Origin of the sequence: Xanthomonas campestris pv. phormiicola, from assembly GCA_025666215.1 — a bacterium.
GTDB classification, from domain to species: domain Bacteria; phylum Pseudomonadota; class Gammaproteobacteria; order Xanthomonadales; family Xanthomonadaceae; genus Xanthomonas_A; species Xanthomonas_A campestris_A.
The window spans coordinates 4,310,507-4,541,192 of record CP102593.1; the positions used below are offsets into that span (position 1 = coordinate 4,310,507).

The 230,686-nt window shown below is 69.1% G+C and carries 178 protein-coding genes, 1 tRNA gene, 1 other RNA gene and 5 pseudogenes (2 of these 185 cut by a window edge); 58 read left to right on the plus strand and 127 right to left on the minus strand.

Annotated features, from left to right (window positions below):
* The 4 genes from NRY95_18180 to NRY95_18195 form a co-directional block, all read right to left on the minus strand.
* On the minus strand, nt 1-994 hold the 5' end (the start) of the coding sequence (locus NRY95_18180) for a glycosyl transferase family protein (protein UYC15611.1). Its footprint begins 1,151 nt before the window's first position; 994 of the gene's 2,145 nt are visible here — the first part of the coding sequence; it begins with the start codon at nt 992-994; the stop codon falls past the left edge of the window.
* Between the two features lie 6 nt (nt 995-1,000).
* Nucleotides 1,001-3,223: a hypothetical protein gene (locus NRY95_18185; GenBank protein ID UYC15612.1), complete on the minus strand. Its 2,223-nt coding sequence runs from the start codon at nt 3,221-3,223 to the stop codon at nt 1,001-1,003.
* Nucleotides 3,220-4,404, minus strand: a complete 1,185-nt coding sequence (wecB, locus tag NRY95_18190) for a UDP-N-acetylglucosamine 2-epimerase (non-hydrolyzing) (protein ID UYC15613.1) — start codon at nt 4,402-4,404, stop codon at nt 3,220-3,222. The genes NRY95_18185 and wecB overlap by 4 nt, the downstream gene beginning before the upstream one ends.
* 885 nt (nt 4,405-5,289) lie before the next feature.
* Nucleotides 5,290-6,654 (minus strand): glutamate--cysteine ligase, encoded by a 1,365-nt coding sequence (locus NRY95_18195; GenBank protein ID UYC15614.1) that lies wholly within the window; start codon nt 6,652-6,654, stop codon nt 5,290-5,292.
* Between the two features lie 219 nt (nt 6,655-6,873).
* Here NRY95_18195 and NRY95_18200 point away from each other — a divergent pair, with 219 nt between their 5' ends.
* The 5 genes from NRY95_18200 (at nt 6,874) to NRY95_18220 (ending at nt 10,474) form a co-directional block, all read left to right on the plus strand.
* Entirely contained in the window at nt 6,874-7,569 is a 696-nt protein-coding gene (locus tag NRY95_18200; GenBank protein ID UYC15615.1) for a VIT family protein, read from the plus strand.
* Between the two features lie 145 nt (nt 7,570-7,714).
* Nucleotides 7,715-8,137: a VOC family protein gene (locus NRY95_18205; protein UYC15616.1), complete on the plus strand. Its 423-nt coding sequence runs from the start codon at nt 7,715-7,717 to the stop codon at nt 8,135-8,137.
* A gap of 61 nt (nt 8,138-8,198) precedes the next feature.
* A non-coding RNA gene (locus NRY95_18210) (sX9 sRNA) lies at nt 8,199-8,274 on the plus strand.
* A 269-nt stretch (nt 8,275-8,543) separates the two neighbouring features.
* Nucleotides 8,544-9,374: a helix-turn-helix transcriptional regulator gene (locus NRY95_18215; GenBank protein UYC15617.1), complete on the plus strand. Its 831-nt coding sequence runs from the start codon at nt 8,544-8,546 to the stop codon at nt 9,372-9,374.
* 107 nt (nt 9,375-9,481) lie between these two features.
* Nucleotides 9,482-10,474 carry an MBL fold metallo-hydrolase gene (locus tag NRY95_18220; protein ID UYC15618.1) on the plus strand — a complete coding sequence of 331 codons (993 nt, stop codon included), beginning with the start codon at nt 9,482-9,484 and terminating at the stop codon, nt 10,472-10,474.
* Between the two features lie 404 nt (nt 10,475-10,878).
* Here the strand turns inward: NRY95_18220 and yihA are convergent, their stop codons facing one another.
* A complete protein-coding gene (yihA, locus tag NRY95_18225; protein UYC15619.1) occupies nt 10,879-11,502 on the minus strand; it encodes a ribosome biogenesis GTP-binding protein YihA/YsxC in 624 nt (207 codons plus the stop codon).
* A 129-nt stretch (nt 11,503-11,631) separates the two neighbouring features.
* Between yihA and NRY95_18230 the strand changes: the two genes are divergently transcribed.
* From NRY95_18230 to NRY95_18245, 4 genes are all read left to right on the plus strand, one after another.
* Complete coding sequence (locus tag NRY95_18230; protein ID UYC15620.1) at nt 11,632-12,453, plus strand: c-type cytochrome; 822 nt, start codon at nt 11,632-11,634, stop codon at nt 12,451-12,453.
* Nucleotides 12,454-12,538: 85 nt separating this feature from the next.
* The gene (locus NRY95_18235) at nt 12,539-13,180 is read left to right on the plus strand and encodes a thiol:disulfide interchange protein DsbA/DsbL (protein ID UYC15621.1); all 642 of its coding nucleotides are present in this window, start codon (nt 12,539-12,541) and stop codon (nt 13,178-13,180) included.
* Nucleotides 13,181-13,299: 119 nt separating this feature from the next.
* Entirely contained in the window at nt 13,300-14,136 is an 837-nt protein-coding gene (locus NRY95_18240; protein UYC15622.1) for a thiol:disulfide interchange protein DsbA/DsbL, read from the plus strand.
* Between the two features lie 28 nt (nt 14,137-14,164).
* Nucleotides 14,165-14,932 carry an endonuclease/exonuclease/phosphatase family protein gene (locus tag NRY95_18245; protein ID UYC15623.1) on the plus strand — a complete coding sequence of 256 codons (768 nt, stop codon included), beginning with the start codon at nt 14,165-14,167 and terminating at the stop codon, nt 14,930-14,932.
* A 198-nt stretch (nt 14,933-15,130) separates the two neighbouring features.
* Here the strand turns inward: NRY95_18245 and NRY95_18250 are convergent, their stop codons facing one another.
* Nucleotides 15,131-18,016, minus strand: coding sequence for a TonB-dependent receptor (locus tag NRY95_18250; protein UYC15624.1), 2,886 nt, complete (start codon nt 18,014-18,016; stop codon nt 15,131-15,133).
* Nucleotides 18,017-18,653: 637 nt separating this feature from the next.
* On the opposite strand from NRY95_18250, the gene NRY95_18255 reads away from it, so the two are divergent.
* Both NRY95_18255 and NRY95_18260 read left to right on the plus strand, forming a co-directional pair.
* On the plus strand, nt 18,654-20,624 hold the full coding sequence (locus NRY95_18255) for a transglycosylase SLT domain-containing protein (GenBank protein UYC15625.1): 1,971 nt from the start codon (nt 18,654-18,656) through the stop codon (nt 20,622-20,624).
* A 131-nt stretch (nt 20,625-20,755) separates the two neighbouring features.
* Nucleotides 20,756-21,991, plus strand: coding sequence for a multifunctional CCA addition/repair protein (locus NRY95_18260; GenBank protein UYC15626.1), 1,236 nt, complete (start codon nt 20,756-20,758; stop codon nt 21,989-21,991).
* A gap of 244 nt (nt 21,992-22,235) precedes the next feature.
* Here NRY95_18260 and nagA read toward each other — a convergent pair whose 3' ends face one another.
* The 11 genes from nagA to NRY95_18315 all read right to left on the minus strand — a co-directional run bounded on the left by nagA (nt 22,236) and on the right by NRY95_18315 (nt 39,855).
* Entirely contained in the window at nt 22,236-23,381 is a 1,146-nt protein-coding gene (gene nagA, locus NRY95_18265; protein ID UYC15627.1) for an N-acetylglucosamine-6-phosphate deacetylase, read from the minus strand.
* Entirely contained in the window at nt 23,381-24,409 is a 1,029-nt protein-coding gene (locus NRY95_18270; GenBank protein UYC18627.1) for an SIS domain-containing protein, read from the minus strand. Before NRY95_18270 ends, nagA begins: the two co-directional genes overlap by 1 nt.
* Nucleotides 24,410-24,417: 8 nt before the next feature.
* On the minus strand, nt 24,418-25,485 hold the full coding sequence (locus tag NRY95_18275; GenBank protein ID UYC15628.1) for a LacI family DNA-binding transcriptional regulator: 1,068 nt from the start codon (nt 25,483-25,485) through the stop codon (nt 24,418-24,420).
* Between the two features lie 42 nt (nt 25,486-25,527).
* A complete protein-coding gene (locus NRY95_18280; GenBank protein UYC15629.1) occupies nt 25,528-26,808 on the minus strand; it encodes a sugar MFS transporter in 1,281 nt (426 codons plus the stop codon).
* Nucleotides 26,809-26,845: 37 nt separating this feature from the next.
* On the minus strand, nt 26,846-27,568 hold the full coding sequence (locus NRY95_18285) for a GntR family transcriptional regulator (protein ID UYC18628.1): 723 nt from the start codon (nt 27,566-27,568) through the stop codon (nt 26,846-26,848).
* A 105-nt stretch (nt 27,569-27,673) separates the two neighbouring features.
* Entirely contained in the window at nt 27,674-28,828 is a 1,155-nt protein-coding gene (locus NRY95_18290; protein UYC15630.1) for a heparan-alpha-glucosaminide N-acetyltransferase domain-containing protein, read from the minus strand.
* On the minus strand, nt 28,825-31,101 hold the full coding sequence (locus tag NRY95_18295; protein UYC18629.1) for an alpha-N-acetylglucosaminidase: 2,277 nt from the start codon (nt 31,099-31,101) through the stop codon (nt 28,825-28,827). Before NRY95_18295 ends, NRY95_18290 begins: the two co-directional genes overlap by 4 nt.
* 106 nt (nt 31,102-31,207) lie before the next feature.
* Nucleotides 31,208-34,084 (minus strand): DUF4982 domain-containing protein, encoded by a 2,877-nt coding sequence (locus NRY95_18300; protein UYC15631.1) that lies wholly within the window; start codon nt 34,082-34,084, stop codon nt 31,208-31,210.
* A 109-nt stretch (nt 34,085-34,193) separates the two neighbouring features.
* Nucleotides 34,194-36,893: a TonB-dependent receptor gene (locus tag NRY95_18305; protein ID UYC15632.1), complete on the minus strand. Its 2,700-nt coding sequence runs from the start codon at nt 36,891-36,893 to the stop codon at nt 34,194-34,196.
* A gap of 1,370 nt (nt 36,894-38,263) precedes the next feature.
* Nucleotides 38,264-38,671: a VanZ family protein gene (locus NRY95_18310; protein UYC15633.1), complete on the minus strand. Its 408-nt coding sequence runs from the start codon at nt 38,669-38,671 to the stop codon at nt 38,264-38,266.
* Nucleotides 38,671-39,855 (minus strand): SAM-dependent methyltransferase, encoded by a 1,185-nt coding sequence (locus tag NRY95_18315; protein ID UYC15634.1) that lies wholly within the window; start codon nt 39,853-39,855, stop codon nt 38,671-38,673. Before NRY95_18315 ends, NRY95_18310 begins: the two co-directional genes overlap by 1 nt.
* A gap of 54 nt (nt 39,856-39,909) precedes the next feature.
* Between NRY95_18315 and NRY95_18320 the strand changes: the two genes are divergently transcribed.
* The gene (locus NRY95_18320) at nt 39,910-40,644 is read left to right on the plus strand and encodes a pteridine reductase (GenBank protein UYC15635.1); all 735 of its coding nucleotides are present in this window, start codon (nt 39,910-39,912) and stop codon (nt 40,642-40,644) included.
* A gap of 153 nt (nt 40,645-40,797) precedes the next feature.
* Here the strand turns inward: NRY95_18320 and folK are convergent, their stop codons facing one another.
* Nucleotides 40,798-41,319 carry a 2-amino-4-hydroxy-6-hydroxymethyldihydropteridine diphosphokinase gene (gene folK, locus NRY95_18325; protein ID UYC15636.1) on the minus strand — a complete coding sequence of 174 codons (522 nt, stop codon included), beginning with the start codon at nt 41,317-41,319 and terminating at the stop codon, nt 40,798-40,800.
* A 95-nt stretch (nt 41,320-41,414) separates the two neighbouring features.
* Between folK and NRY95_18330 the strand changes: the two genes are divergently transcribed.
* The gene (locus NRY95_18330) at nt 41,415-42,254 is read left to right on the plus strand and encodes a 20S proteasome subunit A/B (protein UYC15637.1); all 840 of its coding nucleotides are present in this window, start codon (nt 41,415-41,417) and stop codon (nt 42,252-42,254) included.
* A gap of 155 nt (nt 42,255-42,409) precedes the next feature.
* Here NRY95_18330 and NRY95_18335 read toward each other — a convergent pair whose 3' ends face one another.
* The 5 genes from NRY95_18335 to NRY95_18355 form a co-directional block, all read right to left on the minus strand.
* Nucleotides 42,410-43,924, minus strand: coding sequence for a response regulator (locus NRY95_18335; GenBank protein UYC15638.1), 1,515 nt, complete (start codon nt 43,922-43,924; stop codon nt 42,410-42,412).
* 6 nt (nt 43,925-43,930) lie between these two features.
* Nucleotides 43,931-44,371 (minus strand): response regulator, encoded by a 441-nt coding sequence (locus NRY95_18340; GenBank protein UYC15639.1) that lies wholly within the window; start codon nt 44,369-44,371, stop codon nt 43,931-43,933.
* The gene (locus NRY95_18345) at nt 44,368-46,179 is read right to left on the minus strand and encodes an ATP-binding protein (GenBank protein UYC15640.1); all 1,812 of its coding nucleotides are present in this window, start codon (nt 46,177-46,179) and stop codon (nt 44,368-44,370) included. The genes NRY95_18340 and NRY95_18345 overlap by 4 nt, the downstream gene beginning before the upstream one ends.
* Before the next feature lie 190 nt (nt 46,180-46,369).
* Nucleotides 46,370-46,732 (minus strand): hypothetical protein, encoded by a 363-nt coding sequence (locus tag NRY95_18350; protein ID UYC15641.1) that lies wholly within the window; start codon nt 46,730-46,732, stop codon nt 46,370-46,372.
* A gap of 200 nt (nt 46,733-46,932) precedes the next feature.
* The gene (locus tag NRY95_18355) at nt 46,933-47,322 is read right to left on the minus strand and encodes a BON domain-containing protein (protein ID UYC15642.1); all 390 of its coding nucleotides are present in this window, start codon (nt 47,320-47,322) and stop codon (nt 46,933-46,935) included.
* A gap of 153 nt (nt 47,323-47,475) precedes the next feature.
* Here NRY95_18355 and NRY95_18360 point away from each other — a divergent pair, with 153 nt between their 5' ends.
* Nucleotides 47,476-48,519, plus strand: coding sequence for an oxidoreductase (locus tag NRY95_18360; protein ID UYC15643.1), 1,044 nt, complete (start codon nt 47,476-47,478; stop codon nt 48,517-48,519).
* 14 nt (nt 48,520-48,533) lie between these two features.
* Here NRY95_18360 and gnd read toward each other — a convergent pair whose 3' ends face one another.
* Together gnd and NRY95_18370 are read right to left on the minus strand one after the other, a co-directional pair.
* On the minus strand, nt 48,534-49,475 hold the full coding sequence (gnd, locus tag NRY95_18365; protein UYC15644.1) for a decarboxylating 6-phosphogluconate dehydrogenase: 942 nt from the start codon (nt 49,473-49,475) through the stop codon (nt 48,534-48,536).
* Between the two features lie 69 nt (nt 49,476-49,544).
* A complete protein-coding gene (locus tag NRY95_18370; protein UYC15645.1) occupies nt 49,545-50,843 on the minus strand; it encodes a hypothetical protein in 1,299 nt (432 codons plus the stop codon).
* Between the two features lie 164 nt (nt 50,844-51,007).
* On the opposite strand from NRY95_18370, the gene NRY95_18375 reads away from it, so the two are divergent.
* Nucleotides 51,008-51,898: a TIGR01777 family oxidoreductase gene (locus NRY95_18375; GenBank protein UYC15646.1), complete on the plus strand. Its 891-nt coding sequence runs from the start codon at nt 51,008-51,010 to the stop codon at nt 51,896-51,898.
* Between the two features lie 356 nt (nt 51,899-52,254).
* Here the strand turns inward: NRY95_18375 and NRY95_18380 are convergent, their stop codons facing one another.
* The 6 genes from NRY95_18380 to NRY95_18405 all read right to left on the minus strand — a co-directional run bounded on the left by NRY95_18380 (nt 52,255) and on the right by NRY95_18405 (nt 58,260).
* On the minus strand, nt 52,255-52,623 hold the full coding sequence (locus tag NRY95_18380; protein ID UYC15647.1) for a glycine zipper 2TM domain-containing protein: 369 nt from the start codon (nt 52,621-52,623) through the stop codon (nt 52,255-52,257).
* Between the two features lie 144 nt (nt 52,624-52,767).
* Nucleotides 52,768-53,457, minus strand: coding sequence for a DUF2242 domain-containing protein (locus NRY95_18385; GenBank protein ID UYC15648.1), 690 nt, complete (start codon nt 53,455-53,457; stop codon nt 52,768-52,770).
* 78 nt (nt 53,458-53,535) lie between these two features.
* A complete protein-coding gene (locus tag NRY95_18390) occupies nt 53,536-54,609 on the minus strand; it encodes a DNA methyltransferase (GenBank protein UYC15649.1) in 1,074 nt (357 codons plus the stop codon).
* Nucleotides 54,593-55,708: a hypothetical protein gene (locus tag NRY95_18395; GenBank protein ID UYC15650.1), complete on the minus strand. Its 1,116-nt coding sequence runs from the start codon at nt 55,706-55,708 to the stop codon at nt 54,593-54,595. The genes NRY95_18390 and NRY95_18395 overlap by 17 nt, the downstream gene beginning before the upstream one ends.
* An 8-nt stretch (nt 55,709-55,716) precedes the next feature.
* The gene (locus NRY95_18400; protein ID UYC15651.1) at nt 55,717-57,141 is read right to left on the minus strand and encodes a nicotinate phosphoribosyltransferase; all 1,425 of its coding nucleotides are present in this window, start codon (nt 57,139-57,141) and stop codon (nt 55,717-55,719) included.
* Between the two features lie 63 nt (nt 57,142-57,204).
* Complete coding sequence (locus NRY95_18405) at nt 57,205-58,260, minus strand: bifunctional nicotinamide-nucleotide adenylyltransferase/Nudix hydroxylase (protein ID UYC15652.1); 1,056 nt, start codon at nt 58,258-58,260, stop codon at nt 57,205-57,207.
* A gap of 228 nt (nt 58,261-58,488) precedes the next feature.
* On the opposite strand from NRY95_18405, the gene NRY95_18410 reads away from it, so the two are divergent.
* Complete coding sequence (locus NRY95_18410) at nt 58,489-59,487, plus strand: arabinogalactan endo-1,4-beta-galactosidase (GenBank protein UYC15653.1); 999 nt, start codon at nt 58,489-58,491, stop codon at nt 59,485-59,487.
* 164 nt (nt 59,488-59,651) lie between these two features.
* Nucleotides 59,652-60,530, plus strand: coding sequence for an endonuclease/exonuclease/phosphatase family protein (locus NRY95_18415; protein ID UYC15654.1), 879 nt, complete (start codon nt 59,652-59,654; stop codon nt 60,528-60,530).
* A gap of 22 nt (nt 60,531-60,552) precedes the next feature.
* Here the strand turns inward: NRY95_18415 and NRY95_18420 are convergent.
* Nucleotides 60,553-61,436: pseudogene (locus NRY95_18420) on the minus strand (LysR substrate-binding domain-containing protein).
* 85 nt (nt 61,437-61,521) lie between these two features.
* On the opposite strand from NRY95_18420, the gene NRY95_18425 reads away from it, so the two are divergent.
* Nucleotides 61,522-62,265 carry a sulfite exporter TauE/SafE family protein gene (locus NRY95_18425; protein UYC15655.1) on the plus strand — a complete coding sequence of 248 codons (744 nt, stop codon included), beginning with the start codon at nt 61,522-61,524 and terminating at the stop codon, nt 62,263-62,265.
* 242 nt (nt 62,266-62,507) lie between these two features.
* On the opposite strand, the gene NRY95_18430 is transcribed toward NRY95_18425, so the two are convergent.
* The 4 genes from NRY95_18430 to NRY95_18445 form a co-directional block, all read right to left on the minus strand.
* Entirely contained in the window at nt 62,508-64,685 is a 2,178-nt protein-coding gene (locus tag NRY95_18430; protein ID UYC15656.1) for a carboxy terminal-processing peptidase, read from the minus strand.
* Nucleotides 64,686-64,926: 241 nt separating this feature from the next.
* Nucleotides 64,927-65,943 carry a lipoyl synthase gene (lipA, locus tag NRY95_18435; protein UYC15657.1) on the minus strand — a complete coding sequence of 339 codons (1,017 nt, stop codon included), beginning with the start codon at nt 65,941-65,943 and terminating at the stop codon, nt 64,927-64,929.
* Nucleotides 65,944-65,965: 22 nt separating this feature from the next.
* The gene (gene lipB / locus NRY95_18440; GenBank protein UYC18630.1) at nt 65,966-66,568 is read right to left on the minus strand and encodes a lipoyl(octanoyl) transferase LipB; all 603 of its coding nucleotides are present in this window, start codon (nt 66,566-66,568) and stop codon (nt 65,966-65,968) included.
* 98 nt (nt 66,569-66,666) lie between these two features.
* Entirely contained in the window at nt 66,667-66,945 is a 279-nt protein-coding gene (locus tag NRY95_18445; protein UYC15658.1) for a DUF493 family protein, read from the minus strand.
* Between the two features lie 282 nt (nt 66,946-67,227).
* Between NRY95_18445 and NRY95_18450 the strand changes: the two genes are divergently transcribed.
* Nucleotides 67,228-68,286: a lipid A deacylase LpxR family protein gene (locus tag NRY95_18450; protein ID UYC15659.1), complete on the plus strand. Its 1,059-nt coding sequence runs from the start codon at nt 67,228-67,230 to the stop codon at nt 68,284-68,286.
* 180 nt (nt 68,287-68,466) lie between these two features.
* On the opposite strand, the gene NRY95_18455 is transcribed toward NRY95_18450, so the two are convergent.
* The 14 genes from NRY95_18455 to NRY95_18520 form a co-directional block, all read right to left on the minus strand.
* Entirely contained in the window at nt 68,467-69,678 is a 1,212-nt protein-coding gene (locus NRY95_18455) for a D-alanyl-D-alanine carboxypeptidase (GenBank protein ID UYC15660.1), read from the minus strand.
* Between the two features lie 193 nt (nt 69,679-69,871).
* Nucleotides 69,872-71,332 carry a septal ring lytic transglycosylase RlpA family protein gene (locus NRY95_18460; GenBank protein UYC15661.1) on the minus strand — a complete coding sequence of 487 codons (1,461 nt, stop codon included), beginning with the start codon at nt 71,330-71,332 and terminating at the stop codon, nt 69,872-69,874.
* Complete coding sequence (gene mltB, locus NRY95_18465; protein ID UYC15662.1) at nt 71,329-72,465, minus strand: lytic murein transglycosylase B; 1,137 nt, start codon at nt 72,463-72,465, stop codon at nt 71,329-71,331. Before mltB ends, NRY95_18460 begins: the two co-directional genes overlap by 4 nt.
* A gap of 223 nt (nt 72,466-72,688) precedes the next feature.
* A complete protein-coding gene (locus NRY95_18470; GenBank protein UYC15663.1) occupies nt 72,689-74,080 on the minus strand; it encodes an NAD-dependent succinate-semialdehyde dehydrogenase in 1,392 nt (463 codons plus the stop codon).
* 69 nt (nt 74,081-74,149) lie between these two features.
* Complete coding sequence (locus NRY95_18475) at nt 74,150-75,556, minus strand: NAD(P)(+) transhydrogenase (Re/Si-specific) subunit beta (GenBank protein ID UYC15664.1); 1,407 nt, start codon at nt 75,554-75,556, stop codon at nt 74,150-74,152.
* Nucleotides 75,557-75,560: 4 nt separating this feature from the next.
* Nucleotides 75,561-75,884, minus strand: a complete 324-nt coding sequence (locus NRY95_18480) for an NAD(P) transhydrogenase subunit alpha (GenBank protein ID UYC15665.1) — start codon at nt 75,882-75,884, stop codon at nt 75,561-75,563.
* Nucleotides 75,885-75,887: 3 nt separating this feature from the next.
* Nucleotides 75,888-77,030 carry an NAD(P) transhydrogenase subunit alpha gene (locus NRY95_18485; protein ID UYC15666.1) on the minus strand — a complete coding sequence of 381 codons (1,143 nt, stop codon included), beginning with the start codon at nt 77,028-77,030 and terminating at the stop codon, nt 75,888-75,890.
* 170 nt (nt 77,031-77,200) lie between these two features.
* Complete coding sequence (locus NRY95_18490) at nt 77,201-78,532, minus strand: glycosyl hydrolase family 28 protein (GenBank protein ID UYC18631.1); 1,332 nt, start codon at nt 78,530-78,532, stop codon at nt 77,201-77,203.
* Between the two features lie 83 nt (nt 78,533-78,615).
* Nucleotides 78,616-79,950: a virulence factor family protein gene (locus NRY95_18495; protein ID UYC15667.1), complete on the minus strand. Its 1,335-nt coding sequence runs from the start codon at nt 79,948-79,950 to the stop codon at nt 78,616-78,618.
* Between the two features lie 340 nt (nt 79,951-80,290).
* Nucleotides 80,291-81,409 (minus strand): rod shape-determining protein RodA, encoded by a 1,119-nt coding sequence (gene rodA, locus NRY95_18500; protein ID UYC15668.1) that lies wholly within the window; start codon nt 81,407-81,409, stop codon nt 80,291-80,293.
* Complete coding sequence (gene mrdA / locus NRY95_18505) at nt 81,406-83,463, minus strand: penicillin-binding protein 2 (protein ID UYC15669.1); 2,058 nt, start codon at nt 83,461-83,463, stop codon at nt 81,406-81,408. Before mrdA ends, rodA begins: the two co-directional genes overlap by 4 nt.
* A gap of 1 nt (nt 83,464) precedes the next feature.
* Nucleotides 83,465-83,950 carry a rod shape-determining protein MreD gene (mreD, locus tag NRY95_18510; protein ID UYC15670.1) on the minus strand — a complete coding sequence of 162 codons (486 nt, stop codon included), beginning with the start codon at nt 83,948-83,950 and terminating at the stop codon, nt 83,465-83,467.
* Nucleotides 83,947-85,026 carry a rod shape-determining protein MreC gene (gene mreC / locus NRY95_18515; GenBank protein ID UYC15671.1) on the minus strand — a complete coding sequence of 360 codons (1,080 nt, stop codon included), beginning with the start codon at nt 85,024-85,026 and terminating at the stop codon, nt 83,947-83,949. The genes mreD and mreC overlap by 4 nt, the downstream gene beginning before the upstream one ends.
* Before the next feature lie 169 nt (nt 85,027-85,195).
* Nucleotides 85,196-86,242 (minus strand): rod shape-determining protein, encoded by a 1,047-nt coding sequence (locus tag NRY95_18520; GenBank protein ID UYC15672.1) that lies wholly within the window; start codon nt 86,240-86,242, stop codon nt 85,196-85,198.
* Between the two features lie 261 nt (nt 86,243-86,503).
* Here NRY95_18520 and NRY95_18525 point away from each other — a divergent pair, with 261 nt between their 5' ends.
* Together NRY95_18525 and NRY95_18530 are read left to right on the plus strand one after the other, a co-directional pair.
* A complete protein-coding gene (locus NRY95_18525) occupies nt 86,504-87,436 on the plus strand; it encodes a carbohydrate kinase family protein (GenBank protein UYC15673.1) in 933 nt (310 codons plus the stop codon).
* A gap of 255 nt (nt 87,437-87,691) precedes the next feature.
* The gene (locus tag NRY95_18530) at nt 87,692-89,677 is read left to right on the plus strand and encodes a sigma-54-dependent Fis family transcriptional regulator (GenBank protein ID UYC15674.1); all 1,986 of its coding nucleotides are present in this window, start codon (nt 87,692-87,694) and stop codon (nt 89,675-89,677) included.
* Nucleotides 89,678-90,465: 788 nt separating this feature from the next.
* On the opposite strand, the gene NRY95_18535 is transcribed toward NRY95_18530, so the two are convergent.
* The 11 genes from NRY95_18535 to ubiE all read right to left on the minus strand — a co-directional run bounded on the left by NRY95_18535 (nt 90,466) and on the right by ubiE (nt 105,300).
* On the minus strand, nt 90,466-92,862 hold the full coding sequence (locus tag NRY95_18535; GenBank protein ID UYC15675.1) for a TonB-dependent receptor: 2,397 nt from the start codon (nt 92,860-92,862) through the stop codon (nt 90,466-90,468).
* A gap of 16 nt (nt 92,863-92,878) precedes the next feature.
* Nucleotides 92,879-93,988, minus strand: coding sequence for an S-(hydroxymethyl)glutathione dehydrogenase/class III alcohol dehydrogenase (locus NRY95_18540; GenBank protein UYC15676.1), 1,110 nt, complete (start codon nt 93,986-93,988; stop codon nt 92,879-92,881).
* A 46-nt stretch (nt 93,989-94,034) separates the two neighbouring features.
* The gene (locus NRY95_18545) at nt 94,035-95,066 is read right to left on the minus strand and encodes a beta-propeller fold lactonase family protein (GenBank protein ID UYC15677.1); all 1,032 of its coding nucleotides are present in this window, start codon (nt 95,064-95,066) and stop codon (nt 94,035-94,037) included.
* Nucleotides 95,063-95,650, minus strand: a complete 588-nt coding sequence (locus NRY95_18550; GenBank protein ID UYC15678.1) for a cytochrome c — start codon at nt 95,648-95,650, stop codon at nt 95,063-95,065. Before NRY95_18550 ends, NRY95_18545 begins: the two co-directional genes overlap by 4 nt.
* 77 nt (nt 95,651-95,727) lie before the next feature.
* On the minus strand, nt 95,728-97,458 hold the full coding sequence (locus NRY95_18555; protein ID UYC18632.1) for a quinoprotein dehydrogenase-associated putative ABC transporter substrate-binding protein: 1,731 nt from the start codon (nt 97,456-97,458) through the stop codon (nt 95,728-95,730).
* A gap of 20 nt (nt 97,459-97,478) precedes the next feature.
* Complete coding sequence (locus NRY95_18560; protein UYC15679.1) at nt 97,479-99,491, minus strand: methanol/ethanol family PQQ-dependent dehydrogenase; 2,013 nt, start codon at nt 99,489-99,491, stop codon at nt 97,479-97,481.
* A 455-nt stretch (nt 99,492-99,946) separates the two neighbouring features.
* Nucleotides 99,947-100,573: an HAD family hydrolase gene (locus NRY95_18565; GenBank protein UYC15680.1), complete on the minus strand. Its 627-nt coding sequence runs from the start codon at nt 100,571-100,573 to the stop codon at nt 99,947-99,949.
* Complete coding sequence (locus tag NRY95_18570) at nt 100,564-101,283, minus strand: hypothetical protein (GenBank protein ID UYC15681.1); 720 nt, start codon at nt 101,281-101,283, stop codon at nt 100,564-100,566. Before NRY95_18570 ends, NRY95_18565 begins: the two co-directional genes overlap by 10 nt.
* Nucleotides 101,280-102,269, minus strand: a complete 990-nt coding sequence (locus NRY95_18575; protein UYC15682.1) for an alpha/beta hydrolase — start codon at nt 102,267-102,269, stop codon at nt 101,280-101,282. The genes NRY95_18570 and NRY95_18575 overlap by 4 nt, the downstream gene beginning before the upstream one ends.
* A gap of 196 nt (nt 102,270-102,465) precedes the next feature.
* Nucleotides 102,466-104,403: a M1 family metallopeptidase gene (locus NRY95_18580; GenBank protein ID UYC15683.1), complete on the minus strand. Its 1,938-nt coding sequence runs from the start codon at nt 104,401-104,403 to the stop codon at nt 102,466-102,468.
* 135 nt (nt 104,404-104,538) lie between these two features.
* Nucleotides 104,539-105,300, minus strand: coding sequence for a bifunctional demethylmenaquinone methyltransferase/2-methoxy-6-polyprenyl-1,4-benzoquinol methylase UbiE (ubiE, locus tag NRY95_18585; protein UYC15684.1), 762 nt, complete (start codon nt 105,298-105,300; stop codon nt 104,539-104,541).
* A 270-nt stretch (nt 105,301-105,570) separates the two neighbouring features.
* On the opposite strand from ubiE, the gene NRY95_18590 reads away from it, so the two are divergent.
* The 3 genes from NRY95_18590 (at nt 105,571) to NRY95_18600 (ending at nt 108,219) form a co-directional block, all read left to right on the plus strand.
* Nucleotides 105,571-106,026, plus strand: a complete 456-nt coding sequence (locus tag NRY95_18590; GenBank protein ID UYC15685.1) for a nucleoside deaminase — start codon at nt 105,571-105,573, stop codon at nt 106,024-106,026.
* A gap of 290 nt (nt 106,027-106,316) precedes the next feature.
* Nucleotides 106,317-106,766, plus strand: coding sequence for an ATP synthase F1 subunit epsilon (locus NRY95_18595; GenBank protein UYC15686.1), 450 nt, complete (start codon nt 106,317-106,319; stop codon nt 106,764-106,766).
* Between the two features lie 88 nt (nt 106,767-106,854).
* Nucleotides 106,855-108,219 (plus strand): DUF2252 family protein, encoded by a 1,365-nt coding sequence (locus tag NRY95_18600; GenBank protein UYC15687.1) that lies wholly within the window; start codon nt 106,855-106,857, stop codon nt 108,217-108,219.
* 349 nt (nt 108,220-108,568) lie between these two features.
* On the opposite strand, the gene hslU is transcribed toward NRY95_18600, so the two are convergent.
* From hslU to NRY95_18640, 8 genes are all read right to left on the minus strand, one after another.
* Nucleotides 108,569-109,936, minus strand: a complete 1,368-nt coding sequence (gene hslU / locus NRY95_18605; protein ID UYC15688.1) for an ATP-dependent protease ATPase subunit HslU — start codon at nt 109,934-109,936, stop codon at nt 108,569-108,571.
* 101 nt (nt 109,937-110,037) lie between these two features.
* Nucleotides 110,038-110,589, minus strand: coding sequence for an ATP-dependent protease subunit HslV (gene hslV, locus NRY95_18610; protein ID UYC15689.1), 552 nt, complete (start codon nt 110,587-110,589; stop codon nt 110,038-110,040).
* Nucleotides 110,590-110,652: 63 nt separating this feature from the next.
* On the minus strand, nt 110,653-110,862 hold the full coding sequence (locus NRY95_18615; protein UYC15690.1) for a DUF3079 domain-containing protein: 210 nt from the start codon (nt 110,860-110,862) through the stop codon (nt 110,653-110,655).
* A gap of 116 nt (nt 110,863-110,978) precedes the next feature.
* A complete protein-coding gene (gene xerC / locus NRY95_18620) occupies nt 110,979-111,809 on the minus strand; it encodes a tyrosine recombinase XerC (GenBank protein UYC15691.1) in 831 nt (276 codons plus the stop codon).
* 140 nt (nt 111,810-111,949) lie between these two features.
* On the minus strand, nt 111,950-112,621 hold the full coding sequence (locus NRY95_18625) for a DUF484 family protein (protein UYC15692.1): 672 nt from the start codon (nt 112,619-112,621) through the stop codon (nt 111,950-111,952).
* The gene (dapF, locus tag NRY95_18630; protein ID UYC15693.1) at nt 112,618-113,472 is read right to left on the minus strand and encodes a diaminopimelate epimerase; all 855 of its coding nucleotides are present in this window, start codon (nt 113,470-113,472) and stop codon (nt 112,618-112,620) included. Before dapF ends, NRY95_18625 begins: the two co-directional genes overlap by 4 nt.
* Nucleotides 113,465-113,716, minus strand: a complete 252-nt coding sequence (locus NRY95_18635) for a lipoprotein (GenBank protein UYC15694.1) — start codon at nt 113,714-113,716, stop codon at nt 113,465-113,467. The genes dapF and NRY95_18635 overlap by 8 nt, the downstream gene beginning before the upstream one ends.
* Before the next feature lie 100 nt (nt 113,717-113,816).
* On the minus strand, nt 113,817-114,200 hold the full coding sequence (locus tag NRY95_18640; protein UYC15695.1) for a YbaN family protein: 384 nt from the start codon (nt 114,198-114,200) through the stop codon (nt 113,817-113,819).
* Nucleotides 114,201-114,474: 274 nt separating this feature from the next.
* Between NRY95_18640 and NRY95_18645 the strand changes: the two are divergent.
* Nucleotides 114,475-114,660, plus strand: a pseudogene (locus NRY95_18645) (IS110 family transposase).
* Nucleotides 114,661-114,744: 84 nt separating this feature from the next.
* Here the strand turns inward: NRY95_18645 and NRY95_18650 are convergent.
* Nucleotides 114,745-116,832 (minus strand): S9 family peptidase, encoded by a 2,088-nt coding sequence (locus tag NRY95_18650; protein ID UYC18633.1) that lies wholly within the window; start codon nt 116,830-116,832, stop codon nt 114,745-114,747.
* Nucleotides 116,833-117,039: 207 nt separating this feature from the next.
* On the opposite strand from NRY95_18650, the gene NRY95_18655 reads away from it, so the two are divergent.
* The gene (locus NRY95_18655) at nt 117,040-118,251 is read left to right on the plus strand and encodes a pyridoxal phosphate-dependent aminotransferase (GenBank protein UYC15696.1); all 1,212 of its coding nucleotides are present in this window, start codon (nt 117,040-117,042) and stop codon (nt 118,249-118,251) included.
* Nucleotides 118,252-118,272: 21 nt separating this feature from the next.
* Here the strand turns inward: NRY95_18655 and NRY95_18660 are convergent.
* The 4 genes from NRY95_18660 to NRY95_18675 form a co-directional block, all read right to left on the minus strand.
* Nucleotides 118,273-119,027, minus strand: a protein-coding gene (locus NRY95_18660; GenBank protein ID UYC15697.1) for an IS5 family transposase whose coding sequence is annotated in 2 segments (ribosomal slippage) — nt 118,273-118,700 and nt 118,700-119,027 — 756 coding nt in all. Because the reading frame shifts where the segments join, the coding sequence is not laid out codon by codon here.
* 68 nt (nt 119,028-119,095) lie between these two features.
* Nucleotides 119,096-119,575 (minus strand): hypothetical protein, encoded by a 480-nt coding sequence (locus tag NRY95_18665; GenBank protein ID UYC15698.1) that lies wholly within the window; start codon nt 119,573-119,575, stop codon nt 119,096-119,098.
* Between the two features lie 67 nt (nt 119,576-119,642).
* Nucleotides 119,643-121,754: a prolyl oligopeptidase family serine peptidase gene (locus tag NRY95_18670; protein UYC15699.1), complete on the minus strand. Its 2,112-nt coding sequence runs from the start codon at nt 121,752-121,754 to the stop codon at nt 119,643-119,645.
* A gap of 66 nt (nt 121,755-121,820) precedes the next feature.
* A complete protein-coding gene (locus NRY95_18675; GenBank protein ID UYC15700.1) occupies nt 121,821-122,126 on the minus strand; it encodes a hypothetical protein in 306 nt (101 codons plus the stop codon).
* Between the two features lie 174 nt (nt 122,127-122,300).
* Between NRY95_18675 and NRY95_18680 the strand changes: the two genes are divergently transcribed.
* A complete protein-coding gene (locus NRY95_18680) occupies nt 122,301-122,843 on the plus strand; it encodes a lipocalin family protein (GenBank protein ID UYC18634.1) in 543 nt (180 codons plus the stop codon).
* Nucleotides 122,844-122,955: 112 nt separating this feature from the next.
* Entirely contained in the window at nt 122,956-123,372 is a 417-nt protein-coding gene (locus NRY95_18685) for a helix-turn-helix transcriptional regulator (GenBank protein ID UYC15701.1), read from the plus strand.
* A gap of 162 nt (nt 123,373-123,534) precedes the next feature.
* On the opposite strand, the gene NRY95_18690 is transcribed toward NRY95_18685, so the two are convergent.
* Nucleotides 123,535-124,506 (minus strand): YafY family transcriptional regulator, encoded by a 972-nt coding sequence (locus tag NRY95_18690; GenBank protein UYC15702.1) that lies wholly within the window; start codon nt 124,504-124,506, stop codon nt 123,535-123,537.
* A gap of 194 nt (nt 124,507-124,700) precedes the next feature.
* On the opposite strand from NRY95_18690, the gene NRY95_18695 reads away from it, so the two are divergent.
* Complete coding sequence (locus NRY95_18695) at nt 124,701-125,489, plus strand: DUF481 domain-containing protein (GenBank protein UYC15703.1); 789 nt, start codon at nt 124,701-124,703, stop codon at nt 125,487-125,489.
* Between the two features lie 214 nt (nt 125,490-125,703).
* On the opposite strand, the gene hemC is transcribed toward NRY95_18695, so the two are convergent.
* The 5 genes from hemC to NRY95_18720 all read right to left on the minus strand — a co-directional run bounded on the left by hemC (nt 125,704) and on the right by NRY95_18720 (nt 132,235).
* The gene (gene hemC / locus NRY95_18700) at nt 125,704-126,627 is read right to left on the minus strand and encodes a hydroxymethylbilane synthase (GenBank protein UYC15704.1); all 924 of its coding nucleotides are present in this window, start codon (nt 126,625-126,627) and stop codon (nt 125,704-125,706) included.
* A gap of 159 nt (nt 126,628-126,786) precedes the next feature.
* Nucleotides 126,787-127,515 (minus strand): LytTR family DNA-binding domain-containing protein, encoded by a 729-nt coding sequence (locus NRY95_18705; protein UYC18635.1) that lies wholly within the window; start codon nt 127,513-127,515, stop codon nt 126,787-126,789.
* A 129-nt stretch (nt 127,516-127,644) separates the two neighbouring features.
* Nucleotides 127,645-128,310: an alpha/beta hydrolase gene (locus NRY95_18710; protein ID UYC15705.1), complete on the minus strand. Its 666-nt coding sequence runs from the start codon at nt 128,308-128,310 to the stop codon at nt 127,645-127,647.
* A 55-nt stretch (nt 128,311-128,365) separates the two neighbouring features.
* Nucleotides 128,366-130,297: a glucans biosynthesis glucosyltransferase MdoH gene (gene mdoH, locus NRY95_18715; GenBank protein UYC15706.1), complete on the minus strand. Its 1,932-nt coding sequence runs from the start codon at nt 130,295-130,297 to the stop codon at nt 128,366-128,368.
* A 642-nt stretch (nt 130,298-130,939) separates the two neighbouring features.
* Nucleotides 130,940-132,235, minus strand: coding sequence for a PAS domain-containing protein (locus NRY95_18720; protein ID UYC15707.1), 1,296 nt, complete (start codon nt 132,233-132,235; stop codon nt 130,940-130,942).
* A 112-nt stretch (nt 132,236-132,347) separates the two neighbouring features.
* Between NRY95_18720 and NRY95_18725 the strand changes: the two genes are divergently transcribed.
* Nucleotides 132,348-132,722 (plus strand): response regulator, encoded by a 375-nt coding sequence (locus tag NRY95_18725; GenBank protein ID UYC15708.1) that lies wholly within the window; start codon nt 132,348-132,350, stop codon nt 132,720-132,722.
* 51 nt (nt 132,723-132,773) lie between these two features.
* On the opposite strand, the gene NRY95_18730 is transcribed toward NRY95_18725, so the two are convergent.
* The gene (locus NRY95_18730) at nt 132,774-133,121 is read right to left on the minus strand and encodes a hypothetical protein (protein ID UYC15709.1); all 348 of its coding nucleotides are present in this window, start codon (nt 133,119-133,121) and stop codon (nt 132,774-132,776) included.
* A gap of 248 nt (nt 133,122-133,369) precedes the next feature.
* On the opposite strand from NRY95_18730, the gene glgA reads away from it, so the two are divergent.
* The 7 genes from glgA to glgX all read left to right on the plus strand — a co-directional run bounded on the left by glgA (nt 133,370) and on the right by glgX (nt 146,130).
* Nucleotides 133,370-134,941 carry a glycogen synthase GlgA gene (gene glgA / locus NRY95_18735; protein UYC15710.1) on the plus strand — a complete coding sequence of 524 codons (1,572 nt, stop codon included), beginning with the start codon at nt 133,370-133,372 and terminating at the stop codon, nt 134,939-134,941.
* Complete coding sequence (locus NRY95_18740) at nt 134,938-137,187, plus strand: 1,4-alpha-glucan branching enzyme (GenBank protein ID UYC15711.1); 2,250 nt, start codon at nt 134,938-134,940, stop codon at nt 137,185-137,187. The genes glgA and NRY95_18740 overlap by 4 nt, the downstream gene beginning before the upstream one ends.
* A gap of 61 nt (nt 137,188-137,248) precedes the next feature.
* On the plus strand, nt 137,249-138,985 hold the full coding sequence (gene treZ / locus NRY95_18745; protein UYC18636.1) for a malto-oligosyltrehalose trehalohydrolase: 1,737 nt from the start codon (nt 137,249-137,251) through the stop codon (nt 138,983-138,985).
* Nucleotides 138,986-139,139: 154 nt separating this feature from the next.
* On the plus strand, nt 139,140-141,095 hold the full coding sequence (gene malQ, locus NRY95_18750; protein ID UYC15712.1) for a 4-alpha-glucanotransferase: 1,956 nt from the start codon (nt 139,140-139,142) through the stop codon (nt 141,093-141,095).
* Nucleotides 141,092-143,713: a malto-oligosyltrehalose synthase gene (gene treY / locus NRY95_18755; GenBank protein UYC15713.1), complete on the plus strand. Its 2,622-nt coding sequence runs from the start codon at nt 141,092-141,094 to the stop codon at nt 143,711-143,713. The genes malQ and treY overlap by 4 nt, the downstream gene beginning before the upstream one ends.
* Nucleotides 143,714-143,757: 44 nt before the next feature.
* Nucleotides 143,758-143,946, plus strand: coding sequence for a DUF2934 domain-containing protein (locus NRY95_18760; GenBank protein UYC15714.1), 189 nt, complete (start codon nt 143,758-143,760; stop codon nt 143,944-143,946).
* 9 nt (nt 143,947-143,955) lie between these two features.
* The gene (glgX, locus tag NRY95_18765; protein UYC15715.1) at nt 143,956-146,130 is read left to right on the plus strand and encodes a glycogen debranching protein GlgX; all 2,175 of its coding nucleotides are present in this window, start codon (nt 143,956-143,958) and stop codon (nt 146,128-146,130) included.
* A 410-nt stretch (nt 146,131-146,540) separates the two neighbouring features.
* Here glgX and NRY95_18770 read toward each other — a convergent pair.
* A pseudogene (locus NRY95_18770) lies at nt 146,541-146,642 on the minus strand (response regulator).
* Between the two features lie 93 nt (nt 146,643-146,735).
* On the opposite strand from NRY95_18770, the gene NRY95_18775 reads away from it, so the two are divergent.
* Nucleotides 146,736-147,722 carry an SAM-dependent methyltransferase gene (locus NRY95_18775; GenBank protein ID UYC15716.1) on the plus strand — a complete coding sequence of 329 codons (987 nt, stop codon included), beginning with the start codon at nt 146,736-146,738 and terminating at the stop codon, nt 147,720-147,722.
* 33 nt (nt 147,723-147,755) lie between these two features.
* Here NRY95_18775 and NRY95_18780 read toward each other — a convergent pair whose 3' ends face one another.
* From NRY95_18780 to poxB, 6 genes are all read right to left on the minus strand, one after another.
* Nucleotides 147,756-149,024, minus strand: coding sequence for an MFS transporter (locus tag NRY95_18780; GenBank protein ID UYC15717.1), 1,269 nt, complete (start codon nt 149,022-149,024; stop codon nt 147,756-147,758).
* 170 nt (nt 149,025-149,194) lie between these two features.
* On the minus strand, nt 149,195-149,851 hold the full coding sequence (locus NRY95_18785; GenBank protein UYC15718.1) for a hypothetical protein: 657 nt from the start codon (nt 149,849-149,851) through the stop codon (nt 149,195-149,197).
* A 99-nt stretch (nt 149,852-149,950) separates the two neighbouring features.
* Nucleotides 149,951-150,757, minus strand: a complete 807-nt coding sequence (locus NRY95_18790; GenBank protein ID UYC15719.1) for a hypothetical protein — start codon at nt 150,755-150,757, stop codon at nt 149,951-149,953.
* A 498-nt stretch (nt 150,758-151,255) separates the two neighbouring features.
* Complete coding sequence (locus NRY95_18795; protein UYC15720.1) at nt 151,256-152,596, minus strand: sigma-54 dependent transcriptional regulator; 1,341 nt, start codon at nt 152,594-152,596, stop codon at nt 151,256-151,258.
* Nucleotides 152,581-154,020 carry a HAMP domain-containing histidine kinase gene (locus NRY95_18800; GenBank protein UYC15721.1) on the minus strand — a complete coding sequence of 480 codons (1,440 nt, stop codon included), beginning with the start codon at nt 154,018-154,020 and terminating at the stop codon, nt 152,581-152,583. Before NRY95_18800 ends, NRY95_18795 begins: the two co-directional genes overlap by 16 nt.
* A gap of 81 nt (nt 154,021-154,101) precedes the next feature.
* Nucleotides 154,102-155,811, minus strand: coding sequence for a ubiquinone-dependent pyruvate dehydrogenase (gene poxB / locus NRY95_18805; GenBank protein ID UYC18637.1), 1,710 nt, complete (start codon nt 155,809-155,811; stop codon nt 154,102-154,104).
* 399 nt (nt 155,812-156,210) lie between these two features.
* Between poxB and NRY95_18810 the strand changes: the two genes are divergently transcribed.
* Nucleotides 156,211-157,074, plus strand: coding sequence for an SDR family NAD(P)-dependent oxidoreductase (locus tag NRY95_18810; protein UYC15722.1), 864 nt, complete (start codon nt 156,211-156,213; stop codon nt 157,072-157,074).
* A 261-nt stretch (nt 157,075-157,335) separates the two neighbouring features.
* Here NRY95_18810 and NRY95_18815 read toward each other — a convergent pair whose 3' ends face one another.
* Both NRY95_18815 and NRY95_18820 read right to left on the minus strand, forming a co-directional pair.
* A complete protein-coding gene (locus tag NRY95_18815; GenBank protein UYC15723.1) occupies nt 157,336-158,466 on the minus strand; it encodes an acyl-CoA desaturase in 1,131 nt (376 codons plus the stop codon).
* An 11-nt stretch (nt 158,467-158,477) separates the two neighbouring features.
* Entirely contained in the window at nt 158,478-159,554 is a 1,077-nt protein-coding gene (locus tag NRY95_18820) for a ferredoxin reductase (protein ID UYC15724.1), read from the minus strand.
* A 93-nt stretch (nt 159,555-159,647) separates the two neighbouring features.
* Between NRY95_18820 and fabR the strand changes: the two genes are divergently transcribed.
* The 8 genes from fabR to NRY95_18860 all read left to right on the plus strand — a co-directional run bounded on the left by fabR (nt 159,648) and on the right by NRY95_18860 (nt 167,281).
* Nucleotides 159,648-160,298, plus strand: coding sequence for an HTH-type transcriptional repressor FabR (fabR, locus tag NRY95_18825; GenBank protein UYC15725.1), 651 nt, complete (start codon nt 159,648-159,650; stop codon nt 160,296-160,298).
* Between the two features lie 265 nt (nt 160,299-160,563).
* Nucleotides 160,564-161,001: a hypothetical protein gene (locus NRY95_18830; GenBank protein ID UYC15726.1), complete on the plus strand. Its 438-nt coding sequence runs from the start codon at nt 160,564-160,566 to the stop codon at nt 160,999-161,001.
* Nucleotides 160,998-162,467, plus strand: a complete 1,470-nt coding sequence (locus tag NRY95_18835; GenBank protein UYC15727.1) for an AAA family ATPase — start codon at nt 160,998-161,000, stop codon at nt 162,465-162,467. Before NRY95_18830 ends, NRY95_18835 begins: the two co-directional genes overlap by 4 nt.
* A 6-nt stretch (nt 162,468-162,473) precedes the next feature.
* A complete protein-coding gene (locus NRY95_18840; protein UYC15728.1) occupies nt 162,474-164,075 on the plus strand; it encodes a diguanylate cyclase in 1,602 nt (533 codons plus the stop codon).
* Between the two features lie 111 nt (nt 164,076-164,186).
* Entirely contained in the window at nt 164,187-165,053 is an 867-nt protein-coding gene (locus NRY95_18845; GenBank protein UYC15729.1) for an SDR family oxidoreductase, read from the plus strand.
* 456 nt (nt 165,054-165,509) lie between these two features.
* On the plus strand, nt 165,510-166,022 hold the full coding sequence (locus tag NRY95_18850; GenBank protein UYC15730.1) for a ferritin-like domain-containing protein: 513 nt from the start codon (nt 165,510-165,512) through the stop codon (nt 166,020-166,022).
* A 70-nt stretch (nt 166,023-166,092) separates the two neighbouring features.
* A complete protein-coding gene (locus tag NRY95_18855; protein ID UYC15731.1) occupies nt 166,093-166,599 on the plus strand; it encodes a ferritin-like domain-containing protein in 507 nt (168 codons plus the stop codon).
* A 112-nt stretch (nt 166,600-166,711) separates the two neighbouring features.
* A complete protein-coding gene (locus tag NRY95_18860; GenBank protein UYC15732.1) occupies nt 166,712-167,281 on the plus strand; it encodes an SOS response-associated peptidase in 570 nt (189 codons plus the stop codon).
* Between the two features lie 275 nt (nt 167,282-167,556).
* Here the strand turns inward: NRY95_18860 and NRY95_18865 are convergent, their stop codons facing one another.
* The 3 genes from NRY95_18865 to NRY95_18875 all read right to left on the minus strand — a co-directional run bounded on the left by NRY95_18865 (nt 167,557) and on the right by NRY95_18875 (nt 171,903).
* Nucleotides 167,557-169,818 (minus strand): methyl-accepting chemotaxis protein, encoded by a 2,262-nt coding sequence (locus NRY95_18865; protein ID UYC18638.1) that lies wholly within the window; start codon nt 169,816-169,818, stop codon nt 167,557-167,559.
* A 248-nt stretch (nt 169,819-170,066) separates the two neighbouring features.
* Complete coding sequence (locus tag NRY95_18870; protein ID UYC15733.1) at nt 170,067-170,885, minus strand: lipo-like protein; 819 nt, start codon at nt 170,883-170,885, stop codon at nt 170,067-170,069.
* 505 nt (nt 170,886-171,390) lie between these two features.
* Nucleotides 171,391-171,903 carry a hypothetical protein gene (locus NRY95_18875; GenBank protein UYC15734.1) on the minus strand — a complete coding sequence of 171 codons (513 nt, stop codon included), beginning with the start codon at nt 171,901-171,903 and terminating at the stop codon, nt 171,391-171,393.
* A gap of 270 nt (nt 171,904-172,173) precedes the next feature.
* Here NRY95_18875 and NRY95_18880 point away from each other — a divergent pair, with 270 nt between their 5' ends.
* Both NRY95_18880 and NRY95_18885 read left to right on the plus strand, forming a co-directional pair.
* On the plus strand, nt 172,174-172,878 hold the full coding sequence (locus NRY95_18880) for a TetR/AcrR family transcriptional regulator (GenBank protein UYC15735.1): 705 nt from the start codon (nt 172,174-172,176) through the stop codon (nt 172,876-172,878).
* Nucleotides 172,875-176,048: a cytochrome P450 gene (locus tag NRY95_18885; GenBank protein UYC15736.1), complete on the plus strand. Its 3,174-nt coding sequence runs from the start codon at nt 172,875-172,877 to the stop codon at nt 176,046-176,048. Before NRY95_18880 ends, NRY95_18885 begins: the two co-directional genes overlap by 4 nt.
* A 140-nt stretch (nt 176,049-176,188) precedes the next feature.
* Here the strand turns inward: NRY95_18885 and NRY95_18890 are convergent, their stop codons facing one another.
* A complete protein-coding gene (locus NRY95_18890) occupies nt 176,189-176,344 on the minus strand; it encodes a hypothetical protein (GenBank protein ID UYC15737.1) in 156 nt (51 codons plus the stop codon).
* A 108-nt stretch (nt 176,345-176,452) separates the two neighbouring features.
* Between NRY95_18890 and NRY95_18895 the strand changes: the two genes are divergently transcribed.
* From NRY95_18895 to NRY95_18910, 4 genes are all read left to right on the plus strand, one after another.
* A complete protein-coding gene (locus NRY95_18895; GenBank protein ID UYC15738.1) occupies nt 176,453-176,932 on the plus strand; it encodes a VOC family protein in 480 nt (159 codons plus the stop codon).
* A 27-nt stretch (nt 176,933-176,959) separates the two neighbouring features.
* Nucleotides 176,960-178,039, plus strand: a complete 1,080-nt coding sequence (locus NRY95_18900; GenBank protein UYC15739.1) for an MBL fold metallo-hydrolase — start codon at nt 176,960-176,962, stop codon at nt 178,037-178,039.
* A gap of 239 nt (nt 178,040-178,278) precedes the next feature.
* The gene (locus NRY95_18905; protein UYC18639.1) at nt 178,279-179,424 is read left to right on the plus strand and encodes an AraC family transcriptional regulator; all 1,146 of its coding nucleotides are present in this window, start codon (nt 178,279-178,281) and stop codon (nt 179,422-179,424) included.
* Nucleotides 179,425-179,503: 79 nt separating this feature from the next.
* Nucleotides 179,504-181,072 carry a S41 family peptidase gene (locus NRY95_18910; protein ID UYC15740.1) on the plus strand — a complete coding sequence of 523 codons (1,569 nt, stop codon included), beginning with the start codon at nt 179,504-179,506 and terminating at the stop codon, nt 181,070-181,072.
* 140 nt (nt 181,073-181,212) lie between these two features.
* Here the strand turns inward: NRY95_18910 and NRY95_18915 are convergent.
* The 8 genes and pseudogenes from NRY95_18915 to NRY95_18950 form a co-directional block, all read right to left on the minus strand.
* Nucleotides 181,213-181,356 (minus strand): annotated as a pseudogene (locus NRY95_18915) (type I methionyl aminopeptidase).
* 77 nt (nt 181,357-181,433) lie between these two features.
* Nucleotides 181,434-182,738 (minus strand): sorbosone dehydrogenase family protein, encoded by a 1,305-nt coding sequence (locus NRY95_18920; protein UYC15741.1) that lies wholly within the window; start codon nt 182,736-182,738, stop codon nt 181,434-181,436.
* The gene (locus NRY95_18925) at nt 182,731-183,174 is read right to left on the minus strand and encodes a hypothetical protein (GenBank protein UYC15742.1); all 444 of its coding nucleotides are present in this window, start codon (nt 183,172-183,174) and stop codon (nt 182,731-182,733) included. The genes NRY95_18920 and NRY95_18925 overlap by 8 nt, the downstream gene beginning before the upstream one ends.
* A gap of 185 nt (nt 183,175-183,359) precedes the next feature.
* On the minus strand, nt 183,360-184,439 hold the full coding sequence (locus tag NRY95_18930) for a substrate-binding domain-containing protein (GenBank protein ID UYC15743.1): 1,080 nt from the start codon (nt 184,437-184,439) through the stop codon (nt 183,360-183,362).
* 180 nt (nt 184,440-184,619) lie between these two features.
* On the minus strand, nt 184,620-187,064 hold the full coding sequence (locus NRY95_18935) for a GH92 family glycosyl hydrolase (GenBank protein UYC15744.1): 2,445 nt from the start codon (nt 187,062-187,064) through the stop codon (nt 184,620-184,622).
* 134 nt (nt 187,065-187,198) lie between these two features.
* Entirely contained in the window at nt 187,199-190,309 is a 3,111-nt protein-coding gene (locus tag NRY95_18940; protein ID UYC15745.1) for a TonB-dependent receptor, read from the minus strand.
* Between the two features lie 287 nt (nt 190,310-190,596).
* Nucleotides 190,597-193,989, minus strand: a complete 3,393-nt coding sequence (locus NRY95_18945; GenBank protein ID UYC15746.1) for a GH92 family glycosyl hydrolase — start codon at nt 193,987-193,989, stop codon at nt 190,597-190,599.
* Between the two features lie 536 nt (nt 193,990-194,525).
* Nucleotides 194,526-194,642 (minus strand): annotated as a pseudogene (locus NRY95_18950) (ParD-like family protein).
* Nucleotides 194,643-194,897: 255 nt separating this feature from the next.
* Between NRY95_18950 and NRY95_18955 the strand changes: the two are divergent.
* Nucleotides 194,898-196,370 (plus strand): sensor domain-containing diguanylate cyclase, encoded by a 1,473-nt coding sequence (locus NRY95_18955; GenBank protein ID UYC18640.1) that lies wholly within the window; start codon nt 194,898-194,900, stop codon nt 196,368-196,370.
* A 52-nt stretch (nt 196,371-196,422) separates the two neighbouring features.
* Here the strand turns inward: NRY95_18955 and NRY95_18960 are convergent, their stop codons facing one another.
* The 3 genes from NRY95_18960 to NRY95_18970 all read right to left on the minus strand — a co-directional run bounded on the left by NRY95_18960 (nt 196,423) and on the right by NRY95_18970 (nt 199,470).
* Nucleotides 196,423-196,854 carry a gas vesicle protein gene (locus NRY95_18960; GenBank protein UYC15747.1) on the minus strand — a complete coding sequence of 144 codons (432 nt, stop codon included), beginning with the start codon at nt 196,852-196,854 and terminating at the stop codon, nt 196,423-196,425.
* Between the two features lie 843 nt (nt 196,855-197,697).
* Complete coding sequence (locus tag NRY95_18965) at nt 197,698-198,597, minus strand: transposase (GenBank protein UYC15748.1); 900 nt, start codon at nt 198,595-198,597, stop codon at nt 197,698-197,700.
* A gap of 15 nt (nt 198,598-198,612) precedes the next feature.
* Nucleotides 198,613-199,470: a HEAT repeat domain-containing protein gene (locus NRY95_18970; GenBank protein UYC15749.1), complete on the minus strand. Its 858-nt coding sequence runs from the start codon at nt 199,468-199,470 to the stop codon at nt 198,613-198,615.
* A 196-nt stretch (nt 199,471-199,666) separates the two neighbouring features.
* Here NRY95_18970 and NRY95_18975 point away from each other — a divergent pair, with 196 nt between their 5' ends.
* The gene (locus NRY95_18975; protein ID UYC15750.1) at nt 199,667-199,834 is read left to right on the plus strand and encodes a hypothetical protein; all 168 of its coding nucleotides are present in this window, start codon (nt 199,667-199,669) and stop codon (nt 199,832-199,834) included.
* A gap of 49 nt (nt 199,835-199,883) precedes the next feature.
* On the opposite strand, the gene NRY95_18980 is transcribed toward NRY95_18975, so the two are convergent.
* The 17 genes from NRY95_18980 to NRY95_19060 form a co-directional block, all read right to left on the minus strand.
* Nucleotides 199,884-200,909: an efflux RND transporter periplasmic adaptor subunit gene (locus NRY95_18980; GenBank protein UYC15751.1), complete on the minus strand. Its 1,026-nt coding sequence runs from the start codon at nt 200,907-200,909 to the stop codon at nt 199,884-199,886.
* Between the two features lie 8 nt (nt 200,910-200,917).
* Complete coding sequence (locus tag NRY95_18985) at nt 200,918-202,333, minus strand: metallopeptidase TldD-related protein (GenBank protein ID UYC15752.1); 1,416 nt, start codon at nt 202,331-202,333, stop codon at nt 200,918-200,920.
* Nucleotides 202,330-203,292: a hypothetical protein gene (locus tag NRY95_18990; GenBank protein ID UYC15753.1), complete on the minus strand. Its 963-nt coding sequence runs from the start codon at nt 203,290-203,292 to the stop codon at nt 202,330-202,332. Before NRY95_18990 ends, NRY95_18985 begins: the two co-directional genes overlap by 4 nt.
* Before the next feature lie 23 nt (nt 203,293-203,315).
* Nucleotides 203,316-204,602: an ABC transporter permease gene (locus NRY95_18995; GenBank protein ID UYC15754.1), complete on the minus strand. Its 1,287-nt coding sequence runs from the start codon at nt 204,600-204,602 to the stop codon at nt 203,316-203,318.
* A 10-nt stretch (nt 204,603-204,612) separates the two neighbouring features.
* Nucleotides 204,613-205,773 carry an FtsX-like permease family protein gene (locus tag NRY95_19000; GenBank protein UYC15755.1) on the minus strand — a complete coding sequence of 387 codons (1,161 nt, stop codon included), beginning with the start codon at nt 205,771-205,773 and terminating at the stop codon, nt 204,613-204,615.
* Nucleotides 205,774-205,776: 3 nt separating this feature from the next.
* The gene (locus NRY95_19005; GenBank protein ID UYC15756.1) at nt 205,777-206,469 is read right to left on the minus strand and encodes an ABC transporter ATP-binding protein; all 693 of its coding nucleotides are present in this window, start codon (nt 206,467-206,469) and stop codon (nt 205,777-205,779) included.
* The gene (locus NRY95_19010; protein UYC15757.1) at nt 206,466-206,870 is read right to left on the minus strand and encodes a PadR family transcriptional regulator; all 405 of its coding nucleotides are present in this window, start codon (nt 206,868-206,870) and stop codon (nt 206,466-206,468) included. Before NRY95_19010 ends, NRY95_19005 begins: the two co-directional genes overlap by 4 nt.
* A 17-nt stretch (nt 206,871-206,887) precedes the next feature.
* The gene (locus tag NRY95_19015; GenBank protein UYC15758.1) at nt 206,888-207,664 is read right to left on the minus strand and encodes an ABC transporter permease; all 777 of its coding nucleotides are present in this window, start codon (nt 207,662-207,664) and stop codon (nt 206,888-206,890) included.
* A gap of 2 nt (nt 207,665-207,666) precedes the next feature.
* Entirely contained in the window at nt 207,667-208,494 is an 828-nt protein-coding gene (locus NRY95_19020) for an ABC transporter ATP-binding protein (protein UYC15759.1), read from the minus strand.
* Nucleotides 208,495-208,709: 215 nt separating this feature from the next.
* Nucleotides 208,710-210,188: a hypothetical protein gene (locus tag NRY95_19025; protein ID UYC15760.1), complete on the minus strand. Its 1,479-nt coding sequence runs from the start codon at nt 210,186-210,188 to the stop codon at nt 208,710-208,712.
* The gene (locus NRY95_19030; GenBank protein ID UYC15761.1) at nt 210,185-211,057 is read right to left on the minus strand and encodes an ABC transporter ATP-binding protein; all 873 of its coding nucleotides are present in this window, start codon (nt 211,055-211,057) and stop codon (nt 210,185-210,187) included. Before NRY95_19030 ends, NRY95_19025 begins: the two co-directional genes overlap by 4 nt.
* Nucleotides 211,058-211,114: 57 nt before the next feature.
* Nucleotides 211,115-211,504: a GntR family transcriptional regulator gene (locus NRY95_19035; GenBank protein ID UYC15762.1), complete on the minus strand. Its 390-nt coding sequence runs from the start codon at nt 211,502-211,504 to the stop codon at nt 211,115-211,117.
* Between the two features lie 432 nt (nt 211,505-211,936).
* Nucleotides 211,937-212,647: a DUF4172 domain-containing protein gene (locus tag NRY95_19040; GenBank protein UYC15763.1), complete on the minus strand. Its 711-nt coding sequence runs from the start codon at nt 212,645-212,647 to the stop codon at nt 211,937-211,939.
* Between the two features lie 249 nt (nt 212,648-212,896).
* Nucleotides 212,897-213,463 carry a type I toxin-antitoxin system SymE family toxin gene (locus NRY95_19045; GenBank protein UYC15764.1) on the minus strand — a complete coding sequence of 189 codons (567 nt, stop codon included), beginning with the start codon at nt 213,461-213,463 and terminating at the stop codon, nt 212,897-212,899.
* Nucleotides 213,464-213,552: 89 nt separating this feature from the next.
* A complete protein-coding gene (locus NRY95_19050; protein UYC15765.1) occupies nt 213,553-214,776 on the minus strand; it encodes an ImmA/IrrE family metallo-endopeptidase in 1,224 nt (407 codons plus the stop codon).
* Nucleotides 214,773-215,444: a hypothetical protein gene (locus NRY95_19055; GenBank protein UYC15766.1), complete on the minus strand. Its 672-nt coding sequence runs from the start codon at nt 215,442-215,444 to the stop codon at nt 214,773-214,775. Before NRY95_19055 ends, NRY95_19050 begins: the two co-directional genes overlap by 4 nt.
* 213 nt (nt 215,445-215,657) lie before the next feature.
* A complete protein-coding gene (locus NRY95_19060; GenBank protein UYC15767.1) occupies nt 215,658-215,897 on the minus strand; it encodes a hypothetical protein in 240 nt (79 codons plus the stop codon).
* A gap of 296 nt (nt 215,898-216,193) precedes the next feature.
* Here NRY95_19060 and NRY95_19065 point away from each other — a divergent pair, with 296 nt between their 5' ends.
* Nucleotides 216,194-216,850, plus strand: a complete 657-nt coding sequence (locus tag NRY95_19065) for a DUF4433 domain-containing protein (GenBank protein ID UYC15768.1) — start codon at nt 216,194-216,196, stop codon at nt 216,848-216,850.
* Nucleotides 216,847-217,926, plus strand: coding sequence for a macro domain-containing protein (locus NRY95_19070; protein ID UYC15769.1), 1,080 nt, complete (start codon nt 216,847-216,849; stop codon nt 217,924-217,926). The genes NRY95_19065 and NRY95_19070 overlap by 4 nt, the downstream gene beginning before the upstream one ends.
* Before the next feature lie 387 nt (nt 217,927-218,313).
* On the opposite strand, the gene NRY95_19075 is transcribed toward NRY95_19070, so the two are convergent.
* The 5 genes from NRY95_19075 to NRY95_19095 form a co-directional block, all read right to left on the minus strand.
* A tRNA-Ile gene (locus NRY95_19075) sits at nt 218,314-218,389 on the minus strand.
* A 359-nt stretch (nt 218,390-218,748) separates the two neighbouring features.
* Nucleotides 218,749-220,935, minus strand: coding sequence for a 1,4-alpha-glucan branching protein GlgB (gene glgB, locus NRY95_19080; GenBank protein ID UYC15770.1), 2,187 nt, complete (start codon nt 220,933-220,935; stop codon nt 218,749-218,751).
* Entirely contained in the window at nt 220,932-224,291 is a 3,360-nt protein-coding gene (gene treS, locus NRY95_19085) for a maltose alpha-D-glucosyltransferase (protein UYC15771.1), read from the minus strand. Before treS ends, glgB begins: the two co-directional genes overlap by 4 nt.
* A complete protein-coding gene (locus NRY95_19090; GenBank protein UYC15772.1) occupies nt 224,288-227,425 on the minus strand; it encodes a DUF3416 domain-containing protein in 3,138 nt (1,045 codons plus the stop codon). Before NRY95_19090 ends, treS begins: the two co-directional genes overlap by 4 nt.
* A gap of 497 nt (nt 227,426-227,922) precedes the next feature.
* A complete protein-coding gene (locus tag NRY95_19095; GenBank protein ID UYC15773.1) occupies nt 227,923-230,286 on the minus strand; it encodes a GH92 family glycosyl hydrolase in 2,364 nt (787 codons plus the stop codon).
* A gap of 133 nt (nt 230,287-230,419) precedes the next feature.
* On the opposite strand from NRY95_19095, the gene NRY95_19100 reads away from it, so the two are divergent.
* On the plus strand, nt 230,420-230,686 hold the start of the coding sequence (locus NRY95_19100) for a LacI family DNA-binding transcriptional regulator (protein ID UYC15774.1). 783 nt of this gene lie beyond the right edge of the window; 267 of the gene's 1,050 nt are visible here — the first part of the coding sequence; it begins with the start codon at nt 230,420-230,422; its stop codon lies beyond the right edge, outside the window.

Sequence of the window (230,686 nt, forward strand, 5' to 3'; positions counted from 1 at the left end):
GCCGGTACGAGGCGCGGAAGTTGTCGGGAAAGTATTCGCGTACGCACAGCGCCATGTCCAGGGTGCGCTCGCGCACCGGGCCCCAGCCGAACCACGATGGGCGGCGCACGCGGAACTGCACCGGGAAGCGCGCGAAGATCGAGTGCATGCCCATCGCCGCCAGCCGCGCGCCGACATCGTAGTCCTCGGTCAGGCTGTCGGTGTTGAACGGCTGGTTGTCGCTGACCTCGCTCAGCGCCAGCAGCGCCTTGCGCGAGAAGCAGGTACCCACGCCGGCCGAGGGCACCATGCCGGACACGCTTTCGCGCACCACCAGGTCCTTGGCGTGCCATTCGGCGAATTCGTCCATGTAGACGCCGGCCACCAGCTCGTACCACTCGCGGTCCAGCGAGGTCACCGGCAACTGGATCATGTCCTTGCGCGGCAGCAGGTAGTTGAAGAAGCGCAGCTCCAGCGGGTGCAGCACGTCTTCGCTGTCGTGCAGGACCACGCCGGCGAACTCGATGTCGTTCTGCTTCTCGTACTCGAAGATCGCCAGGACCAGCCAGTTCAGGCAGTCGGCCTTGCTGGTCGGGCCGTCGTGCGGCACCTCGATGCGGCGCATGCGCTTGTAGCGGCGGCGCATGCGTTCCACTTCGGCGATGGTCTGCGCGTCGTTGGGATAGGTGCCGACGAAGACCATGTAGTCGTGGTAGTCGAGCACGTCGATCATGTTCTCGACCATCTGCCCGATCACGTCGAACTCGGCCCAGGCCGGCACCATGATCGCCAGCGTCTGTTCCGGGCGCTGCAGCAGGTCCTGCTGGGTCAGCGGCCGGTATTCGCTGCGCTGCTTGAGGATCACGCTGCGCCAGATTTCGCGCGTCCAGTACCAGGCGTCGATGAACAGGTCGTCGAGGCTGGAGATCAGGATCACCACCGCGACCACCACGGCCGCCGCCTCCAGGAAGGCGTAGTAGTTGGCCAGGTAGATGTTCCAGTACAGACCGTCCACAGGCGATCAGTGCCCGTTGGTCTGCGCGGACTTGCGGCGGCGACGCACCTGCACCACGCGCGCGGCCAGCAGCATGAACACGATCACCCCCACCAGCACCACCAGCCACACCATGTGCTGCTGCCACAGCGGCTGCGGGTTGCTCTGCTCGGCCATGCGCGCGCCGGTCGGGTCCTGCCCGTCGAAGTCCTGCACCACGCCGTTGGCATCCAGCAGCGCCAGGTTGCCGCGGATCAGCCGGAACGGTTCGGCGATCTGCGGCCCCTGCGTCCCCAGCTCACGGTAGATCACCCCGGTGTTGGCGCCGCTGCCGACCACTTCGACCAGCGCGGCGCGGTCGAGCCCGGCCAGGTCCAGCAGCACCTGCTTGCCCGGGCCGGACACCACCAGCTTGCCGTCGCGCACCGCCCCGCTCTGCGCCAGCCCCTGCGGCGCCAGCACGAAGCTGAGGTAGGGACCGGTCGGCGCGATCGCGGTGTTGGCAGCGCCGACCTTCAGCACCGCCTGCATCGGCGAGGCGCCGGTCGCGCCGGCGAGATGGATCACCTTGGCCAGCGAGACCGGCGCGTCCTGCAGCCAGGCGCTGGGCACGAATACCTCGTGCGCGCCTGCCAGCTGCGAGGCCGCGCCGACGAAATCGGCGGCGAGGCTGCGCTCGGCCAGGCGGATGTGGCTGCTGGGCAGCACCGACACCGGATAGCCGGTGGCCGGATCGTGGCAGTACGGGCGCGCCGGCTGGCGCAGGAAACTGATCCGCACCTGGTTGCGCGCGGCCAGCGCGAAGCTCGGCACCTTGGCGACCAGCCGCTGCGGCTTGCCGTCGGCGTCGAGCACCTTGGCGCCCAGCAGGTAGTCGTTGAAGAAGATCGAGGCGACCGCGCCCTGCCCGGCCGGGTTCGGCGCCGCGCTGACGTCGACCACCACTTCGCTGGGCAGGCGTCCTTCGCTGGACAGCGCGCCCAGGTCGAAGTTCGCGGTGCGGTCGCCGCGCGAGACGATGTCCTGGGTCCCGGCCATGTCGCCGAGGCGGCCGAGCAGCACCACGTCCTTGTCGGCCGGCGGCAGCAGCGCCGTGCTCACCTGCAGCGCACGGCCCTGTGCATAGGCGCGCCATTGCTGGGTCAGCAGGCCGGCGACCTTGGCGCCGGCGCCGCTGGCGACCAGCAGGGTCGGATGTCCGCCGACCAGCGCCACCTGCACCGACGCGGTGCCGGCCGCCTGTTCGAACCCGGCCATGTCGGCCTTGCGCCATGCGGCGAACGCGCCGGCCGCGTCCGGCGCGGCGCCGGCGACCTCGCTGCCCAGCGCATCCAGCGCGGCGCGCACGCCTGCGCGCAACGGATCGCTCAGCACCGCCACGTCGACCGCGAGCGGACCGCCATCGCCGAGCGACAGCAGCGCGCCGACTTCGGCCAGGCTGCCGACGCGGTGGCTGGCGCTGCCGTCGGACAAGGCCGCGTAGGCGGGAATGCCGGCCAGGCTGGCCGGGATCGCCAGCCCGCGCAGATCCACGTTGCTGCCCACCGCCGGCAGCGCGACCACCTCGACGCGCTTGCCGCCGTTCTCCAGCGCCGTGCCCACGCGCCACGCGGTGTCGTAACTTTGCACGCTGGTGGCGCGCCCTTCCACCAGCAGCCGCACCGTGGCCGGCAATGCGCCCCAGGCCTTGGCCACGGTGTCGATCGCGCGGCCGTCGAAGCGGTAGCTGAAGCGCGACTCCGGCGACAGCCGCAGCACGTTGGCCGGCGCGCTCTGGTCGGCGCACTGGTACTCGGAGACCACCGACCACCAGCCCACGCCGAAGCGCACGAAGCCGTTGCGGCGGGCGAAGCCGTCGATGCCGATCAGCTGGCTGGCATCGCCCTGGGCATCGGTGATCGAACGCGCCGACACCGGGTCGCCGTCGATCGACAGCAGGCTGGAGGTGCGCCCGGTATGCCCGCGCACGTAGCGCGCATCGACCTGCAACTGCGCATCGCGGGTCGGCACGCCGGCCGGCACCGGCAGGTAGATGTCGCGCTGGCTTTCCTGGCCGCTGAGCACCAGCGACTGCTTGAAGCCCAGCTCGCGCAGGGTCATCGAGCGGGTGACCGTGCTGGCGCCGGCCCACTCGCCGAACTGGCCGGCGACCGAATCGGCGGCAGCGGCAGGGGTCAGCGCGGTCGACAGGACCAAGGCCAGCGGCAGACCCTGGGGGAAACGGGCGGTGGAACGGCGGGGCTGGGTCATGGCGTGGATTCTGAAAAAAGAGGGAGGTGGGACACCGCCGCGGCGCGGCCGGGCACGAAACTGTCGAAGGACCGGCCGCGCAGCGCGGCCACGATCCGCGCCGAGGCGCGGCCATCGCCGTAGGGGCTGGCGTGGGGCAGGAACCGCGCAGGCCGCGGCGGCAGCTCGCAGGCCGCCGCGACCGCGGCCACGATCCGCGCCGGATCGGTGCCGACCAGGGTCACCACCCCGGCCTGGACCGCCTCGGGGCGTTCGGTGACGTCGCGCATCACCAGCACCGGCTTGCCCAGCGCCGGCGCTTCTTCCTGCACGCCGCCCGAATCGGTCAGCACCACGTGCGCGTGCTGCATCAGCCGCACGAAGGCGAGGTAGTCCTGCGGCGCGATCAGGTGCACGTTGTCCAGGCCGCCCAACTGCGCGCGGACCGGGCCCTGCACGTTCGGATTCAAATGCACCGGGTAGACGATCTGCAGGTCCTTGCGCTGCGCCAGTTCGGCCAGCGCGCGGCAGATGTTGGCGAAGCCGTCGCCGAAGCTTTCGCGACGATGCCCGGTGACCAGCAGCAGCTTGCGCTGCGGATCCAGGAACGGGAACTGCGCATCCACCGTGGTGCGCAGCACGGCATCGCGCTCGAGCCGCTCGACGGTCAGTTGCAGCGCATCGATCACGGTGTTGCCGGTGACGCTGATGCGGCCGGACAGGTGCTCGCGCTGCAGGTTGTCGCGCGCGCTGGCGGTGGGCGCGAACAGATGGTCGGCGACCACGTCGATCACCCGCCGGTTCATTTCTTCCGGCCACGGCTGCTGCAGATTGCCGGTGCGCAGGCCCGCTTCGACATGGCCAACCGGAATGCGCCGATGGAAGGCGGCCAGCGCGGCGGTCATCGCGGTACTGGTATCGCCGTGCACCAGCACGCGGTCCGGCCGCACCTGCGCATACAGCGCGTCGAGTCTGGCGAACAACCGCGAACACAGGCCGTTGAGGGTCTGGTCGGCCACCATCACATCGAGGTCGTGATCCGGCTGGATCGCGAACAAGGCCATCACCTGATCCAGCATCGCCCGATGCTGTCCGGTGATGCAGACCAGGGAGTCGATCCCCGGCGCGACGCGCAGCGCGCGGACCAGCGGCCCCATCTTGATCGCCTCGGGGCGCGTACCAAAAACGCAAAGAACCTTCACTACCCACTCCAGGGTCACCGATTAATCGTGACCATCGTCACACAATATGTGTGATATGGTGTATACAAATCGTGTAGGCCACAGGGGCGATGCCCGGCCTCATGCCGCGCATCGCCAAGCACCACGAGGCTTTTCGCCTTGGTGCCGAGTGCTGAACGCTCGCACTTTCAGGACAGATCGGTCGGCGGCGACCCGGTTGTCGCACGGGCACCTGCGCCACCAATCGCCGCCTTCAGCCACCGCCGGGCGGTGGCGGCGGGCCCGCCCTGGGCGCCTGGACCACCGCCAGCAGCGGCGGCTGACGACGCGTCGGTACCGATGGCGCGAGCTTGCCGGATCCTCAACCGTAGAAGCGCACAGGCCTCGAGTGCCGATCTGTGCCGGCGAGCAATCAGCGCTCCAGACTACGGCGCACGCGGCACGGCATGGCTAGCGCGCACGCTCCTTGAGGTCGCCCCACATCAATCGCGCACCGCAAAATGCTTTTCGGCAAGCTGTTTGGCCAAGCGAAACCCCTTCTCGGTCAAGCAAACCGACTCCGCCGATTCTTGGGATGGGTGATGCAGCCCTTTTCAAGGGGTCCATCCATCACGGAAAAGTCAATCCTTTTCCAGACCCTTGCGCTTTCAAACCCGAACACCCCCAGCAACGCCAGGACCAGCGCCGGCGCATGGGTTATACCCGTGACGATGCAGGCGTGAAACTGCGCATCTCCGCAGCGGTGCGGGAGGCCAGCAGTGGCACGCGGTCCGTTGGACGAATTCGCGATCCAGGAATGGCTGTGGCGTTGCGCTGCGGCGTCGCAATGTAGCCACTCCCAGACCAAGGCTTCGCTCCGCAGCACAGCCAGCCGCATCGCACGCGACCGGCACACGCCAATCAGTATCAGTAGGCAAACTCGCGGAACACCCGATCGATATCGCCCTGCCACGCACCGTGGTACAGCGCCAGCTTGCGTTCGGCCGCGGTCTGGCCGGCGTGCAGGATCTCCACCAGCGGTTCCAGGAAGCGCGATTCGTCCTGGCCGTCGCCGTTCAGGCGCGCGCGGCGGCGCAGGCCGTCCAGGGCGATCTTCACCGACTCGGCGGCCAGGTCCTGCACGGTGCCGTTGCGGAACGTCAGCTTCAGCGCCTGCCTGGGCACGCCGTCGCGCAGCGCGTGGCGTTCGACCAGGCTGAAGTCCTTGACCAGGTCCCAGGCCGCATCCAGTGCGGCATCGTCGTACAGCAGGCCGACCCAGTACGCCGACAGCGCGCACAGCCGGCCCCAGGGACCGGCGTCGGCGCCGCGCATTTCCAGGTATTTCTTCAGCCGCACTTCCGGGAACGCGGTGGTCATGTGGTCGGACCAGTCGCGCAGCGTCGGCAGCGCGCCCGGCAGGGCCGGCAGCTTGCCCTGCATGAAATCGCGGAAGCTCTGCCCGCTGGCGTCGACGTAGGTGCCGTCGCGGTAGGAGAAGTACATCGGCACGTCGAGCAGGTAATCGACGTAGCGCTCGTAGCCGAAACCGTCCTCGAACACGAAGTCGAGCATGCCGGTGCGGTCGGCGTCGGTATCGGTCCAGATGTGCGAGCGGTAGCTGAGGTAGCCGTTGGGCTTGCCCTCGGTGAACGGCGAATCGGCGAACAGCGCGGTGGCGATCGGTTGCAGCGCCAGCGACACGCGGAACTTCTTGATCATGTCCGCTTCGCTGGCGTAATCCAGATTCACCTGCACCGTGCAGGTGCGGGTCATCATGTCCAGGCCGAGCGAGCCGACCCTGGGCATGTAGTTCTTCATGATCTGGTAGCGGCCCTTGGGCATCCACGGCATCTCGTCGCGGCGCCACTTCGGCTGGAAGCCCATGCCGAGGAAACCCAGGCGCAGTTCGTCGGCGACCTGCTTGACCTCGTTGAGGTGGCTGCCCACCTCCACGCAGGTGTCGTGGATGGTTTCCAGCGGCGCGCCCGACAGTTCCAGCTGCCCGGCCGGTTCCAGCGTCACCGAGGCGCCGTCGCGCAGCAGCGCGATGGTGTGCCCGCCTTCTTGCACGGGCTCCCAGCCGAAGCGGGTCAGGCCGGTGAGCAGGGCCTCGATGCCGCGCTCACCGTCAAAGGTCGGCGGGCGCAGGTCGTCCAGGCGGAAGCCGAACTTCTCGTGTTCGGTGCCGATGCGCCACTGCGCTTCGGGCTTTTCTCCGGAGGCCAACACCTCGACCAGCTCGTTGCGGTCGGTGATCGGCGTTTCGGCAACGTGGCTGGGGCTCGACAAGGGCAGGCTCGCACGGAAGATGAGGCGATGTGGGGATGGCCCGCCAGCATCGCAAGGGCCGCACTATAGCGTGACCGGCGCGAAGCCCACATCGCTACCGGCGGTGCTGCAGCATTCCACGATCCGCGCCGTTGGCGCCGGCGAGAGTGAGACGCAGCACCGCCGGCCGCAGCGCGCTCGGCTAGGCTGCTGGCCTGTTCCCCGCCCTGCAGGCAGCCGATGCGCCCCGCCCACTCCGAACTGCATCGCGCCGATCGCGCCGGCTGGCTGCGCGCCGCGGTGCTCGGCGCCAACGACGGCATCCTGTCGGTGGCCGGACTGGTGGTCGGCGTGGCCAGCAGCGGCGCGCCCGCGCCGGCGGTCCTGGCGACCGGCATCGCCGGCCTGGTCGCCGGCGCGATGTCGATGGCCGCCGGCGAATACGTGTCGGTGCAGTCGCAGGTGGACACCGAGCGCGCCGATCTGGCGATCGAGCGCCGCGAGTTGCGCGAGGACCCGCACAGCGAGCTGGAAGAACTGGCCGGCATCTACCGCCAGCGCGGGCTGGACGCGGCGCTGGCGCGCCAGGTCGCCGAGCAGTTGACCGCGCACGATGCGCTGGGCGCGCATGCGCGCGACGAGCTCGGCATCACCGAGACCCTGCGCGCGCGGCCGTTGCAGGCGGCGGCCGCGTCGGCGGCAGCATTCTGCACCGGCGCGGCGCTGCCGGTCGTGGCCGCGTGGCTGGCGCCGGACGGCCGGCAACTGTGGGTGACCGGCGCGGCGACCCTGGTCGGCCTGTCGCTGACCGGCGCGCTGGCCGCGCGCGCCGGCGGCGCTTCGGGCGTGCGCGGTGCGGTGCGTGTGGTGTTCTGGGGCGCGGCGGCGATGCTCGCCAGCGGCGCGATCGGGCACGTGTTCGGCGTGCATGTGTGAGCGGACGCGCACCGTACTGGGTAGCATCACCGGCATGGCCGACACGTGTTTCCCCGAAGTGCGAGGCGACCGCACGCCCATCGCTCAAAGCGGAACCTGAACTGGAGTACTGAAAATTAACACTGGTACCTTCGTCGTCGACCACATGGGATTTTCCGTTTCATCGCTGGATGAGGCGATCGCGTTCTGGACTGAGGCCATGGGCTTCGAACTTGTCCGCACAGGCGAAATGGGCGGCGATTTCCTGCGCGAGGTGACGGGCGTCGACGATCCTCGTTGCCGCATGGCGCTGGTGGTATCGCCTGCCGGCTTTCCCATCGAACTGCTGGAATACTCGACAGCCCGCACGTTGGGCAAGACACCCGCAAGCGCTGGCGCGATCGGCGCGGCCCATCTTGCCGTCACCGTGACGGATATCGACGTGGCTGTCGCCAGGATCCAGGCGCAGGGATGGCACTTGAAAGGATCTCCGCGACCGATCGAGGCCGGGCCACGCGCGGGAACCGTCGTTGCCTACGTCAGCGGACCCGACGGGATCACCATCGAGGTCATGCAGCCTCCCAGGTAAGAGCGGCTGACAAAACGACTGCGCAGCCGCCAGGCGGGCGCGTGCAGCGCTCGAAATCCTCATGTACCACTTGTGCACTGCAGTTTCTGTGCGCCGTCCGCGCCCGCCTGGCGACCGCTCGCGACGTTTCGTTAGCCACGCTAAAGTCTCATCCGGCATGGTGTGGGGCCCTCCGGTTCTTTCGATCGCCGCTGGCTAAAGTGTGTGATGCACGTTGAAGCGATATGCGTCGGCTGTCCGCGGCGCGAACGGCCAAACCCGCGGGGAAGCGGCCTGTGGCGCGCCGAGACCGGCAGTTTGCGGGGCCGGCACCAGCGCAGTCGTGGTGGTCCTGCCGGCTGCGATGTAGCGGCCCGGCGCTTCACTCTGAGCGCGCGCGCAGTGCACTGCGGTAGCATCGGCGGCCATGGCCGTCACCACTTCTTCCAACGCCTTGCTGCTCGCGCGCCTGGCCAGCTTGGCCGACTGCACGCAGGCCGAGGGCTATGCCTGCATCACCGCGCGTCGCGAACACGGGGCGCGCTCGGTGGATATCCCGCAGCCGCACCTGGCGATCCTGGTGCAGGGACGCAAGCAGGTGCGCACCGCGACACAAACCCTGGACTTCGTGCCGGGCGACCTGTTCCTGGTGACGCAGCGCTGCCGCATTGATGTGGTCAACATCCCGGATCCGCACAGCGGCCTGCACCTGAGCGTGCTGGTGCCGCTGTGCGAAGAAGCGCTGAGCGCGGCGCGCGTGCTGTGGAACGAACCGCTGCCCGCTGCCGGCGCGGAACTGGCGCGGCTGCGCGCCGAGGAGTTCGGCATCACCCTGCTGCAATGGCGGCAGGCGCTGCAGGACGGCCGTTACACCGAGGCGCGGTTGGCGCTGGCGGCCCTGGTGGTGGCACTGTGCCGGCGCGGCCACGGCGGCCTGTTGATGCCGCCGGCGCCGAGCGTGGCCGCGCAGGTGCGCGACCTGATCGTCGCGCAGCCGCAACGCGCCTGGCGCTCGCGCGACATCGAAGACAGCCTGGGCCTCAGCGGCGCGACCTTGCGCCGACACCTGGCCAGCGAAGGCACCTCCTTGCGCGAACTGCTCGCCGATGCGCGCCTGGCGCATGCGATGCAGCTGCTCTACACCACGCGCTGGCCGCTGAAGACGGTCGCCGCGCACGCCGGCTATCGTTCGGTGCGCAGCTTCAGCCAACGCTTCCAGCAACGCTACGGCCTGGACCCGTCCAGCATCGGCAACTGAGCCGCGTCGGCGCTGAGCGCCGCGCGCAGCGGAATGAGCGAATCGCGCAGCGGCGCAGGCGCAGCATGCCGGTACCGCGGCGCCTGCCGCTCTGCCAGGAAGTCCCCATGTCCGTGTTCCCGTTGCGCGCGCTGTGCGCGCTGGCCCTGAGTGCCAGCGCGGCGCTGACGCTGCCGCCCCCCGCCCATGCCGCCGCGCCGGCCAGCAGCCAGACGCAGGTGCCAGGCGTCTATCGCCAGGCAATCGGCCGGTTGCGCGTCACCGCCCTGTTCGACGGCACCGTGGCGCTGCCGCGCGCGCAACTGGCGAACATCGCCCCGGAGGCGATCGCGCGCCTGCTCGACCATCGCTACGTGCCGGAAACCGCCAAGGGCCTGCAGACCGCGGTCAACGCCTACCTGATCCAGGACGGCACGCACCTGACCCTGGTCGATACCGGCACCGCCACCTGCTTCGGCCCCGGCCTGGGCCAGGTGCTGGCGAACCTGCGCGCGGCCGGCTACGCGCCGGCGCAGGTGGACGACGTGCTGCTGACCCACGCGCACCCGGACCACATGTGCGGCCTGCTCGATGCGCAGGGACAGGCGGCCTATCCCAACGCCACGGTGTGGCTGAGCGCGGCCGATGCCGCGTACTGGCTGGATCCGGCCAGCGAAGCAAGCGCACCGCAGATGCTGAAGTTCGCGTTCCCGCTGGCGCGCGCGGCGGCCGCACCGTACCAGGCCAAGGACCGGCTGCGCCGCTTTCGTCCCGGCGATGCGTTGCCCGGCGCCGCGGTGGCGCTGGATACGCACGGGCATACGCCCGGCCATGTGTCCTACCGGTTCGACGGCGGCGATGGCCAGCAGGTGTTGGTGTGGGGCGACCTGGTGCACTACCACGCGGTGCAGTTCGCGCAGCCGCGGGCCTCCTACGAAGCCGACAGCGACCGCACGGCGGCGATCGCCGCGCGCAGGCGCACCATGGCCCAGGCCGCCGACGGCGGCTGGTGGGTGGCCGGCGCGCATCTGCCGTTCCCGGGCCTGGGCCATGTGCGCCGCGACGGCGACGCGTTCGCCTGGGTCCCGGCCGAGTTCGCGCCGTTGCCGGCCACGCCTTGAGTGCGACCTTCTCCCGGTGGGAGAAGGGAACAGCTGCTAGCCCCTCTCCCACCGGGAGAGGGGTTGGGGTGAGGGTCCGGCGCGAAGCGACTCGCGGCGTTTGGGGGCACGAGGCTGCGCACGTACCCTCATCCGCCCCTGCGGGGCACCTTCTCCCGGTGGGAGAAGGGAACAACTGCTAGCCCCTCTCCCGCCGGGAGAGGGGTTGGGGTGAGGGTCAGGCGCGAAGCGTCTCGCGGTGCTTGGATGCATGAGGCTGCGCCCGTACCGGCATCCACCCCTGCGGGCGCCCGGCATCGCGCATGCGATGCAGCCAACGCAGACAGGACCGCCGCGTCCGCCGCTCGCGATCGATCGCAGGCAGCGCCTGCGCAGAAGACGCCGGAGGTCCGGCGCCGCCGCGCTCACGCAGTGGCGGTCGGCTCCGTGTCCAGCCCCAGCCAGCCGCCGACGATGGCACGCGCCTCGTCCACGCCCTGGCGGGTCTCGCCGGAAAACAGCTGCACGCTGACCGTGTCGCCGAACGAGCTGGACAACTCCTTGCGCACCTGCTGCAGCGCCTGCGCCTGCTGGCCGCGGCCGAGTTTGTCGGCCTTGGTCAGCAGCGCATGCGCCGGCAGTCCGCGCTGCACCGCGTAACCGAGCATCTGCCGGTCGTAGTCCTTCAGCGGGTGGCGGATGTCCATCACCACCACCAGGCCGCGCAGGGCCTCGCGGGTGCGGAAATACTTGTCGATGAACGACTGCCAGTGCGCCTGCAGCTCCAGCGGCACCTTGGCGTAGCCATAGCCGGGCAGGTCCACCAGATAGCGCTCGGGCTGGATCTGGAAGAACACCAGCTGCTGGGTGCGGCCGGGGGTCTTGGACACGCGGGCCAGCGCGTTCTGCCGGGTGAGCGCGTTCAGCGCGCTGGATTTGCCGGCGTTGGAGCGGCCGGCGAAGGCCACCTCCCAGCCCCCGTCCTCCGGCAGCTGCCGGGGATTGTGGGCGGAAAGCAGGTAGTGGGCACGTTCGATGAGCAGCGACATGGCGCTAGGATCGCACGTCCGCCGCTCCGGGCGGGGTTCGTTGACCGGCAGGGCGCGGCGCGGGGATAATCGCGCGAGTGCGGTCGCCGGCCTGGCAGCCGCGGGTCGGGTCATACGGAGCTCCAGCTAATGCGCCACGCTCGCGTTCTTGCCTTTGCCGGTCTAGCAATTTCCATCGCCGCCGCGGTCGCGTTCGCGCAGACCTCGGTGGTTCCCGTTCCGGACAACGCGCCGGTGCGCACCGCGCCGCTGGAAGGCGACGTCGGCAAAGTCGCCTGGGGCGATGCCAAGGCCGGCCAGGCCAAGGCCGCCGCCTGCGCCGCCTGCCATGGCGCCGACGGCAACCCGGCGATCGCGATGTATCCGCGCATCGCCGGCCAGAGCGAACGCTACAGCGCGCGGCAGATGGCCTTGATCGCGCACGGCGAGCGCACCGCCGGCGCGGTGGCGGCGATGGTGCCGTTCGTGCAGCCGCTGAGCGCACAGGACATGCGCGACATCGGCGCCTACTTCGCCACGCAGAAGGCCGGTGCCGGCATCGCCGACGACGCGGTGGTCAGCGAAGGCCCGTACGCCGGCATGAAGTTCTACGAGGTCGGGCAGCAGCTGTACCGCGGCGGCGATGCGTCGCGCGGGATTCCGGCGTGCATGGCGTGCCACGGCCCCACCGGCGCCGGCAATCCCGGCCCCGCGTATCCGCACCTGGGCGGCCAGCATGCCGACTACGTGGCGCGGCGCCTGCAGGAGTACCAGGCCGGCACCAGCCAGGAACGCGACCCGACCCTGTTCAAGATCATGGCGCAGGTGGCCAAGCCCTTGACCGAGCAGGAGATGAAGGCGCTGGGCAGCTACCTGCAGGGCCTGCACGATCGCGCCGACGACGCGGCCGCGGCGCAGGCCGCGCCGGCATCGGCCTCGCCCCAACAGGCCGCGCCTGCGCAACAATCCTGAGCGTGCGCCGCCGTCGCGGCGCCGGACCGCTTCCCCCTCGCGCCGGTCGTCACGACCGGCGTTCGTTTTTTGCCATGGAGATCGCATGAACCGTCTGCCCCGCCTGCTGCTATGCCTGCTCACCCTGTTGCCGCTGAGCGCCTGCGCGCAGCCCAGGACCGCCGCCGTGGTCGAAGGCGAGGACTACGCGCTGATCCCCAACCCGCAGCCCTTCGCGCCGCTGGCCGGCAAGATCGAGGTGGTGGAAGTGTTCGGCTACACCTGCCCGCACTGCGCGCACTTCGAGCCGATCCTGGAAGAGTGGACGCGCAAGCAGGGCAAGGATGTGCGGGTGACCCTGGTGCCGGCCGCGTTCGGCGGTTTCTGGGACAGCTTCGCCAGCGCCTTCTATGCCGCGCAGAAGCTCGGCGTGCAGACCCGCAGCCACCACGACCTGTTCGAGGCGATCCACGACAAGCACAGCGTGCCGGTACAGAACGTGGCGCCGGAGGAACTGGCCGCGTTCTACGCCGCGTACGGGGTGAAGCCGCAGGACTTCGTCGCCACCTACAGCAGCCCGCAGGTGGCCGCGCAGGTCAAGGCCGCACGCGACTTCGCCGCGCGCAGCGATATCCCCGGCACCCCGGCGCTGGTGGTCAACGGCAAGTACCTGGTCAAGGGCAAGAACTTCCAGGACATGCTGCGCATCACCGATGCGCTGGTCGCCCGCGAGCGCGCGGCCAAGTAAGCGCAGCCGAAACCGCAGCACGGCGCTTCATCTGCGCCATGGCATCATGATGGGGTTGCCTGCCGCGCTGTTCGGCGCGGCAGGCGTTTTCGCCCCCCATCCTGCTGGAGATGCCGCCGATGAAGACCCGCTTCGCCCTGACCCTGATGGCCCTGCTGCCGATCCTGGTGGCATGCAAGGCCCAGGACGGCACTGCCGACACCGTCGCCCCGGCCGCCACCGACGCGCCCGCCGCGGCGCCGGCGGCGCCCGCGACCAGCGCGAGCGAGACCGCGGCGCCCGCCGCAGCCGACAGCGCCCCCACCGCCGATGCCGGCGCCACGCCGCCTGCCGCCGATGCGCCGGCCGCAGCGGTCGCGGCGCGTGCGCCGAGCGGGGCCGAACCGGTCGCCGGCACCGACTACGTCGACATCCCGGGCGGCCAGCCGTTCCAGCCGACCAATGGCAAGATCGAGGTGGCCGAGGTGTTCGGCTACGTGTGCCCGGCCTGCGCGCGCTTCCAGCCGCTGATCGGCCCGTGGAAGGCCGGCCTGCCGTCGGATGTGCACTTCGTCTACGTGCCGGCGATGTTCGGCGGCCCCTGGGACGACTATGCCCGCGCGTTCTACGCCGCCGAGGCGCTGGGCGTGCAGGAAAAGACCCACGAGGCGCTGTACAAGGCGATCCACGTCGACGAGACCCTGAAGGGCGAGCGCGGCCGCGATTCGGTGCAGGACATCGCCGGCTTCTACGCCAAGTACGGCGTGGATCCCAAGCAGTTCGCCGACACCATGGGCAGCTTCGCGGTCAGCAGCAAGACCAACCGCGCCAAGCAGTTCGCCACGCGCAGCGACATCAAGGGCACGCCATCGCTGATCGTCAACGGCAAGTACCTGGTCAAGGGCAAGGACTACAACGACATCCTGCGCATCGCCGATCACCTGATCGCGCGCGAGCGCGCGGCGCTGGCCAAGTAAGCTCCCGCTCCCACCAGGCCGCCCTGCCGTGACCGCCCCCGCCACCCGCACGCTGCGCGTGCTCACCGCCAATATCCAGGCCGGCTCCAGCACGCGCCGCTACAGCGACTACGTGACCCGCAGCTGGTCGCACGCGCTGCCGGCGGGAAGCAAGCGCAGCAGCCTGGACGCGATCGCGCAACTGGCTCGCGAGCACGACATCGTCGGCCTGCAGGAAAGCGATCCGGGCAGCCTGCGCTCGGGCTTCACCAACCAGACCCACTACCTGGCCGAGCGCGCCGGCTTCAACTACTGGAGCCACCAGCCGAACCGGCGCATGGGCGGCGTGGCCTCCAGCGCCAACGGCCTGCTCAGCCGGCTGGAACCGGTCGAGGTCCAGGACCACCCCCTGCCCGGCCGGCTCGGCGGGCGCGGCGTGCTGCTGGCCAAGTTCGGCGACGGCGCCGAAGGGCTGGCGATCGCGGTGGCGCACCTGTCGCTGGGCGCCAACTCGCGCGCAGCGCAGCTGGCGTTCATCGCCGAACTGCTGTCCGACCATCCCAACGTGGTGCTGATGGGCGACTTCAACTGCGTCGCCGACCGGCCCGAGATGCAGGCTTTGTACAAGCGCACCCGGCTGCAACCGCCGGGCTGCGTGGTGCCGACCTTCCCCAGCTGGCGCCCGCAGCGCGCGATCGACCACATCCTGGTCAGCGACGGCCTGCGCTGCAACGAACAACGCGCGCTCCCCGCCGCGTTCTCCGACCACCTGGCGGTGGCGACCGAGATCGAAGTACCGCAGGCGATGCTGCGCTAGGGGCTGCATCGGCTCGGCTGCTGCGTTCCTGCGCGGTTGCGTTTCCTGTGCTGTTTCCCTGTACCGCTGCGCTCCTACAGAAATGCGGCGGCTCGCAAGGCATGGTGGAAGCGACTTCGATCGCGACGGGATTTATCGGTGACGCCCGTCGCGACTGAAGTCGCTCCCACATTCGGCCTCAGGCGAAGCGCAAGCGCCCTAGAACTTCAGATCCGCACGCACGTACAGATAACGGCCACCCGGGATGTCGTAGGTCGACGCGTCGTAGCCGTTGAGCGAGCACGACAGGCAGATCGGCGGATCCTTGTCGAACACGTTGTTGACGCCGCCGCTGACGGTCAGGCCCTTGAGCCAGTCGAAGCGGTAGCCCAGCTGCACGTCGTGGTAGGTGATCGCGTCCAGCGTGTTGGTGCCGGCGGCCTGGTTGCTGCACACCGGGAACGCCACCGCGTCGCCGCACTGCTCGGTCAGTTCGGAAATGTGCCGCACCGTCCACGAGGCGTTCCAGCGGTTCAACGACCAGTCCAGGGTCAAATTGCTGGTCCACTCCGGGATCGCGCTGTCCACCACTTCCACGCCCGGTTCCTGCGGCTGCACCTGGCCGGCGGCGCCGGTGGCGACATAGCGGGTGACGAAGGTGTTCTGCCAGCCGATCTTGAAGCGCCCGGCCGCGGTTTCCGGCGAGGTCCAGAACAGGTCCACGTCCCAGCCGTCGGTCTTGATCGAACCGAGGTTGGTCAGGCGGTTGTTGAAGCCGTTGATGCCGCCGGTGGAGGCGCGGGTGATGCCGTCGCAGTAGGTCGCGTCCAGCGTGTCCACGCACAGGTCGAGCTGGGTCTGCGCGTTGATCGCCTGGATCGCGCCGTCGATGTCGTGGCGGTAGAAGGTCACCTCGACATCGAAGCGGTCCGACCACGGCACGTTGCTGGCGAACCACGGGCTCCATACGAAGCCGGCGCTGAAGCTGCGCGCCTTCTCCGGCTCCAGCGCGCGGTTGCCGCCGGTGGTCACCGAGATCTGCGAGTTGGCCTGCTGGTAGCCGGCCGGCACGCCGAGCGCGGCGCAGTTGGCGGCGCTGCCGCGCGGCGCGGTGCCGCCCAGGCCGATCGAGCACGGATCGGACAGGGTCAGGTCGGCGCGCGCGGCCGAGCCGTACAGTTCGCCGATGGTCGGGGCGCGGAAACCTTCGGCGTAGCTGGTACGCAGCACGAAGTCCGGCGACACCTGCCAGCGCAGGCCGTACTTCGGGGTGAACTCGCCGCCGAAGGTGGAGTAGTCGGAATAGCGCCCGGCCAGGCTCAGGTCCAGTTTGTCGCCCAGCGGCGAGTCGGCGAAGATCGGCACGCTCAGTTCGAGGTAGGCCTCCTTGACGTTGTAGCTGCCTTCGGTCGGCAACGACGGCACGCCGTTGTAGTGGCCGATCACGGTCAACGGATCCGGGTGGTACCAGCCCTCGTACTTGCGAAATTCCACGCCGGTGGCGAAGGACACCGCGCCGGCCGGCAGGGTGAACAGGTCGCTGCTGAGGTTGGCGGTGAACTGGGTCAGCTCGTTCTGGCTGCGGTCGTGCACCACCGGCTGGATCCAGCGCAGCATCTCCGGGGTGATGCTGCCGGCGCCGCCGAAGATGTCCAGCGGCACGCAGCCGGCCACCGCCGCGCAGGCGGCCGGGTCGCCCAGCGCCAGGTTGATGTTGTAGAGGTTGTAGCTGCCGTAGTTGGTCTGCTCGGCCTTGTTCTTGCTGTAGGCGCCATTGACGTCCCAGAACCAGGTGCGGTCGGCGCTCTCGAAACTGCCGATGAAGCCGGTGCCGACGTACTGGGTGTCCACGCGCTGCTCGAACACGCGCGCGCCGCCTTCCACCGGCCGCCGCCCGATCATGATCAGGTTGCTGGACGAATCCAGGTCGAAGCCGAACGGGTTGTACGGATTGGCCGCGGAAATGACGATGTTGTCGGCCAGCGGATTGCCGGTGCCGGCATCGGGGCCGAGGAAGATCGGCTCCGGCGCGGCCTGGTTGGTCGACTCGCGGCGGTTGCCGAGCAGCTTCAGGTACCACTGCACGTCGTCGTTGAAGAAGTAGCGGAACTGGCCGAACACGCCCTTGCGCTCGGACGGGGTCAGCAACAGGTTGGAGGCGGCGAAGTTGTAGCGGTCGGCGGTGCCGAAGCAGTGATAGTCGTCGCTGCGCGTGCAGCCGGCGCTGCCGTCGTAGCTCGGCGTGCCGGCGCCGCTGTTCGGGGTCAGGTCCTGCTCGGCGCCGGTGACCGGATCGACGAAGATGAAGCGGCCGTCCGGCGTGGCCGAGCTGCCGAAGCTGAGCCCGGTGCCGGGCACCGGATACAGCGACTGCTTGCGGTCGCGCGCGTAGATCGGATCCTGCTTGGTGTAGCTGGCGCCCAGGAACAGGCTGGTGCGCTCGGTGCTGTGGCCCCAGGCCAGGTCCACGCCCTTGCTGGCGCCGTCGCCCTTGTCGTACTGGCCGTAGTTCAGCGTGACCTGGCCGCCGTCGAACTTGCGCCGGGTGATGATGTTGACCACGCCGGCGATCGCGTCGGAGCCGTACAGCGAGGAGGCGCCGTCCTCCAGCACCTCGATGCGCTCGACGATGGCCAGCGGGATGGTGTTGAGGTCGGTGGCCGCGCCCACGCCGGACGCCGAGGACTCGTTGACCCAGCGCATGCCGTCGACCAGCACCAGCACGCGTTTGGCGCCGAGATGGCGCAGGTCCACCTGCGCCGAACCGGCACCGACGCCGCTGCCGTCGGGCGGGAAGCCGAAGTTGCCGGAGGAGTTGAACTTGGTGTTCAACGCCGAGCCGGAGGCGGTCAGTTCCTGCAGCACGTCGCCGATCGAGGTCAGGCCGGTGCGTTCGATGTCGGCGCGGCTCAGCGTCTGCACCGGCACTTGCCCCTCCAGCTCGGCCTTGCGGATGCGCGTGCCGGTGACCTGGACGCTGTCCAGGGTGGTGGCGGACTCGGGGGCCGCGGGTGCGGCCTGCTGGGCGATGGCCAGCGCGGGCGAGCCGGCCAGCAAGGACAAGGAAACCGCGAAAACCAAAGGATGGCGGTGCAGGCAATTCATCCGTCTCTCTCTCCAGAAAGGATGTGGGTCGGCCGCTGCGACCCCCTGCACCGCGACGGCGTGGCCTACCTTGTAAACAAAACGTAAACCCTAAGCAAGCAATCGGACCGCGATTCGGACAGTCCGGGACCGACTGGACGATTTCGTAGACATGGCGCAGTCCACCCGGACTCAATTCGGGTCACCGCAAGACAGTGCACGCCAGGCAAGCGAATACCGGGACATGGCGAAGACAACCGCATGCCGATCGCGCCGGCCGGCTCGGCGAGCTACGGGAAACCAAGTGCGCGCTGTTCTTGCCGGCGCGGGCGCGGCCGGCGACATGCTGCACCCATCGCACCGCTACGCCCGGTTGCGACACCGCATCGCGGCCTCCGACCGCGCGGGGCGGACACGGCTCGATGCAGCGCCAAGCGTGCGGCACGCAAAGCGCATGGCGGCAGCCCAATGCACCATGTCACGCCAAGCGCAGCTGGCACCGGATCCAACCAGCGCCCATGCCGCGCCAGACAGCGCTGCGCCGGCTGCGGCGGACCACGACGCATCCCCTCTCCACGCCCTTGCCAGCTGCGCTCGCGTCGCTACGCCGCAAAGCCCTTGCCGCGTCGATTCATCGGCGTTCGGTATAGTCCCGCGCATGAAATTGCGCACGTCCCTCCTGCTGCTCGTCGCCGCGCTGTGCGGCAACGCTCCTGCCCTCGCCCAGACCCTGGACGCCCAGCGTCCTGCGCTGCGCGCGGCGATCGACGCCGCCGAGCGCGGCCAGTTCGATCCCGCGCAGGCGGCCGCGTTCAAGCAGCACCCGCTGTACGGCTGGCTCGAGTACGCCAACCTGCGCCGCACCATCGACCGCGTCTCCGACGCGCAGGCGCAGGATTTCCTCAAGCGCTACGCCGGGCAGCCGGTGGCCGAGAGCTTCCGCACGCTGTGGCTGCCGGCGCTGGCGCGGCGCCAGGACTGGCCGGCGCTGCTGGCCAACTGGAAGCCCACCGACAACACCGGCCTGCGCTGCGCCCAGCTCAACGCGCGCCAGGCCACCGGCCGTGCCGACGCGCAATGGATCGACGAGGCGCAGGCGCTGTGGCGCAGCAGCGGCAAGTCGCTGCCCGATGCCTGCGATGCGGTGTTCGCGGTACTGCAGGCGCGCGGCGGCATGACCGATACGCTGCGCTGGGCGCGGGTGGAAGCGGCGGCCGATGCGCAGCAGCCGGCGGTGATGCGCAGCGCGGCGCGCGGCCTGCCCGCCGCCGAGCTGGCCCTGGCCAACGACTACGCGGCGTTCCTGGACGCGGTGCACACACGCGCGCTGACCTGGCCGAAGACCGAACGCAGCCGCAAGGTGGCGGTGGACGGCCTGGAAAAACTGGCCAAGGCCGATCCGGACGCGGCCGAGCGGCAGCTGCCGCAATTCGCCCAGGCGCTGCAGCTGAGCGAGGCGCAGCGCGGCGAGGTGCTGTACCAGATCGCGTTGTGGACGGTGGCCTCGTACGGACCGGATTCGGCGCGCCGGCTCAACGCGGTGCCCGACAGCGCCTACGACGAACGCCTGCACGAATGGCGCACGCGCGAGGCGATGGCGCGCGGCGACTGGTCGGCGGCGCTGGCCGCGATCCGCAAGATGGCGCCGGCGCAGCGCAACGATTCGCGCTGGCAGTATTTCGAAGCGCGGCTGGCGGAAAAGACCGGCAATGCCGGCGAGGCGCAGCGGCTGTACCGCGAGGCCGCCAAGTCCGCCACCTTCCACGGTTTCATGGCCGCCGACCGGCTCAAGCAGCCGTACGCACTGTGCCCGTGGGAACCCAACGACAGCGCGCAGGCGCAGGCCGCCGTGGCCCGCGATCCGGCACTGGTGCGCGCGCTGGAGCTGTTCAAGATCGACCGCGCGTCCTGGGCGGTGGCCGAATGGAACGACGCGCTGACCCGCTTCGACGACACCCAGCGGCGCATCGCGGTGGAAGTGGCGCGCGACAACGGCTGGTTCGACCGCGCGGTGTTCGCGCTGGGCAAGCTGCCCGACGAGCAGCGCCTGTATGCGCTGCGCTTCCCGCTGCACCACGACGCCACCATTCGCCGCGAAGCGGGCAAGAACGCGATCGACCCGGCCTGGGTCGCCGCCGAGATCCGCGCCGAGAGCATCTTCAACCCGAACGCGCGTTCGCCGGCCAATGCGATGGGCCTGATGCAGGTGTTGCCGGCCACCGGCGCCAGCGTGGCCAGGACCCTCGGCCTGGCCGGCTACGGCGGCGCCGCCAGCCTGTACGATCCGGACACCAACATCGCCATCGGCACCGCCTACCTGCGCCAACTGTTGAACACCTACGGCCTGCCGTACCTGACCATCGCCGCCTACAACGCCGGCCCCGGCCCGGCGGCGCGCTGGCAGACCCAGCGCCCCGGCCACGACGCCGACTTCTGGATCGAGACGATCAGCTACAAGGAAACCCGCGAATACGTCGCGCGCATCCTCGCCTTCAGCGTGATCTACGACTGGCGCCTCAACGGCGACGCGCTGCCGGTCAGCGAGCGCATGCTCGGCAAGCTGGATGCGCCGCGCAAGAAGTTCGTGTGTGTGGCCGCGGCTGGGGCCGCGGCCGGGAATCGGGAATAGGGAATGGGGAATCGCAACGGCGCACCGCGCGAGATCTCGCCGAAACTGACGTCCGCACACCACGGCGGCATCGGACCGAGCGAACCTGCTTTTCCCATTCCCGATTCCCGACTCCCCATTCCCGGCCCCCAATGAACATCTACCTAGTCGGCGGCGCCGTCCGCGACAGCCTGCTCGGGCAGCCGCCCGGCGACCGCGACTGGGTCGTGGTCGGCGCCACCCCGCAGCGGATGCTGGACCTGGGCTACAAACAGGTCGGCCGCGATTTCCCGGTGTTCCTGCATCCGCACAGCAGCGAGGAATACGCACTCGCGCGCACCGAGCGCAAATCCGGGCGCGGCTACCACGGCTTCGTGGTCGACGCCGACCCGTCGGTGACGCTGGAAGAAGACCTGCAGCGCCGCGACTTCACCATCAACGCGATCGCCCGCGACGAGGACAGCGGCGCGCTGGTGGATCCCTACGGCGGCGTGCGCGACATCGAACGGCGCGTGCTGTGCCACATCGGCCCGGCCTTCGGCGAGGATCCGTTGCGCGTGCTGCGCGCGGCGCGTTTCATGGCGCGACTGGCCCCGCTCGGTTTCAGCGTCGCGCCAGAGACCCTGGCGCTGATGCGCGAGATGGCGGCCAGCGGCGAACTGGACACGCTGGTGCCCGAGCGCGTGTGGCAGGAGCTGCGCCGCAGCCTGGCCTCGGCGCAACCGTCGGCGTTCCTGCGCACCCTGCACGACGCCGATGCGCTGCGCAGCGTGCTGCCGGAACTGGACGCGCTGTACGGCGTGCCGCAGCGCGCCGACTACCATCCCGAGATCGATACCGGCCGCCACCAGGAACTGGTCAGCGACATGGCCGCGCGGCTGGCGCCGGGCGATGCGCTGATCGGCTTCGCCGCGCTGACCCACGACCTGGGCAAGGCGCTGACGCCGCCCGCGGAATGGCCGAAGCATGTGATGCACGAACAGCGCGGCGTGGCCCCGCTGCGCGCGCTGTGCGAGCGGCTGAAGCTGCCGCAGGAGCACCGCCAGCTGGCCGAGATCGCCTGCCGCGAACACTTGAACGTGCATCGCCTGGCCGAGCTGCGCGACCGCACCGTGCACGAACTGCTGCAACGCTGCGACGGCTTCCGCAAGCCCGAACGCATCGCGCAGCTGGCGCTGGTATGCGAGGCCGACAAGCGCGGCCGCCTCGGCAGCGAGGACGCCGACTACCCGCAGGGCCGCGACCTGCAGCGCCTGCACGCCGCGGCGCTGGCGGTCAACGCGCGCGACCTGGCCGCGCAGGGCCTGAGCGGCCCGCAGATCGGCGAGGCGCTGGCGAAGGCGCGGATCAAGGCGATCGCCGCGGTGCGCGGCACGCCCGCGAACTGACGCGGCCGGGCATCGCGGCGCACGTCTCTAACAACGTCGCTAGCACGTTTTCTTTCGTCCGATTACGGACGACGAACGTGCAGTAGCGGCTCTGGGTTCGACACATGACGCATCCGGGTCGAAATGCACCGCCGCAATGCGCGTGCAGGCCACGATGCGATCGCAGCCTTTCGCTAACGAATGCAGCCCGACGTCGCTGCAGGCGGATGCAAACAGCGTGGATCAGGAACGCCGGATTGCCCGGCTACTCCATCGCCCCGGCGATCCAGGTCCGCCGCACCTGCAGCGCGTCGTCGAGCAGCACCAGGTCGGCCTGGTAGCCGGGCGCGATACGTCCGTAACGGTCGTCAATGCCCAGGCATTGCGCCGGGTACAGCGAGGCCATGCGCGCGGCTTCGTCCAGGCTCACGCCCAGCCACTGCACGCTGTTGCGGACCGCGCTGGCCATGTCCAGCGCCGAACCGGCCAGGGCGCCGGCGGCGTTGCGTACCACGCCGTCCACCTCGGTGATGGTTTCGCCATACAGGTCGAAGCTGGGACTGTCGGCGCCGACCATCGGCATCGCGTCGGTGACCAGGAACAGCGTGCCGCGCGGCTTGGCCGCCAGCGCCACGCGCAGGCTGGCCGGATGCACGTGCACGCCGTCGACGATCAGCCCGCACCAGGCGTGGCGGTCTTCCAGCGCGGCGCCGACCGCGCCGGGATCGCGTCCCTGCAGCGGCGACATCGCGTTGTACAGATGGGTGAAGCCGCACACGCCCGCGTCCAGTCCGGCGCGGATCTCGTCGTAGCTGCCGGCGGTGTGGCCGGCGAACACGCGCGCGCCGGCGCTGGCCAGGGTGCGGATGCTGTCGACCGGCAGCCGTTCCGGCGCCAGCGTGATCAGGGTGACGCCGTTGTCCAGCGAGGTGGCCAGCGCCAGTTCGGCGGCATCGGGCACGCGGAACTTGTCCACGTTGTGGGTGCCCTTGCGCGCCGGCGCCAGGTACGGCCCTTCCAGATGGATGCCGAGCACGCCCGGCACGCCGGCGGCGATGGCCTGGCGGGTCGCGGCGATCGCCGCGCGCATCACCTCCAGGTCGTCGCTGATCAGCGTCGGCAGGTAGCCGGTGGTGCCGTAGCGGCGATGCGCCTGGCCGATGCGGCGCAGCGCCTCGACGTCGGTGCTGTTGTTGAACAGCACGCCGCCGCCGCCGTTGACCTGCACGTCGATGAACCCCGGCAACAGCGTGCCGCCGCCCAGGTCCAGCTGCGCCGGCGCCGCGGCCAGGCGCGCGTCGCCGTCGTCGAGCACGGCGGCGATGCGCCCGCCCTCCAGCAGCACGCCCACGCCATCGAGGAATCCGTCCGCACCGAGCACGCGCGCATTGCGCAGCGCCGTCGTCGTCATTACACCGTCTCCGTCACTTTGTTCAGATGCGGCGGCAGGTCCGGGTTGTAGCCGCGGCGCAGCGCCAGCGCGTTGATCGCGCGGTAGAAACTCTGGATGGTCAGCAGCGGCGCGCACACCGGATGCGGCGCGGCGACCAGCGGCAGATCGCCGTCGGCGCTGGCCAGCCACACCTGCGCGCCGCGGCCGCGGAATTCCTCGGCCAGGCTGCGGGTGCCGGCACCGGTTTCGTCCGGCTGGGCGAAGGCCAGCACCGGGAAGCCGGGGCCGACCAGCGCCATCGGCCCGTGCTTCACTTCCGCCGAGCTGTAGGCTTCGGCATGCAGGCCGCAGGTTTCCTTGAACTTCAGCGCCGCTTCCTGCGCCGCGGCCAGGCCCAGGCCGCGGCCGAGCACGAACAGGTTGTGCGCCTCGACCAGGCCGTCGGTGAGCGGACGCCAGTCGGCCTGCCAGGCGGCGCGCAGCGCCTGCGGCAACGCATCCAGCGCGGCGAGCAACGCCGCATCGTTCTTCCAGTGCGCGCCGAGCTGCAGGATCGCCGCCAGCGAGGCCAGGTAGCTCTTGGTCGCGGCCACGCTCTTCTCCGGGCCGGCGCCGAGCGCGATCACCGTGTCGGCCAGCTGCGCCAGCGGCGAATCCTCGACGTTGACCAGCGCCACCACACGCGCGCCGGCAGCCTTGGCGGCTTCGGCGTTGCGCAGCAGGTCCGGGCTCTTGCCGGACTGCGAGATCACCACGTACAGCGCGCCGCGCAACTGCAGCGGCGATGCGTATACCGACCCCACCGACGGCGAGGCCGAGGCGGTGACCACGCCGAGCTGGGTCTCGAACAGGTACTTGGCGTAGGTCGCGGCATGGTCGGAACTGCCGCGCGCGCAGGTGACCACGAACGGCGGCGGATCGGCGCGCAGCGCGGCGGCCAGCGCGCTCACCACGGCATGGTTGCACGCGAACTGCGCGGCGACGACATCGGCGGTTTCCGCGGCTTCGCGGAACATCAGGGTTTCGGTTTCGGTGGGCAATGCCATGGGCAGGGTCATGTGGGATCGGGGGAAGGAGAGCGGCGGGAGTGCGGCTGCATCGGCGCGGTGGAGCCGCGCACCACCAGCTGCGGCACGAAGCCCTGGTTGTGCATCGGCGCCGGATGCTCTTCGTAGGCGTCGCTGCGCAGCTGGCTGATCAGCAGGCGCGCGGCGTGGCGCGCGATGTCCTCGGTGGCCTGCTTGGCGGTGGTCAGCGCCGGCCACGACTGGCGCGAGAACGGGCTGTCCTCGAAGCCGGCGATGGACAGGTCGTAGGGCACGTTCATGCCGGCCGACTTGGCCGCGGCGAGCACGCCGGCGGCGATCTCGTCGTTGGAGCCGAAGATCGCGGTCGGCGGCTCGCGCAGCGCCAGCAGCCGCCGCGCGCCGCGGAAGCCGTCGTCGAAGGTGTAGTCGCCGGGCACCACCAGGTGCTTGTCCAGGGTGATGCCGTAGTCCTTCAGCGCCGCCTCGTAGCCGGCATAGCGCTCGCCGCTGGAGCGGTGCGAGGTGCCGCCCCACAGGAAGCCGATACGCTGGTGGCCGAGCTGGATCAGGTGCTCGGTGACCTCGTAGGCGGCATCGCGGTCGTCGACGTAGACGCAGGGGCCGTCCTTCGGATCTTCGGTGGCGGCGATGATGCGCACGGTCTTGATCCCGCGCGCGGTCAGCGCCGCGACCAGTTCGGCGCGCTCGGACATCGGTGCGGTCAGCACCAGCCCGGCCAGGCGCGAGCGCTGGGTCCATTCGGCCAGTTCCTCGGCCAGCATCGGCGAGGTCGAGTCGCAGGGATGGATCTGCAGGCCGAAGCCAGTTTCGCGGCATGCCGCCAGCACACCGTTCTGCACGCCGATGATGTGGTACGGGTTGGGGTTGTCGTACACCAGCCCGATCACGAACGGGGTGCCGCTGCGCAGGTTGCGCGCCGACGGATCCGGTTCGTAGTCCAGCTCGGCGATGGCGTGCAGCACGCGCGCGCGCGTGGCCTGCATCACCGACGGTTCGTTGTTGATGACCCGCGACACGGTCTTCAGCGATACCCGCGCCCGTTCGGCGACATCTTTGATGGTGGGTCTACGCATACTGCGGTCCTGCACGTCGGGAAGGACGCCCATGATGCGCGATCACGCGCGGGCGGAGGCTTGGCCGGCGCGGTGGCCGACCAGGGAATAGAACAGGATGTACAGGTAGCACGGCACCATCAGCAGCAGGAACACCAGCTGGAAATCGAAATGCTGCTTCAGCACCGCGAACAGCTGCGGGATGCAGGCGCCGCCGACGATGCCCATCACCAGCAGTGCCGAACCGATCTCGGTGTGCCGGCCCAGGCCCTTGATCGCCAGCGGGAAGATCGCCGGCCACATCATCGCGTTGGCGAAGCCGAGCGCGGCGACGAAGCCCACCGACACATAGCCATGGGTGCAATACGCGCCCACGCAGCACAGCACGCCCAGGCTGGCGGACAGGCTCAGGTAGCGCGCCTGCGAGATCACTTTGGGAATCAGCAGCAGGCCGGCGACATAACCGGCCAGCATCGCGCCCAGGGTGAACGAGGTGAACAGCTTGGTCTGGTCCAGCGGCAGGTGGAAGCCGTTGCCGTAGGTGCCGATCGCATCGCCCGCCATCACTTCCACGCCCACGTACACGAACAGGCACAGCACGCCCAGCCACAGGTGCGGGAACTGGAAGATGCTGGTCTTCTGCGCGGGACTGCCGGCACCGACCGGGGCGGCGTTGACTTCCGAGGCCTTCAACTCCGGCAGCGGCGAGAACAGCACGCCGATCGCCACCAGCACCAGCACGCCGGCCATCACCAGATACGGCAGGTGGATCTTGGCGGCGAACGCGGTGAGCAGCGCTTCCTTGGCCACCGGGTCGGCGGCCTGCACCTGCGTGGCCAGGTCGCCGACGCCATGCAGCACCAGCGTGCCGATCAGGAACGGTGCCAGGATGCCGGCGATCTTGTTGCAGATGCCCATCACCGCGATGCGCCGCGCCGCGCTCTCGATCGGGCCGAGGATGCTGATGTACGGGTTGATCGCGGTCTGCAGCAGCGCCAGGCTGCTCCCGATCACGAACAGGCCGGCCAGCGCGCCGGGATAGAAGCGCTGCGTGGCGAACTGGCCGAACAGCGCGGCCCCCGCGGCCATCACCAGCAGGCTCAACGCCAGGCCCTTCTTCATGCCGGTGCGCTTGAGGATCCACGACGACGGCAGCGCCAGGAAGAAGTACGACAGGTAGAACACCGCCAGCACCAGGAACGCGTTGACCTCGTCGAGGTCGAACGCCAGCCGCACGAAGGTGATCAGCGGGCCGTTGATCCAGGTGAAGAAGCCGATGATGAAGAACAGCAGGCCGACGATGGCGATCGAGGCGAAGGGACTGGCAGGCCGTGCGGTGGTCATGGGCGGGCGGGCTCCGGGGGGCGCGTGGGTCGGGCGATCAGCGTCGCAGCTCGGCGACGAAGTCGTAGTAGTCGTTGTGGCAATAGGTATCGGTCAGCTCGATCGCGCTGCCGTCGCGGGTGTAGCCGACCCGCACCACGTGCAGGATCGCCTCGCCTTCCTTCATGCCCAGGTGCCCGGCCAGCCGCGCCGGCAGGTTGATCGCACGGAAGTACTGCAGCGCGCGCACCACCGGCGTGCCCTGCGCGTCCAGGTAGGCGTACAGCGAATCGCCGATCGCGAGCGGATCGGGCACGGTGCGCTGCGGCAGCACCGCCTTCTCATAGGCCATGACCCGGCCGTCGGCGCTGCGCAGGCGGGTCAGCGACGCCACCACGGTGTCCGGCGACAGGCCCAGGCGCAGGATTTCCTCGCCGTGCGCCGGGCGCACGCGCCGTTCCAGCCAGCGCGTGCCCGGCTCCAGGCCCTTCATGCGCAGGGTCTCGCTGAAACTGGCCAGGCCGCTGAGCTGGTGCTGGATATGCGAGGTGATGAAGGTGCCGGCGCCCTGCCGGCGCGAGACCAGGCCCTGTTCGACCAGCGCGTCCACCGCCTGGCGCAGGGTCACCCGCGACACCTGCAACTGCTCGCACAGCTGGCGTTCGGCCGGCAAGGCCTCGCCCGGCTTCCACTGGCCGCCCTTGATCGCCTCGACCAGCTTGCTCGCCAGCTGCAGATACAGCGGCGTCGGCGCGCTCGGGTCCACGGCCAGGCCTGCCAGTCTGGGGTCGGCCTCCGGCTTGGGCTTGGTCATCGTGCTCCCTCCAGACCGTATGGATTCATTATGTCCAATATAGTACCAATCCGCAGCCCGTGCACGCGCAGGTCAGAGCCGCAGGTACAGCCGCCGGCGGTCCATCCACCAGCCAACCGCCCAGCACAGCAAGGTGTAGGCCAGGGCGCAGGCCAGGCTGCCCCAGGGTCCCGGCAGCAGCCGCTGGAACACCGCGATGCCCAGCCATTGGTATAGGTCGAACCCGCTGTCGCCGGCCGGGACCAGCCGCAGGGCGACCACGAACAGTTCGGAGAACAGGTAGATCGCCAGCGGATTGCGCCCGAGCACGGTGAAGAAGCCGCTGCCGGCCCGCCACTGGCGTACTCCGATCGCCCACAGCAGCGCGCCCAGCAGCAGCAGGTCCAGGCCCACCGTCAGCAGCACGAACGAACCGGTCCACAGCTTCTTGGCCAGCGGGAACCACGGCTGCCAGGCCAGCGCCAGCAAGGTCAGCGCGATGCCGGCCAGCAGCAGCCAGCGCACCGTGCGCGCCTGCTTGCCGACGCGGCGCACGTACAGGCCGGTCAGGTAGCCGGCGATGACATTGACCGTGGCCGGCAGCGTGCCGAGCAGGCCTTCCGGATCGAAGCCGCCGTCCTTGCGGTACAGCTGCGCCGGATCCAGCAGCCACAGGTCCAGGCGCGTGCCGGCGTTGCCGAGCTTGCTCAGTTCCGCGCCCGGCTGGCCCCACAGGAACAGCGCCGCCCAGTAGCCGAGCAGCAGCGCGACGCAGACGGCCAGCAGGCCGCGCGGCGGCAGCCAGCGGCACAACAGCGCGGCCAGCGCGTAGCACAGCGCGATGCGCTGCAGCACGCCCGGCACCCGGGTCTGGTCGATCGCGGTGAAGCTCCAGGCGCCGTCGGCGCCCTGGTGCACGAACGGAAACCAGTACATCAGGAAGCCGAGCAGGAAGATCAGCGCGCTGCGCTTGCCGACCCGGCGCAGGAACGCGCCGAGCGGCTGGCTGCGGTCCAGCGCGAAGCTCATCGCGTTGCCGACCGCGAACAGGAACGAGGGGAACACCAGGTCGGCGGCGGTGAAACCGAACCACGGCGTATGCCGTAGTTGCACGAACGCATCGGCGCCGGCGCCCGGCGTGTTGACCAGGATCATCAGGAAGATGGTCAGGCCGCGGAACACGTCCAGCGACAGGAAGCGTTCGCGCGACGGCAGCGCGGCGGGGATGGTCGCGGAGGCGGCGCTCATCGGGCATCCACCTGCTGCAGCAGCGTGCGCACCGCGGCGACCGGATCGGCCGGCGCTTGCCGTGCGTAGGGTGTCTCGCGCTTCACCCAGTCGCGCTCCCAGGCGCGCAGCCGCTGCTGCAGCGCCGCCTCGTCCACGCTGCCGCCGGCGACCGCCGCGGCGCGCAGCGCCTGCATCGCCAGCGCCCAGCGCGGCAGGTAGTAGTCGGCGTACATGCCCTGCCAGGCCTTGGACGCGTAGTCGCCGAGATTGCCCTCGCCGCCCCACACGCTGACCTGCGCCTTGGCGTCGCGCCGGTAGGAGGCCGCGTCCTGCGGCGTCTTCGCGTAGCCGGCGGCATCGTCGAGCCAGCTCGACAGGGTTTCCTGCTGGCCGCCGACCAGGCGGTCGAGCTGCTGCACCGCCGTCTGCACGCGGGCGAAGGCGGCATCGCCGGCGGCGACGTCGCCGCGCCTGTACGCGGCCAGCGCCTGCTGCAGCTGCGCATCCACGCGGCCGGTGGCGTAGTGGCGGGCGAAGTCGACCAGGTCGTAGCGGTACAGCGGCGCGTCGGCGTATTCCGGCGCCAGCGCCAGCAGCTGGTCCAGCGCGCGGCGCAGGCGCGGCGGATCGCCGGGCGCGCCTTCGAACTCGCCGATGTCCAGCGTCGGCCGCTTGAACAGCAGGTAGGCGCCGGCGCGGCTGCGCCACCAGCGCGGCGTCCAGTAGCGGGTCGACAGCACCGAGGCCTGCAGGTCGTCCCAGGCCGCGCGCAGCGCCGGCGAGGTATGCCCGTAGCGGGCGCGGGTGTAGTCGCCGAGCCAGTCCTGCAGCGAACGCTCCTGTCCGCCCCAGGCCAGCGCATACATGTACTCGTAGACCACCGAGTTGTTGTGCAGGCCTTCGGGGAACGCGCCGAAGCCGACCAGCTGCTGCTTGTCCTTGTCGGCGAGCAGCGCGCGCAGGTCGTCGCGGTAGAACGCCAGGTCGCCGTACACCGGATTGCTGCCGCCGTAGTTGTGCACGTAGCCGTAGATCCACTGCTTGCCGTCGAACGCGTCGGACAGCTTCCAGGTGCCCGGGTAGCGGTCGTTGCCGATGTCCAGCACCAGCAGCTTGTCGTTGGGCACCTCGCGCAGGAAGGCCGCGATCGCCTGCGGCGTCCAGAAATGGCGGTCGGCGCCGAACAGCCAGCCCTGCATCACCCACACCGCGTCGGGGTTGGCGCGATGGATCGATGCGTACAGCGCACGGCCGTAGTCGGCCAGGCGCTTGTCGCGCTGCGCCGGCGGCACCTCGGGCGGTGCGGGGGCGGTCTTGTCGGTCTTGGCGGTGTTGGCGGTGTTGGCGGTGCTGTCGCCGTAGCTGGCCAGGCGCGCGTCGCTGCCGTCGGCGGCGATCGGCGGCAGCATCTCGTTGAACGCATCGGCCAGGTAATAGGTGCCCTTGCCGTAGGTGCGGTCGTAGAGCTGGATGAAGCGCTGCGCGATCTTCGCGAACAGCGGATCGGCCGGATCCAGCCAATAGGTCTCGTGAAAGCCTTCCCAGGCACGCATGCGGTAGATGCGCGCCTGCGGATGCGCCTGCGCGAACGCCTTCGGCACGTAGCCGGCGAAGGCCGGCAGCACCGGCTTCATGCCCAGCGCGCGCATGCGCTGCAGGATGCGCAGCTGCAGGGCGTGCTTGTCCTCGATCCACTGCTGCGGCAACGGCGCGTCATAGCCTTCGATATTGCCCATGCGCTGCCACGGCGCGAACGCCGGGCCGGAGAAATACTGCGCCAGGTCCGCGTCGCTCACCCCGAACTCGCGCCACAACGCCTGCCACACGTAGTCCTGGCCTTCCATCGCCAGCGGCATGTCGATCCCGTGCAGCGCCATCCAGTCGATCTCGCGTTCCCAGCGCGCCCAGTCCCACCACGGCGTGGTGTAGCCGTAGGTACAGACGTTGAGGTAGGCGCGGTAGGCGAACGGCGTGACCACGCGTTGCCCGCGGAAATCGGCATAGGCCGCAGGCAGCGCGACCCGGCTGCCCTCCCAGCTCACCGAAGCGGCGCCGATCGATTGCAGGTAGCTGTACGCGCCATGCGCCAACGCCACTTCCGAGGAACCGGACACGCGCAGCGTGCCGGCGTCGGCGGCGACCTGGTACCAGTCGTTGCCGTTGCCGCGCGGCTGCCGTTGCAGGGTCAGCGCGGCCGCGCGCGGGCCGAGCGTGCGCAGCAGCACGCCGCGTGCGGCGTCGCCTTGCGCGTCCTGTACGGGTGCCGCAACCGCGGCCGGCACCAGCAGCATGCAGGCCAGCAGCAATGCGGCTTGCCCGGGGACCGGCAACGCGCGCACGAAGCGCATCCAGGCACCTACGTGTGGAAAGGCATGGCGGAAAACTCGGTTCATTCGGTCAATACTCCACTATCGCGACATCGTCGAAGCCGAAAGGCATTCCGGCCGTCACCTGCATCACCACCGCCAGCACCCGTTCGCCGTCCGCAGGCGGCAAGCGCAGCTGCGCATGCCGCCCCGCTGCGACTCGGGCGACCAGTTGCCGGTCCAGATACACCTGCGCCGCGCCGGTCGCGCGGCCGAGCCGCAGCCGGCCGCCGCGCTGCTGGATCCCGGCCCAGGGCGTGAACGCGGTGCGGTACAGCACATAGCCATCGCGCTCGGCGCGCGTCTCCAGGTTGCCGGGCTGGCAGAAGCTCCAGCTGTTGTTGTCGTTGGGCGCGCGCGGCAACGCCGGATCCGGCGGCGCGGCGAACGGCAGCGTGCGCCGCCAGCCGGGCACCACCATCGCCGCGGCGGCCGGCGGCAGCGACGGCGGCAAGGCCACCGCATCCAGATCGATCGTCGCCTGCGCGGCACGCAGTCCCGGCGCGCGCGCTGCGATGCGCAAGCGGCGCTGGCCGCTGCCGGCCTCGACGATGGCCTGCGCCAGGCCGTTGAACAGCTGCACCTGCGGCACGTTGTCGGCGGCATGCCGATTCGGATCACCGTTGCCGACGCCGAGCAGGCGCCCGCCGTCGACCTGCAGCGCGATCTGCGCATCGGCGAACGGCACGTGGCGGCCCTGCGCATCCACCGCTTCCAGGGTGATCGGCTGCGCGTCGCGACCGTCGCCGCGCATCCGCGCCCGGTCCGGGGTCAGCCGCAGCGCCACCGGCGCGCCGACCGTCTGCACCCGCTGCCGCGCCACTTCGCGGCCATCGCGATAGGCCACCGCTTCCAGCACGCCCGGCGCGTACGCCACCTGCCAGGCATTCATCTCGATCCGGTCCACCGCCTGCCGTCCCTGCGACTGCCCGTTGAGCCACAGCTCCACCTGCTGCGCATTGCAGAACGCCATCACCTTGATCAGCGTGCCCTCGCGGCCCGGCCAGTTCCAGTGCGGCAACAGCTGCAGCACCGGCGCAGCGTCGATCCACTGCGCCTGGCGCAGCCAGTAGGCGCCTTTCGGGAAACCGCACAGATCCATGATGCCGAAGAACGAGGACACCGACGGCCATTCGAACGGGGTCGGCTCGCCGCGGTAATCGAAGCCGGTCCAGACGAAACCGCCAGCCAGGTAGGGGCGCTCGTCGATCAGTTGCCAGGACCTGCGATGGGTGTTGCCCCATGGCGCGGCGACCGAGTCGTCCTCGGCGACGACGTGCGCGCCCATGTCGGTGAACCAGGCGCCGCGGGTCTGGAACGCGCTGGTGTCCTCGCTGGACAGCAGCGGCTTGTGCGGCATCGCCGCGCGCACCCGGTCGTAGTTGAACTGGCGGTAGTTGAAGCCGACCACGTCCACCGCGTCGGCCGCGTTGCGCTGGGTCAGCATGCCGTCGTTCATCGCCGCGGTCACCGGGCGGCTGTCGTCCAGTTCGCGCACCAGCGCCACCGCGCGGCGCACCATCTCGTAGCCAGCGGCGGTGCCCTGCATCGGCTCCTCGTTGAACACCGACCACAGGAACACGCAGGCGCGGTTGCGGTCGCGGCGCACCAGCCAGCGCAGCTGCGCGGCGTAGTCGGGCGCGGGATTGAATACGCGGTTCTCGGCCATCACCAGCATGCCCAGGCGGTCGCAGACGTCGAGCAGTTCGCTGGCCACCGCATGGTGCAGGCGGATCGCATTGCAGCCCAGCGCCTTGAGCCGGCGGATGCGAAACTCCAGCAGGCTGTCGGGCACCGCCACGCCGACCCCGGCATGGTCCTGGTGCAGGCAGGCGCCCTTGATCTTCAGCGGCCGCTCGTTGAGGAAGAAGCCCTGCTGCGCATCGAAGCGCAGCGTGCGAAAGCCGATCGCGCATTCGCGGCGGTCGCGCTCGCGGCCAGCGCTGCGCAGCACCGCCGCGACCCGGTACAGATGCGGCGCGGCCACGTCCCAGCGCTGCGGCCGCTGCACCTGCAGCTCGACCTGCGCCACCGCCTGTGCCAGCGCGCCGACCTGCAACGCGCTGCTGCCCTGCGCCAGCAGCGTGCCGTGCGCGTCGTACAGCGCCACCTCCAGCAGCGCCGCGTCGGCCTGCTCGCCGGCATTGGCGACGGTGACCGCAACCGGCAGCGTCCAACGTTCGCCGTCGCCGATCCGCGGCACCGCATGCACGCCATCGCCGACGATATGCAGCGCATCGCGCACCGCCAGCCAGGTGTGCCGGTAGATGCCGGCACCCTCGTACCACCAGCCGTTCATCGCCTCGGCATCCACCCGCACCGCGATGCTGTTGAGGTCCTGGCCGTAGCGCGCGATCGCGCTCAGGTCGATGGCGAACCCGTCGTAGCCGCTCCAGCTGCGCGCCATCGGCAGGCCGTTGACCCACACCGTGGCGCGGCTGGAAATGCCGTCGAAACGCAGCTCCAGCGCCTTGCCGCGCTGCGCCTCGTCCAGCCGCAGGCTGCGCCGGTACCAGGCGATGCCGCGGCGGCGATAGCCCTGCGCCACGTTGGCGCTGGCCTCGATCGGCTGCTCGATGGCGAAATCGTGCGGCAGCCGCAGCTGCCGCCATGCGCTGTCGTCGAAATCGCCCGCGGCCGCGCCCCAGGCCTTGCCGGCCTTGGCGTTGTCGTAGCTGGCGTCCTGCCCGCTGATCGGCGGGAACGCAATGTCGCCGGCGTGGAAACGCCAGCCTTCGTCCAGGCAGAACAGCCCGGGATCGACCGGCAGCGTCAGCGCCGGCACGGCCTGCGCGCCGGCGCTGCCGGCGATGCCGGCATCGGCCGCGCTGCCCGCCCAGCTCAAACGCGGCGCCGCCAGCAGCAGACCGGCACCCGCGCCACCCGCCAGAAATTCTCGTCGTTGCATGCGGTGCCTAAGCCCTGTTGAGGCGATTGCGATAGGTCACGTTGCCGCGCCCGGCGCCACTGCGGCGCCGGGCCTGCCACGGGTTACCCCGCAAGCGCCTGCACCGGCCTCACAGGATGTCCCACTGCATCGACACGTAGAAGCTGCGGCCGGTGACGCCGGTCATCTGCCAGCGGCTGCTGATGTCCTTGTACGCCTCTTCCTTCTTGTTGGTCAGGTTGAGCCCGCCGAGCTGGAAGCTGAGCGTGTCGGTGGCCTGGTAGCCGAGCACCGCATCGAACTGGGTGCGCGCCTTCATGGTGTGGCCTTCGCGGGCGAAGAAGCTGTCGCTGCTGTCCTGCTCGTACTCGCTGCGGTGGTTCAGCGACAGGCGCGCGGAGAACATCGCGTTCTCCCAGTAGCCGGTGGCGTTCCAGGTCTTCTCCGACAGGTTGCGGATCTTGAAGTCGGTGTCGCGCTGCGGGATCACCCGGGTGAAGTTGGCGGTCAGGCCGAAGCCCTGGATCGGCAGCCACGCATCGAACGATTGCGTCCAGCCCAGCTCGTAGCCCTTGATCTTGACCTTGCTCGGGTCGTTGCGGGTGGCGGTGATCTCGTAGATGTTGCCGCTGCCGTCCACGCAATCGCCGGAACTGTTGGTCGACAGCGCAGCGCCGTTGAACGTGGTCGGGCAGACGATGCTGTTGTAGGTGCCGTTCTTGACGTTCTTCCAGAAGCCGGCCAGGGTCAGGCCGCCGCCCTGGCCGTAGTACCACTCCAGGCTGAGGTCGGACTGGTCGGCGGTCAGCGCCTTCAGGTCGGTCTGGCCCAGCGACACGTCGTAGGTGGTGGTGCCGCCGGTGTTGCTGCCCGAGGAGATGGTGGTGGCGATGGCGGTGTTGCTGTCCAGGATCGGGCGCACCAGCACCTTGCCGGCGGCGAAGCGCAGCAGCAGGTCCTCGCGCATGTCCAGCACCAGGTTCAGGCTCGGCAACCAGTTGTGGTAGTCGTACGGCGCGCGTTCGGTGCCGACCACCTCGTTGGCGTCCTCGCTGTACTGCGAGGCGGTGGTCAGGTAGGTGTCGGTGGTGCGCTTGGTGTTCTCGTAACGCACGCCGACGTTGCCGCGCAGGCGCATGCTGCCCAGTTCGGTGTCGATCTTGGCCAACGCGTAGGCGGAGAAGATGTCGTTGCGGATGTGGTAGCTGGCCTGCGGCGCGAACAGCACCGGCACGCTGATGCCGGAGGCGGCCAGCGCTTCGGCGTAGGCGTACACGTCCGGCGCCACCCAGCTGCTCTGCGAGGCCAGGTTGCCGTCGAGGAAGTTGCTGACGCTGGAACTGGCCGCCGACAGCTCGGGGAACATCGCGTAACCGGACACCGCGCCGGAGTTGATCAGGTACAGGAAATCGCGGCGCCAGACGTTGCGGTCGAAGGTCTCGCGGCGGAACTTGGTGCCGAACTTCACCGAGTCCAGGAAGCCGGCGCCGACGTAGCGTTCGGCATCGAACTGCAGCGACCATTCCTTGTTGCTGAGCTTGGTGATCGCCCCGTTGGGGTATTCGTCGCGCACCAGGTTGGCCTGGTCCCAGGCGCTGGCGTCGTTGGCGTCGGCATCGGTGGTCAGCGAGATCGCGCCGGGATTGGACGAGTCGAACAGCGTCGCCGACGGCATGCGGCCGAGGATCACCGCGCGCTCGTCCTCGTCGGTCTTGCCTTCGGTGTAGTTGGCCACGCCGCTGAAGGTCCACTTGTCGCCCTTCCACTTGGCGTCCCAGGTCAGCAGCTGCGAAGTGAGGTCGTGGCGCTCGAGCTGGCGGTTGTTCTCCAGCCAGTAGTTGGACGCCGACACCTTGGTCGCGGTCAGGCCTTCGGTCTCCAGCACGGTCAGGTAGTTGCGGTCGAAGGAATAGACCAACTGGTTCATGTCGTTGTCGGTCTTGTCCTGCGAATACAGCGCGGTCAGGTTCATCTCCAGCCGGTCGTTCGGCTTCCACTGCAGGCCGGCGGTGAGCATCTTGCGGTCGGTCTCGCGCTCGATCGAGCGGTAGCGCGGGCGGCGCGGGATGTACAGGGTGCCGGCGTCGGTGTCCTGGGTGTACCAGCGGTCGATCCACAGGTAGTCGGCGCGGTCCTTGAGCTTCTGGTAGCCGGCGTTGACGAACACGCCCAGTTCGCCGCCGTCGGCCAGATGGAACTGGTCGATGTAGGTGAGCACGGCCTTCGGCGTCGGCGCGCCGCCGGCGAATTCGGAGTACTGCTCCTTCGCCGACAGGATCAGCTTGCGCTGCTTGTAGTCCAGCGGCTTGGTGGTCTCGATGTTGACCGTGCCCGACAACCCGCCGGCATCCATGTCCGCCGACGGCGACTTGATCACCTCGATCGCCGCGGCCACTTCCGGCTGGATGATGTCGTAGCGGAAACCATCGGTGAAGTCGGCGCTCTTGATGGTCTGGCCGTTGATCGTGGTGGCCGAATACTGCGGGCCCAGGCCGCGGATGCTGATGGTCGAACCGCGGCCGTTGATGGTGGAGATCTGCACGCCGGGAATGCGCTGGATCGCCTCGGCGATGTTCTCGGCCGGGAACTTGCCGATGTCCTCGGAAGAGATGCCGTCGGTCATGCGCGCGTCTTCGCGCTTGTTGTCCAGCGCAGTGATCAGGCTCTTCTGGTAGGAGCTGGTGACGGTCACCGTATCGAGCTGGGAGATGGAATCGGAAGCGGGCGCTTGCTGCGCCTGCGCGCCGGCACTGAGCAGGCCGAACGCGATGGCGGTGGCGAGGACGGACAGGGAACAACAGTGCGGACGTGAGCGGGCGGCATGTGGCATTGGGCTATCCTGGTTGATGGCTGATCGGCACGACGACGTCTGACACCCAGCGGCAGCGATCGGCAGGCAGCACCCTCCATTGCGCCCGACGCGACGCGCAGGGCGGTGCCGTCCGTGCGGGCACGGAGTCGATGGAGCGTTCTGTCTGTTTTCCTGCGCCCCGTGTTGCGGGAGGCGCGTTCCCGTCCCTACCCCGGAGCGGGCGATTGCATGCTGCTGGACTGATCGATCCCGAATTGGCAAAGACCAATTCCAGGCACCTCGATTCTTATGGTCTTAGAAAGATTGTGTCAACGCCGCAACACCCGGAACCGACGAATGGCGCCTGGACATGAGCCCAGAATCTTAAAAAACCTTTTTTTATCAATGTATTGGCAACAAAAAATATTTTTTGCGCGGCGCGCCTTACGCATCGTTGTCACGATACCTATGTCGCACCAATTCTACGAATGAGACCAATTTTGTGCAATGCGACATAACTGCGCCACGTTCTCATTTGCACGCCGCCTCCACTTTTCCGACGATCCGCATAACCCATTGATGCAGCTGCATTTCGGCGAAACCTGGCGGCGATGGCGAGGTGCCGCCATGGCTTACGCATGGCGAAACCAGCACCAGACGAATTTTCCGACAAAGGCTTGACATCGTTGTCATGGGCTCGTAAGAATCAGCCCACACGGGGATGGGGCCGCGCATACGCGGCGCAAAAGCGGGCGTGGGAGGCAGGTGATCGCAATGATCCGGACGCGCGAGTCGCGTGCCGTACTCGGCACGCCGTGGCACTCCCCGACGCGGTTGCGCGCCATGTTCGCCATCGGGGTCGGCGTACCGGCGGCGCAGCGGGCGGCATCGCCCAGGCCAGTGCCACACCGCTGCTGCCGCAGCCGCATCGTTTCCAGATCCACGGCGTGACGCAGTGCGTCCCGCCCGCGGCGGAACGCTGCACCAGGCATTGCAGCGCACCCGCAGAACCCGGCGGCCTTCGCGCCGGAAAGCGCGATGGCGGCGCCTTGCCCCTGGCCTCAGCCGCGACGAACGAAGCCGGAAGCTTCGGCGGCTACGGAAGCGGTCCGGAGCCAAAGCCCCTCCTCCAGTGCACCAGCAGGCTCGCCGCAAGTCATTGTGGGAGCGACTTCAGTCGCGACGCGCGAAGCGGCAGACCTGCCGAGTCTGGATGCAGTCGGGACTGAAGTCCCTCCCACAGTGCACCCAGCCAGGGTGCCGCAAGCGTTTTGTGAGCGGCTTCAGCCGCGACGAACGAAGCCGGAGGCTTCGGCGGTTGCGGAACCGGTCGAGGGCCAAAGCCCCGCCTCCAGTGCACCCGGCAAACCTCGCAGGCAGCCGAATTCCCACTTGCTTCGTGGGCAGCCTCAGCGGCGGTCGCGCCGCTTCGCCCCGGTCTCCCATCGCCACAGCAGATCGCGCAGCGGGGTCAGCGCGGTGGCTATGCCCGCCGCCACGCCCAGCGCATCGGCCAGCGCGTCGAACGGATCGGCCGAGCGCGTGGTGGTCCACGCGCCCTGCGCGAACTCGATGCCGATGCCGAGCAACAGCAGGCCCAGCGCCGCCCAACGCCAGGCGCGCGGCCCGGCGTAGACCTGCACCGCGCCTGCCGCGAGCAGCAGGTAGGCGGTGAAATGCTCGGCCTTGTCGGTGTCCGGCAGATCGGACAGCTGCGGCGGGTGCGGCATCATGCACACATAGATCAGCACCAGCACGCCCAGCCACCACAGCCCCAGCCACAGCCAGGGCCGGCGGAATGCGCGCACCGCCGCCATCACAGCCGCCAGGTCAGGTCGCCGACCAGGAACGCCGGCGCCAGCGACACATCGCGTTCGAAGCCCATCACCTGGAAGCGCTCGCCCATTTCGCTGGGCAGGGTCAGGCGCTTCACCTGCTCGCGCAGGCGCACGCGACCGCGTTCGTCGCTGCGCGCCTCGGCCTCGGCCAGCAGCGCATCCAGGCCGTTGCCGAGCAGGAAACTGGCCTGGGTGCAGTAGCCGCCCAGTTCGAAACCGGCGCCGGTGCCGGCCTCGGCCAGCGCGGTGAAGTCCACCGACGCGGTCAGGTCCTGCAGGCCCGGCCACAGATAGGGATCGGCATGCGTGCGGTGCCGGTAGAACGCGCGCAGGGTGCCGTCGTCGCGCTGCGGCAGGTAGAACTCGCCGCGCGGATAGCCGTAGTCGACGAACAGCAGCGCGCCGCTGCGCAGGCCGCCGGCCACCGCCTGGATCCAGTACGGCAGCTGCGGCAGCAGCTCGGAGCGGTAGCCGTCGGCGAACGGCGTTTGCAGATAGCGTTCGACATGCCGCACCGCCGCCGCCAGCAGCGGATCGGCCGGCTGCTCGCCGCGGCGGAAGCGGCCTTCGCCGTCCAGGGTCACGGTTTCCTCGAACACCTCGCCGTCGCGCAAGGTGAAGCGCGGCGTCGGCAGCGCATCGATCACCTCGTTGGCGAACAGCACGCCGTTCCAGTCGTCGGCGAACGGCCGGTCCAGCCACTCCACCAGGTCGAACACCGGCGGGATCAGCGCGCGCTGCAGGCGCGCGCGCTGGCGTTCGCGCAGGTCGGCGCTGGGCTCGAGGATGGCGTAGCGCTCGGGCAACGCGTCCAGCGCCAGCAGGCGCTTGAGCATCACCTCGGCGAACGCGCCGCTGCCGCCGCCCACTTCCAGCATCCGCGCCTGCGGCCCGAGCTGCTGCAGCACCGGGGCCAGCGCGTTGGAGACGGTGGCGGCGAACAACGGCCCCAGCTCCGGCGCGGTGACGAAGTCGCCGTCCTCGCCGAACTTGCTGCTGCCGGCGCTGTAGTAGCCTAGGCCCGGCGCGTACAGCGCCAGCTCCATGAAGCGCGAGAACGGAATCGCGCCGCCGCCGGCGGCGATCTCGGCGCGCAGATGCGCGGCCAGTCGATCGCTGTGGGCGAGCGCGTCGGCGTCGGGGGTGGGAAAGTCGATAGGCATGCGGCGCTGGATTGCGTGGACAATGCACAGCATAGCCGAGCGTGGAATGCACACATGACCGAGACCAAAGTCGCCCTGATCACCGGCAGCGCACGGCGCATCGGCGCCGGCATCGCGCGGCGCCTGCACGCGGCCGGCTATCGCCTTGCGCTGCACGCGCACACCTCGCAGGCCGAGCTGCAGGCGCTGGCGCAGGAACTGGAGGGCGTGCGCGCCGGCAGCACCCTGACCCTGCACGCCGACCTACGCGACGCCGCCCAGTTGCCGGCGCTGGTGGACCAATGCGTGCAGCGCTTCGGCCGGCTCGATGCGCTGGTCAACAACGCCTCCAACTTCTATCCCACGCCGCTGACCGAGGCCACGCCGGCGCAATGGGACGACCTGTTCGCGGTCAACGCGCGCGCGCCGCTGTTCCTGGCCCAGGCCGCGGCCGCGCCGCTGCGCGAACGCCATGGCGCGATCGTCAACATCACCGACCTGCATGCCGAGCAGCCGCTGCGCGCGCACCCGCTGTACAGCGCGGCCAAGGCCGCGCTGGCGATGCTGACCCGCTCGCTGGCGCTGGAGCTGGCGCCGCAGGTGCGGGTCAACGCGATCGCCCCCGGCGCGATCCTGTGGCCGGAGGCCGGCAAGGACAGCGCCGCGCAGCAGGCGCTGCTGGCGCGCACGCCACTGGCGCGGATCGGCCGGGTCGAGGAGATCGCCGAGGCGGTGCGCTGGCTGCTCGACGACGCCGGTTTCGTCACCGGGCAGACGCTGCGGGTGGATGGGGGGCGGGGGCTTTCTTGAGAGCCGGGACTGGGGACTCGGGACTGGGGACTCGGTGGTCATGAAAGCTGGCAGTGCCTCGCCCAGCGGACGCTCGGGACAGGAAGCCACTCCCAACACCTCCCCATCCCACAAATGCCGCCTTCATCGAGTCCCGAGTCCCGAGTCCCGGCTTCATCGAGTCCCGAGTCCCCAGTCCCGAGTCCCGGCTTCATCCAGCTCCACCACCTCGAACGCCTCGCCGAACTGCGCATGCGCCTGCCACAGCGCGCCCAGGCGGCGGCCGCTGAGCGGGTCGACGAAGTCGGCGGCGATGTCGGCCAGCGGTTTGAGCACGAAGGCGTGACGCAGTTCCGGGCGCGGGATGCGCAGGCGGCCGGGGCCTTCGACGATGCGATCGCCGTAGAACACCACGTCGATGTCCAGGGTCCGGTCGCTGAAACGCGGGCCGCTGCGGTCGCGCCCATGCGCGTCTTCCAGCGCATGCAGCCAGGCATCCAGCGGTCCCAGCTCCCACTCGGTCTGCAACGCCACGGCATTGTTCAGGAACGGTGGGCCGTCGAATCCGACCGCGGGAGTGCGGTAGGTCGGGGACACCGCGATCGGGCCGAAACGCTGACGCAGCGCACCTATCGCGGCAGGCAGATGCTGGTGCGGGCGCAGATTGCTGCCCAGGCTGAGGAGCACGGTGGTCATGCGATATTCGCGCATGCCGCGGCCGCGACCGTCAACGGGTAGCCAAGCCCGTCCCCCCCGCATAGAATCGAAACGCACTGAACTCCGGCAGCGACATGACTTATTGCGTAGGCATCGAAGTGGACGAAGGCCTGGTCTTCGCCGCAGACACGCGCACCAACGCCTCGCTGGACGACGTCCGCGTGCATCGCAAGCTGCATGTGTTCGAGTATCCGGGGCAGGCGGTGTTCGTGCTGATGTCGGCCGGCAACCTGGCCACCACCCAGCTGGCGATCTCCAAGCTGCAACGCGATGCGGACGATCCGGACGCGCCGCGCAGCCTGCGCTCGTTCAAGCACCTGTTCGAGGTCGCCGAGTATGTCGGCGAGGTGCTGGTGTCCAGCCAGGTCAAGCTGTCCGACCAGTCCCAGCACAGCGGCGTCAGCGTGCAGTCGACCCTGATCCTGGGTGGGCAGATCGCCGGCGAGCGGCCCGGGCTGTACATGATCTACCCGCTGGGCAACGCCATCGCCACCTCGCCGGAAACGCCGTACCTGCAGATCGGCGAGTCCAAGTACGGCAAGCCGATCCTGGACCGCATCATCCGCCCGGAGATGCAGCTGGAGGACGCCGCGCGCACCGCGCTGGTGTCGCTGGACTCCACCATCCGCTCCAACCTGTCGGTCGGCATGCCGATCGACCTGGCGGTGATCCGCCGCAACGACCTGCGCGTGACCCAGCGCCTGCGCCTGGAAGCGGACACGCCGCTGTATTCGGAAATCCACGACACCTGGTCGCGCAAGCTGGAGAACGCGGTGCGCACCCTGCCGCGCTTCCCCTGGGAGCCGGCGCTGACCACCGAAAGCGACACCGACACCCGCGGCGCCCTGCCGCCACTGCCGCCGCGCCGCGTCCCGGCCAGGCGCGACCCGGAAGACCAGTCGTCCCAGCAGTGAAGCTGGGAATGGGGAATAGGGAGTGGGGAATCGTAACGGCAACGGCAACAGCGCCTGACCGATGACCTCAGCGACAGCGGTGCCTTTGGCGTACGCGTTGGGGTGCAGGGATTCGCTTTTCCGATTCCCCATTCCCCATTCTCGATTCCCAGCCTTTAGCCACTCTCCAACGCATGCGCCACCGCGCGGAACACGCGCTGCATCTCCAGCGGCTTGCGCAGCACGTGCACGGCGATGTCGCGCGGGAAGTGATCGCGCTGCAGGGACGTGCCGGCATCTTCCAGCACGATCGCCGGGCCGCGGTAGTCCAGGTCCTGCAGCGCCAGCAGCAGGCTCACCGCCGACAGCAGGATGATGTCGCTGTCCACGATCACCAGGTCCGGCATGCCGTGTTCGCGCACCTCGCGCAGCGCCGCGGCGCCGTCGGAGGCCAGCTGCGGCTGGTAGCCCTGGCTGGACAGGGCGTTGCCGAGCAGCGACAGGCGCGTGGCCTCGCCGTCGACCAGCAACACGCGCTGGCCCCTGCCCATCGGCATCGCCGGCTCCGGCTCGGCCGAGGGCGCGTGGCCGCGCAGCGGGATCAGCAGTTCGAAGCAGGTGCCCACGCCCGGCGTGCTGTCCACGCCGATGCTGCCGCCGTAGCTTTCGACGATGCGCTTGCACGAAATCAGGCCCAGGCCGGTGCCGTCGGGCTTGGTGGTGAAGAACGGACTGAACAGGTGCGCCTGGGTCTCCGCGTCCATGCCCACGCCGCTGTCGCGGACCAGGATGCGTACCTGCTCGCTGCCGTCGGCGCCGATCGCCGGCGCGGCCGCAATGACCAGGGTGCCGCCCTCGGGCATTGCCTGGATCGCGTTCAGGCCGAGGTTGAGCAGGCACTGCTGCAGTTCGGTGTAGTTGGCCTCGATCGACAGTTCGGCGTCGGCCACCTCCACCTGCAGGCCGACCCGTTCGGGCAGGCTGCTCTTGAGCAGCATCTGCACCGCCTGGAACAGGCCGGCGATGGACACCCGCTCGCTGGGCGTGCGCGAGCCGCGCACGAACGACAGCATCGATTCGGCCATCTCGTGGCCGCGCCGGCCGCATTCGGCGATGACCTCGGCCAGGTGCCGCAGCTGCGGGTCGTCGCTGCGTCCGATCATCAGCTCCGGCACGATCAATAACGGCTGCAGGATGTTGCGCAGGTCGTGGCTGAGGCCGGCGGCGAGCATCGCCAGGCTCTCCAGCCGCTGCGCGCGCATCAGCTCGCCCTCGACCCGCTGCCGCTCGCGCTCGGTGCGCGCCTCGCGGATCGCACGCGCCACCGCCGACGGCAGCCGGGTCGGGTTGTGCTTGATGATGTAGTCGTTGGCGCCGTCGCGCAGCGCCTCCACCGCGGTCTCCTCGCCGATCGTGCCGGAGACGAAGATGAAAGGCACCTCGTTGCCATGCTCGCGCACCACGCGCAGCGCCTGGTGCCCGGAGAAGCCCGGCATGCTCAGGTCCGACAGCACGATGTCCGGCGCGAACTCGCGCAGCGCCTCGCGCAGCGCGGACTCGCCTTCCACGCGGTGCAAGGTCGCTTCCAGGCCAGCGTCCAGCAACTGGTCGGACAGCAGCTCGGCGTCCTCCGCGGAATCCTCGACCATGAGGATGCGGATCGGCCCGAGCTTGGTGCCGGTCATGGGCATGCGCGCTTACTCTTTGTCCGGCGCCTGGTTGATCAACGCCCAGAACGTGCCCAGCGTCTTCACCGCAGTGAAGAACTGGTCCACGTCCACCGGCTTGACCACGTAGGCATTGACGCCCAGGTCCCAGCTGCGGGCCAGGTCGCTTTCCTCGCGCGAGGACGACAGGATCACCACCGGCAGGCGCTTGAGCGATTCGTCGCTGCGCACCAGCTTCAGCACTTCCAGCCCGTCCATGCGCGGCATCTTGATGTCCAGCAGCAACACCGCCGGCAGGCCTTCCTCGCGATCGGCGTAGGCGCCGCGGCGCAGCAGGTAGTCCATCGCCTCCACGCCGTCTTCGACATGGACGATGGGGTTGGCCAGGCGCGCGTCGCGCAGCGCATCGACCGCCATTTCGGCATCGGCGGGGCTGTCTTCGGCAAGCAGGATGGTGCGGATGGCGGTCATGCGGTCAACTCGTTGGTAGGCGCTTCGAGCGCGGGTGGTAACACGAAATGGAAGGTCGCGCCCTGGTCCGGTGCCGCATCGGCCCAGATATGGCCGCCGTGGCGGGTCAGCACGCGACGCACGCTGGCCAGGCCGATGCCGGTGCCGGTGTATTCGCTGGCCTTGTGCAGGCGCTGGAACACGCCGAACAGCTTGGCCGCATAGGCCATGTCGAAGCCGGCGCCGTTGTCGCGCACGCTGAAGTGGTGGCTGCCGTCGGCTTGCAGCTGATAGCCGACCTCGATCACCGCGACCTCGCGCTTGGCGCTGTACTTGACCGCATTGCCGAGCAGGTTCAGCCACAGCTGGCGCATCATGTTCTCGTCGGCGACCAGGATCGGCAGCGGGCTGACGTTCCACTCGATGCGGTGGCCGCTGCCGGCGTGATCGGACTGGGAGTTGGCGTCCAGCACCGAGCGCGTCTCCGCCACCAGCGACTGCATGTCCACCGCCTGCAGGCGCAGCGCGCTGCGGCCCAGCCGCGAGTAGACCAGCAGGTCGTCGATCAGCGAGGCCATGCGCCGTGCCGAGGTGCCGATCACTTCCAGATAATGGCGGCTCTTCTCGTCGGCGTCGTCGCCGAGGTGGCGGGCCAGCTTGTCGGCGAAGCCGGCGACATGGCGCAGCGGCGCGCGCAGGTCGTGCGAGACCGAATAGCTGAAGGCCTCCAGTTCACGATTGACTTCGGAGACCTGCTCCACCTTGCCCTCGAGCTGCCGGTTCAGCACCTGGATGCGCTGCTGCGACGCCTTCTGCAGGCTGATGTCGCTGACCGTCATCAGCACCACCTCGTCCTCGCTGTCCGGCAGCGGCATGCGCCGCGCATTCAGCAGCATGGTGCGGCCGACGCTGTCGGCACCGGTCTGCTCGTGCTCGAAATCCCACAGCTCGCGCCCGCGCAGCAGCACGTCGGCCAGCCGCTGGCGAATGATCGGGTCCTGCCAGGCGCCGTCGCCGACATCGGCCAGCATCTTCGGCGCCTGCTCCGGGTCCAGCCCGTACAGCTCGCCGAAGGCGGCGTTGTGCATCAGCATGCGTTGATTGCCGTCCAGCAGCACGATCGGCTCGCGCACCGTCTGCAACACCGCGGCAGCGCGGGCATTGGCACGCAGCATGTGGCGTTCCGCGTCCAGGCGCCGGCCGATCTGCCGTTGCAGCAGCCAGATCACCAGGCCCAGCAGCAGCAGCTGCACCCCCAGCGACACCCAGCTGATCGCCGACGCCAGCATCCGCCGCTGGCCGGCATCGACAGTGCGCTCGGCCAGCAGCGCGTTCTCGCGCCGCTGCAGTTCGGCGACCAGGCCGCGGATCGGGTTGTCCGCGGTCATTTCCTGGATCAACCCGCGGATCCGCTGCGGGTCGCGGTTCTGCGCGATGCGCGCGGCAAGCAGGCTGCGACGCTCCAGGGTGCTCTGCAGGCGGCCGATGCGCACCTGCTGGTCGGGGTTGTCGCGGGTCAGCTCGACCAGGCGCGCGATGGTCGGCGCGATCGCGCCGCGCGACTCGTCGAAGCGCGCGCGCAGGATCGGCGAGTCGACGTCGTGCGACATCGCCAGCGCCGCCGACTCCATGTCGCGCATGTTCGCTTCCAACTTGCTCAACTCGGCGGTGACTTCCTGGCTGTGGCTGACCCAATCGGCCGCACGCAAGGTGCTGTCGCTCATCTGCCGCAACAGCAACGACGGCAGGATCACGATCAGGACCACCGCCAGTACCAGCAGCGGCAGGCGCCAGCGGTCCCAGGCGTCATGTTTGGCGGTGATCTGCATACCTGTTCTTGGAAGATGGAGACGGCAACGGGGCAGCATTGTCGCCGATCCCCCCGCAGGCACACGATGAATTATTCAGGTTTTGCGCAACTCCCCGCGCCACCTGAATGCGACTTTATCGCAACGGTTGGGTACAAAGAAATGGGCGGCTGTGCGCCGCCCATCGATGCCGCTGCGACTGCGCTCAGGATCAGCGTGCCGACACCCGGATCGCGCGGGCGGCGGCATCGTGCGTCGCGCCGATCAGCGTCCACGACGACATCCCCGCCCGTACCAGCAGGAAATCGGCATGACTGCGCAGGCGCGCGCGCTCGCCGACGGTCAGATCCCTGTCCAGGTCCTGCATCAGGTTGGCGAAAGCGCCCCAGAACCCGGCATCGTCGTGGAAGGTGACCAGCAGCATGCCCAGCCTGGATTCGAGCTGGCGCATCGCCAGCAGCAGGCAGGACGGTCGCGGCGGCGTGCCTGCCGGGAACGTCGCATCCAGCGCCTCGATCGACGCCGGTTGCGCGGCCGCGTGGCTGGGCGCAGCGGAAGAGTGAGCATCCAACATGGCAATTCGCCTGGTAGCTGACGTGGCTTGATGATGACTGAACGTGCGTCAATGCAATGCGAAACGTTGCCACGGCCTGGGCGATGCGTGCCCAAATGCGTGAGTGTCGCGCAAAAAAAAGCACTCCGAAGAGTGCGTCGTACATGGGGTGGCGGGGCGCGCCTCGTCTCGCGCCCCGCCGCCTTCATGGATCGCGATGATCAGTGCTTGGCCGCACCGCTCACTTTCAGGTTCTTCGAGTCCACCTTCTTGACCCCGTCGATCATCTTGGCGACCGACACCGCCTTGTCGCGCTGCGCCTTGCTCTCGACCGCACCGGTCAGCTTGACCGTGCCATTGACGGTCTCGACCTTGATGTCGGTGCCGGAGACGTCCTTGGTCGCGAGCAGATCGGCCTTGACCTTGGTGGTGATCCAGGTGTCGGTGACCGGCTCCTTGGACTCGTGCTTCATGCCATCGCTGTGGGCCATGGCGTCATGGTCCTTGCTGGCGCCGGTCGGCGGATCGACGGCGAGCGCCTGGCCGGCGGCCAGGGTCAGACCGAAGGCGAGTGCGGTGCCGAGCAGCGTGGGCGACGTGAACTTTTTCATGATGTCCTCCTCCCTTGAAGGTGTGTGGCGCAGTGTCTGCGCGGCGGCGTACAAGCGACGTGACCGGGAAATCGCGGCAGCGTGAAAGGCGTGCACGCCAGGTGAGGGCCTTTGCCGGGATACTGTCCGCCCCTGTACTGCCGCTCGCACGCCATGGATCAGACCTTCAATCTCGCCTTGCTCGGCTACGGCTTCGTCGGCCGCGTGTTCCATGCGCCGCTGATCGCGCACACCCCCGGCCTGCGCCTGCACACCATCGTGTCCAGCCGCCACGATGAAGCGGCCGCGGCCTATCCGCGGGCGCGCATCGTCGCCGACGCGCAGCAGGCCTTCGCCGATCCGCAGATCGATGCGGTGGTGGTGGCGACGCCGAACCAGACCCATGCGCCGCTGGCGCTGGCGGCACTGGCGCAGGGCAAGCACGTGCTGGTGGACAAGCCGTTCACCCTGGACGTGGCCGAGGCGCAGCAGGTCATCGCGCAGGCGCAACGCGCCGGGCGCATCGTCAGCGTGTTCCAGAACCGGCGCTGGGACGGCGACTTCCTCACCCTGCGCGCGCTGCTGCAGGCGGGCACGCTAGGCGAGGTCGCCGAATTCCATTCGCACTTCGATCGCCATCGCCCGCAGGTCGGCAACCGCTGGCGCGAGCATGCGCTGCCCGGCTCCGGAGTGTGGTTCGACCTGGGGCCGCACCTGCTCGACCAGACCCTGCAATTGTTCGGCCTGCCCGAGGCGATCCAGGTCGATCTGGCGCAGCAGCGCCATGGCGCGCAGGCCACCGATTACTTCCATGCCGTGCTGCGCTACCCGCGGCTGCGTGCGGTGCTGCATGCCGGCTCGCTGGTCGCGGCGAACGGGCTGCGCTTCGCCGTGCATGGCGAACGCGGCAGCTACCTCAAGCATGGCCTGGACACGCAGGAAGCGCAGTTGCGCGCCGGCCTCACCCCGGCCGCGCCGCAGTGGGGCGAGGATCCGCTCGCCGGCCAGCTGACCCTGGTCGCCGACGACGGCAGCGCCGCCACGCACGCGCTGCACACGCAGCGCGGCGACTATCGGCACTGCTATGCCGGCTTCCGCGAGGCGATGGCCGCACGCGCCCCCGCGCCGGTGGACCCGGCGCAGGCGCTGGCGGTGATGCGCTTGCTCGAACTCGGCCAGCGCAGCGCCGCCGAGGGCCGCACGCTGGCGCTGGACTGAAACGCCGCGACTGCTTATCCGGCGGCGGTGCCGGACCCAGGCGCGGCCGGCGTTTCGTGCTTGATCGCGTGCCCGCCGAACTGGTTGCGCATCGCCGACAACAATTTGTCGGTGAACGAATCGTCGTCGCGCGAGCGCAGCCGTTCCAGCAGCGACAGGGTGATCACCGGCGCGGCGACGTTGAGGTCGATCGCCTCGGCCACCGTCCAACGGCCCTCGCCGGAGTCTTCCACGTAAGGCGCGATCCCGGCCAACGTGGGGTTGTCGCCCAGCGCATCCGAACACAGGTCCAGCAGCCACGAACGCACCACGCTGCCCTGGCGCCAGACCTCGGCGACCTGGTGCAGGTCCAGCGCGAATTCCTGCTTGCGCGCCATCAGCGCGAAGCCTTCGGCATAGGCCTGCATCATGCCGTACTCGATGCCGTTGTGGACCATCTTGGCGAAGTGGCCGGCACCGCTGGGACCGACCCGGCCCCAGCCGGCATCGACCGCCGGCGCCAGGGTGGCGAACAGCGGATCGAGCCGGCTCACCGCCGCTTCGTCGCCGCCGATCATCAGGCTGTAGCCCTCCTTCAGCCCCCACACGCCGCCGCTGGTGCCGCAATCGACGTAGGCGATGCCGTGCGCGGCCAGCTCGGTGGCACGGCGCATCGAATCCTTGTAGTACGAATTGCCGCCGTCCACGACCACGTCGCCCTCGGCCAGCAGCGGCAACAGCGCGGCCAGGGTGTCGTCGACGATCTTGCCGGACGGCACCATCAGCCACACCGCGCGCGGTGCCGGCAGCGCCGCGACCAGCGCCGCCATCGTGTCCGCGGTCTCCACGCCGCGCTGCTGCGCCGCGCTGCGCGCCGCCTCGCCCAGGTCGAAACCGACCACGCGATGGCCGCCACGCACCAGCCGCTCGGCCATGTTCGCGCCCATGCGGCCCAAGCCTACAAGTCCCAGTTCCATGCGTCTGTCCTAGCTCGAAGTGAGGGACGCTAGGGTCGCACGAAGCGCCGCGCCGCGGCTGACGCGCAGCTAAGGCGATGGCCTCTGTGCGGCCCGCGCACAGGCCTGCAACTGGTCGTCGCGCCAGCGCCGGTACAAGGTGGTATGCAGGTTGTGCAGGGTCAGCTCGATCGCGAACGGCGTGCGTGGATTGCGGTCCAGCAGGCGCGCCACGTGGTAGCCGATCGGCTTGCTGCCCATGGGATGCACGTACACCTCGAAGCCGCGGTAGAACGGGTCGTCGAGCAGCGCATCGAGTTGCGCCAGGACACTGCGTTGCGCCGGCGACAACGTCGCGCGCAGGGTGGGATCGTGCTCGAACAGCAGCTTCTCGAAGCGCTCGCGGCCGCGCCCGCGCAAGGCCTGCGCCAGTTCCCAGATGCGCCGGTTGCTGGCGTCGTAGTAGGCGAAGCCGCCATGCCGGCGCAACGCCGCCGCCGCCTCGGCGCTGACCGCGACGACCACGAAGTTCTCCGCCTGGTTGTTGATGTCGTCCAGGTAGCGGCGTTCGAACACGTGGGCGATGAAGCCGGGTGCGCCGAGGAAGGCGGCGCCGCCCAGTTGCGAGGTCTTGGCGGCCTTGCCGTCGGCGAAGAACTCGCCGGCATGCGCGCCGAGCAGGATGCTGTCGGTGTCGTGCAGGGTGAGGAAGGTGCCGATCGACAGCTCCCCGGCACTGAACGCGCGATCGAAGCCGGCATCGCCGTACAGCTCGCGCTGCGTGGCCAACTGCGCGATCTGCCGGCCGACGCCGCATTCCGAGCGCACATGGCCGCTGTAGAACGCCTCGACCGCGCGCGCATTGCCCTGCGCCGGACGATAGCCGCGGCCGAAGCTGCGGAAGCGCTGCCAGCCCTGCCGGCGCGCGCCGCCCGGACCGAAGCCGATCCAGCCCAGTTGCAGCGCGCTGAAGCGGTAGCCGGGATTGCCCTGCAGATGCGCTACCGCGCGCTGGGTGGCCGCGCCGAGCAGCAGGAAATAGCCGCACTGCGTGGCCGGCGTGTCCAGCAAGTCGCGCAGGGCGTGGCGCCGTTGCGCCTCGCTCCACTGCGCCGGCAACGCCGCCTGCAGGTCGCCGTGCGCCTGCGCATCGGCCAGCGAGGTGCGCGCGCACGGCGTGCCCGGCAGCAGCCGCGGCTGCGCGGCAGGCGTGCTGTCGATGCGCCAGCCGAGCTGCCGCAGCAGGGCGGCAAGGCAGTCGGCGCTGGCCTGGTCGGCCGCTTGCGGCGGCGCGGCGAGCGCGCTGCCGGCGGCCAATGCCAGGGTCAGCAGCAAACGGGCGGCAAAACGGCGGCGGCGCGGGGGTTGCATCGCAGTCGGGGCGGTCATGGCGCGAGCATGGCAGATGCGCAAGAGCGGAGAGGCAGGACGTTGCGGATGCGCAGCGTGCCGCGCACGTCGTGCATGCGCCGCGAAGCCGCATGCAGGCGTTCACTCGGCGGCAATGGCGGCCCACCCTACACTGCCGCTCCCCCGTTCGCGGAACTCTCCTCATGCATGTGCTCGTCACCGGCGGCACCGGATTCATCGGCCGCGCACTGTGCCCTGCCCTGCTCCAGGCCGGCCATCGGGTCAGCGTGCTCAGCCGCGATCCGGCGCGTGCGACGCGGACGCTGCGCGGCGTGCAGGCGCTCGACGACCTGCAGGGCGCGGCGCCGACGGACGCGGTGATCAATCTCGCCGGCGAACCGCTCAGCGATGGCCGCTGGAACGAGACCCGCAAGCGCCGCTTCCGCACCTCGCGCATCGGCACCACCCGCGCGCTGCTCGACTGGATCGCGCAACTGGACGCGGCGCAGCGTCCCGCGTGCCTGCTCTCCGGCTCGGCGATCGGCTACTACGGCGACCGCGGCAACGACCTGCTCGACGAACGCAGCGCGGCCGGCGCGGATTTTGCCGCGCACCTGTGCCGCGACTGGGAAACCGAGGCGCTGCGTGCGCAGGCGCTGGGCGTGCGCACCAGCCTGGTCCGTACCGGGGTGGTGCTCGGCCGCGACGGCGGCGCGCTGGCGCGGATGCTGCCGCCGTTCCGGCTCGGCCTGGGCGGGCGCATGGGCGACGGCCGGCAATGGATGAGCTGGATCCATCGCGACGATCACGTCGGCCTGCTGCTGTGGCTGCTGCAGCACGGCGGCGACGGCGCCTACAACGCCACCGCCCCGACCCCGGTGACCAATGCCGATTTCGCCCAGCAGCTCGGCCAGGCGCTGCACCGGCCGGCGCTGCTGCCGGCACCGGCCGCGGCGCTGCGCCTGGCCTTCGGCGAGATGACCGACCTGCTGCTGGGCAGCCAGCGGGTACTGCCGACCCGCGCGCAGCAGGAGGGCTACGTGTTCCGCTATCCGGAGCTGGGCGCCGCGCTGGGTGCCGTGATCGACGGCTAACGCATCATTCGCCGACGATCTGCAACCTGTGGGAGCGACTTCAGGGCACCTCCAATACCCCCCAAAGAACTCGGCTCGCTCGCAAGTCATCGATGCGCATAGCGTGCAATTTTGGGAGTGAGCTTATTTGGAGGTGCCCTGAAGTCGCTCCCACAAAAACGCGCTGTCGCCTGAGAAAGCGGCATCGCGCAGTGGCGCTCGGCACGCCACACGCCGCCAGCGCTGCATCGCTCCCAACGATCCGCACACGCAACCGCATCCCTCGACAACGCAAAACGCCCCGGCGGATGCTGTCCGCCGGGGCGTTTGGGGTTGCTTTTGCCGAGCGCGCGGCGATGGCCGAGCGCGGCGTGGCCTCAGTAGCGCGTGCAGACGGTCTCGACGCGACGGTTGCCATTGGACTGCTGGCGCTGGCCCTGGATATAGCGCCCGGTGGCGCCGCCGGCGACCGCGCCGCCGACCGTGGCCAGCTTCTTGCCGTCGCCCTTGCCCACCTGGTTGCCGAGCAGGCCGCCGATCGCCGCACCGGCCAGGGTGCCGCCGATGCGGTTGGGGTCGGTATTGTTCTTCTGCACCGTGACCTTCTTGCAGTGCACGCGGGTGCCGTCGTTGAAGCGGCGCCCGGCGTCTTCCGGTCCGTAGTGGCGCTGCGCCTGCGCCAGCGGCGCGGCAGCAGTGGCGACGGCGAGCACGGCGAGACACAACGCGGATTTGAGATTGTTCATGCTGGTTGCTCCTGGGTGGCGGAGCCGATGCCTGCTGCAGGCATCGCACTCTCGACAGGGGCCACCTTTGCACCGCGATTGCGAATGAACCGTGAAGCGAAATGCCCTCTATTCAGCTTCCACAGCCGCGGATGAACGCGTGCCTCAGCGCGGCGTGCTGCCGTCGTCCACCGCAGGCGTGGGCGTGGCGTCCGCCACCGGCGTCGGCACTGCCGCCGGTGCAGCAGGTTCAGACGCAGGCGCAGGCGCCGCCGCGGCAGGCTCGTGCCTGGCCGCTGCCGCCGGCGGCGGCTCGGTCGCGGCCGGCTTGGCCTTGGGCAGGTATTGCGCCATGAGTTCGAAGAAACGCTTGTAGAAATCGCCGTCCTGCACCGTGCTGCTGGCTACGCGCACCAGCGAGTCGTCGCTGCTGCCGACCGGCAGCGACACCGAGCCGAGCACGCCGACGCCGACGCTGGCCGAGGTCGCGCTCTTCTTCAGCGCATAGCGGTCCTGCAGCGCGCTGACGAACACCCAGGACTCGTCCTGGCCGTGCGCCACGCACGACACGCGCAGCTCCAGTTGCTCGTGCGACTCCTGGTTGGGCTGGAAGTTCTTGGTGCCTTCGACCGCATCGGCGGTGGCCTTGGCCACCACGTAGCCCTGGCTCAGCAACGCGCGCCGCGCCGATTCGCAGGCCTGGCCCGGCTGCACCGGATAGCTGCGCGAATAGGTGTTGTCGGAGTTGAAGGTCTCCTTCACCAGATTGTCCTGCTTGCGGGCGAAGCAGCCGCTCAGGCCGATCGCGACCAGCACGAGCGCAGGAAAGGCGAGGACGTTGGACGAAGCGGACATGGCCGTGGACCGAAAGGAAGGAACCGGCCAAGGATAGCCGCAAGCGTGTCGAGGCGGCCTTGATGCCGCCACCCGCGCTCATCCCGCGGTTAGCGAGCCCGGCGCCGGCTGCAGCGACAGGTCCAGCCGCAGCAGGCCGCCGCCGCGGTCGCGGCGTTCGGCGCGCAGGTAGTGGTGGGCGTCGAGCAGCGCCAGCGTCGGCGGCGCCGCCAGCGGCTCGCCCCACAGGCTGAGCGCGAAGCCGCGCGTGCGCAGCCAGTCCAGCAGCCGCTGCAGTTGCAGCAGGTCGCGCGGCAGCAGCAGGTCCACGTCGCCGGGCGGGCGCGGCGCCGCGCGCGGGTCGGCGAGCCACAGCGGATAGCTGCCGTGGACCGCGTAACCGAACCCGTCCGCATGCAGCGCAGCCAGCAGGTGCGCGCTGCCGGCCAGGTCGATCGGCTCGCGCCGTTTCTGGAAGATCAGCGCGTACTCGTGGCTGCGGTCGCTGTGCGTGTCGCCGGGCGACAGCGACTGCGCGGTCTGGCGGGGATAGCACAGCACGCGCTCGGCGCAGGGCACGAACAGGCTGCCCAGTATCCGCGCCAGGTCCCAGGCCTGCGGCACGCACACGCCGCCGATCTCGACGTTCTCCACCATCGCGATGCAGAAGCCGTCGTCGCGCAGGCTGCGGCGCAGCGCATGGAACACCGCGCGCAGTCCGCGCAGGTAAGCCGCGTAGTCGGGGCTGGCATACAGCTGGCCCGGTGCCGTGGCGCCCGGCCAGTCGCAACCGAAGTACGGCACGTTGGTCAGGCACAGGTCGATCGGCTGCTCCAGCGCGAGCTGCGGCAGCGCGCCGACCCGCACCTCCGCGCGCAGCCCGAGCCGCTGCAGACGCTCGCGGGCCAGCGCCGCGCGCGCCGCGTCGATCTCCAGTCCCAGCCCGCGCCGGCCCTCCAGGCCGGCGGCGAGCAAGGTGCTGCCGAAGCCGCAGAACGGATCCAGCACGCAGGCGTCCGGCGCGCTGAACTGGCGCACGAACGGACGCATCTGGCTGACCCAGCCGCAGTCGCGCGCACCCAGCGGATCGCGCCGGCGCAGGTCCTCGGGCAAGCGGTGCTCGGGCGGGTCCGGCGGCGGCGTCCACCAGCTGCGGCTATCCATGCTCTCCACGCCCGGCCTGCCACAGCAGATCGCGGTCCGGTTGCCAGCCCGCGCACAGGCGGCCGTCGGCGAAGAACACCAGCTTGTAGATGTCGCCGCTGTCGTGGCGCGCCTGCATCGCGGCGTAGTCGGAGGTCTCGAACACCACTTCCAGGCCGTCGGCGGTGGCCATGCGCAGGTTCCAGAAGTAATAGCCCTCGGTGATCTGCAGCGGCCGCAGCGTGCGCCACCACGGCGTGGCCATGCACGCAGCCACGACCTGCTCCACGCCGACCCGCGCCTGCGCCAGATAGCGCTGGGTGCCGCCGGCGCGGTAGCCGTCGCCCAGCCGCGAGAACTCGCGGAAGATCACCGTGGTCGCGCCGCACTGGCGTGCCCAGCACAGATAGCCGGCGACGCCGTCGGCATCGGCGATGCCGCCGTGCTGCAGGATGCACACCAGGCGCAGCGGCAGCGCGGCGGCGATGCGCTGCGCGGTGGCGACGAACACCTGCGCATCGGCGATCGCCTCGCCGTCGCGGAAGCGCATGATCGCGTCGTTGCCGGCCTGCTGCGGATGGTGCCGCGACAGTTCCACCCACGACAGCCGGAAGCGTTGCAGCGCGTCCAGCAACGCATCGCCGCGGGCGCGGGCGAAGCCGGCGCCGTTGCTGTACAGCACGCGCTGCTCGACCAGCAATCCCTCGCGTTCGGCCTCGCCCAAGGTCTGCAGCAGCTGCAGGAACCAGGCTTCGTCGTCGGTCATTTCCAACCCCGACAGCGACTGCGACAGCGGCAGCCCGGACAGCTGCGCCAGGCCCTGGCGCAGCATCGCGAAGTAGTCCGGCGGCGGCCGCAGGCTGGCCGCGGCGGTGCCGCCGGCCTGCGGGCGCAGCGTCTCCGAACAGAACCGGCAACGCGCCGAACACGGCCGCACCGACGCGTACGGGGTGAAGGTGACCGGCTGCGCGACGCGGTAGTCGCGGCCGCCGATGCGCTGCACCCGCCAGCGCGCGGCATCGGCGGCGGCCGGCACCCGCCATTCCAGGTGCGGCATGCCGGCGCGCAATGCGGCGAACAGCGGCGAGGCGCCGCTCAGCGGCGGCGCGAACTCCATGCTGGCGTCCATGCCGGCACCTACAGGCGCGCGGCGTTCGCGCGCTCGCGCACCTGCGCCAGGCTCCAGTCGTGCAGCAGGCGGCCGTTCTCCCACACCGTGACCATCGCGTCGTCGTAGCCGGCAGGCCGCGCCAGTTCGTCCAGCGACGCGGCCGTGGCCGGCACCGGCTCGGTGCGGTAGCCGCCGTATTCGCGATGGCGCAGCAGGCTCATGCGGCCGCGCTTGCTGAGCTTGCCCTTGTCGGTGACCGGATCCTTGTAGACGTCGATCCAGGCGCCGTCCACGCACGCGGCCGAGCACTTGAGCGCGAACTTCTGCGTATCGCGATCCAGCCGCTGCAGCAGCGCCCCGCCCATGCCGAAGGCGACGTTGTCGGTGGCGTAGCCGGCGCTGGTGACGCGTTCCAGGATCGCGCGGATGCTGGTCGGGTTGACCCCGTCGCCCTGGATCACCCGCACGTGGTTGAGCACCTTGTAGCCCTTGCCGTTGACGCTGTGGCCGAAGGCCTCGTCGAGCAGTTCCAGGCACTGGTGCACCACCGCCACCGGGTCGCCGGAATCGGGGCGGATCACCACGGTGGCGCCGGAGGCGATCACCTCCTCGCGCAGCGTGCTGCCCCAGTGTTCGCGGATCGCGTGGAAGATGTCGTAGCTGTCGGAGACCACGGCGAGGATGCCGCCGGGCTTGCCGAACTGCCTGAGCATGTTGCGGTACGCGTCCACTTCGCGCGCGCGGCCCCAGCTGGTGATGGTGCTGTGCTCGGCGGCCGGGATCGAGTAGCCGGCCATCGGCTCGTGGTAGTGCGCGCGCGCCAGCAACAGCCCGGACACGGTGTCGGTGCCGAGGAAGTTGACCAGGTGCGCGGCGCCGCCGATCGCCGCCGATTCCAGGCTGGACACGCCGCGCGCGCCGAAGTCGTGCAGCTTGAACGGCAACTGGCCTTCCGGATCGTCGCTGGTGCGCTCCAGGAACTGGCGGATGGTCTGCTTGGCATGCCAGCTGACCGTGGCCACGGTGACCGGATACCAGATGCGCAGCAGCAGCGTTTCCAGGTACGACGGCACCCAGTAGGCCTGCGCGTCGGTGGACTCGATGGTCATCAGCGCATTGTGGGTCGGCACCACGCTGCCCTCGGGCACGGCGCGGATGCGGATCGGCAGCTGCCCGCCGAGGCGGTCGACGATATCGCGCCAGCCGGCCTCGTTGAACGGCTCGCCGTGCGCGGCGAACAGGTCGCGCGCCTCGTCGACGTCGGCATGGGTGACGGCGCGGCCCAGCGCCTCCTTCAGGATCGACTGCAGGCCGAAGAACACGGTGCGGTCGTAGACGCCGCCGCGCGATTCCACGTAGAAGAACGTGGCATCGGTGCCGGCCGGATATTGCAGCCAGTGGCTGGCCTTGTAGCTATCGGTGTTGAGCAGCAGGTTGTTGAGGCATTGCATGACGGAAGCTCCTTCGCGTCGGGGAAAGCCAGCGGTCTGTCCGCCGGCCGGGGCAGGCCGCGGTCAACCGCGGCCCAGGAAGAATTCGAGCAGGTGCAGGTGGTCTTCGAACAGTTTCGGGCCCATGCCCAGCACTTCGCTGACCGGGATCCAGCGCGCCTTGTCGGCATCGTCGCCGCCGCGCACCTCGGGCAGTTCGCCGAAGGCGAATTCGAAGTGGAAGGCATGGGTGATGGTGCGCCCGCGCAGGCTGCGCTCGGGATGGTCGAACACGTGGCGGTTCTTCAGCGAGCCCTTCAGCACCGGCACCGGGATCTTCAGCCGGGTTTCCTCGCGCAGTTCGCGCAGGCACGCATCGAAGATGCTCTCGTGCTGGCCGACGAAGCCGCCCGGCAGCGCCCACAGGCCCTTGCCCGGCGCCGCGCGGCGCCGCACCAGCAGCACGTGGCCCGAATGCACCACCACCGCATCGGCGGTGACGAAGGTCGGCGGATACGGCGCCTCCTTCCAGGCCGCGCGGTACTGCTCGATGAACTGGTACTCGGCGAGCAGTTCCGCATACGACGGCGAGTTCTTGCGGAACGCCTCGAGCATGTCGAACACCGGCGCCGGCACGTTGCCGCGCAGCATCAGCAGCGCGCCGTGGAAGTCGATGCTGCCGGCCTCGAACAGGTAGCGGCGCAGTTCGGTCGCCGACAGGGTCTCGGTGTGCTGCACGTCGACCAGCGGCCACTGCGGGAATTCGCGCAGGTAGTAGCTGCTGGCGTCCTTGTCCATGCCGACCAGGCCGATGCGCGCCTCGCTGCCGCCGCCATCGGCGCGCACTGCGTCGGCCACCGCCGACTGCACCGCGGCGATCCATTGGCTCTCGTTGTACAGGTGATCGCGCAGCGGGCGCAGGATCAGGCGCTCGCCGGCGCCGTCGAGCGCGGCCTGGATCATCACGCTGCGTTCGGCCACCGTCCACGGATTGCGGATGGTGCGCGGGGTCTCGGCCGAGCCGACCAGGAAGATGAGTTTCTGCGCACGCGCCAGGGCGTGGCGGGCAACGGCGGCGTGGCCGTTGTGGAAGGGCTCGAAGCGCCCGATGAATACAAGATAGTCGAAATCCATGAGCATCCCTCACGGTGATTGGGGTCGCCGCGGGTCTGTCCCTTGGCGTGGCGCAAATGCTACGCCGATGCGCGAGGGCGTCAAGTGGCGCACGCGCCGGCGCCGCTGTCGCCAGGCGTAGACACCTGCTGCGCCGCGGCGCGCGTTGCGCGCGCGATCGCGCTAGCCTCGCGCTCGCCCCGGCCAGCGCTGCAGGCAGCATTTTCCAGCACTCCACATCATTGCGAGGAACCTATGAACGGATCGAACAAGCGCATATGCGCATGGCTTCCGCTGTTGCTGCTGATTTGTCTGTGCGCACCGGCGGCGGCGCAGAGTTTCGCCAAGGGCGCGGACGTGAGCTGGATCGACCAGCAGGAGAACAGCGGCCGCGTGTTCCGCAATGCCGCGGGCGCGAACGCCGACTTCTTCGCGCTGCTGAAGGGCACCGGGGTCAACGCGATCCGCTTGCGGGTGTGGGTCAATCCCAAGGACGGCTGGTGCGACGGCGCCGACGTGCTGAACATGGCCAAGCGCGCCAAGGCGCAGGGCATGAGCATCATGATCGACTTCCACTACAGCGACAGCTGGGCCGATCCCGGACAGCAGACCAAGCCCGCGGCGTGGAGCGGCGATGCGTTCTCCAAACTGGTCACCGACGTCTATGCGCATACCAGCGGCATCCTGTCGTACCTGAAGTCCAACGGCATCACCGTCAGCTGGGTGCAGGTCGGCAACGAGATCAACAGCGGCATGCTGTGGCCGGACGGCAAGACCCCCAACTTCGGCAATCTCGCGCAGCTGGTCAACAGCGGCTACGACGCGAGCAAGTCGGTCTATCCCGGCGCCAAGGTGGTCGTGCATCTGGCCAACGGCTACGACAACGCCACCTTCCGCTGGTTCTTCGACGGCCTGAAGTCCGCCGGCGGCAAATGGGACGTGGTCGGCATGTCGCACTACCCGTCGAGCAGCGGCTGGCAAAGCGCCAATACCCAGATCGCCAGCAACATGCGCGACATGGTGTCGCGCTACGGCTCGGACGTGATCGTCAGCGAAGTGGGCATGGATTGGCAGCAGGACGCGGCGACCCGCTCGATGCTGGCCGACCTGGTCGCCAAGACCCGCGCGGTCGGTGCGCACGGGCTGGGCGTGTTCTATTGGGAACCCGATGCCTATCCGGGTTGGCAGGGCTACACCAAGGGCGCGGTGAACAACGACGGGCAGCTGACCCAGGCGCTTGCGGGCTTCCAGTAACGCGCGCGGCGCCCGTCGCGCCGCTGCGCGGCGGGCGGGCCGCGCCACCTGCGGCGTGCGCCCATGCAGGCGTTCCGGGTTTGCCGGCGCGACGCCGCCGGCGACTGGCTGGCGGTCATGTCCGCGTGCCACCATTGGCGATCCTTGCCGCCAGACCCGTCGCCATGTCCGGATTTCCGTTGTTCCCGCGTTCGCTTGCGTTGCTGCTGTTGCTGGCGCTCGGCGCGGCGCTCGCCCCGGCGCAGGCGCGCGCGCCCTCGCCCGATGCGCACGCCGCGCTCAAGGTGATGAGCTTCAACGTGCGCGTGCCGGTCGATACGGACGGCGACAAGCGCTGGGAGATCCGCCGCAGCGCGATGGCGGCGCTGATCCGCGCGCAGCATCCGGACGTGTTCGGCACCCAGGAACTGGTCAAGCTGCAGGCCGATTACCTGGCCGCGCAACTGCCCGACTACCGCTGGTTCGGGCGCAGCCGCGACGGCAGCGAAGACGGCGAGCGCATGGGCGTGTTCTACGACAGCCGCCGCCTGAAGCTGGTGGAGTCCGGCGACTTCTGGCTGTCGGATACGCCGAGCGTGGTCGGCAGCATCAGCTGGGGCCACCCGCTGCCGCGGATGGTGAACTGGGGGCTGTTCGAACGCATCGCCGACGGTCGCCGTTTCTACCTGTTCGACACCCACCTGCCGTACCGCGACGAAGACGAGGCCGCGCGCGCCAAGGGCGCCGCGCTGCTCCTCTCGCGCCTGCAGGCGTTGCCGGCCGACGTGCCGGTGGTGGTCACCGGCGACTTCAACACGGCGCCGGATTCGCCCACCTACCGCACGCTGGTTCCTGCACTGGCCGACGCGCGCCAGCAGGCGCCGCACGCGCTGGGACCGGAGGCGACCTTCCACGATTTCACCGGCCATCCCGATCGGCGCATCGACTGGATCCTGTCGCGCGGATTGCGCGCCACCCAGTTCGCCACGCTCGACGCGCGGCCGCAGGGCCATTGGCCGTCGGACCACTTCCCGGTCGTGGCCGAGTTCGCCTGGCCGCACTGAGGTCCATCGCGCGCGCGGCACCTCAGCCCGCGCCGGTGGCCGCGGCGCCATCGGCGTGCGCGCACAGCCAGTGCAACACCTGAGCCAACGCCGGCGCCGGGACGGGCCGCCACACGATCGACAACTGCCGCACCGCCCACGCTTCGTGCAACGGCACCGCGACCAGCTGTTCGCGCACGCTGACCCGGGCCAGCGCGGCCTGCGGCAGGATCGCCACGCCGGCGCCGCGCGCCAGCATCCGGCACAGCGGTTCGATGCCGTGCACGTGGGCGCGGATGCGCAGCTGGCTGCCGGCGCGCGTGGCCTGGGTGCGCAGGTGCCGTTGCAGCGCGCTGTCGTCGGCCAGGCCGAGGAATTCCGCCTGCCATAGCTGCGCCAGGCACAGCTGCGGCGCGCGTGCCAGCGGATGCGTGGCCGCCGCCACCAGCACCAGCCGGTCCTGGCGGAACGCCTGCGCGTGCAGGCCGGCCAGGTCGGCATGGTCGGCGATCACCGCCAGGTCGGCACGCTCCTCGCGCACCGCATCGGCCGCCGCGGTACTGCCCTGCTCGCGCAAGGCCAGGTCGATGCGCGGATGCGCGACCAGGAACTCGGCCAGCAGTTCGGGCAGCCACTCGTCCAGCGCCGCGGTATTGGCCAGCAGCCGCACCGTGGCCTGGTTGGCGCCGGCGTTCTCGCCCAGTTCGGCGCGCATCGCCTCGGCCTGGCGCAGCAACTGCCGCGCGTGCCGCAACAGCGCGGCGCCGGCCGCGGTCAGACGCACGCCGCGGCGGCCTGCAGTTCCAGCGCGCGGATGCGTGCGCTGGCCGCGGCCAGCGACAACGCGGCGCGGTCGGCGCCGGCGGTGATGCTGCCGGCCTCGGCCACTGCCACGAATAGCCGCAAGTCGATGAAATCCAGGTGCATCGCCGCTCCAGCCTTCGTCGTTGCCGAAGTCTGCCTGAAGCGATCGCGCATTGTCCGGCGCCGCGGCACGGCCGATGCTGCGGGCATGCACTCGCTCATCCCGCATCTGCTGCCGATCGCCGCGGTGTTCTGCCTGGCCGGCTTGGTCAAGGGCGTGGCCGGTACCGGGTTGCCGACGGTGGCGATGGGCCTGCTGGGACTGTGGCTGGCGCCGCCAGAGGCCGCCGCGCTGCTGGTGCTGCCGTCGCTGCTGACCAATCTGCAGCAGGCCTGGGGCGAGGGGGCGGCGGCGCTGCTGCGGCGGCTGTGGCCGCTGCTGGCGACGATCGCGCTCGGTACCTGGCTCAGCGCCGGCATCCTGGTCGGCGCCGATCCGGCGCTGGCGCGCGGCGGACTCGGGGCCTTGCTGGCGCTGTACGCGCTGCTCGGCCTGAGCCGCTGGCAGGGCCGGCTGCCGCCGCGGCACGAGCCCTGGGCGGGCCCGGCGGCCGGATTGGCGACCGGCCTGCTGACCGGCGCCACCGGCGTGTTCGTGCTGCCCGCCCTGCCCTATCTGGTCGCGCTGGACCTGCCGCGGGAGACGCTGATGCGCGCCCTGGGCTACTGCTTCTTCACCGCCACGCTGGCACTGGCCATTGCGCTGGCCTGGCACGGCGCGTTTGCGAGCGGTGCGCTGGGGCCATCGCTGCTGGCGCTGCTGCCGACCGCGCTGGGCATGGGGCTGGGCGCGCGCCTGCGCCAGCGCATTTCCGCCCAGGCATTCCGCCGGGTGTTCTTCCTGACCTTGCTGGCGCTGGGTGTGCATCCGCTGTGGCAGGCGCTGGGCTAGCGGCGCGCCATCCCTCCTCGAGAGCCGCTCGCGGAGCGCTGGCCCCCATAAAGCGCCCCGGATCCGGATGCCGCTGTTTTGTGGGAGCGAGTTCAGTCGCGACAGGCTCTACCGGCAAAGCACGTCGCGACTGAAGTCGCTCCCACAGATAGTCGCCTGCAGCGTGGGCAGAGCGGACAGAAAAAAACGCGCCACCGCTGGGCGATGGCGCGTTGCTGTTCGCGCGGCGGTGGCGCGTGGGCTCAGTCCGCCCAGCGCCCCGGACCGGTGGACTGCGGCAGCACCTGTACCGACAGCGGATGGTCCTTTTCCAGCAGGTTCAGCGCGTCGGCCAGGATCGAGGCCGACTCGCGCAGCAGCGGATCCGGGCGCTTGTCGACCAGCTTCTCGCGCGCGGCGTCCTTGACGATGTCGCGCTCGTTGCCGGTCAGGCCGTCGTCGCTGCTGTCGTCGGCGAGCGGGTCCAGCGGCAGGCCGAGCTGCTTGCGCGTCTCCTGGCGCTGCTTGCGCTGCACGTCCTGCTTCTCGCGCTCGGCGCGGCGCTCGGCCTCGTTGAGCACCACGTACTTCTTCGCCGCCTCGGTGCGGAACTGCTGCACGTCCTCTTCCCACCACTGGAATTCCTTGTCGCTGGCGATGCGGCCGGCATGCAGCGTCTCCAGCTTCGGCAGCAGCGGCGCGAAGTTGCCGTACTGGGTGTGCGGCACCGCGGCGATGCGGGTCCACGGCAAGGCGTTGGGGTAGGTGCTCTCGCCGAACTCGGTGGCATCGACGCTGGCCGGGAACGCGATGTCCGGGACCACGCCCTTGTGCTGGGTGCTGCTGCCGCTGACCCGGAAGAACTGGGCAATGGTCAGCTTGACCTGGCCGAAGCGGTCGGTCTCGTTGGCCGGCCAGCGGTCCAGGTCGACGATGTTCTGCACCGTGCCCTTGCCGAAGCTGGTCTCGCCGATGATCAGGCCGCGGCCGTAGTCCTGGATGGCGCCGGCGAAGATCTCCGAGGCCGAGGCCGAGCCGCGGTTGATCAGCACCGCCAGCGGGCCGTCCCAGGCCACCGCCGGGTTGTCGTCGCTGTTGACGGTGACGCGGCCGCCGGATTCGCGCACCTGCACCACCGGGCCCTGCTCGATGAACAGGCCGGTCAGTTCGATCGCCTCGTCCAGCGAGCCGCCGCCGTTGTTGCGCAGGTCCAGCACCACGCCGTCGACCTTGTCGGTCTTGAAACCGGCCAGCAGCTTGGCCACGTCGCGGGTCGCCGAGGCATAGTCGCTGGCGTTGCGGCGGCGGCCTTCGAAGTCCTGGTAGAACGCCGGCAGCTTGATCACGCCGACGCGCCGCGCCGGTTCGCCGTCCTTCGCCGGCAAGGTGATGGTCTCGCCCTTGGCGGCCTGTTCGGCCAGGCGCACCTTCTGCCGGGTCAGCAGCAGCTGGCGGTGCTTGCCGTCCACGCCGGCCTCGGCCGGGATGTACTCCAGGCGCACCTGGGTGTCCTTGTCGCCGCGGATCTTGGCCACCACGTCGTCGATGCGCCAGCCGATCACGTCCTCGACCTGGCCGGACTTGCCCTGGCCGACGCCGACGATGCGGTCGCCCGGCTTCAGCGTGCCGTCCACCGCGGCCGGACCGCCCGGGATGACCTCGCGGATCACCACCATGTCGTCCTGCTTCTGCAACTGCGCGCCGATGCCTTCCAGCGACAGCGACATCTGCTGGTTGAAGTTCTCGGCGGTGCGCGGGGTGAAGTAGTCGGTGTGCGGATCGACGGTGTTGGTGTAGGCGTTCATGAAGAACTGGAACACGTCCTCGCTCTTCAGTTCCTTCACCGAATCGGCGAGGTTGGCGTAGCGCTTGTCCAGGGTCTTGCGGATGTCCTCGGGCTTCTTGCCGGCGAGCTTGAGCCGCAGCCAGTCGTTCATCACCGACTTGCGCCACAGCTCGTCCAGCTCCTGGTTGTCCTTGGGCCACGGCACGTCCTTGCGGTCGTACTCGAACTTCTCGCTGCCGTTGAAATCGAAGTCCTGCTTGAGCAGCTTGCGCGCGTAGCCGATGCGCTCGTCCACGCGCTGCCGGTACACGGCGAACACCTGGAACGCCGGCTCCAGCTGGCCGGAGGCGATATTGCTGCCGAGGTTGGCCTGGAACGCGGCGAACTTGTCGACGTCGGCCTGGGTGAAGAACTGCTTGCTGCCGTCCAGCGTCTCCAGGTACTTCTTGAAGACTTCCTTCGAGGTCGCCTCGTCGAGCGCGCGCGGCCGGTAGGCATAGCGGCTGTCGGACAGCAGCCCGTACACCAGCTTGGCGGTGGTGGACTGGTCGGCGGTCGAGGCCGCCGGCAGCGCGGGCGCGTCGGTGCGGGCGAACAGCGCCAGCGGCGTGGTCAGCGCGAACGCCAGCAGGAAGACGGAAGCTTTGAATTTCATCTACGTACTCTCGGCACCAGGCCGTCAGGGGGGCTGCAGATCGCGTGAGACAACACGACAGTGCCGCAAGTTGCAGGCCGTGTCACCTGTTCCTGAACCAGACTAGCCGGGGCTAGGTAGCGAAATGTGAATGGCGCCGGTGCAGGCGCTGCGCGCGGGCGTCGCGGCCGGCAAGGCGGGCGTCCTGGACGATCGCCAGGACGCTGCGGGGCGGTGCCGGAAGCGGTGCCGCAGGGTGCGCTCAGGCGGCGACGCCGGCGCCGGCGGCCTGGCGATCGGCGTGGTAGGAGGAGCGCACCATCGGCCCGGAGGCGACGTGGCTGAAACCCAGCGCATTGCCGTACTCCTCCAGCGCCTTGTATTCCTCCGGCGTCCAGTAGCGCATCACCGGGTGGTGGTGCGCGGTCGGCTGCAGGTACTGGCCGATGGTGACCATGTCCACCGCGTGCGCGCGCAGGTCGCGCAGCGTGGCCTGCACCTGCTCCATGGTCTCGCCCAGGCCGAGCATGATCCCGGACTTGGTGGCGATGGACGGGTGCTGCGCCTTGAACTTCTGCAGCAGGGTCAGCGACCACTGGTAGTCGGCGCCGGGACGCACGTTCGGGTACAGGTCCGGCACGGTCTCGATGTTGTGGTTGAACACGTCCGGCGGATGGGTCGCCAGGATCTCCAGCGCGCGGTCCATGCGGCCCTTGCCGCGGAAGTCCGGGGTCAGGATCTCGATGCGGGTGGCCGGCGCGGCGGCGCGGATCGCGCCGATGCAGTCGGCGAAGTGCTGGGCGCCGCCGTCGCGCAGGTCGTCGCGGTCGACGCTGGTCACCACCACGTAGCGCAGGCCCATGTCGGCCACGGTCTGCGCCAGGCTGGCCGGCTCGCCGGCGTCCGGCGGCTTGGGCCGGCCGTGGGCGACGTCGCAGAACGAGCAGCGGCGGGTGCAGACCTCGCCCAGGATCATGAAAGTGGCGGTGCCGTGGCTGAAGCATTCGTGGATGTTCGGGCAGCTGGCTTCCTCGCAGACCGTGACCAGGCGGTTCTCGCGCAGCTTGGCCTTGAGCGTCTGCACCGCGTTGCCGGACGGGATCCGCACCCGGATCCACGACGGCTTGCGCAGCACCGGCGCGTCGGCGAACTGCACCGGCGAGCGGTTGATCTTGTCCCCGCCCAGTTGCTTGACGCCGGCCTGCAGCGGCGCGGACGCGGGCGCGCTGTCGCCGGAAAGGACCTGCAGGGGGATGGTGCGTGCGCTGGGCTGGGTCATGGCGTCGTCGGCGGGCAGGCGGTCAGGCCGCGTGCGTGAGCGTGAGGTCGGGCAAGGCGTCGAGCGGCTGCAGGGTCAGCCCGAACTGGCGCGCCAGTTGGGCCAGCAGCACCGGTTTGACGGCCTGCATGCCGGAGGGACCGCCCAAGTCTAGCACCGAGGTCACCTGCAGGCCCTGGTAGCCGCAGGGGTTGATGCGGTGGAACGGCTCCAGGTCCATCGCCACGTTGAACGACAGGCCATGGAAGGTGCAGCCGCGGCGCACGCGGATGCCGAGCGCGGCGACCTTGGCCGCGCCGACGTAGACCCCGGGCGCGCCGTCGCGGCGCTGGCCGAGGATGTTCCATTCGTCCAGCGTGTCGATGATGGCCTGCTCGATCCGGCACACGTAGTCGCGCACGCCGATCTTGAGCCGGCGCAGGTCCAGCAACGGATACACCACCAGCTGGCCGGGGCCGTGGTAGGTGACCTGGCCGCCGCGGTCCACGTGCAGCACCGGGATCTCGCCGGGCGCCAGCACGTGCTCGTGCTTGCCGGCCTGGCCGAGGGTGAACACCGGTTCGTGCTCGACCACCCACAGTTCGTCGGCGCTGGTGTCCTCGCGCGCATCGGTGAAGCGCTGCATCGCCCGCCACACCGGCGCGTAGGGCTGGCGGCCGAGATCGCGGACCCGGCACGGCGGCAACGCCTGCGCCGATTCCGGCGGCGGTACCGCGGCGCCGGCTACAGCGTCCACTTCACTTCCGGATGCTCGCGCAGCGCCAGGTGCGCGGCGTCGTACTGGGCGCGGTCGGCGGCGCGGAAGGCGATCCGCACCGACACGTACTTGCCGTTGGACGAATGCTTCCAGCTGATGCGCTCTTCCAGCACGTCCACGCCTGCCTGGGCGAGCAGCCGCGGCAGTTCGGTCTCCAGCCCGGTGTTGGCGGTGCCCATCGCGCTGAGCTCGAAGACGCCGGGGAACTGGAAGCCGTGATCGGGGTTGTCCGAGGTGATATCCATGGCTGCATTATCGCGCCGGCGCCGGGCAAACCCAAGGCCGCGGCGCGCCGGCAGGCCGCGTGCGGGGGCGGCGGCCGCCGCGGCGCGCCGCGTCAGCAGGTGCCCACGGTTGGCAAGCGATGCCAATAGGACGAAGCGATACGGCCACACGGCTTTCGCGCGAACGCCGCCGCGGCCTATGCTCGCCCCGGCATTTTATGAATGCAGGCTTCACGGGACGCGCGCATCCGTCCCGCTAGCGTCGGTGCACCCATTCCTCCTTCCCTACCAGGGACGTCGCCCATGCCGTCATCGCGCCTGCCTCTCGCCTTCGCCGTCCTGCTCGCCATCGCCGCGTTGCCTGCCGCGGCCGCCGATCGTTGCGCCGGCAGCGCCCTGCAGGACACGCCGCCGACGGTGAACTTCCGGGTCGACAACGACCTGTTCGGCGGCGCCGGCCAGGACCAGGGCTATACCAACGGCTTCGGCGTGACCCTGGTGTCGCCGAACCTGGTCGACTTCACCGACGACCCCTGCCTGCCGCGGCTGGCGCGGGCGGTCAACCGCTACCTGGAACGCCTGCACCCGGGCGAGTTCGAACAGCAGAACATGGTCTTCAGTTTCGGCCAGGCCATCTTCACCCCGACCGACAAGACCCGCCGCGACCTGATCCAGGACGACCGTCCCTATGCCGCCGCGCTGATGGTGAATTTCGGCTATAACGCGCGCAATCAGGACCGCCTGCGCACCACCCAACTGGCGGTGGGCATGATCGGACCGTCGGCGCAGGGCAAGCAGGTGCAGAATGGGATCCACAAACTGCTCGGCGACGCCAAGTTCCTTGGCTGGGACAACCAGTTGCACGACGAACCGGTGTTCGTGCTGGTCCATGAACGCATGCGCCGCTGGCCGGGCGATGCGGCGGTCAACGCCGACGGCTGGGGCTGGGACGCGATCAGCCACTGGGGCGGCGCGCTCGGCACTCTGGATACCCACGCCAATGCCGGCGGCGAAGTGCGCTTCGGCTGGAAGCTGCCGGACGATTTCGGCAGCTCGCCGCTGCGCCCGGCCGGCGAGAATACCGCCCCGCCCCGCTACGGCCTGGGCCGCGGCTGGTCGGCCCACCTGTTCCTGACCAGCGACGCGCGCTGGGTGCTGCGCGACATCACCCTGGACGGCAACACCTTCCGCGACAGCCACAGCGTGAAGAAACGCCCCTTCGTCGGCGAAGCCGGCTTCGGCCTGGCGGTGATGCGCGGCAAGTGGAAGTTCGCGCTGGCGCGCTACTGGAGCACCCGCGAATTCGACCTGCAGAAGCAGACGCCGGTGTTCGGCAGCTTCACGATCAGTCGGCGTCTGTGACGCCGGGAATGGGGAGTCGGGAATGGGGAATGGGAAAAGCGGGTTTGCCGCCCCTCAACCGACAAGCTTGGCCGTGAGATCGCGGCAGTAACGAGCGAATGCAGCAACGCCGCTCTACCCATTCCCGATTCCCCATTCTCCATTCCCAAAAAAGCCGGCGTAAGCCGGCTTTTTTTCAACTCATTCGGCTTCCCACCACATCCAGAAGCTGTCCCACAGGCGCTTGAAGAAGCCGGCCTCGTCGACCGCCTTCAGTGCCACCAGCGGCGCCTGCGCGATCACCTTGCCGTCCAGCGAGACCTTCACCGTGCCGATCGCCTGGCCCTGCTTGATCGGCGCTTCCAGGGTCTTGGGCACATCGATCGACGGCTTCAGTTCGTTGTAGCGGCCGCGCGGCACGCCGACCAGCAGCGGCTGCGCCACGCCCAGCAGCACGTCCTTCTCGGTGCCCTTCCACACGCGCTGCTGCGCGACCTGCTTGCCCGGCTCGTACAGGCGGTGGGTTTCGTAGAAACGGAAGCCCCAGTTCAACAGCGCCAGGCTGTCCTCGGCACGCTGCTTCTCGGAGCTGTCGCCCATCACCACCGCGATCAGGCGCTGATCGCCGCGCTGCGCGGAGCTGAGCAGGCAGTAGCCGGCCTCGGAGGTGTGGCCGGTCTTGATGCCGTCCACGCTGGGATCGCGCCACAGCAGCAGATTGCGGTTCTGCTGGGTGATGTCGCCGACCTTGAATTCCCTGATCTTGTTGTAGGCGTAGGTTTCCGGATAGTCACGCACCATCGCCCGGCCCAGCAGCGCCAGATCGTAGGCGGTGGTGTAGTGGCCTTCGGCGGACAGGCCGTGGGCGTTGACGAAGTGCGAGCCGGTCATGCCGAGCTTGGCCGCGTAGTTGTTCATCAACGAGGCGAAGGCTTCCTCGCTGCCGGCGGCGTGTTCGGCCAGCGCGATCGCCGCGTCGTTGCCGGACTGGATCGCCATGCCCTTTTCCATGTCCTCCAGGCGCGCGGTCTGGTTGACCGGGAAGCCGCTGTAGCTGCCGTCGGTACCGGCGCCGCCTTCGCGCCAGGCGCGTTCGCTGAGCATGACCTGGTCGTCGCGCTTGATCTTGCCCAGCTTCAGTTCGGCGGCGATCACGTAGGAGGTCATCACCTTGGTGATGCTGGCCGGGGCCACCCGCACATGTTCGTTCTCGCCGGCCAGCACCTGGCCGGTGGCGTAGTCCATCAGCACCCAGGACTTGGACACGGCCGGCTTGGGCGCCGGCGGGATCGCCACGGCGGCGGGCGCGGTGGCGGCGGCAGCAGGCGATGCCGGCACCGGGCCGGGGGTCTGCGCGGAAACCAGGCCGACGGCGAAGGTGGCCACGGCGGCGACGGCGAAGCGGAATTTCATCTAAAACGACTCCTGGCAGGCCCGAGGGCCGATGGTAAACGAGGCATTGTAGGGCTACCCGGCGCCCGCTCAGGCGCCGCAGCGGCGTAGGCGGGAGTCGGCGTTAAGCCATCGGTGCTGGAGCGGCACGCGCACCTGGCGACGGCTGGCGCGCGGCAGCGCCAGCGATACGCGTGCGTGTTCGCTGCGCGCTTCAGTCCTTGACGATCTGCGGACGCCCGAAGCCGAGGCCGGCGATGCGGCTGGCCAGCTCGGTGGCGCGGCCATGGTCCTCGGCCGCGACCCGCAGCCGCCACAGCGTGCGCCCGCCGGACACGATATCGCTGACGCTGGCGCCGACGATGCCGGCCGAGGCCAGCTGCGACAGCGCGCGGTTGGCATTCTCGCGGCTGGCGAAGCTGGCCACCTGCAGCAGGATGCCGAGCGGGCCGCGCGCCGCCGCGCTGTCGGCGGCCGCACGGGTCGCCGACACGAGCGGTGCGGCAGGCGCCGGTGCCGACGTCGCGACGGCCGCCGCGGTGGGTGCCGGCACGGCGGCAGCGGTGGCGCGCCGCGTCGGTGCCGGGGCGGCGGCCACGGCCGCATCGACCTTGGCCGGCTTGCCGGTGGCCACGCGCACGCCGCGCGATTTCATCCAGTCGTCGAAATGGTCGGCATTGGCCGCGGTGTCGGCATCGGCCTGCACGCGGTAGCGCCAGCGCTCGCCTTCCGGCAAGGCGGCCGCCGCCGCGGTCGCACTGGCGGCACTGGGCGCAGCGGTGCTGGACGCGGCAGCGCTGCGCGCCGGCACGCTGGCTGCGGCGACGACGCTGGCCGGCTTGGCCGGCAAGGCCTTGACCAGGTTGTCCATGTCGGTGGCGCGACGCGCCGCCGCGGTCTGCGCGGCACTGCCCGCTGCGGCCGCGCTGGCCAGCGCGGTGCCGGTCGCGACCTGCTTGCCGGTCCGCCGCGACGCGAGCAGGTTGCCGTTGTCGGCCGGGGTCAGCCCGCGCACTTCGACGCGGCCGGTGCCCTTGCCGGTGATGCCGAGCTTGACCGCCGCCGCGTAGCTCAGGTCGATGACCCGATCGTCGTGGAACGGGCCGCGGTCGTTGACCCGCACCACCACCGATTCGCCGTTGTCCAGGTTGGTGACCAGGGCGAAGCTGGGCAGCGGCAGGGTCTTGTGCGCGGCGGTGAACGCGTACATGTCGTAGACCTCGCGGTTGGAGGTCAGCCGGCCATGGAACTTGCTGCCGTAGTACGAGGCGGTGCCGCGTTCGACGTAGCTGTGCGGGTCGTCGATGATCTTGTATTCGCGGCCGAGCACCATGTACGGCGAGCGGTTGCCGACCGCCGAGCGCGGCTCGTTGGTAACCAGCGGCTCGGGGATGCAGGCCACGTTGGGCACGTAGTCCGGCGTGCTGTCGCTGACCCCCGGCGCGTACAGGCCGCCGGCGGTGTAGTTGCCGCGCGTGGACGGGTCTTCCTTGGCCGGCGCGTACGGCGAGGTGGACGGGCAGCCGGTGGCGACATGCGCCGGGCCGCGGCCTTCCACCCTGACCCCGGGCGCGGCGGCGCCGCCGCCGGCGGTCTTCTTCGGGGCGCTGCTGCAGGCGGCCAGCGCCAGCAGGGCGACGACGGGGACGATCCGGAGCAGCGCGTTCGGGTTCATGCCGGGGGTAACTCCTTGCCGGCGATGGCCTGGGACAGCTGGTACACGGCCATCGCGTACATCTTGGAAATGTTGTAACGGGTGATCGCGTAGTAGTTCTGGAAGCCCAGCCAGTACTGCTTGCCGGCGCTGCCGTCGAGCGTGATCGGGGTGGCGGTGGCGCCGGCCGGGACCGCTGCGGCCGGCTGGTAGCCGCGCGCGGCCAGCTCGGCCAGCGTGTAGCTCGGGGTCCAGTCGGTCGGATTGAATTCCTCGGCGCCGGGACGCAGCGTGGCCGGCACCGCCACCGCGCCGTCGCGCACCCAGCCGCCCTTCTTGACGAAGTAGTTGGCGATCGAGGAGAACATGTCGTCGTAGTCGGTGAACAGGTTGCGCTTGCCGTCGCCATCGCCGTCCACCGCGAACTGGCGGTAGCTGGACGGCATGAACTGGCCCAGGCCCATCGCGCCGGCGTAGCTGCCGATCAGGCTGGCGATGTCCAGGTTCTCTTCGCGGCCGAGCGCGAACAGCTGGCCGAGTTCGTCGCGGAAGAACAGCTCGCGGCGCACTTCGCGCTCGAGCTTGGCCGGGTCGCCGCTGCGCGGATAGCGGAACGCCAGCGTGTACAGCGCGTCGAGCACGCGGTAGCTGCCGGCGTTCTTGCCGTAGCTGGTCTCCACGCCGATGATCGCCACGATGATCTCCGGCGGCACGCCGGTGCGCGCCTGCACCCGCATCAGTTCTTCGCGATGCGTGGCCAGGAACGCACGGCCGCCGTCGATGCGCGCCTGGCTGATGAACATCGGCCGGTAGTCGTTCCACGGCTTGACCCGCTCGGCGGGGCGCGACATCGCCGCCACGATCGCGTCCTTGAACTGCGCCTGCGCCAGCGTCGCCTCGATCTGCGCCGGGTCCAGGCCGTACTTGGCGGCGGTGTCGCGGACGAAGTTGGCGCGCGCGATCTCGAACGGCACCGGGGTCAGGTCGAGCGGCGGCGCGGGCACCGCCTCGGGCGCCGTGCCGGCCGGCAGCGCCGGGCGCGGCGCGGTCTGCGGCAGCGCATTGGCCTGCGGCGGCGGCGGCGGTGGCTTGGGCTGGGTCGCGCATGCGACCAGGCCAAGCGTGATCAGGCAAATCAGCGAGCGTCGAATCATGCCGGCAGGTTAACAGAGTCCAGATGAATTTCCACCAATAACGCCATGAAACAAAAGAACTTTGCGTCGAGTCAAGTACGCCTGGCGTATTCATGCAGCGAGCGCGTGGCGACACCTGCGCGGGGACGCCACCAGCGTCGGCGCCAGCCCGCGTGCGCCGCAAACGCAAAGGCCGCCGGTGGTTGCCCACCGACGGCCCGCGATGCTGCCACAGCGGCGACGCTTAGAACGGCGCGTCGATATCCACCACGTCGATCAGCTTGTGGTTGACGAACTCCTTGATGCCCAGCCCGATCAGCTCGCGGCCATAGCCGGAGCGGCGCACGCCGCCGAACGGCAGGTCGGCCTTGACCATGGTCGGATGGTTGACGAACACCATGCCGGTGGAGATGCGCCTGGCCACGTCGACGCCGCGCGCGGTGTCGGCGGTGAACACCGAGCCGCCCAGGCCGAACGGCGAGTCGTTGGCGATGCGCACCGCCGCGTCCTCATCGGCGGCCTCGAACAGCATCGACACCGGGCCGAAGAACTCCTGGTAGTAGGCCGGGTTGTCCCTGGTCACGTTGGTCAGGATGGTCGGTTGCACGAACGCGCCGTGCGTCGGCACCCTGGGGCCGACCTCGGTGGCGGTGGCGCCATGGTCGACCGCCGCGGCGATCTGCAGCTTGATTTCGTCGGCCGCGCCCTGCGAGGACAAGGGCGCCAGCGTGGTCGCCGCGTCCATCGGATCGCCGGCCTTGAGTGCGGCCACGCCGTCGGTGTAGCGGCGCAGGAATTCGTCGTACACCTCCCGCACGATGATCATGCGCTTGGACGACACGCAGACCTGGCCGCCGTTCCAGTGACGGCCGAACACCGCCCATTTCACCGTCTTGTCCAGCTCGGCATCGGCCAGCACCACGAAGGCGTCGGCGCCGCCCAGTTCCATGGTCGATTTCTTCAGCGCCCTTGCCGCCTGCGCGGCGACGATGGCGCCGGCGCCCTCCGAGCCGGTCAGCGCCACGCCGTGCACGCGCGGATCGTGGAGGATGGTCTCCACCTGCGAACGCGTGGCGTAGAGGTTGGCGAACGCGCCGGCCGGCAGGCCCGCCGCGGCCATCAGCGCTTCGAACTTCGCCGCGCACTGCGGCACGTTGGAGGCGTGCTTGAGCAACACCGTGTTGCCGGCCGACAGTTGCGGGGCGATGATCCGCGCGATCTGGTAGTACGGGAAATTCCACGGCTCGATCGCCAGCAGCACGCCCAGCGGCTCGTGCACCAGCATCGCCTCGCCCTCGGCCGGATCGGCCACCGGCAGCGACTCCGGCGCCAGCAGGCGCTCGGCGTTGACCGCGTAGTACTCGAAGATGTCGGCCGACAAGGTCACCTCGGCTTCGGCCTCGCCGATCAGCTTGCCCATTTCCAGGGTCAGCAGTTGCGCGTAGCCGCGCACGTCGGCACGCAGCAGTTGCGCCGCCGCGTGCATGACCTTGGCGCGCTCGGCGAAGGACGCCTGCTTCCACTGCTGGAAGGCGGCATCGGCGGCGCCGATCGCGGCGAGCACCTGCGCATCGGTGGCCTCGGGGAAACTGGCGAGCAGTTCGCCGGTGTAGGGATTGCGGGTCGCATAAGCCATGGTGATGTCCTCGTGGGATGTGTCGGGAAGCGCAGGCGCGTCGCGCCGGATCGGATGGGTTCGGTTCGGTCAGCCGGCCAGTTCCTTCACCGCCTGCACCATGCGGTTGAGCACCGCGGCGGCGTCGCCGTAGACCATGTCGCAGTTGTCGCCGTAGAACAGCAGGTTCTCCACGCCGGCGTAGCCCTTGCCCTGGCCGCGCTTGATCACGTAGACCTGGTGCGCCTGGTCGGCGTTGAGGATCGGCATGCCGTAGATCGGCGAGGCCTTGTCGGTGCGCGCGGCCGGGTTGACCACGTCGTTGGCGCCGATCACCAGCGCCACGTCGGTGCTGGCGAAGCTGTCGTTGATGTCTTCCATGTCGAAGATCAGGTCGTAGGGCACGCCGGCCTCGGCGAGCAGCACGTTCATGTGCCCGGGCATGCGCCCGGCGACCGGATGGATCGCGAACTTCACGTCCACGTCGGCGGCCTGCAGCAGCTTGACCAGTTCGTACAGCCGCGCCTGCGCCTGCGCCACCGCCAGACCGTAGCCGGGCACGATGATCACGCTGGAGGCATAGCGCATCGCCACCGCCGCATCGCCGGCCTCGACGGCGGTCATGCGGCCCTGCACATCGCCCTGCGCCACCGCCGCGCCGTCGCCGAAATTGCTGAACAACACGTTGGCCAGCGAGCGGTTCATCGACCTGGCCATCAGCATGGTCAGCAGCGTGCCGGCCGAGCCGACCACCATGCCGGCGATCATCAGCGCCGGGTTCTGCAGCGCGAAGCCTTCCAGGCCCACCGCCAGGCCGGTGAAGGCGTTGTACAGCGAGATCACCACCGGCATGTCGGCGCCGCCGATCGGCAACGTCATCAGGATGCCGAAACCGAGCGCGGCGGCGAAGAACGCCAGTGCCGCCCAGCCGCCGCCGATCTGCGCGACCACCAGGCCGCCGAGTACCAGCGCGCAGAGGAACACGCTGGCGTTGAACACGCTCTGTCCTTTGAACCGCCACGCCGTATTGATGCGCCCATCGAGCTTGGCCCAGGCGATCACCGAGCCGGACAGCGAGATCGCCCCGATCAACGCGCCGAGCACGGTCACCGCCAGGTGCAGGCCGCCGTGCTGCGGCTGCCGCGAGGCCAGCGCGACCGCGGCCACCGCGGCCGCGGCGCCGCCGCCCATGCCGTTGTACAGGGCCACCATCTGCGGCATCGCGGTCACCGCCACGCTGCGTCCGCTGCGCCAGGCCCAGGCGCCGCCGAGCGCCAGCGCCAGCAGCGCCAGGGCGAGATTGGTCAGCGCATGCGGCTGCGCGCCGGGCTGCAGGTCGGCCAGATAGCCGAACGCGGCGGCGACCGCGACCAGCATGCCGATGCCGGCCAGCACGATGCCGCGCAGCGCGGTCACCGGCGAGGACATGTGCTTGAGGCCGAGAACGAACAACAAAGCGGCGGCGAACCCGCTGACTTCCACCAGTAGCTGCAGCATGGCGCTATTCCTTGGGGGCGGCGGAGGCGGATTTGGCGCTGGGCTTGAACATCGCCAGCATGCGGTCGGTGACCACGTAGCCGCCGGCGGCGTTGCCGGCGCCGAGCAGCACGCCGACGAAGCCGATCGCCTGGCCGGCGACGGTGTCGGCGTTGAACAGCGCGTGCATCGCGCCGACCACGACGATGCCGTGGATGAAGTTGGAACCGGACATCAACGGCGTGTGCAGGATCGACGGCACCTTGCCGATCACTTCGTAGCCGGTGAACGCCGCGAGCATGAACACGTACAACGCGATCATCCAGCTCATCGACAGATCGGGATTCATCGCTCAGGACTCCTTGGTGGCGGGCGCAGGCGGCGCCGCGCGTGGCGTGGGATGGCAGACCTGGCCATCGCGGGTGAGCAGGGTGCCGGCCACGACTTCGTCGTCGAAGTCCGGCGCCAGCGCGCCGTCGTGGACCAGCAGCTCGAGCAGGTTCAGCAGGTTCTTCGCGTACAGCTCGCTGGCGTGCTGGGCCAATGCCGAGGGCACGTTGAACGGCGCGACGATGGTCACCGGCCCCACCTCGACGGTCTGCCCGGGCACGCCGCCCTCGCAGTTGCCGCCGCTGTCGGCGGCCAGGTCCACGATCACCGCGCCGGGCTTCATGCCGGCGATCTGCGCGCGGTCGATCAGGATCGGCGCGGTGCGGCCGGGCACGTTGGCGGTGGTGACGATCAGGTCGGCCTGCTGGATGTGCTGGGTCAGCACCGCGGCGGCCTTGGCGCGTTCGTCGGCGGTGAGTTCGCGCGCATAGCCGCCCTCGCCGCGCGCGTCGATGCCGGTGTCGACGAACTTGGCGCCGACCGATTGCGCCTGCTCGCGCGTCTCCGGACGCACGTCGTAGCCTTCGGTGATCGCGCCGAGCCGGTGCGCGGTGGCCAGCGCCTGCAGGCCGGCCACGCCCAGGCCCATCACCAGCACGCGTGCGGCGCGCAGCGAGCCGACCGCGGTGGTCATCATCGGCAGGATCCGCGGCAGGTGCACCGCGCCCAGCAGCGGCGCGTAGTAGCCGGCCAGCGCGGCCTGGCTGGACAGCACGTCCAGCGCCTGCGCGCGGCTGATCCGCGGCACGGTCTCCATCGCGAACGCGGTGATGCGGCGTTCGCACAGCACGTCCAGCAAGCCCGGCGCCTTGGCCGGATACAGCATCGCCACCAGCATGCTGCCCGGCCGCATCGCCGCCAGCGTGCGCAGCGAGGGCGCCTGCACCGCCAGCACCAGGTCGGCGCCGGCGACGACCTCCTGCACGTCGTCGAGCACGGTGGCGCCGGCATAGGCCGCGTCGGCCAGGCGCGAGGCCATGCCGGCACCGGACTGCAGGCGCAGCTGCGCGCCCAGTTTCGCCAGCTTCGGCAACACCGCGGGCACCATCGCCACGCGGCGCTCGCCGGCCTGCTCTTCCTTCACTACCGCTACGGTGAACGCCATGGATCGGTGCCTGTGGGGAACTGCAGGCACGGTGCGCTCGCGGCCAGGCGCGAACATTGATTGCGATCAATTGCGGCCGCCGCATTGGCCTGCGGTACAGGCGCTGGACGACGCCGGCGGCGACCAGGCCGGCCATGGCCGGGGCGGCGCCGGCGTCGCGGCAACGGACCCTACAGCGCGGGAAACACCGGCTTGGCGCTGCACGCCGGCACCGCGCCGGACACCGAGGTCGCATAGGTGCTGGCCGTGCTGTCGGCGGTCAGTTGCAGGTTGGAGCGGTCCACGCCGATGCGTGCGTTGCTGGCCTTCAATGCGGTGACGTCCGCGGACACGTTGGCCAGCACCAGGTCCAGCGGCGCCGACGCGTTGTAGCCCTGCACCGCATTGCCCTTGCCCTTCGGCGAGCCCTGCGCCTTCAGGCCGTTGACCACGATCTTGGTGAAGGTCGGCACGGTGCCGCTGCTGCCGCCGCTGTACAGCGGGTTGATCACCAATGCATTGGCCACACCGAACAGGCAGGTGTTGCGGTAGGTCACGTCGTTGACCGCGCCACCCTTGGCCAGGCCGGTCTTGATCCGCAGGCCGTTGTTGTCGGTGCTGGGCGTGCCGTTGGCATCGCTGCCGACCACGCTGTTGCCCTCGACCAGGACATTGTCCACGCCGTACATCACCTCGCTGCCGATGGAGAGGCCGTGGGTGCCGTAGAAGCGCGAATTGCGCACGCTGATGTTGGCCGACCTGGAGGCGATGGTCTTGATCGCCACGCCGTCGTCGCCGCCCATCACGTCGTTGTCGTTCAATGTGGCGTTGCTGACGCTGTCCAGGTCCAGGCCGTCGGTGTTCGGGCTGCTGGCCGGCGCCTGGACCCGCACGCCCCAGATGGTGAGACCGTCGGCGATGTGCGCGAACAGGTGGAAGTACGGCGCATTGATCAGATTGACGTGGTAGAAGCTCACGTCGCTGGAATTCTGCACCTTGATCAGGTCGGGGCTGTTCTGGGTCAGGTTGCTCGCCTTGGCCTTCTCGCCGAACTGCCACCAGCTGTCGCTGCCGCCGAGCATCGGCAGGTCGCCGCGGCCGTCGATGGTGCCCTGGCGGCCGGCGCTGTCGCGCAGGCCCATCACTCCCAGCGACTTGCCCTTGAGGTTGATCAGCGCACGGCAGCCGCCGCTGGAGCCGGCGGCCTTGCCGCAGGCGTTGGCGCCGGCGACCTGGTAGTCCGACGGCTTGCGCGAGCCGAACAGGGTGACGCCGGCGTCGATCACCAGGGTCACGTTGCTGCCGATGGTCAGCGGCCCGCTGAGGAAGGCGTTGCCGGCGCCGGCACGCAACAGCACCGCCGTGCGGCCGCCGGCGGCCGCGCAGCTGTCCAACGCGGCCTGGATGCGCGCGGTATCCGGCGGGCTCTGTTCCTGTGCGGCGCTGAAGGTGCGATCGCCCGTCTGCAGCACGGCGACGAGCGACTGCCCGCAGACGCTGGGGACGGTCGGCTCGGCGACCATGCGCGTATCGCCGGTGGCGGCGGATGCGTCGAGCGTCGCCAGCGCCAGCAGGCAGCCGAGGACCGGGAAAGTTGTACGGGAGGTCATTGCAAAGCTCCAGGTGGGGTACGCAGCGGCACGGGCTGCACCGCGGCTGCGCGAGAGTGCCTGAAATCGATTGCAGCAACAGGACGACCGGCGTCTTCCGCGAGTCGCCGCCAGCGATCGTCCACGATCGTCGCCAAGCCGGCCGGATGCTGGTCGAAATGGTGGCCGCCGTGCAGCGCGACGATCTGCGCGCCGCTGTCGCGCAGCTGCGGGCACACCGTGTCCTTCTCCTTGTCACCGTACACGCACAGCAGCTGCGACGGCGCGATGCGCGCGAGTTCCGGCAGCACCGGCCTGGCGTCGTCGGCGTCGCCCAGGTCGAACCAGTTGCGCACGCGGATCTGGAAATCGGCCTTGTGGTCCACGCCGAACAAGGCCAGCAGGCCGACCTGCGCGCGCTGCGCCGGCGGCAGGCGGTTGTACATGAACGGCATGGCGGTGGCGCCGAAGGAATAACCCACCAGCAGCACGCGTTGCGGGTGCCAGCGCTGCTGGTAGTGGTCGATGACCCGCGCCAGGTCGGCGCTGGCCTGCGCCGGCGGCTTGGTGCGCCAGAAGTAGCGCAGGCTGTCCCAGCCGACCACCGCGATGCCGCGCTGCTGCAAGGCCTCGGCCATCCCCTTGTCGATATCGCGCCAGCCGCCGTCGCCGGACAGCACGATCGCCAGCGGCGCGCCGGGCACGCGCACCGGCAGTTCGGTCAACGGCAAATCGTCGAGCGCACCGCCGCTGCCCGGCGTGTGCAGGTGCGCGGCCACGCGCGCGGCCAGCGCCGTCTGCGGCGCCGCGCCCGGCGGTGCCGCGGCCAGATCGACGAAGCCCTGCGCGCTGTTGGCTTGGGCGGTGCCGGCGCAGACCTCGGTCGGCGCCGGGGCGATGCCGATGGCGCCGCCCAGGGTCGCCGCCGGCGCGGCGCCGACGATGCGTTCGGCCAAGGTCGCGCTGGCGCCGGTCCCGGCCAGCATCGGCAGGAAGTAGCGGTCTGCGTGCAGGTCGCGCTGCAGGTGCCGGCTCACCTGCTCGGCATCGTGCCAGGCATGGCCGCAGCCGCTGCCGGCGCGCTGCAGGCGCGCCAGATAACGGTCGCCATCGACTGTCGCCACCAGCGCACCGGTCGCGGCGATGCGCGCTGCCGCGGCCCGGCGCTGCGCGCGGTTGCCGCTGGCGAACAGGATCACCATGCCCTGCGGCGGCCCCGCCGGCTGGGTCAGCGCGACCCGGCCGTAGCCGTGGCTGTGCATGGCGCCGACCGGAAAGTAGTAGCGGATCAACGCATAGCCGCCCAGGCCGAGCGCAACGCTCAGCAACAGCAGGAATTTCAGGAATTTCATCGACACACATCCATGTCGGCACAGCCGAGCGGACAGGAACCACGGGGAAGACGAGAGAGGAACTGGTGCAGGCGGACGGACGCAAGGACACGATACGGGCCTGGCCCGGATCGACGCTGCGCTGCGTTGGCTCCCCTCGGTGGACGCGGGTCGGCTGGGCGGCATCGAGGCCGCGCGTGGCTCACCCGGAACGGATCCTGCGCTCGCAGCGGACCGGAAAATCCGGCGCCGCGACGTGGCATCGACGCGAATTGTGCTTAGCGCCGACACATGCCGCAATCGTCTGCCACATCACCGCATACTTGCGGTTAAGCCAGCGCGCGCCGGCGGCGAGCGCGGCTCAGTAGCCGTGCACCGGGCGGTGCGCCTTGACCGCCATCACCAGGCCCAGCCCGGCCAGCAGCGACACCGCCGAGGTGCCGCCATAGCTCATCAGCGGCATCGGCACGCCGACCACCGGCAGCAGCCCGGAGATCATGCCGCCGTTGACCAGCACGTAGACGAAGAACGCCAGGCCGGTGGCGCCGGCGAGCAGGCGCGAGAACGTGTCGCGCGCCTGCGCGGCGATCCACAGGCAGCGCGCGATCACCACCAGGTACAGGGTCAGCACCATGGCCACGCCGATCCAGCCGAACTCCTCGCTGAGCACCGAGAACGCGAAGTCGGTGGTCTGTTCGGGAATGAAGTTCAAATGCGACTGCGAGCCCAGCCCCCAGCCCTTGCCGTGCAGGCCGCCGGAGCCGATCGCGATCTTGGACTGGATGATGTTCCAGCCCGCGCCCAGCGCATCGTTCTCCGGATTGAGGAACATCATGATCCGGTCCTTCTGGTACGGCCGCAGCAGCCATAGCCAGGCCACCGGCGCGGCCGCGGCGACGCCGCCCACCGCGATGCCCACCCACCACCACGGCAGCCCGGCCAGCAGCAGCACGAAACCGCCGCTGGCGGCGATCAGCACGCCGGTGCCGAAGTCCGGCTGCAGCATGATCAGCGCGGTGGGAATGCCGATGATCACCGCGCTGACCAGCACCGTGGGCACGCGCGGCGGCAGCGGCACGCGGTGCAGGTACCAGGCCACCATCATCGGCATGCTGATCTTCAGCAGCTCGGCCGGCTGCAGGTAGAACACCTTCAGGTCCAGCCATTGCCGGCCGTACTTGCCGGTACCCAGCGCGAACACCGCCAGCAGCGGCAGCATCGACAGCGCATAGATCAGCGGCGTCCACGCGCGCAGGCGCAGCGCCGAGACCCGCGACAGGCCCCACATCGCCGCCGCGCCGATCGCGAAACGGATGGCCTGGGCCAGCATCAGGTGGTTGCCGCCGGCCTGGCCGCCGGCGCTCTTGAGCACGGCCAGGCCGATCACCATCAGCGCGCCCAGGGCCAGGCACATCGGCCAGTCCAGGGTGCGGGCGAAACGGCCGCCGAGATCGGCCAGCCAGCGCAGGAAATCCTTCATCGTTCGTCCGGGATCTCGTCGGGGATCGGTGGCGGCGCCGCCGGCAGCGGCACCGCGGCGGCCTCCACTTCGACCGGGCCGATCAGCACCGGGCGCTCGCCGGCGGCCAGCGCCACCGCGTCGGCCGCGCCGCGCGAGCCCGGATCCTCGGCGTAGTACAGCTGGCTGCCGAACGCGGTGGCGCCGCGCAGGCTGTCCAGCGGCTCGATGCCGGCGGGCAGGCGCCCGAGCAGCCAGGCGTCGAAGATCTTGCGCGCGATCGGCGCGGCGGTGCTGGCGCCGTAGCCGCCGCCTTCCACCGCCACCGCCAGCGCGATGGTCGGCTGCTCGGCCGGGGCGAAGCCCTCGAACAGCGAGCGATGGCGCAGGTGCATCGGCAGGCTGCGCGGATCCACCGCAGCCAGGCCCTTGCGGCTGACCACCTGCGCGGTACCGGTCTTGCCGGCCATCTGGTACGGCGCGCTGACCGCGATCGCATGCCCGCTGCCGCCGGGACGCATGGTGTCCATCATGCCCTCGCGCACCGCCTGCAGGTTGCCGGGATTGTCGCTGATCGGCTTGCCCGGGCCGAGCGCCACCGGCGCCCACGGCTGGTCGAACGCGCCGCGCTGGGCCATCACCAGGTGCGGGGTGCGCAGTTGGCCATCGGCGATGCCGGCCACCGCGCGCACCAGCTGCAGCGGGGTCACCTTCCAGTCGCCCTGGCCGATGGCGATGTTGACCGTATCGCCGGGATACCATGCCTCCTTGCGGCTTTTGGCCTTGTAGGCCGGCGACGGCACGATGCCGCCGATCTCGCCCATCAGGTCGATGCCGGTCGGCGCGCCGAAGCCGTAGCGGTTCATGTACTGGTCGACCTTGCCGATGCCCATGTCGACGGCCAGCTTGTAGTAATACGTGTTGACCGACTGCGCGATCGACTTGCGCAGGTCGGTCCAGCCATGCCCGCCGCGATGCGAGTCGCCCCAGCCGCGGCTGACCCCGGGCAGGTAGAACATGCCGGTGGACAGGATCTTGTCCTCCGGCCGGCGCGTGCCGCTGTCCAGCCCGGCCAGGCCCATGAACGGCTTGATGGTCGAGCCGGGCGCCACCCCGCCCAGCACCAGGCGGTTGAACTGCGGCCGCGACGGATCGCTGTTGAGCGCCTGGAAGTCGGCGTGCGAGATGCCGTTGACGAACAGGTTGGGATCGTAGGACGGCAGGCTGACCATCGCCAGGATCTCGCCGGTGCGCGGATCGATCGCGATGGCCGCGCCCTGGTAGTCGCCGAACGCGGCGACCATCGCGCGCTGCAGGTCGGCGTCGATGGACAGGCGCAGGTCGGCGCCGGACTGCGCCGGGACCCGGCCGACGGTGCGGATCGCGCGGCCCTGCACGTTGGTCTCGACCTGCTCGTAGCCGACCTTGCCGCGCAGTTCCTCTTCGTAATAGCGCTCCAGCCCGGACTTGCCGATGTGGGTCAGCGCGGCATTGCCCTCGCCGAGCATCTCCAGGTCCTTCTCGTCGATGCGGCCGACGTAGCCGATGATGTGCGCGAACAGGTCGCCGTAGGGGTAGTGGCGGGTCAGGTACGGCTCCAGCTCCACGCCCGGGAAGCGCCAGCGGTCCACCGCGAAGCGCGCGCGCTCCTCCTCGCTGACCCGCAGCTTCAGGGTCACCGGTCGGAAACTGCGGCTGGCCTTGCGCGCGGCCTGGAAGCGTTCGATGTCCTCGGCCGACAGCGCGATGACCTTGCCCAGCTCGGCCAGCAGCGCGTCCATGTCGGCGACCTTGTCCGGGGTCACGTCGAGCCGGAACGCGGGCACGTTCTCGGCCAGCAGGCGGCCGTTGCGGTCGTAGATCATGCCGCGCCCCGGCACCACCGGCCGCGGCTTGATCCGGTTGGCGTCCGAGCGCGTGGCGTAGATGTCGTGGTCCAGCACCTGCAGCTTGAAGTACCAGGCGCCCAGGCCGAGCAGCGCCACCAGCACGCCGAAGAAGCCCAGCGCCGTGCGGCGCCGGAACTGCTCGGCCTCGGCGTGCGGATTCTTCTGCGTGCGGCGGGTGAAGGCCACGCTACTTGCTCCGCCGGCCCAGCCGCAGCGCGTCCAGCAGCACGAACAGCGGCGGCCACAGCGCCATGCCCAGCAGCGGCGCCCACCAGTAGTTCCACGGCAGCGTCGGCTCGCCCACCGCCAGGTGCACCGCCGCGGCGACGATGCGGTCGTTGACCAGCAGGCCGCCGATCGCCAGCGCCTGCTGCGACATCGGGAAGAAGCGGATCCGCGCGCGGAAGCGCTGCAGGATGAAGCTCAGGATCACCAGCCGTAGCGCCTGCTCGCCGAGCACCCCGCCGTACAGCAGGTCGGCGACCACGCCGATGGCGAAGGCGAACCCCAGCCCGACCTTGTCCGGGGTCTCGATCACCCAGTACGCCACCACCAGCGCCAGCCAGTACGGCCGCAGCGGCTGCAGCAACAGCGGCAACGGCAACAGGCCCAGCAGCAGCGCCAGGATCACGCTGACCGGGAGCACCCAGCCTTTGCTGCGGGGGCGGCTCATTGCGGCTCCTTCGGAGCCGCCGGGACTCGGGACTCGGGACTCGGGACTCGATCAGAAGCCGGGACATGGCCGGATACCGGGCCGGCGGCCGGCGCAGACGCGCCAGCAGGCACAGAACCGCGCCCTCGCGCCACCACATGCGCCGCATCGCCGTTGTCGTTGCCGTGTCCCGAGTCCCCAGTCCCCAGTCCCGACTGCTGTCCGAGTCCCGAGTCCCGAGTCCCGAGTCCCGGCTTCACCCCGAGTCCCGGCTTCAGCAGCAACACATCCCGCCCCCGGTCCAGCTTCGCCGCCGGCTTCAGCACGCCGACCAGGAAGGCGTGGGTGTCGTCCGGGCGCAGCGTGGCCACCGTGCCGACCGGGAAGCCGGCCGGGAAGCGCCCGCCCAGGCCGGAGGTGACGATCTCGTCGCCGACCTCGACGCCGGCGCTGAGCGGCACATCGCGCAGTTCCAGGGTGTCGCCACGGCCGTAGACGATCAGGCGCACGCCGTTGCGCGCCACGGTCACCGGCACCGCGTGGTCCGGGTCGGTCAGCAACAGCACGGTGGAGTGCAGCGGGGTCACCTCGATCACCTGGCCCATCAGCCCGCCGGCGTCGATCACCGCCTGGCCGACGTGCACGCCGTCGCGGCCGCCGGCGTCGAGCACCAGCCGCTGCCGGGTCGGGTCCAGGTCGATGTCCAGGATCGGCGCCAGCTGCACGTCCAGGCCGCGGCGCTCGGCCACGCCCAGCAGCTCGCGCAGCTGCGCGTTGTCCAGCGCCGCGGTCTGCAGCCGGGTCAGCCGCGCCTTGGCGATCAGCAGCTCGTTGCGCAGCGCGCGGTTTTCCCTGACCAGCTGCGCATGGCTGGCGGCATTCTCCTGCACCTGCGAGCCGAGCCGGCCCGGCAGCCCGGCCAGCGCCCACAGCGGCTGCACCAGCAGGTTGGTCTGGCTGCGCAGCTGGGCCAGCCAGCCGGCCTGCGCGTCGAGCACGATCAGCACCACCGCCAGGGCCAGGTACGCCAGCAGGCGCGGCGTGCTGGCGGCTTCGCCCGGGCGGGCAGTGACGGGAGGACCGGCGTAGGGAGGCACAGTTAAAGCCGGGATTGGGGAATCGGGAATGGGGAATCGGAAAGCAACAGCGCATCCCCGGCTTGATCAGGCCGGGGCGCAGGCAAGGTAGCGGCGGCGGCGCCGGCAGTGTCGGTGCGGAGGGGCCGTTCGATTCCCCATTCCCCACTCCCCATTCCCGGCTTCACGATCACTCCGGCGCGAAGAACTCGTTGCCGTGCATGTCCACCAGCTCCAGCGCCCGGCCGCCGCCGCGGGCCACGCAGGTCAGCGGGTCGTCGGCGACCTGCACGTGCAGGCCGGTCTCCTCGGAGATCAGCCGGTCCAGGTCGCGCAGCAGCGCGCCGCCGCCGGTCAGCACGATGCCGCGCTCGGCCACGTCGGCGCACAGCTCCGGCGGGGTCTGCTCCAGCGCCAGCTTGACCGCCGAGACGATGCCCGACAGCGGCTCGTGCAGCGCCTCGAGCACCTCGTTGGAGTTGATCTTGATCATCTTCGGCACGCCCTCGGCCAGGTTGCGGCCGGAGATTTCCATCTCCTGCACCTCTTCCTGCGGATAGGCGCAGCCGATCTGCAGCTTGATGCGCTCGGCGGTGGCCTCGCCGATCAGCATGCCGTGGTTGCGGCGCACGTAGTTGGTGATCGACTCGTCGAAGCGGTCGCCGCCGATGCGCACCGACTGCGAGTAGACGATGCCGTTCAGCGAGATCACCGCCACCTCGGTGGTGCCGCCGCCGATGTCGATGACCATCGAACCGCGCGCCTCGGTGACCGGCATGCCGGCGCCGATCGCCGCGGCCATCGGCTCCTCGATCAGGTACACGTCGCGCGCGCCGGCCTCCTCGGCCGATTCCTTGATCGCGCGGCGCTCGACCTGGGTCGAGCCGGCCGGCACGCACACCAGCACGCGCGGGCTGGGGCGCAGGAAGCGCGACTTGTGTACCTTCTTGATGAAGTGCTTCAGCATCGCCTCGGTGTAGGTGAAGTCGGCGATGACGCCGTCCTTCATCGGGCGGATGGTGGTGATGTGGCCCGGGGTGCGGCCGAGCATCTGCTTGGCCTCGGCGCCGACCGCGGCCACCGACCGGGTGCCGCCGATCGCCCGGTCCTGGCGCACCGCGACCACCGACGGTTCGTTCAGCACGATGCCCTGGCCACGCACGTAGATGAGGGTGTTGGCCGTGCCCAGATCGATGGACAGGTCGTTGGAGAACATGCCGCGGAGTTTCTTGAACATCGGGGAATTGAGTCCTGGGGAGTCGCGTGCCGTCGCCGAATGGCGAAAAAATGGGCAGAAAACGAAGTCTGCTAGCGTAACAACCCACCTGGGTGCGGGCAAGGAAAATTCTCGCTAAAACCGCGCCTTGCGCGCGCTCGCAGGGCCGCCGTGCATCGTGCGTCTGGCCCTGCCCGGCCGCAGCCGTTACCCTTTGCGCCGCGGCGACCCCGCGCGCTGCCCGCCTGAATGCGGGCTCATCCCTCCGCCAAGGCCTGCCCGATGTCCGCACTGATCTGTGGTTCCCTCGCTTTCGACACCATCATGGTGTTCCCGGACCAGTTCAAGAACCACATCCTGCCGGACAAGGTGCACATCCTGAACGTGTCGTTCCTGGTGCCGCGGATGCGCCGCGAGTTCGGCGGCTGCGCCGGCAACATCGCCTACAACCTGCACCTGCTGGGCGGCGAGCCGATCCCGATGGGTACCGTGGGCCAGGACTTTGGCCCGTACCGCGAGCATTTCGAGACGCTGGGCATCGACCTGTCGCGGGTCAAGGTGATCGAGGAGCTGTTCACCCCGCAGGCGTTCATCACCACCGACCACGACAACAACCAGATCACCGCGTTCCACCCCGGCGCGATGATGCGCAGCTACGAGAACCACGTGCGCGACGTGCCGGGCGTGACCCTGGGCCTGGTCGGCCCGGACGGGCGCGAAGGCATGATCCAGAACGCCGAGGAGTTCGCCGCCAGCGGCATCCCCTTCATCTTCGATCCCGGCCAGGCGATGCCGCTGTTCAACGGCCCGGAGCTGCGCACCTTCATCGAACAGGCCGACTACGTGGTGGTCAACGACTACGAGTCCAACCTGCTGCAGGAGCGCACCGGCTGGAACGAACAGGACATCGTCTCGCGGGTGCAGGCCTACATCACCACCCAGGGGCCGAAGGGCGCGCTGGTGTACACCCCCGACAAGACCTACGACATCCCGCCGGCGCACGAGCGTCGCGTGGTCGACCCGACCGGCTGCGGCGACGCGTTCCGCGCCGGCCTGATCTTCGGCATCCAGCGCGGCTGCGACTGGCTGACCATCGGGCGCATGGGCAACCTGATGGGCGCACTGAAGGTGGAACACCCGGGCACGCAGAACCAGCGCTTCGACTTCGACGAGTTCAACGACCAGTTCAAGCAGCAGTTCGGGTATGCGCTGTAGCCGGGAGTGGGGAATCGGGAATGGGGAATCGTAAAAGCGGGAACCCGGGTTCCTGAGACCACAAAGAACCGCGCTTTCGCGCAGTTTTTCGTTTTGGCTACAAGGCGGAACGGGATGCGCACCAGCCAAGCCGCTCTTGCCATTCCCCATTCCCCATTCCCGACTCCCCACTTTTGCTGCACTGCGGTTTGAGCCAAGGCCCGGTTTGTGCGTCACTGCCACTCTGGTCCCGGGTGGGGACCGAGGATGCGCCACGTGTCGGAACTGACTGTCGCCAACCTCCTGCAGGCCACGGCTGGGCCGTCGTCCGCTGCCGAGGCGGAATCCGCGTGGCTGGCGCGGATGCGCCGTTTCCGCCAGATCGAACCGCTGCCGCCGGCGCTGGCGCGCTCGTGGCAGCGCTGCCTGGACGAGTACGGGCTGAGCCCGGACGCCCCGCCTTCGCCGATGGTCCACGACGGCAGCGGGCTGCGCGAGCGCCAGCAGCGGCTCGAAGAGGTGCTGCGCATCGCCAAGGTGGAGATGGAGAACCTCTACGAGCAGATCGCCGGCGGCGGCTACGCGGTGGTGTTCGCCGACGCCGAGGCGACCTTGCTGCACAGCGTGCAGGACCCGGCGCTGCTGCGCGAATTCCGCGAGACCGGGCTGTTCTGCGGCGCCAGCTGGGCCGAACGCTACCAGGGCACCAACGGCATCGGCACCTGCGCGGTGGAACGCAGCGCGCTCGGCGTGCACCGCGGCGAGCATTACCTGGTCCGGCACCTGCCGCTGTCGTGCAGCGGCGCGCCGATCCTGGACCCGCACGGACAGCTGCTGGCGGTACTGGACGCTTCCACGCCCGACGCGCGCGACACCAAGCTGGTGCAGCGCCACACCAGCGCGCTGGTGCGCATGTCGGCGGCGCAGATCGCGCGTTCGTATTTCCTGGAGCAGTACCGGCACGCGTGGATCCTGCGCTTCCACAGCCGCCCGGAGTTCGCCGGCCTGCTGCACGAGGCGCTGATGGCGATCGGCGACGACGGCCGCGTGCTCGCGGTCAACGAAGCGGCGCTGGAACAGCTCGGCAAGGCCGACCGCAGCCTGCTGGTCGGGCGCGACATCTCGCAGGTGATGCAGCTGGACTTCGACACCGTGGAGCAGCGCGCGCGCAACGACGCCAGCACGCTGTGGTCGATCCGCTGCGCCTGCCACGGGCGCCGCTTCTTCGCCCTGGCACAGCCGCCGCGCCGCGACGCTGCCGCCGGCCGGGCGCGCGCCGCCAGTGCCGACAGCGGCGAGGCCGCCTATTCCCGCGAGCACGTCGGTTCCGATCCGCGCATGCGCCACAACCTGGACAACGCGCTGAAACTGGCCGCGCATCGGGTGTCGATCCTGCTGTGCGGCGCCACCGGCACCGGCAAGGAGGAGTTCGCCAAGGCGGTGCACCGCGGCTCGCCGTGGGCGGCGCGACCGTTCGTGGCGGTGAACTGCGCGGCGATCCCCGAAGCCTTGATCGAGAGCGAGCTGTTCGGCTATGCGCGCGGCGCGTTCACCGATGCCGCGCGCGAAGGCCGCCACGGCAAGCTGCTGCAGGCCAGCGGCGGCACCCTGTTCCTGGACGAGATCGGCGACATGCCGCTGCCGCTGCAGACGCGTTTGCTGCGCGTGCTGGAAGAACAGAGCGTGACCCCGCTGGGCAGCGACCGGGCGATGCCGCTGGAACTGCACGTGATCAGCGCCAGCCACCGCGACCTGATGCAGATGGTGGCCGCCGGGGAGTTCCGCGAGGACCTGTACTACCGCCTCAACGGCGTGGTGCTGCACCTGCCGCCGCTGCGCGAGCGCAGCGACAAGGCCGAACTGATCCGTACCCTGCTGCGCGAGGAGAGCGGCGAGCACCATGTGCGCATCAGCGAGGACGCGCTGCACAAGTTGCTCAGCTACGCCTGGCCGGGCAACCTGCGGCAATTGCGCAACGTGCTGCGCACCGCCGCGGTGCTGTGCGCCGACGGCATGATCCGCATCTCCAACCTGCCGCAGGAAATCGTCGACGCCGACAGCGGCCCGTGCCTGGTCAACGGCGACGCGGTCGCCGCCGACGACGTGCCCGGCCGCGTCGCCCTGGACAGTGCCGAGCGCAGCGTGCTGCAGCAGCAGCTCGAGCGCCACCGCTGGAACGTCAGCCGCACCGCCGACGCGCTCGGCATCAGCCGCAACACCCTGTACCGCAAGCTGCGCAAGCATGGGTTGGCGACGGCCTGAGTGCGCGCGCGAAGCCGCTCGGTCATGCCTCCCTCGTGCGCCATCTCCCTGAGGGAGCGCCTTCAGCGGCGACATCGAAGCCGGATACCCAGCGGCTTCGGTGTCGCGACTGAAGTCGCTCCCACAAAGAAGCCGTCTCCTGGTGCCGCGATGTGCATCTGCGGCGTTGTTGCGGGAGGGACTTCAGTTGCAATGCAACAAGGGCGTCGGCGGCTATCTACATGGCTTTCGTGGGAGGGACTTCAGTCCCGACTGCCACCGAAGCCTGACAATTTCCGGCTTCGATGTCGCGACTGAAGTCGCTCCCACAACAGCCTTGGCACGACATGCCACTACCGAGCAGCGCGCCCACTCTCGCGTTCGATGCAACGACGGCGTCGGCGGCTATCTACACGGCTTTCGTGGGAGGGACTTCAGTCCCGACTGCCACCGAAGCCTGACAATTTCCGGCTTCGGTGTCGCGACTGAAGCCGCTCCCACAACAGCCTTGGCACGACACGCCACTACCGAGCAGCGGGCCCGCTCGCGCGTTCGATGCAACGACGGCGTCGGCGGCTATCTACATGGCTTTTGTGGGAGGGACTTCAGTCCCGACTGCCACCGAAGCCTGACAATTTCCGGCTTCGATGTCGCGGCTGAAGCCGCTCCCACAACAGCCTTGGCACGACACGCCACTACCGAGCAGTGGCCTGACAACTTCCGGCTTCGATGTCGCGGCTGAAGCCGCTCCCACAAAAGCATTTGCCCGAAGGAAGCAGGCGGAGCGGTGCACAGAATCACCGGCCAGCCTAGAACCGCCAGCGCAAGCCGACCTGGTATTGCCGCGGTGCACCGGGGGCGACGAAGCGCGAGGGGCCGTCCTCGACCGCGGCGTCCTGCGGGCGCGCCAGCGCGCCGTCGGGGAACAGGTCCTCGGCGACCGCCGCATAGGTCTCGTAGCGGCGATCGAACAGGTTGTTGATGCGCAGGTACAACGACAGGCCGTCGGCGATCTGCCAGGTGCCGTGCACGTCGACCAACGCGTAGCCGCCGGTGGACAGGTCGTGGCGCACCGCGTCTTCGCCGTCCTCGGGATCCTCGACCAGGCCGTCCTCGTTGCCGCTGGCCACGCGCCGCGAGATCGCGCGCAGGTCCGCGCCCAGCGCCAGCTGCGCCAGCGCCTGCCACTCCACGCCCAGCTTCAGCGTGTTGCGCGGCAGGCCGGCGATGCGCATGCCCGGATGCAGCTCGATGGTGCGCTCGCCGGACAGCAGTTCGCCGTCGCTGCGGTAGGTCGCATCCAGGTAGCTGTAGGCGGCGAACCAGCGCAGCGCACCGCTGCTGGCGCGCCAGCTCAGGTCCGCGCCCTGGTAGCGGGTGCGGTCGACGTTGTCGAAATAGCCCAGCTGGGTGTTCGGCGCGCGCAGGAACAGGATGTCGTCGCGGTTGTCGGCGCGGTACAGCGAGGCGTTGAAGGCCTGCTCCGGCGACGGGTTCCAGCGCACGCCGACTTCGTAGGTGCGCGACACGATCTGCTCCAGGCGCGGGTCGGCCTGCAGCCCGGTCGGCAGCCGGCACGGCTGTTCCGGATCGGCGCAGCCCAGTTCGATCGCGGTCGGCGCGCGGCTGTTCTGCGAGGCCGAGGCGAAGGCGGTGACGCCGCCGCCCAGGCGCTGGGTGATGCCCAGCGACGGATTGGCCTTGGCGAACACGAAGCGCTCGCGCGGCAGCGCGCCGTCCTCGGCGGTGGACAGCACGTTGCTGACCTCGACCCGGTTCCAGCGCAGCGCGCCGGTCACGTGGGTGGCCTCGCCCACCTCCCAGGTGTCGGCGGCGAACACGCCCAGCGTGCTGCTGCGGCCGCTGACCCCGGAAAAGAAGGCGCGCTCCTCGTCGGGATCGGCGACGACGGCGCGGTCGTCCTCCACGAAAGCCTCCTGTGCGTATTGCCGGTAGCGCACCCGGTTGCGGTCGTAGGTGGCGCCGAGGCTGAGCGCGTGCGCGCCGGCCTGGCGGCTGAAATTCAATGCCACGCCCTCGGCGCTCTGGCGCATCTGGGTGGTGTTGAGCACGCCGCTGTGCAAGGCGTCGGCATCGGCACGCGAGACCGTGCAGTCGTCGTCCAGCGGGGTGCCGTCGGCGGCGTAGCCGTCGGCGCAGTCCTCGACGAATTCCTCGTAGTCCTCGTTGATGTCGCCGTTGACCGTGTCGCGGCGGCCTTCGCGGTAATAGGCCAGCAGGTGCAGGGACGTGTCCGTGTCGAAGCGGTGGTCCAGCTGCGCGGTCAGCAGGGTGTTGCGGTTGCGGGTCAGGTCCGGCGAGGTGTAGACCGCGTCGCGGTCGGCCTCGTACAGCCCGGACTCGATGCCGTCGTCGGTGTAGCGGCTGCCGGGCAGCAGGCCGTTGCCGATCAGGCGGCTGCGCCCATGCAGCAGCGACACGTCCCAGTCGATGTTCTCGCCCTGCCGCCCGCCCTTCGCGAACACGGTGCCGAGGCGGCCTTCGGAGGCGTCGCGCCAGCCGTCCTCGTCGAACCCGGTGACCGCGACGAAGGCATGCAGGCCGTCGCGGCCGGCATAGCCGTAGGAGGCGTCCAGGCGCTTGCGCGCGCCGCTGCCGAACGACAGATCCGCGCGCAGGCCCGGCGCGCTCAGGCCCGATTGGGTGGTGAACGCCAGCGCGCCGCCCAGCGTGTTGGGGCCGAACAGCGGGTTGGAGCCGGGCATCAGCACGACGCTGCGGATCGCCGCCTCCGGCATCATGTCCCAGCTGACGATGTCGGCGAACGGTTCGTTCATGCGCACCCCGTCCAGGTACACCGACACGCCCTGCGAGGCGCCCGGCAGCGCCGAGGCGCGGAAGCCGCGGAAGGTGAGATCGGTCTGGAACGGACTGCCCTGCACCTCGTTGGTGTCCACGCCGTTCATCTGCCGCAGCAGGAAATCGGTGAGGTTGCCGGCCTGGCTGCGCGCGATGTCGTCGGCGGTGGCGATCTGCACCGTGTACGGCAGGTGGTCGGCATCGATCAAGGTGCCGGGGATCGGCGTGGCGGTGACCTCGACCCGGTCCAGCGCGGTGATCTGCGCGTCGTCGGCATTGACCGTGGTCTGTGCCCCGGCCGGCGCCGTGGCCAATGCGACGACGATGGCGGCGGCCAGCACGTGCGCGCTCGCCTGCGAAATACCGCGACCTTGTCTGCTAGCCATGCATGCTCCTTTGATATCAGTACAGGACGACCGATTTGATGCCCCTGCCCGCGCGGATCGCATCGAAGGCGCGGTTGATGTCCTGCAGCGGCAGCGTCTCGCTGATGAGTTCGTCGATGCGGATCTCGCCGGCCAGGTAGCGCTCGGCGTAGGCCGGCAGTTCGCTGCGGCCCTTGACCCCGCCGAACGCGCTGCCGCGCCAGGCGCGGCCGGTGACCAGTTGCAGCGGCCGCGTGCTGATCTCCTGCGCGCTCGGCGCCACGCCCAGGATGATGCTCTCGCCCCAGCCCTTGTGGCAGCACTCCAGCGCCGCACGCATCGCCCGCACGTCGCCGACGCACTCGAAGCTGTGGTCGGCGCCGCCGTCGGTGAGATCGACGATCACCTGCTGCACCGGCGCGCCGAAATCCTTCGGGTCCAGGCAGTCGGTGGCGCCCAGCGCGCGCGCCAGTTCGAACTTGTCGCGGTTGATGTCGACCACGATGATGCGCCCGGCGCGCGCCATCACCGCGCCCTGCACCACCGACAGGCCGATGCCGCCGAGCCCGAACACCGCCACGCTGTCGCCGGGCCGCACCCGCGCGGTGTTGAGCACCGCGCCGATGCCGGTGGTGACCGTGCAGCCGAGCAGGCAGACCTTGTCCAGCGGCGCGGACGGATGGATCTTGGCCACCGCGATCTCCGGCAGCACGGTGTACTCGGCGAAGGTGCTGGTGCCCATGTAGTGCAGGATCGGCCGCCCGCGCAGGGAGAAGCGGCTGCTGCCGTCGGGCATCAGCCCGCGGTCCTGGCTGGCGCGGATCGCCTGGCACAGGTTGGTGCGCCCGGAGCGGCAGAACTTGCACACGCCGCATTCGGGCATGTACAGCGGGATCACGTGGTCGCCGGGGCGCACGCTGCTCACGCCGATGCCGACCTCCTCGACCACGCCGGCGCCTTCCTGGCCCAGGATCACCGGGAATGCGGCATCCGGATCGGCGCCGGACAGGGTGCTGGCGTCGCTGTGGCAGACGCCGCTGGCGACCAGGCGCACCAGCACCTCGCCGGCCTTGGGCGGTTGCAGGTCCACTTCCTCGATGGCCAGCGGCTGGTTCGCCGCCCAGGCGACCGCGGCTCGCGTCTTCATTCCCGTCTCCCCGCATCCTGTCGCTGTGCCGCATGCGCTCCTCGCCTCACTGCGCGATGACCACACCCCAGGGCATGTCGCCCACTGCGATCTGCTTGATCTCCTTCATGGTGGTCGTGTCGATGACGCTGACGCTGTTGGAGCGGCCGTTGGCCACGTACAGTTTCTTGCCGTCGGGGCTGAGCGCCGGATTCCACGGGCGCTGCCCGACCGGGATCTCGGCCAGGGTGGTGCGCGCCGCCGGGTCGATCACGCTGACCGTGCCGGCACCGCCGTTGGAAGCGTAGACGCGGCTGCCGTCGCGCGAAATGGTGATGCCGGCGGTGCGCTGCCCGGCCGGGATGCTGGCCACGCGCCGGCGTGCGACCAGATCGATCACGTCGACCACGCTGGCCGATTCCTGCGCCACGTACACGGTATTGCCGTCCGGGGCGAAGGCCATGCCGCGCGGATGGCCGCTGGTGGCGATGACGCCGGTGGATTTGCCCGCCTTCAGGTCGATCACGTCCAGATCGTCGGAACCTTCGTTGCTGGTCAGCAACAGCGTGCCGTCGGGGCTGTACACGCAGTGCTCCGGCGCCTGGCCCCGGGTGGCGATGCGCGCGCCGATCGCGAAGCTGGCCGGATCGATCAGCATCACCTGGTTCTGCCCTTCCACGCACACCGCGAACTGGCGGCCGTCCGGCGACGCGGCGATGCCTTCGGCGTTCTCGCCGATGTCCACGCTGCGCAGCACCTTGTCCTGCACCGTATCCAGTTCCAGCAGCCGGTGCCCTTGCGCATCGATCACGTACAGATGGCCGGACGGGCCGGGCAGCAATTGCTGCAGGCGCTTGCCGAGCTGGCCCTGCGCGGACAGCGTGCGCAACACCGAATCGGTACCGGTATCGATCACCGAGATGGTGCCGGCGCGCTGGTTGGGCACGTACGCCAGCGCTGCCGCCGGCGTGGCGGACGGCGTCGCGGCGGCGTTCGCATCCGCGCTCCCGGCAGGCGCCGGCGCACGCTGGCAGGCCGCGACGGCCAGCAGCAGCGCGATCGCAGCGGTGCGCAACGTGCGTCGCGCGCCTGCGGTCATGGAGCCGCGCCTGCGGTCTTGTTGATCGAATGGATGAAGGCCAGCAGCTTCTCGGTGTCGCCGTCCTTGAGCACCGGCGCGAACGGCGGCATCTGCCCGACCACCTTCTCGTGGCCGATGCGGACCTTGCCGTGCGCGGCCATGCCGGCGGTGCCTTCGCTGATCAGCGTGCGCAAGGTGTCGTCGTCGTGGCCGTAGACCCAGATGTCGTTGGTCAGCGGCGGGCACATGCCGCCGCCACCGGTGCCGCCGTGGCAGGCGCTGCAACCGGCGGACAGGAAGATCTTCTTGCCTTCGGCGGCGAGCTCCGGGGTCACCTTCACCGGCGGGCCTTTCGGAATCGGGGTGACCGCGGCCGGCGGCGGGGTCGGCGCGGCGGCGACCGGGGCAGCGACCGGGGCGGCCGGAGCGGTGCTGGGCGCAGCGGCGGGCGCGGGTGCCGCCGACGGAGCGGCAGGCGGGGCGGCGGCGGGGGCGGAAGGCGGTGCCTCCTTGCCGCAAGCGGACAGGGCCAGGGTCAACGCGAACAGGGACAGGTGCAGCAGCTTCGGCACGACGGAGCGGCGGACGACGGCATTGCGCATGGGAAAAGAACCTTTGCGGGACGGACTGAGGGGACGTGAACGCCGCGGCGGCGGCGCGAGCAGGTAAGGCGTGGCGGTCATTGCGTGCGTCGGTGTTCGGCCTCCGTCAGCAGTTGCGCCAGCGACGCATCGCCGCGCTGTTGCGCCAGCGCCGCCGGCGTCTTGCCGTCGGCGTCGCGGGTGGCCGCGTTGGCGCCGGCGGCGAGCAGGCGGCGGCTGGCGGCCTCGCGGCCGGCCGCGGCGGCCAGCATCAGCGGGGTGACGCCGGCGCGGTTGGGCCGGTCGGCCTCGGCACCGCGCGCCAGCAAGGCATCCAGCATCTGCGGATCGTTGCGCGCCACCGCGAACATCACCGGGGTGAAGCCGGCCGGGTTGCTGCGGCGCACGTCGGCACCGGCGCCGAGCAGCGCCTGCACCAGTTCGAGATCGGCATAGGAGATCGCCAGGTCCAGCGCGGTCCAGCCGTCCTTGGACACCGCATCGACCTTGGCCCGGCGCGCCAGCAGCAGCTTGCTGCTCTGCGCGTCGTTGCCCCAGGCCGCCTTCATCAACGGCGTCCAGCCGTTGCCGTCGCGGCTTTCCACATTGGCGCCGGCGGCCAGCAACTCGCCGACCAGGGTCGGCGCCTGGTTGCGGATCGCCTGGTGCAGCGGCGGCTCGCCCAGCAGGTTGGGCCGGTCGGCGCTGGCGCCGTGACGCAGCAGCCAGGCCACGCGCACGCCATCGCCGGCATCGAGCGCATGCGCCAGCTCCTGGTTGGGATCGGCACCGCCGGCGATGCGCAGCTGCACTTGCGCCAGCATCTCCGACGAGGCCTGCGCGCTCGGCGTGGCGGTGTCGTCGGCGGGCGTGTCGTAACTGCCGTGCGAGCGCAGATCGCCGTTGACGATGCAGTCGGCGCAGGCCACCAGCGGCACGTGGTATTCGCGCAGGATCGCGCCGATCTTGCCGGCGCTGCGCTGCATCGCCGCGTTCAGCGCATCGCGCAGCTCGGCGTTCTTGCGCGACACCGCCCACGCCATCGAATACTCCAGCACTTCGTCATCGATGACGTTCAGCGGCACCACGCCCAGGCCGCCGCGCGCGGCGTAGTAGCCGGCGACCGGGCCCCAGGATTCGGCGGCGTCGAGCTGCCCGGCGGCGACGCGCTCGGCCAGTTTGCCCGGGTGATCCTGCGGCGAGGTCGCCGAGTCGTAGAACAGGTATTGCACATCGCCGGACACGCCGTGGTCGAACAGCGCCTGCCGCGCCGGCGAACTCTGGAACACGCCGATCTTCAGTTTCTTCAGTGCCGGATCGTCCAGCGAGGCCGGCTGCAAGGCCAGGCCCTTGCGGGTCACCAGCACGTAGGTGGAGCGGTACAGCGGTTGCGTGGGCAGGCCCATCTCGAAATCGCTGTTCATGTCCATCAGCACGTCGCAACGCCCGGCGTTGATCGTGCTGCGCGCCAACCCACGTTGGTAGTAGGTGCGCCATTCGTATTCCAGGCGCCGGCCCATCGCCTCGGCGAGGACCTGCGCGATCTTGTTCTGGAAGCCTGCGCCGGCGCGATTGGACAACGGCATGTTGCCCGGGTCGGCACAGACCCGCAGCACCGCCGCATCGGCGGCAGGCGCGGGGGCGGGCGCGGTGCCCGCCGCTGGTTTGGCGGCCGCGGTGGAGGCTGCCTCAGGAACGCGAGCCGTCGCGGACGACGGCTCGCGCGTGCAACCTGCGGCGACGAGTCCGAGGCTGCAAAGCAGCAACACGGCGCGCGCGCCCTGGTGCAGGCGCCGCGGGACGAGCGCCTGGCGGCGCTCGCTCGCCACGTGGACGCGTCGCCGCCGGCTCATCGTGCGGTCTTCGCCGCTGCGGCCGGTGCGCCACCGGCCGCAGCGGTGGCGGTTGCGCTGGCGGTGACGGTCTTGCCGGCGCCGTCGATGCGGAAGGTATGCACCATGCCGCCCAACGGGATCTTGTCGAAGCCGTTGCTGAAGGCCAGACCCGCCGCACCCAGCGCGCCGTACGGATCGCCCGGATCCAGGCCGCCGGCGACCGGCAGGCCGATCCAGCCGCCGATGCCGGAGAACACCGCCACGTACTGGTGGCCGTTGGCCTTGTAGGCGATCGGGTTGCCGATGATGCCCGAGGGCAGCTTGGTCTCCCACAGCTTCTTGCCGGTGTCCTTGTCCACCGCGCGGAACCAGCCGTCGAGCGTGCCGTAGAACACCAGCCCGCCGTCGGTGACCAGGGTGCCGCTCCACACCGGGAACTTCTCCTTGATCTCCCACTTGGACTTGCCTTCGACCACGTCGAACGCCTTGACGATGCCCAGCGCGCCGGGCTCGTTCGGCTTCATCATCACGTTGGCGAACACGTACGGCAGGCCCATCATGGTGTTGCCGCGTTCCTGCGGCTCCAGTTCCATGTGCCAGTTGTTGGTGCCGCAGAAGAACACCGCCGAATTGGCCGGATCCACCGAGCACGGCTGCTGGTCCTTGCCGCCCATCGCCGACGGGAACGCCTCGACCTTCTTGCCGCGCTCCAGCGGCGAATGCGCGGCGACCTTGATCGGGCGGCCGGTCTTCATGTCGATGCTCTCGGCCCAGTTGGCCGGCACGAACTTGTTTGCGCGCAGCAGGGTGCCGTCGCGGCGGTCGAGCACATAGGCGAAGCCGTTGCGGTCGAACTGCACCACGGAGGGCACCTGCTTGCCGTCGATGGTCAGGTCGACCAGGATCGGCTCGTTGATGCCGTCGTAGTCCCACTGGTCGAACGGCGTCTTCTGGTAGCCCCACACCGCTTCGCCGGTCTCGATCTTGCGCGCGAACAGGGTCATCGACCACTTGTTGTCGTATTCGCCGGTATCGCATTCCTTCTGCGTGGTCTTGCCGCAGCGGTACGACGGGCTCCACAGGCCGGGGTTGCCGGTGCCGTAGTAGAGCAGTTTCAGTTTCGGGTCGTAGCTGTACCAGCCCCACGCCGCACCGCCGCCGCGCTTCCAGCCTTCCTCGGGGAAGGTCTTCACGCCCAGGTCGCCGAGCTGGCCGTGCTGCGGATTGGCCTTGTTGAAATCCGCACCCAGGCAGATGTCCTTGTCGGTGCCGGTGGCCTCGCACGACCAGGCCTGCTTGCCGTCGGCCAGCGCATACGCGGCGACGCGGCCGCGCACGCCGAACTCGTTGCCGCTGATGCCGGCGACGACCTTGCCGTCGGCGATGATCGGCGCCATGGTGATGGTCTCGCCCTTTTCCGGATAGGCGAGCTTCTGCTTCCACACTTCCTTGCCGGTCTTGGCATCGAGCGCGATCACGTCGCCGCTGAGGCTGCCGAACACCAGCTTGCCGTCGGCGTAGGACGCGCCGCGGTTGACCGTGTCGCAGCACGCCACCGCCACCGAGCGCTCGTCCTGCTGCGGGGTGTATTTCCACAGCACCTTGCCGCCGTCGTCCTGCGCCGCCAGGTCGATCGCGAACACGTTGTTCGGATACGCGCTGACCATGTACATGATGCTGCCGATCACCAGCGGCTGGCCTTCGTGGCCGCGGGTGGCGTCGGTCTTCATTTCCCACGACATCTTCAGGTTCTTGACGTTGTCGCGATTGATCTCGGCCAGCGGGCTGTGCCGGTTCAGGCCGAAGTCGCGGCCGATGCCGCCCCAGTTGTCGGGATTGCTGGCGGTGGTGGCGAATTCGCTGTCGGTGTCGGCCACCGCCGCCGGTGCGGCAGGAGCCGGTTGCTGCGCGGCAACGGGTGCGGCCGGCGCGGCGGCGTCTTCGTGCTTCTTGCAACCTGCCAGCACCAGCGCGGTTGCCAGCGCGAGCAGCGTCCAGGCACGGGTACGACATGGATGACTGTGCATCGTTCTACTCCCCTCGTTGAAGAGCCGTGGCGCTCGCCGTCAAAAGGTCGGCGCGGCGGGATGTGGAAACATCGGGGAAAGAGTGAGCAACCCACGTGCCAGCGTGCTGCTGCAGTGCGCCATCCAGGCGCCGCAGGCATCGGCTGTCGCGCCGCTATCGGCGCGGTCGTCTGGCGCGGCGACGCTGTATCGACAACGTGACACTTTGTGCCACGCGCCTGTATCGCGATTGGCGCAGCGGGAGACGGAGCGGGAGCCGATCGCTTGCCGCCGGCGGCACTTGCGAGGAAAGACGCGCAGGCGCGGCGTCAATCCGCCGTCGCGCCGCCGGTGGGCGCCAGGGCTTGTTGGATGGGTCGCAGCCTGCGCCTTCCGCTCCTGTAGGAGAGTCGTCAGCCCCCGACGCTTTCTGGGTCAGGCGTCGGGACTGAAGTCCCTCCCACAGAGAAGACGCCTTACGCGGCGACGTCCTGCCACCACGCCAGCAGTGCGGCGCAGTCGGCGAAGTGCAGGTCGGCCAGCGCCGGCCACGGGTTGTGCGTGTGCAGCAGTACCGTCGTCGCGCCGGCGTGGCGCCCGCACTGCAGGTCGTATGCGTGGTCGCCGAGCATCGCCAGCGCGTGCGGCGCCACGCCCCACTGTGCGGCCAGGTGCTGCAGGCCGCCGGGATGCGGCTTGGGTGGGGCCTCGTCGCGGCCGAGGATGCTGGCATCGTCGAACAGGTGCTCGACCCCGATCTCGCGCAGGGTCAGCCGCGCCAGTTCCTGCGCATTGCGGGTCAGCACCGCCAGCCGGCAACCGGCCGCGTGCAGCGTGCGCAGCAGCGCCTGCGCGCCGGGTGCGGCGACCGCCCCCAACGCGAGTGCACGTTCGTGCTCGAGCAGCCAGGCGTGCTTGGCTGCAGCCTGCTGCGGCGGCAGCGCGGCCAGGTGCTGCAGGATGTCGGCCTGCTGCGGGATCTGCAGTTCGCGGCGGATCAGCGCGAAATCGTGCACGGCGCGGGTCAGCGTGCCGTCCATGTCGAACACCCAGTGCCGCACCTGGCGCAGGCGCGCGCCGGGTGCCGTGGCGCTCAGTCCCATCCCGGCATCTGCGATCCATCCAGGCCGCCGGTCTCGAACACCGCGGTGCGGGTGCCGCCGGCCTTCACCGGGAATTCGATCTGCAGCACCGTGGTCTTGCGCGCCAGCTTCCACAGCGCCTTGTCGTCGCTGATGAACATCGCGATCGCCTCGTCGGTGTTCGGGCGCCATGCCGCGGCCGCGCGCGGCGCGGCAGCGTCGGCCTTGAGCTGCACCTTGCAGCCGCCGGCGCAACGGAAATCGCCGGCCTGCAACACCAGGTAGGCGCTGCGCTTCCATTCCGGATGGTCGCGGAACACCAGCTGCACCGGCTTGGGACCGCTGCCGTCCACATCGACCTTGTCGCGGCTGTACAGCATCGCCGAGCGCTGCGTGCCCTTGCCGGCCGGCACCTGCGAATACTCCCAGGCGGCCTGCATGCGCCGCAGTTCGCGCGCCGCCTCGCCCTTGGCCTTGACCTCGGCGTAGCCGGGCTCGATGCGCGCGGCCGCGTCCGAACCGGGATACTGCTCCAGCAGCGCCGCGCCATGGATCCGCGCCAGATCCCAGTTGCCGGACTTCGCCGCGGCGTCGTATTGCTTGGCCAGGTCGTCGGCGGCCTGCGCCTTGGCCTGCGCTTCGGCCGCGGCCTGCGCCTTGCGCTCGGCCTCGTGGTCGCCGCAACCGGCCAGGGCGACGGCGCACAGCGCGCCGAGCAGCATGCGTTTCATCGGGGGACTCCTCGTTGGATCAACGTAGCGATCGCCTGCGCGACCTCGGCCGGCTTCTCGACGATGGACATGTGGCCGCTGCCGTCGAGCAGCACCTGCAGCGCCTGCGGCACGCGCTGCGCGTACAGCGCCAGCGCGCTGGCATCGATCACCGCATCCTGCACGCAGTTCAGCAGCAGCACCGGCTGGCGGATGCGCGCGGCCTCGTCGAACGGCAGGAAGGCGTCCTCGCTGCGTCCGATCCGCGCCAGCACCTGCTGTTCGAAACCAGCCTCGCTGCGCCGCCAGGCGACGATCGAGGACACCGCCCAGGACGGAATGCGCGGCTTGCTCGGCGCCAGCAGGAACACCGTGTCGATATAGCGGCGCAGCGAGTCGGCGTCGTACACCGCGAACGGATTGTCGCCGTCCAGCACCGCCTGGCCGAAGGCGTTGTCGGCGAAGCGCACGCCGGCGGCGTTGAGCAGGCCGACGCGGTCGAACAGTTGCGGATGGCGCGCGGCGGCGAGCGCGGCGATGCCGCCGCCCATCGAATGCCCGATCAGCACGCATTCGCTGCCCGCACGGCGCACGCACTGCGCGGCGAACGCGGCCACGCGCTCGGCCTGCGCGGCGAAGCCGTAGTCCTGCCCGTCGATGCGCTGGCTCTCGGCCCAGCCGGGCAGATCGGGAATGACCAGGTGATAGCGATCGCCGAGCGCGCGCGCCAGCGGCAACCAGTTTTCCTTGCTGCCGGTGAAGCCGTGCACCAGCAGCAGCGCAGGGGCGGCGGGATCGGCCGCGGCGCGGTGCAGGTAGATCCAGCGATGCCCGGCGACCTGCGCCTGGCAGCGCCGCAGGCCGCTGCCCCGGCGCAGGCGCCAGCTTTCCAGGCGCACCAGCAGGAACGGCCTGCTGCGCAGCAGCAGCACGACGCCCAGCAGCAGCGCCAGCCCCACGGCCAGCGCGGTGAACGCCACCAGCAGCAACAACGTCAGCAGCAACATGAAAAAGCCGGGAACCGGAAACGTGCCATGCGCCTACCTTCGCATGCGGCCCGGTTTGCGCCAAGTCCTGCACGGGAGGGACTGCGGGACGTTCCACTCGCCAATGTGGGAGCGACGTCAGGCGCGACGGGCGCTACCGGGAAAGCCGTCGCGACTGGAGTCGCTCCCACAGGGGCTGCCTCTATGGCGCGCCGCCTCAGTGCGCGGCGGCGCCCTTGTCGGCCTTGGCCAGCATGTCTGCCACCGACACCGTGGTGATCGGGTGGTAGCCGGGCTTGGCCTGGGCGAAGACCTGCTTGGCGAAGGCCAGGCCGTCCGGGGTCTTCACCAGTTCGGCGTAGATCGGCAGGATCAGCTTGCGCCGGCCGACGCGGGCGATGAACTCGCCGGCGGCCGGGCGCGCCTCGGCGTAGCCGCTGCGGATCGCCAGCGGATACCAGCGCATGGCGATCTCGCCGTTGGCGGTGCCGGTGAAGTGGTAGGCCGCGTCCAGCTGCTTGAGCTGCTCGGGTTTGAGCGTGGCGCCCAGGCCGCTGAGGAAGCGCGTCCATTCCTGCGTGCTCCACGCATCGGTGACCTGCTTGCTCGGCAGGGTGCCGCTGCCGGCCCAGGCGATGCGCGCGGTATCGACCATCGCGAAGTTGCGCGAACGCGCCTTCTGCGCGAACGCCGGGATGCCCGGCTCGTCCAGCCACGCGTGCAGTTCGGCCTGACTGACCGCATCGGGCTTCTTGGCCAGCAGGTTCTTCTTCAGATAGTCGACGAACTGGTCGGTGTTGGCGCTCTGGAACGCGTGGTCGTCGAACCAGCCGCGCAGGAACGCATCGAAGGTGGCGCGGCCGAAGCGCTGCTCCAGGAACTGCAGGAACCAGGCGCCCTTGACGTAGGCGACCTGGCTCAGCGCGTCGTCCGGATCGCGCTCGGTCAGCGCCGGCAGCGCCAGCGCCTGGTCGGCCGGGCTCATGTCCTTGACCTCGGCGAGCAGGTCGGTCTGGTCGATCTCGCGCTCCATCTCCGCCGCTTCGGCGCCGTACAGCGCTTCGGTGATGCGCGCCTGCACGTAGGTGGTGAAGCCTTCGTTGAGCCAGATGTCCTTCCAGCTGGCGTTGGTCACCAGGTTGCCGGACCAGCTATGCGCCAGCTCGTGCGCGATCAGCGACACCAGCGACTTGTCGCCGACGATCACGGTCGGGGTGGCGAAGGTCAGGCGCGGATTCTCCATGCCGCCGAACGGGAACGACGGCGGCAGCACCAGCATGTCGTAGCGGCCCCAGCGGTACGGACCGTACAGCGTCTCGGCGGCGACGATCATCTTCTCGGTGTCCTCGAACTCCTTGGCCGCCTTGTCGGCCATGGCCGGCTCGGCCCACACGCCGGAGCGCTCGGAGATCGGCTTGAACACCAGGTCGCCGGCGGCGATGGCCAGCAGGTAGGACGGAATCGGCTGCGGCATCTTGAACGTGTAGTCGCCGTCGCGCGCCGCCTTCGGGTCGTTGTCGGCGCTCATCAGCACCATCACGTCCGGACGCGAGACGACGTGCGCGCTGTAGGTGAAGCGCACGCTCGGCGTGTCCTGCAGCGGCACCCAGCTGCGCGCGTGGATCGCCTGCGACTGGCTGAACATGAAGGGCAGTGTCTTGCCCTCGGTCATCGACGGCTCCAGCCACTGCAGGCCCGAGGCGGTCGACGCGGTGTGGTAGGCGATGGTGACCTTCTGCGGCTGGTTCGGCGCCTCGATGGTCAGCTTGCTGCCGTAGATCTTGTCGGCCGGCGCCAGCGCGTACTGCAGCCGCGCCAGGTTGCCCTTGCCGTCGTCGCCCTGCACGTTCTCGATGGTCAGCTCGCGCGTGTCCAGCAGCAGCTGCCTGGCGCCCTTGTCCTTCCAGTCCAGCGTGTAGGTGGCGGTGCCGCCGATCTGCTTGCTGTCGAAATCCAGCTTCAGGTCCAGCGCCAGGTCCTTGATCACGACCTTGCCCGGCTCGGCGTAGGAGCTTTCGTCGTGGCTGCGGTCGGCGGGTTTCACGGCGGCGGGAGCGGGCTTGGCGGCGGGAGCGGCGGCTTCGGTCGGAGCTTCGCGGGAACACCCGGTCGCGATGACCGCGGCCAGGGACAGCAGCAGGAACGGGGAACGCATGGCGGACAGCACCGGTTCGGGGAAACCGGAAGTTTACCTTGAAGGCTGGGATTGGGGATTCGGGATTGGGGATTCGCAAAGAGCGCATTGCCCCGCTTTACGAATCCCCAATCCCGAATCCCGAATCCCGGCTTCTCAGATCTTGTAGCCCGAATGGATCGCGACGATGCCGCCGGTCAGGTTCTTGTAGTGGCTGCGGGCGAAGCCGGCCTCGGCCATCATGCCCTTCAGCGCGTCCTGCGGCGGGTGCTTGCGGATGCTCTCGGCCAGGTACTGGTAGCTGTCGGCGTCCTTGGCGAACAGCTTGCCCAGGCGCGGCAGGATCTTGAACGAATGGAAGTCGTAGATCGGCTTGAACCAGTCGGCGGTGACCTCGGAGAACTCCAGCACCCGCGCCTGCCCGCCGACCTTCAGCACCCGGTACATCTCGCGCAGCGCCGCGTCCTTGTCGGTGACGTTGCGCAGGCCGAAGGCGATGGTGACCAGGTCGAAGCTCTGATCCGGGAACGGCAGCGCCTCGGCGTTGCACTGCACGTAGTCCAGGCCCGCGACCAGGCCGCGGTTGGTCAGCCGGTCGCGGCCCACCGACAGCATGCCGGCGTTGATGTCGCCCAGCACCACCGCGCCCTCGTCGCCGACCCGCTCCTTCAGCAGCGCGGCGATGTCGCCGGTGCCGCCGGCCAGGTCGAGCACGCGGTCGCCCGGCTTGACCTGCGCGGTGGCCACGAAATAGCGCTTCCAGGCCCGGTGGATGCCCAGGCTCATCAGGTCGTTCATCAGGTCGTAGTTGCCGGCGACCGAGGTGAACACCTCGCCGACCAGCTTCTGCTTGTCCTTGGCGGCGACGTCGCGGAAGCCGAAATGGGTGGTGCCGGAGGTGTAGGGAGATTCGCTCATGGCGGGGATTATCGCACTGCTGGCGCCGTCATGGTCTGCGGCCGGCGTCGCCGCCTCCGCTGGGGGTGGGGTCAGAGCGTTCACAATCCCATTTGCGCGGCAAGTAAAGCAGCACGCCGACGCCGGCGCAATGCGCATCGGCGCCACGCGCGGGCCGGCGCCGGGCGCGAAGACCCTGCGCGCGGTTGCCGCGCCCCGTCCGCGGCAGGTGGTGACAGCCCGCGCAGCCGTGCGCACTATGGCGCTCTCCCGCTACGGAAGCCGCACTCGATGATCGCCACGCCCGACTACCGCGCCCTGCTCGACACCGCCATCGCCGAGGCCCGCCAGGGCCTGGCCGAAGGCGGCATCCCGATCGGCGCGGCGCTGTACCACAACGACGGCCGCCTGCTCGGCTGCGGCCACAACCGCCGCGTGCAGGAAGGCGACCCCTCCGTGCACGGCGAGACCGATGCGTTCCGCAAGGCCGGCCGCCAGCGCCGCTACCAGGACACCCTCATGGTCACCACGCTGGCGCCGTGCTGGTACTGCAGCGGCCTGGTGCGGCAGTTCAACATCGGCACCGTGGTGGTCGGCGAATCGGTGACCTTCCAGGGCGGCATCGACTGGCTGCGCGACAGCGGGGTCACGGTGATCGACCTGCACAGCCAGGAATGCATCGACCTGCTCGGCGGCTACATCGCGGCCAATCCGGAGGTGTGGAACGAGGATATCGGCGAGGACTGAGCCGCCGTGGGCCGGTTCAACATCGCCACTGCCCTGCGCAGCCACGGCCCGCCGAGCCTGCCGCCAACGCGGCCGCGCGCGACCTGCTGCACCGGCTCCGAACGCTCACGGCGCCGCTTGCAGGCGCGCTGCCGCACAGCGCACGACGTTGATGTCGATCAAGGCGCGGACGCCGCGGCAGCGCGATGCTGCGTCCAGGTCGCGCGGCCGCGCACGGACACGCACAGCGGCCAGGATCGCGCGCGCACTGCGGACACGGCGCACGCCTGCCCTTCGGAGCCAATGACCGCATGCAATTGGAGATCGTCGGCCTGACCGGACCGACATGGCCGGGCCGCGTCCGCGAAGTGACCCTGCCCGGTGCCGCCGGCGAATTCGGCGTCCTGCGCGGGCATACCACGCTGCTGGCGACCCTGCGCGAGGGCGTCCATGTGCACCCGCACGACGCCCAGGCGCTGGAGATCCATGTGTCCGGCGGCTGCGTCGAGGCCCAGCCGGAGCAGGCCATGGTGCTGGCCGACCGCGATCGCGGCCTGGACGCGGCACGCGCCGCCGCCGCGCGCGACCAGGCGCGCTCGCCGATGTTCATGGCCTTCGCCGAGCAGACCTCGATCCTGCTCCACGCCGAATTGATGCGCCGCTACAGCGCGCGACATCGCCAGATTCAGGCCCGGCAGTTACAGCACGCGCATTACGGCAATGCCGGCAGCATCACGCCGCCGGGCGTGGGCGCGGCGTAGCGCCGGGCGCATGATGCGCGCCGGCTTCACGCAATTGCAATGCACGCGTGCTCGACTGCGCTTCTCGTTCCCGCACGGATGCCGCCCGATGGCACGTCGCTCCTCGCTGCTTCTGCTCGCCGGCCTGCTCGCGTCCATCGCCGCGACCGCCGATGCCACTGCCGTCACACGCGACGCCTGGGTGGTGCAGCAGATCCACGACTACAACCATCCCTATGCCGCGCAGCAGGCCGAGCTGGACACCAAGATGGCGACGATGGCCGGCAGCGCCTACGCGTTCTATCGCGGCACCGACCATTTGTTCTACCAGGACATGAAGACCCTGCCGGCCTCGCTGTGGACCAGCCCGCAGACCGGCTACACCTGGCTCGGCGGCGACACCCACATCGGCAACTTCGATGCCGCGCGCGACAGCGGCGGCAAGGCGGTGTTCAAGGTCGCCGACTTCGACGAAGGCCATCTCGGCCAGTACGTGTGGGACCTGCGCCGGCTGGCGGCGAGCATGGTCCTGGCCGGGCGCGACAACGGCCTGTCCGACAGCGACATCGGCAGCGCGATCGAGACCATGGTCGGCGCCTACCTGGACAAGATCGGCGACTTCAAGGGCAGCGACGCCGAGAAGAGTTTCCAGCTGGCCAAGAGCAACACCAGCGGCGTGGTGGCCAAGGCCATCGACAGCGCCGACGGCAAGAGCCGCAGCAGCCTGCTGGCGAAATACACGGCGGTCAGCGGCGGCAAGCGCACGTTCCAGAATCTGGACAACCTGGTCGCGGTGGACAGCGCCACCTACGCGGCGGTCGCCAGCGCGATGAACGGCTATGTGGCGTCGATCGCGGCATCCAAGCGCTATGCGACCAGCTACTACACGATCAAGGACGTGCGCCAGAAGCTCGGCTCGGGCACCGGCAGCCTGGGCCGGCAGCGCCTGTACGTGCTGGTCGAAGGCGCGAGCAGCGCGACCGGCGACGACGTGATCCTGGAATGGAAGCAGGAAGCGGCCAGCGTGGTCGCCGTCGCCGCGCCGTCGCAGATGCCGGCCTCCAGTTACGACAACCACGAAGGCGAGCGCGTGGCGCGCACCGCCAAGGCGCAGACCCTGGATGCCGACGTGCTGATCGGCTACGCCAGCGTCGCCGGCGTGCCGTTCTACGTGCACGAGAAATCGCCGTTCCAGGAAGACCTGGACCCGACCGCGCTGAGCAGCGCCGGCAAGCTGGCCACCGCCGCCACTTACCTGGGCCAGGCGCTGGCCTCGGCGCACGCGCTGTCCGACCAGGACTACGACCCGGCGGTGGTGAGCTACAGCATCGACAAGCAGATCGATGCCGCGGCCAGCAGCAAGAGCGGGCTGAAGTCGGAACTGCGCCAGTTCGCGTTCGACTACGCCGCGCAGGTACAGCTGGACTGGCAGGGTTTCGTGGCCGCGTACCAGGCGGGGACGCCGCTGTACTGAGCGCAGGGGTCACCGCCACGGACCCTGTAGGAGCGGCTTCAGCCGCGACCGGGCATCACCGGTAACGCCCCCGGTCGCGGCTGAAGCCGCTCCTACAGGGTTCCGGAGAACGACGCCCTGGCAGGCATTCGTGGCCGCATACCAGCCAGCAGCGCCGTCGCGCTGCGAGGCGTGCGTTCTTGCATCTGCGGTTTGCAGATGAATTCTGTGGGAGCGACTTCAGTCGCGACGCAGCTTTCCCGGGAAAGCCCGTCGCGACTGAAGTCGCTCCCACAACTGTACCGACCGCAAGCAAGCAGTTGCGCGCACTGCGGCGCAGGCTCGCCTGCGCCCAGCCGGCACGCCGGAGTTACAGGATGTAGCGGCTCAGATCCGGATCCTGCACCAGCTCGCCCAGGTGCGTGTTGACGTAGGCGGCATCGACGACGACGCTCTGGCCGTCGCGATCCGGCGCCTCGAAGCTCAACGTATCGAGCAGGCGCTCGAGCACCGTGTGCAGGCGCCGCGCGCCGATGTTCTCCTGGCGCTCGTTGACCAGGAACGCGATCTCGGCGAGGCGGTCGATCGCATCCTCGGTGAAGCTCAGGGTCACGCCTTCGGTCAGCAGCAGCGCTTCGTACTGCTTGCTCAGCGCCGCCTTCGGCTCGGTGAGGATGCGGATGAAATCGTCCTTGGACAGCGCCGACAGTTCCACGCGGATCGGGAAGCGGCCCTGCAGCTCCGGGATCAGGTCGCTGGGCTTGGCCAGGTGGAACGCGCCCGACGCGATGAACAGGATATGGTCGGTCTTGACCGTGCCGTACTTGGTGCTGACGTTGGAGCCTTCGACCAGCGGCAGCAGGTCGCGCTGCACGCCTTCGCGCGACACGTCGCCGCCGGAGGACCCGGCCTCGCCGCGCTTGGCGACCTTGTCGATCTCGTCGATGAACACGATGCCGTGCTGCTCGCAGGCCTCGATCGCCGCGGCGCGCACGTCTTCCTCGTTGACCAGCTTGCCCGCCTCTTCCTCGATCAGCAGCGGCCGCGCCGCCTTGATCGTCAGCTTGCGCGACTGCGATTTGCTGCCGCCCAGGTTGGAGAACATCTGCCGCAGCTGCTGGCCCATTTCCTCCATGCCCGGCGGGGTCATGATGTCCATGCTGACGTTGACCGCCACGTCCAGCTCGATCTCGCGCTCGTCCAGTTCGCCGGCGCGCAGCATGCGCCGGAACTTGCTGCGGGTGTCGTTGTCCTGCGCCGAGGGCTCGTTGCGCGCGGCTTCCGGATCGAAGCCGATGCCGGCGCTGCGCCGCGGCAGCAGCGCGTCGAGGATGCGGTCTTCGGCGCGCTCCTCGGCCTGGGTGCGCACGCGGGTCTTGGCCTGTTCGCGGTACAGCTTGACCGCGGTGTCGGCCAGGTCGCGCACGATTTGCTCCACGTCCTTGCCGACGTAGCCGACCTCGGTGAAGCGGGTGGCCTCGACCTTGACGAACGGCGCATTGGCCAGCGTCGCCAGGCGCCGCGCGATCTCGGTCTTGCCAACGCCGGTGGGGCCGATCATCAGGATGTTCTTGGGCATCACTTCGTTGCGCAGCGCATCGGGCAGCTGCATGCGCCGCCAGCGGTTGCGCAGCGCGATCGCCACCGCGCGCTTGGCGTCGTGCTGGCCGACGATGTGGCGGTCCAGCTCCTGCACGATCTCGCGCGGGGTCATGGTTGAGGTGTCGGGATTGGGCATTGGGGGATTGGAGATTCGTAAGAGCGGAGTAGGAACGATCGAGGCGTGTCCGGGCACAGGGAGAGGAGCGCTTTTGCGAATCCCCAATCCCGACTCCCGAATCACAGCTCCTCGACCACCACGTTGCGATTGGTATAGATGCAGATGTCGCCGGCGATGTTCAGCGCCTCGACCGCGATGGTCCTGGCGTCCAGTTCGGTGTGGCCGAGCAGCGCGCGCGCCGCCGACAGCGCGTAGGAGCCGCCGGAGCCGATGGCGATGATGCCGTCCTCCGGCTCGATCACATCGCCGGTGCCGCTGATGATCAGCGAGGTTTCCCTGTCGGCCACCGCCAGCAGCGCCTCGAGCTTGCCCAGGCGGCGTTCGGTACGCCAGTCCTTGGCCAGTTCCACCGCCGCGCGGGTCAGCTGGCCGTGCTTTTCGAGCTTGGCCTCGAACAGTTCGAACAGGGTGAACGCATCGGCGGCGGCGCCGGCGAAGCCGGCCAGCACCTGGCCGTCGCGGCCGAGCCGGCGCACCTTGCGCGCATTGCCCTTCATCACGGTGTGGCCCAGCGTCACCTGGCCATCGCCGGCCACGGCGACGTGGCCGTTGCGGCGCACCGACAGGATCGTGGTGGCGTGGAAAACGTTGGGATTCTGACTGGGGTCCATGCGGCCTCCTGAGCGGTTCTTCAGGTGTGGGGGCAGGCGACGGCCCGTTCAAGCATCCGCTTGTCAGCCGTTGGCAATCTTGGCGTGGCTCGGACGCTGGGGCTCCGCTTCGGTGCCCCAGCACAGATACCGGTCCCCGCCCTGCATCTCGATCGGGTGCATGACCCGCCCCGAGCCGTTGCCGCAGGCCAGATCGTCCGCCGCGCAGTCGCGGTCGCAACCCCGGCAGATCCGCTCGGGATGCTTGGGCTGCAACGGAAAGGGTTTGGCCATCGTCCTGCCTGTTCGGCGCACTCCGGTGGGCAGTGTCCGCAGCGGCGGCGAGGCGCGCCTTGATCGAAGACAAACGCAGGCGAGCATCGGGCGCTCGTGGCGCGCCCGTTCAGGCGTCAGGACTTGCGCTTGGCGCGCGGATGCGCGGCGTCGTAGACCTTGGCCAGATGCTGGAAATCCAGGTGGGTGTAGATCTGCGTGGTGGCGATGTCGGCATGGCCGAGCAGCTCCTGCACGCCGCGCAGGTCGCCGGAGGATTCGAGGATGTGGCTGGCGAAGCTGTGCCGCAGCATGTGCGGGTGCACGTGCTTGAACAGGCCCTGGCGCCCGGCCAACTGCTTGATCCGGATCTGCACCGCACGCGCGCCGATCGGCGCGCCGCCACGGCCCGGGAACACCGGCGCCTCGGCCGCCGCCTTGGTTTCCGCCTGCCATTCCAGCAGCGCCTTGCGCGCGTGCGAGCCGACCGGCACCAGCCGCTGCTTGTTGCCCTTGCCGAGCACGCGGACCAGGCCGCTGGCGAAATCCAGGTCGCGCCAGCGCAGCGCGCACAGCTCGCTCAGGCGCAGCCCGGAGGAATAGAACAGCTCCAGCAGCGCGCGGTCGCGCAGGCCCAGCGGCACGTCGGTCGGCACTTCGACCAGGCGTACCGCCTCGTCCGCGTCCAGCACCTGCGGCAGCTTGCGCGGCGCCTTCGGCGCACGCAGCGCGGCGGCCGGACTGGCCGCGATCTGGCCGTGCTTGAGCAACCAGGCATAGAAACTGCGGCACGCCGACAGGCGCCGCTGCAGGCTCTTCGGCGACAGCCCGCGGCGGTGCTCGGCGGCGATGAAATGGCGCAGCTGCTCGGCGCCGAGCGCGACCAGTTCGCCGCCGGCATTGTCCGCCGCCCACGCCGCCAGCGCGGCGAGATCGCGGCGGTAGGCGTCCAGCGTATGCGCGGACATGCGCCGTTCGACCTGCAGATAGGCGAGGAAGCGGGACTCGGGACCCGGGACTCGGGACTCGGCTGCGTCGGCCGAAGTCTCGGCGCGCGCGTCGGCCCGCTTTTTCCGGGTCCCGAGTCCCGAGTCCCGCGTCCCGACCTTCATGCGAAGCGCTGCAGCGCCACCGTCAGCGACTCGCCCATCATGCGCAGGAACAAGGTGCCCATGCCGGGATAGAAGCGGTTCGGATCGCGGCTGCCGACCGCCAGCAGGCCCACGCCCGGCAGCGGCAACAGCGCGGTGGACTGCACGTCCTCGACGCGCTCGGCGTACAGCAGCGCCTGCTTCTCCGGCTGCAGGCGGCCGCAGATCGGCTCGCCGTCGCGCAGGCAGTCGCGGAACGGCGCCAGCCGCGGATCGTCCTGCGCCAGGATCTGCAGCCACGGCGCCGGCTCCAGCCCGGGCAGCGGCTGCAGCAGCACGATGCTGACCAGGTCGCCCTGGAAATCCTCCTGCAGCGAGGCGGCCATCGCGCGCACGCTGTCGGCGGCGCTGGTCTGCCGCATCAGCGCCAGGGTCAGCTGGTGAGTGCGCACCGCCAGACGCTCGTTGACTTGCGCATTGGCGGCCAACTCGGACAGGCGCCGCGACAGCTCGCGGTTCTTGTCGCGCAGCACTTCCAGCTGGTAGCTGGCCAGCGACGCGGTCGGGCCGTCGTCGCGCGGCACCACCAGGGTCAGCGCCAGGTCGGGGAACTGTTTCAGGAACGCGGGGTGGCGGCGCAGCCATGCGGCGATTTCGTGCGCGCCGATCTTGTCCTGGGTCTCGCTCATCGGATCCACTCCCCATCGAAAACGAATGCGGCCGGCCCGGACATCACCACCGGCGCCGCGTCGTGCGGCCAGCGGATGCGCAGCTCGCCGCCGGGCAGCACCACGCGCACGTCGCGGTCCACGCGGCCGCGCTGGATCAGCACCGCCGCGGCCGCGCAGGCGCCGCTGCCGCAGGCCAGGGTCTCGCCGACGCCGCGCTCGTACACGCGCAGGCGCACATGGCCGCGGTCGATCACCTGGGCGAAGCCGACATTGACCGAATCGGGAAACGACGCATGCTGCTGCAGCAACGGCCCCAGCCGTTCGAGCGGCGCCGCATCGACCAGGCCCACTTCCAGCACCGCGTGCGGATTGCCCATCGACACCGCACCGAAGCGCACGCTGCCGCCCTGCAGCGGCAGCACGTATTCCTCGCGCGCGCGCGGGAAGCCGATCAACGGCACCTCTTGCGGGGCGAAACGCGGCACCCCCATCGCCACTGCGAACTGGCCATCGGCACCGCGTTCGATGCGATGCGAGGCGAGCGGACTGTCGATGACGAACGGATCGCTGCCGGCGGCGCCGTCGCGCACCAGCCAGGCGGCGACGCAGCGCGCGCCGTTGCCGCACTGCCCGGCCAGGCTGCCATCGGTATTCCAGATGCGGTAGCTGGCCACCGCGTCCGCCGAGCGCGGCGCTTCGATGGTCAGCAGCTGGTCGCAGCCGATGCCGAAGTGGCGGTCGGCCAGGCGCACCGCCAGCGCGGCGTCCGGCGGCGGGGTGCCGTCGCGCAGGTCGAGCACGACGAAATCGTTGCCCGCGCCCTGCATCTTGGAAAAGCGCAGGCGCGCCGCGACGCTGGCCTCACTCATTCCCATCGGTGGGCGTGGTGCTGGTGGCGTCGGCCGGCTTCTGCTGGCCATCGACCGGCTGCGCCTGGCCGGCCGGATCGGTGCTGGCCGGCGGCGTCGCGTCGGGCGCGGCGGCCGGTGCGGCTTCCACCGGAACCGGCTTCTGCGGCATCACCAGCGGGCCCTTGTTGCCGCACCCGGACAGCGCCAGCAGGGCGGCGCCGAACAGGGCGATACGGATCGGATGACGGAACGATGTGCTCATGCGCCGAGTATAGCCAGAAGGGCATGAACCGGCTGTGCCGCCTGCCACGCTGCGGCCAGGCGCAGCCACGCCTGGGTCCATGCAGACGCGCGCTCCCGCTTCAATCGCGCGGCGGCGGCTCCGGGCGCAGCCACAGCCACAGCGCCACGCAGCTCATGCAGCCGATCGCCACGACCTGCACCCATGGCTTGTGCACGAACAGCAGCAACACCAGCGCACACACCGCCATGGTCAGCGTGGCCATCCACTTGCCGCGGCGGCTGACCGCGCCGTGCGCTTCCCAGTCGCGGATGCTGGCGCCGAAGCGCGGATCCTCCAGCAACCGCCGGCGCAGGCGCTCGGAGCCGCGCGAGGCGGCATAGGCCGAGATCAGCACGAACACCGTGGTCGGCAAGCCCGGCACGAAGATGCCGACGATGCCCGTGGCCAGGCTGACGTAGGCCAGCAGCCACCAGGCCCAGCGGAAACGGGAAGGAGGTTCCATCGGCGCATGATAAAGCCGCGGCCGGATGGCGATGCGGGAATAGGCCCTTGATGCCCGCCGCTTGCGCGGGCGAGTTCAGTCGCGAGGAGCGGAGCGCCGTGCTTGCCGGGCGTCATGCAGTCGGGGCTGAAGTCCCTCCCACAATGCACCCGGCCGGCACTCGGCGCGCCCTGCCCTTGTGGGAGCGACTTCAGTCGCGACGCGGAATCCGACAGTCATCGGCTTCGGAACCCGTCGCGGCTGAAGCCGCTCCCCACGCCTGCGCGCCGGGCTCTACATGCCCGCGCTGGTCGCCATGACCCACAATCCGGTCCTGCGGGCGCTGAAGCAGCGCATGCGCGAACGCGGCAAGGCCAGCAAGCAGATCATCTGCGCCGCCATGCGCAAGCTACTGCACATCGCCTACGGCGTGCTCACATCACGCCCCCCCTTCGATCCTCAAAAGGCCCTTGCCTGTTAGAGGGGAAGACGGTATCTACAGTGCACCCGGCCTGCTTCGTGCAGGAGCGGCGTCGGCCGCGACAGGGCGCCGCGCCGGTCCGCCTTAGTTCGTCGCCTTTTCCACGCCCAACTGGTCGAGCATGAACGCGTACGACTCGGCCTGCTCGCGGTAGCGGCGGAAACGCCCGGACTTGCCGCCGTGGCCGGCTTCCATGTTGACCCGGAACACGATCGGGCGGGTGCCGGTGTTGTCCTCGCGCAGCTTCGCCACCCATTTCGCCGGCTCCCAGTACTGCACCTGCGAATCCCACAGGCCGGTGCCGACGAACAGCGCCGGATACGCCTGGCGGGTGACGTTGTCGTACGGCGAATAGCCGAGCATGTAGTCGTAGTACTGCTTCTGCTCCGGATTGCCCCACTCGTCGTATTCGTTGGTGGTCAACGGAATGCTCGGGTCGAGCATGGTGGTGACCACGTCGACGAACGGCACCTGCGCCACCAGCACCCGGTAATCCTGCGGCGCCATGTTCGCCACCGCGCCCATCAGCAGCCCGCCGGCGCTGCCGCCGGCCGCGGCGACGCGGTCCGGCGCCGCATAGCCCAGCTTGACCAGGCCGCGGGTGACGTCGATGAAGTCGGTGAAGGTGTTCTTCTTGTTGAGCAGCTTGCCCTGGTCGTACCAGTCGCGGCCCATCTCCTGGCCGCCGCGGATGTGCGCGATGGCGTAGACCACGCCGCGGTCAAGCAGGCTGACCACCGGCAGGTTGAAGTTGGGATCGGTGGACATGCCGTAGCTGCCGTAGGCGTACTGGTACAGCGCCGCGGTGCCGTCCTTCTTGAAGCCCTTCTTGTACACCAGCGACACCGGCACCTTGACCCCGTCGCGCGCGGTCACCCACACGCGCTCGGTCTGGTACTTGCTCGCGTCGTAGCCGATCACCGGCTGCTGCTTGAGCAGCTTGCGCTCGCCGGTGCGGGTGTTGAGTTCGTAGGTGGTGGCCGGCGTGGTCAGCGAGGTGTAGCTGTAGCGCAGCCACGGCGTGTCCGGCTCGGGATTGACCGACAGGCCCATCGAGTACGCCGGCTCGTCGGCCTTGACGTAGTCCTCCTTGCCGTCGGCGAAGTGCAGGCGGATCCGCTCCAGGCCGTCGGAACGCTCGGCGATCGCGGTGAAGCCGTCGAACAGCTCGAAGCCGTCGATGAACACCTTCTCGTCGTAGGGCAGCCAGGCCTGCCACTGCGAGCGCTTGGTGGCGCCGTCGGGTGCGGTCATCAACGCGTAGTTCTTGGCCTTCCAGTTGGTGCGGATCACCCAGCGCCCGTCGAAATGGTCGGCGCTGTACTCGACGTCGCGCTCGCGCGGCGCCAGCACGGTGAAATGCTGCGGGTCGGCGGCCGGCGCGTAGCGCTGCTCGGAGGCCACCGTGCTTTCCACGCCGATGACGATGTACTTGTCGTCGCGGGTGCGGCCCACGCCCATGTAGAAGCTGTCGTCCTTCTCTTCGTAGACCAGCGCGTCCTGCGCGGCCGGCGTGCCCAGCACATGCTTCTTGACGCGCACGGTGAGCAGGGTTTCGGGGTCGTTCTCGACGTAGAACAGGGTCTTGTTGTCGTCGGCCCAGACCACCTCCGGCGACACGCCGGGCACGCGGTCGGGGTAGACCTCGCCGGTCTCCAGGTTCTTGAAGCGCACCACGTACTGGCGGCGGCCGACGTCGTCCTCGGTCCAGGCCAGCAGGCGGTTGTCCTGGCTGACCACCGCATCGCCCAGGCTGAAATAGCCCTTGCCTGCGGCCATCGCGTTGACGTCGAGCAGGATGTCCTCGGCCGCGTCCATGCTGCCCTTGCGCCGCGCATGCACCGGGTAGTCCTTGCCGCTCTCGAAGCGGGTGTAGTACCAGTAACCGCGCTCGCGGTACGGCACGCTGCTGTCGTCCTGCTTGATGCGGCCGACGATCTCCTTGTACAGCGTGTCCTCCAGCGGCTTGAGCGGCTTCAGCACCTGGTCGGCGTAGGCGTTCTCGGCGTTGAGATACGCCAGCATCTGCGGATGCTCGCGCTTGTCGTCGCGCAGCCAGTAATAGTCGTCCTGGCGGGTGGCGCCGAACGGCGCGGCGACCGTGTGCGGCTGTTTGGCCGGGTGCGGCGGGGTGGCATCGGTGGCGAGGGCGGAAGCGAAGGGCGCGGTCATGAGCAGCAGGAAGCTCGCTAGCAGGGAACGGTGGTGCATCAATGGGGCTCCGGCGGCAGTAACGCAACGAAGGACGCGCCGCCCGGGCCGGGAGGCGGCAGGCATGCGGCGCGGCGCCGCACGGTGCCGGCCGAGTCTCCGCGCAACGCCGCATCCTGGCAAGCGCGCGCAACGGTTTCGTGCGCCGCGCTCCTCTATCATCGGGCCATGAGCCCGCTTCCGACCGAACTCCGTACTGCGCCGCACGCGCTGCCCGCCTACAGCCAGCGCAGCCGCGACATCGAGCCGTTCCACGTGATGGCGCTGCTGGCCCGCGCCAACGAACTGCAACAGGCCGGCCACGACGTGATCCACCTGGAGATCGGCGAACCGGACTTCACCACCGCCGCGCCGATCGTCGCCGCCGGCCAGGCCGCCCTGGCCGCCGGCCATACCCGCTACACCGCCGCGCGCGGACTGCCAGCCCTGCGCGAGGCCTTGGCCGGCTTCTACCGGCAACGCCACGACGTGGACCTGGACCCGGCGCGGATCCTGATCACCCCCGGTGGTTCCGGCGCGCTGCTGCTGGCCAGCGCGCTGCTGGTGGATCCGGGCAAGCGCTGGCTGATGGCCGACCCCGGCTATCCGTGCAACCGGCATTTCCTGCGCCTGGTGGAAGGCGCGGCGCAGCTGGTGCCGGTCGGTCCGGACAGCCGCTACCAGTTGACCCCGGCCTTGCTGGATGCGCACTGGAACGCCGACAGCGTCGGCGCGCTGGTGGCCTCGCCGGCCAACCCGACCGGCACCGTGCTGGACCGCGCCGAACTGGCCGCGCTGGCGCAGGCGCTGCGCGCGCGCGGCGGCCACCTGGTGGTCGACGAGATCTACCACGGCCTCAGCTACGGCACCGACGCGCCCAGCGTGCTCGAGGTCGACGACAGCGCCTACGTGCTCAACAGCTTCTCCAAGTACTTCGGCATGACCGGCTGGCGCCTGGGCTGGCTGGTGGCGCCGCGCGCGGCGGTGGCGTCGCTGGAGAAGCTGGCGCAGAACCTGTACATCAGCGCCTCGAGCATCGCCCAGCATGCGGCGCTGGCCTGTTTCCTGCCGGAAACCCTGCAGATCCTGGAAGCGCGCCGCGCCGAATTCGGCCAGCGCCGCGACTACCTGCTGCCGGCGCTGCGCGCGCTTGGCTTGCGCATCGAAGTGGAACCGCAGGGCGCGTTCTACCTGTACGCCGACGTGAGCGCGTTCACCGACGACGCGCAGGCGTTCTGCGCGCATTTCCTGGAAACCGAGCACGTGGCGTTCACCCCGGGCGTGGACTTCGGCCAGCACCGCGCGCGCCAGCATGTGCGCATCGCCTATACGCAGAGCCTGCCGCGGTTGCAGGAAGCGGTGGCGCGGATCGCGCGCGGGCTGGTGCGCTGGTCGCGCTGACGCGAGCGCTAGGGCCTGTCATCAATTTAGCAAAATGACCGAGGCGATCCAGTAGATCGCGCCGAGGAAGTTGCAGGCTGTCTTGTCGTAGCGGGTGGCAATGGCCCGGTACTGCTTGAGTCTGGCGAAGAAGTTCTCGATCAGGTGTCGATCCCTGTACAACACCCGGTCGTAGTCACGCTGCACCTTGCGTGTTGGATGGGAGGGGATGACGATCTGCGTCTCCTGTCGCCGCATCGGCTCGATGACCCGTGCGCTGGCGTCGTAGGCTCGATCAGCGAGCAAGGCGCCGACCGACAATCGCGGCAACAAGGCATCTGCACCTTCCAGATCCGAGGCCTGGCCTGCGGTCAGATGAAATGCCACCGGATTGCCCAGCGCATCGACCACCGCGTGGATCTTGCTGCTCAGTCCGCCGCGGCTGCGTCCGATGGCCTGCGGCTCCCCCCTTTTGCCCCGGCGCTGTGCTGATGCGCCCGGACGATGGTGCTGTCGATCATCGCGTATTCGTTGTCCGCGTCTTCTGACAGGGCCTGGAACACCCGTTGCCAGACGCCTGACCGGCTCCAGCGGGTATGTCGTAGGTGGATGACGCGGAAATCACCGAAGCGCTCAGGCAGGTCCCGCCAGGGAATGCCGGCGCGGTAGCGGTACAGCACGGCTTCGACGAACAGTCGATTGTCCTTGGCGGTCACACCGACATGGCCGGCTCGGCCGGGAAGCAGATCGCGGATGCGATCCCACTGATCGTCTCGAAGGGCGTAGCGACGTCTCATTGCAGGGCGATGCGGGAGGGGGCGACAAGCATCGCCTATCTCAGCAAATGATGACAAGCCCTAGCCGCTCAGTCGCCGCATCCCACCTGGTCGAAGAACTGCCGCGCGCTGGCTTCGCGCCGATCCGGTGGCGTGCGGTACCACAGCAGTTCGCGCAACTCCGGCACCAGGAAGTGCGCGGGCGCATCGCCGCCGCGCCGCGGCACCCGATCCAGCAAGGTGTAGTCGGCGTCGGTGCCGATGTACTCGGCCTCGCCGAGCGGACGCGCACCGCCGTCGGGATCCGGCGCCTGCCAAGCCGGCAGGGTCGGATCGGTGGTCGAGGCCAGCAGTTGGCGCCCGTCGCTGCCGCCATCGGCAGGCAGGAACCAATACGCGCGGCCGCTGCGCGCCGATTGCAGGCGCAATGCCAAATGCGCTGGCCAGGCCGGGCCGGACGCCACCGCGACGAAGCGCGCGGTGAGCGCCGGATCGTCGCGCAACGCATAGCGCGCGCGCTCCACCGTGCAGTGGCTGGCCGCGAGGGCCAGCGCCAGATTCAGCAGCATCGCGTTTTCTCTTCGTGCCACCACAAGACGAAGGTCCGCTTCCGTGCCCGGAAGCGGACCGCAGCGATCACTTGGCCAGCCGCTCCCACAGGAACCCATACGCCAGCGCCTGCATGTGCGCGGCCTGCGCGTTGTTGGCCGCACCGCCGTGGCCGCCTTCGGTGTTCTCGTAGTAGCTCACGTCCTTGCCGGCGTCGATCATCTTCGCCGCCATCTTGCGCGCATGCCCCGGGTGCACCCGGTCGTCGCGGGTGGAGGTCAGGAAGATCACCGGCGGATAGGTCTTCTTCGGGTCGAACAGGTGGTACGGCGAGAAGGTCTGGATGTAGGTCCAGTCGTCGGTGTCCGGATTGCCGTACTCGGCCATCCACGAGGCGCCGGCCAGCAGGTGGCTGTAGCGCTTCATGTCCAGCAGCGGCACCTGCACCACCACCGCGCCGAAAAGCTGCGGGTACTGCACCAGCATGTTGCCGGCCATCAGCCCGCCGTTGCTGCCGCCCTGCACGCCCAGGTGCCTGGCCGAGGTGATCCTGCGCGCGGCCAGGTCCTGCGCCACCGCGGCCATGTCCTCGTAGGCCTTGTGCCGGTTCTGCTTCAGCGCCGCCTGGTGCCAGCGCGGGCCGTACTCGCCGCCGCCGCGGATATTGGCCAGCGCGTACACGCCGCCCTGGTCGAGCCAGGCGCGGCCGAGGCCGCCGGAATAGAACGGGGTCATCGAGACCTCGAAGCCGCCGTAGGCGTACAGCAGGGTCGGATGGCTGCCGTCCAGCTTGAGCTGCTTCGGCCGGACCAGGAAGTACGGGACCTTGGTGCCGTCCTTGGACACGGCGAAGTGCTGCTCGATCGCGTCCTTGGACGCATCGAAGAAGCTCGGCATCGCCTTCAGCGTCTCGATGCTCTGCGGGCCGCGCTGCACGTCGGCCAGCATCAGCGTGGTCGGGGTCAGGAAATCGGTGGAGGTCAGCCACACCTGGTCGTTCTCGTCGGCATCGACCGCATCCACGCTGGTGCTGCCGAAGGCCAGGTCGCCGACCGGGAACGGCGTGCGCGTCCACTCGCCCCCGCCTTCGCCCGGGGTCAGCACCCACAGCCGGCTCTTGACGTTGTCGAGCACGTTCAGCACCAGGTGCGACCTGGTCCACGCGAACGAGGCCAGCGACGCGGTCTCGGTCGGAGCGAACAGCACCTGGAACGCGCGCTTGCCGGCCATGAAGTCGTCGAACTTGGCGACCAGCAGCGCACCGGCCGGATAGGTGGTGCCGTCCACGGTCCACGGATCGCGCAATTCCAGGGTCAGCCATTGCCGGTGCACGCGCTTGTTGGCCGAGTTGGGCGCCTCGATCTTGCGCAGGCGGCCATCGGCGCCCCGCAGGTACAGCTCGTCGTTGTAGAACGCCAGCGTGCGGCTGACGAAATCGCGCTCGTAGCCGGGCGTGTCGTCGTGCATCGCGGCGATGTACATGTCTTCCGGCTTGCCTTCGTAGACCAGGCTCGCGCTCTGCAGCGGGGTGCCGCGCTTCCACTGCTTGACCACGCGCGGATAGCCGGAGCTGGTCAGCGAGCCGGCGCCGAAATCGGTGTAGAGGTAGACGGTGTCGGCATCGATCCAGCCCAGGCCACCCTTGGCCTCGGGACGGAAGAAGCCGTCCTTGACCCACTGCTTGCTGCCCAGGTCGAACTCGCGGGTGACGTCGGCGTCGGCGCCGCCGCGCGACAGCGCGATCAGGCAGCGGCGGTAGTCCGGGCGCAGGCAATCGGCGCCGTGCCATACCCAGTTCTCGCCCTCGGCCTTGTTCAGCGCATCCAGGTCCAGCACCGTCTCCCACGTCGGCTCGGGCTTGCGGTACTCCTCCAGGGTGGTGCGCCGCCACAGCCCGCGCTCGTGCTCGCGGTCCTTCCACAGGTTGTAGTAGTACGGGCCGATCTTCTGCACCGCCGGGATCTTCGCGTCCGAGTCCAGCACCTCGCGGATGCCGGCCTCGCGCGCCTGGAAGCCCGGCTGCGCGGTCAGCCGCGCCTCGGTCCTGGCGTTCTGCGCCTTGACCCAGTCCAGCGGCTTGGCGCCGGTGACGTCTTCGAGCCAGGCATAGGGATCTTGGGGCATTGCGGTTTCCTTGGCCGCGGCGGTGCCGGAGACGATCAGTCCGGCGAGCAGGCAGGCATGGGCAAGAGAGGGCATGGGACAGGTCCAGGAGAGCAGCCCCGAACCGTAGCATGCAGGGCCGCGGCCCTCCCCTGCCGAAGGTCAGGCCGCGCGGGTGAGCCGCCAGGCCGGCGCATGCCGCCGGCGCCGCGCCTGCACCCGGGGCCGCACCCGCGCCAGGATCCGCCGCAGCGGCCGCAGCGGCAGCGGGAAGCGGTGCAGCGCCCACCACGCGCTCAGCGGCATGCCCAGCAGCCACAGCGGCCGCCAGCCCAGCCATTCGCTGTGGCCGCGCGCCGCCGGCCACACCAGCACCAGGGCCAGGCCGGCGAGCAGCGCCTGCCGCACCAGGCGGCGCAGCGCGGGGTGCGGCGCGTGGGCGGGGCGGGACGAACGGGCGATCGGCATGGCGGCGACTCCGGAGCAGGGCTGAGGGGCGCAGCCTGCCGCGCGGCCATCTCAACGGCTGCGACCCACTATTGACATCACTTTCGCCCGATACTGAGTAGCGTGCCCCCTCGAGCCTCCGGATCCTGCCTTATGCGCCTGCTTTCCCTGTTCGCCTCCGTGCTGCTGCTGGGCATGGCCGTCCCCCTGCCGGCGGCGCGGGCGAAATCCCCGGAGCAGGAACCCTCGCAGCAGCCGCCGATCGACCTGCAGCGCTTCATGGGCCGCTGGTACGTGATCGCGCACGTGCCCTACTTCGCCGAGCGCGGCCACGTCGCCAGCAGCGACGAGTACACGCTCAAGGAAGACGGCAAGATCGCCGTGCGCTACCAGTACCGCGAAGGCTTCGACGAGCCGGTCAAGGAAGTCACCTCGCGCGCCACGGTCAAGGACGGCACCGGCGACCGCCGCTGGACCACCTGGTTCTTCGCCGTGGTCCCGACCAAGTACCGCATCCTCGAGGTGGCGCCGGACTATTCCTGGGCGCTGATCGACTATCCCGGCCGCGACCTGGCCTGGGTGTTCTCGCGCACGCCGGACATGGACTACAAGCAGTATCGCGAACTGGTCGGCAAGCTGGACCACGATTACGGGATCAAGGTGGACAAGCTCAAGCGCGTGGCGCAGCGCCGCGACCAGGTCGGCAAGCTCGGGTTCGAAGTGCCGAGCAAGCCCTAGGGCGTGCCATCACTGCGCAAACAGGTTGCCGCACCGATCCCCCCCGCTCAGCGAAGCGCCAGCCGGCCCACGTATGATCGGACCGGTCCGCCCCCCCAGACAGGTACACCGATTGGCCAGCGTCCCCTCCGACATCCTCTGCACTGCGCCGCGCGCTCCCGCCGCGGATCCCACGCGCGGCCAGGTGTTCGCGCAGCACTGCCCCTCGCGCGCCGTGCTCAGCCATGTGACCAGCCGCTGGGGCGTGCTGGTGCTGGTGGCCCTGCGCAAGGGCACGCATCGTTTCGGCGACCTGCGCCGCAAGCTCGAAGGGGTCAGCGAGAAGATGCTGTCGCAGACCCTGCAGGCGCTGGAAGCGCACGGCCTGGTGCAACGCACCGCCTATCCGGTCGTCCCGCCGCACGTGGAATACGCGCTGACCCCGCTGGGCGAGGATGCGGCGACGCATGTGCAGGCACTGGTGGACTGGATCGAAACCAACATCGGCAGCATCCTCAGCAGCGGCGGCGCACCGCTGGATGAAGCGTAGAAGCGGTTCCAAGCGCGACGAGCGCAGCGGCGGCAAGCGCGCTGCGGCCGACACCGTCGCGACTTCAGTCGCGACGAACCGAGCCGGCCAGCTGCCCGGCTTGGGAAGCAGCCGGGGCTGAAGCCGCTGCCGCAAAGGCACGGCGCCTGGATCGGAAATCCGCTAGTCGTCGCTGTAGTTGCTCAGCGCCAGCGACAGCAGCGACTTGGCCTGTTCGCGCAGCGAGCGCGGCTCGACGATTTCCGCATCCGACCCGTAGTGCAGCACGTCCATCAGCAACTCGCGCGAGACGCTGTACGGCACCTTCAGTTCGTAGCGGCCGTCGGCCAGGAAGCGCCCCTGCTGCTTGGAATGCCAGTGCTCGTCGGCGACCCAGCGCGCCGCCTTGGGGCTGAACACGATCGTCGCCCAGCCCTTGGGGGCGCCGGAGAAGATGCCGTAGCTGGCCGCCAGCTGCGAATCCAGCTCCTCGTCGGCCACGTCCTGCGCCGCCTGGTCGAGCAGCCGCGCATGGTTGATCCGGTCCACCGCGAAGCTGCGCACCGCATCGCGGCCGTGGTCCCAGGCGTCCAGGTACCAGTTGTCGCGGTAGTGGGTGATGCGCTGCGGCGACACCGTGCGCTTGGTCGATTCGTCGGTGGAGCGCGCGCGGTAGTCGAACGACAGCCGCTTGCGCTCCAGCACCGCCGAGGCGACGGTGCGGAAGCTGGCCTCGTCGAGCTTGCGGCCGCGGTGCGGGATCACCCGCACCCGCTCCACCGGCCAGTGGGTGGCCCCGGCCTGCGCCGCCAGCAGGCTCTCGATGCGCTGCTGCAGCGGCGCCAGCACCGAGGACAGCACCCCGCCGCCGGTGCGCGCCAGCAATTGCTGCGAGGCCAGCAGCGCGTGCAGCTCCTCGGAACTGAGCCACAGCCCGGGCAGCTCGAAGCGGTCGCTCTCGCCGGACTCGTAGCGGAATCCAGCCTCGCCGTCGCCCTCGACCGGGGCCATCAGCGCATCGCGCAGGAATGCCAGGTCGCGGTAGACGGTGGCGCGGGAGCAGCTCAATTCGTCCTGCAGGCGCGCCACCGTCACCGGGTAGCGGGCGGACTTGAGCAGCCGGTGCAGTGCGTTGATGCGTTCGTAGCGGTCCATGGCCCCGATTATGTCCGAAGTCCGTGGCGGAAAACGCGCCGCAGCCGGGCATGCGCCCCGGACTGCCGCGGCGCGGCCGAACCGGCGATGAAGCCGGGGCCTGGCGCCGGCCGGGGCGTCATGTGGATCCGGTATGATGAAATCGTTTCCATTCCGTTAGCCGAAGGCTGCGTCCCCAACCGGAGAGTAAAGCCATGCCCCGCTGCGCCACCGTAGTATCCGCCATCACCTTGTTGCTGCTGTGCACCTCCCCGGCCTGGGCCGCCGATGTGCCCGCCCCGCCGGCGGAACCAGGCAGTTCACCGTGGAGCGGCTCCGGCGAGCTGGGCTTCGCCTCCTCGCGCGGCAACAGCTCCAACGAGAGTTTGAACGGCCGGCTCAAGGGCCAGTACCTGGATGGCGACTGGATCCACAGCATCGACCTGTTCGCGTTGCGCGCCAGCGCCGAATACACCAACACCAACGACGACGGCAGCACCGAGCGCGTGCGCCAGACCACCTCCAACCGCTACACCGGCAGCGCCGGCAGCGCGCTGCAGCTGGGCGAGCACCGCCAGCTGACCGCCTCGTTGCGCTACGAGCGCGACGATTTCGCCACCTACGACCGACTGGCCACGATCGGCATCGGCTACGGCACGCGGATCATGGACGGCGACCGCAGGAGCATCGACGTGCAGATCGGCCCCGGTGTGCGCCGCGCCCACGACGTGTCCGAGGACCGCACCGAGACCGGACTGATCGGCCGCGGCCTGGTCGACGTGAAGTACGGCCTGACCGCCAACACCGAACTGGGCAACACCCTGCTGGTCGAATCCGGTTCGTACAACACCTCCGCGCAGAACGACCTGGGCATCTCGGTCAGCATGAACTCGCGGTTGGCGCTGAAGGCGGCCTGGCAGGCGCGTTACAACAGCGATGTCAGCGAGGACAAGAAGAAGACCGACACGCTGACCACGATGAACGTGGTCTACAAGTTCAAGTAAGGAAGGCCGGGAGTCGGGATTGGGGATTGGCAAAGGCAGGTGCGGCGGCGGCGATCGAGCCGGTGCATGGTCGGCCAGCCGTTGGGGTCGATCCCGGCATTTCAGCTGACGGCGGTTCTGTAGGCGGCTTCAGCCGCGACAGGCATTGCCGATGGAGCCTGTCGCGGCCGAAGCCGCTCTACGGGCTGGCTGCTGGATGTGTGCCAGCCTGCGCTCAGGCCGGCAGTGCGGCGTCCAACAGCTCGCGGGCGCCGGCGCCGAGCAGCGCCTCGGCCACCGCCTCGCCCAGCGCCTGCGGGTCCTGCGCGCTGCGCTGCAGGTCGGCACGCACCAGGCGGCCGTCGGCGACCCCACCGACCATGCCCTGCAACAACAGGTCTTCGCCCTGCCAGTGCGCGAACGCGGCCACCGGCACGTGGCAGCTGCCGTGCAGCGCGCGGTTCATCGCCCGCTCGGCCTCCACGCAGCTGCGGGTGGGCGCATCGTCGAGCGCGGCGAACAGGCCCAGCGCCGCGGCGTCGTCGCCGCGGCATTCCACCGCGATGGCGCCCTGCGCCGGCGCCGGCAGCCAGTCCGGCGCCTGCAGGCGCTGGGTGATGCGCGCCTCCAGGCCCAGCCGCTGCAAGCCGGCGCAGGCCAGCACGATGCCGTCGTAGCCGCCGTTGTCGAGCTTGGCCAGGCGCGTGTTGACGTTGCCGCGCAGGTCCAGCAACTGCAGGTCCGGGCGCCGCGCGCGCAACTGCGCCTGCCGGCGCAACGACGAAGTGCCCACCCGCGCGCCCAGCGGCAGCGCTTCCAGCGATGCATACAGATTGGAGACCAGCGCATCGGCCGGATCGGCGCGGACCAGGATCGCCGGCAGCGCGAACGGCGGATCCAGCTCCATCGGCACGTCCTTGAGCGAATGCACCGCGCAATCGGCCTCGCCGCGCAGCATCGCCAGCTCCAGCTCCTTCAGGAACAGGCCCTTGCCGCCGATCGCCGCCAGCGAGCGGTCCAGCACTTCGTCGCCACGGGTGCTCATCGGCACCAGCACCACCTCCAGCTGCGGGTGCGCCTGGCGCAGGCGTTCGGCGACATGTTCGCTCTGCCACAGGGCGAGCGGACTCTTGCGGGTAGCGATGCGCAGGATCTTCATCGGCCCATTATCGCGGAAAGCGCCGCCGCAAGCCGCTGGCACCGAGGCCGACTGCCATTGCCGCCAATCCCGGCCTTCCCTCAGCCGAACGGCCGGTCATCCCCATCCCCACTTTCCACAGCCGAACGGCTGCTCATCCCCAATCCCCAATCCCGGCCTTCAAAGATGGCGGATCTCCTGCCGCAACTGCGCCACGCAGCGCCGGCTCACCTCCAGCGGCTGCTTGCCATGGCGCAGCACCGCATGCACCTGGCCCTCGCCGAGGCGGCGCAGCTCGACCAGTTCGTGGCGCGCGACCAGGCAGTTGCGGTGGATGCGCACGAAGCGCTCGGCGAATTCCTCTTCCAGCGACTTCAGCGACTCCTCGATCAGGTCCTCGCCGCGCGCATGGTGCACCACCACGTACTTCTCCTCGGCCTGCAGGTAGTGGATGTCGTCGACCGGGATCAGCCGCAGGCTGCCGCGCAGCCGCGCGCACAGATGGCTGCGGCGCTGCGCCGACGACACCGCCGCAGCGCTGCCGCGGCCGGCCATGAAGGTGCGTGCGCGCTCCAGCGCCGCCGCCAGCCGCTCGGCGCGCACCGGTTTCATCAGGTAGTCGATCGCCGCGGCCTCGAACGCGGACAGCGCGTGCGCATCGTAGGCGGTGCAGAACACCACCGCCGGGCGCGGCTCGAAGCTGGCCAGGTGGCGCGCGGTCTCCAGGCCGTCGACGCCGGGCATGGCGATGTCCAGCAGCACCAGATCCGGGCGCAACTCGGCGCAGGCGCGCAGCGTCTCCAGGCCGTTGCCGGCCTCGGCCACCACCTCGACGCCGGCATGCTCGTCCAGCAACGCGCGCAAGCGCTCGCGCGCCAGGGGTTCGTCGTCGGCGATCACCACCTTCACGTACGTCACCTCAGTGGGCTGGAGCGCGGTCTCGCCGCATAGTAGCCCCGCTGCCGGCGGGCCGTCATCCGCGCCGCAGCGCCTGGCGCCTCGGCTCCGGCGCACCCGGCACGGCGCCGCGGCCGCGCCTCAGCCGGCGGCGAAGCGCGCGCTCATCCAGTCCTGCAGATCGGCGATCTCCTCGGCGCAGACCTGGTGCGCCATCGGATAGCGCTGCCACTGCACCGGCATGCCCAGCGCCTGCAGCGCCTGCGCGGTCTGCTCGGCATAGGCTTGCGGGATCACCGGATCGCCCTGCCCGTGGGCCATGAACAGCGGCTGCGACAGGGCCGCCGGCGCATGCCAGCGGGCCACGTCGGCCACCTCCGGCAGATACGTGGACAGCGCGATCAACCCGGCCAGCGGCCGTTCGCGGCGCAGCCCCGTGGCCAGCGTGATCGCCCCGCCCTGCGAGAAACCGGCCAGCAGCAGGCGCTCGGCGGGCACGCCGCGCGCGTGTTCGCGCGCGATCAGTTCCTCGATCTGGGCGACCGATGCGGCCACGCCGGCGCTGTCGGCGCGGTTGGAAAAATCCGGGCTGACGATGTCGTACCAGGCGCGCATGCGCACGCCGTTGTTGATCGTCACCGCACGCACCGGCGCATGCGGGAACACGAAACGCAGCGCCGGCCAGCCCGGCCGCAGCAGCTCCGGCACCAGCGGCGCGAAGTCGTGGCCGTCGGCGCCGAGCCCGTGCAGCCACAGGACGGTCCAGGCCGGCGAAGCGGCGGTTTCGTGTTCCACTGTTTCCAGCATGCGTGCGGTCCCCATCGAGATGGGGCGCATTATGCCTGCCGCGTCTGCCGCCGGGTCAGCTGGCGGCGCGGCGTGCGGCGGCGGCGCGGCGCAATTCGCCGGCGCGCAGCAGCACCGCCGGCGGCTTCTGCTCTTCGGGAATGGCCAGGATGCGCAGCTGGCGCAGCCACAGCCCGGCCGCGCGCGAGGAACTCACCGCCACCACCGGGATCGCCAGCGCCATGCCGATCACCACCGGCGCCATCCACGCGGCCAACGACGGCGACACCACATAGGCCATCGCGCCCATCATCAGGCCGAACGCGCTGAGCCCGCCATAGCTGCGCGCCAACGCCAGCCACGACAGGCGGCCGTCGTCGCGCTGCTGCGCGTCCCAGCCCGAATCCTTGCCGGCCAGCACTTCGGCCACGCCGCGCGACTGCACGTACATCACCACCGGCGCCATCAGCGCCGCCAGCACCGTTTCCAGCAGCATGCTCAGCAGCGCGCGCAGCGCACCGCCGCAACCGCGCCGTTCCTCGGGTTTCAGCAACATGGCGAAGTAGCCCAGCACCTTCGGCGCCAGCAGCACGAACATGGTCACCGCGAACACCCAGAACACCCGGGTCGAATCCTGCTGGTGCCAGTAGCGCGCCGGCGAGAACGGCGACACCACCGTGGCGACCAGGTCGATGCCGTTGCTCTGCAGCGGGATCGCGATGCCGATCAGCATCAGCAGGCCCCACATCGGCGCGGTGAAGTAATGGCCGATGCCGATCATCATGTGCATGCGGCTGATCCAGTGCAGGCCGCGCGCGAAGACCACCTTGGAATGCTGCAGGTTGCCCTGGCACCAGCGGCGGTCGCGCACCAGCAGGTCGGTCAGCGTCGGCGGGCCTTCCTCGTAGCTGCCCTGCAGGTACGGCACCATGTGCGTGGCCCAGCCGCCGCGGCGCATCAGCGCGGCCTCGACGAAATCGTGGCTGAGCACGTGGCCGCCGAACGGCTTGCGCCCCGGCAGCGCCGGCAGGCCGGCCTGTTCGGCGAAGGCCTGGGTGCGGATCACCGCGTTGTGGCCCCAGTAGTTGCTCTCCGAACCGTGCCACCAGGCCACGCCGTAGGCGATCACCGGGCCATAGACGCGGCCGCCGAACTGCTGCATGCGCGCGAACAGGCTGTTGCCGTTGACCACTTCCGGCAAGGTCTGGATCAGACCCACGTCGGGACTGTTTTCCATGCCCGCGACCAGGCGCACGATGGTCTCGCCGGTCATCAGGCTGTCGGCGTCCAGGATCAGCATCTGCGGATAGGCGCCGCCGAAACGGCGCACCCAGTCGGCGATGTTGCCGGCCTTGCGCTCGGCGTTGTCGGCGCGGCGCCGGTAGTAGATGCGGCCGTGGCCGCCGGTGCGTTCGACCAGCTCGGCGTAGACCTGCTCTTCCTCGGCCCCGACCGCGGCGCGCGTGGTATCGCTGAGGATGAAGAAATCGAAGTGCTCGATCTGGCCGGTGGCCTCGACCGATTCGTAGATCGCCTGCAGGCCGGCCATCAACCGGTGCGGGTCCTCGTTGTAGGTGGGCATCAGCAACGCGGTGCGGCTGCGCACGGCCGGCAGCGGCGCGTCGGGATCGATGCCGAGCTTGCGCCCGCCGCCGAATACCAGGGTCACGAATCCGGCCAGCGCGCTGACGAACGAAAACGCGATCCACGCGAACAGGGGGATGAACAAGGCCATCAGGCAGCCTTCGAGCACGCTGACCCCGCCGATCAGCAGCACCTTGCCGATCAGCACGCTGGCGTAGGCGGTCATCAGCGCGGTGCTGCCGAACACGTACAGCCGCCGCCAGACCATGCCGGGCGGCGTGCTGGGCAGGCGCTTGTTGCGCAGCTTGCCCTGGCGCAGCGATTGCACCGGCATCGGCAACGGCGCCCCGGGCGGCAACACCGCGTGGCCGGCATCGAGGGAAGCGGAGTCGGGCAAAGTCGGTGGGGGGGCGACCATGCTCATGCGTTCCGCCAGCCTCGTCGGACAGCGCGGCGACGCGACCTGGAAATTGCGCACGGGCGCGCCGCCGCGCGCACTGGCACCGTGATCGGCACCGTCCTGCTGTGATTGCCACTCGTACCCACGTTCTCTCCTCTCGGGCGGGCAAAATACGGCCGCCACTGTAAACCCCGAATAGTAAGCTTTCGCGAAGATGGCCGAGCGCGCGCCACGCCGCCGCCGGCAGCTCCGTTCAGCCATTCGCCAGCGCCGAGCGGCGTTTCGCTGCGTGCGCAGAAGCGCGCGGAGGCAGGCCAATGCGGTCCGAACCGCGGCGGAGCGGAGCCGCATCGCCCCGGACAGCGGCGAGATGCGCGCGCTCCAGCACGCGCACCGCGCAAAAGGTCGCGTTACCTCAGCGTCGCAACCGCCAGCCCTGCAGCGCCAGCGCGCGACCGCGATGAAGGGCTGCGAAGCCAAATGCAACGTTGCGCGGCAACGCCGGCGCCGGGTTCGACCCGGGGCTGCCGCAGGCGGCCGAATGCATCGGGCGCCGCTGCGGGGCGCGGTTTGCAACGCGTCGCGCCAGCAGCGCGCACGCGCCTGCTGCACCAGGCGCAAACGGCCAGCCGGGGCGAACTGCTGCCGACACGCCAAGCCGCCGGCTCAGGCCGGCGAGGGCAATACCGCGCTGTCGCCGCCCTCGCCCGGTGGCGCTTCGGCGACATAGGGGAACGCCAGGGTGATGGTGGTGCCGCGCCCCAGTTCGGAGTCCACGTCGACGAAGCCGCCGGCCTGGCGCACCAGGCCGTAGACCTGGGCCAGGCCCAGGCCGGTCCCCTTGCCCTCGGGCTTGGTGGTGAAATAGGCCTCGAACAGCCGCGACTTGGTGTCCTCGGACATGCCCTCGCCCTGATCGCTGACCGACAGGGTCACGTAGCGGCCCGGCTGGCGCATCGCCGCGGCCTGCGCCGGCGGCACCTGCAGGCTGGCGCAGCGGATCGACACCATGTCGCCGGGCTGGCAGGCGTCGCGGGCGTTCAAGGCCAGGTTCATCACCGCCTGCTCGACCGAACCACGGTCGGCATAGGTGGTGGCGCCGCCGGGCGAGGTCGCCAGCTGCAGTTTCATTTCCCCGCCCAACGCCTGCGCCAGCAGCGGCTGCATGTGCGCGACCACCTCGCACAGATCCAGCCACTGCGGCTTGACCGGGTGCGCACGGGCGAAGCCGAGCAGGCGCCGGGTCATCCGCGCGCCGTGTTGCAGCGCCTCGCCGGCGATGCCGAGCAGCTTGCGCTGGTCCGGCTGCAGGCGCTGCGGATGCTCGGCGACCATGCTCACCGAGGTCATCGCGGTCTGCAGCATGTTGTTGAAGTCGTGGACGATGCCGGCCAGCATCTGCCCGATCGCCTCGCCCTTCTGCGCCTGGGTCATCGCCCGCTCGGCGACGCGTTGCGCGGCCAGGGCGATGTCCAGCTGCCCGCGCAGTTCGATGTGCTCGGCCTGCAACTGCTGCCCCAGCGTCTCGCTGACGCGCTGCACCGGCACGCCGGCGCCGGCCTGCGGCAGGTCGCCCAGGGTGCGCAGGGCCTCCTCGATCTGGCGGTGCTGGGTGACGTCGCGGCTGATCACCAGCACGCTTTCCACTTCGGCGTCGGCGTTGGTCAGCGGGCTGGCCTGCACGTGCCACCAGCGTGGCCGGCCGTCGAAGGTTTCGCGCTGCGCCCAGAATTCGTATTGCTCGTTGCGCAAGGCGGCGGCGAACGCCGCTTCGGCGAGCGGCCGCATCTCCTCCGGCCACAGATCCTGCCACGCGCGGCCGACGACATGCTTGGGCTCGGCCGCGCCGAGCAGGCTCAGACCGCGCGTGTTGATCGATCGCACGACACCGTCGCGGCCGATCTCCTTGATGCAATCGTGCGAGAGTTCGACGATCTGTCGATAGCGGGCGTGAGTGGACAAGCGGGGTCTCGCGATGAGTGGGGCCAGCATATCGGCATCACCGCAGCGTCACCAGCGCTTCACCGCCGAATCGTGAAGCTGCCAGTATTGAAAACGCGGCGGTAGCAGCATTATGCGTGGCACTTGCGCCCTCACCACCATTCTTTTGGTTGAGGATGACCAGACGATTCGCGAACTGGCCCGGATGATGCTCGACGCCGACGGCTACCGGGTCCTGTCCGCCGGCACCGCCCAGGAGGCGCTCGCCCTGCTCGAACAGGATCCGGATGTGGATCTGATCTTCAGCGACGTGCAGATGCCCGGCGGCGATGGCATGAGCATGGTGCGCGAGCTGCGCCGGCGCGCGGTCACGATCCCGGCGCTGCTCACCTCCGGCATGAAACATCCCGACGCCGCGGCGCTGCCGACGCATACCGGCTTCCTGCCCAAACCGTATAGCCATGCCGGCCTGCTGGCGGCGCTGCAGCGCCTGCAGCCCGCGCACTAGCGCATGGCCGGTGCACGGCCTTCGCCGCCCCGGCGGACAGCACGCCGCCGCTCAGCCGAACACCAACCTCCCATACTGCGCCGAACGGATCGCCGCCAGCCGTTCGGCGACGAAGTGCTCTCCCGCGCGAACATCGCCGAAATACACACCATCGAACGCGTGCCGGCTCAACACGGCGCCCTGCGCGTCCGAGATCCGGATCTGCGGCAGCAGCACCCCGTCCGGAGCCGCGGCGAGGACGGCATCCAGCACGAAGCCGTCCAGCTCGCGTCGCATCCGTGGGTCCGATGGATTCATCCCGGCATTGCAGCACAGGCCCGATGAAGACAGCGCAACCTGCGCATTCATGCCGATTGGCGTGGCGGTCGGTGGTACCGGAAACGAAGCTAAACGGTTCATCGGTCCTGCACGGGCCAAGCGCCTGAAATGTGGCGAAATCACTATGCGGTAACGGTGCGGGCGCAGCGTAGACAAGCTGTTCGCTTCACGCCCCTTTTATTGCCGCGTTCGTACATTGCTGAAGAGACGCTGACCCGCCTGTTTCCGCTGTCCTTCTTTGTTTCTGGTTTCACGTCGCGCGCCCGCTGCGGGCACGCGACGGCAACAGCTTTCCGTGTGCCCGTCCCCCCCTCCCCGACGGAACCGCCATGTCGCCTCCCCCGCCCGCCGATCTGCCCGATAGACAACGCGATACCCATCCGGTCCTGCGTGCGCCCCGGCGCCGCCACCGCGACGCGCGCGGACGCTTCATCCGCAGCGCCGAGGTCACCGTCAAGCTGCAGCCGGCACCGCGCCGCGCCAGCCTGTTCGTGACCTCGGAAATGGCCGACTTCATCAAGGCCGGCGGCCTGGGCGACGTCGCGGCGGCATTGCCGCGCGCGCTGCGCGGCAGCTGCGACATCCGCGTGCTGATCCCCGGCTACCCGGCGGTGCTGCGCAAGACCGGGCCGCTGCAGATCGTCGGCCACATCGCCGCCCACGCCGGGCTGCCGGCCTGCGCGGTGGGCCGGGCGGACCGCCCCGACGGCCTGTGCGTGTATGTGCTGCTGTGCCCGCAGCTGTTCGAGCGCCAGGGTTCGCCGTATGTGTCCAGCGAAGGCCGCGACTGGGAAGACAATGCGCTGCGCTTCGCCACGCTGTCGCACGCCGCCGCGCAGATCGCCGGCGGCCGCGCCGGGCTGGACTGGAATCCGGACCTGCTGCACCTCAACGACTGGCCGTGCGCGCTGGCCGCCGCCTATGTGCGCTGGTCCGGCGGCAAGACACCGTGCCTGTTGACCATCCACAACCTGGCCTACCAGGGCCTGTTCCCGTACGCGATGGCCGGCACGCTGGGCATCCCCGACAACGGCCTGCAGGACCTGGAGTTCTACGGGCAGATGTCGTTCCTGCGTGCCGGCATCGTCCACGCCGACCACGTCAACACGGTCAGCGTCAGCTACGCGGCGCAGATCACCGGCCCGGCGCAGGGCTGCGGCCTGGACACGCTGCTGGCCCGGCATGCCGCCAGCGGCCGCCTCAGCGGCATCGTCAACGGCATCGACGCCAGCTGGGACCCGCGCACCGACGACCATCTGCACACCCATTTCGGCATCGACCAGGTCCAGGGCAAGCGCGACAACGCCGCCCAGGTGCGCCGCGCGTTCGGCCTGATCGACAGCGACGGCCCGCTGTTCGCGGTAGTGTCGCGGCTGGTGCACCAGAAAGGCCTGGACATGATCTGCGAGGTGGCGCCGCAGATCGTCGCCGCCGGCGGCCAAATCGTGCTGATCGGCGGCGGCGAGCCGCAGATCGAGCAGGCGGTGGCGGCGCTGGCGCGGCGCTTTCCCGGCCATGTCGGCGCCCATATCGGCTTCGAGGAACGGCTGGCGCGGCGCATGTTCGCCGGCTCGGACTTCCTGCTGATGCCGTCGCGCTTCGAACCCTGCGGGCTGAGCCAGATGTACGCGCAGCGTTTCGGCAGCCTGCCGATCGCGCACGCCACCGGCGGCCTGATCGATACGGTGGACGATGGCGTGACCGGCTTCCTGTTCGAGGAACCGTCCGCCGATGGCCTGCGCCGCTGCCTGCAGCGGGTGTTCCGCACCTTCCGCCTGCCCGGCCTGCTGCAGGCGATGCGCCGCGCGGCGATGCTGCGGCCCAGCGGCTGGGATCTGGCCGGACGCAAGTACATGGCCCTGTACGACCGCACTGCCCCGTTGTCGCCGGCGGTGGCATGAGCGAACGGGAACAGGCGCCGGACGCGATCCCGGTGTGGGACGCGCCGCTGGAAGCGGCGAACGACGAACGCGAGCGGCTGGCGCTGCAGGCGCTGGCCCGCGGCGAGGCGGTGGACGCCTTCGCCTGGCTGGGTCCGCATGCCGATGCGCACGGCGCGGTGCGGGTGCGCGCGCTGGTCCCGGGCGCCGATGCGCTGGGCCTGCTCGACGGCAACGGCAAGCTGGTGGCGCGGATGCGCCCCCACGCGCAGGCCGAAGGCCTGTTCGAAGGCGAACTGAAGACCGACACCGGGTACCGGCTGCGCATCGTGTGGCCGGATTCCGTGCAGGAAATCGACGATCCCTACGCGTTCGGCCCGGTGCTGGACGAGGCCTGGCTGCAAGGCATGGCCGAGGGCGACGGCGCCGCATTGCGCACCGCGCTGGGCGCGCACCACGCGCGCGTCGGCAACGTCGACGGGGTGCGCTTCGCGGTGTGGGCGCCGCATGCGCGGCGGGTCGCGCTGGTCGGCGACTTCAACGGCTGGGACGGCCGCCGCCATCCGCTGCGCCTGCATCGCGACGCCGGCGTGTGGGAACTGTTCGTGCCCGGGCTGCGCGGCGGCGAACACTACCAGTACGACATCCTGGACGCCGACGGCATGCCGCTGCCGCGCAAGGCCGATCCGGTCGCCCGCCACAGCACGCGCGCGCCGGACACCGCCTCGGTGGTGCCGAGCGCCGCCGACTTCGCCTGGCACGACAGCGCATGGCTGGCGCAGCGCGAGGCGCGCGCCGGCGCCGCGCAGGCGATGAGCATCTACGAACTGCACGCCGGCTCCTGGCGCCACGACGCGCACCGCCAGCCGCTGCAGTGGGACGCGCTGGCCGCGCAGCTGATCCCATACGTGCAGGAGCTGGGCTTCACCCATATCGAACTGCTGCCGATCACCGAATATCCGTTCGGCGGCTCCTGGGGCTACCAGCCGCTGGGCCTGTACGCGCCGACCGCGCGGCATGGCGACGCGGACGGTTTCGCGCGCTTCGTCGATGCCTGCCACCAGGCCGGGATCGGGGTGCTCCTGGACTGGGTCGGCGCGCACTTTCCCGACGACGCGCACGGCCTGCAGCGCTTCGACGGCACCGCGCTGTACGAACACGCCGATCCGCGCGAAGGCGTGCACCGCGAGTGGAACACGCTGATCTACAACTACGGCCGCGCCGAAGTGGTCGCCTACCTGATCGGCAGCGCGCTGGAATGGATCGAGCGCTTCCACGTCGACGGCCTGCGCGTGGATGCGGTGGCGGCGATGCTGTACCGCGACTACGGCCGCAACGAGGGCGAATGGGTGCCCAACGCCCAGGGCGGGCGCGAGAACCTGGAGGCGATCGCGTTCCTGCGCCGGCTCAACGCAGAGATCGCACAACGCTTTCCCGGGGTGCGGGTGATGGCCGAGGAATCCACCGCGTGGCCGGGCGTGACCGCGCCGCTGGAACAGGGCGGGCTCGGCTTCAGCCACAAGTGGAACATGGGCTGGGCGCACGACACGCTGAGCTATATGCGGCGCGACCCGATCCACCGCCAGCACCACCACAGCGAGATGAGTTTCGGCCTGGTGTACGCGTTCTCCGAGCACTTCGTGCTGCCGCTGTCGCACGACGAAGTGGTGCACGGCAAGGGTTCGCTGCTGGCGAAGATGCCCGGCGACCCCTGGCAGCGCTTCGCCAACCTGCGCGCCTACCTGGCCTTCATGTGGGCGCACCCGGGACGCAAGTTGCTGTTCATGGGCGGCGAATTCGGGCAGTGGCAGGAATGGGACCACGACCGCGCGCTGGACTGGGCGCAGGCGCAGCGCGCCGAGCACCGCGGCGTGGCGCGGCTGGTCGGCGACCTCAACCGGCAGCTGCGCGCCTTGCCGGCGCTGTACCGCAGCGACCGCGCCGCGGAGGGCTTCGAATGGAGCGTGGCCGACGACCACCGCAACAGCGTGTTCGCCTTCGTGCGCCATGACCGCGCCGGTGGCGCACCGCCGCTGCTGGCGGTGAGCAACTTCACCCCGAACGTGCACCACGACTACCGCCTGGGCGTGCCGCGCAGCGGGCAGTGGCGCGAACTCCTCAACACCGACAGCGGCCATTACGGCGGTTCCAACCAGGGCAACGGCGGCGCCTTGCGCACCCTCGCGCAGCCGATGCACGGGCATGCGCAATCGCTGGCGCTGACCCTGCCGCCGCTGTCCACCCTCTGGTTGCAAGCGGAGCATTGACGTGAACATCGCAACGAGCACGACCTCGACCGACGGCGCGGCAGCCACGTCGCCCGCCGCGCTGCGCCAGGGCGCCTGGCCGAGCGCCAACGGCGAGGTCGCCTTCGTGTTGTGGGCACCGGATGCCGGCAGCGTGGAACTGGTGTTCGACGACGGCCGCCGGCAACCGCTGGCCGCGGCGGCGGACGGCTATTTCGCCGCGACCCTCGCCTGCGCCGCCGGCACCCGCTACCGCTACGCGATCGACGGCGGCGAGCCGGTGCCCGATCCCGCCTCGCGCTGGCAGCCCGACGGCGTGCACGGCGCCAGCGCGGTGCTGGCCAGCGACGGCTATCGCTGGCAGCACGACGCCTGGCGCGGCCGGCCGTGGGCGGAAACGGTGTTCTACGAACTGCACGTGGGCGCCTGCGGCGGCTACGCCGGGTTGCGCGCGCAGTTGCGGACGCTGGCGGCGCTGGGCGTCACCGCGATCGAACTGATGCCGCTGGCCGCCTTCCCCGGCCGCCACAACTGGGGCTACGACGTCGTGCTGCCGTATGCGCCGGCCTGCGCCTACGGCCATCCCGACGAACTCAAGGCACTGATCGACGAGGCCCACGGGCTGGGCCTGAGCGTGTTCCTGGACGTGGTCTACAACCACTTCGGCCCGGACGGCAACTACCTCGGCCAGTACGCCTCGCCGTTCTTCCGCGAAGACGCGCCGACCCCGTGGGGCGCGGCGATCGACTTCCGGCTGGCGCCGGTGCAGCGCTACTTCATCGACAACGCGCTGATGTGGCTGCACGAGTACCGCTTCGACGGCCTGCGCCTGGACGCGGTGCACGCGATCGTGCCGAACGCGTTCCTGGACACGCTGCGCGAGGCGATCATGGCCAGCGTGCCGGCCGGGCGCCACGTGCACCTGGTGCTGGAGAACGAGGCCAACCAGGCCGGCGTGCTGGAGCGCGGCTACAGCGCGCAGTGGGACGACGACTTCCACAACAGCCTGCACGTGCTGCTGACCGGCGAGAACGAGGGCTACTACGCCGGCTTCGCCGACGCGCCGGCGCAGCACCTGGCGCGGGTGCTGGGCGAAGGCTTCGCCTACCAGGGCCAGGCCGACCACCGCGGGCATGCGCGCGGCGAACCGAGCGCGCAGCTGCCGCCGCACAAGTTCGTGATCTTCGCGCAGAACCACGACCAGATCGGCAACCGCGCGCGCGGCGACCGGCTGATCACCCAGGTGGCCGAGCCGGCGCTGCGCGCGGCGCTGGCGCTGACCGCGCTGACCCCGATGATCCCGCTGTTCTTCATGGGCGAGCCGTGGGGCAGCCGCACCCCGTTCCTGTTCTTCACCGACTTCGCGCCGCCGCTGGACGAGGCGGTGCGCGAAGGCCGGCGCCGCGAGTTCGCGCATTTCGCCGCGTTCGCCGATCCGCAGCAGCGCGCGACCATTCCCGACCCGAACGCGCCGAGCACGTTCGAAGCGTCCATCGCCGACATCAGCGACGCCACCCACGGCGACGGCGCGCGCTGGCGCGACTGGTTCGTGGCGCTGATGGCGCTGCGCCGCCAGCATCTGGTACCGGCGTTGCCCCAGGCACGCGCCGTGGGCGCCCGCATGCTGGGGCCGAAGGCGGTGACCGCGGGCTGGAACCTGGGCGGCGGCGAGTGGCACGTGGCCGCCAACTTCGGCGATACGCCGGTGGCACTGGATCTGCCTGGCGCGACGGTCCATGCCGAAAATGCCAGCGACGACCCGGCGCAGCTGCCGCCGAACGCCTTCGTCGCCCGCTACCGGGCCGGTTCCGCCACGTGAGCGCGGGCTGTCGCGACGCCATCGCGACAGCGCTTCCGGCACGCTGCCCCTCCCGTTCGTCGCCCGCGACCGTGCGCCTGCCTGACAGGTGCGCGGCGCGCGCGGCGACGGCGGTGCGTCCTTCTTTCCCCATTGCTGCGGCCCCGACTCGCCCATGACCGATACCCCCCTGCACACCCTGGCGTCCGCCGCCGGCCTGCTGGTCGACTGGATCGACGCCTCCGACACGCCGCGCACGGTCGGCACGGACACGCTGCGCAGCGCGCTCGGCGCGCTCGGCCTGGACGCGCGCGACGATGCCGCCTGCCGCGACAGCCTGCGCCAGCTGCAGGCCAGCGGCGGCAGCGCCGCGCCGCTGCTGACCGCCGACCTCGGCACGCCGATCGACGCCGGCGGCACGCCGGGTGCGGCGTACCGGCTCGAGCACGAGGACGGCAGCGGCCGCGACGGCCGCTTCGATGCGCAGGGCCGCGTCGCCGCGATCGACCGCGACGGCTACTGGACCCTGCAGCACGGCGATCGCCGCACCACGCTGGCGGTGGCGCCGGCGCGTTGCTACGGCGTGGCCGAGGCGGTCGGCGAGGACGCACCGCGGCGCTGGGGCCTGTCGCTGCAGGTGTATTCGGCGCAAGGCCCGGACGACGCCGGCATCGGCGATGCGGACGGCGTCGCCGCCTGGGCCGAGCGCATCGCGCGTGCCGGCGGCGATGCGATCGCGTTGAGCCCGGTACATGCGGCGCGGCCGATCGGCACCCACTACAGCCCGTATTCGCCGGGCGACCGCCGTTTCCTGGATCCGCTGCAGGCCGCCCCGGCGCGCGTGCTCGGTACCGCGATGGCGCAGCGCGCCATGCAGGCCGCCGGGCTGCAACAGGCCTTCGCCGAAGCGCAGACCCGCGCGCTGATCGACTGGCCGGCCTCGTCTGCCGCGAAGTGGCAGTGGCTGCGCCAGCTGCACGCCGACTTCGCCCAGGCCGACGCCACGCTGCATGCGGATTTCGCGGCGTTCCAGCATCAACGCGGCGCCGCGCTGCGCGACTACGCCGCGTTCGCCGCGCGCGATTTCGGCGATGCCGATCCGGCCCTGCACCTCTTCGCGCAATGGCTGACCGCGCGCAGCTGGGCCGGCGTGCAGCAGCAGGCGCGCGCTGCCGGCATGGGCATCGGCCTGATCGCCGACCTGGCGGTGGGCTTCGATCCCGGCGGCGCCGAGGCCGCGGCCTGGCCGCAGGCGGTGCTGGCCGGACTGGAACTGGGCGCGCCGCCGGATGCGTTCAACGGCGACGGCCAGGCCTGGGGCATTGGCGGCTATTCGCCGACCGGGCTGCGCGCCAGCGGCTTCGCGCCCTTCATCGACCTGCTGCGTGCGGTGCTGCGCGACCGCGGCGGCGTGCGCATCGACCACATCCTCGGCCTGCTGCGGCTGTGGACGATTCCGCGCGGCGCCAGTTCCGCCGACGGCGTGTACCTGCGCTATCCGCTGCACGACCTGCTGCGCCTGCTGGCGCTGGAATCGTGGCGGCATCGCGCGATCGTGATCGGCGAAGACCTGGGCGTGGTGCCGGACGGCATCCGTGCCGAACTGTCGCAGCGCGGGGTGATGGGCATCGACGTGCTGCTGTTCACCCGCGACGCCAAGGGCGCCTTCCTGGCGCCGGCGCAATGGCGCGGCGATGCCATCGCCACCACCACCACCCACGACCTGCCGACGCTGCGCGGCTGGCGCCGCGGCGAGGACATCGACTGGCGCCACCGCCTGCAGCTGTCCGATGCCGCGCAACAACGCGCCGACCATCTGGCCCGCATCGCCGACGTGGCGCGCATGGACGCCGCCGTCGCCGCCGCGCTGCCGCAGGCGCACGACCCCGAACTGGATGCGCTGCGCTTCGTCGCCGCCACGCCCTCGCCGCTGGCGCTGCTGCCGGCCGAGGACGCGCTGGGCCTGGACCAGCAACCCAATCTGCCCGGCACCGTCGATGGCCACCCGAACTGGCGCCGGCGCCTGCCGGCGCCGGACGCGGCGGCCGCCAGCGCGCCGCTCGCCACCCGCCTGGACGCGTTCGCGCATGCGCGCCGCACCGCCACCACTGCGCAAGGAACCGACGCATGAGCTTCACCCCGCTGCGCGCCACCGCCCGCCTGCAACTGCACGCCGGATTCACCCTGCTCGACGTCGCCGCGCAGGTGCCGTACTACGCCGGCCTGGGCATCAGCCACCTGTACCTGTCGCCGATCGGCACCGCCGTGCCCGGCTCCACCCACGGCTACGACGTCACCGATCCGCGCCAGGTCAATCCCGAACTCGGTGGCGAGCCGGCGCTGCTGCACCTGTCCGAGCGCGTGCGCGCCCACGGCATGGGCCTGATCCTGGACATCGTGCCCAACCACATGGCCGCGCACGCCGCCAATCCGTGGTGGTGGGACGTGCTCAAGCATGGCCGGCGCAGCCGCCACGCCGGCTGGTTCGACATCGACTGGCGCGCCCCCGGGCGCGACGGCAAGCTGTGGCTGCCGGTGCTGGACCGCGCGTACGCGCAGGCGCTGAGCGAGGGCGTGCTGCAGTTGCAGGTGGCCGAGGACGGCGAGGTGCAATTGGAGCACCACGACCAGCGTTTCCCGATCCGCCTGGAAGGCGCCATCGCCCAGGATCCGCCGGCCGCGCGTCGCGCCTGGGCGGCACGGCTCAACGAGGCCGCGCGGCTGGGCGACGACGCCCTGCACCGGCTGATCGAGCGCCAGTGCTACCGGCTGGCCTGGTGGCGGGTCGGCAACGACATGCTCAACTACCGCCGCTTCTTCGACATCACCTCGCTGGCGGCGTTGCGCGTGGAGCAGAACGAGGTCTTCGCCGCGGTGCACGAGCTGCCGCTGCGGCTGGTCGCCGACGGCCACCTCGACGGCGTGCGCGTGGACCATGTCGACGGCCTGGCCGATCCCACCGGCTACGTGCAGCGGCTGCGCGCGCAGCTGGACCGCGCCGGGCGCCGCCGCGGCATCGCCGCCGGCGGCATCGCGCTGTACATCGAGAAGATCCTGGCGCCGCAGGAAACCCTGCGCGGCGACTGGCCCTGCGACGGCAGCACCGGCTACGACTTCATGGACCAGGTCGCCGGCGTGCTGCACGACCCGGCCGGTCTCGCGCCGCTGACCGCGCTGTGGCGCCGCGAGACCGGCCGCAGCGGCGACTTCGGCCAGGAGCAGCGCGCCGCGCGCGACGAGATCCTGCAAGGCTCGCTGCAGACCGAGTTCGTGCGCACCGTGCAGGCGCTGGCGGCCGCCGCGCACCTGGACCCGGCCACCCGCGAATTCAGCCCGCAGATGCTGGCGCACGGCCTGATGGCGCTGTTGCGGCAGTTCGAGGTGTACCGCACCTACGCCGGGCCCGATGGCCTGGACGAGACCGATGCCGCGCGCCTGGCGCAGGCCGCGCAGCGCGCGCGCGACGGCGCCGAGCCGCGGGTGTGCGCGGCGATCGACGCGATCGAGCGCTGGAGCCGCGACGGCCGCGGCACCGGCAACGCGCAGGTGGCGCTGCGGCGCATCGTGCGCCGGCGCATCGAGCAACTGTCGGCACCGCTCAACGCCAAATCGGTCGAGGACACCGCGTTCTACCGCCACGGCGTGCTGCTGTCGCGCAACGAGGTGGGCAGCGACCCGGACGTGTTCGCGCTGGCGCCGGACGCCTTCCACGCCGCCAACGCCGCGCGCGCGCAACACCACCCGCGGGCGCTGCTGGCCACCGCCACCCACGACCACAAGCGCGGCGAAGATGTGCGCATGCGCTTGACCGCGCTCAGCGCGCAGGCGCCGTGGTGGGGCGAGCAGGTGGCGCGCTTCCAGGCCTTGTCCGCCGACCTGCTGCCGGCCGGCAGCGCCACGCCGCTGCCCGGCGACGTGCTGATGCTGTGGCAGATGCTGGTCGCCGCCTGGCCGCTGGAACTGGCCGGCGACGATGCCGCCGGCCTGGCCGACTACGCCGAGCGCATCGGTGCCTGGCAGCTGAAGGCCGCGCGCGAGGCCAAGCTGCGCACCTATTGGACCTGGCCGGACGAGGCCTACGAACACGGCGCGCGCGCCCTGCTGGATGCGGCGCTGCTGGCGCCGGCCGGCGCGCCGCTGCGCGAGGCGCTGGCGCAGGCCGCGGCCGCGCTGGCCCCGGCCGGCGCGCTCAACAGCCTGGTGCAGACCACGCTGCGGCTGAGCGTGCCCGGCGTGCCCGACCTGTATCAGGGCAGCGAAGGCTGGGACCTGTCGCTGGTCGATCCGGACAACCGCCGCCCGGTGGACTACGCGCTGCGCCAGGCCTGGCTGCACGACGCCACCGCGCCGTCGGCGCTGCTGCGCGACTGGCACAGCGGCCACGTCAAGGCCTGGTTGACCGCACAGTTGCTGCAGCTGCGCGGCGCGCATCCGGCGCTGTTCGCGCACGGCAGCTACCGGCCGCTGCAGGCGCAAGGTGCGCATGCGCAGCACCTGCTCGGCTTCGCGCGCGAGCACGAGGACAAGACCCTGGTGGTGGTGGTGCCGCGGTTGACCGCCGCAGCGCAGCCGCTGGATGCGGCGGCGCCGTTGCGCGCGCAGCTGGACTGGCATAACACCTTTCTGACGCTGCCCGCGGCACAGTACCGGCATGTGCTGAGCGAGCGCGCATTCGCAGCGTCGGCAACGACGCCGGTCTCGGACCTGCTCGCCGACTTCCCGGTGGCCGTGCTGGCCACCTTTCCCTGACACGCCGGTGGCCTCGCGCGCCACCTTCCCCTGACAAGACCGCCATGGACGCAGAAACCCGCCAGCGCCGCATCGAACAACTCGCACACGAAATCTGGGAAGCCGAAGGCCGGCCCGACGGCCGCGCCGCCCGCCACTGGGCCATGGCCGAACGCCTGGTCGACGCCGAAGCCCGCGCCGATCCGCAAGACCACCCGCTTTCCCCGGCCGGCAACGGCCCCGCCACGTCGTAAGGATTTCGCATGCCGCTTCGCAAGCTCGCCCGCCGCTCCCGCATCCGCGAAGGCCGCTCGTATCCGCTCGGCGCCACCTGGGACGGCCTGGGCGTCAATTTCGCGCTGTACTCGACCAATGCCACCAAGGTGGAGCTATGCCTGTTCGACGAGCGCGGCCGCGAGGTCGAGCGCATCGCGCTGCCCGAGTACACCGACGAGATCTGGCACGGCTACCTGCCCGATGCGCGTCCCGGCCAGTTGTACGGCTACCGCGTGTACGGTCCGTACGCGCCCGACGCCGGGCACCGCTTCAATCCCAACAAGCTGCTGCTCGATCCGTACGCCAAGCAACTGGTCGGCGAACTGAAATGGGCGCCCGCCCTGTTCGGCTACACCATCGGCCACAAGGACGCGGACCTGAGCTTCGACCGCCGCGACAGCGCCGCCTACGTGCCCAAGTGCGCGGTGATCGATCCGGCCTTCACCTGGGGCAAGGACCAGCGCCTGCAGACGCCGTGGGACCGCACGGTGATCTACGAGACCCACGTGCGCGGCACCACCATGCGCCACCCGTCGGTGCCGGAGGCCTGGCGCGGCACCTTCTCCGGGCTCAAGGTGGACGAGGTGGTGGAGCACATCAAGCGGCTCGGCATGACCGCGGTGGAGCTGCTGCCGGTGCACGCCTTCGTCGACGACGAATACCTGCTCAAGCAGGGCCTGCGCAACTACTGGGGCTACAACACCATCGGCTTCTTCGCGCCGCAGCCGCGCTACATGGCCACGCGTACCGTCGCCGAGTTCAAGCAGATGGTGGCGCGGCTGCACCACGCCGGTCTGGAAGTGATCCTGGACGTGGTCTACAACCACACCGCCGAGGGCAACGAACTGGGGCCGACGCTGTCGTTCAAGGGCATCGACAACGCCAGCTACTACCGTCTGGCGCAGGACCGCCGCTTCTACGTCAACGACACCGGCACCGGCAACACCTTCGACCTGACCAATGCCGGCGCGCTGCGCATGGTCAACGACTCGCTGCGCTACTGGGTGTCGGAGATGCACGTGGACGGGTTCCGCTTCGACCTGGCCACCATCCTCGGCCGCGAGCACCACGGCTTCGATCCCAAGGGCGGCTTCCTCGACGCCTGCCGCCAGGATCCGCTGCTGAGCCAGGTCAAGCTGATCGCCGAACCCTGGGACGTGGGCCCCGGCGGCTACCAGGTCGGCGGCTTCCCGCCCGGCTGGTCGGAATGGAACGACAAGTTCCGCGACAACGTGCGCGCGTTCTGGCGCGGCGACGAAGGCCAGCTGGCCGAACTGGCCACGCGCCTGACCGGCTCGGCCGACCTGTTCAACCACCGCGGCCGCCGCCCCACCGCCTCGGTCAACTTCGTCACCGCCCACGACGGCTTCACCCTGCACGACCTGGTCAGCTACGAGCACAAGCACAACGAGGCCAACGGCGAGGACAACCGCGACGGCTCGGACAACAACATCTCGGCCAACTACGGCGTGGAAGGCGAGAGCGACGACGCCGAGATCAACGCCCTGCGCCTGCGGCAGATGCGCAACATGCTGGCGACGCTGCTGCTGTCGCAGGGCACGCCGATGCTGCTGGCCGGCGACGAGTTCGGGCGCAGCAAGGGCGGCAACAACAACACCTACTGCCAGGACAACGACCTGACCTGGCTGAACTGGGAAAGCGGCGAGCGCGCGCAGCGGCTGACCGCGTTCGTGACGCGCCTGACCCACCTGCGCGCGCACTATCCGCTGCTGCACCGCGCGCGCTTCTTCGACGGCGTCTACGACGAAGAACTGGGCATCAAGGACGTGAGCTGGCTGGCGCCGGACGGCGAGGAAATGAACGAGGCGTCCTGGCACGACCCGCACGCACGCGCACTGATGATGCGCCTGGACGGCAGGGCGCCGTCCAGCGGCCTGCGCCAGGCCGCGTCGAACGTGACCTTGCTGATGATCGTCAACGGCGCCACCGAGGATGTGACCTTCACCCTGCCGATGGTCGAAGGCGAGCACTGGCGCGTGCTGATCGACACCGCCGAACGCGACCACGAGCACGGCTTGCCCGGCGGCTCGCAATGGCATGGCATCTGCCGCTCGCTGACCCTGCTGGCGGCCGAGCGCGACGGCAAGGTCGCCGCGTCCCAGCACCAGAATGCGGCGGCACCGCCAGCAGCGGCGGCATGAGCGTCGCGGCAGCGAAGCGACGGTAGCGGCGCGGATGGTGGCTGGCCACCGCCCGCTGCCCGTTTCGCGGACACAGGCCTTGCGCCTGTGGAGGAGCGGCTTCGGCCCCGACCGGGTCCGCAAGCCTGCAGGCCACCCGGCGCCAACCATCGCGGCTGCGTCGGGCCACCAATCGGCGTTGATGCCTTGTTCGATGCCGAGCGCTTGTTTCGGCGTGGTTCCTCGCGGTTGAAGGCGCGCCTGCAGAGGATCGGGCTAGAGCGCCCGGCTGCGCCCGGCTGCGCCTGGATCGCGTGCGAGCGCGGACGATCAGTACCGGTGGTGCGAGCGTGTCACGCGACGGCGAATCGCCGGGACGGTTGCCACGCCCTGCGCTGCGCGCTGGCCACCGCCTTGCCCGGCGCCGGTGCCGCCGCGACCGCGTCCGACACCGCGGCGCCGGCGTCGGCCAGCGCCTGGCGCAACTGCCCGATCGGCTTTTCGGTATCGTTGGCCCGCAGGACGCGCCGCATCCGCGCATGGCCGACGGAAGTTGGCCGATCCGCATGGCGCCATGCCATCCGCGTCCGCAGCGAGCCGTTCACCCCCCTCCCGCAGGAGTCCGCATGCCGCTGTATCCCTTGTTCGCCGACCTGGCCGGGCGCCGCGTGCTGGTGGTCGGCGGCGGCGAGGTGGCGATGCGCAAGATCGAGGCGCTGCTGCACGCCGGCGCGCAGGTGCTGGTGTACGCGCACGCGCTCAACGCCACGGTGGCGCAGTGGCTGGCGCAGGGCCGCCTGCAGCGGGTCGACGGCGAGTTCGATGCGCAGTGGCTGGACGACGCCTGGCTGGTGGTCGCGGCCACCGACGACACCGCCTTCAACCGCGCACTCGCCGCGCAGGCCGGGCAGCGCCGCAAGCTGGTCAACGTAGTCGACGATGCCGAGCTGTCCACGTTCCAGGTGCCGGCGATCATCGACCGCGATCCGCTACTGGTGGCGATTTCCTCCAGCGGCGCGGCGCCGATGCTGGCGCGGCGCCTGCGCGAGCGCTGGGAAACCGAGCTGGACCATTCCTACGCGCAGCTGGCGCAGCTGTTCGCGCGCCACCGCGAGGCGATCCGCGCGCGCCTGCCGCAGCTGGCGCAGCGCCGGCGCTGGTTCGAACAGGTGCTGGAAGGCCCGGTGCAGGTGCTGCTGCAGGGCGGCCAGCCCCAGGCCGCCGAGCAGGCCTTCCACGACGCCCTGCAGCGCAGCGAGCAGGACGTGCCGCGCCGCGGCAGCGTGTGGCTGGTCGGCACCGGCAACGGCGACCCCGGCGCGCTGACGCTGAAGGCGCTGCGTGCGTTGAACCAGGCCGATCTGTTGCTGTGCGATCCGGCAGTGGACGCCGCGGTGCTGGGCCTGGCGCGCCGCGATGCGACGCGGCAGCCGCTGCCGGCCGACGACGCCGCGCACTTCGCGCTGCTGGTCGAACAGGTACAGGCCGGGCAGCGCGTGGTCAGCCTGAAGCCGGGCGATGCGTTCCGGCAGGCGCCGCATGCGCAGCTGGCCACGCAGCTGGCCGCCGCCGGGATCGCCTGCGACGTGGTCGCGGGCGTGGCGCTGGATTGATTCGGCGCGACGCGGCGCGACCGCGACGGCCGATCAAGCCGACGCCGGCGCCACCGCAACGTCCGCCGCCGGCACCCCCGCCACCTGCAGCAACGGCTTGCGCAAACCCACCCACAGCGCCAGCGACAGCAGCGAGATGCCGCCGAGCAGCAGGAACGCGGTGCGGTAGCCGAAGTCCTGCGCGATCCAGCCGCCCAGCGCCGGACTCAGCGCCGCGCCGATGCCCTGCACCGTCATCACCGCGCCCTGGCCGACGTTGACCCGGCCGGTGCCCTGCAGCAGCCGCGCCACCAGCGCCGGCACCGCCACGCTCTGCAGGCCGGCGCCGACGCCGTCGAGGATCTGCACCGGGAACACGCCCCACGCATGGATCAGGCTGGCCGCGATCAGCCCGCGCAGCGGCAGCGCCAGGAAGGTCAGCAGCATCACCCACCAATGCCCGCGCACGCGGATCAGGCGCATCGCCAGCAACGAGGCCACCACCATGGTCGCCTGCGCGACGATGATCGTGGTCGCGGTCAGCGCACTGGGATCGCCCTGGTGCGCGGCGACCACGGCCATGCCGTACAGCGGCAGCATCGCCGCATTGCCCAGATGGAACAGCGCCAGCGCCAACGCCAACACCAGCAGCGGCTTGCAGGTCAGCAGCACCGACCAGCCGCTGGCGTGCGCCGCGCCGTGCGCGCCGGCGTCGGCCAGGCCGCGCGCGGCGCGATGGTCGATCGCATCGCGCGGGATCAGCAGCACCGAGACGATCGCCAGGATGCCGAAGCCTGCGGTCAGCGCGAACACCGCGCCGAAGCCGAATGTCCAGCCGAGCAGGCCGGCCAGCGCCGCCGCGACCACGTTGCCGGCATGGCTGCCGACCTGGTTGCGCGCGATCTGGTGATCGAAACCGGCCTGCCGCACCAGGCCCAGGGTGATGCCCGACAGCGCCGGGCCCAGCGCCGCGGCGGCGAGCGCGGTCATCACCTGCGCGGTCACCACGCCGGCGAAGCTAGGCGACCACCACAGCAGCGCCGAGGCCAGCAGGATCAGGCTGCAGCCGACCACCACGATGCTGCGCTTGCGCCGGGTCGCATCGACCAGCGCGCCGCCGGGGGTGGTCGCGAGCATGCCGGCGATGCCGCCGACGCTCATCACCGAGCCGATCGCCGCCACCGACCAGCCCTTGGATTGCAGGAACACGCTCAGGAACGGACCGAGCCCGTCCTGCACGTCGGCCAGGGTGAAGTTCAGCGCTTCCAACGCACGCGTGCCGCGCGGGCGGGCGCCAGGCGCGGCGGCCGGCCGCGCGCTCATCGCCGCACCGCCGCGCAAGCGGAAAGGCGCGAGACACCGTAGCGAGCCGCACAGCGGAGAAGCGACATGGCGAGGTCCTCAAAGCGCCGCCGCCGACACCGCGACGGACGCGAAACGATACGCAGCGCAGGGGCGGCCGCGTCGCCGCGGCCGCCCCCACCCCGCCCGGTTCAATGCTTGGGTTTGGGCTTCGGCTTGGGCTTGTCGGCGTCATGCGGCTTGGGCGGGTGCGGCTTGGGCGCGATCGGCTGCAACGCCGATACCTTCGCACCCAATGCCTGCGCATGGATCACCATGCCGTGCGGCGAGGCCAGCGCGTGGCCTGCCACCGCCAGCGGCTTGCCCACCGCCAGCCATTTGGCCAAGGGCGCGGCGGCATGCGGCGGGAAGCGCACGCTGCTGTGGTCTTCGAGCAGCACGCCGTGCACCTGCCCGTGCGGGCCATGCAGCAGCCGCGCGACGATCCCGCTGTGCTGGGTCTTGGCCGGTTTTTCGTGCTTGTCGGGCTTCGCTGATTTCTCCGGCTTCTTGGCCGGCTTGTGCTGGGCGTGCGGCCCATGCGGTCCGCGGTCGGCGATGCGCTTGCCGCCGTCGGGATCGATCGCCAGCGCGACCAGCATGTCCACGCCGTAGGGCTTGAGTCCGCGCACGCCGAGCGCGATGCCCGGCTTGAGCGTTTTCAGCAGCTGCGCCGACAGGTGCGGCGCGGTATGCACTTCGGTGCCGTCGTCGAGCAGCAGGCCATCGACCTCGGCCTTGGGATTGAGCAGGAAACGGGCGAGCGTGCCGCGGGTTTCCGGCAGGTAATCGGGATCGACCCAATGCATGGCGTTACTCCAATAAAAGTGGGGACCGGCGTTGTGCCGGTGACGGCGCCCGCCGCAACAGGCAGCGGGCGCCGCAATCGCAAGACCAGGTGCGGGGAATCAGCGCGGTGCGGGCCGCGGCACCGGCGGCGCAGCAGGCGTGCCGGGACCACCCGGCGGCGGCGGCGCGACCGGCGGTGCGGGCGGGGCCGGCGGCGCGACCAGCGTGCGCTGCGAGGCGCGGTCGCGGCCGAGCCGGGTCGCCTCCAGCGAGCGTCCGGCCGCGGTGGCCACGCCGAAGCCGCTGACGCTCAACGGCGCGCCGACGCGCAACAACGCCGCGTTCTGCAGGGCCACGTGCGGCGGCATCCGCACCACGGTGCCGTCGCTGAGCAGCACGCCGGCGGTATCGCCGCCCGGGCCGTAGACCAGGCGTTCGATGCGGCCCTGCGCCTGCATCGGATTCAACGCAGGCGGGGCGGGCGGCGCGGGCGGGGCGGCCAGCGGGTTGGGCGGACGATCCACCACCTGCTTGCCGCTGCGCCGCGCGCTGATCGCACTGGCCTGCAGCAGCGGCAGCGTGCCCAGGCGATAGCCCTGCACCGTCACCGCATCGCCGCGCCGCACCGCGGCCTGCAGGTCGGCCGACAGCTGCGGCGGGAAGCCGACCTGGGTGCCGTCGCGCAGCCACAGCCCATCGACGTCGCCGTTGGGATTGAGCATGAAACGTTCGACCGTGCCCTCGACGCGGACCGGCGCGGCGGCGACCTGACCTGGCGCCGGCGGGGCCGGGGGCGCTGGCGGAGCAGGCGGCGGGGCCACGCCGGCAAGGGCGGCCGGCGCGACCGCGGGGGCAGTCGGCAGCTGAGCGGCGGCAGTCGCGGTGGCGATGGCCAGCGAGAAAGCGAGTGCGCTACGACGGATCATCGGAAGTTCTCCACGGCGGCGAGGGAGTGCGCCTGTGCGCAGACCAACGCGGGAATCGTGCCAACGTCGATCTTGTTGATATGGAAGAGAATTTATCGAACCGATGCCGATGCGAGCGTCTGCTTATCATGCAGCGCTGTCCGCTTTGCGGACATCCCTGGCGTTGCAATCGGCTGCCCGGAGCGCCTTTCCTCTCTTCTGTTTCCAGGCAACCAAATCCTGTGGAAACGGCCTCGCAGGCCTTGGGGTATCAGTTGCGACGAGCGTTACGCCCCCTCGCGCAAGCGTTACAGCCCTTGCAGCCCTTGCAGCCCTTGCAGCCGTTGCTGTCGTTGCTGTCGTTGCTGTCGTTGCTGTCGTTGCAGCCGTTGCTGCCGCAAGGATGCTTCGCAGTGCTCGCATCGCCGGCAGGGTGCATCGTGGGAGGGACTTCAGTCCCGACTGCATCAATCTCGGCAAACCCTACGCGCCGCTCCCGCAAATGCCGGGACTGAACATCTAACCCAGCCCATAGTCCTCAAGCTTGCGATACAGCAGCTGGCGATGGATGCCGAGCCGGCGCGCGGCCTCCGCACGATTGCCCTGCGCCTGCGCCAACGCCGCCTGGATCATCCGCTTCTCCAGCTGCGCGACCGCATCCGGCAGGGTCAGCGCCGACGTATCGGCGAACGCCGCGTCGCCATCGCCGACCAGCACCTCGTCCAGGTCCTGCGCCTCGATCGCCGGCGTGCGCACCAGCACCTGGCAGCGCTGCATCGCGTTGCGCAGCTCGCGCACGTTGCCCGGCCACGGATACGCGCGCAACCGCGCCTGCGCCGCCGCCGACAGCGTCCGCGCCGCGCCGGCACCGTCCTCGAGGAAATGCCGGGCCAGCAGCACGATGTCGTCGCCGCGCTCGCGCAACGGCGGCAGTTCGATCGGCACCACGTTGAGCCGGTAGCGCAGGTCGCTGCGGAAACGGCCGTCGGCGACCAACTGCGCCAGCTCGCGATGGGTGGCGGCGACCACCCGCACGTCCACCTTCTGCGCGCCGCGCCCGCCCAGCGGCGAGATCTCGCCCTCCTGCAGGAAACGCAGCAGCTTGGCCTGCATCGGCAGCGGCATGTCGCCGATCTCGTCCAGGAACAAGGTGCCGCCGTCGGCCTCGCGGATCAGCCCGGGGCGATCGGCGCTGGCGCCGGAAAACGCGCCCTTGCGGTAGCCGAACAGTTCGCTCTCCATCAGCTCGGTCGGGATCGCCGCGCAATTGACCGCGACGAAGGCTGCGCCCGCGCGGGCGCTGGCGCGATGCAGCGCGCGCGCCACCAGTTCCTTGCCGGTGCCGGTCTCGCCGCTGACCAGCACCGGCAGGTCCGAGGCCGCGGCCAGGCCGATGCGCTTGTGCACGGTGCGCATCGCCGCGCTGTGCCCGAGCAGCGCGCCGGCGTCCTCGGCCGGCGCCGGCGGCGCTGCCGCACTGCCGTCGCCGCCGGCATGCGCCTGCAGCGCGCGTTCCACCACCGCGACGATGTCGGCGCGGCCCACCGGCTTGACCAGGTGGTCGAACGCGCCGAGCTTCATCGCCTCGATGGTGTTGCCGCTGGACGCGTGGGCGGTGAGCATCACCAGCGGCACTGCGGCGGCCTGCGCATGCTCCTGGCGCGCGCGCATCAGCGCGATGCCGTCCATTCCGGGCATGCGGAAATCGACGAAGGCCAGGTCGATGCCGCCGTCGCGCAATCGCGCCAGGCCCGCCTCGCCATCGGCGGCGGCGATCACCTCGTGGCCGAACGAGCGCAGCGTGGCCTGCAGCGTGCTCGAGAAGGCGGTGTCGTCGTCGACGATCAGGATGCGCGCCATGGCAATTCCAGGATGAAGGAGGTGATGCCGTCGTGGTGCGCGTAATGCACCTCGCCGCCGTGCGCGCGGGCGATCTCGCGCACCAGCGCCAGGCCCAGGCCGTTGCCGTCGCTGCGGCCGCTGGCGAAGGGTTCGAACAGGTGCGCGGCCACCGGCGCGGGTACCGGAGGCCCCTGGTTGGCCACCGTCAGCCGCAGCAGGTCGGCGTCGGCTGCGACCGTCAGCGTCACCGCGGTGCCGGGCGTGGCGTGCTGCAGCGCATTGCGCAGCAGGTTGTGCAGCGCGCGCGCGGCCTGCTGCGGGTCCAGCGTCCACTCGCTCGGTGCGTCCGCCAGTTGCAGCGCGATCGGCGGCGCCGGCTCGCCCCATTCGGCCGGATCCAGCAACGCCTGCAGCCACGGCCGCAGCGCCACCGTCTGCCGTTGCAGGCGAATCGGCTGGACCATGCCCAGCAGGCTTTCGACCACGCCGTCCAGGCGCTGGATCTGCGCCAGCATCAGTTGCGCCTGCGCCTCGTCGAAACCGCCCTCGCCGGCGGCGATCTGGTTTTCCAGGGCCAGGCGCAAGGTCGCGATCGGGTTGCGGATCTCGTGCGCCACGGTCGCGGTCATGCGACCGAGCGCGGCCAGCCGTTCGTGCCGCGACAGTTCCTGGCCGAGCCGACGCGCCTCGGCCAGGGCCTGCGCGCTGCGCTGCGCATACTCGGTGACCGCCGCGCCGAGGCGGTCCAGCTCCGGCGCGCCGGTCGCCGGAATCGACGGCACTTCCGCCGACGTCGCCAGGGCCTGCTGGATGCGCTGCAGGCGCTGGCTCCAGCGCCGCACCACCCAGCCCAGCGCCACCGCCGACACCACCGCCAGGGCCAGGATCAGCGCCACGCCCACCGCCAGCGGACGACCGGCCGAGGCCTCGCCGGTGGCGGCGACCCGGGTCATCGTCCACGCCGCGGTGCTGCGATCCAGCGGGCAGGCCGCGATCAGCAAGGTCTCGCGCTGGCCATCGCGACGGTAGTGCACCGATTGCTGCCTGGCGACGCCGCGCTGCGCGGTGGCGACGATGGCGTTGCGTTCGGCGCTCGGCACATCGGTCTTGTGCTCGCTGCCGTCGTAGGTGGGATAGGCATAGGCGACGAAGCCACGCTGCCGCTCCCACACCCCGCCCTCCACGCCCGCGGCGTCGGCCAGCACCAGTTGCAGCACCACCGCGGCCAGGCCGGTGCCGTCGCTGCCGCGCGCGGCCGCGCTGGCGCCGTTGTAGCGCTGCACGATGCGCGCGCAGTCGCCCTGCAGCCGCACATGGGCCTCGCCCACGCGCACGCCCTCGCTGTGCCGGTACAGGCCGAACAGCACCACCGCCATGCCCACGCACGCGGCGAGGACGACGATCCAGATCAGCAGCAGTTGCCGCAACAGCGAACGAGGCATGGTCCACCGGGGACGCGAAAGGGGCAAAGGTAGCAGCGCGCCCCGCCGCGCATGCAGCGACGCGCTGCCGCCGTTCACGGCTCAGCGCAGGTTGGTCTTGACCAGTTCGAGCACCTCGTCGCCGCGTCCGCTCATCACCGCGCGCAGCAGGTACAGGCCCATGCCCTTGGCCTGCTCCAGCTTGATCGCCGGCGGCATCACCAGCTCCTGGGTGGCCACGCGCACATCGACCAGCACCGGCCCCGGATGCGCGAACGCCTGGCGCAGCGCCGGCTCCAGTTGCGCCGACTCGTCCACGCGCACGCCGAGAATGCCCATCGCATTGCTCATCGCCGCGAAGTCCGGATTGCTCAGGTCGGTGCCGGTATCCAGATAGCCGGCCGACTTCATCTCCATCGCCACGAAGCCGAGCGAGGCGTTGTTGTAGACCACCACCTTCACCGGCAGCCCCAGCTGCGCCAGGGAGATGAAATCGCCCATCAGCATGGTGAAGCCGCCGTCGCCGGACAGCGAGATCACCTGCCGCCGCGGGAACTGCGCCTGCGCGCCCAGCGCCTGCGGCATCGCATTGGCCATCGAGCCGTGGTTGAACGAACCGAGCAGGCGGCGCTTGCCGTTCATGCTCAGGTAGCGCGCCGCCCACACCGTGGGCGTGCCGACGTCGCAGCTGAAGATCGCGTCCTCGTCGGCCAGCGCATCGATCATCCGGGTCAAGAACTGCGGGTGCAGCGGCTCGCCGGGCGCGGCCGCCACGGCCAGTTCGTCGAGGCCTTCGCGCGCCTTGCGGTAATGCGCCAGCGCCTTGTCCAGGAAGCCGCGCTCCTGGCGCCGCTGCAGTTTCGGCAGCAGCGCGGCGATGGTCTCGCGCACATCGGCGGCGATGCCCAGCTGCAGCGGCGTGCGCCGGCCCAGCGCGGCCGGATCGCGATCGACCTGGACGATGGCCGCGTCCTGCGGATAGAACTGGCGGTACGGGAAATCGGTGCCGAGCATCAGCAGCGTGTCGCAGTTGAGCATGGCCTGGTAGCCGGAACTGAAACCGATCAGCCCGGTCATGCCGACGTCGAACGGGTTGTCCCATTCCACATGCTCCTTGCCGCGCAGCGCATGCACGATCGGCGCGCCGAGCAGGTCGGCTAGCGCCACCAGTTCGTCGTGCGCGCCGGCGCAGCCGCTGCCGCACAGCAGCGTGGTCGCCTTGCTCGCCTGCAGCAACGCGAGCAGGCGCTCCACATCGGCAGCGGCCGGCAGGATCCGCGGCGGCGCCAGCGCCGGCCAGGCGGTCGGCGTGCCCCTGGGCAGCTCCTGCAGCGCCACGTCGCCGGGAATCACCACCACCGCCACGCCCTGCCTGAGGATCGCGGTGCGCATCGCCCGGTGCAGCACCTCCGGCATCTGCGCCGGGTTGGTGACCAGCTCGACGTAGTGGCTGCACTCGCGGAACAGTTCCTGCGGATGGGTTTCCTGGAAATAGCCCAGGCCGATCTCCGAGGAGGGAATGTGCGCGGCGATCGCCAGCACCGGCTGGTGGCTGCGGTGGCAGTCGAACAGGCCGTTGATCAGGTGCAGGTTGCCCGGGCCGCAGCTGCCGGCGCAGACCGCGAGCTTGCCGCTCAGCGCGGCCTCGGCGCCGGCGGCGAACGCGGCCACTTCCTCGTGGCGCACGTGCATCCACTCGATGCTGTCCATCTGCCGCAGCGCGTCGGTGAGTCCGTTGAGGCTGTCGCCGGTCACTCCCCAGATGCGTTCGACGCCGGCGCTGTGCAGGGTTTCGGCCAGATGCCGGGCGATGCTGAGGTTCGACACGTGCGCTGCTCCGCGGGAGGGGGAGCGGCAGCGTCCCACGGCTTGCGTAAGTCCGGCGTCATGGATGCCGACGGCCCGGTTCGCAATGCGCGCAGGTACTGGCGTTGCCGCACCGCGACTTTGTCACGGCCATCGCTCGGCATGCAATGGTCATGCGGCGTAGCGAGACGCAGCGAAGCGGCGCAAATCAGCACGACCATCCTTTACAACACCGCGCGCATTTGCGCGGCGGCGCCCGCCTCGGGCAACTGCAGCGCCGGGCCGGCCGGGCGGGCTTCGCCTGCGCATGCTTGCGCAGCGGCGACGCGGCAACGTGCCGATGGTGCGCGCGCTTCGCTCGACCTGTGCGCAGCCTGGCGGCAATGCGGCCACTTGACTCGCAGCATGTCCTTTCGCAACGGACGCGATTTCCAATACCATGCCGGCAACCAGCAAACGACCGAGAACCCGATGGAAAGCACTCTGCGCAGTTCCGGCGGTCGCGGCGCCCCGGGGGATGCGGCTCCGATGATTGAGAACGCACGCGCGGGCGCCCGGGTGGTACTCGTTACCGGCGGCACCGCCGGCATCGGCCTGGCCCTGGCCGAGGCGTTCCTGGCCCAGGGCGACCGCGTGGCGGTCTGCGCACGTTCCAGCGAGGCGCTCGATGCCATGCGCCAGGCGCATCCGGACGCGCTCGCGGTCAAAGCGGATGTCGCCGACGCCGCGGACCAGGCGATGCTGCTGGACGCCGTCGCCGCGCAGTTCGGCCGACTCGATATTCTCGTCAACAACGCCGGCCGCCTGGTCGAGCGGGATTTCGCCGCGGGCGTTTCCGACATGGCCGGCCTCTCCGACGAATTGGCGGTCAACCTGACCGCACCGATCCAACTGACGGCGGCGACGCTCGCACGCTGGCCATCGATGGAGGCGATCGTCATCGTCAGCTCCGGCTACGCGTTGGTTTCTCCGCGCCGCGCGCCGAGCTACGGGGCCGCCAAGGCCGGCCTGCACGGTTTCGCGGAAGGACTCCGCAGGCAACTCGCCGCGCGCGGGACACAGGTGCTGGAAGTGCTTCCGCCGAGCGTGGATACGCGTGCGACGGCGCACAGCCAGGGCAGGAAGATTTCCCCTGAGGAAGTTGCGCGGGTCACGCTGGCGGCTCTGGCGCGCAAGCGGCCGATGGCGCTTCCGGGGCAAACGCGCTGGCTTCCGCTGCTGCTGCGCCTGATCCCCGGCACGGTGAGCCGCATCGTGGCGGAGAGCTGAGGCACTTCCGTGGAGCAGCGCCGCGGGCGCTCCACGCCGGCGAAGGCGGCAGCGAGACGGGCTCGCGATGCGGCACTTCGCCCGGTTACGCCGCCCTCTCCCACGCCGAACGCGCATCGACAGCGGTGGCGATCGCCGCACGGGTGCGGGCGCATGGCTGGTCCGCTCGCGGCCTACCGGCGCTTGTCCCCGCCTGTATCGATATCCGGCGCGCCGTCCGCATCCCGGCTATCGCGCGAGTGACCGGGCTTGGGCCAGCGCTCAACCGGTCTGCTGCAGCGCCTCGTGCTGGCGAACCTGGCGCACCGGCCGCGGCCGGCTCGGGAAGGCGTGGCGCACGATCCGCCACATCACCTGGCCGAACTGGCGCGGCAGCGAGCCGGTGTTGTAGTGCTGGCCGTAGCGCGCGCAGATCGCCTTCACCTCCACCGCCAGCGCCGCGTAGCGGTTGGCCGGGATGTCCGGGTAGAAGTGGTGCTCGATCTGGTGGCTCAGGTTGCCCGACAGCACGTTCAGCAGCTTGCCGCCGGCCAGGTTGGAAGAACCGCGCAGCTGGCGCAGGTACCAATGGCCGCGCGACTCGCCCTTGATCGACTCCTTCGGGAACGTCTCCGCATCGGCGGTGAAGTGGCCGCAGAAGATGATCACGAAGGTCCAGATGCTGCGCAGCACGTTGGCAACGAGGTTGCCGAGCAGCACGGTCAGGAAGAACGGGCCGGCCAGCGCCGGGAAGATCACGTAGTCCTTCAGGATCTGCCGGCCCATCTTGCGCCCGACCGGCAGGAAGGTGCGGCGCAGCTCGCCGCGCTTCATCTTGCCGGCGAACCAGCGGCCCAGGCGCAGGTCCTGGATCGCCACGCCCCATTCGAACAGCAGCGCGAACACCACCGCGATGAACGGCTGCGCCAGGTAGAACGGGCGCCAGCGCTGCTCGGGGAAGATGCGCAGCAGGCCGTAGCCGATGTCGTCGTCCATGCCGCGCACGTTGGTGTAGGTGTGGTGCTTGAAGTTGTGGGTCTTGCGCCAGTTGTCGCCGGTGGCGACGATGTCCCACTCGTAGGTGTTGCCGTTGAGCTGCGCATCGCCCATCCAGTCGTACTGGCCGTGCATGACGTTGTGGCCCAGCTCCATGTTCTCCAGGATCTTGGACAGGGTCAGCAACGCCACGCCGGCGATCCACGCCGGCCACAGCACGCTGTGCACGAACGCGCCCAGGAACAGCAGCGCGCGCCCGGCCAGGCCGGTGTAGCGCACCGCGGCGACGATGCGGCGGATGTAGCGCGCGTCGGCCTCGCCCAGGGTGGCGACGGTGCGCACGCGCAGCGCGTCGAGTTCGTCGCCGAAGGCCTGCAGGTCGGCCGGGGTCAGTGCGCGGTTGCGGGGAGCAGCCATGGGGAAGTCCTTCAAAGGTCCAGGATCAGGTCGCTGCTGGCGCTGTTGATGCACAGCTTCAGCATCGAACCCGGTTCGGTGGCGTGCGCGCCGGTGAGCAGGTCGCGGGTCGCCCCGGATTGCTTGCCGCACGCGCAGCTGTTGCAGATGCCCATGCGGCAGCCGTGCTTCGGGCGCAGGCCTTCGGCTTCCAGCGCGGTCAGCAGCGACTGCCCGCGCGGCAGCTGTAGCACACGGCCGCTACGCGCCAGCGTCACCGCGACCGTGCCGTGTTCGGTATCGGCCAGCAGCGGCGTGCTGAACGCCTCGGCCTGGAAGCGCGCGACATGGCCCTCCAGGCGGGTACGCGCGGCCTGCACGAAGCCGCCGGGACCGCAGGCCAGCACTTGCGCCTGCTCCAGCCCGGCCAGGTGCGCCAGCGGCAGCGTGTCCACGCGCGGCGCCGGCGCATCGCCTTCGCCGGTGATCGCCAGCTGCAGGCGGAAACGCGGGTGCGCGGCGGCCAGCGCCTGCAGCTCGTCGACGAAGCACACCTGGTCGCGGCGCCGCGCCCAGTAGATCAGGTCCACGTCGGCCGGCATGCCGGCGTCGGCCAGTTGGCGCAGCAGCGCGCGCATCGGGGTGATGCCGCTGCCGGCGGCCAGCAGCAGCCAGCGCCCCTGCGGCGCGGCGGGCAGCACCATGTCGCCGAACGCCTGGCCCAGTTCGAAGGTCTCGCCGATCCGCGCGCTGTCGGCCAGGTACTGGCTGACGCGGCCGCCGTCGATCGCCTTGACCGTGATCGCCAGGCGCCCGCCCGGCAGCGGCGTGGGGCTGTAGCTACGGGTCAGGCGGCGTCCGTCGATCTCCACGCCCAGCTGCACGTGCTGGCCGGCGCGCAGGCCGCGCCAGTGGCGGTTGGCCTTGAGGACCAGGGTCACCGCGTCGCTGCTGGCGCGTTCGCGCTGCAGCAGCCGCGCGCGCGGGCGCTGCCAGGTCCACAGCGGGTGGATCCGCGTGGACCAGAAATCGAACACCTCCGGCTGCACCCAGGCGCGCAGGGCGCGGGTGGCGGAGCGGGCGGAGGCAGGACGGCGGGCAGCGTTCATGGCGACCACTATACAGGCGCAGATACAGATGTCTATACAGTTGTATATTCACGAAGGCGTTATGATCGCGGCCTTGTCCCGCCCAGTCCGCCCATGACTTCCATCGTTCCCCTGCCCCTGCCCGAGGACGCGCTGCCCGCGCGCAGGAGCGCGATCTCGCGCGAAGACCTGCTGGCGGCGGCATTGAAGCTGATCGGGCCGCACCGCAGCGTGTCCACGCTGAGCCTGCGCGAAGTGACCCGCGAGGCCGGCATCGCCCCCAACAGCTTCTATCGCCAGTTCCGCGACATGGACGAACTGGCGGTGGCGCTGATCGACCTGGCCGGCAGTTCGCTGCGCACCATCATCGGCCAGGCGCGGCAGCGCGCGGCCGGCAGCAACCGCAGCGTCATCCTCAGCTCGGTGGAAACCTTCATGGAGCAGCTGCGCGCCGATGACAAGCTGCTGCATGTGCTGCTGCGCGAGGGCACGGTGGGTTCGGACGCGTTCAAGCGCGCGGTGGATCGCGAGCTGAACTACTTCGAGGAAGAGCTGCGCGTGGACCTGATCCGCCTGGCCGCGATCGACGAGGCGCCGCTGCACGAACCGGCGCTGGTGTCCAAGGCGATCACCCGGCTGGTGTTCGCGATGGGCGCCACCGCGATGGACCTGCCGCCGGAAAAAGACCCGGAACTGATCCGCCAGATCAGCGCGATGCTGCGCATGATCATCCTCGGCTCGCGCACGATCGCCGCCTCGGCGTAGCCGCGCCGCGCCGGCGCATGGGCCGTACGCCGCCGCCCTGAACGGTCTGTCGCTGTCTACGCATCCGTCCACAAGACCGTCTTGCGCATCGATCGGCGGGCCGTGGCGACGGGCGGAATGCCTCGCCGCATTCGCGCCTGACCCGCCGCCGACGGCCTCGCCCCGGTTTTGCGGGCGGATGCCGGGCGCGTGAGGAGAACACCACGCTTTGCGTGGCCGAAGGTATACAGTGGGAACACATATTCCGCAGGTGCGCGCAAGGCAAATGGAAAACCCCGCGCTATCTGCGACGGTCGCCGCGCTCGCACGACTGGCCGCCGACGGCGCGGAAGCGTCGACGATCGCGGCGTCCATCACGTCGACGTGGCGGCAGATCGAACAGGCGCTGACGCCGATCCTGGGCGCACGCGGCGTGGCCGCGCTGTTCAAACGCGCCCTGTTCCTGAGCAAGGACCGCTTCCCGTGGCTGGAAGAGGCCTTCGCCGCGACCGAGGCGTCCAGCGAACAGGGGGCGCTCGACGTCTTCGGCCTGGTACTGAGCCGGCAAGGCGCCGCCATCGCGGCCGCTGGTGCTGGCGCCTTTCTTTCGACCTTTCATGGCGTGCTGGTCAGCATGATCGGCGCAACCCTCACCGAACGGCTTTTGCAGTCGGTGTGGGTCACCTTTTCCAGCGGACCTCCCGCGCAGGACATCTCTTCATGAGCAGCAAAGTCGCCATTCACTGCCTGCAGACCGGCGTTCCCGGACTCGACGCGGTCTTGGGTGGAGGATTGCCCGAATTCTCGTTCAACCTGATCGCCGGACCGCCCGGCTGCGGCAAGACCACGCTCGCGCACCAGATGATGTTCGCGCTGGCCACGCCGGAGCGTCCGGCACTGTACTTCACCGTGCTCGGCGAGCCGCCGCTGAAGATGCTGCGCTACCAGCAGCAGTTCGACTTCTTCGACGCCGCCGCGATCAACGCCACGATCCACTTCGTCAACCTCTCCGAGGAAACCCTGGCCGGCGATCTGGACCGGGTGCTGGCGCGCATCGTCGCCGAGGTGGAGGCGCACGGCCCATCGCTGGTGTTCGTCGATTCGTTCCGCTCGGTGGCGCTGGCCAGCACCGCCGACGGCAACCTGCACAACAACCTGCAGCGCTTCATCCAGCAACTGGGCATGATGATGACCAGCTGGCAGGCGACCACGTTCCTGATCGGCGAATACTTCGTCGAGTCCGATCCCAATCCGGTGTTCACCGTGGCCGATGGGCTGATCTGGTTGCGGCAGAGCGTGCAGCGCAACTCGATGGTGCGCAAGATGGAGATCATGAAGATGCGCGGCAAGCCGTCGCTGCCGGGACTGCACACGTTCCGCATCGACGGTTCCGGCGTGCGCGTGTTCGCGCCGGTGCCGGCGCTGCCGCTGGGCGCACCGGCGCCACAGGCCGGCGCGCGCCTGCCGATGGGCGTGCCGGAACTGGACGCGATGCTCGGCGGCGGCCTGCCGCAGGGCTATTCGCTGCTGGTGGCCGGTCCGTCCGGCTCCGGCAAGAGCCTGCTCGCCGCCGCGTTCCTGGCCGAAGGCGCGCGCCAGGGCGACAGCGGCGTGCTGGTCGCCTTCGAGCAGCAGCCGCGGCGTTCGCGCATCCCGGCGCTGGCGGCGTTGATCGACAGCGGCCAGGTCGGCGTGGTCGACAGCCGTGCGCCGGACCTGTCGATCGACGAGATCCTGCTGTTGCTGGTCGCGGAGATCGAGCGGCTCGGCGCCACCCGCGTGGTGATCGATTCGCTGTCCGCGTTCGAGCTGGCGTTGGCGCCGACGTTTCGCCAAGACTTCCGCGAATCGCTGTCGCGCATGGTGGTGGCCCTGGCCGCGACCGGCGTCACCGTGCTGATGACCTCGGAACTGGAAGACCGCTACACCGACCTGCGCTTCAGCCCGTACGGCACCGCGTTCATGACCGATGCGATCATCGTGCAGCGCTACATCGAGGTGGAAAGCCGCTTGCGCCGGGTCATGGCGGTGGTCAAGGTGCGCGCCAGCGCACACTCGGACGCGCTGCGGGAATTCCATATCGACGACACCGGCATCCGCATCGGCGCGGCGCTGCCGCAACAGGAAGGCCTGCTCGGCGGCCGGCCGATGCGCAAGTCCGGCGTGCACGACGCCCTCGACACGAGCTGACCCAGCATGCAGACGCCTCCGGAACAGCCCACCATCGATGTAGCCCGGCTCGAGCTCTCGCATCTGCGCCGCCAATCGTTGGTCGCGCGGCTGGAGTTGCACCGGCTGCAAGCGGACCTGAGCGCGCTGAAGGACCATGCGTCGCACGAGCTTGCGACCGATCTGAAAGCGGCCAACGAACGCCTGGTGTTGACCACGCTGCGCGCCCAGGCGCAGGTAGCGACCTACGAACTGGCGCTGGAGGACGCGACGCGCCATGCCAAGCGCGACGCACTGACCGGTCTGCCGAACCGTGAACTGCTGTTCGAACGGCTCAACCAGGCCATCACCGCGGCGCACGCGCAACATAGCCGCATCGCCGTGCTGTTCCTGGATCTGAACGAATTCAAGCAGGTCAACGACCTGCTCGGACACGCCACCGGCGATGTGTTCCTGCGCCTGGCCGCCGAACGCATCAGCAGCATCGTCGATGCGCATGTCACCGTGGCGCGCTACGGCGGCGACGAGTTCGTCGTGGTGCTGACCGGGCTGAGCACCAAGGCCTATGCCGCGGCGACGGCGACCGCGCTGATCGAGGCCTTCGCGCAGCCGGCGGTCGCCGGCGAGGACACGCTGCGGCTCGGCGTGAGCATCGGCATCAGCCTGTATCCGGACCACGCCGACAACGTCGAAGCCTTGCTGATGCATGCCGACGACGCCATGTATTGCGCCAAACGCCTGTCGACGGCGCGCTTCGAGTTCTACGATCCGCGCCTGGTCGGCGAACTGCATGCGCACCGCAACGCGTTGGGCGCCAAGACATGGGCAATCGACGCAGACCCGACCGCCTCCGCGCACGAGAGCGAACGACATGCGCAGCTGCGCCAGGCCAACGAGCACCTGGTGCTGGCCGCGTTGAGCGCGCAGGAGCTGCAGGCGGGCGCCGAGAAGGCCTACCAGCGGCAAAGCGAATTCCTGGCGTTCGTGGCGCACGAACTGCGCAATCCGCTGACCCCGATCGGCATTGCCGGATCGATGCTGGCCACCCTGCCCCCCGACAATCTGCTGCGCATGCAACGGATCATCGAGCACGAAGTCGCGCACATGGCGCGCCTGATCGGGGATCTGCTCGACCTGTCGCGGGTACGCACCGGCAAGCTGCGCTTGATCAAGGAACCGATGGACCTGCGCGAAACCGTCATGGAAGCGGTCAATGCCTGCCGTCCGGCGATGAACGCGCGCATGCAGACACTGGCATTGAACACCCCCGAGCACGCGCTGGAGATTTCCGGCGACCGCGTGCGCCTGTCGCAGGTACTGCGCAATCTGCTCGACAACGCCTCCAAATACACACCCGAGCACGGCCAATTGACGCTGGAACTGCAGCAGCTCGCCGATCAGGCGCTGCTGATCGTCTCCGACACCGGCATCGGCATCTCCGCGCAAGCCCTGCCGCTGGTGTTCGAACCGTTCGTGCAGGACACGCATGCGATCGGTTTCAACAGCGGCGGCATGGGCATCGGATTGACCGTGGTGCGCGAGATCGTGACCGCACACGGCGGCACGGTGGTCGCCAGCAGCGCCGGACTGGATCACGGCAGCGCGTTCAGCGTGTCGCTGCCGCTGTAGCCGACACGCACGCGGCGCAGCATCGCTGCACACACGATGACGACGCGATCTTGGCCGTGCCTTTACCCACCGACGTGCAAGGTGTTCCTTCCCCCGAAGCAGGACACCGCCATGCCGGTTCCAAACTATCCCTACCCGCCCTTCAAGACGCAGCAGCAGTCGTTCCCCGGCCTGACCGACAAGATGGATCCGAAGCCGGACCACGGCGAGGACAGCTACCTCGGCCACGGCCTGCTGCAGGGCAAGCGCACGCTGATCACCGGCGGCGACAGCGGCATCGGCGCGGCGGTGGCCATCGCCTATGCGCGCGAAGGCGCCGATGTGGCCATCGCCTATCTGCCGAGCGAGCAACACGACGCCGAGCGTATCGGCAAGCTCATCGAAGCCGCCGGCGTGCGCGTGCTGCTGCAGCCCTGCGACGTCAGCGACCGCGCGCAGGCACAGGCATTGATCGCAACCGTGGCCGAACGTTTCGGCGGGCTCGACGTGCTGGTCAACAACGCCGCCTACCAGCGTTACTTCCACAGTTTCGAGGAGATCACCCTCGACGAGTGGGAGAAGACCTTCGCCACCAACGTGCACGCGCCGTTCCACCTGGTGCAGCTGGCGGTGCCGCATATGCCCGAAGGCGGTTCGATCATCAACACCGCCTCGGTCAACTCGAAGAAGCCGACCCCGAACATCCTGCCCTATTCCAGCACCAAGGGCGCGGTCGCCAACCTGACCATCGGCCTGGCCGGCTTGCTCGCCGACAAGAAGATCCGGGTCAACGCGGTATTGCCCGGTCCGATCTGGACCCCGTTCATTCCCGCCGGCATGGACGAAGAGTCGGTGAAGGAGTTCGGCTCGCAGACCCCGTTCGGCCGCCCAGGACAACCGGCGGAACTGGCCTCGGCCTATGTGCTGCTCGCCGCCGATACCTCCAGCTACACCTCCGGCACCCTGCTCACCATTGCCGGCGGCGCGGTCACGTTGTAGCCGCGGCAGCGCGGCCGGCCGATTGCCGCGACAGCGGCGATCCCTGGCCGCTATCGTCATTGCGAAGCCGCCGCACCGGCGGTTTCGCCTCGCTGCGCAGAATCCCCGCGTAGCACACCCTGGAAAAAAGCGGCCACGCCAGCGCGGTTACGCGCGTCCATGCGCACCGCGCACGTCAGCATGCACACAAACGGCGAAACCGCGCTGCGGCGCGCGATGTTTCCGCGGTGCCGAAGAGGCGTCTTCCTCCGGCATCGGCCACCACGACCGTGGTGGCGCCCATTGCCGCGTTCAGCGTTTTCCAGGCCGCACCCCCATGCGGACGCTCATCGCAAAGCATTCACCCTGCATTGCATTCGCGCTAACGCGGCGAGGTCTAGCGTGGGGCCTCAGCAGGGGAATACGGCAGACGCTTGTCGCAGCGAACGCGCGGCGCCCTCATCTGGAGACACGTTCATGGCCCGAAGCAACACCGAGCGCTTGTTGAAATGGCTGCAGGACGCTTACGCAATGGAACGGGAAGCGAACACGATGCTGACCGCCACCGCAGGCCGCCTGGAGCACTATCCGGAGCTCAAGGCGCGCATCCAGCAGCACATCGCCGAGACCCGCGACCAGTCCGAGCAGGTGAAGCGCTGCATCGAACTGCTCGATGGCTCGGTGCCCACGCTCAAGGGCGCCGTGGCCAGCGTGCTGGCGACGCTGCATGCCGCCGGCAATTCGATGATGAGCGACGAAGTGGCCAAGAGCCTGGGCATCAGCTATGCCTTCGAACACATGGAGGTGGCCGCGTATCGCGCGCTGGTCATCGCCGCCAAGGAAGCCGAGCAAGCGCAGATCGCGCGGATCTGCGCGGCCATTCTCGACCAGGAGATCGCCATGGCCGAGTGGCTGATCGAACACCAGGAGGCCACGATACTGGCCTTCCTGAAACGCGAGCGAACCGAAGGCCGGACCGCCAAACACTAGGCGGCCGGGCAGGACCGTTGCACGCACCATCCCGCACGCCCTCATCACCCAACCACGGAGATCCATCGACATGGCCATCAAGACCATCGACGACCTGTTCCTGCACGAACTGTCCGACATCTACAGCGCGGAGAAGCAACTGTCCAAGGCATTGCCGAAGCTCGCCCGCGCATCCACCGATCCGGCGCTGCGCGCGGCGTTCGAGACGCATCTGGAAGAAACCCAGGGCCAGATCGAGCGCATCGACCAGATCGTGGAGAAGCTCGAGCTGCGCCTGAAGCGCATCAAGTGCGCGGCGATGGAAGGCCTGGTGGAGGAAGGCAAGGAAGTGATCGAATCGATCGAGGCCGGCCCGGTGCGCGATGCCGCGCTGATCGGCGGTGCGCAGAAGGTCGAGCACTACGAGATCGCCTCCTACGGCACGCTGGCGGCGATGGCCAAACAGCTGGGCAAGGCCGATGCGCTCAAGCTGCTGCTGGAGACGCTGCAGGAAGAGAAGTCCACCGACGAAAAGCTGACCCTGCTCGCCGAGCAAGGCGGCAACCAGGCGGCCGCGCAGAAGCGCAAGGCCGCCTGATCGCCCCACCGCGGCGCCGATTCCCGGCGCCGCGGCTCCTGGACGCCGCCACCGGCAGCATGCCGAATCGCTCCTGGGCCTGGGCATTTTTGCAAAGGCATGCAGCAAACCGATGAGACGTTTCGTACAGGCCTTCGGCATCGGGGACGCCCTGCCCGCGCAGTTGGACCCACCACTGCGTGCGGGGCTTGCGGCCTATCCTGACCACTACACCCTGGGCAAGGGCGACGTCGCCACGGCGCTGGTCTGCCGCGATGGGGCCGCCCAGGCGGAGCGCCTGCAATGGAGCATCGTGCCGCGCTGGTCGAAGACGCCGGACACGCCCTACACCACCGTCACCGCGCGGCTGGAGCGCGCAGCGCGCAGTCGCATCTTCGCTGCGCCGTGGAAGAGCCAGCACTGCGTGATCCCGCTGTCCGGCGACTGCAAATGGGACCACAGCCGAAAGCCGGCGCAGCCGTATTACATCCACCACGCCGAGGGCGAAGTGCTGTTGGCAGCCGGATTGTGGGAGCGCGGCGAACCGGCCTTGCTCAGCTTCAGCGTGCTGACCCATGCCAACGCCGCGATTCCCCCGCCGCTGACCGCGGATGGACCGATCTTCCTGAGCGGCGAGCGTTGCCGCAGCTGGCTGCGCGGGCCGCGCCTGTTCCCCACGGCGTTGCTGGCGCGGGCACCGTAACCGCGGCTGCTGGCCTATCCGGTGTCGTCGGCCTACCAGCGCCGCGAGCGCAACGACCACACCTTGCTGGAGCCGGTGGACGCCGCTGCCGCGGCGCACGATGGCGGCGATGCGGAAGAGGAAGAGGACGACGCGTGACACGCGCGGCGTGGCGTGCTGCCCGCCGCGCCGGCGTCCATTGCGCTTGGCCACTGTGCAGAAACGACGACGCCGATGCATTGCGGCATCGGCGTCGTTTCAGGCCACGCGTCGGTTGCCGCCGCCGTGGCGCGGACTCAGAACTCTTCCCACTCCGAGCTTTCCACCAGCGCGCCGCCGGGCTTGCTCCGCGCCAGCGGGCGTGCAGCCGGCGCCGGCGCTTTCTTGACCGGCGCACGCGCGGCGGCGACCGCGCGGACCGGGGCCTGGACCGCCGCCGGCCTGGGCGCGAGCGCGGCCACCGGCCGGGCGGCGCCGGCGAGGCGGAACACCGCCACCGCGCGGGTCAGGTCCGAGGCCTGGTCTTCCATGCTCTTCGCCGCCGCGGTGGCTTCCTCCACCAGCGCCGCGTTCTGCTGGGTGGTCTCGTCCAGCTGCATCACCGTCTTGCTGACCTGCTCGATGCCCGAACTCTGCTCGGCGCTGGCCGCGGAGATCTCGGCCATGATGTCGGTGACCCGCTTCACCGAGGTCACCACCTCGGCCATGGTGGTGCCGGCACGCGCGACCAGGGTCGACCCCTGCTCCACTTCCTGCACCGAGTCGGAGATCAGGGTCTTGATCTCCTTGGCCGCCGCCGCCGAACGCTGCGCCAGCGAGCGTACCTCGCTGGCCACCACCGCGAAGCCGCGGCCCTGCTCGCCGGCACGCGCGGCTTCCACCGCGGCGTTCAACGCCAGGATGTTGGTCTGGAAGGCGATGCCGTCGATGACGCCGATGATGTCGGCGATGCGCGCGGAGGCGGCGCTGATCGAGGCCATCGTGGTGACCACGTCCTCGACCACGCGGCCGCCGCTCTCGGCCACTTCGCCGGCGCCCAGCACCAACTGGTTGGCCTGGCGCGCGCTGTCGGCGTTCTGCTTGACCGTGGAGGTCAGCTCTTCCATCGACGCGGCGGTCTCTTCCAGGCTCGCCGCCTGCTGCTCGGTGCGCACCGACAGATCGCTGTTGCCGCTGGCGATCTCGCCGGCCGCGGTGTTGATCGACTCGGCCGAACGCTGGATGCCTTGCACGATCGTGGTCAGCTGCTCGGCGGTGCGGTTGGCGGCATCGGCCAGCTGCCCGAACGCGCCCTCGTAGCGCACGTCCACGCGCTGCGACAGATCGCCGTCGGCGATCGCGCCCATGATCCGGCCCACGTCGGCCAGGCCGCTTTCGGCCTGCCGCATCAGCCGGTTCAGCGCTTCCACCATTTCCTTGAACGCGAACTGGTAGCGCGCCTCGTCGCCGCGTGCGGAGAAATCGCCGCGTGCGGCCGCGTCGGCCAGGCGCGCGATGTCGCCGTTGATCGCCGACAGGTTGCGCTTCACCGCATCCAGCGCTTCGTGCAGCGCGGCGCGCTGGCCCGGCAGGCGGCGCATGTCGCGGCGCAGATCGCCGCGGCCGTACTCGCCCATGATCGTCATCGCCTCGATGATCGCGTCCAGATGTTCGAACAGCGCGGTGTTCATGCCGTGCGCCAGGGTGCCGTAATCGCCGGGGAAATCCTCCGGCATGCGGTGGCTGATGTCGTCGCCCTGCTGCAGCCGCACCAGGGTCTGCATCTCGCCGTTGAAGCGCTGCAACTGGGTCTGCATCTGCTGCATGCTGGCCATCAGCTGCCCGGTCTCGTCGCGCGACTCCACCTTGATCGTGTTGTCGAAACGGCCCGAGGCGATGGCCTCGGCGGTGCGCGTGGCCGCGCGCAGCGGGGTGACGATGGCGCTGGCGATCAGCCAGCACAGCCCGACCACCAGGCCGACCAGGGCCGCGCCGATCCCGGTCAGGATCTTGGTGAAGCCCAGCGCCTCGACCTGGATGTCCTCGGCGTACACGCCCATCACCAGCACCCAGTTCCACTGCGGGTACAGCTTGGCGTAGCTGATCTTCGGCAGCTGTTCCTGCTTGCCCGGCTTGGGCGAGTTGTAGTAGCTGAAACCGTCGCCGCTGGTCAGCGCGGTGCGGATATCGCGATACACGTATTCGCCGGCATCGCTCTTGTAGTCGGTCATGTCGGTGCCGACCTTGCGCTTGGGATGCATCAAGATGCGCATCTGCGGGTCGACGATGAAGAAATAATCCACGCCGCCGTTGGTCTTCATGTCGGCCAGCGTCGCTTCCGCCGCCTGCTTGGCCTGCGCCAGGGTGATCTCGCCGCGCCTGGCCTGGTCGGCGTAGTGCTGCATCACGCTGATGCCCATGTCGACCTGGGTCTTCACGGTCTGCTTGCGCGCGGCGACCAGGTCCAGGTATTGCAGGCGCGCGGCGGCGACCGCGAGCAGGATCACGCCGATGGCGAGCAGGGTGCACAGCACCACGAACTTGCGCGTCATCGGCAGGTTGGCGATGCGGCGACGCAGAAAATCGATGGGATTCATAACAATCCTGGTAGCGATGGCACGAAGGCGTATGCGCTGATATCGGCCGCAGTCATTTCAAACTTGACGCCGTTCGTCGTACGAAGCTGAAGATGTTGCGGTCGACCATACAATACGCACCGGTATGGAGAAACGGATCGGGACGCAGCGCTGGATCCGCCTGCGGCCGCGCGCGTGTTCCGGGCATTGCGCGCCATCGGCTACCGGGGTGGAGGCCTCCACGGCCGGCCCTAGCCAGCGCGCGCGTGCACCGGTTGCGGCTCTGGCCGGCGTTCGCGCTGGCGGGCGCTCGCCGCTTCGCCGGCATCGCCGTGCCACACCAGCCGGTGGAAATCGAACCCGGACTGCAGGCGCGGCTTGACCACGTTGAAAAACGGCGAGACGTCGAAGTCGCGCGGCAGGTACAGGCTGTGGTGGCGGTTGTGCAGGATTTCCGCGTCCTGCGCGTCGGGCACCGGCACGCTGCCGATCTCCGGCAGGATCGGATAGCGGATGGCGCCGAAGGCCTGCGCCAGCAGGGTCGAGCAGATCGCCTTTGTCGGCGCGCCGCTGCCCAGCTCCAGGAAGCGGCGCTTCACCGACGACGGCAGCGGCGGGGTGCGGATCAGGTAGCGCGCCAGGTCGAAGATGTTCTTCAGGTCGTAGCTGTTGCCGACGCGGCTGACCATGTAGTCGACCACCGCCTCGATCTCGTCGGCGCCCAGTCCCACCGGGCGGCAGATGCGCGTGTGCAGCCCGGCGAATTCGTTCAGCCCGACCAGGCGCACGCCGACGTTGATGTCCACGTCGCAGAGGGTCGGCGCGTCTGTGCCGTCGGCCGGTCCCAGGTGGTCGCCGATGTACAGCGCCGCATGCGACCAGGTGGATTGGCTGAGGTACTTGATCGCGGTCGAGAAGCGGCTGTTGCCCTCCACCAGCAGCACGTCGCCCTTGCGCAGCGCCGCCTGCAGCAGCTGCGGCGGGCTGGTCGGCAGTTCCGAGCGGTGCCGGCGCGGCTTGGACAGGAACTTGGCCAGGTGGCGACCCAGCAGGCGTGGCAGGGACAACATGCGCGTGACCTCATGGACGGCCCGATCCGAGCGGCGAAAGCGACTTCGCCTGTCGATGATGACGGCGCCGCCGGGAAATTCTTGAGCGCTGCCGTGGCCGGCGTCTTTCCTTCTTCCCCTGGGAGCCGAGTTCACCACGCTGTGGCAGGCGGTCGACGGCCATTGGCGCATGCGCCGCATCTACCGCCATGCGCACGCCGCGGTGGCGTAAGTGGCGCCCGCCATGCACCTGACCTTGGCGCCCGGCATCCTGGCCAGCTAAGCCGGCCACTACCCCGGCAAGCGCGTCGGCGACATCCGCCTCGCCGTGGAAGGCGGCCACAACGCCGACGCGCTTCTTCGCCGAGGAACGCGACTGCGCTTCGCGTTCGCTCCGGCAGCGGATGCACGCATGCGCGAGCTGAGCGTGTACGAGAACGCTGCCGCCGTGGAGACCGCAACCGCGCCGTGAGCGACGGCGGCGACACTGCGACGCCGCTGCGCGCAGCGCCATCGCGTACGGCGGTCACGGCCGATGCAGCACGGCCCCTTCGATGAAGTCCGCGGTGCTGCGTTTCAGGTAGACCTGATACGTGCCCTGCCCGGCCACCGGCACGTCGAAGCTGTCGCCTGGCGACAGCCCTGCGCGCTCGACCGGCGCCCCCTCGCGCGGCGTCGCCCGCAGCCGCGTCTTGGCGCCGTCCGTGCCGCGCGTCGCATTGGTCAGCGTCAGCGCGCCATCCCATAGCACGCGGCTGTCGCCCGGCAACAGGCTGAACTCGATGAATGGCGAACTGGCCTTCGGCCGGCACGCAGCGGCCTGCGCTTCGGCCAAACGCCGCTCCAGCGGCTTGACCTCGACGTACTGCACGAACCCGTAAGTGCCGCCGACCAGCACCAGCACCGCCGAGACCTCGGCGGCGGCTCGCTTGAACGACAACGTCTGCCACCATTTCTGCGCAGGGAGTTGCGGCGGCTGGCGGTTCGCTCGGCTCATGCGCCACGCTAATCGTCGCCGCGCGCCGTTGTCTGCCAGCACTGCTTGCGCTGCAAATCTGCAGCTACCTCCGTCTACATATCGATCCACAACGGGCTGCATCGGCCGGCGAATGGCGCCCGCGCCAAGCAGCGAACGCCTGTTCGCGGGTACGGCATATGCCGCAACCAGCGGCATGGGCATCCGATCGACAGAGCGACGCCGCGTCGCCCGGAGGCTGCGCAAGAGCAACTTTCCGCTGAACGAGGGGGCTTGAAGTAAAGACGTCCGCCATTAAATATACACTTGAACATTTAAACATGGCACGCCAGCATGACCACGAAGCGCTCCCCGCGACCACGCGGCCGCCCGCCCAAAGACCAGGCCGATGGTCGCCAGGCGCTGCTCGCGGCAGCCACCGAAAGCTTCGCCCGGCATGGTTTCGATCGCGCCAATCTGCGTACAATCGCCGCGGCCGCGGGAGTGAGTCCCAATCTGGTGCGCGTGCATTTCGGCAACAAGGCGCAGCTGTGGGAGGCGTGCGTGCACCAGCTGGCCCAGGACCTGAGTCCAAGGCTTGCGGCGATGGCGCAGCTGACCGAGCACGACCAGCGCGCGCTGCTGGATCGGCTGACAGACGCCATCCTGATCATGGCCGCGTTCTACGAGGCCCATCCGCCGGTCCGCGACTTCGTCGCGCGGGTGGTCTCCGAGCGGCCCGAGCGCGCCGCCGTCGTCGCCGAGCAATTGCTGCGTCCGGCCTACGAGGCCGGGCACGCATTGGTCCTTGCCTGCATCGAGGCCGGCATCGTGAAGGCGACGCATCCGGCGCTGTTCTTCGTGCTGCTGAACAGCATGCTGAGCCAGCCGCCGGAGTTCCCGCAGTTGCTGGCGCGGCTGGCGCCGGAGATCGGCGCCGACGAGGCGCGGACGCGGCTGGTCGACACCGTGCTCGCCACCCTGCTGCATCCCCCGCATCGCGATACCGGTGGCGCACCGGTCGCCACGCTGCGCTCTCCCCAGGAAGGCACCCCATGACGGACGCAATCCCGCAACCGCGCTCGCTGCCGCTGCTCGGCAATTTCCACCATCTCGATGGCGATGCGCCGGTGCAGAGCCTGATGCGGCTGGCCAAGGTGCACGGCCCGATCTTTCGCCTGAACAGCGGTCCGCTGTCGCTGACCGTGCTGAGCGGACAGGACCTGGTGGACGAGGTCTGCGACGAAACCCGCTTCGAGAAGAAATTGCACCGGCCGCTGCAGACGCTGCGCGACCTCGGCGGCGACGGCCTGTTCACCGCCTACAACGACGAACCCAACTGGGCCAAGGCGCACCGGCTGCTGATGCCTGCGTTCGGCCCGATCGGCGTGCGCGCGATGTTCGGGCGCATGGAGGACATCGCCGAACAGATGCTGCAGCGCTGGGAGCGGTTCGGCCCGGACGCGGTCATCGACGTGGCCGACAACATGACCCGGCTGACGCTGGACACGATCGCGTTGTGCGCCTTCGACTACCGCTTCAACAGTTTCTACCAGAACGAGATGCATCCCTTCGTCGCGGCGATGGTGGGCGCGTTGGCCGAGGCCGGATCGCGCGCGCGCCGGCCCGACATCGCCAATCGCCTGCTGGCGCCCGGCCGGCGCCGCTACGAGGCCGACCTGGCGATGATCCGCAGCGTCGCCGACACCTTGATCGCCGAGCGCCGGGCCGACCCGGACGCGGCCGCGCGCGAGGACCTGCTCAACCTGATGCTGTACGGACGCGACCAGGCGACCGGCGCAGCGCTGTCGGACGAGAACATCCGCTATCAGATGGTGACCTTCCTGATCGCCGGCCACGAGACGACCAGCGGCCTGCTCTCGTTCGCGCTGTATCTGCTGCTGCGTCATCCGGCGGCGATGGCGCGCGCGCGCCAGGCGGTGGACGCCGCGCTGGGCACGCAGCCGCCGCAGGTCGAGGACCTGGCCAAGCTGCGCTACATCGAGCAGATCCTGCAGGAAACCCTGCGGCTGTGGCCGACCGCCCCGGCGTTCGCGGTCGCGGCGCGCGAGGCGACCACGCTGGCCGGCCGCTATGCGGTGACGCCGCAGGACACCCTGCTCGTGCTGATTCCCACCCTGCACCGGGACCCGAAGGTGTGGGAGGACCCGGAGGCGTTCCGGCCGGAGCGCTTCGCGCCCGACGCGGCCGAACGGCTCCCGCCCAATGCCTGGAAACCGTTCGGCAACGGCGCGCGCGCCTGCATCGGGCGCGGCTTTGCGATGCAGGAGGCGCAGCTGGTGCTGACGATGATCCTGCAACGGTTCGACCTGGACCAGGTCGATCCGAACTACCAGCTCGAGATCGCGGAAACCCTGACGCTGAAGCCGGACGGCTTCCGCATCCGCGCGCGCCGGCGCGACGACGTCGCCCTGCGCCGCCGCAGCGCGGTGCCGTCCGCGCCGCAGAAAGTCCTGGCACCGGCCACCGCGCCGGCCGCCGCCAGCGCGGCCACGGGCTCGCCGCTGCTGGTGCTGTACGGCGGCAATTCCGGCTCGTGCGAAGCATTCGCGCAGCGCATCGGCGGCGATGCGGCAGCGCAGGGCTATGCGCCGGTGGTCGCGCCGCTGGACGACCATGTCGGCCGCCTGCCGCGCGACGGCGCGGTGGTGGTGGTCACCTCCTCCTACGAAGGCCAGCCGCCGGACAATGCGCGCCGCTTCCTCGCGTGGGTCGAAACGCTGGCCCACGGCGATCTGGCCGGCGTGCGCTACGCCGTGTTCGGATCCGGCAACCGGCAATGGGCGCGTACCTACCAGGCGATTCCGAAACGGGTCGATGCCGCGCTGGAGGCGGCCGGTGCCGCACGATTCAGACCCCGCGGCGAAACCGATGCCGGCGGCGATTTCTTCGGCGGCTTCGATGCCTGGTATGCCGGGCTGTGGGCGGATCTCGGCCTGGCGCTGGGCAAGGCGACGATGGAGCAGACCGCGCAGGCGCTGGAGGTGGACATCGTCCCGGCCGCGCGGCTCGGCGCGCTGCGGCTGACCGAACTCGACCAGGGACGCATCGTCGACAATCGCGAACTGGTCGACATGTCCGCAGCGTTCGCGCGCTCCAAGCGCCACATCGAGATCGCGCTGCCCGAGGGCATGCGCTACCGCACCGGCGACTATCTCGCGGTGCTGCCGCGCAACCCCGCCGCGCAGGTCGAGCGCGTGCTGCGGCGCTTCGGCCTGGCCAGCGATACCCAGGTCATCATCGGCCAGCGGCCTGGCGCGGCATCCGGCCTGCCCAGCGGCTATCCGGTCGCGCTGGCGCAGGTGCTCGCCGACTACGTGGAACTGGCGCAACCGGCCACGCGCGCGCAGGTCGCGCAACTGGCCGCCGCCACGCGCTGCCCGCCCGATCGCGCCGCGCTGGAAACGCTGGCCGCCGAGCCGGCCTATACCGACCAGGTGCTCGCCAGGAAGACCAGCCTGCTCGATCTGCTGGAGCGCTTCCCCGCCTGCGAACTGGCGCTGGGCGCGTTTCTCGGCGCGCTTCCGCCCATGCGCGCGCGACAATACTCCATTTCCTCCTCGCCGCTGCGCGACCCGGCGCAGTGTTCGCTGACCGTGGCGGTGCTCGACGCACCGGCACTGTCCGGGATCGGGCGACGCCGCGGCGTGGCCTCCACCTATCTGGCCGGCCTGGAGGCAGGCGCGCTGGTGTCGGTCGCGGTGCGGCCTTCGCAGGCGAGCTTCCACCCGCCGGAAGATCCGGCCACGCCGATCATCCTGGTCTGCGCCGGCAGCGGCATCGCCCCGTTCCATGGCTTCCTGCAGGAGCGCGCGATCCAGAAGGCGGGCGGGCGCGAGGTCGGCGAAGCCTTGTTGTTCTTCGGCATCGACCATCCCGACGTCGACTGCCTGTACAAGGCGGAATTGCAGCGCTGGCAGGAGATGGGCGTGGTCGATGTGCGCCTCGCCTTCTCGCAGGCGCCGCAGGACGGCGTGGCCTATGTCCAGCACCGCATGTGGCAGGACCGCGAGCGCGTGTCGGCGCTGTTCCAGCAAGGCGCCACCGTGTTCGTCTGCGGCGACGGCGAGCACATGGCGCCGGCGGTGCGCGACACCTTCGTGCGCATCTACCGCGACAGCATGGGGGTCAGCGCCGAAGACGCCAACACCTGGGCCGACCGCATCGAACGCGAACACGGCCGCTATGTGGCGGATATCTTCTCGTGACGGCGAGGACGGCGAGCGCGTGTTTGCTGCATCCGTATGCGGGCAAGGAAACACGCAGGCGCGTCCACGTCCGCTGCCGCAGCGCGCCGGCAGACGTGGACGATGGCGCAGGGCCTGCCTGCGCCATCGCCCATGCAAGGCTACTTCTTCAACGACGCATCGTCGCCGGACTTGGTCGCGGCCGCGTCCTCGGCCGGACGGTCGCGATTCTTCTTCGCCCGGGTGATCAGATACATGGCCGATCCGATGAACAGGATGAACAGTCCGGCGACCCATGGCATCAGCGTGGTGTCCATGCAAAGCTCCGTGGTTGTGCGGCCCCTAACACACCACATCGCGGGTGAAGGGCTTGCTAGCCTGTGCCCGCAGCCGCGCGAGCGCGTCGTCCACTCAGGAGCGTTCGGATGATCAGCAAGAACACGATTTGCCTCTGGTTCGACGGCACCGCGCTGGAGGCCGCAACGTTCTACGCCGCCACCTTCGCCGACAGCGCGGTCAAGGCCGTGCACCGCGCACCGGGCGACTATCCTGCGGGCAGGCAGGGCGAGGTGCTGACGGTCGAGTTCAGCGTGCTCGGCATCCCCTGCCTCGGCCTCAACGGCGGCCCGGCGTTCCCGCACAGCGAGGCGTTCTCGTTCCAGGTGGCGACCGACGACCAGGCCGAAACCGACCGCCTGTGGAACGCGATCGTCGGCAACGGCGGCCAGGAAAGCGCCTGCGGCTGGTGCAAGGACAAGTGGGGCCTGTCGTGGCAGATCACCCCGCGCGTGCTGACCGCCGCGATCGCCGATCCGGATCCCGCCGCGGCCAAGCGCGCGTTCGAGGCGATGATGGGCATGACCCGGATCGACATCGCCGCGATCGAAGCCGCATGGCGCGGCTGAGACGGCACGGGATCGAGCCGGGAGCCGGTGCCTGATGGATCGAGATCGCCACTCGCCTACCCGTTCGCCGCTGCTCGACCTGCGCCATTGCCCTCCCATCGCCTCGATCACACTCCGATGAAAAACCCCTACTACAACGGCCCCATCAGCGACCACTTCGACGGGATGCGCTTCTTCAACCCCGGCCAGCCGTCCATCGACAATTCGCTGGGAAAGGTACTGCGCTGGAAAGCCGCCATGGGCGCGGTACCGTGGCCCAAGCAGGTGCCGGTGAACCCCACCGTTCCTGCGCAGCGCAGCGATCGCATGCGCGTCACCATGGTCGGCCATGCCACCTTGCTGATCCAGGTGGCCGGCATCAACCTCCTCACCGATCCGGTCTGGTCGCAACGCGCCAGTCCCTCGCAAATCGCCGGTCCGAAGCGGGTCACGGCGCCAGGCGTGACGTTCGCGGACCTGCCGCCGATCGATGTGGTGCTGCTGAGCCACAACCACTACGACCACTTCGACATCGCGACCTTGCGCAAGCTGCATCATGCGCATCGCCCGCTGTTCGTGATGCCGCTGGGCAACGACCTGCTGCTGCGCAACAGCGTTCCCGAGGCACGGATCGCAACCGGCGACTGGCACGATCGGCTGCCGATCGGCGACACCGCGACGGCGACCCTCACCCGCGCCAACCACTGGTCCAGCCGCGGCGTGCGCGACCGCAGGATGGCGCTGTGGTGCGGCTTCTTCATCCAGACCGCGCGCGGCTCGCTCTGGTTCGCAGGGGACACCGCCTACGGCAATGGCGCCATCTTTCGCGAGATCCGCGCCAGGCACGGCGCCCCCGATGTGGCCTTGATCCCCATCGGCGCCTACGCGCCGCGCTGGTTCATGGCGCCGCAGCATGTCGACCCCGCCGAAGCCGTGCGCATCTTCCAGGACACCGGCGCCCGGCAGGCCCTGGGCATTCACTGGGGCACCTTCCAACTCACCGACGAAGCGCGCGAAGAGCCGCGCGAGAAACTGTCCGAAGCGCTACGGCTGGCGGGCATTGCCGCCGCCGGGTTCGTCGCCGCCGAACCCGGGCAGGTCTTCGACTTCGGCGATCTTCAGGACTGACGCCGGGTCGGCCTCCTCCCGCAAACGCGCTCGACCGATGCCGCATCGCTTCGGCGCGCCAGCCCTGCCGCCTGCGCATCGCGCATGCACGCACGCCGTCTGCGCAGGCGACGAGGACGGCAACGCCTCGACCCAGCACGCCTACCGGCACGGCACGCACAGCCGGCCCGATCCTGGCACTGGCGATATGCTGTAGACCGTTCCCGACAACCTGCAGCATGAGCCCGATCAAGTTCGGCATGTGGAGCACCATCCTGTTGCTCGGCAGCCTGCACGGCGTGCTGGGTGCGGTCTTGCTGTCGCTGGCCCCGGCCAACCGCAGCGCCAACCGCTGCCTGGCGGCGTTGCTGTTGGTGGTGGTGGCGCTGGTCACCCCGTACACGCTGGGCTACGCCGGCGTCTACGATGCCTATCCGCAGCTGACCTATGCGCCGTTCTTCTGGGAGTTGGCGATCGGCCCCCTGGTGTGGATGTACGTGCGCCAGCTGGCGCATGCGCGCCTGCCGCGCTACTGGTACTGCCACCTGCTACCCGGGGCGCTGCAAGGCCTCTACTACAGCGTGTTGTTCACCTGGCCGCTGTCGCGCAAGTGGGCCTGGGACGCGCAGGTCCAGCAGCCCTGGGTGCAGCCGGCGCAGGACGCGCTGGTGCTGGTGTCGCTGGCCGTCTATCTGGGCCTGGCCTGGCGCCAGTACCTGGACTATCAACGCTGGCTGGAACAGCACAGCGGCGCGCGCGAGGAACTGCGGCTGTCCTGGCTGCGCGGCTTCCTGGTCGCCGCCTCGCTGCTGGTGCTGCTGCGGCTGGGGTTCACCGTCACCGATCGGCTGCTGCGGCCGCTGTCCTATTTCGACGAGTTCCCGCGCTACCTGGGCCTGGTGCTGTTGATGTACTACCTGGGCCTGGAAGGCTGGCGGCATGCGCGCGTCGCCTATCCGCGGCGCGCCTCGGCACAGCGCGCGACCGAGACCACCGCGGCGGTGCCAGAGACAGCGCAGCCCGTCGAGCCGGACACAGCCGCAACGGCCGGCGCAGGCACGGAGAAGGACTGGGCTGCACTGGGCCAACGCTTTGCCGCGCAGGTGGCCGCGCAAGGCTGGTGGCGCGAGCCGGAGCTGAGCCTGGGCGAACTGGCGCGGCGCCTGGGCACCAACAGCAATTACCTGTCGCGCGCCTTGAACGAAGGCCTGGGCCAGAGCTTCAGCGAGTTCCTCAACCGCCAGCGCATCGCCGAGGCGCAGGCGCTGCTGGCCGGCAGCGACGACGTGCTGGCCATCGCCCTGCGCGTGGGCTTCGGCTCCAAGGCCAGCTTCAATCGCGTGTTCCGCGCCTACGTCGGCCGCACGCCCAGCGACTACCGCCGCGCGCAACGTCCCATCGCCTGAAAAACATGGCGCGCAGGCGCTTTTGAGTCGCCGCGATGGTGGCAGCCGCGCAGGCTGGGCGCTCTTCCGAGGATCGCCCATGCCCCCTCTCCTGCTTCGCCTGTGCGCCTGGCCGCTGTGCCTGGCGCTGCTGCTGTGTGCCCCGGCCGCGCATGGCGCCGTCGCAGCGCCCGCCGACCTCCCCGCCGATCCGCGCGCGGACAGCCCCCTGCCCGGCCCCGGCCTGGTCGCCGATGTCGACCTGCTGCGCCAGGCCTATACCGCCCTGCACCCGGGCCTCTACCGCTACGTCGGCGAAGCCGAGATGGCGCGCCGCTTCGATGCGCTGCGCGAGCAAGTGCGCAACGGCGCCACCCTGGGCCAGGCCTATCTGGCCTTTTCCCGGTTCACCGCAGGCATCCGCTGCGGCCACACCTATCCCAACTTCGCCAACCAGCCCGAGCCGATCCGGCGCGCCCTGTTCGAGCACGCAGGCCTGTTGCCGTTCCAGTTCGCCTGGCTGGACGGACGCATGGTGGTCACCCGCGATGGCAGCGTGCCGGAACGCCTGCCACGCGGCACGCAGGTGCTGGCGATCGACGGCGTCCCGGTCGAGCGCATCCTGTCTGCCCTGATGCAGGTGGCGCGCGCGGACGGCGGCAACGACGCCAAGCGCGTCGCGCAGATGCAGATCCAGGGCCGCGAACGGACCGAGGCGTTCGACGTCTATCTGCCGCTGCTGTTCCCGCAGATCGGGCGCAACCCGCTGCTGCGCGTGCAGCGTCCTGGCGAGAGCGCCCCGCGCACTCTGCGCGTGCAGGGCTTCACTCCCGCACAGCGCAGCGCGATGGCCAGTGTGCGCGAACGCGGCAGCAATGCACCGGCATGGACGATTCGCATGCAGACCCCGAAGTTGGCCGTGCTGAGCATGCCCGACTGGGCGCTGTACGACAGCGCCTGGGACTGGCGCGGCTTCCTGGACAGCACCTTCGCCGACTTGGATGCGCGCCAGGTGCCGGCGCTGGTGATCGACCTGCGCGGCAACGAAGGCGGGCTGGGCGAGGTCGGCAACGCACTGCTGGCGCACTTGACCGCCCAGCCCGTGCGCCTGCCGCAGCTACGCCAACTGGTGCGCTACCGGCGCGTACCCGACGCGCTCGCGCCGTACCTGACCACCTGGGATGCCTCCTTCCGCGACTGGGGCGACGCCGCGCAGGCCTATGACGGCCACTACTATTCCCTGACCCGCTGGCAACCAGTGACCGCGAACGTCGTCGTGCAGCCGCAGGCGCCGCATTACCGCGGCAAGGTGTTCGTGCTGATCGGCGCGGACAACAGCTCGGCCACATTCGGATTCGCCAGCCAGATCAAGGCCAGCAGCCTGGCGACGCTGATCGGCCAAAGCAGCGGCGGCAACCGCCGCGGCATCAACGGCAGCGCCTTCTTCTTCCTGCACCTGCCGCATTCGGGCATCGAACTGGATCTGCCACTGGTCGGCCAGTACCCGGCCGACGCGCAACCCGATGCCGGCATCGCACCGGATGTGGCGGTCGCACCCGGCATCGCCGATATCGCCGCGGGTCGCGATGTGGAAATGGCCGCTGCCCTGAAGGCATTGGCGGACATGCCGGGCGAGTCGCCTTCGTCGTCGCCAGGGCACTCGCGGTAACAGCGCTGCAGATCAGCGCGTTGCACCGGCCGATGTTCCTGCCACCGCTTGATGCCGCCATCGGCAGCACCACGCGCGCGATGCGGTCTTGCCGGCGTCTGCCTGCGACACGCTGGCAGCACGCCCACGAAGCGTACGCATCACCCAATCGGGCAAAGCGGCTTCTCCCCAGGCCACAACGTCAGCACCCGCACGCCCGTGCCCGTCACCGCCACGGTGTGCTCGAACTGCGCCGACGGCTTGCCGTCGCGCGTGTGCACCGGCCATCGATCCGGCAGCGCGCGCGCCGGGGCGCACCGCGGCGATGTCCTTCCCCATCGCGCCGCCCGCGTGCAGGTGGGCGGCGCGGGTCTGCGCTCGGTCAGAAACTCACGCGCCAGACGCTGTTGCCGACGTCATCGGCAATCAGCAGCGCGCCGTCCTTGTCCTGCGCCAGGCCGACCGGGGCGCCGAACAGCTGCGACTGGTCCTGCGAGTGGAAGCCGCTGACCACGGTCTGCGGCGGACCGGCCGGCCGCCCCTGCCGGAACGGCACGTAGACCACCTGGTAGCCGCTGAGCGGCGAGCGGTTCCAGCTGCCGTGCTCGGCCACGAACGCGCCTTCGCGGTACTTCGCCGGCAGCATCTCGCCGCGGGAGAACCACAGGCCCAACGCGGCCACATGCGAGCCCAGCGCGTAGTCCGGCTTGATCGCCCTGGCCACCAGGTCCGGCCGCTGATCCTTGACCCGCACATCCACGTTCTGCCCGTAATAGCTGTACGGCCAGCCGTAGAATCCGCCGTCCTGCACCGAGGTCAGGTAGTCGGGCACCAGATCGGCGCCGATCTCGTCGCGCTCGTTGGCGATCGCCCACAGCGCGCCGGTGTGCGGCTCCCACTGCAGTCCGGTCGGATTGCGGATGCCGGAGGCGAAGATGCGGCTGCTGGCCGAGGCGACATCCACTTCCAGCACGGCCGCGTGGCGGTACTCCACGTCCAGCCCGTTCTCGCCGATGTTGCTGTTGGAGCCCACGCCGACGTACAGCTTGCGGCCGTCGGGACTGGCCAGCAGCGCCTTGGTCCAATGGTGCTCGATCGTGCCGGGGAGATCGGCGAACAGCGTGCCGGCCGCGGTGATCTCGGTCTGGCCGGCGACGTAGGGGAACTTCATGATGCTGTCGGTGTTGGCGACGTACAGCGCATCGCCGATCAGCTGCACGCCGAACGGCGAGTGCAGCCCCTTCAGGAACGCATGCTGCTCCCACTTGCCGTCCGCGGTCCTGCGCAGCAGGGTGATGCGGTTGCCGCCCTTGGCGCTCTTGCCGGAACGGCCCTGGATCAGGCCGGCGATCAGCTGCTTGGGCGTGGTGACCGGCTCCATGCCCGGCGAGTTGGCCTCCACCACCAGCACGTCGTCGTTGGGCAGCACGTACAGCTGGCGCGGATGCTTCAGGCCGCCGGCGATCTTCTCGATCTTCAGGCCTGCCGCTACCGTGGGCGCCTGGCCCTCCTTCCAGCCCACGCCCTCGGGAACCCGCATCGGCGGCAGCAGGAAATTGCGGGCTTCCGGCAACGGCGGCGCGTTGCCCGACTGCTGGGTCGGTTCGAGCGAGGCCTTGCCGCTGCAGGCGGCCAGGGCCAGCGCGCAGCTCAGGGCGAAGGTGGACGTGCAGAGGCGCTTAGCCATGCGCGTAGCCCTCGCGCGATGTGATGCGGATGGCGATGAGCACATGCCCGATCGCGAGCAGCGCGACCGTGGCGATCGAGAGCCAGAGGCCCGCGGGGACCACCGCATACGCATCGCGGCTGTGCACGAAGGAGTTGAAGATGGCGGCGACGATGGCGAGCAGGTTCAGCCAGAAGTCGAGCCGTTCCGCCGGCAGCACCGAGCGTCGCGAGGTGATCCAGACCTGCACCAGGTTGATCAGGCGCGGCACGATGGCGATGACCAGGCCGATCGCGATCAGCCAGGCCGCCGCCTTGGTCCACAGCATCACCGCGCTGCGGGCGTAGACGATGTCGAAGATCAGCGCGGCGACGAAGCAGCCGAACGGGATGGGGTTGAGCAGGCCGTAGAGGGCGTTGGCCACCACGGAACGGCGCGCTGCAGTCTGCAGATGCATGAGACGGCTCTCGACGAAGGGAGGAATGGGGCGAATCGCCCGCTCACCACGAAACCGCGGAACGCTCCGCGGTGGTGGTGCGACCCACTATCTGCCCGTCTCTGTCTAGAGGGTGTCGCGATGGCACGGCGCAATCCGCCGTGTCGTCCGGACTCGCCGCTGCGGCCACACCCGCGATCGCAGCGCTACCCGAGCGCGGGAACGCTCGGCGCTCCGCTGCTCTCGCGCACCGACAGGCGCACCGGCGCGATCGTCCTGCGCGGCGCGGCGCGGTCGTCCAGTTGCGCGAGCACCAGCTGCGCCGCTTGCCGGCCGCGCGCGCGCGGCTGCGCGGCGAGCGTGGTCAGCGCCGGCGTGCTCACCGCGGCTTCGGGAATGTCGTCGAAGCCGGTGACGGCGAAGTCCTGGCCGGGCCGGATGCCGCGCGCCAGCAGGCCCAGCATCAGGCCCAGCGCGACCGTGTCGTTGTAGCAGACCGCCGCCGTCGGTGGCGCCGCGACGGCGAACAGCTCGCCGTGGCGCGCGGCCGCTTCCAGGCGGTTGGGCGCCGACTCGATCAGCCAGGCCGGGTCGACCGGCAATCCGGCGCTGCGCATCGCCTGCGCGTGGCCGGCGCGGCGCTGGCGGCACGAACTGGACGCGGCATGGCCGCCGTAGAAGGCGATGCGGCGGTGGCCGAGCGCGATCAGATGCTCGGTCGCCAGTTGCGCGCCGCGCTGGTTGTCCAGGCCGAGGAAGCCCCAATCGTCGGCGCCGGCGAGTTCGCGGTTGAACAGCAGCACGTTCGCGCGCGCGTCCAGCACCGTGTGCAGCTCGGCGGCGTCGCTGCCCTCGGCCGGCGACAGGATCACGCCCGCCGGCGTATGCTCCATCAGCGAGCCCAGCACCGCCTGCTGCCGTGCGGGCGACTCGCCGGTGCTGCCGAGCAGGGTCACGTAGCCCTGCTCGCCCAGCGCCTCGTCCACGCCGGCCGCGAACTCGGCGAAGAACGGATTGGCCAGGTCGTTGATGACCAGCGCCACGCTGGTGGAGGTGCGCCGGCGCAGATTGGCCGCGCCGCGGTTGTAGACGTAGCGCTGCCGCTTCAGCTCCGCTTCCACCCGCGCGCGGGTGTCGGCATGGACCAGCGGGCTGCCGCGCAGCACCAGCGACACGGTCGCGCGCGAGACGCCGACCGCATCGGCGATGTCGGTGACGGTCACCACGCGCTGGCGGTCGTGCGTGGCAGCGGCCGGCGTGGTCTTGGTGGTCTTCGTGGACTTCATGGCCTGGTCCGCGTGCTCCGCCGCCACCGGCGCCGCCTTGCGCGCGCTGGCCTTGGCGGCTTTGGCGCCGACGGATCCGGCACGAGGTGGATGCTTCTGGCGCATCGGATCGATTCCCTTCGGACGAGGCGCCCAGCCTAAACCATCGGCTGCGCGCCCCTGCCGCAAGACGGCACGGACTCAGCGCCAGCCCAGGCTGGCGGCGGAGGGCGGTGCCGCGCACGGCGACACCGGCAGGTCCTGCGGCTGCGTGCCCCAGCCCTGCGGCTGCGGCGCCTCGCTCAGCTCGAAGCGCAAGCGGCCGCCCTGGCGCAGCCGTGCCCAGTCCAGCCAGACCGGCGCCTGCGTGCGTCCGTCCAGGGTCACGCCGCGGATGTAGCGCAGCGCGCCGTCGCCGGCCTGCGGCGCGTCGATGCGCAGCGTGCGGCCCGGCCCCACGTCCAGCTCGATGCGCGAGAAGCGCGGCGCATGCAGCAGGAACTGCCCGGTGCCGGGCACCGCCGGATACAGGCCCATGGCGCTGAACAGGTACCACGCCGACATCGTGCCCAGGTCGTCGTTGCCGGTGACGCCGTTGGGCGCATTGGTGAACAGCGTCTGCGCCGCATGCAGCACGGTGCTGGTCTTCCATGGCTGGCCGATCAGCGTGTACATCCACGGCGCGTGCAGATCGGGTTCGTTGTTGGGGTTGTAGCGGAACTGGCTGTAGTAGCTGTACGGGCCCACCACCCACTCCTTGCGCGCGGCGCCGGCCGGATCGGCCAGCAGCGCGTCGTAGGCGAAGAACGCGTCCAGGCGCCGCGCGGCCTGCTCCGGTCCGTGCATCGCCTGCACCAGGCCCGGCACGTCCTGCTGCGCCAGCCACTGGTACTGCCAGGCGGTGCCTTCATGGAAGCCGTGCTGCGAGCGCGGGTCGTAATGGCCATCCGACGGCGTGTACCACGCACCGTCCTCGGTGCGCGGCCGCGGGAAGCCGCTGAAACCGGTCTGCGCATCGCGCACCGTCGGGTCCCACAGCGTGCGCCAGTTGCGCCCGCGGCGGTTCAGCACCGCGGCGTCCTCGGCGTGACCCAGCGCGCCGGCCATCGTCGACAGCGCGCAGTCGGCCAGCGCGTACTCCAGCGTCGCCGAGCCGCCGTGGTGCGGATCGACATCCATGCCCTTGGACGGGAACGCGCGGTCGTACTGCACGAAGCCGTGCGCCAGGTAATTGGCATTGCCGGACCGGCCGGCGTGCCGCGAGTTCAACGGCGGCATCTCGAACGCGTTGCGGCGCAGCGCGGCGTAGGCCTCGGCCTCGCGCCCCTGCAGCGCGCCGAAGCGCCACAGGTCGACCAGGAACGGCGTGACCGGATCGCCGGTCATGACGTTGCTCTCGAAGTTGGCATAGCCCCAGCGCGGCAGCCAGCCCCCCTGCTCATCGATCGCCAGGAGCGAGCGTGCGATGTCGGCGGCGCGCTGCGGCCGCAGCAGGGCCAGCAACTGGTTCTGCGAGCGGTAGGTGTCCCACAGCGAGAAATACTCGTGGTAGGTCCAGCCATCGGCGCGGTGGATCCCGTCGTCGTAGCCGCGATAACGGCCATCGGCATCGCTGCCGGTCAGCGGCTGCAGCAGGGCGTGATACAGCGCCGTGTAGAACACCACGCGGTCGTCGCGGCTGCCGCCGTGCACGCGCACGCTGGCAAGCTCCCGATCCCACGCCTGCTGCGCGCGGGCGCGCATGGCGTCGAAGCCGAGCAGCCGGCCGTTGGCCATGCCCTCGCGGCGCAGGTTGTCGCGCGCACCCTCGGCATCGACGTGCGAGATCGCCGAGATCGCGGTGACCGCGCGGTCCTTGCCCAGGTCGAAGGTCAGCCAGGCGCCGCTCGGCTTGCCCTCGCCTTCCATGCCATGGCGCGATCCCGGCACGCCACCGGCCTCGCCCCAGGTGCCGAAGGTCTTGAACGGACGATCGAACTCCAGGCGGAACCAGGTCGTGTACTGGTGGCCGCCGCAGAAGCTGTCGGTCACCAGCTTGCCCTCCACCACGCGGTCGCCGACCACGCTCAGGGTGCTGCCGGTGACGACATGGCGGGCGTTGGCCTGGCCGATGTTGACCAGCACATGGCCCTCGCCCGAGGTCGCAAAGGTGTAGCGCTCGGCCGCCGCCCGGGTCAGCGCGGTGGCTTCGGCATCGATGCCGCCGTAATCGGTCAACCGCACCTTGTAGTAGCCGGCCTGGCCACGCTCGCCATCGTGCTGGTAGCGCGCACCGTAGCGTGCGTGGTCGAACGCCTTCGGATCGGCCGTCTCGAACTCGCCGCCCGGGCCGATGCGCCCGGTCACCGGCAGCACCGAGACCTGCCCGCCCTGTTCCCAACAGCCGGCGCCGGAAAGGAAGGAATGGCCGAAGCCGCGGATCTGCGGATCGTCGTAGCGCCAGCCGGCGTAGTGCGCGCCGATCGGGCTGACCTGGATCATCCCGAACGGTGCGGACGCGCCGGGAAAGGTGTTGCCGTCGTCCTTGCTGCCGATGAAGGTATTGACCTCGGCGCTGGGCCGTGGCGCGGCCGCCAGCGCTGGCGCGGTCAGCAACAAGGACAGGGCGAGCGTGCGCAGCAGGGAGGGCAGCGGGGGAAGCGTCATGCGGTGTAGTCCTGTGGTGGGCGACCGCCCCTGGCGACGGCAACGGTCGTGGCCTGCAACGAAAAACGGCGTCCGGCCCGCGCGGCCTCCCGCCGAACGGGAGTGCCGCATGGGCCCGGACACCAGGGGCGCGCCTAGAACTTGTAGGTCAGCCCCAGATACGCCAGCCGGCCGGCGTAGCCGCCGGTATAGAAACGATCGCGGGTGTCGTCGCCCAGGTGTTGGCGCGTCTCCTGCTTGGTCAGGTTCAGCACCGACGCGGTGAGGCTGAGCGCCGGCGTGATGTTGTACGCCGCATTGAGATCGATCTGGTAGTACGGCTCCTCGTAGATGTTCAGCCCGTTGACCAGGCCCTGCACCAGTTCGCCGCGACGGTTGTACGAGGCGCGCAGCAGCAGGCGGTCGGTCTCGTAGAACACGGTGAGGTTGGTCTGGTTCTTGGCACTGCCGGGCATGGAGGTCTTGCCGACCTCGGTCCCGTCCTCCAGCCGCACCGCCGCCTTGCTGGCATCGTTGTAGGTGTAGTTGACCTGCACCCCGAGGCCGGATGCCAGCGTGTGCTGCGCGTACAGCTCCACGCCTTGCGAGACCGCATCCTGGCCGCCGGCCTGGGTGCTGTAGTTCTGCACCGTGACCATCTGCCCGTCGACCATCATGCTCACGTCGCTGATCACGCCGACCGCGAAGTTCTCCACGTTCTTGCGGAACAGCCCCACACCCGCCACCGAGCCCGGCTGGAAGTACCACTCCAGCCCCAGGTCGAACTGGGTGGCCTTGTACGGCTCCAGCTTCTTGTTGCTGCCCGAGCCGTACCAGCCCTGCTCGCTGGCACCGCCGGTCAGGCGCCGGTCGGCCACGTACTCGGGGCTGTAGTACTCCAGGCTGCCGGGCGCGGCGATGTCGGTGTAGCTGGGCCGTGCGATCACCTTCGATGCCGCCGCGCGCAGCAGCAGGTTCTCGGTCAGGTCGTAGGCCAGGTTGAAGCTCGGCAGCACGTCGGTGTAGTTGCGGTCCAGGCCGCTGACGACGAACGACTCGTTGCGTTGCTCGCTGTCCGACAACCGCCAGTAGCCTTCGGTGCCGCAGTAGGTGTCGGCCGGGGCGCCGCTGGGCATCGCGGCGCCCTGCTGGCAGGCCAGCGGGTTGCCGTCGGCGCCGTCGAAGAAGTAATCGTTGTAGGCGGTCACCTTGTCGGTGGAATCGGCGTGCTGGCCGGTGCGCGCCACCCGCACGCCGACGTTGCCGCGCAGGCGCTCGGTGTGGAAGTTGAGTTGCAGGTAGGTGGAATAGATCTTCTCGTCGACGTTGTAGACGAAGTTGTCTTCGCTGCGGGTCTGCATCGCGCCGTAGGTGCTGTTCAAGTAGCCGATGTAGCCCGGGAAGTTGATCGCCGGAAACGCACTGGCCTTCACCCCGCCGGGGAAGTTGTCCATCGCATACAGCAGGTCCGGCGAGAACTGCGTGGCGATGGCGTTGCAGCGCCCGTTCCAGTAGCGGTTGTCGTAGTCGCCCGGGTCGGTGCCCGGACACACCCAATAGTTGTTGCCGGTGTTGCGGTGGATGCCGCCGTCGCGGCGCTTGAGGCCGAACTGCAGCGAATCGAAGAACTCGCCGTCGATGTGCCAGGTGGTGTCGATCTGCGCGTACTGCTGCTGATTCGTGTTGCGGGTCCAGGACGAGCCGGTCGAACCCAGATCGACCTGCAGGATGCCGTCGCGCAGGTTCTGCATCAGTTCCGGCGAGAACGTCATGGTCGGGGTGCCGGTCAGGTCCCAGGCGCTGGCGAAGTTGCCGTTGCTCCAGCTGCCGTCGGGGTTCTGCAGGCGCGGCTTGATCGGCAGCGAGAACTGCAGCTCCGGCCCGCCCTTGGCCCAGGTGCGGCCGGCCTTGAAGGACACGTCCACGCTCTCGCCGCGCCATTCGCCGCCCAGGTCCACCGTCTGCGACAACGATTTTTCGATGTTGTAGCTGCCGGTGATCTGCGGCGTCGGCACGGTGCAGTCGTCCGAGCCCCAGCCGCCCGGCGGCAGGCCGGCCGCCGCGGCCTGGGCCTCGCTGCAGTAGTACGCCTTGCCCGGATGCAGGCTGTAGTCGGCGCCGGTGACGATGGTGCCGCTGGGATCGAAGTGCAGCCCGTCGAGCAGGCGGCCGCCGCGCCAGTTGCCGTCGCCGTCGTAGCGCGCGATGTTCCACTCGGGAATCTTGACGGTGTTGGTCTGCGAGTTCTGCGAGAGGTCGAAGCGGAAGTAGTTCGCGGTCAGGGTCAGGTCGTCGGTCGGCTTGAACTGGAAGGTCAGCTGGCCGCCCTTGCGCTCGCGCTCCTCCTCCTTGACGTCCAGGCTGACCGCGGTCGGCATCATGAAGCCGGTGCGGTAATTGCCGTTCTGGTCCCAGAAGCCGGTGCCGCCCCACCAGTTGGCGTTGAACGCCGACGGATTGCCGTTCACGTCCACGGCCGGGCCGACTTCGTCGCGGCCGTACCACTGCCAGCTCTCGGTGCTGGCGTCCAGGGTACGCGCCGTGCGCTTCTGCTGCGTATAGCCGACGAACACGCCGAAGCGGTTGTCCTTGTCGTGCCAGGAGTACGAACCGGAGAACTGGCCGTCGGTCTTCTTGCTGGTATCGGCCCAGGTGCCCTCGACCGAGACGAAGCCGGAATGGGGTTCCAGCTCCAGCGGCCGCCGCGTCTGCAGGATCACCGTGCCGCCGATGCCGCCTTCGTCGATGCGCGCTTCCGGTGTCTTGTACAACTCCGCGCTGCCCAGCAGGTTCGACGGCAGCAGCGTGTAGTTGAACGAGCGCGTCGGGTCGCCGTTGGACTCGGCGGTGGCGATGTAGTTGCCGTTCAATTCGGTCAGCACCAGCTCCGAGGACAGGCCGCGCACGCTGACGTTCTTGCCCTCGCCGCCGTCGCGGCTGATCACCACGCCGGGCACGCGCTGCAGCGCGTCGGCTACGTTCTTGTCGGGGAACTTGCCGACGTCCTCGGCGGTGATCACGTCCACCACGGCGTTGGCGTTGCGCTTCTGCTCCAGGCTTTTCTCGATCGCGTAGCGGTAGCCGGTGACCGTGACCGCGTCCAGGTCCTTGGCCTGCAGTTCGGCCTGGCCCGAGGGCGCTGGCGTGCTGTCGGCCTGCTGAGCGAAGGCGGTGGTGGAGGCGGCGCTCGCGCACAAGGCGATGGCGATCCCCACAGACAAGGTGCTGCGGTGGCGTACGTGTGACATGCGGTTCATTTCAATCATCCTCTCCCAAAGATTGATCGGCTGCGGCGACGACGGGTTTCAATCGATCCAAAGACCGAGCGGAACGTGCGCGCGTCGCGGCAGGAAAACATCCGGCGTCACTGCGGCGAGCCGGCCTTGCCTTTCTTTCCTCCTGTCCTGCACAAACCGGATTGGATCGTCCCAATCACGTGAAAAACCAGCTACCTCGGTACTTCTCGGCGAGCCTGTTGTCGCGCCACCGGTCTAGCGGATTGCGTTCTCCTGCAGCGGGCGACGGACGTCGCACGCGCTGCGCGGTCGCCGCTTCATGGCGCGGCCTGCCGGGCCACCGGCTGCAACAGTTCGATCTCGGCCAGCGCCATGCCCTCGCCCGCCTCCAGGCGCAAGCGGTACGCAGCGTAGGCGCCGGGGTGGGCGATGCGGAACGGCCGCAATTGCCGCGCCCAGGCGAACGCCTGCGCGCGCCGCTGGTCCAGCATGGTCCAGGCGCCGTCGCCATTGCGCCCTTCCAGCGTCCAGGCCAGGCCGGACAATGCGCTGTCGGCGTTGGTCAGCGTGTAGTGCGTGGCGCGCGTCGGTGTCGCCAGGCGCAGGTCGACGCTGGCGCCGGCCGGCAGCGACAGCGCCGTCGTCGCGTCGTCGTCGATCAATGCGGCGGCCTTGGGTTGTCCATTCACCGACACTGCCACCGCCTGCGACGCCACGTCCTGCAGGCCGCGCGGCGCGCTGCCGGGCGGGGTCAGCGACGGCGGCAGCGCAGCGGCGCCGCTGCCCCAGCGCGACGGCGTCTGCCCCATCACGAACTCCAGCGTGGCGCCGTCGGCGATGTCCCGATGGCGCAGCCAGGCCTTGTTCCACGGCTTGCCGTTGAGCATGAGCGATTGCACGTACACGTTGCGCGCGCTGTTGTTGCGTGCGATCACCACCAGCTTGCGGCCATTGCCGAGATCGACCTGCGCCCGTGGGAAGGCGGGCGAGCCGATCACATACTCCGGCGCGCCCATGCGCAGCGGATACAACCCAAGCATCGCGAACAGGTACCACGCCGACATCTCGCCGTTGTCCTCGTCGCCGGGATAGCCCTGGCCGATCTCGCTGCCCAGGTACAGCCGGCGCAGCACCTCGCGGGTGATGCGTTGCGTCTTCCACGGCTGCCCCGCCGCCACGTACATCCACGGAATGTGGTGCGACGGCTGGTTGCTGTGCGCGTACATGCCCATGCGCACGTCGCGCGCCTCGGTCATCTCGTGGATGACGCCGCCGTAGCTGCCGGCGAACTGCGGGTCCGCCGTCTCCGGCGTGGCGAAGAAGGCGTCCAGCCGCGTCGCCAAGGCATCCTCGCCGCCCAGCAGCCCGGCCAGGCCGGCGGCGTCGTGCGGGGTGGTGAAGGCGAAGGTCCAGGCATTGGCCTCGGTGTAGTCGCCGCCCCACACGCGCGGATCGAAGCCCGACGCCGGCACGCCCCACTGGCCTGCGGGCGTGCGCCCGCGGAAGAAGCGCGTCGCGGGATCGAACAGCGCCACGTAGTCGGTGGCACGCGCCTGAAAATAGTCGGCTTCTTCGCGATAGCGCTGCGCTTGCTGCGGATCCTGTTCCTCGGCCGCCAGCGCCTGCGCCATCTGCGCCAGGCCGAAATCGTTGAGCGCGCCCTCCAATGTCCACGACAGGCCTTCGTGCACATCGTTGGCGGCGTAGCCGCGGTACATCGAGCGGGCCAGCCCCTTGCGGCCGACGTTCGCCACCGGCGGCACCACCGTGGCATTGCGCAGCGCCGCGGCATAGGCGGCGTGCGCGTCGAATCCGCGCACACCCTTCAGCCAGGCGTCGGCGAAGGCCACGTCGGAGCTGGTGCCGACCATCAGGTCCGCGTAGCCGGGCGAGGACCAGCGCGCCACCCAGCCGCCGTCGCGGTACTGCTGCAGGAAGCCGTCGATCATCGCCCCGGCCTGCTCCGGCGCGAACAGCGCGTAGGCCGGCCAACTGGTGCGGAAGGTGTCCCAGAAGCCGTTGTTGACGTAGACCTTGCCCGGCACCACCGGCGCGGAGCTGCGCTCGGCGTCGCCGCCGGCACTGTCCCTGGACCACGTGTTCTGGTCGGCATGCCGCCAATCCGGATGCGCCGCATCGCCGACGTTCTCGTGGGCGATGTTCGGATACAGGAACAGGCGGTACAGATTGGAGTACAGCGTGACCCGCTGATCGTGGCTGGCGCCCTGCACTTGCACCCGTCCCAGCACCGCGTCCCACGCGTCCTGCGCGCGCGCCCGCACCACGTCGAACCCGGCGTCGCCGATCTCCTGCTGCAGGTTGCGCTGCGCCTGTTCCACCGAGATCAGCGAGGTGGCGATGCGCATCACCACCGCGCGGTCCGCGCCCGGCGCGAACTTCACATAGCCGGTGGGCCGTCCCGTGGCGATCTTGCCGCTGGCGATCCAAGGACGGTCGAAGCGCGCATACACGAACAGACGGGTGGCGCCGTTGGACAGGCCGCTGCGCGTGTCGGAGTAGCCGCGCAGCGTCTGCGTCGCCACGTCCAGGGTCAGGCCACCGCGCGCATCGACGTTGTCGAACAGCAGATTGGCGTCGCCACCGCGCGGGAAGCGGAAGCGGAAGATCGCCGCCCGCTCGCTCGGCGCCAGTTCGGCGCGGATGCCGTTGTCGAAGTCCACCCGGTACAGATGCGGGCGCGCCTCTTCGCGGTCGTGGCCGAACGACAACGCGCGCTTGCCGCGGTCCGCCTCCGGCACTCCGCGCGTGGACGAGGGCATCACCTGGAAGGTCTGCCGATCGCCCATCCACGGACTGGGCTCGTGACTGATCGACAGCGCCTGCAGCCGCGGCCGGTTGTCCTCGCCGTTCTGCTCGTTCCAGCGGTACAGCCAGCCGAGCGAACCGGCATCGGTCGCCGGCACCCAGAAATTGAAGCCATGCGGCATCGCCGTGGCGGGAATATTGTTGCCGCGCGAGAACGTGCCGTTCGACTGCGTGCCGCGCGTGGTCACCACCTCGTCGCTCGGCCGTCGCGCCGCCTGCGGCGCTGCCTCGCGGCGCAGCGCGACATCGTCGATCCAGCCCGACGCCAGCTTGCCGGCGCCAGGCTGCACCTGCAGCTCGATGGCGCGGATGCGCCTGCCGCGCAGGGCCGCCACCTCGCCCAGCCGCACCTGCTTGAGCGCCCATTGCTGCGGATACAGCGTTTGCGACGCCGCCTGCCCCTGTGCGCTGACCAGCGCACCGTGCTGATCCTCCAGGCCCAGCTCCGACAACCGGCGCCCATCGTCGAACAGCAGATCCACCGCCACACCGGTCGAGGCCACCGTGTCGCCGTCCACGATTTCCGGCAGCACCATCCACGACAGCACCCTGTCCGGCTCCACCGCAACATCGACCGCGAACAGCGACGCGCGCCCGGCCGTAGCGGCGCGATAGCGCAACGCGTGCAACCCGGTGTAGCCCATGCCGGCCTTGGCCGCATAGGGATGCGCGGGGCCATTGCCGACAGCGATCTGCACGCCCTGCTGGCCGGTCTGCGCGGCCGGCGCCGGCGCGGGTTCGCCGCGCTCGAACGAGGAGGCGAAGCCGCTGTCGTGCGCGCACGCCGCGCCGCTGCCTGCCAGCAGCAACGCCGCCGCAACGACGGACGCCAGCCACCGGCGCGAAGCATCAGGCAGGTGCGCGAAGCGCAGGCGGAACGTCATGGCAGGCTCCCAGGAAGTGTCGGTCGGTGGCACCCGCGGCGCGCATGGCGGCACGCAACCGCAGTGACAACGGCGCGCGATGCAAGAACGCAACGTGGACCGGATCGACCCGATGGACCGCGCGCAACGTCGGCGCCGAAGCATCGCCGCGGCCGCAGGTGCATGCGGACCCGTCAGCGACCATCAGCAGACGCGTGGCACGCGATCCCCCACTCGCCGTCTTCCCCAGGATGCAATGCATCGACGGCTTTGGATCGATCCAACGCGGGTAGATGTAACACGCCCGTTTCGGGGTTGCATGCTGCTGCGCAACAGTCATGGCCCCATCCTTGGCCCAACGCCACGTCCAACGCGCGTCGACGCGCTGCGCTCTTGCGCAGGTCGCGACACGTCCTCGCGTTCGCTACGTAGCCATTCCTTCGGGCACCGCGGCCGCCGCGCGGGATGGCGTCGGCAACGCGCGGCGAAGCGTCCTGCGGCAGGTGGCGCGCACCTCGGTGATCGCGTCCGGTATGCGCGCCAGATGCGCTTCGCACGCACAGCATGCCGATCCCGATCCGGAAGCCGGCCTGCGCATCGAGCGAGCGACTGCGCAGCGTGCAGGCGCGGCGCAGTGGGCCGTGCCGCGTGTCGTCGATGTCGACGATGCGCATGCGGACCGCCGGAACATGCGCACGCGTGACTCATTTACGTTTCACCTGGCAGCTAACGACCGCCCTTGGCGAAAACGCGTCGTCCCTCAAACGCTCGCTCCAACCACGGGCGGTGAGTTGACGCCAACGCGCCCACGGCGGCCACGCGCCTGGCGGCATGCGTGCCCGTCGCGCCGCCCTGGTGGTTCAGCCCGGGGCTCCGCTGCCGATAACCGCCAGGGGAGTCGAGAGACGCGCTGCGAGGGGGCGGCGGGCATGACCAAAGGCAAGCGCCGCAGAAACCTGGCCCAGCGCGTGGCGCTGTACCTGTTCGTCACCGCCGCGTGGGCGGTGCTGGCCGGGTCGGAGTACTCGTCGCTGCGCGACGCCAGGAACACGGCGTTGCAGACCGCACGGACCAATGCGCTGAACCTGGCCAGTTCCCTCGCCCAGCACACCAGCGATTCGTTCGCCATCGCCGAGACGGTGCTGACCGGCGTCGTCGCCGGCATCGAGAGCGGCCACCTGGCGCCGGACACCCTGCGCGACTCCATGCGCGAAGAGGTCGACCGCTCCGACCGGGTGCATGTCATCGTCGTCTACGACGCGCACGGGCGCCCGGTGAACTCCTCGCTCCCTGCAGGCGCGAAGCACCGCAACGGTTCCGAACCGGCCTACTTCGCACACCATCGGCACCACGGCGACCGCCTGGCGCTGCTGAGCGGGCCGATCCGCAGCCCGGCCGATGGCGCCTGGATCGTCCCGCTGACCCGACGCATCGACAAGCCCGACGGCTCCTTCGCCGGCATCGTGCTGGTCGGCATCCCGATCGACTATTTCGCCCGCTTCCACCTCCTGTTCGACATCGGACACGACGGATCGATCGCGATCGTCGGCGACGACGGCACTGTCGTCTCCCGCTCCCCCGCAGACATCGGCCGAAGCGGCGGCAGCATCGCCGGCACGCCCTTCCATCGGACCATGCAGGCAGTGCGCCGCGGCTCCATCGCCGCCGTATCGCCCATCGACGGAGTGGAGCGGATCTCCGGATTCGCCCCTGTCCAGCGCTATCCGTTCTGGGTGCTGATCGGCGTGTCCACCGACGAAGTGCTTGCGCCCTGGCGCGCGGTGGCCGTGCGGCGCTCGTGCATCGCGGTGATCGCGTGCGCGCTGTTCATCGGCCTCGGCCTCTGGCTGGACCAGCAACTGCGGCGCATGCAGGCCAGCGAGACCAGGCTGAGCACGGAAGCCTGGAGCGACACGCTCACCGGCATCTACAACCGGCGCGGCTTCGACTACAAGTTGCGCGGCGCGCTGCAGCAGAGCGAAGCCCTGCCCTCCAGCATTTCGCTGCTGATGATCGATGTGGACCATTTCAAGCGCTACAACGACACCTACGGACACGTGAACGGCGACGCCTGCCTGCGACACGTGGGACAGGCCCTGGCCGCCTGCGCGCAGCGCCCGCACGACATCGCCGCGCGCTACGGCGGCGAGGAATTCGCGATCATCCTGCCGTTCACCGACACCGCGGGCGCGCAGACGCTGGCGCAGCAGGTGCGCACCGCGGTGCGCGACCTGGACCTGCCGCACGCGTCCAGCCCGACCGACGCGCGGGTGACGGTGAGCATCGGCGTGGCGAGCGTGCACATGGAGGATCAGCGCTGGACCGCCGCGGAACTGGTCGGCATGGCCGATGCCGCGCTGTACCGGGCGAAACAGGCGGGAAGAGACCGGATTTCCGTGTAGCGGGCAAAAAAAACCCCGCCGAAGCGGGGTCTTGCCGTGCCGCTGGACCGCCTCAGACGCTGGACATCACGCCGATGCTGAAGCCGGAGACCTGGCTGATCCGTCCCCGCCACAGACAACCGTTGACCGGAAACTCGCCGCCCGTCGCCACCACCCGCGCATCGGCGAGATGGACGAAGGTGGCCGGCTTCAGCTCGCTCTGCTCGTAGATGTCGCGATAGGGCTGGAAGCGCTCCTGCAGCGGCGCGACCAGCTCGTCGGGCGCCACCTCGGTGATCGACTCGGTCAGCCGCTGCATGAACTCCTTGCCGCCGATCAGCATGCCGGAGATGGTGCTGCCGCCCACCGTCAGCGTCAGCCCGATCTGCACGCCCAGGTTCGCGATCGCCACCAGATCCTGCAGCAGGTAGTCGGGGTGATGGGCCGCAGCCAGCAACGCATCCGTATCCAGCGCCGCGGTCGATTTCTCTTCGTGTTCTGACATGTGTGTCTCTCCCTTGAGTCGCCACAGCGATCCCATGGCGCCATGAGGGTATACAGATTCGTCGGCGCTCGCATGACGAGGCCCTGCCACCACGCCTGCGGCAGACTCAGCGCCCCATCGTGCCACTCGCCTGTGCGCTCCTTTGAACGGTGGGACACCGGCTGCGAGATGCCGGCTCCTCGCCTGGCGCCGGAGGATGGCCGGTGCACCCCCGCCAACCAAATCTGATCGCGATTCAGCCGATGGACGAGATGTCCAGCGGCCGCAGAACTCCTGCGGCCACTTTCGTTGCCACCAGGTCGTGCCATCAAGTCCCCTCCCCCAGCAGATCGCGCTGCGCTTGCGCGTACGAGAGGCAAGAAAGAGCGAGAGCGCATGGGAATGCCCTGCTGGGGCGATAACGTAGCGCCAGCACGCGCAAGAACAGCCTCGCGGATTGGACCTGCCAAGACGCAAGCCAGCGCCTCCCAGCTTGATCCAGTCACCTGTGAGGCGCTTCGCCATGCAGTACCGGCTGGCGCCGTGACAGGCCCAACACGACCTACTTGGGACCGATGGCACACCCTAGAGTGACCGCATGGGCAATCCTGGCGAGCGCATCCTGCTAATGGCGACGCTGGATCACCTCGCCGCTCCCCTCCGGTTCATCACCGCGCCGGCAGTCCAGGACTGCTCCACATGGCTCCGCCCCCATGGCCTCGAAGAGGACGCCATACGAACCGTCGGTCAACATGAGGGACACCGACCACCGACAGTGGCACGTCGAGGCGGCAAAAGACCTCTCCCACCCGCGGAATGCGGCCGGGCTAGGCATGGCAACTGCCGGGGCGATCCGGAACGGCCTCAGGCGGCCTCACCACTCGCGTCCAGCCTCTGCAGCATCAGCGTTGCCTGCTCCCTGACGAAGCGACTCGGATCGCCAGAAGCGCGCCTCCAAACACGATCCGCATGCGCTCCCTCAAGCTGTGCCATGGCCCGATACGCCTCGAAGCGGGAACGCGCATCGACGTGCCGACGGGCGATGGCATGCATGATCTCCGTCGTCTCGCCGTCGCCCATATATGCGGCAGCGCGGCAGATCATGGGAAGCGACGTACGATTGATCAAACTGCGGATACGGGAGCTCTTCGTATCGAACATGAACTGGTTGATGTGGGACGTCTCGCGGTAGTCGTTGGACACGATATTCAGCGAGATCGAGAACGACTCCGGGTACAACTGCTCGTGAACATCCACGCTCTTGCGATAGAAGATCATGCTGTGCTGAGCAAGGCTCGCCGTGCAGCTGTAGCGCAAGTCCACCGCCTCGCCCGGGTAGCCGGCCACGGACGCGTTTTCGTATTCGAAGAAATTGCTTCCATAGCCTGGCCCATAGTAGCCAACGGTGAGGAAGTCGAAATTGTGGTCGTGGGGAAGACCGTAGAAGAACGCTTCCGGACCACTCGCACGCACGGCGGCATCGCGCGCCGAAGGCCAGAAGTTGGCCCGCATGATGAAGTCCTTGCCGCTCCCGAGGAACAACACCTGAGACGAATAGCGATTCCCAGACTGCAGGCCATACGCATCCTTGAGTTCGTCGTTGATGAGGTCGGTCAGGAAGTGCCGGTTGTTTGAAAGGCCCGCCAGCAGATGCGATTTATCCAGGATCTCGTCCCGACCAAGCGTCGGACACGACTTCAACTCGCCGAGCACGTCATCGAGGTCGAGCGCGACGGATTCTGGGGTTTCGAGAAAGATAGGCATATGCGTATGTTCCGCTCAGGAAAAGAACCGATTCATAGTGGACTGCGCGGCGTCGCGCACCTCGCCGTGCGCATCACCAAGGGCCCTTTCGACATACTCACGGGCACGGCGGGCATCGATACGGAGCAGATGCCTTGTGGCATTCCAGCGCACGTAGTGGTCGCGGTGATCTGTGAGCCGGGCAACGGAATCGAACGACTCGGCCTGGCGGAATTCCGCGAGCGTGTACGTGAAAAGCTCAAGACGCGATGCGGTCGGATCGGTGCTGATATAGCCGCACAGGCCGAGGCTTTCGGAATCGAACATCGGCATGGTCGCACGCGTCACGGGCCCGGTGACGTCCATCGTTATGAGCACGTCCTGCGTATCGAACGACACGGCATGGGTGCACGCGGGCACGAGCACCGACGTGCCGGAAACGAGAGGCGTCTGGCCGCAGGCGACTAGCACCGGATCCGCCGCCGTTTCCTGCACGCGGTGGTGGTTGAGGACCGCGCGGGTGCCTTGGAGTACGTGGATGAACGTATTGGATGCATAAGGCTGCAGGCGGAAGGTTCGCGGCGCACCCGCCTCGACGCGCGCTTCGTCCATGGACGGATCACGGATGACGATACTGATGGAGAAGAGCGGCGTCACCACGAATGGCCAGATCTGGACGCTACCGGCGAGGATGAAGTTGCCAAGCTGGAAATCTTCGTCTTCGCTCATCCGGCGAAGCGCGCCATTCACTGCGTACTGGGCGAGCCCGCTCTTCACGATTTTTTCGAAGAAGGCCGACTCACCTGCGAAGTCGATTGCCTCGCCGGTCGATACGCGGGCTTCGATTTCCGCCATCGCAGGGTGATCCCGAACAAATTCTTCGACAATGATCAAAGTCGTTCCTCCAGGAAGAGCGTGCAACTCAAGTTTCCACGCACGCCCTCCCATGTACATACCTAGCGCATCTAGGTGAGAACTCTTCACCTAGTCACGCTACGGATAGATCGCCGCAACGTTTGATGGAACGATGCCATTGTGGAACCGCAGTGACGAAACGCAAGCAAACCCTTTCATTCAACGAAGGACGACCATGCAAATCTCGATCGACGAATACGACATCCCCTCGCTTCGCAACGAAGTGGCACTGGTAGGCTCAAACATGTCCGATGGCCTGCAATCGCTGGAAGCGGTCAGCGGCGTTGGCATCGGTGTTGGCCTTGGGGTCGGCCTTGCCATCGGCATCGCCATCCTGCTCTGAGAAAGAAACATCCCCACCGCCACAGCGGTGGGGATGTCCAGCAAGCCCCTTATCCGTCGAAGGAAATTCGCGCCGCCATGTTCGGCACGATGCGCGGATCTTTCCGCAGGGATAGCCGCACGCGTATCGTGGCCCTGCTTCGATCGGCAGACGGAATGACAGCGAGCACCGAGGACGCAATGGTCCAATTCGGATAGGCATCCAGCCTCACCCTGGCCTTGCTTCCGATCCTGACGCGGTCGATGAACGACTCATTGATGTCCGCATCGATCTCCAGCGAATCCATGTCGACCATCGTGACCACACTGGTGCGCGTACTGCTGCCGTTCGAGCCCTGTGGCGAGATGATGTCGCCCACCTGCGCATCCTGGCTGATAACGATCCCAGAGAACGGTGCACGGACTTCGGCGAATCCTAACTGGACGCGTGCCTGCTCTGCCTTTGCCTGGTCGGCGCGCACTACCATCTCGTCAGCATGTTGGGTCGCCACCGCCTCGTTGGCTGTCGCCACGAGGCTGTCGTACTGCGACGCGGAGACGACCCTGGTCTTCAGCAGCGGGGTGTAGCGTTCGACGTTCTTTGCAGCCAGTTCGCTGGCATAGCGATCCTGGACGACCTTTGCGCGATCCGAACCCACCGCAGCGACGACCGCATCGAGCGATGCCCGATAGTCATCCGATGCCAGGCGCGCGATGAGCTGTCCCTGTTGCACGTGCTGGCCCTCTTCGACCAGCAGCTGCGCAAGCTGTGCGGTGATCTGAGCCGACACAGCCGATTGCCGTCGTGCAGTGACGAAACCACTAGCCTCCAGCGACGAAGTTACCGGCACCGGCCTGGGTTCCAAGGCATGGATGACCGGCGCCGCGCCGGAATGCGCCACAGTCACGGCCTGCGCCGTCTTCTGCGCAGAGGCCGATCGCTGGCCCAGCGCGTAGCAACCAACGCCAACCGTGATCGCCAGGCAGGCCGCACCCAGTGCCGGCCGCAACCAGCCACGATGGCGAGAGGCATCACCTTCCAGCGCGGCCGGGCGGCTGATGCTTTCGAGACGGCGACGCCTTTCCTGATCGATCATGATGCTTGTCATCGTGTCCCCGCAATCGTAAGTCCATCCACGCGAATGGTCGGCTGTCCAACGCTGACAGTGAGTGTCTGTCCGCGCTTCACGCATCGCCCGATGCCTGGATCCATGGCCAGGTCGTTTCCGACCATGCTGATGTCCTGCAGGAACTGATGGACGTTGCCCGCGACGGAGAACCGCTTCAGCGGCGCCCCGAGTCGGCCTTGGCTGATCAGATACGCTTCCACCACTTCGAAGACGAAGCGGCCAGTCACGGGGTGCACCTGTCCGCCACCCAGAGTCCTCGCGTAGACACCATTGGCTACGCTGCCGATGATCTCGTCCGGGTGATGTTCGCCAGCGGCCAGATACGTATTCGTCATGCGCGGCATGGGGCGATGCGCGTACGACTGGCGACGTGCATTCCCGGTGGGGCATACGCCGTCGATCGCGGCGGTGCGGGAGTCGTGGAGCAAGCCGCCGAGGATGCCTTGCTCGAGCAGCAGAACCTTGCTGGAAGGCCGGCCTTCATCGTCTATCCTGCCGCTCCCCCACAGCCCGGCCAGCGTACCGTCGTCAATGACCGTGACACACGCGGATGCCACGCGCTGGCCGCGTTTGCCGGCGAATACCGACGTCCCCGCCTGCATTGGATCGGCCTCGAGGCAGTGCCCGACCGTTTCGTGCAGCAGCATGCCGTTCCATCCCGGCGCGAACACCAAGGGCATGGTGCCTTCAGGCGCGGGCTGGGCCGTCAGCTCCGCGACCGCCATGCGCAAGGCCGTATCGATGGCGTCGTGCATGTACCCACCGCTGGCCAGCCGGGTGTAGGTGACGCGCCCGCCCGCGCCGGAACTGGCTCGTCCGATATGCCCCCTGCGCTCCACCGCCAACTGGCAGCGGAACTGGGCCTGCGGTCGCTGGTCGACGGCATGCAGCCCCGTGGTATCCGTAACGAGAATGTCTTCCCACGCGCCGCCGAGGCTCAGGGCCATGTCGGTGATCGCCAGACCGGTCTTTCGCGCATACCCGTCCAGGTCGTTGAGGATATGTACGCGCTCTTGCATTCCCAGCTCGCCGCGGTTGGCGCGCGAGGCGACGCCTTCGAAGGGCTTGCCCGGGCTCGGCAATGTTCGGTCGCCGTGCGCCACGATGCGGCATGCAGCATCGACATCACGGCTGGCGAGGGAGTTCGTGGAAGCGAAGCGCGAGCCCGCCCTACGATGCTCCGAGCGCACGCCCACACCCGACCCGGCCGTATGCCGTCCACCGGTGATGCGACCCTGCTCCATCGTGACCTCCTCACGCCAACCCTGCTGGAAAAAGAGTTCACCGCGGTCGGTACCGGAGTCGATCATGCCGAGCCATCGGTCAAGGTATCCGGACGTGATGCCCAGCCGATCCATCATGGAGGCTGCGCCGCTCTGTAGTTGGCTCACGCGTTGGTCACCCGGTGCTGCCGCACGTCTCCCACCCAGCGAAAGGCGCTCCATATCAGCCCCCCCCACCACACGATAGTCAAACAAAAGGCGCCGATGCTTGCAGTAGCCGCCACGGCTTGCTCCTGGATGCCGCCCAGGCCCTCGATGCCGGTCCATGCGGTTGCCGAAGGGCCGCCCGTCACGACCAACATCACCAGCGCGGCGACCAGAACCAGGCCGCGAAGCGTGAGCGAGGCGGGCGTAAACCATGACCGGTATCCAAGCGTTGAAATGACATGGTTGGCGATCAGCGCCCCGATGAAGAAGTGTGCGACGGGCAGAAGCCGCGTGACCGATGCCTGATCGAACAGGGGAATGATGTGCAAGCCATTGTGGATATAGGGCAGCCCGAGCCAACTCTGGTCGATATCCGCAAGAAACACCAGGGCGGTGGCGATGGCCACGCGCACGGCGTTGCGCGTTTGCGAGGCACTCCCTGTACGCCTCGTCCGCAGTTTCGTCCGGAGCACCAGGTCCGTCGGGATGGCACTCGCATAGCCGTGGCGTTCCAACAGCGTGAACGCAATGGTGGTGATCAGGAACGATGACGAAAGCCCCATCCATGTGGCGCGGATGGCCGCCGAAAGGTCCGGACCGCCATGCCTCAGGAAGCCGGCGCAAGCGGCAACGATCACCAAAAGCCACTGCGCCCCAATGACCTTTTGATAGATCGGATACATGAGCGGGCCGATCATCGATCGTCCGGGGCCACGCAATGCGGCAACGACAGCCTCGGGGGATTGCCGACGAGAGATCACCGCCGCCATCGCAGCTTCGCGTGGCGTGTCCGAGTGGTGGGCCAGGTAGTCGTCGAGCTCGTCCTCCAGCTCGGATCGGCATTCTGCCTGGACGTCATTAGCGACATCGTCAGGTAGAAGGGCGGCGAGCTCGGCAACGTAGTGATCGAAAGGATTCATGGGTTCGCTCCGTTGAGCAGGAATCACGCGTAACGCAAACCAGCGATAAGGTTGCGGTTGGAAGACAGGATCGCCGGCACGGCACTGCCCACGATGCCCAGCGCCACGGCGATACGCATGCTGGCGAGCACCGCCGACGGATCAAGGCTGAAGACGAAGGCGATCTGCGTCAGGCCTGCACCTGCGGTGCTGAAGACACGCCCCGACATGGCCATCCATACCAGGCCCATGGAGACCAGGCCGCCGATCGAGGCGATCAGGGCTCCCTCGATACAGAAGGCGATGGTGACGCAGCGACTGGAGAATCCGATCGCCCTCAGCGTAGACATTTCGCGGATCCGCTCTTCGACCACCGTGAACATCGTATTTAGTAAAGCGAATAGCGCCCCCAGCCCCAGCAGCCCGGCGATGGCCGTCGAGAGCCCGCCGATCACCTGAGTGAAGACCCGCGACTGCGACGAATAGAAATCGCTCGTGGTATCCACCGCCACGCCGAGGCGGGGATTCGCCTTGACCCAGACACCGAGCCTGGCCAGGCCGTCGGGGCTATCCAGCCGTACGACGACATCCTGGTAGTCGTAGCGTCCGAACGTGGCGGCGAGCGTCGCGCTGTCGCCCCAGAGCTCGGTATCGTGCGCATCGCCCGCCTTGCGCACACCCACGATGCGCCAAGGTTCGGTATTCAACATCACTGTGGCGCCGAGCAGACGACCGCCGAACTGTTTGGCCAGGTTCGCGCCAGCGATCAGTTCGTGCGCGCCGGCCGTGAACGAGCGTCCATCGATGAGCTTTCCTTTGCTGTACACCTTGCTCGCGAGCGGTGATACACCGCGGACATGTAGGTTGTGGCCCTGCGCGTCTTCCGCCGTGACCGCCAGTTCGGTGGATGCCAGCGCCGCGCCCGAGGCGGTGCGCGCCACTCCATCGGCGCTGAGCACCGCGGCAATGGCCTCGCGCGACAGCGACGAATCCGCCTCGCTGCGCGCCCCCTGCTTGAGGATGATGGCGGTTTCCGTATCGCCGGTGGACTGCATGACCTCGTCCAAGCCGTGGCCCACCGACATCAGCCCGGCGTAGGTGGCGCACACAGCCCCCACGCCGACCATAATCACGAGGGCGGAGCCCGGCCGCTGCGAGAGCGATGCCAGTGCGGACTTCACCAGGAGCAGCGTGCGGCGGCCGGCGGAAGTGAGCAGCAGGGCAGTGACAACGGCTAACGCGACTGCGAGCAAGCGAACGTCGGCAAGCATCACGGCAATCGCCGCCAGCACCGCGAGTGCGATCTGCAGGGAAGAAGAAAAGATGCGCATAGGATCGACCTCACGATGCCTGTTTGAGTGCCGCGGCCATCTCCAGGCGTGCTGCCTGTACGGCGCCGAAAGATCCAGCCAGCACAGCAAGCGCGATCGATCCGCACGCCACGAGCGCGAACGTACCGAGATCCAGGCCGGGGTCAGGCACATTCGGCACGTGGCGCGCGCGAAGATGGGCAAGCAGCGCATAGACCAGCGCGGAGCCGCCGATCACGCCACACAGCACCTGGCAGACGCTTTCGTAGATCACCATGCGTGCGACCATTCCGCGGGTGTATCCCATAGCGCGGAGAGTCGCGTGCTCCAGAGAGCGGCGCCGCACGGCGTGGGCTAGCGATGTTGCGGTGACGATGACCAGCGTGAAGATCGCGGCAAGTACGACGAGTCGCATGGCGCTGCTCAAGTCGCCCATCTGCGTGAACAGAGACAGCAGCAATGCCTGGGCGGTCTGCGTGCGCGTGGGGTGGTCGGAGTTGGCGGTGATCCCGTCGATCGCATGGGCGACGTCATCGGCGGAGGCGCCCGCTGCCAGCTTGACCTTGTAAAGCGCGACGGTATCTCCCTGTCTCGCGGCAGACGCGTTCATGTAGTCCCAGCGCACCACGGCGATGCTGTCCAGCTTGGCGCGGTCCGCGGTGAGCCCGTGATACACGCCAAGCACTTCGAACAGCTGTGTATCGTTGCCGTCCTTGTTGAGGAAGCCCCCCACGTGCAACGGCACCTGCTGCCCTGCCGACCAGTGATTGCGTTGCGCCAGTTGTGCGCCTACCAGCATTCCATCCCGCCGGACCGAAAACGCCTTCAGCTGCTCCTCGGAAAGCGAAAGGTCCTTGAAAGCATCGGTGGGAAGACCCACGGCAGCCACGAGGAGTTGATTGGTGGGCTGCTGGTAGACGGCCAGGTAGCCAGTCTGGTAATAGACCTCGCTCACGCCGGGCACTTCCGCCAGGCGCGTGCGCAGCGAAATCGGCAACGCCGCCTGGCTGGAATACCGCGAGGTCACCACCAGCATGTCGGCACCCGACGATCCGACCGCCGGATGGAAGGCCTGGTAAAGCAAGCCCAGCAGGCCCAGAAGCACGAAGACGGTTGCCACGGTGGCAATCGTCAGGAAGCCGCGCAGGCGATTGCGAAACGGCTTTGCATAAGTGAGATACATGGAGATCATGATTCAGGCCACTCGCAGCAGAGGCTCACTGACTGCACCCTTGTCCAGGACCACGGTACGGTCCGCATAGGCCGCGGCCTTGGGATCGTGCGTGACCATGACGAGGGTCACGCCATTGACCCCTTTGAGCTCTGCGAGAAGCGCGAGCACATCGTCGGCCGCTTCGCGATCCAGGTTGCCGGTAGGCTCGTCGCAGATGAGGAGCGCCGGCCCAGCGACGATCGCCCGCGCAATCGCGACACGCTGCTGCTGTCCGCCGGAGAGCTGGCGCGGCTTGTGGCTGCTGCGATCCGCCAGGCCTACTAGGTCCAGCGCGGTCCGCGAGCGGCGTTCGCGCTCGCCGGCAGACAGGCGGCCAAGCATCAGCGGCACCTCCACGTTGGCCAGCGCGCTGAGCGAAGGCAGCAGGTTGTACGACTGGAACACGAAGCCCACGTGCGATGCGCGCCACCGACCCAGGGCGGCATCGGATAGCGTCTCAAGCGGCTGTTCGCGAAACCGGATGCTGCCTGACGTAGGACTGTCGATGCCGCCGATGAGATTGAGCAGGGTGGTCTTGCCGGAGCCCGACGGTCCCATCAGCGCAAGGAACTCGCCCTCCTTCACCACCAGGTTGATGTCATCCAGCACCCGGATGGCGGCGTCCGCCTTTCCGTAGATTTTGCTCACCCGTGAGAGTTCGATCAGTGTCGTCATCCCGATACCTCCTGAAAGTCGTGGTTCGTGACCGGCTCGGCCGGCGCAAGGACATCCCTCGTCCCCGGACTCATCCTTCGGCTTACTTCGCCCACGACGTCCGCAAGCCGGTGGAACTGCTCGAACATGGTGGTGGCGTACGACTCGCCATCCGACGTGATGACGTAAAACTTGCGCATGCGGTCGCCACGCGTATCCCATCGACCCAGGAGATATCCGCCACTTTCCAGGCGCCGAAGCAGCGGATACAGCGTGCCCTCCTTGATCGTTACACCAAGCGTCTCCAGCGAGCGCCTGACTGCGTAGCCATGGTTTTCGCTTTTCAGCAGAAGAAGCACCAGAATGATGAGCACCCCTCGGCGCATTTCGCTGGCGTCTCGCTGAATGGATGCATCGTTCATCCCGATTCCTTGTCGACTCAGTAGCCGCTTACCAGCCCACGCTTGCGCGCCGCCCTGACCGCTCGGTCCAGCGCCCAATACCCCAACAGGAACCATGCAACGCCATTGGCGGCACATACGGCGTACTCGCTTGCCGTGGGCGTGACGGGATGGGAAAGCAGCTCTCCCAGGAGGTGCGCGGATGGGTTGATGGGGACCACATCGGCCAATACGCCGAACGCACCGTCGCGGCCCTGCAGGGGCGCCGCTACCAGGGCCAGCATGATGAATTGCCCGAGGCTGAGCAGCGACTGGATGCGCTTGATGACCATGGCATATCCTGCCACCAGCAAGCCCAGGCCGACCGATGCCAGGATGACGCAGAACAGCGGAAGGACGGCGTAAGGCGTGTAATTCAACCGTACACCGGTGAACAGGCAGATGACACCGAGCACCAGCGTTATGAGCAGAAGATGATGTACCAGCCCACTGAAGGTACGGACGACGACGAAGCTTGCGAATCGCGTTGGCGCAAGGAAGATCTGTTCGAGGATGCCAGTCCGGGCATCATCGGCGATCTGGGCTCCGGGCCCTGAGAAAAGCCCCGTTGTCGTCAGCCATACGACATACGTCGCGACGGTAACGGCGAGGCGTTGTTCGTTGACCTCTGCGCCCCCCGCAAGATACTTCGAGCCGAAAAAAATACCCATGAAGAAAAAAGTGAAAACGATGGCGCCGAGGATGGACTCGATTGGATAGCGCCTTACCGTGATCATGTTTTTGCGGACTTCCGCATATGCGATCCGGGCGAGCATGGTCAATCCCTCACGGCGTGCAGAAAGGTCGAGGTCAGATCGCCCGCTTCGCGGGTCAGGGCGCCTATGGCTAACGGACGCATGACATCGAGGACGTCGTAGAGCTTTTCTTCCGGGAACGTCAGCGCACCTTCGCCCACCATCACGCCGAGCGCGCACAGCAGTTGCATGCGTCCCTGGTCGACACCCTCCACGCCCAGGGAATAGAGATTCGTGGCACCCCGCGACAAAAACGTCTTGATGTCTTCGGTGATCTTGATATGCCCTGCCTGCAGAATCGCCACGTGGTCGGAGAGCATCTCCACCGTGTCCATCTGGTGCGAGGTAAGGATGATCGCCGTGCCTGCTTCCTTCATTTCCTTCAGGTAGGCAACGATGCTCAGAACGTTCTCCAAATCCACGCCAAGTGTCGGCTCGTCCAGCAGCAGCACCTGCGGCTGGTTGATCACCGACACGGCAAGGGCGAGGCGCTGCTGCATGCCTCGCGACAGGTTGCCCGCCAAGGTGTTCGAGCGCTTGTCCAGGCCAATGGTCGCGAGCAGCTCGGCGATTCGCCGCCGGCTTTGCTTCGGCCCCAACCCTTGCAGCGCTGCGAAGTACTCGAGGTTTTCCCGGGCGGAGAGACGCCAGTAGAGATTGCGGCTGCCTTCGAGTACGGCGCCGAGGCGGCAATGCCGTGCCAGGCGATGCGAGAGCCGGACGCCGTCCAGTTGCATGTAGCCCGCATCGGGCTCGATCAGGCCGCAGATCACCTTGATCAGTGTGCTTTTCCCGGCCCCGTTGAGCCCCAGGACAGCGACGACGCTTCCGGCGCGCACGTCCAGATCCACATCCGTCAATGCAGAAACGGGCGTGGCTCCGGTGCCACGTTCGTATCTCTTGCTAATGCCTCTGATCGCCAAACATTGCATACGACCCCCGCGACGTTCGTCCAGCTGCCCTTGCGTGGCTGGGCGCCGGCTAAACGGCGCCGACACCGTGTCTATGTGTATTAATAGACAGATACACCAGGGTTGTCAACGGGTTTTTTTCGATTTTTTCGGGATCAGATGGAGCGCCGGCTGCTCTCTGGCAAAAACACATGGGGACGGCGCTGGAAGCCGATCGACCCGCGGAATCCCAGCCACAACATGACCAGGCCAAGCAGTACCCACCCCGCCAACGGCACCGCAAGGTAGGCCGTGGTTACAGCGCCGGCAGCATGGGACAGGACGACGGGAAGCAGGCAGACGTTGGTCAACGCCAGGAAGACGAGCATCAACGTCATCATGGCCCAGTCGGGCAGCCGCCGGCCCCCGAGCGTGGCGAGCACGGAGCCCGCCATGAGGACCGAACACCCCGGTATGACGACCGATATCAGAACGAGCAGCACGCTCGGCAGGGGCACAAGCCAGGCGGTCAGCCATACCGATGCGAGGATCGCCGCATGCAGTACGAGCGGCCCGGCCAGACAGGCGCGTAATACCTTCCGTCGCGCGGCTTCCGGCGTGCCCAGGCCGGGCAGCAGCGCCAGCAGCGCCAGCTCCGCATTCTGTTTCCGCCACCGTTGCTGCACGACTTTCAGCACGCCGAACGTGCTTGCCATGGTGAGCACGAGCGCGGTGTAACAAACGGCGAACGCGATGTTGGAGGGTGACAGGAGCGTGGGAAGGTCGAACCCGGAAGCCGCCTTGATCAGCAGCGCCATCAGCAACACCAGGCCCGCGAGCGCAAGCCACCGACGCGCATGGCCTGCTGGCGTCCTTGGCAGGTACAACCCGCCCAGTGCAACGCGCAAAGCGCGAGACACGGACGTCGGGCCCGTCTTCTTCAAGCTGATGCCTCCGGTCGACCAACCGCGCATTGCCTTGATCCCTCGGGCCGCGCTTTCATCGCGCCGCGCACCGCCTCCGCCTGGCTGCCGCTGTAGCTGGAAGACAAGCGTACCGCGCATCGAGCCAGCGGCGGCGCCGTCGCTGCGCGACACTGCGCGCCAGCGAAGCATGCAGCAGGCGCAAAGAACCAGCAGGGCGACAAATGAGACGGCCTCGGTCTGCATCGCGGTAAGGGCATGCGAGCGCAAGTACCCGGAAAGTGCCGCGCCGATGAGCGGTATGAAGCCCACCACAGCGGCCACATAGCCAGGCAACAGCGCCACGGCAAGCCCACCTGCCATGAAGAGCAGGAGCGTAATGGCGGTGGCAAGCAAGGACGCATGCGCCTCGATGCCAAGTGCCATGGCTGGCGCCAGCCCGCACAGCGCGTAGAACGCGAGGTTGGCAGGGATCAGGTAGACGTTGCCAGGCAGGACGAGCTGGAGATGGTCACGGGCGAGCAGGACAAAACGCGACAGGACCAGGGCCCATAACGCGCCCAGGGCGCCCCCGTAATAGAGCACGAACAGCGACCACCGCCCCCGCGGTCCGGGGGCGGCAGCGACCGAGGCGCCATGGACGAGGCACGCGGCAATCAAGAGCAACAGGCCGAGCCGAATGACGCGAGGCGTGGCTTGCCAGGGGATCATCAGAGAGGGGCGCATCGTCATCCCGCGATCTCGACAAACAGATCCTCGAGCGCCAGGGTTTCGATACGCACACCCGCCATGTCCGCGCTGATCGGCCAATGGCCCGCCGCATCGCGCTCGATCACGAGACTGAGACTACCGTCGTCGAGCTCGCGGCGGCTCAGCGCACCGGCGGGCGCGGCATGCAAGGCTGGCTGCGACAGCACGGCGCGCGCGTACTGCTCCTTGGTTTCATCAACACCGCAGTTGAGCAGTATCCGCCCTTCGTGCAGGAAGGCGACCTCATAAGCGACACGCTCGAGATCCGACACAATGTGCGTGGAGAACAGAACCGTCGTTTCGAATTCCGCCGCCCTCAGTGCGATTTCCCGCAGCAGCTGGCGCCGTGCCACCGGATCGAGTGCAGCGGCGGGTTCATCCAGCACGAGCAGGTCGGGCTGCGACGCCAGCGCGCGGATCAGGTCCACGCGCTGGCGCTCGCCGGGCGAGAACTTGCCAAGCGCGCGGCCTGACGGAATGTCCCATTGTCGCAGCATCTTCCGGACGAATGCCGCGTCCCATCGGGGATAGAACGCGCCCACGTAATTCAGCATCTGCTCGGCGGTCAGCCACGCTAGGGCCTCGGGCTGTTGAGGGACATATCCGATGCGGGCCTTGGTGGCATCGGACAGCCTGAGCGCTGGCTCGCCGTAGACGCGCACCGATCCACTTGCGGGTTCAAGCAGGCCAAGCATCGCGCGAATCAGCGTCGATTTCCCTGCGCCGTTGCGGCCGATCAAACCCATGACGGAGCCACGCTGCAAGACAAGATCCAAGCCGCTCAGCACGCGCGACCGCTCATAGCCATGCGTCAGCCCCCGTATCGCAAGCGGAACGTCGGCAGTTTCCATGTCTATAAATCCCGTGGCATTCATTGGATTTCCCTCATCTACGCACCGGTGCCGGCGTCACCGATCTTGCCCCATCAATTTGCCGAGGCGCTGCAATACCGGCGCCGTCGGCAGTTCCAGTTCCTTCGACTGACGGGCCACGTCGATCAGCAGTTCTTCGATCAGGGCCATACGCTGGGCCTGCGACAACGTTTTTTCGTGAGCCGCCGCGACCGCCATCCCCTTGCCGCGAAGCCGTTCCAGCAGCCCCTCCGCTTCGGCCATGCCATACGCCCGCGAGACCGTCATTGGGTTGATGGCATGAAACCCCGCCACGTCGCGCACCGACGGAAGTAATTGCCCAGGCACGAGCTGTCCTCCTGCAATCAGGCGGCGCAGCTGTTCCACGATCTGCCGATAGATGGGCTCGGCTGACGTTGGCTGGATGGAGAAGACCGAGGCGTTCATGTGTATTATGACAACAATACACAAACGAACTGTCAAGCGCGGCTGCAGCTGCCTTTTCCGCGGCGAAGACGGCTGATGTGTCGCAGGCAACCTCCAGCGTGCGATGAACGTATCGCGTCCTGGCGTCCGTTTCATCGGAACGGGTTCAAGTTGCCTCCTGCCGCTTTTCTGGGGATCGTGCGCAGCAGTGGCCGCAGGCGTGCCACGCCTGCCCGCTGACACGTTCTCGCCCAACCAAGTAGCCATTCCTTCGAGCGTAGCTGTAGCCTGTTCCAGCCCCCCAGGATGGCGTAGGCAGCGCGCGGCGAGAAGCCGTGGGGCAAGTCCACCCGCACCTTTGTGATGGCGGCTGGCTTACGCGCCAGCATCTCTTCGATGACCAGCGCGGCAGTCGGCGCGTAGCCAACCCGCTAAGCCGTGCCGTTGAAGTGCCTACGCGGGGTGCAGTGCGTCGAGATCGCCCTTCTGCGTGCGCTCCAACACCGCGTAGTACGCGCTGCGTTCGCGCTGGATCTGCGCCGACAGACTGTAGAAGCGTTGCGGGCTGCCATCGGCGCGCACCAGCAGCAGATCGCCCACGGCACGCGCAATGCGGCCGTTGCCGTCGTCGAACGGATGCAGGGTCACGAACCACAGGTGGCCGAGACCGGCCTTGAGCAGCGCCGGCGCGTCCCGGCTGTCGTTGAGCCAGCGCAGGAACACGGCCATCTCGCTATCGAGTCGCGCCGCCGGCGGGGCCTGGTAGTGGACGCGCTGGCGCCCCACCGGACCGGACACCACCTGCATCGGCCCATTGGCATCGTCGCGCCAGGCGGCCACCTTGCGCCGGCTCAGGCCGGAATAACCGGTGGGAAACAGCGCGGCGTGCCAGCCGAACAGCCGTTCGGCGGTGAGCGGCTGCACGGCATTGGCGTTGGCGTCCAGCACCATGTCCACCACGCCTTCCACGTGCCGATCGACGGGCGCCAGCGCCGCCACCTCCACGCCCAGCCGGCGCGCCACGGACGAACGCACCGAAGCCACGTTCAACACCTCGCCCTCGATGGCGCTGGTCTTGACCACGTCCTCGGTCAGCGCCGCTAGGCTGTAGCGCCAGGTCGGCCAGTCCTTGCGTTGCCAGAGGCAGGGCGTTTCACCGCGCATGATGCGGCGATTATGGGAGCGATTCGCCGCAGCACAATCGCCGCACTTTTTGCGGTGATTGGGGCCGCCAATCGCCGCACAGCATCCGCATTGCCCGCAGGGGACGGCGATGTACGCCGTGCGAGGAGGCGACTCCGTCAAAGGGGACGGCGTGTAGTGACGGCGCGGCCAGCGCCGCGCCGTCTCCACCCATTGAGCGATTCGGCACCAGCCGGCCACCCCAGCAACGCCACCGCCAGAACCGAGCGGCTACGGTGCCCCGCTGGACCTGCGTCGCGTCTTCGCCACAGGCGGCGGCGCCACCGGCACGGCCGTGATCAGCAGGGCGCCATTGGCCATCGTGATGCGTACCTTGCCGCCCACCGCGAAGCCCAGGCCTTCCAGCCACAGGCCATGCAAGCGCAGGCTGGGCACCTGCCGCCCGACCCGCATGCCATTGCGGTCCACATCGTAGTAGCGATAGCCGATGGTACATTGCGTGGGCCGGCGCGGGATCGAGCGCCTGGGCGCGGTGACCTTGTCGGCATCGGGGCACACAGGCGGCGCCGACGCGCCAGGTAATGGTTCAGCGGCAATCACGTCTAAGGGATCGGGCGATTCGAGCTTGAGCCAGCAGGGCGGCGCCTTGACGGCGCGGCGATGGGATTTGGTCTTTGGGCGAGCGGCAACACTACCGGACATGACGTCCTCCATTTGAGTGGGAGTCGCCAAGTGATTTCGAGAGACCAAACCCGGCTGCGGAATTTGCCGCGGCAAGTAAATAATTACTCGATCAAAATAAGCTGTCAACGCTTGAAGCAGGACGCCTGTAGACATCTGCAGAACATCCTGCCAGTACGAAATAAATCAACCTGACACAGATATCTCGATGCAGAAAGCCCCGCTCCGCAGGGCGCTACGTATACCTACTTCCGGAATCGATCAAACAAAACCACATTGGAAGTGGAGTCCGCAATAGTAGAAGACGACACATCCGTTAGCTCCCGCCGTTTGATTGCCAACTCCACGATGTCAGCCTTCTTTCCGGACAGATACCCGATCGGCAGTCCGAACATGCTTTCCACATCGCGGGCCGAGATGCCCAGCATGTCAGCTAAGCCGTCAGCTCGGATCACGCCTTCGTTGATCAGCAGCTCCATGGTGCGCCTGAGTAGTCGTGGCTCCTCCGGAGTACGCTCATCGTCCAGCGGCTCGCGCTTATTGCCCCACTTTGCCGAACGGTGCTTGATGAGACGCAGGTAATCTTCCTCCGAGATGACACCCAGCGCGCGCAGCCGCATGATCATGGCCGCTACGGAAACACCCCAACGCTGCTTGAGGAAGACCAATGCCTGTAGCGAAACAGGGGTGGACACTTCAGCCACGAATCCGCGTGCTGGCAACAGGAAGGCGCCGGCAAAACGGTGCGCCTGCTGCTCCATGAGCTTGTGGCTTGCAGCGTCGCCTGGAGCCTCGATATGGCGATGCAAAACAAGATGACCAAGCTCATGCGCAGCGTCGAACCGACTACGGAACGCATTGCCCTTGTCAGCACAAAGCAGGACGAACGGCCGGCCCGATGTGCTCCAAGCGGAAAGTCCTTCAATGCGTGCAATACCGGTTTCCTCCAGCGCCACCACAGCACCCGCATTCTCCAAAAGCAATAACGTGTCGCCGACAGGTCCCTCCCCCAAGTTCCACAACTTGCGGCAAGCGTCAGCCGCCTCTTCAACCACGCTGTCCGTGATCTGGGCCAGACGCCTTAGGTCAAAGCTGGGCAAGTTGACGGCAGGGTAGTCGACGAACTCTTCAAGCTGTGAGGACGCTTCCTCCAGCCATTCCATACGGGCACCAAGCAAGCCGCGCTCCTGTTTGAGCTGAGCGATGCTGCCGCGGTAATTGGGCTTGGAGGTGGTATTGCGCAAGGGCCGCGTCAGCCATTCGGGCGCAACGCGTAGTTCAGACGCCATGGCCTCTAGCATGGTGGGGCTAGGTGCCTGACTGCCCGTACGCCATCGGCTGATGGTGGTATTGGTTACCCCAATGCGGGCCGCCAGCTCTGTTGCAGAGAAACCACGAACCGATAAGGCTTGGCTCAGCCTGTCCGGCACAAAGTTCCCCACAGAGCGAGTATTTGTGCGCTGGTTCATGCGAGCGGGTCTGGCTGTCCGTCTTCGTTGTCGGTTTTATCGAGCAACTTCTTGACGTTGTTTTTGAGTGTCGGCTTGACGCGATCCTCAACATCCTGACGCTTCTGATAGCGCTGAACGAACTGATGGAGATCCTCCCGAAAGACAGGATTGCGCAAGTCCATGCTTTCGTCAGTGACGACAATATGGATTGCGTAATGATCTCCCGCGCCTGCTCCTTCCGTCACAACAAAAGCGGTCATCTCCACCGGTTCCGTGACCGATAGCTCACCCTCAAACAGATCCGGGTTTATGAGCTTCTTGGCCTGCGCGTTCGGCTCACACAACTTGACCTTGGTCTTGCTACGCCGAGCGTTATCCCACTTTACTTGTCCCATGTGGACGCGCGCCAGAGTTACCACTCCCACCTTACCGAAGACGATCGCGTTTCCACGAAGCGGCTTGTGGAGAATGCCTGCCTCGTCCAATGCGTGGCCCATGGCTTCGTTCAGCAGCAGATGCCGTGCGAAACCCGAAGCTGTCGATCGGTGCCCGCCCTCAAACCGCAAGCTCAGTGCTTGGGCATCGGCCAGTGCCTGTGGCACCAGACGCTCCAAAGTGAGCCAGAAGCCACGAGGAATGTCTGACGACAATTTACTACCAATGATTTCGTGACCACTGACGTTCAAGGCAACTCTCCTTTGTCGTGGAAGCGAATTTATATCATTTTTTTTGTCGCCGCAACCAACCCAACATGTCCCCTATTCAGCGGGCTTGGCGTGAGCCTTGGAAAGCCTCCCCTCTAAGGCTAGACCTCTAAATGCACAATGATCCCCGCCGCCGCAGGCTTGCATGTGCCTGCATATGTGGCCGTCAACGCGATCCTCTAAGCCCACAGGCCGTCACGGCGACAGCTCCCATGCATTGACGATGGGAACTCCCGTGGACTCGAAATCAGAGACATTGCGCGTGACCACCGCCATGCCATGCACCAGCGCCGTCGCCGCGATAAGCGCGTCGCGCGCCCCCCCCTTGTCGGGTACGTGCAGCCGAGCGCAGCGTTGCGCCACAGATTCGCATCCGGCCCTGCCGGGCCGCACCTTGCGCAACTCCGCCAGCACGCTGGTGTCGAGCACGTACATCACGAGAGATCAGCCGGCCGGACTCCGATCGTCCGCCCGGCGGCTCGAACTCGATCTCCGCAACGCTCGGCATCGCCAGTGCGTACCAGGATTCGAACCTGGAACCAAAGGATTGTGATACATCAAAATATATATACAAATCAATTATTTATAAGCCCCCCCCCCCCCCCCCCAAAGGATCACTCCATGAGGCCTGGATCGACTACGAGCTTGGGATGCTTTTTCCTAGAGATGCGAGAGCGTGCCATGCTCGTTCGCCTGCCTTAACATGACGGACGTCAAGTGGAAGGATCGGTATGGCGTACGACTACAAGAGGCTCATTAACCCTGAGCGGGCTCTGATCTTTCGGATCTTGCATCGGGACAACTTGACCTGGGCACTTGACAACGGACTCCATTGCGGCAATAGCTCAGTGCTTGCTCCGGGGTGGGTGAGCATTGGCAATCCCGATTTGATCACTAAGCGTAGCTCCCACCCGGTCTCAATTGCGCCGGGAGGATTCCTGAACGACTACGTGCCCTTCTATTTCACTCCGTTCTCGCCAATGCTCCGCAATATCAGCACAGGTTGGGGAGGCGTACCAAGACGGCCCAATGAAGAAATCGTGATCCTGGCATCAAGTTTGCTCAGGGTAGCCGCTGACGGGCTTCGCTGGGCGTTTACCGACATGCACGCTTACTATAGGTGGGCGACCTACTACAATGACCTTGGCAGCCTCAGTAAAATCGATTGGCCTCTTTTGCAGCGACGTGATTTCAAGCGTGACCCCGACGACCCCGCTAAGTTCGAGCGCTACCAAGCGGAAGCTCTGGTCCACCGCCACATGCCCCTCTCATCGCTGACAGGCATTGCATGCTACACAGCACAAATGCAACAGGTCATTGAACAGCAAGTGCATAGCCGCGGCCTCAATTTCCCTGTTAAAGCACTACCTAGTTGGTATTTCTCATGATCAAGTTCACACAAGGCAACCTACTGGAGGTTCCCGCAGAGGCCCTCGTCAATACAGTGAACACTGTTGGAGTGATGGGGAAAGGCATCGCCCTCATGTTCAAGGAGCGTTTTCCAGAAAATTTCCGTCGCTATGCAGCTGCGTGCAAAGCAGGGGATGTACATGTGGGCAAGATGTTTGTCACGGAGGTGTCAGAGCTAGACGGCCCCCGTTGGGTAGTGAATTTCCCTACCAAGCAGCATTGGAGAGCGGCATCACGATTGGAGTGGATAACGGAGGGTTTACAAGAACTTCGTCACTTTCTAATCGAAAACAAAGTCAAGTCCGTAGCGATACCTCCGCTGGGCGCAGGAAATGGTGGACTGGAATGGGCTCTCGTACGGCCTCAGATTGAGGCGGCGCTGGGTGATCTCAGCTTGGATGTCCTAGTGTTCGAGCCAACTTCTAAATACCAGAACGTCGCCAAGCGCGCCGGTGTGGAGAAACTAACCCCAACTCGGGCGCTCATCGCGGAGTTGGTGCGGCGTTACTGGGTTCTTGGTATGGATTGCAGTTTGCTTGAGATCCAAAAGTTGGCATGGTTTCTTGAGAGAGCAGTCGGCCGACTCATGCCGGGGAAAGATCTGGAACTGCATTTCGTCGCACACAAGTATGGTCCGTACGCGAATCGGCTGGATCATCTATTGAACAACTTAGACGGGAGCTACCTGCACTGCGATAAGCGCATCAGCGATGCCGATCCCTTCGACGTCATCTGGTTCGACGAGAGCAGGAAGGATTTCCTTCAGGCTTATCTTCGCTCTGAGGCCAAGTCATATGTGCCTGCTCTCGAGGCAACTGCTCAGCTGATTGATGGATTTGAGTCGCCATTCGGCATGGAGCTGCTAGCGAGCGTGGACTGGCTCCTTTTCAAAGAAGGTGTTGAGCCCACCGTTCCCGCCGTCAGGGCAGGGTTGAAGAACTGGCAGGAAGGTAGTGGGGCCGCTGAGAGAAAAAATCGGCTCTTTGATGATCAAGCACTTAGTTTCGCGCTTGAACGTCTTCAGTTGAAAAAAGAAATGCACGCTCTAATGTGAGTATGGAGTCCGACCACGTTACGTGGTCGGCGCCATAATTTAGGCAGTAAATACTTTATTTTTGTGCAGCATTCCCAGAACTTTTTTGCTTCTTCCGGCCACTTTTCCCCGCAGAAAATCACGTTCGTCGCAACTTACCAAGTTGAAGCACAGAGTCAGATATGTGCTCAGCGCTCTCTCTTTATGTTAGACTTATGGGTCTAGCCAATTTGCCTCGACCTAAGACGAGCAAGCAATATTCGAGAGTTAGCGCCATGTTGTCCTTACCGCCACCCCATACCTACGCCCGCCTATTTGGGCTAGCCAGTCTGCGAAGAGCGGGATCGGCTTCACTTCTGCGTGCACTCTTTACAATAGCAGACAACATCCAGCTATTTTTCATGCTTATGGTGGGCCCACCAGGATTCGAACCTGGAACCAAAGGATTATGAGTCCTCTGCTCTAACCGTTGAGCTATAGGCCCGGACGCGTCCGGAGCGGACGGGCCGATGCGTCGGCCGCCGGCTTGGCGCCTCTGGCGTGCATGCAGAGGAAGGCGCCGAGGCGGGCGTGAGTTTAGCGTCCGGGGTGGTGTCGTGTCTTCCCGGGCTGTCGATGCGCGTGCAGCCGCTGACTCGCATGCGTGTTGGCTACCCAGGGCGAACGGCAAGGCGGCGCTTGATTGGGATGCCCCCGGCAATCCGCAATGGAAGAGCATCAGCTCCGATGGTGAGCCGGGAAAGCCCGTCGGGACTGAAGTCCCTCCCACAACAGCCTGCTTTTCCACAACAGCGCCGCATCGACGGCCGATGCGACGCCGCTAGCCGCGCAAGCGCCCTCCCCTCAATCCTCCAACCCCAACACCAGCACCCCCAGCGGCGGGATGGTCAGCGACAGCGAGGCCGGGTGGCCATGGGCGCCGACGTTCTCGGTGCGCACGCTGCCGCCGTTGCCGGTGTTGCTGCCGCCGTAGATCTCGGCGTCGGAGTTCAGCAGTTCGCGCCAGCGGCCGCCGCGGGGGACGCCGATGCGGTAGCCGTGGTGCACCAGCGGGGTGAGGTTGGCCACCACCAGCAGCGGGGCGTCGCTGCCCTGGGCGGTGCGCAGGTAGGCGAACAGGCTGTTGCCGGCGTCGTCGCCGATGACCCAGGCGAAGCCGTCGGGGGTGTCGTCGCGGGCGTGCAGTGCGGGGTGTTCGGCGTACAGGCGGTTGAGGTCGCGGACCAGGCGCTGGACGCCGCGGTGGCGCGGGTCGTCGAGCAGGTGCCAGGGCAGCGCGGCGTCGTGGTTCCACTCGGTGGGCTGGGCGATTTCGCAGCCCATGAACAGCAACTTGCGCCCGGGGTGGGTGTACATGTAGCCCAGGTAGGCGCGCAGGTTGGCGAAGCGCTGCCAGTCGTCGCCGGGCATGCGCCCGAGCAGGGAGCGTTTGCCGTGCACTACTTCGTCGTGGGAGATCGGCAGCATGAAGCGCTCGGAATACGCGTAGACCATGCTGAAGGTCAGTTCGCCGTGGTGGTAGCGGCGGTAGATGGGGTCCAGTTCGATGTAGTGCAGGCTGTCGTGCATCCAGCCCATGTTCCACTTGTAGTTGAAGCCCAAACCACCGTGCGCCAGGTCGGCGGTGACGCCCGGCCAGGCGGTGGATTCTTCGGCGATGGTGATGGCGCCCGGCGCGTGTTCGGCGACGACCTGGTTGAGCCGGCGCAGGAAGGCGATGGTCTCGTAGTTCTCGCGGCCGCCGTGGATGTTGGGCACCCACTCGCCGGCATCGCGACTGTAGTCGCGGTAGAGCATGGAGGCCACGGCATCCACGCGCAGGCCGTCGACGTGGTAGCGCTGCAGGAATTCCAGGGCGCTGGCGATCAGGAAGCCGGAGACTTCGCGCCGGCCATGGTTGTAGATGAGCGTGTTCCAGTCGCGGTGGAAGCCTTCGCGCGGGTCGGCGTGTTCGTACAGCGAGGTGCCGTCGAAATGGGCCAGGCCGTGCGCGTCGGTGGGGAAATGCGCCGGCACCCAGTCGACGATGACGCCGATGTCCTCGCGGTGGCAGCGGTCGACGAAGCGGGCGAAGCCGTCGGGCGAGCCGAAGCGCGCGGTGGGCGCGAACAGGCCCAGCGGCTGGTAGCCCCAGGAGCCGCCGAACGGGTGTTCGGTGACCGGCATCAGTTCGATATGGGTGAAGCCCATGTCGGCCACGTAGGGAATCAGGCGGTCGGCCAGCGCATCCCAGTCGAGCATGCTGCCGTCGTCGGCATGCATCCACGAGCCGGCGTGGATCTCGTACACGCTCAATGGCGCGTTCGGGCTGTGGCGGCGCGCGCGCGATGCCATCCAGGCGTCGTCGCGCCACTGGTACGGGGTGGGATCGGCCACGATCGAGGCGGTGCCGGGCGCCAGTTCGGCGCGGCGCGCGACCGGGTCGGCCTTGGCCGGCAGGTCTTCGCCGCGCGGGCCGCGCAGCGCGTACTTGTAGTGCGCGCCCACGTCGACGCCGGGCACGAACAGTTCCCACACGCCGGCCTGGTGACGCAGCCGCATCGGGTGGCGGCGCGCGTCCCAGCTGTTGAAATCGCCGATCACCGCGGCGCGCGTGGCGTTCGGCGCCCACACCGCGAAACGGGTGCCGCGCACGCCATCGACTTCAACGGCGTTCGCGCCCAGCGCATCGGCCAGCTGCAAATGGTGGCCTTCGCTGATCAGGTGCAGGTCGAAATCGCTGAGCTGCGGGCCGAAGGCGTAGGCGTCCTCGGTGACCTGCTCGCCGCCGGGCCAGCGGATGCGCAGGCGGTAGCGTCCGTCGTCGGGCAGCGGCGCGGAGAAGAAACCGGGGCTGGGGCCTTCCTGCAGCGGCACCTCGCGGCCGTCCTCGAGCACTGCCGCCACGGCTTCGGCGCCGGGCAGGTAGCTGCGCAGCACGCGCGTGTCGCCGATGCGGTGCGCACCGAGCACGGCGAACGGGTCGCCGTGGCGGGCATTGGCGAACGCGCGCAGCGTCGCCTCGTCCCAGGTGTGGCCGACATCACTCATCGCATCGCCTCCTGTGGCGCGGGAAAGCGGTCGAGTATGCGCAGCAGTCCCTGTATCGGCACCATGATCCAGGCCGGGCGGTTGGCGGCCTCGTAGCGAATTTCATAACTGGCCTTCTCGATCAGGAACAACAGGGTGGTGGTCTCGAAGGCGGCTGGCGCCACCCACGGATGCGGGCTGGCGTCGAGCACCTGGCGGTAGGCGGCCAGGAAGGTGGCGCTGGCGCGGCTGCGGAACGCGGACAGGAAGGCGTCCAGCGCGGTGTCCAGGCCGACGCCGGCGCGTGCGGCGGTGCCTTCTTCGCCCCGTGCCGACACTTCGCTGGCGTAGTCGAGCGAGCGCAGGAAGCCGGCCACGTCGTGCAGCGGGCTGGCCTTGGCGCGGCGTTCGTCCAGCGACTTGGCCGGTTCGCCTTCGAAGTCGATCAGCACCACATCGTCGAACGCGACCAGGATCTGGCCGAGGTGGAAATCGCCGTGCACGCGGGTCAGCAGCGCGCCGTCGAGCAGGGCCGGCGCCTGTTGCAACCAGGCGTCCAGGCGCGGACGTTCGGCCAGCAACGCGTCCATCGCGGCGCGCTCGGCGCCATCCTCGCTGCCGTCGCGATGCGCGGACAAGGTGTCCCACATCGCCTGCACTTCGTGCTCCACACCCGCAACGACCTGCCGCGCGGCTGCGGCATCCACCGGCTGCGGCGCGAACGCGGCGGCATCGGTCGGCTGGGCCAGCACGTCGTGCAGCTCGGCCAGGCGCCGGCCGACGACGGCGGCGAAGGCGTCGTAGCCGGCCACGCTCTCGTCGCGCGCGGCCTCGTCCTGGGCGGCGGCGTATTCCTCTGCGCCGCGCGCCAGGTGATCCAGGGTCCAGCGCCAGGCGTCGCCCTGGTTGCGCACGAAGCCCTGCAGCAAGGCCAGGGTGGTTTCCACGCCCTGCGCATCGACCCGGGTGACGTGGCCGAACAAGGGCGCGGCGTTGGCGTAGCCGATCTCGGTCAGCCGCGCGCCGAGTTCGATCTCGGGATTGGCCCCGGCGGAAACGCGGCGCAGCAGTTTGAACACCGCCTTGTCGCCGACGATCAGCGAGCTGTTGCTCTGCTCGGCCGACAGCCAGCGGATCTCGGCATCGTCGGCGATCTCGACCGCGGCCAGCGCCGGCGTCGGGCAGAAGCGGATCTGTTCGGGCGCGGCATCGGCACCGGCATGGGTCTCGCCCTGGACCGACAGCACCGCGCCCTCGCGCAATGCGGCAAGCGTGGTGCGGGTCAGCGATTTCAGCGCGAAGCCGTCGGTCAGATAGCCGACTTCGCGACCGTGCCGCACCCGTGCCAGCGCCAGCTGTTCGGCCAGCACGCTGGGCTGTTCGCGGTCCCAGACGATGCCCAGCGGCAGCATGTAGCGTTCGTATTCGCCATGCTCCAGCTCCGCTTCGATCTCCAGCATGGTCAACGCGTCGGTGCCGGGCAGCGGGGTGCGGCGGGCGATGCGCACGCTGCGCAACGCGCGGTCCTTGGCCGCGAACCAGCGCCGCGTGGACAGCCACGCCGGCAGGATGTCGCGCTCCAGCGTGCCCAGGTGCGGCAGCAGCGCATCGGCATCGACCGCGCCGCGCAGCACAAGGGTCTGGTAGTCGGGCAGCGGCATCGGCGCGGGCACGTGCCAGTCCGGCAGCGTGGCGTTGCCGACCAGCTGGAACGCGTAGAAGCCGAACGCCGGCACGGTGAGCAGGTAGGTCAGGCGCCCGATCGGCGGGAAGCTGCCGCCGCCGATGATGTCCACCGGCACCCGGCCTTCGAACTCGGACAGGTCCAGCTCCACCGCCTGCAGCGTGTGCGAGAGGTTGGCCACGCACAGCACGGTCTCGTCCTCGTGGCAGCGCAGGTAGGCGAGCAGGCGGCGGTTGCCCGGATACAGGAAGCGCAGCGTGCCGCGGCCGAAGGCGCGATAGCGCTTGCGCACCGACAGGATGCGCCGAGTCCAGGTCAGCAACGAATGCTGGTCGCGCTGCTGCGCCTCGACGTTGACCGCCTGGAAGCCGTACAGCGGATCCATGATCGGCGGCAGCACCAGCGCGGCCGGGTCGGCACGCGAGAAGCCGCCGTTGCGGTCGATCGACCACTGCATCGGCGTGCGCACGCCGTCGCGGTCGCCGAGGTGGATATTGTCGCCCATGCCGATCTCGTCGCCGTAGTACAGCACCGGCGTGCCGGGCATGCTCAGCAGCAAGGAGGTCATCAGTTCGATGCGGCGGCGGTCGCGCTCCAGCAGCGGCGCCAGGCGCCGGCGAATCCCTAAGTTGATGCGCGCGCGACGGTCGGCGGCATAGGTCTGCCACAGGTAGTCGCGCTCGGAGTCGGTGACCATTTCCAGGGTCAGCTCGTCGTGGTTGCGCAGGAAGATCGCCCACTGGCAGCTCTCCGGGATTTCCGGGGTCTGGCGCATGATGTCGGTGATCGGGAAACGGTCTTCGCGCGCGATGGCCATGTACATGCGCGGCATCAGCGGGAAATGGAACGCCATGTGGCATTCGTCGGCGTTCTCGCCGAAATACTGCTGGGTGTCTTCCGGCCACATGTTGGCCTCGGCCAGCAGCATGCGGTCCGGATACTCGGCGTCCAGCGTGGCGCGGATGCGGCGCAGGATGGCGTGGGTCTCGGGCAGGTTCTCGTTGGAGGTGCCGTCGCGCTCGATCAGGTACGGCACCGCGTCCAGGCGCAGCCCGTCCACGCCCAGGTCGAGCCAGAAGCGCATCACTTCCAGCACCGCTTCCAGCACGGCCGGGTTGTCGAAGTTCAGGTCGGGCTGGTGCGAGTAGAAGCGATGCCAGAAGTATTGCCCGGCGACCGGATCCCAGGTCCAGTTGGAGTTCTCGGTGTCGCAGAAGATGATGCGGGTGCCGGCGTAGTCCTGGTCGCTGTCGGACCACACGTAGAAGTCGCGCTCCGGCGAGCCGGCCGGCGCGTTGCGCGCGCGCTGGAACCAGGAATGCTGGTCGGAGGTGTGGTTGATCACCAGTTCGGTGACGATGCGGATGCCGCGCGCGTGCGCCTGCGCGACCAGCCGTTCGAAGTCGGCGATGCTGCCGTAGTCCGGATGCACCGCCATGTACTCGGCGATGTCGTAGCCGTCGTCGCGGCGCGGGCTGGGATAGAACGGCAGCAGCCAGATGGTGTCCACGCCGAGGTCGGCGATGTAGTCGAGTTTGGAGATCAGGCCGGGGAAATCGCCGATGCCGTCGTCGTTGGAATCGAAGAACGACTTCACGTGCACCTGGTAGATGATCGCGTCCTTGTACCAGAGCGCGTCGCGCACCAGCGGGCTTGCCTCGCTGTCGGCGGACAATGGAACTGCAGCATTCATGAAGTGGCTCCGGCGCGGATACGCCATAGGGAAAACGGCCGCGAGGGATCGAGGCGAATGGTTTGCAGCTTGCCGTGCCAGGCGAATTCATGGCCATCCCACAGGTCCTGCACGGCGACGCTGGCGTGGTCGGGCAGGCCCAGTTCCCACAGCGGCACTTCGATCTGCGCCTCCTGCGCGGCGTGCGGATCCAGGCTGATCGCCACCAGCACCAGGCTGCGGCTGCGCGCCAGGTGCGCCTCGTCGAGGAACTTGCCGAAGTACAGCACCTGGTCGTTGTGCGCGAGGTAGAAGCGCGTGCCCAGGTGCGACTGCAGTTCCGGATGCTGGCGGCGCAGCAGGTTGAGGCGGGTGATCTCGTCGACGATGTCGCCGGGTGCGCGCTCGGGCCACACACGCAGCTGGTACTTCTCCGAATCCAGGTATTCCTCCTTGCCCGGCGCCAGCGGCGTGGCCTCGCACAACTCGAAGCCCTGGTACATGCCCCACAGGCCCGACAGCGTGGTCGCCAGCGCGGCGCGGATCAGGTGGCCGCCGCGGCCGCTCTGCTGCAGGAACACCGGGTTGATGTCCGGCGTGTTGACGAAGAAATGCGGGCGGAAGCATTCGCGCGGCGTGCCGGTGTTGAGCTCTTCGATGTAGGCCTGCAGCTCGGCCTTGTGCTGGCGCCAGGTGAAGTAGGTGTAGGACTGCGAGAAGCCGACCTTGGCCAGCCGGTACATCGGCTTGGGCCGGGTGAAGGCTTCGGACAGGAACACGACTTGCGGATGGCGCCCGCGCACTTCGGCGATCAGCCATTCCCAGAACGGGAACGGCTTGGTGTGTGGGTTGTCGACGCGGAACAGGTTGACGCCTTCGTTGACCCAGAACAGCACCGCGTCGCGCAACGCGTTCCACAGTTCGGGCACCGCGCCGCTGGCGTAGAAATCGACGTTGACGATGTCCTGGTATTTCTTCGGCGGATTCTCCGCGTACGGGATCGAGCCGTCGGCACGCCAGGTGAACCAGTCCGGATGCTCGCGCAGCCAAGGATGGTCCGGCGCGCACTGGATCGCGAAATCCAGTGCCAGTTCCAGGCCCTGCGCGGCGGCGGCGGCGCGCAGCCGGCGGAAGCCGTCCAGCCCGCCGAGTTCGGCGTGCACCTCGGTGTGCCCGCCTTCGGCCGAGCCGATCGCGTACGGGCTGCCGGGTTCGCCGGGTTGCGCGGTGACCGCGTTGTTGCGGCCCTTGCGGTTCTTCTCGCCGATCGGGTGGATCGGTGGCATGTACAGCACGTCGAAGCCCATCGCGCGGATGTGCGGCAGGCGCTGGATGACGTCGTCGAAGGTGCCATGGCGCGCGAGGTCGCCGCTCTGCGACCGCGGGAACAGCTCGTACCAGCTGGAGAAATGCGCGCCCCGGCGCTCGGCCTCGACGCGGAAGGTCATCGGGTATTCGGTGCGGAACGGCTTGTCGTCGGCGCGCGCCATCGCTTCGGCGGTGCCGGGTTCCAGCAGGATCTCCGCGCGGGCGGCGGGATCCTCGCTGCGGGTGATCCGGGCGAGGATCGCCTTCAGCCGCGCGTTCAAGGCGCCGCGGCTGCGCGCGCGTGCCTCCTCCACCTGGGCCAGCGCCTCCTGCACGTCCACCGGCAGCAGCGTGCCGGCGGCGCGCTTCTTTTCCAGGTCGGCATGGGTGGTGGCGAAGATGTCGCGCCAGGCTTCGATGCGGAATTCGTAACGACCTAGCCGCTCCAGCGGGAACTCGCCGCGCCAGCGGTCGTTGCCCAGCGCGCGCATCGGCGCAGTGGACCAGGTGCGCGCATCTCCGGCGCGCCACAGCAACGCCACTGCGATGCGGTCGTGGCCGTCGCAGAACGCGTCGGCTTCCACGCAGATGCGGTCGCCGACGGTGCGCTTGACCGGGAAGCGGCCGTCGTCCACCGAGGGCGTCACCGCTTCGATGCAGATCCGCGCCGCAGCGGCGGCGACATCGGCCGGCGTGCGGGCGCGAGCGGCGGCCAGCACCGGACGCGCCGGCACGCTGCGATAGACGCGCACTTCGCCCGCTTCCAGGGTGCCGCCCTGGTCGCCCTGGATCGGCTCGCCCTGATCGCTGAGCAAGCTTTCGCTGTCGCCGAGCAGGCGCAGCAGCGCCGATCCCGGTACCGGCAGCAGGTGGTCGCGGTCGCTATTGAGCAGCACCAGCCACGGCGCGGCGCCGAGCGGTTCCACGGCGATTGCGGTCAACGCGCCATCGCGCAGCAATGGGCGCAAGCGCAGATCTTGTCCGGCAGCGGCCGGGATGGCCGGCGCGGCATCGGCATCGGCATCGGTGTCGGCCGGCGCTGGCAAGGCGGTGAGTTCGGCGATCGCCCATGCATCGCCGAACGCGGATGCCAGGCGGGCGCGTTGCGCGCGCTGCAACGGCGGCTGCGCTTCGGACGGCGCATCGGGATCGATGGTGGCGACGACGCGACGCGCCAGGCTGCGCAGCGCCACGTCTTCGTCGAAGAACCAGCTGCCGCGTCCGTCCCACCAGGCCAGCGACGAGAACGCCGCATCGAAGCCGGCGCCCTGCAGCCCGCGTAAGGACTCCAGGCCCAGGCCAGGCGTCCAGGCCAGGAATTTCGCGTCGGGCACGTCCGCCTGCACACCGGCGATCAAGCTGCGCCACAGCGTGGCCGGCACGCGCTGCGGCTGCAGCACGCGGAATCCGGCCACGCCGCTGCGCAGCCAGTCGCGCACACGCACGCTCCACCACTGCGCCAGGCCCGCGCCCTCTTCGGCGTAGGCGAAGCGGCCCTGGGCGATGTCCGGCGTGCCGCGCTGGGTGCGCGGATCCGGCAGCGCCGAGGTGCGCGCGCGGAACCAGTGCGGATGTTGCTGCAGCAGGCCGCTGCCGCCGCCGATCTCGTCGATGCGCAGATCGACCAACAGGTTCAGGCCGTGCTTCTGCGCCAGCGCCAGCCACTGCTGCAGCTGTGCGGTGCCGGCGGCATCGTCGCTGGCCGGATCCGTCAGCCGCCCTTGCGGGTCCTGCGCGAACGGATTGGGCAGTACGACATGATCGCAACCATTGGCCTGCGCGGCGGCCATGGCCGTCTCCAGCGTGGCCGCGTCGTGCGTAAGGGGGGACAGCAGGCAGACATGCATTCGGATATCCCGTTCGGCGTAATGAGGAGTGCACGATCCAGACCGCAGCGATCGCCATCGGCGGCACGGATCGGCCGTCGCACAAGACGGAGACGGAATGCACCTGCACGATGTGCCGCATCCGCAATCGGATTCGACGCCGGGGCGCCAATGCCGCTCGATGCCATGCGACTGGCCCCACAAGACCACAGGGGATGCCAATGGAATGTGTTCATGGCATTAAATAAACGCATACGCCGGCTGGCCGCGGACGCTCGCCAAGCGGCCGTGCGCAGCGCGCGCGGCTCCGCGGCGCGGGGTTTGCGCAGGAATCTTCACTGCGGGCGCAGCGCTGCCGACGCCTTGACGTCATCGTCCGTTCACGCGCTTACGACGGCTTGCAGACGCGGGTGGGCATCTTCGCTAAGCGCGAAGACGCTGGCGTGACGCCGATTGCCGCCATGTTTCGGGCAGCTCGGCGTCGCGGCAACCGCTGCCGCGACGCTACAGCGCTCGCTCTATTCGCTCATCGAATACGCGCGCTCGGCCCCACCCGCGGCCCACGCCGTGTTCGGCTCCGCCTGCAGGGTGAAGCGCAGCTCGCCGCCGGCCATGATCTCCTCGTGGCGCAGGAACGCGCGGTCCAGCGGGCGGCCGTTGAGGGTGACGCTGCCGATGTAGGGATGCGCGTCGTCCAGGCCGTCGGCGACGATACTGAAGCGCTTGCCGTTGGGCAGCGCCAGGGTGGCGTGCGGCAGGAACGGGCGGCCGATGATGTACTGGTTGCTGGCGGGCGCCACCGGGTAGAAGCCCAGCGCGGTGAACACATACCACGCCGACATCTGCCCCAGGTCGTCGTTGCCGGCCAGGCCGTCGGGACGCGCCGCGTACTGGCTGCGCATGATCTGCTGCAGCCGCGCCTGGGTGCGCCACGGCTGCCCGGCGTACGCATACAGATAGGCGACGTGGTGGCTGGGTTCGTTGCCGTGCGCGTACCAGCCGATCAGCCCGGTGATGTCTTCCATGTGTTCGAACACCTTGGGATCGACCTTGGCCTCGAACACCTGGTCCAGCCGTGCCAGCAGTTTGTCTTCGCCGCCGTGCGCGCGGGCCAGGCCGGCCACGTCCTGCGGCACGTACCAGGAATACTGCCAGGCGTTGCCTTCGGTGTAGTCGCTGCCGTAGCCGCTGGCGCTGGGATCGAACGGTTCGCGGAAGCTGCCGTCGCGCTTGCGCGCACGCATGAAGCCAGTGCTGGCGTCGAAGGCGTGCTGCCAGTTGCCGGCGCGCTTGCCGAATTCGCTGGCCACCTCGCTGCGCCCCATCGCCTGCGCCATGCGTGCGATGGTCCAGTCGTCGAACGCGTACTCCAGGGTCTTGGACGCGGCCTCGCCTTCCTCGTCGATCGGCACGTAGCCCAGTTCGCGGTACTGGGCGATGCCGTCGTACGGGCCGTAGTCGGCGCTGGCGACCATGGCCTCCAGCGCGGCGCTGGTGTCGTAGCCGCGGATGCCCTTCATGTAGGCATCGGCGATCACCGGCACGGCGTGGTAGCCGATCATGCACCAGGTCTCCAGGCCCTGGAACGACCACACCGGCAGCACGCCGTACGGGCTGTTCTTGCGGTGCGCGAGCAGCGAATTGACGATGTCGTTGGTGCGCTGTGGCGGCTGCACCAGGGTCAGCAACGGATGCAGCGCGCGGTAGGTATCCCACAGCGAGAACGTCGAATAGTTGGTGTAGCCCGTGGCCTGGTGCACGGCGTTGTCCGGCCCGCGATAGCGGCCGTCGCTGTCCATGAACAGGGTCGGGCCGAGCAGGCTGTGGTACAGCGCGGTGTAGAACTGGGTGCGCTGCGGCGGCGGCGCGTCCACTTCCACGGCACCCAAGGCCTGCGCCCACTGCGCGCGCGCGGCGCGGCGCACGCCGTCGAAGTTCCAGCCCGGCACCTCGGCGTCGAGGTTGGCGATGGCGCTGTCCTCGCTGACCGGCGAGATCGACACCTTCACCAGCAGCGGCTCGCGCGTGGCCTGGCCGAAGTCGAAGCTGGCCACCAGCTGGCGGCCTTCGATCTGCGCGCGCTGCGCCGGATCGTTGTCGCCCGGTGGCGGAAAGCCCTTGTAGGGGATGTCCTGCTCGGTGTTGTGCAAGGCATGGCCGCGCAGCGGCTGCGAGAAGCGCAGCGCGAAGTACAGCTGCCGCCCCGGCGCCCAGCCACGGGTTTCGCGGAAGCCGGTGACGGTACCGTCGGCGCGCACGCGCAGCCGCGACCAGCTGATCTTGCCCGGGTAGTCGTACAGGCTGGTGCGCAGGTCCAGCAGCACGTGCGCCGGCTGGCCCATGGGGAAGGTGTAGCGGTGCACGCCGGCGCGCGCGCTGGCGGTGAGTTCGGCGCGCACCTTGTAGTCGTCCAGGGTCACCGCGTAGTAGCCGGGCTCGGCGCGTTCGTCGTCGTGGCGGAAGCGCGAGCTGTAGCCGCTGCCGGGTGTGTCCGGATCGCCGCGCTCCAGCCGCACCGCGCCGCTGATCGGCATCAGCAGCACGTCGCCTAGGTCGGAATGGCCGGTGCCGGAGAAGTGGGTGTGCGAGAAGCCGACCAGGCTGCGGTCGTCGTAGCGGTAGCCGGCGGCCCAGCCGTAGGCGTCCTTGCGCGGCTGGATGCGCGTGTCCGGGCTCAGCTGGACCATGCCGAACGGCACCGTGGCGCCGGGATAGGTATGGCCTTCGCCGCCGGTGCCGATGAACGGGTCCACCGCGGCGACGGCGCGCTCACCGGGGCTGGCGGCACTGGCCAGGGCCTGCTTGGTGGCGGCGTGCGCCGCCGGCCAGACGGCGGCGAGCAGCAGCGCGACGGCCGCGCGCTGAGTCCAGGTGTTGGGCATTGCCTGTTTCCCCGGTCGAATCGGTCCAAGAAACGGATACCACAAAAGCCGTCCTGCATTTTGCTGCACTGCAAAATGCGTAGCGGATCACGACGGCGCAGGATGGGCGGCCTTTTGAACCGGTCTAATCGCCGTGCCGTCGTCCCCCGCCGACAAACGCGTCACCGTGTCCGACATCGCCGCCGCCTGCGGCGTGTCGCGGGCGACCGTGTCGCTGGTGCTGCGCAACAGCCCGCTGGTGCATGCGGACACGCGCGCGCGGGTGGCGGCGGAGATCGCGCGGCAGGGCTACGTCTACCACCGCGGCGCGGCCAGCCTGCGCGGGCGCGCCTCCAATGCGGTGGCGCTGGTGGTCAACGACCTGGCCAATCCGTTCTTCGCCGAATTCGCCGGCGGCGTG

Coding starts and splice junctions, on each gene's coding strand:
- NRY95_18185 (UYC15612.1), bottom strand. CDS start 3,223: ATGACCCAGCCCCGCCGTTCCACCGCCCGTTTCCCCCAGGGTCTGCCG.
- NRY95_18200 (UYC15615.1), top strand. CDS start 6,874: ATGCGCCCCGCCCACTCCGAACTGCATCGCGCCGATCGCGCCGGCTGG.
- NRY95_18205 (UYC15616.1), top strand. CDS start 7,715: ATGGGATTTTCCGTTTCATCGCTGGATGAGGCGATCGCGTTCTGGACT.
- NRY95_18215 (UYC15617.1), top strand. CDS start 8,544: ATGGCCGTCACCACTTCTTCCAACGCCTTGCTGCTCGCGCGCCTGGCC.
- NRY95_18220 (UYC15618.1), top strand. CDS start 9,482: ATGTCCGTGTTCCCGTTGCGCGCGCTGTGCGCGCTGGCCCTGAGTGCC.
- yihA (UYC15619.1), bottom strand. CDS start 11,502: ATGTCGCTGCTCATCGAACGTGCCCACTACCTGCTTTCCGCCCACAAT.
- NRY95_18230 (UYC15620.1), top strand. CDS start 11,632: ATGCGCCACGCTCGCGTTCTTGCCTTTGCCGGTCTAGCAATTTCCATC.
- NRY95_18235 (UYC15621.1), top strand. CDS start 12,539: ATGAACCGTCTGCCCCGCCTGCTGCTATGCCTGCTCACCCTGTTGCCG.
- NRY95_18240 (UYC15622.1), top strand. CDS start 13,300: ATGAAGACCCGCTTCGCCCTGACCCTGATGGCCCTGCTGCCGATCCTG.
- NRY95_18250 (UYC15624.1), bottom strand. CDS start 18,016: ATGAATTGCCTGCACCGCCATCCTTTGGTTTTCGCGGTTTCCTTGTCC.
- NRY95_18255 (UYC15625.1), top strand. CDS start 18,654: ATGAAATTGCGCACGTCCCTCCTGCTGCTCGTCGCCGCGCTGTGCGGC.
- NRY95_18260 (UYC15626.1), top strand. CDS start 20,756: ATGAACATCTACCTAGTCGGCGGCGCCGTCCGCGACAGCCTGCTCGGG.
- nagA (UYC15627.1), bottom strand. CDS start 23,381: ATGACGACGACGGCGCTGCGCAATGCGCGCGTGCTCGGTGCGGACGGA.
- NRY95_18270 (UYC18627.1), bottom strand. CDS start 24,409: ATGGCATTGCCCACCGAAACCGAAACCCTGATGTTCCGCGAAGCCGCG.
- NRY95_18275 (UYC15628.1), bottom strand. CDS start 25,485: ATGCGTAGACCCACCATCAAAGATGTCGCCGAACGGGCGCGGGTATCG.
- NRY95_18280 (UYC15629.1), bottom strand. CDS start 26,808: ATGACCACCGCACGGCCTGCCAGTCCCTTCGCCTCGATCGCCATCGTC.
- NRY95_18290 (UYC15630.1), bottom strand. CDS start 28,828: ATGAGCGCCGCCTCCGCGACCATCCCCGCCGCGCTGCCGTCGCGCGAA.
- NRY95_18295 (UYC18629.1), bottom strand. CDS start 31,101: ATGCTGCTGGTGCCGGCCGCGGTTGCGGCACCCGTACAGGACGCGCAA.
- NRY95_18300 (UYC15631.1), bottom strand. CDS start 34,084: ATGCAACGACGAGAATTTCTGGCGGGTGGCGCGGGTGCCGGTCTGCTG.
- NRY95_18305 (UYC15632.1), bottom strand. CDS start 36,893: ATGCCACATGCCGCCCGCTCACGTCCGCACTGTTGTTCCCTGTCCGTC.
- NRY95_18310 (UYC15633.1), bottom strand. CDS start 38,671: ATGGCGGCGGTGCGCGCATTCCGCCGGCCCTGGCTGTGGCTGGGGCTG.
- NRY95_18315 (UYC15634.1), bottom strand. CDS start 39,855: ATGCCTATCGACTTTCCCACCCCCGACGCCGACGCGCTCGCCCACAGC.
- NRY95_18320 (UYC15635.1), top strand. CDS start 39,910: ATGACCGAGACCAAAGTCGCCCTGATCACCGGCAGCGCACGGCGCATC.
- folK (UYC15636.1), bottom strand. CDS start 41,319: ATGACCACCGTGCTCCTCAGCCTGGGCAGCAATCTGCGCCCGCACCAG.
- NRY95_18330 (UYC15637.1), top strand. CDS start 41,415: ATGACTTATTGCGTAGGCATCGAAGTGGACGAAGGCCTGGTCTTCGCC.
- NRY95_18335 (UYC15638.1), bottom strand. CDS start 43,924: ATGCCCATGACCGGCACCAAGCTCGGGCCGATCCGCATCCTCATGGTC.
- NRY95_18340 (UYC15639.1), bottom strand. CDS start 44,371: ATGACCGCCATCCGCACCATCCTGCTTGCCGAAGACAGCCCCGCCGAT.
- NRY95_18345 (UYC15640.1), bottom strand. CDS start 46,179: ATGCAGATCACCGCCAAACATGACGCCTGGGACCGCTGGCGCCTGCCG.
- NRY95_18350 (UYC15641.1), bottom strand. CDS start 46,732: ATGTTGGATGCTCACTCTTCCGCTGCGCCCAGCCACGCGGCCGCGCAA.
- NRY95_18355 (UYC15642.1), bottom strand. CDS start 47,322: ATGAAAAAGTTCACGTCGCCCACGCTGCTCGGCACCGCACTCGCCTTC.
- NRY95_18360 (UYC15643.1), top strand. CDS start 47,476: ATGGATCAGACCTTCAATCTCGCCTTGCTCGGCTACGGCTTCGTCGGC.
- gnd (UYC15644.1), bottom strand. CDS start 49,475: ATGGAACTGGGACTTGTAGGCTTGGGCCGCATGGGCGCGAACATGGCC.
- NRY95_18370 (UYC15645.1), bottom strand. CDS start 50,843: ATGACCGCCCCGACTGCGATGCAACCCCCGCGCCGCCGCCGTTTTGCC.
- NRY95_18375 (UYC15646.1), top strand. CDS start 51,008: ATGCATGTGCTCGTCACCGGCGGCACCGGATTCATCGGCCGCGCACTG.
- NRY95_18380 (UYC15647.1), bottom strand. CDS start 52,623: ATGAACAATCTCAAATCCGCGTTGTGTCTCGCCGTGCTCGCCGTCGCC.
- NRY95_18385 (UYC15648.1), bottom strand. CDS start 53,457: ATGTCCGCTTCGTCCAACGTCCTCGCCTTTCCTGCGCTCGTGCTGGTC.
- NRY95_18395 (UYC15650.1), bottom strand. CDS start 55,708: ATGGACGCCAGCATGGAGTTCGCGCCGCCGCTGAGCGGCGCCTCGCCG.
- NRY95_18400 (UYC15651.1), bottom strand. CDS start 57,141: ATGCAATGCCTCAACAACCTGCTGCTCAACACCGATAGCTACAAGGCC.
- NRY95_18405 (UYC15652.1), bottom strand. CDS start 58,260: ATGCTCATGGATTTCGACTATCTTGTATTCATCGGGCGCTTCGAGCCC.
- NRY95_18410 (UYC15653.1), top strand. CDS start 58,489: ATGAACGGATCGAACAAGCGCATATGCGCATGGCTTCCGCTGTTGCTG.
- NRY95_18415 (UYC15654.1), top strand. CDS start 59,652: ATGTCCGGATTTCCGTTGTTCCCGCGTTCGCTTGCGTTGCTGCTGTTG.
- NRY95_18425 (UYC15655.1), top strand. CDS start 61,522: ATGCACTCGCTCATCCCGCATCTGCTGCCGATCGCCGCGGTGTTCTGC.
- NRY95_18430 (UYC15656.1), bottom strand. CDS start 64,685: ATGAAATTCAAAGCTTCCGTCTTCCTGCTGGCGTTCGCGCTGACCACG.
- lipA (UYC15657.1), bottom strand. CDS start 65,943: ATGACCCAGCCCAGCGCACGCACCATCCCCCTGCAGGTCCTTTCCGGC.
- lipB (UYC18630.1), bottom strand. CDS start 66,568: ATGCAGCGCTTCACCGATGCGCGCGAGGACACCAGCGCCGACGAACTG.
- NRY95_18445 (UYC15658.1), bottom strand. CDS start 66,945: ATGGATATCACCTCGGACAACCCCGATCACGGCTTCCAGTTCCCCGGC.
- NRY95_18450 (UYC15659.1), top strand. CDS start 67,228: ATGCCGTCATCGCGCCTGCCTCTCGCCTTCGCCGTCCTGCTCGCCATC.
- NRY95_18455 (UYC15660.1), bottom strand. CDS start 69,678: ATGAAATTCCGCTTCGCCGTCGCCGCCGTGGCCACCTTCGCCGTCGGC.
- NRY95_18460 (UYC15661.1), bottom strand. CDS start 71,332: ATGAACCCGAACGCGCTGCTCCGGATCGTCCCCGTCGTCGCCCTGCTG.
- mltB (UYC15662.1), bottom strand. CDS start 72,465: ATGATTCGACGCTCGCTGATTTGCCTGATCACGCTTGGCCTGGTCGCA.
- NRY95_18470 (UYC15663.1), bottom strand. CDS start 74,080: ATGGCTTATGCGACCCGCAATCCCTACACCGGCGAACTGCTCGCCAGT.
- NRY95_18475 (UYC15664.1), bottom strand. CDS start 75,556: ATGCTGCAGCTACTGGTGGAAGTCAGCGGGTTCGCCGCCGCTTTGTTG.
- NRY95_18480 (UYC15665.1), bottom strand. CDS start 75,884: ATGAATCCCGATCTGTCGATGAGCTGGATGATCGCGTTGTACGTGTTC.
- NRY95_18485 (UYC15666.1), bottom strand. CDS start 77,030: ATGGCGTTCACCGTAGCGGTAGTGAAGGAAGAGCAGGCCGGCGAGCGC.
- NRY95_18490 (UYC18631.1), bottom strand. CDS start 78,532: ATGGTCGCCGAGCCGACCGTCCCCAGCGTCTGCGGGCAGTCGCTCGTC.
- NRY95_18495 (UYC15667.1), bottom strand. CDS start 79,950: ATGAAATTCCTGAAATTCCTGCTGTTGCTGAGCGTTGCGCTCGGCCTG.
- rodA (UYC15668.1), bottom strand. CDS start 81,409: ATGAAGGATTTCCTGCGCTGGCTGGCCGATCTCGGCGGCCGTTTCGCC.
- mreD (UYC15670.1), bottom strand. CDS start 83,950: ATGAGCCGCCCCCGCAGCAAAGGCTGGGTGCTCCCGGTCAGCGTGATC.
- NRY95_18520 (UYC15672.1), bottom strand. CDS start 86,242: ATGTTCAAGAAACTCCGCGGCATGTTCTCCAACGACCTGTCCATCGAT.
- NRY95_18525 (UYC15673.1), top strand. CDS start 86,504: ATGTCCGCACTGATCTGTGGTTCCCTCGCTTTCGACACCATCATGGTG.
- NRY95_18535 (UYC15675.1), bottom strand. CDS start 92,862: ATGGCTAGCAGACAAGGTCGCGGTATTTCGCAGGCGAGCGCGCACGTG.
- NRY95_18540 (UYC15676.1), bottom strand. CDS start 93,988: ATGAAGACGCGAGCCGCGGTCGCCTGGGCGGCGAACCAGCCGCTGGCC.
- NRY95_18545 (UYC15677.1), bottom strand. CDS start 95,066: ATGACCGCAGGCGCGCGACGCACGTTGCGCACCGCTGCGATCGCGCTG.
- NRY95_18550 (UYC15678.1), bottom strand. CDS start 95,650: ATGCGCAATGCCGTCGTCCGCCGCTCCGTCGTGCCGAAGCTGCTGCAC.
- NRY95_18560 (UYC15679.1), bottom strand. CDS start 99,491: ATGCACAGTCATCCATGTCGTACCCGTGCCTGGACGCTGCTCGCGCTG.
- NRY95_18565 (UYC15680.1), bottom strand. CDS start 100,573: ATGGGACTGAGCGCCACGGCACCCGGCGCGCGCCTGCGCCAGGTGCGG.
- NRY95_18570 (UYC15681.1), bottom strand. CDS start 101,283: ATGAAACGCATGCTGCTCGGCGCGCTGTGCGCCGTCGCCCTGGCCGGT.
- NRY95_18575 (UYC15682.1), bottom strand. CDS start 102,269: ATGTTGCTGCTGACGTTGTTGCTGCTGGTGGCGTTCACCGCGCTGGCC.
- NRY95_18580 (UYC15683.1), bottom strand. CDS start 104,403: ATGCGTTCCCCGTTCCTGCTGCTGTCCCTGGCCGCGGTCATCGCGACC.
- ubiE (UYC15684.1), bottom strand. CDS start 105,300: ATGAGCGAATCTCCCTACACCTCCGGCACCACCCATTTCGGCTTCCGC.
- NRY95_18590 (UYC15685.1), top strand. CDS start 105,571: ATGATCGCCACGCCCGACTACCGCGCCCTGCTCGACACCGCCATCGCC.
- NRY95_18595 (UYC15686.1), top strand. CDS start 106,317: ATGCAATTGGAGATCGTCGGCCTGACCGGACCGACATGGCCGGGCCGC.
- NRY95_18600 (UYC15687.1), top strand. CDS start 106,855: ATGGCACGTCGCTCCTCGCTGCTTCTGCTCGCCGGCCTGCTCGCGTCC.
- hslU (UYC15688.1), bottom strand. CDS start 109,936: ATGCCCAATCCCGACACCTCAACCATGACCCCGCGCGAGATCGTGCAG.
- hslV (UYC15689.1), bottom strand. CDS start 110,589: ATGGACCCCAGTCAGAATCCCAACGTTTTCCACGCCACCACGATCCTG.
- NRY95_18615 (UYC15690.1), bottom strand. CDS start 110,862: ATGGCCAAACCCTTTCCGTTGCAGCCCAAGCATCCCGAGCGGATCTGC.
- xerC (UYC15691.1), bottom strand. CDS start 111,809: ATGTCCGCGCATACGCTGGACGCCTACCGCCGCGATCTCGCCGCGCTG.
- NRY95_18625 (UYC15692.1), bottom strand. CDS start 112,621: ATGAGCGAGACCCAGGACAAGATCGGCGCGCACGAAATCGCCGCATGG.
- dapF (UYC15693.1), bottom strand. CDS start 113,472: ATGAGTGAGGCCAGCGTCGCGGCGCGCCTGCGCTTTTCCAAGATGCAG.
- NRY95_18635 (UYC15694.1), bottom strand. CDS start 113,716: ATGAGCACATCGTTCCGTCATCCGATCCGTATCGCCCTGTTCGGCGCC.
- NRY95_18640 (UYC15695.1), bottom strand. CDS start 114,200: ATGGAACCTCCTTCCCGTTTCCGCTGGGCCTGGTGGCTGCTGGCCTAC.
- NRY95_18650 (UYC18633.1), bottom strand. CDS start 116,832: ATGACCGCGCCCTTCGCTTCCGCCCTCGCCACCGATGCCACCCCGCCG.
- NRY95_18655 (UYC15696.1), top strand. CDS start 117,040: ATGAGCCCGCTTCCGACCGAACTCCGTACTGCGCCGCACGCGCTGCCC.
- NRY95_18665 (UYC15698.1), bottom strand. CDS start 119,575: ATGCTGCTGAATCTGGCGCTGGCCCTCGCGGCCAGCCACTGCACGGTG.
- NRY95_18670 (UYC15699.1), bottom strand. CDS start 121,754: ATGCCCTCTCTTGCCCATGCCTGCCTGCTCGCCGGACTGATCGTCTCC.
- NRY95_18675 (UYC15700.1), bottom strand. CDS start 122,126: ATGCCGATCGCCCGTTCGTCCCGCCCCGCCCACGCGCCGCACCCCGCG.
- NRY95_18680 (UYC18634.1), top strand. CDS start 122,301: ATGGCCGTCCCCCTGCCGGCGGCGCGGGCGAAATCCCCGGAGCAGGAA.
- NRY95_18690 (UYC15702.1), bottom strand. CDS start 124,506: ATGGACCGCTACGAACGCATCAACGCACTGCACCGGCTGCTCAAGTCC.
- NRY95_18695 (UYC15703.1), top strand. CDS start 124,701: ATGCCCCGCTGCGCCACCGTAGTATCCGCCATCACCTTGTTGCTGCTG.
- hemC (UYC15704.1), bottom strand. CDS start 126,627: ATGAAGATCCTGCGCATCGCTACCCGCAAGAGTCCGCTCGCCCTGTGG.
- NRY95_18710 (UYC15705.1), bottom strand. CDS start 128,310: ATGCTGGAAACAGTGGAACACGAAACCGCCGCTTCGCCGGCCTGGACC.
- mdoH (UYC15706.1), bottom strand. CDS start 130,297: ATGAGCATGGTCGCCCCCCCACCGACTTTGCCCGACTCCGCTTCCCTC.
- NRY95_18725 (UYC15708.1), top strand. CDS start 132,348: ATGCGTGGCACTTGCGCCCTCACCACCATTCTTTTGGTTGAGGATGAC.
- NRY95_18730 (UYC15709.1), bottom strand. CDS start 133,121: ATGAACCGTTTAGCTTCGTTTCCGGTACCACCGACCGCCACGCCAATC.
- glgA (UYC15710.1), top strand. CDS start 133,370: ATGTCGCCTCCCCCGCCCGCCGATCTGCCCGATAGACAACGCGATACC.
- NRY95_18740 (UYC15711.1), top strand. CDS start 134,938: ATGAGCGAACGGGAACAGGCGCCGGACGCGATCCCGGTGTGGGACGCG.
- malQ (UYC15712.1), top strand. CDS start 139,140: ATGACCGATACCCCCCTGCACACCCTGGCGTCCGCCGCCGGCCTGCTG.
- treY (UYC15713.1), top strand. CDS start 141,092: ATGAGCTTCACCCCGCTGCGCGCCACCGCCCGCCTGCAACTGCACGCC.
- NRY95_18760 (UYC15714.1), top strand. CDS start 143,758: ATGGACGCAGAAACCCGCCAGCGCCGCATCGAACAACTCGCACACGAA.
- glgX (UYC15715.1), top strand. CDS start 143,956: ATGCCGCTTCGCAAGCTCGCCCGCCGCTCCCGCATCCGCGAAGGCCGC.
- NRY95_18775 (UYC15716.1), top strand. CDS start 146,736: ATGCCGCTGTATCCCTTGTTCGCCGACCTGGCCGGGCGCCGCGTGCTG.
- NRY95_18780 (UYC15717.1), bottom strand. CDS start 149,024: ATGAGCGCGCGGCCGGCCGCCGCGCCTGGCGCCCGCCCGCGCGGCACG.
- NRY95_18785 (UYC15718.1), bottom strand. CDS start 149,851: ATGCATTGGGTCGATCCCGATTACCTGCCGGAAACCCGCGGCACGCTC.
- NRY95_18790 (UYC15719.1), bottom strand. CDS start 150,757: ATGATCCGTCGTAGCGCACTCGCTTTCTCGCTGGCCATCGCCACCGCG.
- NRY95_18795 (UYC15720.1), bottom strand. CDS start 152,596: ATGGCGCGCATCCTGATCGTCGACGACGACACCGCCTTCTCGAGCACG.
- NRY95_18800 (UYC15721.1), bottom strand. CDS start 154,020: ATGCCTCGTTCGCTGTTGCGGCAACTGCTGCTGATCTGGATCGTCGTC.
- NRY95_18810 (UYC15722.1), top strand. CDS start 156,211: ATGTCCTTTCGCAACGGACGCGATTTCCAATACCATGCCGGCAACCAG.
- NRY95_18815 (UYC15723.1), bottom strand. CDS start 158,466: ATGGCTGCTCCCCGCAACCGCGCACTGACCCCGGCCGACCTGCAGGCC.
- NRY95_18820 (UYC15724.1), bottom strand. CDS start 159,554: ATGAACGCTGCCCGCCGTCCTGCCTCCGCCCGCTCCGCCACCCGCGCC.
- fabR (UYC15725.1), top strand. CDS start 159,648: ATGACTTCCATCGTTCCCCTGCCCCTGCCCGAGGACGCGCTGCCCGCG.
- NRY95_18830 (UYC15726.1), top strand. CDS start 160,564: ATGGAAAACCCCGCGCTATCTGCGACGGTCGCCGCGCTCGCACGACTG.
- NRY95_18835 (UYC15727.1), top strand. CDS start 160,998: ATGAGCAGCAAAGTCGCCATTCACTGCCTGCAGACCGGCGTTCCCGGA.
- NRY95_18840 (UYC15728.1), top strand. CDS start 162,474: ATGCAGACGCCTCCGGAACAGCCCACCATCGATGTAGCCCGGCTCGAG.
- NRY95_18845 (UYC15729.1), top strand. CDS start 164,187: ATGCCGGTTCCAAACTATCCCTACCCGCCCTTCAAGACGCAGCAGCAG.
- NRY95_18850 (UYC15730.1), top strand. CDS start 165,510: ATGGCCCGAAGCAACACCGAGCGCTTGTTGAAATGGCTGCAGGACGCT.
- NRY95_18855 (UYC15731.1), top strand. CDS start 166,093: ATGGCCATCAAGACCATCGACGACCTGTTCCTGCACGAACTGTCCGAC.
- NRY95_18860 (UYC15732.1), top strand. CDS start 166,712: ATGAGACGTTTCGTACAGGCCTTCGGCATCGGGGACGCCCTGCCCGCG.
- NRY95_18870 (UYC15733.1), bottom strand. CDS start 170,885: ATGTTGTCCCTGCCACGCCTGCTGGGTCGCCACCTGGCCAAGTTCCTG.
- NRY95_18880 (UYC15735.1), top strand. CDS start 172,174: ATGACCACGAAGCGCTCCCCGCGACCACGCGGCCGCCCGCCCAAAGAC.
- NRY95_18885 (UYC15736.1), top strand. CDS start 172,875: ATGACGGACGCAATCCCGCAACCGCGCTCGCTGCCGCTGCTCGGCAAT.
- NRY95_18890 (UYC15737.1), bottom strand. CDS start 176,344: ATGGACACCACGCTGATGCCATGGGTCGCCGGACTGTTCATCCTGTTC.
- NRY95_18895 (UYC15738.1), top strand. CDS start 176,453: ATGATCAGCAAGAACACGATTTGCCTCTGGTTCGACGGCACCGCGCTG.
- NRY95_18905 (UYC18639.1), top strand. CDS start 178,279: ATGTGGAGCACCATCCTGTTGCTCGGCAGCCTGCACGGCGTGCTGGGT.
- NRY95_18910 (UYC15740.1), top strand. CDS start 179,504: ATGCCCCCTCTCCTGCTTCGCCTGTGCGCCTGGCCGCTGTGCCTGGCG.
- NRY95_18920 (UYC15741.1), bottom strand. CDS start 182,738: ATGGCTAAGCGCCTCTGCACGTCCACCTTCGCCCTGAGCTGCGCGCTG.
- NRY95_18925 (UYC15742.1), bottom strand. CDS start 183,174: ATGCATCTGCAGACTGCAGCGCGCCGTTCCGTGGTGGCCAACGCCCTC.
- NRY95_18930 (UYC15743.1), bottom strand. CDS start 184,439: ATGAAGTCCACGAAGACCACCAAGACCACGCCGGCCGCTGCCACGCAC.
- NRY95_18935 (UYC15744.1), bottom strand. CDS start 187,064: ATGACGCTTCCCCCGCTGCCCTCCCTGCTGCGCACGCTCGCCCTGTCC.
- NRY95_18940 (UYC15745.1), bottom strand. CDS start 190,309: ATGATTGAAATGAACCGCATGTCACACGTACGCCACCGCAGCACCTTG.
- NRY95_18945 (UYC15746.1), bottom strand. CDS start 193,989: ATGACGTTCCGCCTGCGCTTCGCGCACCTGCCTGATGCTTCGCGCCGG.
- NRY95_18955 (UYC18640.1), top strand. CDS start 194,898: ATGACCAAAGGCAAGCGCCGCAGAAACCTGGCCCAGCGCGTGGCGCTG.
- NRY95_18960 (UYC15747.1), bottom strand. CDS start 196,854: ATGTCAGAACACGAAGAGAAATCGACCGCGGCGCTGGATACGGATGCG.
- NRY95_18965 (UYC15748.1), bottom strand. CDS start 198,597: ATGCCTATCTTTCTCGAAACCCCAGAATCCGTCGCGCTCGACCTCGAT.
- NRY95_18975 (UYC15750.1), top strand. CDS start 199,667: ATGCAAATCTCGATCGACGAATACGACATCCCCTCGCTTCGCAACGAA.
- NRY95_18980 (UYC15751.1), bottom strand. CDS start 200,909: ATGATCGATCAGGAAAGGCGTCGCCGTCTCGAAAGCATCAGCCGCCCG.
- NRY95_18990 (UYC15753.1), bottom strand. CDS start 203,292: ATGAATCCTTTCGATCACTACGTTGCCGAGCTCGCCGCCCTTCTACCT.
- NRY95_18995 (UYC15754.1), bottom strand. CDS start 204,602: ATGCGCATCTTTTCTTCTTCCCTGCAGATCGCACTCGCGGTGCTGGCG.
- NRY95_19000 (UYC15755.1), bottom strand. CDS start 205,773: ATGATCTCCATGTATCTCACTTATGCAAAGCCGTTTCGCAATCGCCTG.
- NRY95_19005 (UYC15756.1), bottom strand. CDS start 206,469: ATGACGACACTGATCGAACTCTCACGGGTGAGCAAAATCTACGGAAAG.
- NRY95_19010 (UYC15757.1), bottom strand. CDS start 206,870: ATGAACGATGCATCCATTCAGCGAGACGCCAGCGAAATGCGCCGAGGG.
- NRY95_19015 (UYC15758.1), bottom strand. CDS start 207,664: ATGCTCGCCCGGATCGCATATGCGGAAGTCCGCAAAAACATGATCACG.
- NRY95_19025 (UYC15760.1), bottom strand. CDS start 210,188: ATGACGATGCGCCCCTCTCTGATGATCCCCTGGCAAGCCACGCCTCGC.
- NRY95_19030 (UYC15761.1), bottom strand. CDS start 211,057: ATGGAAACTGCCGACGTTCCGCTTGCGATACGGGGGCTGACGCATGGC.
- NRY95_19035 (UYC15762.1), bottom strand. CDS start 211,504: ATGAACGCCTCGGTCTTCTCCATCCAGCCAACGTCAGCCGAGCCCATC.
- NRY95_19040 (UYC15763.1), bottom strand. CDS start 212,647: ATGCGCGGTGAAACGCCCTGCCTCTGGCAACGCAAGGACTGGCCGACC.
- NRY95_19045 (UYC15764.1), bottom strand. CDS start 213,463: ATGTCTACAGGCGTCCTGCTTCAAGCGTTGACAGCTTATTTTGATCGA.
- NRY95_19050 (UYC15765.1), bottom strand. CDS start 214,776: ATGAACCAGCGCACAAATACTCGCTCTGTGGGGAACTTTGTGCCGGAC.
- NRY95_19060 (UYC15767.1), bottom strand. CDS start 215,897: ATGTACGTGCTCGACACCAGCGTGCTGGCGGAGTTGCGCAAGGTGCGG.
- NRY95_19065 (UYC15768.1), top strand. CDS start 216,194: ATGGCGTACGACTACAAGAGGCTCATTAACCCTGAGCGGGCTCTGATC.
- NRY95_19070 (UYC15769.1), top strand. CDS start 216,847: ATGATCAAGTTCACACAAGGCAACCTACTGGAGGTTCCCGCAGAGGCC.
- glgB (UYC15770.1), bottom strand. CDS start 220,935: ATGAGTGATGTCGGCCACACCTGGGACGAGGCGACGCTGCGCGCGTTC.
- treS (UYC15771.1), bottom strand. CDS start 224,291: ATGAATGCTGCAGTTCCATTGTCCGCCGACAGCGAGGCAAGCCCGCTG.
- NRY95_19090 (UYC15772.1), bottom strand. CDS start 227,425: ATGCATGTCTGCCTGCTGTCCCCCCTTACGCACGACGCGGCCACGCTG.
- NRY95_19095 (UYC15773.1), bottom strand. CDS start 230,286: ATGCCCAACACCTGGACTCAGCGCGCGGCCGTCGCGCTGCTGCTCGCC.